At 70.7% G+C, this 175,679-nt stretch carries 144 protein-coding genes, 1 tRNA gene and 3 pseudogenes (1 of these 148 running past the window's edge); 68 read left to right on the top strand and 80 right to left on the bottom strand.

Annotation, left to right across the window (positions count from 1 at the left end; translation table 11 throughout):
- Positions 1 to 49 precede the first annotated feature (49 nt).
- The 5 genes from HGG74_RS02360 to HGG74_RS02340 form a co-directional block, all read right to left on the bottom strand.
- The gene (locus tag HGG74_RS02360) at positions 50 to 853 is read right to left on the bottom strand and encodes a CPBP family intramembrane glutamic endopeptidase (RefSeq protein ID WP_168484711.1); all 804 of its coding nucleotides are present in this window, start codon (positions 851 to 853) and stop codon (positions 50 to 52) included.
- A gap of 85 nt (positions 854 to 938) precedes the next feature.
- Positions 939 to 2,177, bottom strand: a complete 1,239-nt coding sequence (gene hutI / locus HGG74_RS02355; protein WP_168484710.1) for an imidazolonepropionase — start codon at positions 2,175 to 2,177, stop codon at positions 939 to 941.
- 5 nt (positions 2,178 to 2,182) lie between these two features.
- Positions 2,183 to 3,541 (bottom strand): formimidoylglutamate deiminase, encoded by a 1,359-nt coding sequence (locus HGG74_RS02350; RefSeq protein ID WP_168484709.1) that lies wholly within the window; start codon positions 3,539 to 3,541, stop codon positions 2,183 to 2,185.
- Positions 3,538 to 4,737, bottom strand: coding sequence for an allantoate amidohydrolase (locus HGG74_RS02345; RefSeq protein WP_168484708.1), 1,200 nt, complete (start codon positions 4,735 to 4,737; stop codon positions 3,538 to 3,540). The genes HGG74_RS02350 and HGG74_RS02345 overlap by 4 nt, the downstream gene beginning before the upstream one ends.
- A gap of 22 nt (positions 4,738 to 4,759) precedes the next feature.
- Positions 4,760 to 5,470, bottom strand: coding sequence for an IclR family transcriptional regulator (locus tag HGG74_RS02340; protein ID WP_168484707.1), 711 nt, complete (start codon positions 5,468 to 5,470; stop codon positions 4,760 to 4,762).
- Between the two features lie 208 nt (positions 5,471 to 5,678).
- Between HGG74_RS02340 and HGG74_RS02335 the strand changes: the two genes are divergently transcribed.
- Complete coding sequence (locus tag HGG74_RS02335) at positions 5,679 to 6,698, top strand: ABC transporter substrate-binding protein (RefSeq protein ID WP_168484706.1); 1,020 nt, start codon at positions 5,679 to 5,681, stop codon at positions 6,696 to 6,698.
- A 2-nt stretch (positions 6,699 to 6,700) separates the two neighbouring features.
- Here the strand turns inward: HGG74_RS02335 and HGG74_RS02330 are convergent, their stop codons facing one another.
- From HGG74_RS02330 to tdh, 4 genes are read right to left on the bottom strand one after another with little or no spacing between them, the layout of a single operon-like run.
- Positions 6,701 to 7,810 carry an NAD(P)/FAD-dependent oxidoreductase gene (locus HGG74_RS02330; protein WP_168484705.1) on the bottom strand — a complete coding sequence of 370 codons (1,110 nt, stop codon included), beginning with the start codon at positions 7,808 to 7,810 and terminating at the stop codon, positions 6,701 to 6,703.
- Between the two features lie 43 nt (positions 7,811 to 7,853).
- A complete protein-coding gene (locus tag HGG74_RS02325) occupies positions 7,854 to 8,999 on the bottom strand; it encodes a DUF695 domain-containing protein (protein ID WP_168484704.1) in 1,146 nt (381 codons plus the stop codon).
- A gap of 8 nt (positions 9,000 to 9,007) precedes the next feature.
- Positions 9,008 to 10,198, bottom strand: a complete 1,191-nt coding sequence (locus tag HGG74_RS02320) for a glycine C-acetyltransferase (RefSeq protein ID WP_168484703.1) — start codon at positions 10,196 to 10,198, stop codon at positions 9,008 to 9,010.
- Positions 10,199 to 10,226: 28 nt separating this feature from the next.
- Positions 10,227 to 11,273, bottom strand: coding sequence for an L-threonine 3-dehydrogenase (tdh, locus tag HGG74_RS02315; RefSeq protein ID WP_168484702.1), 1,047 nt, complete (start codon positions 11,271 to 11,273; stop codon positions 10,227 to 10,229).
- Between the two features lie 161 nt (positions 11,274 to 11,434).
- On the opposite strand from tdh, the gene HGG74_RS02310 reads away from it, so the two are divergent.
- The 3 genes from HGG74_RS02310 to HGG74_RS02300 all read left to right on the top strand — a co-directional run bounded on the left by HGG74_RS02310 (position 11,435) and on the right by HGG74_RS02300 (position 14,757).
- Positions 11,435 to 12,733 (top strand): GAF domain-containing protein, encoded by a 1,299-nt coding sequence (locus tag HGG74_RS02310; protein WP_168484701.1) that lies wholly within the window; start codon positions 11,435 to 11,437, stop codon positions 12,731 to 12,733.
- Between the two features lie 92 nt (positions 12,734 to 12,825).
- A complete protein-coding gene (gene exaC, locus HGG74_RS02305; RefSeq protein WP_168484700.1) occupies positions 12,826 to 14,349 on the top strand; it encodes an acetaldehyde dehydrogenase ExaC in 1,524 nt (507 codons plus the stop codon).
- A gap of 3 nt (positions 14,350 to 14,352) precedes the next feature.
- Entirely contained in the window at positions 14,353 to 14,757 is a 405-nt protein-coding gene (locus tag HGG74_RS02300) for a DUF779 domain-containing protein (protein ID WP_168484699.1), read from the top strand.
- A 175-nt stretch (positions 14,758 to 14,932) separates the two neighbouring features.
- Here the strand turns inward: HGG74_RS02300 and HGG74_RS02295 are convergent.
- The 11 genes and pseudogenes from HGG74_RS02295 to HGG74_RS02245 all read right to left on the bottom strand — a co-directional run.
- Positions 14,933 to 15,655, bottom strand: a pseudogene (locus HGG74_RS02295) (aminoglycoside phosphotransferase family protein); the annotation flags it as partial.
- Between the two features lie 123 nt (positions 15,656 to 15,778).
- Positions 15,779 to 17,293 (bottom strand): Asp-tRNA(Asn)/Glu-tRNA(Gln) amidotransferase subunit GatB, encoded by a 1,515-nt coding sequence (gatB, locus tag HGG74_RS02290; RefSeq protein ID WP_168484698.1) that lies wholly within the window; start codon positions 17,291 to 17,293, stop codon positions 15,779 to 15,781.
- Complete coding sequence (gene gatA, locus HGG74_RS02285; protein WP_168484697.1) at positions 17,294 to 18,820, bottom strand: Asp-tRNA(Asn)/Glu-tRNA(Gln) amidotransferase subunit GatA; 1,527 nt, start codon at positions 18,818 to 18,820, stop codon at positions 17,294 to 17,296. It lies immediately after the preceding gene.
- Positions 18,810 to 19,106 (bottom strand): Asp-tRNA(Asn)/Glu-tRNA(Gln) amidotransferase subunit GatC, encoded by a 297-nt coding sequence (gatC, locus tag HGG74_RS02280; protein ID WP_168484696.1) that lies wholly within the window; start codon positions 19,104 to 19,106, stop codon positions 18,810 to 18,812. The genes gatA and gatC overlap by 11 nt, the downstream gene beginning before the upstream one ends.
- Positions 19,107 to 19,144: 38 nt before the next feature.
- Entirely contained in the window at positions 19,145 to 19,660 is a 516-nt protein-coding gene (locus HGG74_RS02275; RefSeq protein ID WP_168484695.1) for a GNAT family N-acetyltransferase, read from the bottom strand.
- Positions 19,657 to 21,144 (bottom strand): amidase family protein, encoded by a 1,488-nt coding sequence (locus HGG74_RS02270; protein WP_168484694.1) that lies wholly within the window; start codon positions 21,142 to 21,144, stop codon positions 19,657 to 19,659. The genes HGG74_RS02275 and HGG74_RS02270 overlap by 4 nt, the downstream gene beginning before the upstream one ends.
- A gap of 136 nt (positions 21,145 to 21,280) precedes the next feature.
- Positions 21,281 to 23,563, bottom strand: a complete 2,283-nt coding sequence (gene ligA, locus HGG74_RS02265) for an NAD-dependent DNA ligase LigA (protein WP_376766111.1) — start codon at positions 23,561 to 23,563, stop codon at positions 21,281 to 21,283.
- 30 nt (positions 23,564 to 23,593) lie between these two features.
- On the bottom strand, positions 23,594 to 24,337 hold the full coding sequence (locus tag HGG74_RS02260) for a PP2C family protein-serine/threonine phosphatase (RefSeq protein ID WP_168484692.1): 744 nt from the start codon (positions 24,335 to 24,337) through the stop codon (positions 23,594 to 23,596).
- A gap of 4 nt (positions 24,338 to 24,341) precedes the next feature.
- The gene (locus HGG74_RS02255) at positions 24,342 to 25,454 is read right to left on the bottom strand and encodes an adenylate/guanylate cyclase domain-containing protein (RefSeq protein WP_168484758.1); all 1,113 of its coding nucleotides are present in this window, start codon (positions 25,452 to 25,454) and stop codon (positions 24,342 to 24,344) included.
- Between the two features lie 119 nt (positions 25,455 to 25,573).
- Positions 25,574 to 26,152, bottom strand: a complete 579-nt coding sequence (locus HGG74_RS02250; RefSeq protein WP_168484691.1) for a PH domain-containing protein — start codon at positions 26,150 to 26,152, stop codon at positions 25,574 to 25,576.
- A gap of 63 nt (positions 26,153 to 26,215) precedes the next feature.
- Positions 26,216 to 27,103 carry a biotin--[acetyl-CoA-carboxylase] ligase gene (locus tag HGG74_RS02245; protein ID WP_168484690.1) on the bottom strand — a complete coding sequence of 296 codons (888 nt, stop codon included), beginning with the start codon at positions 27,101 to 27,103 and terminating at the stop codon, positions 26,216 to 26,218.
- 272 nt (positions 27,104 to 27,375) lie between these two features.
- Here HGG74_RS02245 and HGG74_RS02240 point away from each other — a divergent pair, with 272 nt between their 5' ends.
- The 3 genes from HGG74_RS02240 to HGG74_RS02230 all read left to right on the top strand — a co-directional run bounded on the left by HGG74_RS02240 (position 27,376) and on the right by HGG74_RS02230 (position 31,031).
- Positions 27,376 to 28,971 carry an acyl-CoA carboxylase subunit beta gene (locus HGG74_RS02240; RefSeq protein WP_168484689.1) on the top strand — a complete coding sequence of 532 codons (1,596 nt, stop codon included), beginning with the start codon at positions 27,376 to 27,378 and terminating at the stop codon, positions 28,969 to 28,971.
- Positions 28,968 to 29,204 (top strand): acyl-CoA carboxylase subunit epsilon, encoded by a 237-nt coding sequence (locus HGG74_RS02235; RefSeq protein WP_168484688.1) that lies wholly within the window; start codon positions 28,968 to 28,970, stop codon positions 29,202 to 29,204. Before HGG74_RS02240 ends, HGG74_RS02235 begins: the two co-directional genes overlap by 4 nt.
- Positions 29,205 to 29,315: 111 nt before the next feature.
- Positions 29,316 to 31,031, top strand: coding sequence for a DUF885 domain-containing protein (locus tag HGG74_RS02230; RefSeq protein ID WP_168484687.1), 1,716 nt, complete (start codon positions 29,316 to 29,318; stop codon positions 31,029 to 31,031).
- Positions 31,032 to 31,064: 33 nt separating this feature from the next.
- Here the strand turns inward: HGG74_RS02230 and HGG74_RS02225 are convergent, their stop codons facing one another.
- Entirely contained in the window at positions 31,065 to 31,307 is a 243-nt protein-coding gene (locus tag HGG74_RS02225; protein WP_168484686.1) for a BBE domain-containing protein, read from the bottom strand.
- Positions 31,308 to 31,519: 212 nt separating this feature from the next.
- On the opposite strand from HGG74_RS02225, the gene HGG74_RS02220 reads away from it, so the two are divergent.
- From HGG74_RS02220 to HGG74_RS02200, 5 genes are all read left to right on the top strand, one after another.
- Positions 31,520 to 32,929 carry a dicarboxylate/amino acid:cation symporter gene (locus HGG74_RS02220; protein WP_168484685.1) on the top strand — a complete coding sequence of 470 codons (1,410 nt, stop codon included), beginning with the start codon at positions 31,520 to 31,522 and terminating at the stop codon, positions 32,927 to 32,929.
- A gap of 278 nt (positions 32,930 to 33,207) precedes the next feature.
- On the top strand, positions 33,208 to 33,852 hold the full coding sequence (locus HGG74_RS02215; RefSeq protein WP_312856704.1) for a Maf family protein: 645 nt from the start codon (positions 33,208 to 33,210) through the stop codon (positions 33,850 to 33,852).
- Positions 33,853 to 34,005: 153 nt separating this feature from the next.
- Positions 34,006 to 34,938, top strand: coding sequence for a cytochrome b/b6 domain-containing protein (locus tag HGG74_RS02210; RefSeq protein WP_168484683.1), 933 nt, complete (start codon positions 34,006 to 34,008; stop codon positions 34,936 to 34,938).
- 117 nt (positions 34,939 to 35,055) lie between these two features.
- Complete coding sequence (locus HGG74_RS02205; protein ID WP_168484682.1) at positions 35,056 to 36,828, top strand: acetyl/propionyl/methylcrotonyl-CoA carboxylase subunit alpha; 1,773 nt, start codon at positions 35,056 to 35,058, stop codon at positions 36,826 to 36,828.
- Between the two features lie 245 nt (positions 36,829 to 37,073).
- Complete coding sequence (locus tag HGG74_RS02200) at positions 37,074 to 37,340, top strand: GlsB/YeaQ/YmgE family stress response membrane protein (RefSeq protein ID WP_168484681.1); 267 nt, start codon at positions 37,074 to 37,076, stop codon at positions 37,338 to 37,340.
- Between the two features lie 77 nt (positions 37,341 to 37,417).
- On the opposite strand, the gene HGG74_RS02195 is transcribed toward HGG74_RS02200, so the two are convergent.
- Positions 37,418 to 38,818 (bottom strand): MFS transporter, encoded by a 1,401-nt coding sequence (locus HGG74_RS02195; RefSeq protein ID WP_168484680.1) that lies wholly within the window; start codon positions 38,816 to 38,818, stop codon positions 37,418 to 37,420.
- Positions 38,819 to 38,980: 162 nt separating this feature from the next.
- Here HGG74_RS02195 and HGG74_RS02190 point away from each other — a divergent pair, with 162 nt between their 5' ends.
- The 3 genes from HGG74_RS02190 to HGG74_RS02180 are packed head-to-tail and all read left to right on the top strand — an operon-like array spanning position 38,981 to position 42,290.
- Entirely contained in the window at positions 38,981 to 39,277 is a 297-nt protein-coding gene (locus HGG74_RS02190) for a hypothetical protein (protein WP_168484679.1), read from the top strand.
- 5 nt (positions 39,278 to 39,282) lie between these two features.
- Complete coding sequence (locus HGG74_RS02185) at positions 39,283 to 41,691, top strand: Tex family protein (protein ID WP_312856703.1); 2,409 nt, start codon at positions 39,283 to 39,285, stop codon at positions 41,689 to 41,691.
- 14 nt (positions 41,692 to 41,705) lie between these two features.
- On the top strand, positions 41,706 to 42,290 hold the full coding sequence (locus HGG74_RS02180; protein WP_168484678.1) for a hypothetical protein: 585 nt from the start codon (positions 41,706 to 41,708) through the stop codon (positions 42,288 to 42,290).
- Between the two features lie 11 nt (positions 42,291 to 42,301).
- Here the strand turns inward: HGG74_RS02180 and HGG74_RS02175 are convergent, their stop codons facing one another.
- Together HGG74_RS02175 and HGG74_RS02170 are read right to left on the bottom strand one after the other, a co-directional pair.
- Positions 42,302 to 43,180 (bottom strand): response regulator transcription factor, encoded by an 879-nt coding sequence (locus tag HGG74_RS02175; RefSeq protein ID WP_168484756.1) that lies wholly within the window; start codon positions 43,178 to 43,180, stop codon positions 42,302 to 42,304.
- A 138-nt stretch (positions 43,181 to 43,318) separates the two neighbouring features.
- Positions 43,319 to 44,722 carry an NAD(P)H-quinone dehydrogenase gene (locus HGG74_RS02170; protein WP_168484677.1) on the bottom strand — a complete coding sequence of 468 codons (1,404 nt, stop codon included), beginning with the start codon at positions 44,720 to 44,722 and terminating at the stop codon, positions 43,319 to 43,321.
- A gap of 108 nt (positions 44,723 to 44,830) precedes the next feature.
- Between HGG74_RS02170 and HGG74_RS02165 the strand changes: the two genes are divergently transcribed.
- Together HGG74_RS02165 and HGG74_RS02160 are read left to right on the top strand one after the other, a co-directional pair.
- Positions 44,831 to 45,631, top strand: coding sequence for a purine-nucleoside phosphorylase (locus HGG74_RS02165; protein ID WP_168484676.1), 801 nt, complete (start codon positions 44,831 to 44,833; stop codon positions 45,629 to 45,631).
- Between the two features lie 73 nt (positions 45,632 to 45,704).
- Positions 45,705 to 47,477: a phospho-sugar mutase gene (locus tag HGG74_RS02160; RefSeq protein WP_168484675.1), complete on the top strand. Its 1,773-nt coding sequence runs from the start codon at positions 45,705 to 45,707 to the stop codon at positions 47,475 to 47,477.
- A 179-nt stretch (positions 47,478 to 47,656) separates the two neighbouring features.
- On the opposite strand, the gene HGG74_RS02155 is transcribed toward HGG74_RS02160, so the two are convergent.
- Positions 47,657 to 48,568: a sirohydrochlorin chelatase gene (locus HGG74_RS02155; RefSeq protein WP_312856702.1), complete on the bottom strand. Its 912-nt coding sequence runs from the start codon at positions 48,566 to 48,568 to the stop codon at positions 47,657 to 47,659.
- A complete protein-coding gene (nirD, locus tag HGG74_RS02150; protein ID WP_168484674.1) occupies positions 48,565 to 48,957 on the bottom strand; it encodes a nitrite reductase small subunit NirD in 393 nt (130 codons plus the stop codon). The genes HGG74_RS02155 and nirD overlap by 4 nt, the downstream gene beginning before the upstream one ends.
- Positions 48,958 to 49,247: 290 nt before the next feature.
- Between nirD and nirB the strand changes: the two genes are divergently transcribed.
- The 5 genes from nirB (at position 49,248) to HGG74_RS02125 (ending at position 55,270) form a co-directional block, all read left to right on the top strand.
- Positions 49,248 to 51,998, top strand: coding sequence for a nitrite reductase large subunit NirB (gene nirB, locus HGG74_RS02145; RefSeq protein WP_168484673.1), 2,751 nt, complete (start codon positions 49,248 to 49,250; stop codon positions 51,996 to 51,998).
- Positions 51,999 to 52,022: 24 nt separating this feature from the next.
- Positions 52,023 to 53,048, top strand: a complete 1,026-nt coding sequence (gene cobA / locus HGG74_RS02140) for a uroporphyrinogen-III C-methyltransferase (RefSeq protein WP_168484672.1) — start codon at positions 52,023 to 52,025, stop codon at positions 53,046 to 53,048.
- Positions 53,045 to 54,202 (top strand): uroporphyrinogen-III synthase, encoded by a 1,158-nt coding sequence (locus HGG74_RS02135; protein WP_168484671.1) that lies wholly within the window; start codon positions 53,045 to 53,047, stop codon positions 54,200 to 54,202. The genes cobA and HGG74_RS02135 overlap by 4 nt, the downstream gene beginning before the upstream one ends.
- A gap of 122 nt (positions 54,203 to 54,324) precedes the next feature.
- On the top strand, positions 54,325 to 54,996 hold the full coding sequence (gene deoC, locus HGG74_RS02130) for a deoxyribose-phosphate aldolase (protein WP_312856701.1): 672 nt from the start codon (positions 54,325 to 54,327) through the stop codon (positions 54,994 to 54,996).
- 46 nt (positions 54,997 to 55,042) lie between these two features.
- Positions 55,043 to 55,270 carry a DUF2207 domain-containing protein gene (locus tag HGG74_RS02125; RefSeq protein ID WP_168484670.1) on the top strand — a complete coding sequence of 76 codons (228 nt, stop codon included), beginning with the start codon at positions 55,043 to 55,045 and terminating at the stop codon, positions 55,268 to 55,270.
- A gap of 81 nt (positions 55,271 to 55,351) precedes the next feature.
- On the opposite strand, the gene HGG74_RS02120 is transcribed toward HGG74_RS02125, so the two are convergent.
- On the bottom strand, positions 55,352 to 56,128 hold the full coding sequence (locus tag HGG74_RS02120) for a response regulator transcription factor (RefSeq protein WP_312856700.1): 777 nt from the start codon (positions 56,126 to 56,128) through the stop codon (positions 55,352 to 55,354).
- Between the two features lie 208 nt (positions 56,129 to 56,336).
- Here HGG74_RS02120 and HGG74_RS02115 point away from each other — a divergent pair, with 208 nt between their 5' ends.
- The 5 genes and pseudogenes from HGG74_RS02115 to HGG74_RS02100 all read left to right on the top strand — a co-directional run bounded on the left by HGG74_RS02115 (position 56,337) and on the right by HGG74_RS02100 (position 61,279).
- A complete protein-coding gene (locus tag HGG74_RS02115; RefSeq protein WP_168484669.1) occupies positions 56,337 to 57,635 on the top strand; it encodes a sensor histidine kinase in 1,299 nt (432 codons plus the stop codon).
- Positions 57,625 to 58,008 (top strand): annotated as a pseudogene (locus HGG74_RS22085) (VanZ family protein); the annotation flags it as partial. The gene HGG74_RS02115 and the pseudogene HGG74_RS22085, both read left to right, overlap by 11 nt.
- 165 nt (positions 58,009 to 58,173) lie before the next feature.
- Positions 58,174 to 58,674 carry a DUF2505 domain-containing protein gene (locus tag HGG74_RS22080; protein WP_312856711.1) on the top strand — a complete coding sequence of 167 codons (501 nt, stop codon included), beginning with the start codon at positions 58,174 to 58,176 and terminating at the stop codon, positions 58,672 to 58,674.
- A gap of 15 nt (positions 58,675 to 58,689) precedes the next feature.
- On the top strand, positions 58,690 to 58,911 hold the full coding sequence (locus HGG74_RS02105) for an SCO4848 family membrane protein (RefSeq protein ID WP_168484667.1): 222 nt from the start codon (positions 58,690 to 58,692) through the stop codon (positions 58,909 to 58,911).
- Positions 58,912 to 59,158: 247 nt separating this feature from the next.
- Complete coding sequence (locus tag HGG74_RS02100) at positions 59,159 to 61,279, top strand: M1 family metallopeptidase (protein WP_168484666.1); 2,121 nt, start codon at positions 59,159 to 59,161, stop codon at positions 61,277 to 61,279.
- Between the two features lie 24 nt (positions 61,280 to 61,303).
- Here the strand turns inward: HGG74_RS02100 and HGG74_RS02095 are convergent, their stop codons facing one another.
- The 5 genes from HGG74_RS02095 to HGG74_RS02075 form a co-directional block, all read right to left on the bottom strand.
- Positions 61,304 to 61,612, bottom strand: coding sequence for an SHOCT domain-containing protein (locus HGG74_RS02095; protein WP_168484665.1), 309 nt, complete (start codon positions 61,610 to 61,612; stop codon positions 61,304 to 61,306).
- A gap of 154 nt (positions 61,613 to 61,766) precedes the next feature.
- A complete protein-coding gene (locus HGG74_RS02090) occupies positions 61,767 to 63,044 on the bottom strand; it encodes an FHA domain-containing protein (protein ID WP_168484664.1) in 1,278 nt (425 codons plus the stop codon).
- Entirely contained in the window at positions 63,041 to 63,385 is a 345-nt protein-coding gene (locus HGG74_RS02085; protein ID WP_168484663.1) for a DUF1036 domain-containing protein, read from the bottom strand. The genes HGG74_RS02090 and HGG74_RS02085 overlap by 4 nt, the downstream gene beginning before the upstream one ends.
- A 6-nt stretch (positions 63,386 to 63,391) precedes the next feature.
- On the bottom strand, positions 63,392 to 63,619 hold the full coding sequence (locus HGG74_RS02080; RefSeq protein WP_168484662.1) for a hypothetical protein: 228 nt from the start codon (positions 63,617 to 63,619) through the stop codon (positions 63,392 to 63,394).
- 12 nt (positions 63,620 to 63,631) lie between these two features.
- Entirely contained in the window at positions 63,632 to 65,503 is a 1,872-nt protein-coding gene (locus tag HGG74_RS02075; RefSeq protein WP_168484661.1) for an alpha-amylase family glycosyl hydrolase, read from the bottom strand.
- 202 nt (positions 65,504 to 65,705) lie between these two features.
- On the opposite strand from HGG74_RS02075, the gene HGG74_RS02070 reads away from it, so the two are divergent.
- From HGG74_RS02070 to HGG74_RS02055, 4 genes are all read left to right on the top strand, one after another.
- The gene (locus HGG74_RS02070; RefSeq protein WP_168484660.1) at positions 65,706 to 66,392 is read left to right on the top strand and encodes a M12 family metallopeptidase; all 687 of its coding nucleotides are present in this window, start codon (positions 65,706 to 65,708) and stop codon (positions 66,390 to 66,392) included.
- Between the two features lie 17 nt (positions 66,393 to 66,409).
- Entirely contained in the window at positions 66,410 to 68,797 is a 2,388-nt protein-coding gene (locus HGG74_RS02065) for a caspase family protein (RefSeq protein WP_168484659.1), read from the top strand.
- Positions 68,794 to 69,357 carry a hypothetical protein gene (locus HGG74_RS02060; protein WP_168484658.1) on the top strand — a complete coding sequence of 188 codons (564 nt, stop codon included), beginning with the start codon at positions 68,794 to 68,796 and terminating at the stop codon, positions 69,355 to 69,357. The genes HGG74_RS02065 and HGG74_RS02060 overlap by 4 nt, the downstream gene beginning before the upstream one ends.
- A gap of 163 nt (positions 69,358 to 69,520) precedes the next feature.
- On the top strand, positions 69,521 to 69,988 hold the full coding sequence (locus HGG74_RS02055; protein WP_168484657.1) for a hypothetical protein: 468 nt from the start codon (positions 69,521 to 69,523) through the stop codon (positions 69,986 to 69,988).
- Between the two features lie 33 nt (positions 69,989 to 70,021).
- On the opposite strand, the gene HGG74_RS02050 is transcribed toward HGG74_RS02055, so the two are convergent.
- On the bottom strand, positions 70,022 to 70,435 hold the full coding sequence (locus HGG74_RS02050) for a MarR family winged helix-turn-helix transcriptional regulator (protein WP_312856699.1): 414 nt from the start codon (positions 70,433 to 70,435) through the stop codon (positions 70,022 to 70,024).
- Between the two features lie 125 nt (positions 70,436 to 70,560).
- Here HGG74_RS02050 and HGG74_RS02045 point away from each other — a divergent pair, with 125 nt between their 5' ends.
- Positions 70,561 to 72,339 (top strand): ABC transporter ATP-binding protein, encoded by a 1,779-nt coding sequence (locus HGG74_RS02045; RefSeq protein WP_168484656.1) that lies wholly within the window; start codon positions 70,561 to 70,563, stop codon positions 72,337 to 72,339.
- Positions 72,340 to 72,383: 44 nt separating this feature from the next.
- Here the strand turns inward: HGG74_RS02045 and HGG74_RS02040 are convergent, their stop codons facing one another.
- The 4 genes from HGG74_RS02040 to HGG74_RS02025 all read right to left on the bottom strand — a co-directional run bounded on the left by HGG74_RS02040 (position 72,384) and on the right by HGG74_RS02025 (position 76,761).
- Positions 72,384 to 73,013 (bottom strand): superoxide dismutase family protein, encoded by a 630-nt coding sequence (locus tag HGG74_RS02040; protein ID WP_168484655.1) that lies wholly within the window; start codon positions 73,011 to 73,013, stop codon positions 72,384 to 72,386.
- 170 nt (positions 73,014 to 73,183) lie between these two features.
- The gene (locus HGG74_RS02035) at positions 73,184 to 74,356 is read right to left on the bottom strand and encodes an MFS transporter (RefSeq protein WP_168484654.1); all 1,173 of its coding nucleotides are present in this window, start codon (positions 74,354 to 74,356) and stop codon (positions 73,184 to 73,186) included.
- A gap of 64 nt (positions 74,357 to 74,420) precedes the next feature.
- The gene (locus HGG74_RS02030; protein ID WP_168484653.1) at positions 74,421 to 76,118 is read right to left on the bottom strand and encodes an amidohydrolase; all 1,698 of its coding nucleotides are present in this window, start codon (positions 76,116 to 76,118) and stop codon (positions 74,421 to 74,423) included.
- Positions 76,119 to 76,275: 157 nt separating this feature from the next.
- The gene (locus tag HGG74_RS02025; RefSeq protein ID WP_168484652.1) at positions 76,276 to 76,761 is read right to left on the bottom strand and encodes a universal stress protein; all 486 of its coding nucleotides are present in this window, start codon (positions 76,759 to 76,761) and stop codon (positions 76,276 to 76,278) included.
- 306 nt (positions 76,762 to 77,067) lie between these two features.
- On the opposite strand from HGG74_RS02025, the gene HGG74_RS02020 reads away from it, so the two are divergent.
- The 3 genes from HGG74_RS02020 to HGG74_RS02010 all read left to right on the top strand — a co-directional run bounded on the left by HGG74_RS02020 (position 77,068) and on the right by HGG74_RS02010 (position 80,733).
- Complete coding sequence (locus tag HGG74_RS02020) at positions 77,068 to 77,400, top strand: hypothetical protein (RefSeq protein WP_168484651.1); 333 nt, start codon at positions 77,068 to 77,070, stop codon at positions 77,398 to 77,400.
- A 109-nt stretch (positions 77,401 to 77,509) separates the two neighbouring features.
- Entirely contained in the window at positions 77,510 to 77,881 is a 372-nt protein-coding gene (locus HGG74_RS02015) for a YtxH domain-containing protein (RefSeq protein ID WP_168484650.1), read from the top strand.
- Positions 77,882 to 78,024: 143 nt separating this feature from the next.
- Positions 78,025 to 80,733, top strand: a complete 2,709-nt coding sequence (locus tag HGG74_RS02010) for a P-loop NTPase fold protein (RefSeq protein WP_168484649.1) — start codon at positions 78,025 to 78,027, stop codon at positions 80,731 to 80,733.
- A gap of 45 nt (positions 80,734 to 80,778) precedes the next feature.
- On the opposite strand, the gene mfd is transcribed toward HGG74_RS02010, so the two are convergent.
- The 13 genes from mfd to HGG74_RS01945 all read right to left on the bottom strand — a co-directional run bounded on the left by mfd (position 80,779) and on the right by HGG74_RS01945 (position 102,843).
- Complete coding sequence (gene mfd / locus HGG74_RS02005; protein ID WP_168484648.1) at positions 80,779 to 84,420, bottom strand: transcription-repair coupling factor; 3,642 nt, start codon at positions 84,418 to 84,420, stop codon at positions 80,779 to 80,781.
- 134 nt (positions 84,421 to 84,554) lie between these two features.
- Positions 84,555 to 85,193: a PepSY domain-containing protein gene (locus HGG74_RS02000; protein WP_205761139.1), complete on the bottom strand. Its 639-nt coding sequence runs from the start codon at positions 85,191 to 85,193 to the stop codon at positions 84,555 to 84,557.
- A 309-nt stretch (positions 85,194 to 85,502) separates the two neighbouring features.
- On the bottom strand, positions 85,503 to 87,509 hold the full coding sequence (locus tag HGG74_RS21125) for a LuxR family transcriptional regulator (protein WP_205761136.1): 2,007 nt from the start codon (positions 87,507 to 87,509) through the stop codon (positions 85,503 to 85,505).
- Positions 87,455 to 88,216: an ATP-binding protein gene (locus HGG74_RS01990; protein ID WP_168484646.1), complete on the bottom strand. Its 762-nt coding sequence runs from the start codon at positions 88,214 to 88,216 to the stop codon at positions 87,455 to 87,457. Before HGG74_RS01990 ends, HGG74_RS21125 begins: the two co-directional genes overlap by 55 nt.
- Entirely contained in the window at positions 88,209 to 90,101 is a 1,893-nt protein-coding gene (locus HGG74_RS01985; RefSeq protein WP_168484645.1) for a helix-turn-helix domain-containing protein, read from the bottom strand. The genes HGG74_RS01990 and HGG74_RS01985 overlap by 8 nt, the downstream gene beginning before the upstream one ends.
- Positions 89,987 to 90,904 (bottom strand): AAA family ATPase, encoded by a 918-nt coding sequence (locus HGG74_RS01980; protein WP_168484644.1) that lies wholly within the window; start codon positions 90,902 to 90,904, stop codon positions 89,987 to 89,989. The genes HGG74_RS01985 and HGG74_RS01980 overlap by 115 nt, the downstream gene beginning before the upstream one ends.
- Positions 90,905 to 91,041: 137 nt before the next feature.
- The gene (locus HGG74_RS22075; RefSeq protein WP_168484643.1) at positions 91,042 to 93,729 is read right to left on the bottom strand and encodes a helix-turn-helix transcriptional regulator; all 2,688 of its coding nucleotides are present in this window, start codon (positions 93,727 to 93,729) and stop codon (positions 91,042 to 91,044) included.
- A gap of 9 nt (positions 93,730 to 93,738) precedes the next feature.
- The gene (locus HGG74_RS01970; RefSeq protein WP_205761134.1) at positions 93,739 to 96,447 is read right to left on the bottom strand and encodes a LuxR C-terminal-related transcriptional regulator; all 2,709 of its coding nucleotides are present in this window, start codon (positions 96,445 to 96,447) and stop codon (positions 93,739 to 93,741) included.
- A gap of 217 nt (positions 96,448 to 96,664) precedes the next feature.
- On the bottom strand, positions 96,665 to 97,126 hold the full coding sequence (gene sufU, locus HGG74_RS01965; RefSeq protein WP_168484641.1) for a Fe-S cluster assembly sulfur transfer protein SufU: 462 nt from the start codon (positions 97,124 to 97,126) through the stop codon (positions 96,665 to 96,667).
- Positions 97,123 to 98,442 (bottom strand): cysteine desulfurase, encoded by a 1,320-nt coding sequence (locus tag HGG74_RS01960; protein WP_168484640.1) that lies wholly within the window; start codon positions 98,440 to 98,442, stop codon positions 97,123 to 97,125. Before HGG74_RS01960 ends, sufU begins: the two co-directional genes overlap by 4 nt.
- 315 nt (positions 98,443 to 98,757) lie before the next feature.
- On the bottom strand, positions 98,758 to 99,345 hold the full coding sequence (gene pth, locus HGG74_RS01955; protein ID WP_168484639.1) for an aminoacyl-tRNA hydrolase: 588 nt from the start codon (positions 99,343 to 99,345) through the stop codon (positions 98,758 to 98,760).
- 21 nt (positions 99,346 to 99,366) lie between these two features.
- Positions 99,367 to 99,957: a 50S ribosomal protein L25/general stress protein Ctc gene (locus HGG74_RS01950; RefSeq protein ID WP_168484638.1), complete on the bottom strand. Its 591-nt coding sequence runs from the start codon at positions 99,955 to 99,957 to the stop codon at positions 99,367 to 99,369.
- A 207-nt stretch (positions 99,958 to 100,164) separates the two neighbouring features.
- On the bottom strand, positions 100,165 to 102,843 hold the full coding sequence (locus HGG74_RS01945) for a hypothetical protein (protein ID WP_168484637.1): 2,679 nt from the start codon (positions 102,841 to 102,843) through the stop codon (positions 100,165 to 100,167).
- 578 nt (positions 102,844 to 103,421) lie between these two features.
- On the opposite strand from HGG74_RS01945, the pseudogene HGG74_RS01940 reads away from it, so the two are divergent.
- Positions 103,422 to 104,392 (top strand): annotated as a pseudogene (locus tag HGG74_RS01940) (IS481 family transposase).
- Here the strand turns inward: HGG74_RS01940 and HGG74_RS01935 are convergent.
- The 3 genes from HGG74_RS01935 to HGG74_RS01925 all read right to left on the bottom strand — a co-directional run bounded on the left by HGG74_RS01935 (position 104,389) and on the right by HGG74_RS01925 (position 107,109).
- Complete coding sequence (locus HGG74_RS01935; protein WP_168484636.1) at positions 104,389 to 105,369, bottom strand: ribose-phosphate diphosphokinase; 981 nt, start codon at positions 105,367 to 105,369, stop codon at positions 104,389 to 104,391. The pseudogene HGG74_RS01940 and the gene HGG74_RS01935 overlap by 4 nt on opposite strands.
- Positions 105,366 to 106,889: a bifunctional UDP-N-acetylglucosamine diphosphorylase/glucosamine-1-phosphate N-acetyltransferase GlmU gene (glmU, locus tag HGG74_RS01930; RefSeq protein WP_168484750.1), complete on the bottom strand. Its 1,524-nt coding sequence runs from the start codon at positions 106,887 to 106,889 to the stop codon at positions 105,366 to 105,368. The genes HGG74_RS01935 and glmU overlap by 4 nt, the downstream gene beginning before the upstream one ends.
- A gap of 148 nt (positions 106,890 to 107,037) precedes the next feature.
- Positions 107,038 to 107,109, bottom strand: a tRNA-Gln gene (locus HGG74_RS01925).
- Positions 107,110 to 107,260: 151 nt separating this feature from the next.
- Between HGG74_RS01925 and HGG74_RS01920 the strand changes: the two genes are divergently transcribed.
- Positions 107,261 to 107,689, top strand: a complete 429-nt coding sequence (locus tag HGG74_RS01920; RefSeq protein WP_168484635.1) for an NUDIX hydrolase — start codon at positions 107,261 to 107,263, stop codon at positions 107,687 to 107,689.
- On the opposite strand, the gene HGG74_RS01915 is transcribed toward HGG74_RS01920, so the two are convergent.
- The 3 genes from HGG74_RS01915 to HGG74_RS01905 form a co-directional block, all read right to left on the bottom strand.
- On the bottom strand, positions 107,667 to 109,208 hold the full coding sequence (locus HGG74_RS01915; protein WP_168484634.1) for a putative bifunctional diguanylate cyclase/phosphodiesterase: 1,542 nt from the start codon (positions 109,206 to 109,208) through the stop codon (positions 107,667 to 107,669). The two genes, HGG74_RS01920 and HGG74_RS01915, sit on opposite strands and share 23 nt — an antisense overlap.
- Positions 109,198 to 109,575 carry a DUF7793 family protein gene (locus HGG74_RS01910; RefSeq protein WP_168484633.1) on the bottom strand — a complete coding sequence of 126 codons (378 nt, stop codon included), beginning with the start codon at positions 109,573 to 109,575 and terminating at the stop codon, positions 109,198 to 109,200. Before HGG74_RS01910 ends, HGG74_RS01915 begins: the two co-directional genes overlap by 11 nt.
- 217 nt (positions 109,576 to 109,792) lie before the next feature.
- Positions 109,793 to 110,848 carry a hypothetical protein gene (locus HGG74_RS01905; RefSeq protein ID WP_168484632.1) on the bottom strand — a complete coding sequence of 352 codons (1,056 nt, stop codon included), beginning with the start codon at positions 110,846 to 110,848 and terminating at the stop codon, positions 109,793 to 109,795.
- 209 nt (positions 110,849 to 111,057) lie between these two features.
- On the opposite strand from HGG74_RS01905, the gene HGG74_RS01900 reads away from it, so the two are divergent.
- Positions 111,058 to 111,204: a hypothetical protein gene (locus HGG74_RS01900; protein WP_168484631.1), complete on the top strand. Its 147-nt coding sequence runs from the start codon at positions 111,058 to 111,060 to the stop codon at positions 111,202 to 111,204.
- A 120-nt stretch (positions 111,205 to 111,324) separates the two neighbouring features.
- Here HGG74_RS01900 and HGG74_RS01895 read toward each other — a convergent pair whose 3' ends face one another.
- Positions 111,325 to 113,046 (bottom strand): ATP-binding protein, encoded by a 1,722-nt coding sequence (locus HGG74_RS01895; RefSeq protein ID WP_168484630.1) that lies wholly within the window; start codon positions 113,044 to 113,046, stop codon positions 111,325 to 111,327.
- A 192-nt stretch (positions 113,047 to 113,238) separates the two neighbouring features.
- Between HGG74_RS01895 and HGG74_RS01890 the strand changes: the two genes are divergently transcribed.
- From HGG74_RS01890 to HGG74_RS01855, 8 genes are all read left to right on the top strand, one after another.
- Entirely contained in the window at positions 113,239 to 114,054 is an 816-nt protein-coding gene (locus HGG74_RS01890) for an SDR family oxidoreductase (RefSeq protein ID WP_168484629.1), read from the top strand.
- A 149-nt stretch (positions 114,055 to 114,203) separates the two neighbouring features.
- The gene (locus HGG74_RS01885; protein WP_168484628.1) at positions 114,204 to 114,869 is read left to right on the top strand and encodes a TetR/AcrR family transcriptional regulator; all 666 of its coding nucleotides are present in this window, start codon (positions 114,204 to 114,206) and stop codon (positions 114,867 to 114,869) included.
- 199 nt (positions 114,870 to 115,068) lie between these two features.
- Positions 115,069 to 115,347 carry a hypothetical protein gene (locus HGG74_RS01880; RefSeq protein ID WP_168484627.1) on the top strand — a complete coding sequence of 93 codons (279 nt, stop codon included), beginning with the start codon at positions 115,069 to 115,071 and terminating at the stop codon, positions 115,345 to 115,347.
- A 58-nt stretch (positions 115,348 to 115,405) separates the two neighbouring features.
- On the top strand, positions 115,406 to 116,506 hold the full coding sequence (locus HGG74_RS01875; RefSeq protein WP_168484626.1) for an ABC transporter substrate-binding protein: 1,101 nt from the start codon (positions 115,406 to 115,408) through the stop codon (positions 116,504 to 116,506).
- A gap of 65 nt (positions 116,507 to 116,571) precedes the next feature.
- Positions 116,572 to 117,444: an ATP-binding cassette domain-containing protein gene (locus HGG74_RS01870; protein WP_168484625.1), complete on the top strand. Its 873-nt coding sequence runs from the start codon at positions 116,572 to 116,574 to the stop codon at positions 117,442 to 117,444.
- Positions 117,441 to 118,703, top strand: coding sequence for a sugar ABC transporter permease (locus HGG74_RS01865; RefSeq protein WP_168484624.1), 1,263 nt, complete (start codon positions 117,441 to 117,443; stop codon positions 118,701 to 118,703). Before HGG74_RS01870 ends, HGG74_RS01865 begins: the two co-directional genes overlap by 4 nt.
- A 30-nt stretch (positions 118,704 to 118,733) precedes the next feature.
- The gene (locus HGG74_RS01860; protein WP_168484623.1) at positions 118,734 to 120,266 is read left to right on the top strand and encodes an FGGY-family carbohydrate kinase; all 1,533 of its coding nucleotides are present in this window, start codon (positions 118,734 to 118,736) and stop codon (positions 120,264 to 120,266) included.
- Between the two features lie 274 nt (positions 120,267 to 120,540).
- Positions 120,541 to 122,019 carry an amino acid permease gene (locus HGG74_RS01855; RefSeq protein WP_168484622.1) on the top strand — a complete coding sequence of 493 codons (1,479 nt, stop codon included), beginning with the start codon at positions 120,541 to 120,543 and terminating at the stop codon, positions 122,017 to 122,019.
- A 129-nt stretch (positions 122,020 to 122,148) separates the two neighbouring features.
- On the opposite strand, the gene HGG74_RS01850 is transcribed toward HGG74_RS01855, so the two are convergent.
- Complete coding sequence (locus HGG74_RS01850) at positions 122,149 to 122,727, bottom strand: NADPH-dependent FMN reductase (protein ID WP_168484621.1); 579 nt, start codon at positions 122,725 to 122,727, stop codon at positions 122,149 to 122,151.
- A 104-nt stretch (positions 122,728 to 122,831) separates the two neighbouring features.
- On the opposite strand from HGG74_RS01850, the gene HGG74_RS01845 reads away from it, so the two are divergent.
- Positions 122,832 to 123,320, top strand: a complete 489-nt coding sequence (locus HGG74_RS01845) for a MarR family winged helix-turn-helix transcriptional regulator (protein ID WP_312856697.1) — start codon at positions 122,832 to 122,834, stop codon at positions 123,318 to 123,320.
- Between the two features lie 36 nt (positions 123,321 to 123,356).
- On the opposite strand, the gene HGG74_RS01840 is transcribed toward HGG74_RS01845, so the two are convergent.
- The gene (locus tag HGG74_RS01840; RefSeq protein ID WP_168484620.1) at positions 123,357 to 124,169 is read right to left on the bottom strand and encodes a class I SAM-dependent methyltransferase; all 813 of its coding nucleotides are present in this window, start codon (positions 124,167 to 124,169) and stop codon (positions 123,357 to 123,359) included.
- Positions 124,170 to 124,324: 155 nt separating this feature from the next.
- Here HGG74_RS01840 and HGG74_RS01835 point away from each other — a divergent pair, with 155 nt between their 5' ends.
- From HGG74_RS01835 to HGG74_RS01825, 3 genes are all read left to right on the top strand, one after another.
- On the top strand, positions 124,325 to 126,097 hold the full coding sequence (locus HGG74_RS01835) for a helix-turn-helix transcriptional regulator (protein ID WP_168484619.1): 1,773 nt from the start codon (positions 124,325 to 124,327) through the stop codon (positions 126,095 to 126,097).
- A 132-nt stretch (positions 126,098 to 126,229) separates the two neighbouring features.
- A complete protein-coding gene (locus HGG74_RS01830) occupies positions 126,230 to 127,228 on the top strand; it encodes an IS481 family transposase (protein WP_312856696.1) in 999 nt (332 codons plus the stop codon).
- Positions 127,229 to 127,436: 208 nt separating this feature from the next.
- Entirely contained in the window at positions 127,437 to 128,507 is a 1,071-nt protein-coding gene (locus tag HGG74_RS01825) for an IS110 family RNA-guided transposase (protein ID WP_168484618.1), read from the top strand.
- Between the two features lie 99 nt (positions 128,508 to 128,606).
- Here HGG74_RS01825 and HGG74_RS01820 read toward each other — a convergent pair whose 3' ends face one another.
- The 5 genes from HGG74_RS01820 to HGG74_RS01800 form a co-directional block, all read right to left on the bottom strand.
- Positions 128,607 to 130,439 carry an ABC-F family ATP-binding cassette domain-containing protein gene (locus HGG74_RS01820; protein WP_168484617.1) on the bottom strand — a complete coding sequence of 611 codons (1,833 nt, stop codon included), beginning with the start codon at positions 130,437 to 130,439 and terminating at the stop codon, positions 128,607 to 128,609.
- A 41-nt stretch (positions 130,440 to 130,480) separates the two neighbouring features.
- Positions 130,481 to 131,416: a 4-(cytidine 5'-diphospho)-2-C-methyl-D-erythritol kinase gene (locus HGG74_RS01815; protein ID WP_168484616.1), complete on the bottom strand. Its 936-nt coding sequence runs from the start codon at positions 131,414 to 131,416 to the stop codon at positions 130,481 to 130,483.
- A gap of 46 nt (positions 131,417 to 131,462) precedes the next feature.
- Complete coding sequence (gene rsmA / locus HGG74_RS01810; RefSeq protein ID WP_168484615.1) at positions 131,463 to 132,347, bottom strand: 16S rRNA (adenine(1518)-N(6)/adenine(1519)-N(6))-dimethyltransferase RsmA; 885 nt, start codon at positions 132,345 to 132,347, stop codon at positions 131,463 to 131,465.
- A gap of 130 nt (positions 132,348 to 132,477) precedes the next feature.
- On the bottom strand, positions 132,478 to 133,596 hold the full coding sequence (locus HGG74_RS01805) for a resuscitation-promoting factor (protein ID WP_168484614.1): 1,119 nt from the start codon (positions 133,594 to 133,596) through the stop codon (positions 132,478 to 132,480).
- 241 nt (positions 133,597 to 133,837) lie between these two features.
- Entirely contained in the window at positions 133,838 to 134,794 is a 957-nt protein-coding gene (locus HGG74_RS01800; protein ID WP_168484613.1) for a TatD family hydrolase, read from the bottom strand.
- Between the two features lie 145 nt (positions 134,795 to 134,939).
- On the opposite strand from HGG74_RS01800, the gene HGG74_RS01795 reads away from it, so the two are divergent.
- From HGG74_RS01795 to HGG74_RS01785, 3 genes are read left to right on the top strand one after another with little or no spacing between them, the layout of a single operon-like run.
- Positions 134,940 to 136,040 carry an AAA family ATPase gene (locus HGG74_RS01795; protein WP_168484612.1) on the top strand — a complete coding sequence of 367 codons (1,101 nt, stop codon included), beginning with the start codon at positions 134,940 to 134,942 and terminating at the stop codon, positions 136,038 to 136,040.
- Positions 136,033 to 137,448, top strand: coding sequence for a DUF58 domain-containing protein (locus tag HGG74_RS01790; RefSeq protein ID WP_168484611.1), 1,416 nt, complete (start codon positions 136,033 to 136,035; stop codon positions 137,446 to 137,448). Before HGG74_RS01795 ends, HGG74_RS01790 begins: the two co-directional genes overlap by 8 nt.
- Complete coding sequence (locus tag HGG74_RS01785; protein WP_168484610.1) at positions 137,445 to 139,832, top strand: transglutaminaseTgpA domain-containing protein; 2,388 nt, start codon at positions 137,445 to 137,447, stop codon at positions 139,830 to 139,832. Before HGG74_RS01790 ends, HGG74_RS01785 begins: the two co-directional genes overlap by 4 nt.
- A 120-nt stretch (positions 139,833 to 139,952) precedes the next feature.
- On the opposite strand, the gene HGG74_RS01780 is transcribed toward HGG74_RS01785, so the two are convergent.
- Positions 139,953 to 141,434, bottom strand: a complete 1,482-nt coding sequence (locus tag HGG74_RS01780) for an NAD-dependent succinate-semialdehyde dehydrogenase (protein ID WP_168484609.1) — start codon at positions 141,432 to 141,434, stop codon at positions 139,953 to 139,955.
- Between the two features lie 141 nt (positions 141,435 to 141,575).
- Positions 141,576 to 142,454 (bottom strand): 16S rRNA (cytidine(1402)-2'-O)-methyltransferase, encoded by an 879-nt coding sequence (gene rsmI / locus HGG74_RS01775; RefSeq protein ID WP_168484608.1) that lies wholly within the window; start codon positions 142,452 to 142,454, stop codon positions 141,576 to 141,578.
- Positions 142,455 to 142,570: 116 nt separating this feature from the next.
- Between rsmI and HGG74_RS01770 the strand changes: the two genes are divergently transcribed.
- Positions 142,571 to 144,208 (top strand): dolichyl-phosphate-mannose--protein mannosyltransferase, encoded by a 1,638-nt coding sequence (locus tag HGG74_RS01770; RefSeq protein WP_168484607.1) that lies wholly within the window; start codon positions 142,571 to 142,573, stop codon positions 144,206 to 144,208.
- 29 nt (positions 144,209 to 144,237) lie between these two features.
- Complete coding sequence (locus HGG74_RS01765) at positions 144,238 to 146,049, top strand: AMP-dependent synthetase/ligase (RefSeq protein ID WP_168484606.1); 1,812 nt, start codon at positions 144,238 to 144,240, stop codon at positions 146,047 to 146,049.
- A 54-nt stretch (positions 146,050 to 146,103) separates the two neighbouring features.
- Here the strand turns inward: HGG74_RS01765 and HGG74_RS01760 are convergent, their stop codons facing one another.
- Positions 146,104 to 147,267 (bottom strand): TIGR01906 family membrane protein, encoded by a 1,164-nt coding sequence (locus HGG74_RS01760; protein WP_168484605.1) that lies wholly within the window; start codon positions 147,265 to 147,267, stop codon positions 146,104 to 146,106.
- A 95-nt stretch (positions 147,268 to 147,362) separates the two neighbouring features.
- Positions 147,363 to 148,355: a stage II sporulation protein M gene (locus HGG74_RS01755; protein WP_312856695.1), complete on the bottom strand. Its 993-nt coding sequence runs from the start codon at positions 148,353 to 148,355 to the stop codon at positions 147,363 to 147,365.
- Positions 148,356 to 148,425: 70 nt separating this feature from the next.
- On the opposite strand from HGG74_RS01755, the gene HGG74_RS01750 reads away from it, so the two are divergent.
- On the top strand, positions 148,426 to 149,229 hold the full coding sequence (locus HGG74_RS01750; protein ID WP_168484604.1) for an RDD family protein: 804 nt from the start codon (positions 148,426 to 148,428) through the stop codon (positions 149,227 to 149,229).
- A 70-nt stretch (positions 149,230 to 149,299) separates the two neighbouring features.
- Here the strand turns inward: HGG74_RS01750 and ahcY are convergent, their stop codons facing one another.
- The 3 genes from ahcY to HGG74_RS01735 form a co-directional block, all read right to left on the bottom strand.
- Positions 149,300 to 150,766, bottom strand: coding sequence for an adenosylhomocysteinase (gene ahcY, locus HGG74_RS01745; RefSeq protein WP_168484603.1), 1,467 nt, complete (start codon positions 150,764 to 150,766; stop codon positions 149,300 to 149,302).
- A 10-nt stretch (positions 150,767 to 150,776) separates the two neighbouring features.
- Complete coding sequence (locus tag HGG74_RS01740; protein WP_168484602.1) at positions 150,777 to 150,995, bottom strand: Trm112 family protein; 219 nt, start codon at positions 150,993 to 150,995, stop codon at positions 150,777 to 150,779.
- 78 nt (positions 150,996 to 151,073) lie between these two features.
- On the bottom strand, positions 151,074 to 151,463 hold the full coding sequence (locus HGG74_RS01735) for a DUF3499 domain-containing protein (protein ID WP_168484601.1): 390 nt from the start codon (positions 151,461 to 151,463) through the stop codon (positions 151,074 to 151,076).
- Positions 151,464 to 151,621: 158 nt separating this feature from the next.
- Here HGG74_RS01735 and HGG74_RS01730 point away from each other — a divergent pair, with 158 nt between their 5' ends.
- Positions 151,622 to 152,116, top strand: coding sequence for a metallopeptidase family protein (locus HGG74_RS01730; protein ID WP_168484600.1), 495 nt, complete (start codon positions 151,622 to 151,624; stop codon positions 152,114 to 152,116).
- A gap of 30 nt (positions 152,117 to 152,146) precedes the next feature.
- On the opposite strand, the gene HGG74_RS01725 is transcribed toward HGG74_RS01730, so the two are convergent.
- The 4 genes from HGG74_RS01725 to HGG74_RS21315 are packed head-to-tail and all read right to left on the bottom strand — an operon-like array spanning position 152,147 to position 159,416.
- Positions 152,147 to 153,439 carry an FAD-dependent oxidoreductase gene (locus tag HGG74_RS01725; RefSeq protein WP_168484599.1) on the bottom strand — a complete coding sequence of 431 codons (1,293 nt, stop codon included), beginning with the start codon at positions 153,437 to 153,439 and terminating at the stop codon, positions 152,147 to 152,149.
- A gap of 48 nt (positions 153,440 to 153,487) precedes the next feature.
- Positions 153,488 to 155,350, bottom strand: coding sequence for a DUF5719 family protein (locus HGG74_RS01720; protein ID WP_168484598.1), 1,863 nt, complete (start codon positions 155,348 to 155,350; stop codon positions 153,488 to 153,490).
- Complete coding sequence (locus HGG74_RS01715) at positions 155,347 to 158,853, bottom strand: glycosyltransferase (protein WP_168484597.1); 3,507 nt, start codon at positions 158,851 to 158,853, stop codon at positions 155,347 to 155,349. Before HGG74_RS01715 ends, HGG74_RS01720 begins: the two co-directional genes overlap by 4 nt.
- 29 nt (positions 158,854 to 158,882) lie before the next feature.
- Positions 158,883 to 159,416, bottom strand: coding sequence for a WhiB family transcriptional regulator (locus HGG74_RS21315; RefSeq protein WP_246262517.1), 534 nt, complete (start codon positions 159,414 to 159,416; stop codon positions 158,883 to 158,885).
- A gap of 370 nt (positions 159,417 to 159,786) precedes the next feature.
- Here HGG74_RS21315 and HGG74_RS01705 point away from each other — a divergent pair, with 370 nt between their 5' ends.
- Positions 159,787 to 160,515 carry a TIGR03089 family protein gene (locus HGG74_RS01705; protein ID WP_168484596.1) on the top strand — a complete coding sequence of 243 codons (729 nt, stop codon included), beginning with the start codon at positions 159,787 to 159,789 and terminating at the stop codon, positions 160,513 to 160,515.
- A 9-nt stretch (positions 160,516 to 160,524) separates the two neighbouring features.
- Here the strand turns inward: HGG74_RS01705 and HGG74_RS01700 are convergent, their stop codons facing one another.
- Positions 160,525 to 161,040 carry a GtrA family protein gene (locus HGG74_RS01700; RefSeq protein WP_168484595.1) on the bottom strand — a complete coding sequence of 172 codons (516 nt, stop codon included), beginning with the start codon at positions 161,038 to 161,040 and terminating at the stop codon, positions 160,525 to 160,527.
- Between the two features lie 234 nt (positions 161,041 to 161,274).
- Between HGG74_RS01700 and HGG74_RS01695 the strand changes: the two genes are divergently transcribed.
- The 5 genes from HGG74_RS01695 (at position 161,275) to HGG74_RS01675 (ending at position 167,023) form a co-directional block, all read left to right on the top strand.
- Positions 161,275 to 162,450, top strand: a complete 1,176-nt coding sequence (locus HGG74_RS01695) for a 5-(carboxyamino)imidazole ribonucleotide synthase (protein ID WP_168484594.1) — start codon at positions 161,275 to 161,277, stop codon at positions 162,448 to 162,450.
- Positions 162,447 to 162,968: a 5-(carboxyamino)imidazole ribonucleotide mutase gene (gene purE, locus HGG74_RS01690; RefSeq protein ID WP_168484593.1), complete on the top strand. Its 522-nt coding sequence runs from the start codon at positions 162,447 to 162,449 to the stop codon at positions 162,966 to 162,968. Before HGG74_RS01695 ends, purE begins: the two co-directional genes overlap by 4 nt.
- Positions 162,969 to 163,043: 75 nt before the next feature.
- Positions 163,044 to 164,576: an LCP family protein gene (locus tag HGG74_RS01685; RefSeq protein WP_246262515.1), complete on the top strand. Its 1,533-nt coding sequence runs from the start codon at positions 163,044 to 163,046 to the stop codon at positions 164,574 to 164,576.
- Between the two features lie 67 nt (positions 164,577 to 164,643).
- Positions 164,644 to 165,897, top strand: coding sequence for a mannose-6-phosphate isomerase, class I (gene manA / locus HGG74_RS01680; protein ID WP_168484591.1), 1,254 nt, complete (start codon positions 164,644 to 164,646; stop codon positions 165,895 to 165,897).
- Positions 165,898 to 165,994: 97 nt separating this feature from the next.
- On the top strand, positions 165,995 to 167,023 hold the full coding sequence (locus HGG74_RS01675; protein ID WP_168484590.1) for a lipid II:glycine glycyltransferase FemX: 1,029 nt from the start codon (positions 165,995 to 165,997) through the stop codon (positions 167,021 to 167,023).
- An 84-nt stretch (positions 167,024 to 167,107) separates the two neighbouring features.
- On the opposite strand, the gene glpX is transcribed toward HGG74_RS01675, so the two are convergent.
- Positions 167,108 to 168,145 carry a class II fructose-bisphosphatase gene (gene glpX / locus HGG74_RS01670; protein ID WP_312856694.1) on the bottom strand — a complete coding sequence of 346 codons (1,038 nt, stop codon included), beginning with the start codon at positions 168,143 to 168,145 and terminating at the stop codon, positions 167,108 to 167,110.
- A gap of 197 nt (positions 168,146 to 168,342) precedes the next feature.
- On the opposite strand from glpX, the gene HGG74_RS01665 reads away from it, so the two are divergent.
- The 3 genes from HGG74_RS01665 (at position 168,343) to HGG74_RS01655 (ending at position 171,100) form a co-directional block, all read left to right on the top strand.
- The gene (locus tag HGG74_RS01665; protein WP_312856693.1) at positions 168,343 to 168,963 is read left to right on the top strand and encodes a DUF4245 domain-containing protein; all 621 of its coding nucleotides are present in this window, start codon (positions 168,343 to 168,345) and stop codon (positions 168,961 to 168,963) included.
- 29 nt (positions 168,964 to 168,992) lie between these two features.
- Complete coding sequence (locus tag HGG74_RS01660; protein WP_168484588.1) at positions 168,993 to 169,607, top strand: carbonic anhydrase; 615 nt, start codon at positions 168,993 to 168,995, stop codon at positions 169,605 to 169,607.
- Positions 169,608 to 169,669: 62 nt separating this feature from the next.
- A complete protein-coding gene (locus HGG74_RS01655) occupies positions 169,670 to 171,100 on the top strand; it encodes a class II fumarate hydratase (RefSeq protein ID WP_168484587.1) in 1,431 nt (476 codons plus the stop codon).
- Between the two features lie 64 nt (positions 171,101 to 171,164).
- On the opposite strand, the gene HGG74_RS01650 is transcribed toward HGG74_RS01655, so the two are convergent.
- The 3 genes from HGG74_RS01650 to HGG74_RS01640 form a co-directional block, all read right to left on the bottom strand.
- The gene (locus tag HGG74_RS01650) at positions 171,165 to 172,607 is read right to left on the bottom strand and encodes an amino acid permease (protein ID WP_168484586.1); all 1,443 of its coding nucleotides are present in this window, start codon (positions 172,605 to 172,607) and stop codon (positions 171,165 to 171,167) included.
- Between the two features lie 130 nt (positions 172,608 to 172,737).
- Entirely contained in the window at positions 172,738 to 173,208 is a 471-nt protein-coding gene (locus HGG74_RS01645) for an NUDIX hydrolase (RefSeq protein ID WP_168484585.1), read from the bottom strand.
- An 85-nt stretch (positions 173,209 to 173,293) separates the two neighbouring features.
- The gene (locus tag HGG74_RS01640) at positions 173,294 to 173,803 is read right to left on the bottom strand and encodes a prepilin peptidase (protein WP_168484584.1); all 510 of its coding nucleotides are present in this window, start codon (positions 173,801 to 173,803) and stop codon (positions 173,294 to 173,296) included.
- A 400-nt stretch (positions 173,804 to 174,203) separates the two neighbouring features.
- Here HGG74_RS01640 and HGG74_RS01635 point away from each other — a divergent pair, with 400 nt between their 5' ends.
- Both HGG74_RS01635 and HGG74_RS01630 read left to right on the top strand, forming a co-directional pair.
- Positions 174,204 to 175,157, top strand: coding sequence for an AfsR/SARP family transcriptional regulator (locus HGG74_RS01635; RefSeq protein ID WP_246262513.1), 954 nt, complete (start codon positions 174,204 to 174,206; stop codon positions 175,155 to 175,157).
- A 119-nt stretch (positions 175,158 to 175,276) separates the two neighbouring features.
- On the top strand, positions 175,277 to 175,679 hold the 5' portion of the coding sequence (locus HGG74_RS01630) for a response regulator (RefSeq protein ID WP_168484583.1). Its footprint extends 257 nt past the window's final position; 403 of the gene's 660 nt are visible here — the first part of the coding sequence; the start codon lies at positions 175,277 to 175,279; its stop codon lies beyond the right edge, outside the window.

Raw genomic sequence — 175,679 nt, 5'->3', positions numbered from 1 at the left:
GGGAAGGGGGGAGGGAGAAGGGAAAAGATGGAAGGGGCACGGAGACGGGTCAGGTGCCGAGGCCGATGGCGGGGCCGAAGAGGGCGTAGCCGACGAAGCCGGCGGTATCCAGCAGGGCATGCGCCACCACCAGCGGCATGACCCGCCGGGTCCGGGTGTAGACATAGCCGAAGAGCAGCCCCATCAGGAAGTTGCCCACCCCCGGCCCGATCCCCTGGTACAGGTGGTAGGAGCCGCGGACCAGGGCGCTGGCCAGGATGATGGTCCAGTTACTCCAGCCGAACCGGGCGCAGCGGTCGAAGAGGTAGCCCACCACAATGACTTCCTCGACCACTCCATGGCGCAGGGCGGAGAGCACCAGTACCGGCACCGTCCACCAGTAGGTATCCAGCGCCGACGGCACGACCGCCGTCGTAATTCCCAGCGCCCGGCCGGCCGCGTACACGCCCAGGGTTCCCGCCCCCACGGCCAGCGCCAGGCCGAAGCCGAGGCCGAGATCCAGCCCGGGTCGGGCGAAATCGAACCCCAGCCGGCGGAACACCGGCCGGCCGGCTGGTTTTCCGGCCGGTACGCCCGGCGCGGCGAGCAGGAACAGCACCAGCGCCACCGGGACCAGCGAGAAGAAGATTCCCAGCAGCTGGTAGACCAGGTCGAAGACCTCCCGCTCGTCCAGCACCGGGTTCAGCGTGGTGGTCTGCGACGCCAGCGGCGCCCGGGTGGCCTTCTCCAGCAGGTCGACCACGGCGTAGACCGCGGACTGGCCCAGGGACAGTCCCAGCACAATGAGCACTTCGGCACGGTAATAGCCGCGGGTGCGGGGCACCGCGCCGGTCGGTGTGGTTCCGGTCTGCATGGACACTATCCTGCCCCACTCGGCAGGGTGGGGCAGCCGGGTCCCTGCGTGGCGCGCCAGCGACACGAAAGGGCCTGCCCCACGCTCAGGCGACCTGCTTGCCCGCCCGCCACACGGCCGCCGTCAGCGGCATGCCCGGCCGGTAGGCCAGATGCGTGGCCGAAGGCGCGTTGAGCAGGTGCAGGTCCGCCCGGTGCCCGACGGCGATCGAGCCCACCGCCCGCTCGCCGTCGGCATCGGTGCCGGTGTGCACGCCCAGGGCCAACGCACCGCCGTAGGTCGCCGCACGCACCGCCTCGTGCACGCTCAGGCCCATCTGCAGCACTGCCGTCGTCACGCAGTAGTTCATCGAACTGGTGTAGGAGGTCCCGGGGTTGCAGTTGGAGGCCAGCGCGATTTCGACGCCGGCATCGAGCAGCCGCCGTCCCGGCGCCAGCGGCTGGCGGGTGGACAGGTCGCAGGCCGGCAGGCAGGTGGCCACGGTGCCGCGCCGGCCCGTGCCGGCGCCGGCATCCCAGCCGGCCCAGGTGCCGGCCAGCAGCTCGACGTCGGTATCTGACAGGTAGTTCACATGGTCCACGCTGGCGGCGCCGAACTCCACCGCCAGCGCCACCCCAGGTCCCTCGCCGAGCTGGTTCCCGTGCACGCGCAGCCCCAGCCCCGCGTCCCGGCAGGCGGTCAGCACGCGGCGGGACTGCTCCTCGGTGAACGCCCCGCGCTCGCAAAACACATCCGCCCACTGCACGTAGGCCCGCACGGCGGAGAGCATGTCGCCGCAGACCAGGTCCGTGTACGCGTCGGCGTCGACGCCGGCCGGCACCAGGTGCGCGCCGAGGAAGGTCACCTGGTCCGCCACGGTGGAGGCGATCCGCGCACTGCGGGCTTCCTGCTCCACGTCCAGGCCGTAGCCGGTCTTCGTCTCCAGGTACGTCGTGCCGCCGGCGGCTGCCTCGGCGGCACGCGCCAGCAGCAGCCGGGTGAGCTCATAGTCGTCGGCGGCCCGGGTCGCTTTGACGGTCACGGCGATGCCGCCGGCCTGGTAGCTCTGCCCGGCCATCCGGGCTTCGAACTCGGCCGTGCGGTCCCCGGCGAACACCAGGTGGGTGTGCGAATCCACCCAGCCGGGCAGCACGGCCCGCCCGCCGGCGTCGTGCACCGCGTCTGCCGCCGGTGCCTCGGCGGCAGTGCCAAGCCAGGCGATCCGCTCGCCTTCGAGCACAACGGCCGCATCGCGCAGCACGCCGTCCGCCCCGCGCGCCGGGTCCTGGGTCATCAGCTCGCCGATGTTGGTGATCAGCAGCGAGCTGGCTGGGGAGTCTGTCATCTGGGTCAGGATCCTTCACTGTCGAGTTTGGCGAGGGCGGTGGCCAGCAGGCGTGCCGGGTCCCCGAGGGTGGCGTGGATGCCCTTTCGGGCAGCAAGCCGGCCGCCAACCACCACGGTGCCCACGTCCTGGGCGGTGGCGGTCAGGGCCAGCTGGTCGCGCCGCGAGCCCACCGTGCGCAGGCTGGCCGGATCCACCGCCATCAGGTCGCAGTACCGGCCCGGGGCCAGTCCCGGCGGCCGCCGGCCCTGGGCCGCGGCGCCGGCATCGGAGACGGCCGTGTGCAGTGCGTCAGGCGGGAACCAGCCGCGCTGGCCCGACCCCAGCCGTTCGCCGTGCTCGAGGGCGCGCATCTCCAGCCAGGGGTCGACGACGGCGTGCTGGTCGGTGCCGAGCGCAATCCGGGCGCCGGCGTCGCGCAGCGCGGCAGCCGGGCCGATCCCGTCGCCCAGGTCGGCCTCGGTGGTCGGGCACATCACCACGGTGGTGTGCCCGGCACCCAGGATGGCAATGTCGGCCTCGGCCAGGTGGGTGGCGTGCACGGCCGACAGCCGCGGGGTGACCAGGCCGTGCCGGTGCAGCAGGCCGGTGGGAGTCATCCCGGTGGCCTGCACGCAGGCCTCGTTCTCGGCCGGCTGCTCGGAAAGGTGGATGTGCAGCGGCAGCTCGGCGGGCAGGTCCCGGGCGATGACTTCGAATGCCTCGGCGGGCACGGCACGGACCGAATGCAGTGCGGCGGCGACGGTGACCTCGTCCGGGGAAAACCGGCGTGCCACCTCCTCGCGCAGGGACTGCAGGCGCTCGAGCCAGGCCTCGGGGCCGGCATCGCCGAACCTGGCCTGCTCCGCCGAGAGCGGCTGACCGATTCCGCCGGCCAGGTAGCAGGTGTCCAGCAACGTCAGCCGGATGCGTGCGTTGACGGCGGCCCGGGCCAGCGCCAGTTCCATGGCGTGCCGGCCGTCCTCCCCCGCGTACGGGGTGCCGTCGGGCCGGTGGTGGACGTAGTGGAATTCGGCCACGCTGGTCCAGCCGGTCACCACCATTTCCGCGAAGACCGCGGTGGCCAGTTCCTCGTACAGCTCGGGCGTGAGGGCGCCGGCGGCCTGGTACATCTGCTGGCGCCAGGTCCAGAAGCTGCCCACGCCCATGGCGTGCGTGCGCCCGCGCAGCACCCGGTGGAAGGCGTGCGAATGCGCGTTGGCGGCCGCCGGGAAGGCCACGCCCTCCACGTGCAGGTCGGCCTCCCGGGCCGGGACGCCGCTGCGGACCGAGGTGACGATGCCGGCGGCATTGACCTCGGCGCGCACCCGGTCCACCACGCCCCGGCCGGGCAGCCAGGCGGCCTCGCACCACACCGCGCTCACAGCAGCGCCTCCAGCGCATCCGCCAGCGCGGCCGAGCCGGCGTCGGCATCGGCCGGCTCGACGAATTCCTCGGGCGAGTGCGAAATCCCGGTCGGGTTCCGGATGAACAGCATGCCGGAGGGAACGTACCCGGCCAGCACCCCGGCGTCGTGACCGGCACCGGTGGCCAGCACCGGCGCCCCCGGCAGGGCGTTCTCCAGCTGGCGCTGCAGGGCGGGGTCGAAATACACGGTGCCGCTGTAGGACTCCTCGGTCAGGGACACGGTGCACCCTTCAAAGGCCGCGATCTTCTGCGCCTTGCCATGGATGGTCTCCACCAGCCGGGCGGTCACGGCGTCGTCCGGATGGCGCACGTCCAGCCACAAATCCACCCGCGAGGCGATCACGTTGGTACCCCCGGGCACCGGCTGGATCCGCCCGACCGTCGCCCGGGCGTCCGGCTGGGCCGCGGCCACCTGCCGCACGGCGAGGATGACCTGCGCGGCCGCGACCATCGGGTCCCGGCGGTCCTCCATCAGCGTGGTCCCGGCGTGGTTGCCCTGGCCGGCGATCCCCAGCTTCCAGCGGCCGTGGCCGAGGATGGAACTGCCGACGGCGACGGCCGGCCCGTCCTCGCCGAGGCCGCGGCCCTGTTCCACATGCAGCTCGACGAAGTCGCCGATCCGGGCCAGCGCCTCCGGGTCCGCGCCGAGGTGTGCCGGGTCCAGCCCGTTCTGCCGGGCGACGTCGGCGAAGGTGTTTCCGTCGGCGTCGCGCAGGTTCCTGGCCTTGTCCGCGTCGATGGCGCCGGTGAGCAGCCGGGACCCCAGGCAGGCCACGCCGAAGCGGGAACCTTCCTCTTCCGGGAACACCGTGACGGCCAGGGAACGGCGCGGCTCGACCCCGCGGGCCCGCAGTTCGTCCACCGCGGCGAGCGCGGCTGCCACCCCGAGCGGACCGTCGAAAGCGCCGCCGCCGGGCACCGAGTCGAGGTGGCTGCCGGTGACCAGCGCGCCGGCCTGCGGCGGGCCCCACCAGGCCCAGATGATCCCGTTGCGGTCGGTCTCCACATCCAGCCCGCGGCGTCCCGCCTGCTCCACGAACCAGGCGCGCAGGTCCAGCTCCGCGGCCGAGTAGACCGGGCGGGTGTAGCCGCCGCGCTGTTCGTCGCGGCCGACGCCGGCAATGGAGTCAAGTAGCGAGGTTACGGTGTCCATGTGGTTCCTCGGGTGGGTTCGGTCATCCGGCGGCAGGGTGGGAGTCGTCCAGGCCGGGGGCACCGGCCTGATCGGCGGCAGGCGTGGCAAAGAGCCGGCCGGCTTCGGCGGCCACGACCGCGCCCAGGGTGCGGGCGGCTTCCGGCGTGGTGCGGTAGCTGGGCGCCACCACGCTCAGCGCCGCCACGACCTTGGAGCCGGCCATCACCGGTGCGGCCACGGCGGTGATGTCCGGTTCCACGCCCTCGGCGACGACGATGAACGAGCCCGGCTCCACCTTGCCCTGCAGGGCGGCGCCGGCCGCGCTGCCCTCGAGCGGGAAGGTCCTGCCGACCCAGTTGATGTGCCGCACCGACTGGGTCCCTTCCTCGATGGCCAGGTACAGCCCCTGCGTGTTGCCGGCCGCCACGCTCAGGTAGGCCGACTCGCCCGTGCGGGCCACCACGGACTGCAGGGCGGCGCGGCTGGTGGCCACGAGCGAATCGTGGCTGAGCGCCTGGACGCCCAGCTGGACCATCCGGTAGCCCGGGCGGTACAGGCCGTCCCCCCGCCGGGCCGCGAAGCCGTTGGCTTCCAAGGTGCGCAGCAGGCGCAGCGCGGTGCTGGCCGAGAGTCCCATCTCCTTGGCGGCATCGGCGAGTTTGACGCCGTCGTGCTCGCAGACCACCCGCAGCAGTCCCAGGGCCCTGTCGGCGGCTCTGGTGGTAGCGTCGGGCGCGGCGTTGGCAACCATCCGGGCTCCTTCCACGCCAAAGGCGGCAACTGAGGCTTGTTGCGCCCAGTAAAACACGTATTTCACTGCCCGGCAAGAAATCCCTCCACGCCGGGCCGGCCCCGCCCATTGACGTTCGCGGCGACTATCCGTACATTTCAGGTAGCGATCCTGGGATTTCATTGCTTGAAAGGGTCGTGCCACCTAACGGCAGAATTTGGAGAGGCCCATGACAACACAGCTGACGCGCAGCCCGCGCCGCCGCGCCGCCCTGACCGCGGTGTCTGCGGCGGTGGCAGGAATCCTCGCCCTGTCCGGGTGCGGCACCGGCAGCCCCTCGTCCACCGAGCCTGCCGGCGGCACCGCGGGAGCGGGCGCCGGAAACCTGGACAAGGTGACCTTGGGCCTGCTGCCGATCACCGACGTCGCCCCCGTCTACCTCGGCGAACAGCAAGGCTTCTTCGAGGACGAGGGCATCGACCTCGACCTGCAGCCGGCCCAGGGCGGCGCCGCCATTGTGCCGGCGGTCACCACCGGCGAGTACCAGTTCGGCTATTCGAACGCGGTCTCCCTGCTGATCGCCCAGGACAAGGCGCTGCCGATCAAGGTCATCTCCAACGGCTCCAGCTCCACCAACGAACCGGGGCACGACACCACCGAGGTCGCCGCCATGCCCGACAGCGGCATCAACGGCCCGGCCGACCTGGCCGGCAAGACGGTCGCGGTCAATGCCCTGAACAACTTCGCCGACATCACCATCCGCAACTCCGTCGAGAAAGCGGGCGGCAACCCGGAGGAGGTCAAGTTCGTGGAAATCCCCTACCCGAACATGCCCGCGGCCCTGGCCCGCGGCGATGTCGACGCGGCGTGGACGACCGAGCCCTTCCGCACCCAGATCCTGGACGCCGGCGGCAAGATCGTGGCCAGCCCGATGACCGACCTGGCGGAAAACTTCGACTCGGCGTTCTATTTCACCTCCCAGCAGACGCTGGACCAGAACCCCGAGCTGGTGGAGCGCTTCCGGACGGCCCTGCACAAGTCCTTCGAGTACGCCGCGGAGAACGAAGACCAAGTGCGCACAATCATCCAGGACTACGCCAAGGTCACCCCGGAGCTGGCACAAAAGGTCGAGATGACCGTCTGGCGCCCGGAGATCAACCTGGACGGGCTCAAGGCGCTGGGGACCGCTGCCAGGAAGTACGGCGTGCTGGAGAACGAGCCGGACTACAGCGCGCTGATCGTCCAGTAGCTTCAGGGAGTGGGGCTGGGGCCGCCGCGCAGCGGGCTGAGCGCCGCCGCGGCGGCCGCGGACCAGGGCCCGCTGTCCTGCCCCAGCAGCAGCCCCGCGGCCAGCTCGGCAATCCCGCAGGAGGTCTGGAAGCCGTAGCCGCCCTGGCCGGCCAGCCAGAAGAAACCGTCCACGTCGCCGTCGAAGCCCACCACCGGGTGCCCGTCCGCCGGCTCGGTGCGCAGGCCGGTCCAGGCGCGCGCCACCGAACGGATGCCCATGGTGGTCAGCCCGTCGATCAGTTCGACGACGGCCTCGACGTCGCCGGGCCGGGGCCTGGCGTCCTCGGCCACGCTGGGCACCGCCTCCGAGGGTGAAATAAGCACCTGGCTGCCCTCCGGACGGTAGTAGAAGGTATGGTCCGCCGCCGCGACCATCGGCTGGCCGGCTCCGAGCGGATGGTCGACGTCGACGACGGCGGCGGTGCGCCGGTACGGCACCAGACCCTGCGGGGCGGCGCCAAAGAGTCCTGCGACCTGGTCCGCCCACGCCCCGGCGGCATTGACCACCGTGGCCGCCTCGATGCTGTGCTCCCCCGCCTCGACCCGCCAGCCGGCGCCGCCGGCTGCCGCTGCCCGGACCGGCGCCCCGGTGAGGACCACCGCGCCGCCGGCCTCCGCCGCCGCCCGGTGGTATTCGATCATGGCGTCGGCGTTCGAGCCGAAGGAGTGCCGGTCCAGGCCGGCTGCCGCGAAGGTGCCGGGCCGCAGTTCGGGGCTGAGCTGCTGCACCTGCGCCGGGCTGAGGAACTCCATCTCGGCGGTGGCGTTGGCCTGCACGTCCTCCTCGCTGCCGACCAGCAGGAAGCTGCGCGGGGTCAGGAACACCGTCCCGGTGCGCTCCTGGATGCCGTGCAGCAGCTCCAGGGTCCTCCTGGTCAGCTCGCGGACCGCCGGCGGCCCGTAGCTGGGAATCAGCTGCCGGGCGGAGCGCGAAGAGGTGTGGTAGGCCAGCGTCGCTTCGGCCTCGGCGAGCACTACGTGGAGGCCGGGTGCGCTGCCGGAGAGCTCGGAGGCCAGGGACAGGCCGGCAATGCCGCCGCCAATGATCAGGACGTCGCAGGTAAGTGGCATAGCGCCATCCTGCCACGGCCGGCGCTGCGGGACGGGGAGCGCCCTACCTGATCCGCAGGTGGCGGACGCTGGACCAGGCCGGATCAAGCTCGGTGCCGAAACCGACCTGTCCGGGCTGCCAGTCCACAGCGGTGGCCTCCAGCTCCCAGGCGGCTGGACCGGTGGAGTCCACGTAGAAGTGCAGCAACCGCCGGCCGCCGCTCGTTTCCGTCGCGACCAGGCGCCCCTCACCGAGGAGCTGTGCGCACAGACGGTCCTCCATCGCCTGCAGGGCCGCCAGCGCCCCCGCATCCGGCAGCCCCGGGCCGTCCGGCAGCCCCGCGCCGCCGGCCAGTCCGGAATCCTGCGGCCCGCCGGGGTCCGGCAGGCCGGAATCCTGCAGCAGCGCCGCATCCGTGCCGGCGGCCAGGTGCACTTTGTACGGCAGGCTGACGACGACGTGGAGATCGTAGTCGGGCCAGAAGGCCGGCACCAGCGGAACCTGGACCCGGGCCAGGACCGGGAGCCCGTTGGCCGCTGTACCGTTCAGTTCATGCCAGATGGGCCGGCCCTGTTCATCAAAGGCCTTGGACCGCAGCTGCTCCACCACGCTGCGCAGCATCGCCAGCGGGACGCCGTTGGGCAGATCGTGCAGCACCGGCTCAATGACCCCGATCCAGGCGGCGACGTCCTGCTGGCCGATGGCATGGTCGAGCATGATGCCGACCGGGCCCAGCCGCTCGCCTGCGGGCAGGTCCTTCAGGCGGGGGTGGTAGACGGCGATGTCCACCGAGTACCTGTTGACCATCAGGCCCACCCTGAACTCCGTGCTGTCGAACTCCTGGCCGCCTACGCCCAGCGTGAGGTCCTCGAAGAACTCGGACGCCTGGCGCACGTCCGTGTACTCCCACTCCGGCGACGGCGCCGGGGCCGCCTTGAGCACGCGGCGGGCCACCGCTGCGTAGTCCTTGCTCTCGGAGAAAATCACCAGCTGGTGTGTCGAAACCGTTCCCGGCCCGAGTTCCCAGGCCAGGCCGGGACTGATCCGGGAGACATGCCGGCTCAGCTGTTTTGCGTAGTCCGCCCCGCCCGCATCCCGGCCCTGCGCCACCAGCCGGGTGCCGTGCTGCAGCCACCACGCCCAGAAATCGCGGATGGCCGCAGGCTCGGCCGCCGGCTGCGGCCGCTTCCGCCGGCCCAGCGGTGCCATCAGGCGTCCTAGACCGAGGCACGTGCGGCCACGAACGCGGCCACGCACGCCTCGACGTCGCCGGCAGTATGCGCTGCCGACAGCTGGACCCGGATCCGGGCCGTACCCTGGGGCACCACCGGATAGCTGAAGGCGGTGACATAGACCCCCTGCTCCAGCATCGCCTCGGCGATCCGGCCGGCCAGCACCGCGTCGCCGAACATCACCGGCACGATCGGGTGCTCGCCGGGCAGCAGGTCGAAGCCTTCGGCGGCCATGCGCTGCCGGAAAAGCGCCGCATTCTCCTGCAGCCGCCCGCGCAGCTGGGCCGATCCCTGTACCAGTTCCAGGGCCTGCAGGGTGGCCGCGGCGATGGCCGGGGCGACCGAGTTGGAGAACAGGTAGGGCCGGGCCCTTTGCCGCAGCAGCGCCACGATTTCCCGCCGGCCGGAGACATAGCCGCCGGAGGCTCCGCCCAGGGCCTTGCCGAAGGTCCCGGTGTAGATGTCCACCCGGCCGGAGACGCCCGCATGTTCCGGGCTCCCGGCGCCGGTCGGCCCAATGACGCCGACGGCATGCGAGTCGTCCACCATCACCAGCGCATCGTAGGCCTCGGCGAGCGCGCAGATCTCACGCAGCGGGGCGAGGTAGCCGTCCATCGAGAACACCCCGTCGGTGACCACGATCTTCCGCCGGGCCCCGGCGGCTTCCTGCAGCCTGGCCTCCAGCTCGGCCATGTCGCGGTTGGCGTAGCGGTAGCGCTGCGCCTTGGAGAGCCGGATGCCGTCGATGATCGAGGCGTGGTTCAGCGCGTCCGAAATGACCGCGTCGTCCGGGCCGAAGAGGGCTTCGAACACGCCGCCGTTGGCGTCGAAGCAGGAGGAGAACAGAATGGTGTCCTCGGTGCCGAGGAAGGCCGAGACCCGCTGCTCCAGCTGCAGGTGCAGGTCCTGGGTGCCGCAGATGAAGCGCACGCTGGCCATGCCGAAGCCGCGCTCGTCCATGGCCTGCTTGGCGGCGGCGATGATCCGGGGATCGTCGGCCAGGCCCAGGTAGTTGTTCGCGCAGAAGTTCAGCACCTGGCGCGGTTCGGTGCCGGGGCTGCCGGCCAGGATGCGGCCGGACTGCGGCGAGGCGATCCGGCGTTCGGCCTTGAACAGGCCGGCGGCGCGGATCCCGTCCAGCTCCTGGAGCAGCTGCTGCTTGATCGCAGAGTACATGGAAGCCTCCCTGAGCGTCCCGGCCGGTTCAGATCCGGGTCCAGTCAAGCACTACCTTGCCGCCGAGGCCACCACGGGCAAGGTCGAACCCGTGTTCCCACTCGGCGGCCGGCAGCACGTCGGTGATCACCCCGGAGATCGCGGCATGCAGCACCGGACTGGAGGAGAGCATGGCACTCATCGCGTACCAGGTTTCGAACATCTCCCGCCCGTAGATGCCCTTGAGCGTGAGCATGTGGGTGACGACTTTGGACCAGTCGACGGTGAGCGGCTCGGAGGGCAGGCCCAGCAGCGCGATGCGCCCGCCGTGGGTCATGTTGTCGATCATTTCGCGCAGCGCCGTGGCGCGGCCGGACATTTCCAGGCCGATGTCGAAGCCTTCGGCCATCCGCAGCTCGTGCTGGGCCTGGGCCAGCCGGTCCCGGCTGACGTCCACGGCCAGGTCCGCACCCATCTTCACCGCCAGTTTCAGCCGGGCCGGGGACACATCGGTAATGGCGATCCTGCGGGCCCCGGCATGCCGCGCCACTGCCACGGCCATCAGCCCGATCGGGCCCGCCCCGGTGATCAGCACGTCCTCGCCAACCATCGGGAAGCTCAGGGCGGTATGGACGGCGTTGCCGAAGGGGTCGAAGATGGCCCCCAGTTCCGGGGTGACGCCCGGATCGTGGTGCACCCAGACATTGGTTTCGGGCAGCACCACATATTCGGCGAAGGCCCCGTCGCGCTGGACGCCCACGCTGAGGGTGCGGATACACATCTGCCGCCGGCCGGCGCGGCAGTTCCGGCAGATCCCGCAGACGATGTGCCCCTCGCCCGAGACCCGGTCCCCGGGCCGGACATCCCGGACATCGGCACCGACCTCGACCACCTCGCCATAGAACTCGTGGCCGGGCACCAGCGGCGGGGTGATGGCCCCCTGTGCCCAGGCGTCCCAGGCCTGGATGTGCAGGTCGGTGCCGCAGATGCCGGTGGTCAGGACCTTGATCAGCACGTCGGCATGCCCGGGCTTCGGCTCCGGCCGGTCCACCAGTTCGAAACCGGGGTGCGGCCCGGACTTCAACAGCGCCTTCACGCGGACCTCCCGTTGCTCCCGCCGTTGCTCTCGTTCGCCATGCTGCCCACCCTGGCTGCCCCATCCCCGGCACACCCGTGACGTGCGCCACCTTCCCACTCTACGGGCTCCGGAACGGTTGGGTAGACTGTGGCCCACGCCACTGAACGAGCGGAGCAACGGTGCCCGGCAGGATCGAGCCGTCCTTACTCCAGGTCCAGCAGCAGGCCCAGGCCGCCCATGAGCAGCTGGACCGGTTCCGCCCGCCCGGACCGGGTGCCCCGGACGGGTTGCGCGGGCTGCGCGCGGTGGTGCGCGACTCCTGGCAGCGGTCCCTGCGCGCGCTCGGCTCCCCGGGTGCCGCGGCCGCGCCGGTGGCGCTGGGCGGCGGCGAACTCGAGGACTACCGGCGGCGCCACCCGCTGGCCGGCCTCATGCCGGTGATCCGCCGGCTGCTGGTGCTGCCGGCCCGGGACACCGGCCTGCTGGTGGCCGTCGGGGACGAGCGGGGCCGGCTGCTGTGGGTGGACGGGGACCGGGCGCAGCGCCGGCGGGCCGAGTCCATGGCGTTCCTGCCCGGCGCCGACTGGTCGGAGGCCGCCGTGGGCACCAGCGCTCCGGGAACGGCCCTCGCCCTGGGCCGCGGCATCCAGATCGCCGGGGCCGAGCACTTCAGCCCCGCGGTGCATCCGTGGAGCTGCACGGCAGTGCCGGTCCATGACCCGGACACCGGCGCGGTGATCGGCGTCGTGGACATTACCGGACACGGCGAGGCGGTGGCCCCGCACACCCTGCCGCTGGTCCAGGCGGCGGTGGCCGCTGCCGAGGCCCAGCTGCGCATCGACCGCCTCCAAGGCACCGTCCCCCGGGCCGTCCCCGCGCCCCGGACCGCCGGGTACCTGCTGGAAATCACCGGCAGGGACCAGGGCCGGCTGACCGCCGCCGGAGGCCGGCTGGAGCTGTCCCTGCGCCACACCGAGATCCTGGCCCTGCTCGCGCTGCATCCGCAGGGCCTGCGGGCGGAGGAACTGGCGGACCTGCTGTATCCCGACGCCGGCGGGCTGACCACGCTGAGGGCTGAAATGGTCCGGTTGCGCCGCCTGCTGGCTGCCGGCTGCCCGGCACTGGTGCCGCAGTCGCGCCCGTACCGGCTGCCGCAGGCGCTGGCCACCGATGCCGGCCAGGTCCTCGCGCAGCTGCACCGCGGGGCCCGCCGCCAGGCCCTGGACGGCTACCGGGGCGAACTGCTGCCGCGCTCGGTGGCTCCGGGCATCGCCGGCTACCGGTCCGAGGTGGCCATGACCATGCGCGAAGCCGTCCTGGCGGACGGCTCCCCCGACACGCTGCTGCGCTACCTCCAGCTGCCCGAGGCCAGATATGACGCCGAGGCCTGGCGCTGCGCGCTGCGGCTGCTGCCAGCCCGCTCGCCGCGGCGGGCCGCCGTCGTCGCCCGTCTGACGGAACTGGAAGCGGACGGCTGAACGCTGCAACCTGGATGCAACCTTGCCCGGCCTAGGCTCGGGACGGCAGACGAGGACGTCTGTCCGAACGTGACACGCCGAAGGAGTTACCCATGACGGTATACGCACAGCCCGGCCGGCCCGGAGCCAAGGTCAGCTTCAAGCCCCGCTATGAGAACTGGATCGGCGGCGAATGGGTGGCCCCGGTCAAGGGCGGGTACTTCGAGGACATCTCCCCGGTGACGGGCAAGGTGTTCTGCGAGGTGGCCCGGGGTACGGCGGAGGATATCGAGCTGGCCCTGGACGCCGCGCACAAGGCGGCCCCGGCCTGGGGCAGGACCCCGGTGGCCGAGCGCGCGCTGATCATCAACCGCATCGCGGACCGGATCGAGGAGAACCTGGAGCTGCTGGCGGTGGCCGAGACGTGGGACAACGGCAAGGCCGTGCGCGAGACGCTCGCCGCCGACATCCCGCTGGCTGCGGACCACTTCCGCTACTTCGCCTCGGCGATCCGCGCCCAGGAGGGCCGGCTCTCCCAGCTGGACGAGGACACCACCGCCTACCACTTCCACGAACCCCTCGGGGTGGTCGGGCAGATCATTCCGTGGAACTTCCCGATCCTGATGGCGGTCTGGAAGCTGGCCCCGGCCCTGGCCGCCGGCAACGCCGTCGTGCTCAAGCCCGCCGAACAGACCCCTGCCTCGATCCTGGTGCTGATGGAACTGCTGGCCGACATCCTGCCGGCAGGCGTGGTGAACGTGGTCAACGGCTTCGGCGTGGAGGCCGGCAAGCCGCTGGCCTCCTCCCCGCGGATCCGCAAGATCGCCTTCACCGGCGAGACCACCACCGGCCGGCTGATCAGCCAGTACGCCTCCCAGAACATCATCCCGGTCACCCTGGAACTGGGCGGCAAGAGCCCGAACATCTTCTTCTCCGACGTGGCCGAGGCTAACGATGCCTTCTACGACAAGGCGCTGGAAGGCTTCGCGCTGTTCGCCTTCAACCAGGGCGAGGTGTGCACCTGCCCGTCCCGGGCCCTTATCCAGGACTCGATCTACGACTCGTTCATGGCCGACGCCCTGGCCCGGACCCAAAAGATCGTCCAGGGCAACCCGCTGGATACCGACACCCAGATCGGCGCGCAAGCCTCCAACGACCAGCTGGAGAAGATCCTCTCCTACATCGACATCGGCCGCCAGGAAGGCGCCAAGGTGCTCACCGGTGGCGCCCGTGCCCAGCTGCCCGGAGACTTGGCGGAGGGCTACTACGTGGCGCCCACCGTCTTCGAGGGCACCAACAGCATGCGCATCTTCCAGGAGGAGATCTTCGGCCCGGTCGTCTCGGTGACCCGCTTCGGCGACTACGCCGAGGCGGTGCAGATCGCCAACGACACCCTGTACGGCCTCGGTGCCGGGGTCTGGTCCCGCAACGGAAACACGGCCTACCGGGCCGGCCGGGAGATCCAGGCCGGCCGGGTCTGGGTGAACAACTACCACGCCTACCCCGCCGGCGCCGCCTTTGGCGGCTACAAGTCCTCCGGGATCGGCCGGGAGAACCACGCCATGATGCTCGAGCACTACCAGCAGACCAAGAACCTGCTGGTCAGCTACAACGAGAACAGGCTCGGGTTCTTCTAAAAAATGGCGCCCTCCGAATCCGTTCTGGAGGCCGCGGCGGTGCTGCCCGGGGAGGACTTCTCCCGGGTGGCACTGACCGGATCCGCCGTCAGGTTGCTGCAGAAACTCTGGGCCGGCCACGGGCCGCTGATGTTCCACCAGTCCGGCGGCTGCTGCGACGGCTCCTCGCCGATGTGCTACCCGGCGGGCGAGTTCATCACCGCGGAAGCCGATGTGCTGCTCGGTGTGTTCGACCTGCCCGGCTGCGGGCCGCTGGAGTTCTGGATGTCGCGCGGGCAGTTCGCCTACTGGAAGCACACCCGGCTGACCGTGGACGTGGTGGCGGGCCGGGGCAGCGGTTTCTCCGTTGAAGCCCCCGAGGGCAAGCGCTTCCTGATCCGCTCGGAGCTGCTCGGCTTCCCCGGCTGAACCGCGGCCCTCGCTCAGGTCTGGTCCAGGACCTCGGCGAGCGCCGCCTGGCCGGCCGCCCGCAGCAGCGGGCTGTCGTCGGAATGGCCAGCAGGGCCGTGGCAATGTTCAACGCCCAGCCGCGGGCCCGCTGCCACGTCGCCGCGTCGATGCGCCGGCGCGACTCAAGGGCCTCGCGGAATTCCCGGCGGCCCGGCCCGTCAAAGACCAGCCAGGCTGCGGCCAGGTCGGTGGCCGGATCCCCGGCCGTCAGGTCACCGAAGTCAATCACCGCCGAGAGCCTGCCGCCGGTAGTGATGAGGTTGGCCGGGTGCAGATCCCCGTGCAGCCAAAGCGCGGGGCCGTTCCAGCCGGGTGCGGCGCACAGCTGCTGCCAGAGCCGGGCCGCTTCCGCCGCCTCCGGCAGCTCGGCTGCCAGCGAGGCCAGCCGCCGGCGCACGTCAGCATCCCGGGCCCGCAGCGGAACACCGCGGACCGGGTTGGCTGGCGCCTGCGGCGGCGCCGGCTGCCCGAATCCGGCCAGGAAAGCTGCCAGCTGGCCCGCCCAGCGCCGCCGCTGCGCGGCGGGCTGTCCGGCTGCCGTCGTGCCGTCAATCCAGCGCAGCACAGACCAGTGCCACGGAAAAAACGGCGACGGCGTGCCGCAGCGCAGCGGGGCCGGCACCGACATCTCCAGCCCGGTGGCCAGCTTCGGCAGCCAGGTCTGCTCGTGCAGCACCAGCGGCGCGGCGGCGGCGCGCCGCGGCAGCCTGACCGCGAGCGCATCACCCAGCCGGAAAATGGCATTGTCCCAGCCGGTGGCCGCCGAGCGCAGCGGCAGGGCGGCCAGGTCCGGGAACTGGTCGGCCAGCAGGCGCCGGACCAGGCCACCGCTCACCCGGATGTCCGCTGCAGGCATGCCCGCCATCGGCCGCCCTCCTTCCCTCCCCTCCCATCGAGACTACAGATCACGCCCGTTTCCGGCCGGGAAACGGGCGTGATCTGCCCAGTCGATGGAGGGGGTGCCGGCCAGGGGCCGGTGCTAGCCGGCCACGCCGAGGCGCTCGAAGATCAGCTCGCGGACGCGGCCGGCGTCGGCCTGTCCGCGGGTGGCCTTCATGACCCCGCCGACGATCGCGCCGGCCGCCTGCACCTTGCCGCCGCGGATCTTCTCCGCCACGTCCGGCTGGGCCGCCAGGGCAGCATCGATCGCCTCGAGCAGCGCCGCGTCGTCGGAGACCACGGCCATGCCGTGCTGCTGCACCACCTCGGCGGGGGTGCCCTCGCCGGCCAGCACGTGTTCGAGCACCTTGCGGGCCAGCTTGTCGTTGATCTTGCCGGCGCGGATCAGCGAGTCCAGCTCCACGATGGTCGCCGCCGTGATGCCCAGCTCCGCCGGGTCCACCTCGGCTTCCTTGGCCCGGCGGGAGACCTCGCCCATCCACCACTTGCGGGCCGCGGCGGCGCTGGCGCCGGCGGCAATGGTCTCCTCGATCGAGTCCATCACCCCGGCATTGACCACGTCGCGGAACTCGGCGTCGGAGTAGCCCCAGGCCTCCTTCAGCCGCCGGCGGCGCTCGGCGGGCGGCTCGGGCAGCTGCGCGCGCAGTTCCTCGATCCACTCCTCGCTGGTGACCACCGGCACCAGGTCCGGCTCCGGGAAGTAGCGGTAGTCGTCGGCGTCGGACTTGGGCCGGCCGGCGGTGGTGGAGCGGGTGTCCTCGTGCCAGTGGCGGGTCTCCTGGGTGACCTTCTGGCCGGATTCGAGCACCGCTGCGTGCCGCTGGATCTCGTAGCGCACGGCGCGTTCGACGGCACGCAGCGAGTTCACGTTCTTGGTTTCCGACCGCGTGCCGAAGGTGGCCGAGCCCTTGGGCATCAGCGAGACGTTGGCGTCGCAGCGCACGTTGCCGCGTTCCATCCGGGCATCCGACACGCCCAGGTTCTTCACGATCTCGCGGATGGTGGCCACGTAGGCCCTGGCCAGCTCGGGGGCCCGGGAACCGGCGCCGACGATCGGCTTGGTCACGATCTCCACCAGCGGCACGCCGGCCCGGTTGTAGTCGACCAGGGAGAAGTCGGCGCCCTGGATGCGCCCGGTGGCCCCGCCCATGTGGGTCAGCTTGCCGGCGTCCTCCTCCATGTGCGCCCGCTCGATCTCCACGGTGAAGACCGTGCCGTCCTCCAGTTCGATGTCGATGGCGCCGTCGTAGGCGATCGGGTCCTCGTACTGGGAGGTCTGGAAGTTCTTCGGGGTGTCCGGATAGAAGTAGTTCTTCCGCGCGAAGGTGCACGAGGGCGCGATCTTGCAGCCCAGGGCCAGGCCGATCTTGATCGAGTACTCCACCGCCGCCCTGTTCACTACCGGCAGCACCCCGGGCAGGCCCAGGTCCACCGGGCTGACATTGGTGTTCGGCTCGTCCCCGAAGGCATTCGGGGCCGCGGAGAACATCTTGGTCCGGGTGTTCAGCTCCACGTGGACCTCGAAGCCAAGTACCGGGTCGTACTTGGCCATGGCCTCGTCGAAGGAGAGGGTTTCATCCGTTACAGCAGTCATTTACTTCACACCTCCGAGAACCGGGGCCTGGGCAAGCAGCGGGCCGCCCCATTTTTCCTCCAGCAGGGCCTCGAGCGCGGCGCCGGCACGGTACAGCCGCACGTCCTCGCGGGCCGGGGCCAGGAACTGAATGCCCACCGGCAGCCCGTCGGCCAGGCCGCCGGGCACCGAGATGCCGGGCACGCCGGCCAGGTTGGCCGGAATGGTGGCGACGTCGTTCAGGTACATCGCCAGCGGATCGTCCAGCTTCTCCCCCAGCCGGAAGGCCGTGGTCGGAGCGGTCGGGGACACCAGCACGTCCGCCTGCGCGAAGGCGGCCTCGAAGTCGCGCTGGACCAGGGTCCGCACCTTCTGCGCCGAGCCGTAGTAGGCGTCGTAGTAGCCGGCCGACAGGGCATAGGTGCCCAGGATGATCCGGCGCTTGACCTCGTCGCCGAAGCCGGCGGCACGGGTGGCGCCCATCACGCGCTCGATGGTCATCGGCCCGTCCTCGGGCAGCACCCGCAGCCCGTAGCGCACGCCGTCGAACTTGGCCAGATTGGACGAGGCCTCCGAGGGCATGATCAGGTAGTAGGCGCCCAGGGCGTAGCGGAAGTTCGGGCAGGACACTTCGACGATCTCGGCCCCGGCGCCGCGCAGCAGCTGAAGGGACTCGTCGAAGCGCTGCTGCACTCCGGCGTCGTAGCCTTCACCCTGCAGCTCGCGGACCACGCCGATCCGCAGTCCGGCGACGTCCGCGGAGCGGGCCGCCTCGGCGAGCGCGCCCAGCGGGTCGGTCAGCGAGGTGGAGTCGGCCGGGTCGTGGCCGCCGATCACCTCGTGCAGCAGTGCCGAGTCCAGCACGGTCCGGGAGACCGGGCCGATCTGGTCCAGCGAGGAGGCCATGGCGATGGCCCCGTAGCGCGAGACGCCGCCGTAGGTCGGCTTCACGCCCACCGAACCGGTGACCGCCGCCGGCTGGCGGATGGAACCGCCGGTGTCGGTGCCCAGGGCCAGCGGGGCCTCGTACGCGGCCACCGCTGCGGCGGATCCGCCGCCGGAACCGCCGGGGATCCGGTCCAGGTCCCAGGGGTTGCGGGTGGGCCCGTAGGCCGAATGCTCGGTGGAGGACCCCATGGCGAACTCGTCCAGGTTGGTCTTGCCCAGCATCGGCATCCTGGCCTCGCGGATCCTGCTGATCACGGTGGCGTCGTAGGGGCTCATCCAGCCTTCGAGCATCTTCGACCCGGCGGTGGTGGGCTGGCCGATGGTCACGATCAGGTCCTTGATCGCGATCGGCACGCCGGCCAGGGCGTGCAGTTCCCCGGCCAGGCCGCCGGCCCGGAGGGCATCCACCTCGGCGGCGACGGCGAGGGCCTCCTCGGTGTTCACGTGCAGGAAGGCGTTCACCTCGCCGTCGACCTCGGCTATGCGGTCCAGGTGCGCCTGGGTGACCTCCACGGCGGAGACTTCCTTGGCGGCCAGCTTCGCGGCCAGGTCGGCAGCGCTGGAGCTAATCAGTTCGTTCACGGGGGCCTTACTCCTCATCCAGGATTGCAGGGACCTTGAAGCGGCCGTCCTCGGCATCCGGCGCGCCGGAGAGGGCCTGCTCGTTGGTCAGCGTCGCACCGGGCACATCCTCGCGGAACACGTTGGCCAGCGGAATCGGATGGGAGGTGGCCGGTACATCGTCGCCGGCCACTTCGCTGACGGTCTTGATCGAGTCGACGATGACGTCCAGTTCGCCGGCCATTTTGTCCAGCTCTTCCGCGGTCATCTCAATGTGGGCCAGCCGCGCCAAATGCGCGACCGCCTCACGATTGATCTCAGACATGGGTCTCCTGCAGATGGGGAACGGTTGTGGCTACCAGTCTACCGGCGCCGGGCAGGCCCCTTGAGGTCCAGCCGGAAGACCCACAGCCGGATATCGGTACCCGGCACGTTCCAGTCCCGCTCCGGGACGCGGACGAAGCCCAGGGACCAGTAGAGCCGGTGGGCCCGCTCCCAGTCGCTGCCCGTGGTCAGGCTGACCGCCTCGACGCCCGGAAGCTGCCGGGCGTGCTCGATGATGGCCTGGACCAGGGCCCGCCCCACGCCGGAGCGCTGGAGGGCGGGGTCGACCGCCAGCATGCGGAATTCCAGCTCGCCGGGGCGGGCAATGTCGGCGTACTCCCCGCCGGCGAGGGTCAGCGTCACCGCGCCGGCGACCTTCCCGTCCAGCTCGGCCACCCAGACGGTGGCATGTTCGGCGCGGTGCGCCACGTCCGCGAGCCGCTCGAGGTAGGCATCAGCCTCCGTCAGGTGCCCGCCGTGCAGGTACGCCGCCCGCGTCAGCCGGGCGACGTCGTCGTAATCGGCCTCGACGGCGGGCCGGACGGTGATGCTCACTTCCCGGCGGCCGCCGGTGCGCCCGGGACAGGCCGCGGCGCGGCCGGCAGCAGTGCCTCGACCTGCCGGGCGAGCCAGAGCAGGTCCGCGTCGGCACCGGGCACGGTGTCCAGTTCGACGCCGACCGGCAGGCCGGCGGCGCTGGTGCCCGCCGGCAGGGAGATGCCGGGCAGCCCCAGGACGCCGCCGAGGTTGGCGTGCCGGATGACGGTGGCGAAGGTGGGCACCTCGCGGCCGTTGAGCTCGATGGTGGTGTCCCGGCCGATTTCCGGGGCCGTGACCGGGGCCGTCGGCTGGATCACCGCGGCCACGCCGGCTTCCTCCACGGCCGCCTGGTACAGCTGCCGGGCCGTGGCCGCGTCCGCCAGCGCCTGCCGGTACGCTGCGTCGCCGGATTTCCGCAGCGCGGCGGCGGCCTCGAAGATGCCGCGCACGTCCTCGCTGGCGACGGCGTCCACAACGTCCTGAACGCTGGCGGAGGCGCCTCCGGCGGCCAGGTAGCCGGCCAGGTCCTCGGCCACCTCGTACAGGGCGATCGTCTGCCCCGCCGGGTCGGCCAGGTCCAGGACCTCGCGCAGCTGCACGGGCACCAGTTCGGCGCCGGCGGCCTCCAGCACCGCCAGGGTGCTGCGGAAGCAGGCCTCGACCTCCGGCTCAAGGTCCTGGCCGAAGGTGCTCTCCGGGACGCCCAGGCGCAGCCCGTCCAGCGGCAGCCCGGCGGCGTCGGCCCGGCGCCTGGCCGCGGCCGGCGGCTTCTGTCCGGCCAGCACCGCATCGAGCAGGATAATGTCGGCGACGCTGCGGGCCATCGGTCCCACCGTGTCGCGGGTGTGCGAAACCGGCACCAGGCCCGCGGACGGGTAGCGCCCGGCGGAGGGCCGGAACCCGACGATGCCGCAGTAGGCCGCCGGGATGCGCACCGAGCCGCCGGTATCGGCGGCCAGGGCCGCCGGTACCAGGCCGATGGCGACGGCGGCGGCGCAGCCTCCGCTGCTGCCCCCGGCCACCCGGGCAGGGTCGAACGGGTTGCGGACCGGGCCGAACGCTGCGTTGTTCGAGGTGATGCCGAAGGACAGTTCGTGCAGGTTGGCCTTGCCCGCCACCAGCGCGCCGGCGGCGCGCAGCCGGGCCGTCACGGGAGCGTCCTCGGCGGGGCGGTGGTCCTTCAGGGCCGGGGTGCCGCCGGTCGTCGGCATGCCGGCAGCGTCGATGGTGTCCTTCAGCACCACCGGGATGCCGGCCAGCGGCGCGTCCTGGGACGCCGCGTCCTGGCTGCCGGCAACGGATTCGAGCAGGGCCGGGAAGTTGTCGTGGATCAGCACTCCCAGCTGCTCCGCCCAGTCCCGCCGCCCGGCCAGCGCGCCGAGGTAGGCCGCCGCATCCAGCTGCCCGGTCCGCAGGTACTGCGCGGCTTCGGCCGCGGTCAGGTCCGGTGCCTGGGCGGCGGAAGGGGCAGGGGCGGGTGCAGTGGTGCTTTGTGTCATCCTTCCATGGTGATGGACCGCACGGCCGGCACCGGGGAACCGCCGCGCGGTGTAGCTCACATTTCTTTCCCCAAACCTTCCCGGGCATCCTCCAACCGACGCCCGGAGTCCATCCGGCCACGGTCCCGGAAAACTCTCAGACGGTGCCCGTTTCCAGCAGCTTGCGGAAGCCGTCCTCGTCCAGCACGGGGATGCCCAGCTGCTCGGCCTTGTCCAGCTTCGAGCCGGCATTCTCCCCGGCCACCACGTAGTTGGTGTTCTTCGACACGGACCCGGAGGCCTTGCCCCCGCGGATGATGATCGCCTCCTTGGCCTCGTCCCGGCTGAAGCCCTCGAGCGAGCCGGTGACCACCACGGTCAGGCCTTCGAGCGTGCGCGGGATGCTTTCGTCCACCTCGTCGGCCATCCGCACCCCGGCGTCCTTCCAGCGCTGCAGGATCTCGCGGTGCCAGTCCACGGCGAACCATTCCTTCAGCGACGCCGCGATGGTCGGGCCCACGCCGTCCACATGGGCCAGTTGTTCCTCCGTGGCGTTCTCGATCCCGTCCATGGTGCGGAAGGCGGTGGCGAGGGCCCTGGCCGCGGTCGGTCCCACATGGCGGATGGACAGCGCCACCAGCACCCGCCAGAGCGGCTGGCTCTTGGCCTTGTCCAGTTCCTCGAAGAGCTTCTGGGTGTTGGCCGTGGGCACCGAGGGCTTCTTCGCGGTGCCCCGGGTGTAGAAGTAGGGCACCAGTTCGAAGACGCCCGTACCCTGGCCCTTGGACCGCTTCTCCCGCCACACCCGCACGTCCGCCAGCCGGGCGCGCAGTTCCGGGTCGGGATGGCTGGCCGCCAGGTCGAAGAGCTCGGCCTCGGTGGTGATCACGCCCGGGCCCCCGGGCGCGACGGCTCCTCCGTTCTCTGCCGGATCCGGGCCGGGTCCCATGGTCAGGGCCACGGCGGCTTCCTCGCCGAGGGCCTCGATGTCGAAGGCGCCGCGGCCGGCCAGGTGGGCCACCCGCTGGGTCAGCTGCGCCGGGCAGGACCGGGCATTGGGGCAGCGCAGGTCCACATCCCCTTCCTTGCCCGGGGCCAGCGGCGTGCCGCAGGACGGGCACTCGGCCGGCATCACGAATTCGCGCACCTTTGGCTCCTGCGCGTCCCGCAGGGCCACCACCGGGCCCACGATTTCCGGAATGACGTCCCCGGCCTTGCGCAGCACCACGATGTCCCCGATCATGACGCCCTTGGCCTTGACCACATCCTGGTTGTGCAGCGTGGCCATTTCCACCGTGGAGCCGGCCACCTTCACCGGCTCCATCACCCCGTAGGGCGTGACCCGGCCGGTGCGCCCGACATTGACCCGGATGTCCAGCAGCTTGGTGTGCACCTCCTCCGGCGGATACTTGTAGGCCACGGCCCAGCGCGGCACCCGCGAGGTGTGGCCCAGGGCCCGCTGCAGCCCGAAGTCGTCCACCTTGATGACGATCCCGTCGATCTCGTGCAGCAGATCGTGCCGGTGCTGCCCGAAGTGCCCGATGAAGTCCAGGACCTGCTCGAAGCTGTCCATGACCTGGAAGTACGGACTGACCGGCAGCCCCCAGCCGCGCAGCAGCGCATAGGTTTCTGACTGGCTGCCGGCGGCCAGGCCTTCGCGGGCGCCAAGGCCGTGGACGAACATGCTCAGCGGCCGCCGGGCAGTCACCGCCGGATCCTTCTGCCGCAGCGAGCCGGCTGCGGCATTGCGCGGATTGGCGAACGGGGCCTTGCCCTCGGCCACCATCTGCTCGTTGAGCTCGCGGAAGCCGCTGGTGGCAATGAAGACCTCGCCCCGGATTTCCAATTCCGCAGGGAGGTTGCTGCCGGCCAGCCGGGTGGGGATGTCCTTGATAGTCAGCGCATTGTGCGTGATGTCCTCGCCGGTGGTTCCGTCGCCGCGGGTGGCGGCCCGGACCAGCTCGCCGTTGCGGTAGAGCAGGTTGACGGCGAGGCCGTCGATCTTGACCTCGGCCAGCCAGCGCAGCGGGCGGTCCCCGCCCAGCCGGGCCACCGAGGCGGTGGCCCGCTCGACCCAGGCCTGCAGTTCCTCGAGCGAGAAAACGTCCTCCAGGCTGTACATCCGCTGCAGGTGGCGCACCGGCGTGAACGCCGCGGACACCTCGCCGCCCACCTCCTGGGTGGGCGAGTCGTTGGCCACCAGTTCCGGGTGCAGGGCCTCGAGCTCCTCCAGGTGCCGGTACAGCGCATCGTACTCGGCATCGGAGATCAGCGGGGCGTCCTCGGTGTAGTACGCGTGGCGGTGGCGGCGGACCTCGTCCACCACACGCTGGTATTCCTCGCGCACTGCCTCGCTGGGCAGCTGATCGGGCTGCCAGGCTTCGGCCGGGGCCGTTTCTTCCGGTGCTGTTTCTTCGGGCTGGATTTCCGCTGTGCTCACGGGTCTATCTTGCCGCATTGCCCGGCCGCCTCAGTCCGCGGCGGCGTCGATCACCACCAGGGTGATGTTGTCCCGCCCGCCCGAGCGCAGTGCCGCCTGGATCAACGAATCCACCACGTCCTGCGGATGGGCCAGCGTGGCGAGGATGGTATGCAGGTGGTCGTCGCTGACCTCGCCGGTGAGCCCGTCGGAGCAGATCAGCATCCGGTCCCCCGGTTCCACCGGCAGCAGCCAGAAGTCCGGCTCCGCGTCCTCGCCGGTGCCCAGGGCGCGGGTGATGACGTTGCGCCGCGGATGGACCAGCGCCTGCTGGGCGGTGATCCGCCCCAGGTCCTGCAGCTCCTGCACCTCGGAGTGGTCCCGGGTGATCTGTTCGAGCCGGCCCTGGCGCAGCCGGTAGGTGCGCGAGTCCCCGACGTTGAACACCAGCCAGGCAGGCCGGCCCTCCGCCTCCACCAGCGCCACCCCGCTCACGGTGGTGCCGGCCCGGGAACCGGCCGCCTGCCTGATCCGCTGGTCCGCGGCCGCGAGCCGCCGCCGCAGCTCCTCCCGGGTAATGGCCTGGCCGGCGTGCACGCCGTTGACCTCCCGGCCGGCCGGGTCCAGCTGCAGGGTTTCCACGCAGATCCGGCTGGCGACGTCGCCGGCCTCGTGGCCGCCCATCCCGTCGGCGACGGCGAACAGGGGCGGCGCCACGAGCAGGGCATCTTCGTTCAGCTGCCTGCGCAGCCCGCGGTCGGTGCCCTGCCCGACCGTCAACCGGATGGATGCCATCTGCCTAGTCCACCACCAGGCCGGTGCCGCGGCCACGGGCCAGGGTCACCGGATGGATCTCGCCGAAGCCGCGCACGGTGCGCACCTTCTGGGGCATGAGCACGAAGCGCTCGTCCCCGGCCAGCGTGGCGGCGGTGCTGGAATCGAGCAGCACCGTGCCGGGCTCGGCCAGGGCCGTGAGCCGGGCCGCCAGGTTGACCGTGGGCCCGTAAATGTCCCCGAGCCGGGAGAGGATCCCGCCCCAGACCATCGCCACGCGCGCCGAGGGCAGCAGATCGTCGTCACCGATCGCCTTGGCCAGGGCCAGCGAAATCTCGGCCCCGGCCTGCGGCGTCGAGGCAATGAAGAGCACTTCGTCGCCGATGGTCTTGACCAGCCGGCCGCCGCCCACGGAGATGATTTCCGCGCACCGGTGCTCGAAGCGCTGGACCAGCTGGGCCAGGGTCTTCTCGTTCATCTGCCGGGACAGGCTGGTGTAGGAGACCAGGTCGGCGAAGCCGACGGCGCGCAGCAGCGGCAGCGAACTGTCATCGTCCTCCCCGGCCTCGGTCCCCAGCCCGGCCTCGGCCCGCACCGTCAGCCGGGACACCGCCGCGTTGAGCTGGCGGCGGTAAGAATACAGCAGCACCCGTTCGAGCGGGTCGATCAGGTTCGGCAGTTCGGTGACCAGCCGCTTGCGCGCCTGGGCATCGGTGATGCCCAGCTGGTGCACCATTTCCTCCACGACTGCCTCCACCTGCCACACCACCATGCGGTCGGTCATCTGGCCGATCGACCGGGTAATGGAGATGGCCGCCTCCTCGGTCAGCCGTTCCTCGCGGACCAGGTTGATGATGGTGGTCAGTGCCTCGATGTCCGCCGGGGTGAAGGCCACGTCCTCGTCGCCGAGATTCGCAAAGCCCAGGGCCCGCCAGAGCTTGCGGGCCGAGAGCAGGGATACCCCGGCGGCAGCGGCGACCTCGCGGCGCTTGAGCGTCCGCTCCCCGCCCAGCAGCCGGACCTCCAGGTCGCGCACGGCGTGCCGGTCCACCTTGTCCGGCTGGGGATCCTCGCGCAGGTCCTGGCGGACGGCCGCCAGCTCTGCGTGCGGGATGATCCGGGGCATGGACAGGGTCATCGGCTCCGGTTCCTCGAAACCTCCGGGCCGTTCGTCCTGTCCGCCGCTGCTCAACACCTGCCATCCCTTCTGCCGTCGTGATCCGGTTGTTACCAATCTACCGGTCGTACCGTCAGTTTCTACCCAGCGTAGAAGCCTGTGTCCTGCGCCGTGCCGTGCCCGGTGCCGTCCGGGCCCTGGGGCCGCTCCCCCGGCCAGGCAGCGGGCAGCTGCTCGATGGCCCGGGCCACCAGCGTCCGGAAGCGGTGCACCTCGGGCACGTCCACCAGCCGGGTGGACCGGCCCGGTCCCGCGTCGGCACGCAGGTTGCCGCTGCGCAGCATCCGCTGCAGCAGGGACTGTTCGGCGTGCACCGCATAGATGCCCGCCAGCGGCGTCTCCTGCTCGCTGCGCCGGCCCCAGCCGCGCCGCACCAGCAGCCGCTGGTTGGTCAGCACGTACCGGGTGGAGCACCAGCGCAGCAGCGGCACCACGAACAGCCGCAGGGCCAGCAGCACGGCCGCGGCCAGCAGCGCTGCCTGCAGGACCGGCTGCCACTGGGCCACCCAGTCGATGTGCTGCCCGCGGGTCAGCCGGCCGGCGCCGAAGCCGGCGGCCAGCAGCACCAGCAGCAGCGCCAGGAACGGCCAGAACAGGGAGCGCGCCTGCGGGCGCGTGGCCACGATGACCTGCTCCCCCGGCCAGAGCTTCAGGCGCACCGGCACCACCGGACACGGCCGCCCTCCGGGAGCGGCCCGGAAACCCGGGCAACAGCTGGCAAATCAGGATCCTTCGTCGGGGCGCAGGTGCACGACGTCGCCGGCGGCGACCACGTGTTCGGTGCCGTCCCCGGCGCGCACCCGCAGCGCTCCGTAGCTGTCCAGGCCGACGGCCTGGCCGACGATCTCCGAGCCGCCGGGCAGCTGGGCCCGCACCTGCTGGCCCAGGGTGACCATCACCTGCTCCAGCCGGGACATCAGGCTGGTCCCGTCCGGCCATTCGGCGTCCGCCTTGCCGTTGACGTCGCAGAACTGCCGGTAGCGCTGGGCAAAGATCCGCAGGTAGGACATCAGCAGGACGGTGCGGTCCGTCGTCGCACCCTTCTCCAGCGCCACGGACGTGGCGGTGGGCACCGGCAGTTCGTCCTTGCCGAGCGTGACGTTCAGTCCGGTGCCGACGACGACGGCCGGCGGCGTGCCGTCCGGATAGGTGACCATCTGGGCCAGGATCCCGGAAATCTTCCGGCCGTTGACCAGCACGTCGTTGGGCCACTTCACCACGGCCCGGAGCTTGGCATGGTCGCCGAGCGCCTCGGCCAGGGCCAGCGCGGCCACCAGCGAGCACCAGGCGTAGCTCTGCGTCGGCAGCGGCATGCCGGCACGGTTGTGCGGGCGCAGCAGCACGCTGACGATCACCGAGGACCGGGCGGGGGCCGTCCATTCGCGGTCCAGCCGGCCCTTGCCGGCGGTCTGCTCCTCGGCGGCGAGGATGCTCAAGTCGGACCAGCCGACCTTGTCCGCGCCCGCCTTGGCGGCCAGATCCGCATTGGTGGAACCGGTGGACTCGACCAGCTCCAGCCGCCGGTACGGGCCCAGCGGTGCGCAGACGGCGTCGCTGAGCCCGTCCAGGTCCAGGGCGGGACGGTCGACGTCGGGAAAACTCTGGCTCATGGCATCCATCCTACTGAGCACTGCCGCACCGGACACCCCCGCCGCACCGGAGACCTCCGGCGCGCCCGGCCCGGGCCGCAGGCAAAAGCTCCTCCGGGGAAATTGTAGGATCCCTACAGCGGTTGCCGCATCCATCCTCACTAGACTGGGACCTACGATGCCTGGACCACCGGCATTTTTGTGCGAACCCTACTTAAACCTATGTATTTTGGTCCCCCGACCAGCCGGCGCCCGCGTTCGGCCCCTCGCCAGCTGCAGAATCCGGAGAATATATGAGCCTCGATCAAGAACTTGATCTTCAGACCACTGCCGGCAAGATCGCGGACTTCCGCCGCCGGCAGGCACGGTCCCTGGAGCCGTCAGGTCCCGAGGCGGTCGCCAAGCAGCATGCCCGCGGCAAGCACACCGCCCGCGAGCGGATCGAACTGCTGGTGGATGCGGGCTCCTTCGTGGAATTCGACGCCCTCGCCACCCACCGCTCCACCGCGTTCGGCATGGAGAAGAAGAAGCCGCTGGGCGATGGCGTGGTCTCCGGCTACGGCACGGTGGATGGCCGGCTGGTGGGGCTGTACAGCCAGGACTTCTCCGTCTACGGCGGGTCGCTGAGCCAGGTCAACGGCGAGAAGATCGTCAAGGTGCAGGAATTCGCGCTGCGCAACGGCTGCCCCGTGATCGGCATCAACGACGGCGGCGGCGCGCGCATCCAGGAAGGGGTCGCCTCGCTGGCCATGTTCGCGGACATTTTCCGCAACAACGTGGCCGCCTCCGGCGTCGTCCCGCAGATCTCGCTGATCATGGGTCCGTGCGCCGGCGGCGCCGCCTACTCCCCGGCCCTGACCGACTACGTGGTCATGGTGGACAAGACCTCGCACATGTTCATTACCGGCCCGGACGTGATCAAGACGGTCACCGGGGAGGAAGTGGACATGGAGACCCTGGGCGGGGCGCGGCAGCACAACGCCACTACCGGCACCGCCACCTACCTGGCCGCGGACGAGAAGGACGCCATCGAGTTCGTCCGCGACCTGCTGGAGTTCCTGCCCTCGAACAATCTCTCCGAGGCGCCGCGGATGGACTTCCAGGAGCAGCTCGAGGTCACCCCCGGCGACCTGCTGCTGGACGACCTGATCCCGGATTCGGCCAACCAGCCCTACGACATGCGCACCGTCATCGAGCACATAGTCGACGACGGCCACTTCCTGGAGATGCAGGCCCTGTACGCCCCCAACGTGATCATCGGCTACGGGCGCGTGGAAGGGGCGACCGTGGGCGTGGTGGCCAACCAGCCGATGCAGTTCGCCGGCACCCTGGACATCAACGCCTCGGAGAAGGCAGCACGCTTCGTGCGCCACTGCGACGCCTTCAACATCCCGATCCTGACCCTGGTGGATGTCCCCGGCTTCCTGCCCGGCAAGGACCAGGAGTTCAACGGGATCATCCGCCGCGGCGCGAAGCTGCTCTATGCCTACGCCGAGGCCACCGTGCCGAAGCTGACGGTGATCACGCGCAAGGCCTACGGCGGCGCGTACATCGTGATGGGCTCGAAGAAGCTTGGCGCGGACCTGAACCTGGCCTGGCCCACCGCGCAGATCGGCGTCATGGGCGCCCAGGGCGCGGTCAATATCCTCTACCGCCGCGAACTGGCCGCGGTGGAGGCGGACGGCGGCGACGTCGAGGCCCGCCGCCGGGAGATCATTGCCCGCTACGAGGAAGAACTGCTCAACCCCTACCAGGCCGCCGAGCTGGGCTACGTGGACGCGGTGATCGCCCCGGCCGATACCCGGGTGCAGATCGTCCGCGGCTTGCGCGCCCTGCGCGACAAGCGCGCCGCCATGCCGCACAAGAAGCACGGAAACATCCCGCTATGACCACGAACCGCGAAGACCAGGAAACCCCGCTGCTCACGGTCGCCAAGGGCAACCCGGCGCCCGACGAACTGGCGGCCCTGACCGCCGTCATCCTGGCCCTGCAGTCCGCCGGCGGCGCCGGTGCGGACTCCGGCACCCAGGTCCCGGGCCGGCGTCCGCGCCCGCGCCGGCGCGAACTGCTGCGCCCGGTGGTGCCGTTCGGCCCCGGCGCCTGGCGGCACAGCTACCGCTAACGCTTCGCAGCCTCCCGCTACTCGCTTCGCTCGCAGCGGGGCCCTTGGCTGCCCGCTGCAGGCGGACAGTCCCTGGCTGGCGGAGCCGCCTTTTTCCGGTAGCCTCGACGCGTGAGCAACCAGCCGACCGAAACCTCCTCCGGCGCCCAGGCTGCGGCCCGGGTGCCGTCCGCCATCGACGAGGCCGCCAACGGCTACACCCGGCGGCTGCTGGAGCTGAGCCCGACGCTGGCCACCAGCCTGGGCATTCCCGGCCGCGACACCGAATACGACGACTACTCCCCTGCCGGCGTGGAGGCCTTTGCCGCAGCCGCCCGGCAGGCCCTGGCCCGGCTGGACGGCCTGGAGCCGGCCGACGACGTGGACCGCGTGACGCTGGACGCGATGCGCGAGCGCCTGGGACTGGACCTGGAAATCCACGGCACCGGCTGGAACCTGGCCGAGCTGAACAACATCGCCTCGCCGGCCCAGGGCATCCGCGCCGTCTTCGACCTGATGCCCGCCGCCACCACCGGCGACTGGGAGAACATCGCCGGGCGGATGGCCAATGTCCCGGAGGCCGTCGGCGGCTACATCGCCTCGCTGCGCGCGGCCCGGGACCGCGGCCTGGTCGCCGCCGTCCGGCAGATCCGGGCGGTGATCGAACAGGCCACCGCCTATGCCGCCGGTGACGGCTTCTTCCGCACCTTCGCCGCCGGCGCCCGGGCCGGCGACGGCGACCTGCCGCCGCAGCTGCGTGCCGCCCTCGAATCCGCGGCACGCACCGCCTCGGAGGCGTACCTGTCGCTGGCGTCTTTCCTGCGGGACGAGCTGCTGCCGGCCGCGCCGGAGGAAGACGCCGTCGGGCGCGAACGGTACGCGCTGATGTCCCGGCAGTTCCTCGGCGCCGCCGTCGACCTCGACGAGACCTACCACTGGGGCATCGAGGAACTGGACCGGATCATCGCCGAACAGGAAGCAGTGGCCGGGCAGATCCGGCCCGGCGCCACGATCGAGGAGGCCATGGCCCTGCTCGACGCCGACCAGTCCCGCCGCCTGCACGGCACCGGCGCCCTGCAGGCGTGGATGCAGGAACTCTCCGACGCCGCAATCGCGGCCCTGGCCGGCACCCACTTCGAGATCCATGAGCCGATGCGCCGGCTGGAATGCCTGATCGCTCCCACCCACGAGGGCGGCATCTACTACACCGGGCCCTCGGAGGACTTCTCCCGGCCCGGGCGCATGTGGTGGTCGGTGCCCGAAGGCGAGGACACCTTCACTACCTGGAAGGAAACCACCACCGTCTACCACGAGGGCGTACCGGGGCACCACCTGCAGATTGCCACCGCCACCTACCGCCGGGACACCCTCAACGAGTGGCGCCGCAACATCTGCTGGGTCTCCGGGCACGGCGAGGGCTGGGCCCTGTATGCGGAGCGGCTGATGGACGAGCTCGGCTTCCTCGCCGACCCCGGGGACCGGATGGGCATGCTGGACGCCCAGCGCATGCGCGCCGCCCGCGTGGTCTTCGACATTGGCGTGCACCTGCAGCTGCCCATGCCGGCCCGCTGGGGCACCGGAACCTGGACCCCGGAGAAGGGGTACGGGTTCCTGCGCCGGAACATTGCCATCAGCGAGGCCCAGCTGAAGTTCGAGTTCACCCGCTACCTGGGCTGGCCCGGCCAGGCACCGTCCTACAAGCTCGGCCAGCGCCTGTGGGAGCAGATCCGGGACGAACTGCACCGCCGCGACCCGGACGGGTTCGACGTCAAGGCCTTCCACACGCGGGCCCTGAACCTGGGCTCGGTGGGCCTGGACACGCTGCGCCGCGCCCTGCTCGGGGACTGAGCCCGCTGCCCGCCCGGGCGGGCAGCGGCCCGGTCAGAGCGGCGGAATCTTGTGGTTGTGCCGGAAGACATTGTCCGGGTCCCCCACGCCCTTGAGCCGGCGCAGCCGCCGGAACTTCTCCGGCCCGAACGCCTCCGCGATCCGGGCCGGGCCCTCGTCCCCGATGAAGTTCGGGTACACGCGCCCGGCAGCCCGGCGCTTCATGGCGGCGTCGGCGTTCCGGGCAAAGGCGACGTTTTCCTCCGCCGCGGCGGGATCCTCCCAGACGGGATACATGCTCCCGCCGCCGCCGGCGCCAAGGGCCGGTGGCAGAGGCGTCGCGCCGCGGCCGGGGCGAGCCGTTCGTCACATCCGGGGTGGGAATAAACCGGCCGCGCCGCGCCGACAAGGGCAAATCGGGGATTGCGGATAATGACGGCGCCGGGCAGCGCGAAACATTTCTCAATATTGGTTTCTCCCTGCTATGGGCCACTCACTACCGTCATGGAGTGACTACAGCTACCACCGCACAGAGCAAGGGCAGGAAACTGCCCGGCTGGGCCCGCTCCTTCGGCCCGCAGATCATCGCCGCCCTTGTGGCCGGCCTCGCCCTCGGCCTCTGGGCCAGGTCCATGGGCGAACCCGCCGAAGGGCAGGCGAACTGGCTCGCCCAGACCCTGACCACCATCGGCGCCAGCTACGTTTCGCTGCTCAAAGCCGCCGTCGCCCCGCTGATCTTCACCGCCGTCGTCAGTTCCGTGGCGAACCTGCGCGCGGTCTCCAACGCCGCCCGGCTGGCCTGGCAGACCCTGCTCTGGTTTGCCATCACCGCCTTCGCCAGCGTGCTGATCGGCATCGGCCTGGGCGTGCTGCTGCAGCCGGGCGCCACGGATGCCCCCACGTCCCCGGCCGAATACAGCGGCCGCACCGGCGACTGGTGGGCCTTCCTGACCGGCCTCGTCCCGTCCAATTTCCTCGGCATTGAAGCCGCCACCAAGACGGCCGACACCGGCGCGCTCACCACCAGCCTGAGCTTCAACGTGCTGCAGATCCTGGTCATCGCGGTAGCCGTGGGCATTGCCGCGCTGAAGCTGGGCAAGCCGGCCGAACCGTTCCTGGCCCTGAACGCCTCGGCGCTGGCGGTCATCCAGAAGGTGCTGTGGTGGATCATCCGGATTGCCCCGGTCGGTACCGTAGGCCTGATCGGCAAGGCGGTGGCCACCTACGGCTGGGAGACCATCGGGTCCCTGGGCATGTTCACGGTGTCGGTCTACGCCGGCCTGCTGCTGGTGCTGTTCGTGGTCTACCCGGTGCTGGCCAAGGCCCACGGACTTGCCGTCCGGCAGTGGTTCTCCGGAGCCTGGCCGGCGATCCAACTGGCGTTCGTCTCGCGCTCCTCGATGGGCACCCTGCCGCTGACCCAGCGGGTCACCGAGCGCAACCTCGGCGTCCCGCGGGCCTACGCCTCCTTCGCCGTGCCGCTGGGCTCGACCACCAAGATGGACGGCTGCGCCTCGATCTACCCGGCTGTGGCAGCGATCTTCGTGGCACAGTTCTTCGGCGTGCCGCTGGACGTCGTGGACTACCTGCTGATCGTCATTGTCTCGGTGCTCGGCTCCGCCGCCACCGCGGGCACCACCGGGGCCACCGTCATGCTGACCCTGACCCTGTCCACCCTGGGCCTGCCGCTGGAGGGCGTGGGCCTGCTGCTGGCCATCGACCCGATCCTGGACATGGGCCGCACCGCGGTGAACGTGGCCGGCCAGACCCTGGTCCCGACCATCGTCGCCAAGCGGCAGGGCATCCTGGACCTCCCGCTTTACAACGCCCGCCGTTCCGCCGATCCCTTCGCCGACGACAGCGCAGATACCGCCGCCGCCGCCCCGGCAGCGGGCGTCCCGGAGCCGGCGCGGGCCTGACCGGTCCGGCACCAGCGGGCTGCGGCCCCGGGGAATCCCGGGGCCGCAGCCCGTTTAAGCAGCCCGTTAAAGAGAGCGGGACCGGTGCACCCCCCAACGGTGCACCGGCCCCATCCGGCCGGGCGCGTGGACCTGGCCGGGGCCACCAATCCTGCCGGATATTTCCCGACCCATCCTACGGCCCGCGCGGCACATAGTTGACAAGTCATCATTAGATGACGGCCGGATCACAACTTGGCCACGGCCTGCCGCCGGGGTCAGCCACTAGGGTTAACAGCGTGAGTGAACTGCGACTGATCCTTGCCTCTGCCTCCCCCGCCCGCGCCAAGCTCCTCCAGGATGCGCGCATTGCCCACACGGTGCTGGTTTCCGACGTCGACGAGGATGCCGTCACCGCCCGCTACGGCATCACCGATCCGCACGACACGGCGCTGCTGCTTGCCCGGGCCAAGGCCGAGGCCGTGGCCGCGCTGCCGGAGGCCGAAGGCGCCCTGGTCCTCGGCTGCGACTCGGTCTTCGAACTCGACGGCGAACCGCACGGCAAGCCGTACGAGGCCGAGGTCGCGCGCGAGCGGATCCGCCGCATGAGCGGGCGCCACGGCGTGCTGCACACCGGCCACTGGCTGGTGGACTGCCGCGACACCGAGGCGGAGGACGACGGCGCCGCCGGCTCCGGCGCCACCGTCGGCGCGGTGGCCTCGGCCGGCGTGTACTTCGCCCAGCTCACCGATGCCGAGATCGAGGCCTACATTGCCACCGGCGAACCGCTGCAGGTGGCCGGCTCCTTCACCATCGATTCCCGCGGCGGGGCCTTCATCGAGCGGGTCGACGGCGATCCGCACGCCGTCATCGGGCTGTCCGTGTCCACGCTGCGCAAGCTGCTGGCCAGCGCGCACGTGCGGATCACCGACCTCTGGGAGTAGCAAGAAGCAGCGGCAGCCCTGCCGCAGCCCTACCGCGCGCCTCCGGCTGCGCCAGGGCTTGACTTCCGCCGCCCCTGCCATCCAAGGTGGTCGTCATCCGGGAACTCCCCGACCAGGCGGCAGCAATCGGGATGGGCAAGGGGGATGGATCAGATGCCAGCTTCGGCGAAAACCTCCGCGGTGACCGGCAGCAAGTGGTTCAAGCCGGCCGCAGCCGCCGTCCTGACAGTGCTCGCCATGCTGGCCGTGGTGCTGCTGGCCATGTGGCTGCGGACCCTGCCGGCCGTCCAGGGCTTCCTGGCCGCCTATCCCGGCCACTCCCGGCTGCCCGAGGCAGCACCGGCAGGCCTGCCCGCCTGGCTGGGCTGGCAGCATTTCCTCAATGCGTTCTTCCTCGTGCTGATCATCCGCACCGGCTGGCAGGTACGTACCACCGCGCGGCCGAAAACGTACTGGACGCGCAACAACAAGGGCCTGGTCCGGACGAAGAATCCGCCGCAGAAGATCAGCCTGGAACTGTGGTTCCATCTGGTCCTGGATGTCCTCTGGGTGCTCAACGGGATCATCTTCGCCGTCCTGCTGCTGGCCACCGGGCAGTGGATGCGCATCGTGCCCACCAGCTGGGACGTCTTCCCCAACGCCCTGTCCGCGGCCCTGCAGTACGCCTCGCTGGACTGGCCCACCGAGAACGGCTGGATCAGCTACAACAGCCTGCAGCTGCTGGCCTACTTCGCCACGGTCTTCATCGCGGCCCCGCTCGCGGTCGCCAGCGGACTGAGGATCTCGCCGTCGTGGCCCAAGCGCGCCGGCCGGCTCAACCGGGTCTTTCCGATCGAAGCCGCCCGGGCCGTCCACTACCCGGTGATGGTCTACTTCGTGGCCTTCACCGTGGTCCATGTGGTCCTGGTCTTTGCCACCGGGGCGCTGCGCAACCTCAACCACATGTACGCGGCGCGCGACGACGGCGGCTGGCTCGGATTCTGGCTCTTCGCCGCCTCCCTGGCCGTCACGGCCGCTGCGTGGTTCCTGGCCCGGCCGCTCTTCCTGCGTCCGGTGGCTGCCCTGATGGGCAAGGTCTCCCGGTGACCGCGTTTGTAGGACACCTACAAAAAACCTGGCCGCTTCACCCGACCAAGGCACCGTTGATAGGCGAAAACCGCAAAATCGCGTTAGGCTCCGAGGGGATAGAAGGAGCCAGAAGAAATGACCAAGAGCATCACCAAGGTCCTCATCGCCAACCGTGGTGAGATTGCGGTCCGCGTCATCCGCGCCGCGCGGGACGAAGGCATCGCCACAGTGGCCGTCTATGCGGATCCGGACCGGGACGCGCTGCACGTGCGCCTGGCCGACGAGGCCTTCGCCCTCGGCGGCAGCACGGCCGCCGAGTCCTACCTGGTGATGGACAAACTGCTCCAGGTGGCCGAGGCCGCCGGCGCGGACGCCGTCCATCCCGGCTACGGCTTCCTCTCCGAGAACGCCGAGTTCGCGGCCAAGGTCATCGGCGCCGGCCTGGTCTGGATCGGCCCGCCCCCTGAAGCAATCGCCATGCTCGGCGACAAGGTGCAGGCCCGGCATATCGCCGACAAGGTCGGCGCCCCGCTGGTGCCCGGCACCCCGGACCCGGTCAAGGACGTCCAGGAAGTGCTGGATTTCGCCGACAGCTACGGCCTGCCCTTGGCCATCAAGGCAGCCTACGGCGGCGGCGGACGCGGCATCAAGGTGGTCCGGGACCGGGAGCAGGTGGCCGAGGCCTACGAGTCGGCCGTGCGCGAGGCGACGGCAGCGTTCGGGCGCGGCGAGTGCTTCGTCGAGCGTTTCCTGGACGCTCCCCGCCACGTGGAGACCCAATGCCTGGCCGACGCGCACGGCAACGTCGTCGTCGTCTCCACCCGCGACTGCTCGCTGCAGCGGCGCAACCAGAAGCTGGTCGAGGAAGCCCCGGCCCCGTTCCTGACCGAGGAGCAGAACCGCCGGCTCTACGAATCCTCCAAGGCCATCCTGCGCGAGGCCGGCTACCAGGGCGCCGGCACCTGCGAGTTCCTGGTCGGCCGGGACGGCACGATTTCCTTCCTGGAGGTCAACACCCGGCTGCAGGTGGAGCACCCGGTATCCGAGGAAGTCACCGGGATCGACCTGGTCCGCGAGCAGTTCCGGCTGGCCCGCGGCGAGGAACTGGGCTATCCGGACCCGGAAATCCGCGGCCACTCCATCGAGTTCCGCATCAACGGCGAGGACGCCGGCCGCAATTTCATGCCCGCCCCGGGCACCGTCTCCACCTTCAGGCTGCCCTCCGGTCCCGGCGTCCGGGTGGATTCGGGCATCGAAGCCGGCGAGGTCGTCGGCGGCAACTTCGACTCCATGCTGGCCAAGCTCATCGTCACCGGCAGCACCCGCCGGCAGGCCCTGGAACGGGCCCGGCGCGCCCTGGACGAGATGGAGATCGGCGGCATGCCCACCGTGCTGCCCTTCCACCGCTCGGTGGTCACGGACCCTGCCTTCGCCCCGGCCGAAGGTCCGTTCACCGTGCATACGCGCTGGATCGAAACCGAATTCATCAATGACATTCCCGCGTTCGACGCCGCCGAGGCCGCCGCTGCCGGCGAGGACGCCGGACGCCAGCGGGTCACGGTCGAGGTCGGCGGCAGGCGCCTGGAAGTGGTCCTGCCCGCAGGGCTGGGCGCGGCCGGGCCGGTGCGCACCAACGGCAAGCCCAAGCGCGCCCGCGGCCGCACGGCCCCCGGCGGCACGGCCGCTGCCGGCGGGGACGACTTGACCTCGCCGATGCAGGGCACGATCGTCAAGGTGGCCGTCAGCGACGGTGACCTGGTCTCCGAAGGCGACCTCGTCGTCGTCCTCGAGGCCATGAAGATGGAGCAGCCGCTGACCGCCCACAAATCCGGCACCGTGTCCGGCCTGCGCGCCCGGCCCGGCGATACCGTCACCGCCGGCGCCGTGCTGGCGACCATCGAGGACTGACCGGCTCCGGCTTACCGGTCCCCGCAGCCTCAGCTGCGGGGACCGGCGCGTTTAACCGGAACCAACCGGGGGTTCGCACCCGGAATCGTAACCGGGTCTTAACCTCAGCGACCGGTTCCGAGACTGGCGGATACGCGCTTGGTAAGTATGCTTAGTGGTACCGGCTGGTCCGTGAGCGATCGTGCGAGGAGGAAGTATCAGGCACCTGCCGGCGAACTACGGTCATCGAAAAGGAGATGCGCATCATGGGTATCATTGCTTTTCTCATTCTCGGACTCATCGCAGGCGCCATTGCCAAGCTCATCATTCCCGGCGACCAGCCCGGGGGCTGGCTGTCCACCTTGGTCCTGGGCGTCGTCGGCGCCCTGCTGGGCGGCTGGATAGGCAGCGCCGTGTTCGGTGTCGGCCTGGAGGAATTCTGGAGCATCCAGACCTGGCTCGTCGCCATTGTCGGGGCGGTCATCGTCCTGCTGATCTGGGGCTTCTTCACCCGCAGCCGCCGGACCGTCTGACTCCGGCCGGCAGAGACACCGGAAGGGCGGCACCCGCAGGTGCCGCCCTTCCGTGTGCCGTCCGGCTGCAGAAAACGTCAGGCCACGTTGTTCTCGTAGTCCCTGTCGCGGGTCTCCGCGGTCAGGAACAGCGCCACCAGGGTCAGCACCGCGCCGAGGGCCAGGTACACGCCGACCCACACGGTGCTGCCGCCGCCGGCCTGCCACAGCGCAATCGCCACGAAGGAAGCCGGGGCCGCGCCGATCACCGAGGAGAGGTTGTAGGCGACGGCCGAGCCGGTGTAGCGCACGTTCGCGGGGAAGAGCTCGGGCAGGATCGCAGCCATCGGGCCGAAGGTCAGGCCCATCAGGGCGAAGCCGATAATCAGGCCGGTCATGGCCGCGGCCTGGCCCGGGCCGAACATGAGGGTCCAGGCGGCGCCGAAGACCAGGATGCCCAGCGTCACCCAGATCAGGAACTTGCGCCGGCCGAACTTCTCCGCCAGCGGGCCGGAGACCACGGTGAAGATGCCGAAGAAGACGACGCCGATGATCAGCATGGTCAGGAACTCGGGGCGGTCGATGCCCAGGCCCGGGACGAAGCTGGCCGGGTTGAATTCCTTGCCCTTGGCCGCGGCAGCAGCAGCGGCCTGCTCCACGGTGGCCGGGGCGGTGCCGTAGGTCAGCGTGAACGAGGTCATCAGGTAGAAGAGCACGTAGGTGGCGAGCATGATGAAGGTGCCGGCCAGCACCGGGCGCCAGTGGTTGCGCATGGTGGCCCGGAACGGGGACTTCTCGACCTTGTCCTGCTCCACAACCTTCTGGAAGGACACCGACTCGACCAGCTTCAGGCGCACCCACAGGCCCACCGCGACCATGACGGCGGAGAGCACGAACGGCACGCGCCAGCCCCAGGCCATGAACTGCTCGGGGGTCAGGCCCAGCTGCAGGCCCACGAAGATCAGGTTGGCAATGATGAAGCCGATCGGGGCACCGAGCTGCGGGAACGTGCCGTAGATGGCGCGCCGGTTGGCCGGGGCGTTCTCCGTGGCCAGCAGTGCCGCGCCGGACCATTCGCCGCCGAGGGCCAGGCCCTGGGCAAAGCGCAGCAGCACCAGCATCAGCGGTGCCAGCACCACGAAGGCGCCGGTGGCCGGCGGCAGGAAGCCGATCAGGAAGGTGGCGATACCCATGGTCAGCAGCGAGGCGACCAGCGTCCCCTTGCGGCCCAGCTTGTCGCCATAGTGGCCGAAGAGCACGGAACCGACCGGGCGGGCCACGAAGGCGACGCCGAAGATCGCGAACGCGCTGAGGATCGCGTTGATATTGCTCGCGTTCGGGAAGAACAGCGCCGGGAAGACCAGTACGGAGGCGGTCGCGTAGGCGTAGAAGTCGTAGAACTCGATGGTGGTGCCAATGAGGCTGGCGAAGATTACGCGGCCGCGGGTGTTCACCGGAGCGGCCGGTGCACCCGTGGCAAGCGGTGCGGATTTAGGCATAAGGTTCGGCTTTCGCTGTAACCGGAGGCAGGGCGAAGCCCGGCCCGGGGAATGATTGTTACGTCGATTGTAATCTGGGCTATCCGCGATCCGGACATTTGTTCCATTATGTGGACAGTTCTGCTATGGAACGCCACGCGGACTGCATGGAAGGATGGTGCGGTGAGCCATGATTCCCGCGTCACCCGCGAGCCGTACCGCCGCGAGCCCTATGTACGCGCCCGGATCGGCGCCCGGAGCGTGGACGGCAAGGCCATCGCCTGGACGCGCACTGAGGTCCAGGTCAAGTGGGTCGACGGCGACGGGTCCATGCGCACGGCCTGGGTGCCGGCCTCGGCGGTGCGCCGGATCAGCCGCGATGAGTCCGCCTGGCGGGACCCGTACGACGACTACGGCTTCTATTACCCGCACGGCGCGCCGGGGCAGGCACCGGGGAACGGGCCCGATGCGGCAAAATAGATCGGGTGACCGACACTAGCGCCGCCGAAGCACTCAACGCCCGCATCCATGCCCAGCTCGCCGCCGAACTCAGCGTCGCCGCCTGGCAGGTCAAGGCCGCCGTGGAACTGCTCGACGGCGGCGCCACGGTTCCATTCATCGCCCGGTACCGCAAGGAAGCCACCGGCACCCTGGACGATGCGCAGCTGCGCGAACTCCAGGAACGGCTGCGCTACCTGCGCGAGCTCGAAGACCGCCGCCGCGCCATCCTGGAGAGCGTGGCCGGGCAGGGCAAGCTCACCGCCGACCTCGAGGCGGCGATCAAGACGGCCGGCACCAAGGCCCGGCTCGAGGACATCTACCTGCCGTTCAAGTCCACCCGGCGCACCAAGGCCCAGCTGGCCCGCGAAGCCGGCCTCGAGCCGCTGGCCGAGGCGCTGCTGGCCGATCCGCAGCTGGACCCGGAAACCGCCGCCGCCGCCTACCTGAACCCGGACCGCAAGGTTCCCGACGCCGCGGCGGCGCTGGCCGGCGCACGGGCCATCCTGGTCGAGCGCGTCAGCCAGGATCCGGACCTGGTCTCCGACTTGCGCGAACGGCTCTGGACCAAGGGAGTGCTCCGCGCCCGGGTATGCGAGGGCAAGGAGGCCGAGGGCCAGAAGTTCGCCGACTACTTCGATTTCGCCCAGGTCCCCAACGGGCTGCCCTCGCACCGGGTGCTGGCCCTGCTGCGCGGCGAGAAGGAAGGCGTCCTGGACCTGGGCCTGGCCGAGGCCGACCCGGACGACGCCGAGGAACTCAAGGCGGCCCGCGCCGGCTACGAGAACTCCGTGGCCGCCCGGCTCGGCGTGGCCAACCGCGGCCGGCCCGCCGATGCCTGGCTGTACCAGACGGCGCAGCTGGGCTGGCGGCGCATCCTGGTCAAGCTCGCCATCGACCTGCGCGTGCGCCTGTTCGCCGAGGCCGAGGACGAGGCCGTCCGTGTCTTCGCCGCGAACCTGCGCGATGTGCTGCTGGCGGCGCCGGCGGGCAACCGGGCCACGCTGGGCCTGGACCCCGGGCTGCGCACGGGCGTCAAGGTTGCCGTCGTGGACGGCACCGGCAAGGTGGTCGCCACTGACACCATCTACCCGCACGCCCCGGCCCGGAAGTGGGACGAGGCCCTGGCCTCGCTGGCCCGGCTCGTGGACCGGCACGGCGTCGAACTGGTCGCCATCGGCAACGGCACCGCCTCGCGGGAAACCGACAAGCTGGCCTCCGAGCTGATCCGGCTGGTGGGACAGCAACGGAAGCTGCAGAAGCTGGTGGTCTCCGAGGCCGGCGCCTCGGTCTACTCCGCCTCGGCGCTGGCCTCGGCCGAGCTGCCGGAGCTGGATGTGTCGCTGCGCGGGGCCGTGTCCATCGCCCGCCGGCTGCAGGACCCGCTGGCCGAACTGGTGAAGATCGACCCGAAGTCCATCGGCGTCGGCCAGTACCAGCACGACGTCACGGCAGCGAAGCTGGAGCGCTCCCTGGACGCGGTGGTCGAGGACTGTGTCAACGCCGTCGGGGTGGATGTGAACACCGCCTCGCCGTCGCTGCTGGCCCGGGTGGCCGGCGTAGGCCCCCTGCTGAGCGGGAACATCGTCGCCTACCGCAACGCCAACGGCCCGTTCGCCCGGCGCAGCGACCTGAAGAAGGTGCCGCGCCTGGGCGCCAAAGCCTTCGAGCAGTGCGCCGGCTTCCTGCGCATTACCGGCGGCGCCGAGCCGCTGGACGCCTCCAGCGTGCACCCCGAGGCCTACCCGGTGGCCCGGCGGATCCTGGCCGCGGCCGGGGCCGCGGCGGCGGATGTGCGGCAGGGGGTGGGCTCGCTGGCCAGCCTTGATCCGCAGGCCTTCGTCGATGGCACCTTCGGCGTGCCGACCGTGCGTGACATCATGGCCGAGCTGGAAAAGCCCGGCCGCGACCCGCGCCCGAACTTCACCACGGCCTCCTTTTCCGACGGCGTGGAAAAGATCTCCGACCTGGTGCCCGGCATGATCCTCGAGGGCACGGTGACCAATGTCGCCGCCTTCGGGGCCTTCGTCGATGTCGGCGTGCACCAGGACGGGCTGGTGCACATCTCGGCCATGTCGGACAAGTTTGTTGCCGACCCGCACGAGGTGGTCAGGTCCGGCCAGGTGGTCAAGGTCAAGGTCCTGGAGGCCGATCCGGAGCGCAAGCGGATCTCGCTGACCCTGCGCCTGGACGACGACGCCGCGCCGCGGCTGGCCGGCCGCACCCTTGGCGGCAAGTCGGGCGCGCCCCGGGAAAACACTCCGGCCCGGCCGGGCCCGGCAGCGGCCCGCGGCCAGGCGCGCGGCAGCCGTCCCGCCCGCTCCGGCCAGCGCAGCCAGCCGCCGGCCGATACCGCCATGGCCGAGGCCCTGCGGCGGGCCGGCCTGGGCAAGTAGCGGAACCTGCGCAGATGCTTCCGTTCGAAACCGAGGACGAGTTCCTGACCGTCAGCTACATCGCCAGCGACATGGCCGAGGCCGGCGGCGGCGAACCGGACGTGGCCCTGGTCCAGGGCTGGTGGTCGCGGCTCTCGCGCTCGGACCTGACCGCCCCGGCCGAGGGGCTGGCGAGCACCGAGTTCTGCGTCGTCCACCCCACGGACCCGCAGGCTGCCCTGGAGGCGATGTCCGAGGACTACGCCATCGCCTCCATCGCGGCCACCGAAGCCATCGGCGAGCACGGCGTGCTGCGCGGCCGCGAGGTGCACCGGCTGATCGCCTTCGCGGATATCAAGGTGGCCCCGATTGCCGAAGGCACCGGCCTGGAACTGGTCCTGATCGACCGGATCCTGGCCCGGTTCTCCGCCGGGATCGATACCTGGGCGGTGATCTTCAACATGGACCCGGAACTGCTGGACTCCCCCGGGGACGGGCAGTGGCCGGATACTCAGCAGATCGCCGCGCCGGTTCCGCCGTCGTTCACCGAAATGCCCACCCGTGCACTGGGCCGGACCCTGGTCTGGAACAGCCAGGGCAAGCACCTGCCGGCCCGGTAGCGGTCCCCCGGTCAGCCCTGCCGGGGGGCCAGGCAGTAGCCGACGCCGCCGACGGTCTTGATCCAGCGCGGCAGCACCGGGTCTTCGCCGAGCTTGCGCCGGAGGTTGGCCATGTGCACGTCGATGGTGCGCACGTTCACCGCGCTGCCGTAGGCCCCGCCGTCGTAGGAATCCACCTTGACCCGCCGGGCCAGCTCCGCAGTGGTCCGGACTACCCGGCCTCCTTCCATCAGCGCGTCCAGCAGGTCGAACTCGGTGCGGGTCAGGTCCACCGTGGTGCCGCCGATGGTGGCCCGCCGGCTGCGCCGGTTGATGGTCAGGCCGTTGTGTTCCAGCACCCCGTCCTGCTGCCCGGCAGCTGCTCCCGGCGCCCCGGCCGCCTCGGGCGGCAGCGTCCGGCCGCCGGCCTCCCCTGCCGCGGGCACCGTCCCCGCCGCGGGCACCGCTCCTGCCGGCCTGGCGGGACCAGCTGCGGCCGGAACCGGGGCAGTACCTTGGCCGGGTGCCTCCGGCTGTCCGTTCCGGGGACGGCGCAGCATGGCCGTCACCCGTGCCCGGAGCTCGCGCGGCCTGAACGGCTTGGTCAGGTAGTCATCCGCGCCGGACTCGAGCCCCAGCAGGGTGTCCAGTTCCTCCGCGCGGGCGGTGAGCATGATGATGTACGCGTCGCTGAACTGCCGCACCTGCCGGGCCACCTCGAACCCGTCGATGTCGGGCAGGCTCAGGTCCAGCGTGATGATGGCCGGGTTGCGCTCGCGCACCGCGGCAAGGCCTGCCGCGCCGGTGGGCGCGGTGTGGACCTCGAAGCCGGAGCTCGACAGGACCACGGACACCAGGTCGCGGATATCCGCGTCATCCTCCACCACCACGGCAACCCGCTGGCCGGCCATTAATTCCCCCATCATGGCAATACGCTGGACACGCTAGCTGAGCACCGGTGAACCCCTCAACGATTCACCAGCCTGAATACTTCGCATTCTAGCGCGGGGAGATGCCCGAACCGGTGCAGCCCGCCGTGCCGCCGGCGGCTAAAGGTGCACGTGCAGGCGCCGGGCGGCCTCGGAGATGGAACCGGTCAGGGACGGGTAGACGGTGAAGGTGTTGGCGACGTCGTCCACATGCAGCTTCTGGGTGACGGCAATGGCGATCGGGAAGATCAGTTCGGAGGCCCGCGGAGCCACCACCACGCCGCCGATCACCGTGCCCGAGCCGCGGCGCGCGATGATCTTCACGAAGCCTTCGGTCACGTTCATCATCTTGGCCCGCGGGTTGGTGGTCAGGGACAGCTTGATGATGTCGCCCTGGTACTTGCCGGCCGCGACTTCCTCCTCGGTCACGCCCACCGTGGCGATCTCGGGGCTGGTGAAGATGTTGGAGGCGACCCGCTTCAGCTTCAGCGGGGTGACCTTGTCCCCGAGCAGGTGCGCCACCGCAATGCGTCCCTGCATGGCGGCCACCGAGGCCAGGGCGAGCACGCCGGTGCAGTCGCCGGCGGCATAGATGTTCGGCGCCGTGGTGCGCGAGACGCCGTCGACCTTGATGTGCCCGCTCTCGGCCACTGCCACCCCGGCCTTCTCCAGGCCGATGCCGGCGGTGTTGGGGATGGACCCGACCGCCACTAGGCAGTGCGAGCCGTCCACGGTCCGTCCGTCCGAGAGGGTCACCCGCACGCCGCCGGCGGTGCGGTCCACGGCCTCGGCCCGCGACTTGGACAGCACGGTCATGCCGCTGCGGGCGAAGACATCCTCGAGCACCTGGGCCGCGTCCGCGTCCTCCCCCGGCAGCACCCGGTCGCGGGAGGAGACCAGGGTGACCCGGGTCCCGAGCATGCGGTAGGCGGAGGCGAACTCGGCGCCCGTGACGCCCGAGCCGATCACGATCAGGTGCTCGGGCACCTCGGTCATGTTGTAGACCTGGGTCCAGTTGAAGATCCGCTCCCCGTCCGGCTTGGCCGAGGGCAGTTCGCGCGGCGTGGCGCCGGTGGCGACCAGGACGGCGTCGGCCTCCACGGTCTGCTCGCCGTCCTCGGTGGACACGGTCAGCGTGTTGGCATCAACGAAGCGGCCCTGGCCGATGATGATCTTCACTCCGGCGCGTTCGAGCCCGTGGCGGATATCGGCGGACTGGCTTTCGGCCAGCTTGAGCAGGCGCTCGTGGACCGTGCGCATGTCGGCATAGGCCGCCTTGGCCTCGGCGTCGAACCGCACGCCGAGGTCGTGGGCACCGGCCACCCGCCGCATGGCGTCGGCGGTGGCGATCAGGGTCTTGGAGGGTACGACGTCGGTCAGCACCGCGGAGCCGCCCAGTCCCTGGCGTTCGATGACGGTCACCTTGGCCCCGAGCGAATTGGCCACCATGGCGGCTTCGTAGCCGCCGGGGCCTCCACCCAGAATCACAAAACGCGGGGCACTGAAGTCTATTTGTGTCGTCACCTGTTCATTCTGTCGTATGCCGCAAGGCGCCTCAACCCGGCGCACGGCCGGGACGGGCAGGGCCGGCGGTTCTGTCGGCAGCCAGATCCAGCAGGTAGGTTAGGTGCTGTGACTGATGACCCATTCGACCTGGCCGCCGAGGCCGCCGCCTTCATTGCCGCGCAGACCCGAGCCGCCGGCCACGACGTGGCCCTGGTCCTTGGTTCCGGGTGGGGCGGGGCAGCCGGACTGATTGGCGAAACCACGCACTCGCTGCCCGCGGCCGAGGTTCCCGGATTCACTGCCCCCGCCGTCGCCGGCCATGCCGGCACCATCCGCTCCGTGCTCGCCCCGGACGGCAAGCGGGTCCTGGTCCTGGGGGCGCGCACCCATTACTACGAGGGCAGGGGGGTCCGCGCCGTCGTCCACGGCGTGCGGACCGCTGCGGCCGCCGGCTGCCGGACCCTGGTGCTGACCAATGGCTGCGGGGGCCTGGACCCCGCCTGGCCGGCAGGAACCCCGGTGCTGATCAGCGACCACATCAACCTGACGGCAGCCTCCCCGCTGGAGGGTGCCACGTTCGTGGACCTGACGGACCTGTATTCGGCCCGGATCCGGGCGATCGCCCGGGAAGTGGACCCCAGCCTGGACGAGGGCGTCTACGCCCAGTTCGCCGGCCCGCACTACGAAACCCCCGCCGAGGTCCGGTACGCCCGGCGGATCGGCGCCGATTTGGTGGGGATGTCCACCGCGCTGGAAGCGATCGCCGCCCGGCATGCCGGCATGGAGGTTTTCGGCATCTCGCTGGTCACCAACCTGGCCGCCGGCATCAGCCCGGAGCCGCTCAGCCACGAGGAGGTCCTCGCAGCCGGCGCGGCGGCGGGCCCGCGCATTTCCAGGCTGCTGGCCGGAATCATCGCCAAGCTCTAGCGCGCCGCGCCTTCCCCCGGCCCCGTTCCTTCCCGCCGGAGCAGCCGGCACCGACCCACGGCAGGTAGTTTCGATGAGTTCTTCCCCGTTCTCCCCGGTCCCCCTCCCCCGCGAGCAGCTGGCCGCCGCCGAGGCATGGCTGGCCGAAGACCCGGACCCGCAGACCGCCGCCGAACTGCGCGGGCTGCTGGACCGGGCTGCCGAGGACAGCCAGTCCGGAGCCGCCGCGCGGGCCGAACTGGCGGACCGCTTCGCCGGCCCGCTGGCCTTCGGCACGGCCGGGCTGCGGGCCCCCCTCGGCGCCGGTCCGGCCCGGATGAACCGCGTGGTGGTCAGGCGCACGGCCGCCGGACTGGGACGGTTCCTGCTGGACACGGCCGCCGGCAGCTACCGGCCGCGCGTGGTGGTCGGCTTCGACGCCCGGCACAACTCCGAGGTGTTCGCCGCCGAATCCGCGGCGGTCCTGACCGCCCTGGGCGTGCAGACGTTCCTGCTGCCCGCGGCCCTGCCGACGCCGGTGCTTGCCTACGCGGTCCGGTCCCTGGACTGCGACGGCGGCGTGATGGTCACCGCCAGCCACAACCCGCCGCAGGACAACGGCTACAAGGTCTACCTGGGCGGCCGCGCCGTTCCCGGCGACGGCCGCGGCGCGCAGATCGTGCCGCCGTACGACGCCGCCATCGCGGAGCGCATCGACTACGCGCCGGCGCTGGACACCATCCGGCTCGCCGGCTCCGGCTGGGAGGTGCTGCCGGCCTCCGGCCGGCCCGGCTCCGTGGAGGACGCCTACGTGGAGGCGGTGGCCGGGCTGGCCCGGCCGGACGTGTTCCCCCACCGGAGGCTGAAGATCGTGCTCACGCCGCTGCACGGCGTCGGCGGACCCGCGGCCCTGGCCGTGCTGCGCCGGGCGGGCTTCACGGACGTGCACCTGGTCCGGGCCCAGGCGGCGCCGGACCCGGACTTCCCCACCGTGGCCTTCCCCAATCCGGAGGAGCCCGGCGCCCTGGACCTGGCCCTGGCCGCCGCCGGGGAACTGGATGCGGACATCGTGCTGGCCAACGACCCGGACGCGGACCGCCTTGCCGTGGCCCTGAAGGCGCCGGAGACCGGCAAGTGGTCGGTGCTGCGCGGCGACGAGACCGGCGCCCTGCTCGGGGCCCACATGCTGGCCCGGCTGCGGGCCGCCGGCACCGCGGAGGCGGAAGAGCCGGTCTTTGCCAGCTCGGTCGTGTCCTCCCGGCTGCTGGGCAGGATGGCCGGGGCCGCGGGGATCGGGCACGTGCAGACCCTGACCGGTTTCAAGTGGATCGCACGGGTCCCGGGCCTGGAATACGGCTACGAGGAGGCGCTCGGCTACTGCGTGGCCCCGCACCTGGTGGCGGACAAGGACGGGATCTCCGCGGCACTGCTGGTGGCGGAGCTGGCCGCGGATGCCCTGGCGGCAGGCCGGAGCCTGCACGCGGACCTGGACGAGCTGGCGCTGGCCCACGGCATCCACGCCACCGACCAGCTCTCCATCCGGGTGGACAGCCTCGACCTGCTGGACGCGATGATGAAGCGCCTGCGGGACAGCCCGCCGGAGTCCTTCGGCGGCTCGCCGGTGGCCTCCGCCGTCGACCTGTCCGACGGCGCCGCCGGGCTGCCGCCCACCGACGGGTTGCTGTACCTGACCCGGGACGACTCCCGCGTGATCGTCCGTCCCAGCGGCACCGAGCCGAAGCTCAAGTGCTACATCGAGGTGGTCCGTCCGGTCCCGGCGGCCGACCTGCTGGAGCAGGCCCGGGCGGAGGCCGCCGGAACCATCGAGCTGATCCGCGAGGACATCAGCGACGCCCTGGGGCTGTAGCGGGCCGGCCCGCTGCCCGTTCAGCGGCGCCAGCTGCGGTCGTTGGGGAATTCGCCCGCCGGTAGTCCACGAACTCCGCCCCGTCCAGGCGGGACCGTGTCAAGGATCACAGCGGCGTTTCCTGTCCGGCAGAACCGGTTCCTGAAGCACCGCCCCGGATGGGGGCCGGGGTCAAGGAGCTATCCGGCGAACCGGTCCAGGACCAGATCGACCAGTTCCGCTGGCGGCTCCTCCCCGGGCACCAGCAGCGGCGGTGCCACGGCGTCGGCCCCGCAGCCGGCCGCCAGCGAGGCGAAGTAGCCGGGTGCCAGCAGGTAACTGGCCACGACCACCCGGGCCCCGCGGGCCCGGAAGCGGCGCCGGGCGATCCCGGCGCGTTCGGCCGCGACGGCCGCCTTCAGTGCCGGCTGCGCGGCCGAGATAAAGCCTGCGGTGACCGGCCTGCCGATCAGTTCCCCCAGCATCCGGGCTGTCCGCCCGCAGTCCTCCACCGCCCGCGCATCGGTGGAACCGGCGCAGGCCAGGACCACGCGGTCCCGGCGGCGCAGCCCGGCCTCCCGGAGCCGGCGGGCCAGCACCCGCACCAGCCGGATATCCGGCCCCAGGGCAGGGCCGGTGGTGGTGTCCTGCCGCGCCGCGGCAGCATCGGCCAGATCCACATGCACGTGGTAGCCGGCCGAAAGCAGCAGCGGCACGATCCGGGCCGGCCCCTCGAGCCCGGCCAGCACCGCGGGCACGGCAGGTTCCTGGACGTCGACGAAGGCCTCGACGACGTCCAGGTCCGGGCGGCGCGCTGCCACCGCGCGGACCAGCGCGCCGATGGCCGCCTGGCCGGCTGGCGAGGACGTGCCGTGCGCCGCCGCCACCAGGGCCGTGCCGGCTGCGGCCAGGCCGCCCCAGGGCTCGCAGCTGAAGACGCCGGGAACCGGACCCTGCGGGGCCGGCAGCGGAATGCGCCGCCGCCGGAGAGGTGCCGGGGCCTTGAGCGTCGGGCCGGTGCCGGCGGGCCCGTGCAGGTCCAGCATGCCGCCCCAGGGCTCGTTCACCAGCTGCGGGCCTGCGCCTGCCTCCGCCACTGCCGGGGCAGTCATCCGGCCGCCTCTGCGCCGGTTGCCGCATCCAGTCCGACCAGCACCATCCCCTCCTCGAGACGGACCGGGTAGGTGGGCAGGAACAGGTCCGGATTGCCCAGGCACTCGCCGGTGGCCAGCAGGTACACCTCTTTATGCAGCGGCGAAGCGATGGTGGCGCGGGAGCCGGCATTGCCGACAATCCCGCGGGCCATCACGTACGCCCCGGTGGCAGGGTCTCGCTGGTCCGCGGCATACACCTCGGTGGCCGAGAGGCGGAACAGTGCCAGCTGCCGGCCCTGGACCAGGGCTGCCTCGCCCCAGCAGTCCTCAAGGTCCTCCACCCGGCATACGCTGTGCCAGTGGATGTCCGTGGCGGACAGGGTCTCGGGAGAAATCATTACGGTCATGGTGGTCCCCGTTCTGGAAGCGGATCGGATCCTGTCCCAGGAATGCTAGGAAGCCGATGTTTCGCCCGGCTCCGCCCGGCGTAACGCGGACGTAAAACGCGCCTCACCACTGCGCCGGCCGCCGGTGACCGGCCGGGATGTTTCCGGCAGGTTTCCAACTCCCCACCCAAAGACCCGGCAAAACCCAGCCAAATGTCAACAGGAGGAAACAGAAGGGCAATCGGCAGGCAACGGCCGCTTCCTAGGCTGGAGGCCACAGTCCGCACCGTTTCGAATCCGAAAGGCCCGCCATGACCCAGAATTCACCGCGCAGGATTGTCGTCGTCGGCGGCGGCCCCGCCGCCCACCGCTTTGTCGAGGCCATGTGCTCGCGCGGCACCGTGGGGACCGGCCGGTTCACCCTCACCGTGCTGACCGAGGAAGCCCACCTCCCCTATGACCGCGTCGCGCTGAGCAAGGCCCTGACCGACACCGGCGTGGACCTGACCTTGGGCGAGGCCGCGCTCTGGGAGCAGGACGGCGTCACCCTGGTCACCGGGGCCCGCGCGGTGGATATCGACCTCGGAACGCGGGAAGTCGTCACCGAGGCCGGCGGCCGCTTCGGCTACGACGAGCTGGTGCTGGCCACCGGGTCCAATGCGGCAACCCTGCCCATCCCGGGCAACGAGCACACCAGCGTCTACCGCACGCTGGAGGACGTCTGGTCGATCAACCGCAAGGTCGCCGAGCTGACCGCCAGGTACGGCCGCACCATCAACGCCGTCACCATCGGCGGCGGCCTGCTCGGCCTCGAGGCCGCCGCCGGCCTGCAGTCCCTGGGGGCCAACCCGGTGGTGATCGACGGCGGCAAGTGGCTGATGGGCACGCAGCTGGACGAGGGCGCCGGCCAAGCCATGGGCCGGCTGGTCGCGGACAAGGGCCTGGCGGTCCACGGCGGGGTCTTCCCCGCCGCCGTGCTCACCGAACCCGACGCCGGCGGCGCGCGGGTCACCGGCGTCGAAATGGCGGACGGGCGGATCATCGACGCGGACATGGTGGTGGTCTCCATCGGCGTCCGGCCCCGTGACGAACTGGCCCGCGCACTGAACGACCGGGCGAAGGCCGAAGCCGCCGCGGCGGCCGGCATGGCACCTGCGGAGCTGGGCGAGACGGACTTCGTGCCGGTCTTCCGGATGGGCGCCCGCGGCGGCATCGTGATCGACGACACCTGCGCCACCGACGTGGCGCACATCTGGGCAATCGGCGAGGTGGCCAATTTCGGCGGCCTGTGCGTGGGCCTGGTCGCCCCGGCCAACACCATGGCGGAGATCGTGGCGGACCGGCTGCACGGCGGGGATGCGGTCTTCACCGGCTTCGATACGGCCACCAAGCTCAAGCTCTCCGGCGTGGACGTGGCCAGCTTCGGCGACGCCTTCGCCAAGACCCCCGGCGCGCTGGAAATCGTCTACGCCGATCCGGCACGCGGGGTCTACCAGAAGCTGGTGGTCTCCGGCGATGCCAGGACGCTGCTCGGCGGCATCTTCGTCGGCGACGCCGCGCCGTACACCTCGCTGCGCCCGCTGCTGGGCCGCGAACTGCCGGCCGAGCCCGGCGCCTACCTCACCGCGGCCGGCGGCGGCGAGGCGCCCGACACCGAACTGCCCGACGACGCGATCCTGTGCTCCTGCAACAACGTCTCCGCCGGCGCCATCCGCGACGCCGTGAACGGCTGCGGCAGCTGCGAGGGGCAGGACCCGGTCCAGGAGCTGGGCGGGCTCAAGGCCTGCACCCGCGCCGGCACCCAGTGCGGTTCCTGCGTGCCCATGCTCAAGAAGCTGCTGGAAACCGAACTGACCAAGTCCGGAATCACCGTGTCCAAGGCCCTCTGCGAGCACTTCGCCATGTCCCGCGCCGAGCTGTTCGAGGCCGTCCGCGCGCTGGGCCTGGCCAGCGCCGACGAGATCCTGGCCCGGTTCGGCACCCCGGTCCCGGCGCTCCCCGCGGACGGCGCGCACGGCGCCGCCGGGACCCGCGCCCCGCTGGGCTGCGATATCTGCAAGCCGGTGATCGGTTCCATCCTCGCCTCCCAGCACAGCGCCTACCTGCTCGACGGCGGCCGCGGCACGCTGCAGGACACCAATGACCGGGCACTGGCGAACATGCAGAAAAACGGCACGTACTCGGTGGTCCCGCGCATCCCCGGCGGCGAGATCACCCCGGAAAAGCTGGCGGTGATCGCCCGCGTGGCCCAAAAGTACGGTCTCTACACCAAGATCACCGGCGCCCTGCGCATCGACATGTTCGGCGCCCGGCTGGAACAGCTGCCCGACATCTGGAAGGAACTGGTGGAGGCCGGGTTCGAGTCCGGCCACGCCTACGGCAAGGCGCTGCGCAACGTGAAATCCTGCGTCGGCTCGACCTGGTGCCGCTACGGCGTCCAGGACTCGGTAGCCATGGCCATCGGCATGGAGCTGCGCTACCGCGGCCTGCGCTCGCCACACAAGCTCAAGATGGGTGTCTCCGGCTGCGCCCGCGAATGTGCCGAGGCCCGCGGCAAGGACGTCGGCGTGATCGCCACCGCGGACGGCTGGAACCTCTATGTGGGCGGGAACGGCGGCGCGGCACCGGCCCACGCGCAGCTGCTGGCCAAGGACCTGGACGACGAGACGCTCATCCGGTACGTGGACCGCTACCTGATGTACTACATCCGCACGGCCGACCGGCTGCAGCGCACCGCCCACTGGCTGCAGGACCTCGACGGCGGCATCGACCACGTGCGGGAGGTGGTGGTCGACGACAGCCTCGGCATCGCCGCGGACCTCGAAGCGGCCATGGCCCGCCACGTGGACAACTACGAGGATGAATGGGCCGCCACACTGAAGGACCCCGAACGCCTGCGCCGGTTCCGTTCCTTCGTCAACGCGCCGCAGGAACCCGACAGCTCCATCGTCAACGTCAGCGAGCGCGGCATGATCCGGCCCGCCACCGGCGACGAGCTGGCAGCAGCGGGCACCGGCCCGGTGCTGCTGGGCGCCTCGATCCCCCTCCGTTCCACCGACTGACCCGCCGTCCCGAAGGAGTCCCCCATGAACTTCACCGCAGATCTGGCCGGGCTGACCGTCCTGGTCGCCGGCAATGCCGCGGCCGCCCGCCGCGCCGTCCGCCGCTACCGCAGCGCCGGCGCCGTCGTCCGCACGCTCGCCACGCCGGCGGATTTCCGCCCCGGACTGCTCGACGGCGCGGCCCTGGTGGCCGCGGTCGACGACGGCAGCGGCTGGGAGCCGCTGGCCGGGGAATGCCGCCGGCGCGGCGTGCTGCTGGTGCGTGAACAGGCGGCGGCACCCGGCGGGCAGGTCACGCTGGTCGGCGGCGGACCGGGCACCGAGGACCTGCTGACCGCCCAGGCACTGGCGGCCCTGCGGGAGGCGGACGTCGTCTACTACGACCGGCTGGCCCCGCACCGGAACCTGGACCGGCTGGCGCCGGGCGCCAGGCTGGTCGACGTCGGCAAACGCCCCGGGCACCATCCGGTGGGCCAGGCGGACATCGAACAGCTGATGATCGACTCCGCCAAGGCGGGCGAGCACGTGGTACGGCTCAAGGGCGGGGACCCCTTCGTCTTCGGCCGCGGCGGCGAGGAAGTGGCCAGCTGCACCGCGGCCGGCATCCCGGTGACGGTGGTTTCCGGCGTCACCAGCGCCATCGCGGTCCCGGCCGCCGCCGGGATCCCGGTGACCCACCGCGAGGTCAGCCACATGTTCACGGTGGTCTCCGGGCACCAGCCGCTGACCGACACCGAGCACCGGCACCTCGCCGGGCTGGGCGGCACCATCGTGGTGCTCATGGGCGTGGGCACGCTGCCCCAGCTGGCTGCCGGCCTGCGGCGGGCCGGCATGCGCGCGGACATGCCGGTGGCCGTCGTCGAACGCGGCTACAGCGACTCCCAGCGCACCACGGTCTCGGACCTGTCCGGAATTGTCACCGCGGCCGGGGCCGCACGCTGCAAGTCCCCGGCGGTCCTGGTCATCGGCGAGGTGGTCCGCCAGGCAGGCAGCTGCCGGGACCAGGCGGCGCAGCTGGCCGGGCTGGCCGGGCGGCTGGAGGCGGTATGAGCCATCCGGCAAAGCGCAACGACCCGTCGTTCGAGGACGGCGGCATCCCCCGGACAGGTACCGAGACCCTCACCGGCTTCCGGATCGGAGTCACCTCGGACCGGCGTTCCGGGGACCTCATCCAGGCCCTGCAGCGGCGCGGCGCCACGGTCATGCACGCCCCGGTCCTGAAGATCGCACCCGTGGAGCAGGATCATCTGCTCCTGGCCGACACCACCCGGGTGCTGCAGGCGCGTCCGGACATCACCGTCATCACCACCGCCTACGGCATGCGCCGCTGGTTCGAGGCGGCCGACGCCGCCGGGCTCGGGGACCAGTTGACATCGGTGCTGGAGCGGTCGCGGATCTTCGTCCGCGGACCCAAGGCCCGCGGCGCGGTCCGGGCCGCGGGCCTGGACGACGCCGGAACCAGCCCCGACGAGCGCACCAGCACCCTGGTGAACATGCTGCTGGCCGAAGGCGTGGCCGGCCTGGCCATTGCCTTCCAGCAGCACGGCTACACGGACGTGTGCCAGCTGGAGCGGCTGCGGGCCGCCGGCGCCACGGTGCTGCCGGTGACGCCCTACCGCTGGGTCAAGCCGGACGACGCCGGCGAGAAGGTGCGGCGGCTGATCGAGGCCGTCTGCAACCGGCAGCTGGACGTCGTGACCTTCACCAGCGCCCCGGCGGTCGACGCCCTGCTGAGCACCGCGCACGAGGCGGGCCTGCACGAGTGCCTGGTCGAGGCGTTCTCCGCCGGCGTCGTGGCCGCAGCCGTCGGCCCGGTGACGGCCCAGCCCCTGCATGCAGCCGGCATCGAGCCGATCCTGCCCGAGCGCTACCGGATGGGTGCCCTCATCCGGCTGGTGGTCGAGCACATCGGCGGGCACCTGGTCGAACGCTTCGACACCGCCCTGGGCGAAGTCCAGATCCGCGGCCGTACCGTGATCCTCGGCGACCACAGTGCCGACCTGGCCCCGGCGCCGATGACCCTGTTCCGGGTGCTGGCCGCCGCCGGCGGCGCGGTGCTGCCGCGCGAGACCCTGGGGCAGTACCTGCCGGAGGCCACCGCCGAGCACGCGCTGGACATGGCCATCAGCCGGCTGCGCCAGGCGCTGCCGGATCCCCGCCTGGTGGCCACGGTCATCAAGCGCGGCTACCGGCTGAACGTCTAGCGCGCCGGCCGGCACAGCGGCCGGGAGCGGGGCGCATCGCGGGCAGCAGGGTGTGCAAAGATGGAGAACCAAAGCCGAGCCGGCCCACGGCTGGGTCCGGGATCGTCCAGGAAGGAAGCACCGTGTCCGACATCGCCTCGTACATCGACCATACGCTGCTCAAGCCCGAGGCGTCCCGCGAGGACGTCCTCCGGGTCTGCGAGGAGGCGGTCAAGTACGGCTTCGCCTCGGTCTGCGTGAACCCGCTCTGGGCCGCCCTGGTGCACAACACCTTGAAGGGCTCGGGGGTGAAGACCTGCAGTGTGGTCGGCTTCCCGTTCGGTGCCACGCCGACGGACGTGAAGGTCTACGAGGCCCGCGGGGCGAACCTGGACGGGGCGGACGAGATCGACATGGTCATCAATATCGCCGCGGCCCGGGCCAACGACCGCAGCTCGCTCTACATGGACATCGCGGCCGTAGCCGATGCCGTGCACGCCGGCGGCGCGATCCTGAAGGTGATCCTGGAAACCCATTTCCTCACCGACGAGCAGAAGGTCATGGTCTGCGAGGTGGCCGCCGAGGCTGGCGCGGACTTCGTGAAGACCTCCACCGGGTTCCTCGGCGGAGGGGCGACCGTCGAGGACGTCGCACTGCTGCGCAAGGCGGTGGGCCCGGACCTGGGCGTCAAGGCCTCAGGCGGCGTGCGCTCTATCGAGGACGCCCGCGCGATGATCGGGGCCGGCGCAACACGAATTGGGGCCAGCTCATCTGTCGCTATTGTTAACGGTGAGCAGGGCGCCGCGGCCTACTAAGGCCGTTTCCGGAGCCCGACCGACCCGCACTACCGAGGAGTTTTCCATGCCCCGCACCACCCCCCGCACCCATGCCGGCGAAGGCCGCGTGGCCGGCAACGTGATCGTCTTCGCCATTGTGATGGTTCTCTTCCTGGGCTCGATCCTCAGTTTCGGCCTCGAACCGCAGATCGGCGCCATCCCGGCCTTCGCCCTGGGCCTGATCCTCTTCGCCCTGGCCTTCTTCATCCCCAAGCAGATCCTGGGCCGCTCGGACTCGCACGAAACCAAGTAGACCGCGCCGTATCCGGCCACTCCCGGCCCGGCCCGTGCTCCCCGCTTCCGGCCGGGAGCACTGGCCGGGCCGGTTCCCGCTTTAAAGCTGCGGAGCCAGCCGGTAGCCGACGCCGCGGACCGTCTCCAGCCAGCGCGGGGACCGCGGATCATCGCCCAGCTTCCGGCGCAGGTTCCCGATGTGCACCTCGACGGCGCGCTCGTCCGCCTCGCTGACGAAGGCGCCGGTGTCGTAATGCTCATGGCGCAGCCGCCGGACCAGGTCCGGCTTGGTCCTGACCACCCGCCCGCTCTCCATCAGCGCATGCAGCAGGTCGAACTCGGTCCGGGTCAGGTCCACGTCCCGGCCACCCAGCTGCGCCGTGCGCGTGGCCTGGTCCACGGTCAGGCCGTTATGCACCAGCGCACCGGAACTGGTGACGGTGGCAGCGTGCTCGGGCGCGGCAGATCCGGATTCCGCCGCCGGGCCGGCCGGATCGGGTGTGCCATGGCGCGGCCGCCGCAGCATCGCCGCCACCCGGGCGCGCAGTTCACGCGGGCGGAACGGCTTCGTCAGGTAGTCGTCGGCCCCGGCCTCCAGGGCCAGCAGCGTGTCCAGCTCCTCGGCGCGCGCCGACAGCATCACGATGTAGCCGTCGCTGAACTGGCGCACCTGCCGCGCCACTTCGAACCCGTCGAAGTCCGGCAGGCCCAGGTCCAGCGTGATGATGTCCGGCTCGAAGCGCCGGACCGCTTCGACACCGTCGGCGCCGGTGGCCGCGGCGTGGATCTCGAATCCCGATTGCTGCAGCACCGATTCCAGAATGCTCCGGATGTCCCCGTCATCCTCGATGATGACCGCCACACGCTGGCTATTCACGCTGCCCCCCGACTTTGCCTGAAATTAACCGTATTGCCGCATTGATCTTGAGCCGATTCTAGAACTGGTTGGAGCTATAGAGCTGCAGTATACCTGCCGCGTCCGGGCAGATTTTCCGCGCTGCCTATACTGGAGCTCGTTCCGGCGGCGCTTCAGGCGCCCGCCGCGGAGCAGCACACGGTCCCCGGGGGAAGGACGCCGTCACGCCATGCCTGCATCCATCAGGCCTGCCTCCGGCAGGCCCGCCCCGGCAGGTGCCGGCAGGTGGTGGCGCAGCAACGCGCCGCGCCGCCAGGTTCTCCTGGGCCAGCTGCCGCTGGCAGCCGCCGTCGCCACGGTGGCCGCGGCAGCGGCCCTGTTCCACCCGGACCGGCTCGCCAACCCGTTTTTCGCCGGCGGGCTGGTCCTGCTGGCCCTGCTGACCCTTGCCTGCGCCGCGGTTCCCTGGCACCGGCTGCCCGCCGGTTCCTGGTGGATCATCCCCGTGCTCGACTTCGCCGTCGTCGGCCTGCTCCGCCAAGGCAGCTTCGGCGCCCTGTCCGGACTCTACCTGCTGGCGGTCTTCCCGGTGTTCCGGCTGGCCTGGTCGGGCCTGAACGCGGTGGCAGCCTGCCTGGTCAGCGTGGCCGGCACCGCTGCCATCGTCTGGCTGCCCGCGCTCACCACACCAGGGCCGCTGGTGCCCGCGGACCTGGCCGCCCCCGTGGTCGTCCCCGTCGTCATGCTGGCCCTGGCCGTCACGGCGGCGGTTGTCCGCGGAAGCCTCACCGCACGAAATACCGCGCTCGCCGCGCGCGACCGGGAGCTGCGGCAGCTGCTGGCGGAGAGCCGGAAGCACGCCCGTCTGCTCGATGCGGTGCTGGACACGGTCAGCGTCGGTGTGGTCGCTGTCGACGCCGGCGGCCGCAGGACCTTGATGAACTCGCAGCAGCGGCTGTACCACCGGCTGGCCGCCCCGGCAGGGGACGCCGACCCGGATGAGGCGCGCCTGCTGGTGTTCGAAGCGGACCGCCGGACCCCGGTCCCTGTGCCGGAACGGCCGGTGAGCCGCGCCGCGCGCGGTGAATCCTTCCCGGACCGGCTCGTCTGGCTGGGGCCGGAGGGACGGCAGCGGGCGGTGTGCGTCACGGCCCGGGCGATGAAGGCGGACAACCTGCTCTCCAACGCGATCAAATACTCCCCTGCCGGCACGGAGATCGTGGTCACCGCCCGGATGGACCCGGCAGGGGCCACCTTCACGGTCCGGGACCACGGGATCGGCATCACCGCGGAGGACCAGGCCAAGGTCTTCAGCAGGTTCTTCCGGACCAGGGACGTCCGGCAGGCAGCCATCCCCGGAGTCGGGCTGGGACTGGCGATCACCAAGTCCATTGTGGACGCCCACGACGGATACATCAGCTTCGAGAGCCGGCCCGGCCGCGGCACCGCCTTCACCGTGCAACTGCCGGCGGCAGAACCGGCGCGGGCCGCCCCGGCAGTACCCGGGCTGCGGGCCCATGGCGGGTAGCCGGCCGGATTCCGGCCGCCTGCTGGCCGGGGCGCTGGCCGGCCTGTACGGCGCGCTGCTGGCCGCCGTCGTGCTGTGGCCGGTGCCGGTGGACCGGCCGGCCGCCGCTGTCCTGCGGGACCTGCTGGGTACGCTGCACCGGCACGGCCTGCCGGGCTGGGTCGGCTACGGCACCGTCGAAGCAGCGGCCAACGTGCTGCTCTTCCTGCCGTTCGGCCTGCTGGCCGGGGCCCTGCTGCCCCCGCCGCGGCGCTGGCTGGCCGTCGCCGCGGCCGTCCTGCTCTCCGGAGCGGTCGAGCTGGCACAGCACAACTTCCTGCACGACCGCTTCGGCACCATCCAGGACGTGCTGGCCAATACACTGGGGGCGGTCCTGGGGACCGCGGCCGGCTCCCCGCTCCGGAGCCGGCCGCGGAGACGCCCAAGTTGGGCACGGTCCGGGGCTCGGGATAGAGTTTTTCCTGACCTCGGCTGCCGCTTGCCTGGCCTGGCCGGGCGGCGGTCACGCCCTGACACTATGCACTTCGGGAGATACACCATGGCCCTCAGCGCCTCCACCACCCTGCCCTACTCCGTTGCCCAGGTGACGGACACCTTCACCAGCGAGGCCTTCCTGCGCCACATCAGCGAGCTCGTGGGCGGCAGCCTGGTGTCCGTGAACCGGGACGGCTCCGTGGACGGGGCGTTCAACCTGACGGTTGTGCGCAAGCTGCCGACCACCCGGCTGCCGGAAATCGCGCGCAAGGTCGTCGGCGAGTCCCTCACCGTGACCCAGACCGAGCGCTGGCAGGCTCCGGCCGCCGACGGTTCGCGGACCGCCGACGTCGAGGTCAAGGTCGCCGGCGCGCCGGTGGACGCCAAGGCCGTGCAGAAGCTGGTCGCCGAGGGCGGCTCCACCCGCGTGCAGCTCGAGGGCGAGGTCACCTCCGGGATCCCGTTCCTGGGTGGCAAGATCGCCGCCGCTGCCGAACCGGTGCTGGCCAAGGCCCTGAAGCTGCAGGCAACGCAGGCCGAGGCCTGGATCGCCAGCCAGGCCTGACGGAGCACGGCGCAGATGCAGTTGCCCGCAGCCTTGGCCTGGATCCTGGTCCTGGCCGGCGTCTGGAGCCTGTGCGTCTGGCCCCCGTTCCTGCGCCGGGTCTGGAAGGATCCGCGCGCCCGGGACGAGCGCGGCGGCGCAACCCGGTACCTGACGGTGCATTTCATGCTGATCACGACCTCGATGATCTTCGGCATCGCCACCTTGGTGATCGGGATCCGCGCCCTGGCAGCCTAGACAGCTCCAGTATTTTCCCAACCTGCGTCCAGCAGGATAAGGCCTGTGCAGCAGCCGCTGCACAGGCCTTCGGCGTTAGCGGAATTCTTTCGCCGACCTTTCGTTGACAGTGGAATAAAGCCGCAGCAGGGTGGAGTTATCTGCTGGGAGCACGTCAGTATGAGGTGATGGACCGCGGTGGCTGCCGGCCACCTGGCGGTCCGCGTCAGGGTCCTGCCGGCACGGCACCGGACCTGGTTGGGGAGACATGAGCGCAAACTTCAGGTCCTGGACAACTGCCGATCTTCCCGGTGCGGCTGTGCCTGCAGGCCGCCGGCCGCGGACACCGCGGTGGCGGCGGGCAGGGACGGCGCTGAGCCTGGCCGTCATCCTCGCGGGCGTGCCCGGCACCGCGCTGGCCGCCCCGAACCTCGCGGCCGCCGAGTACCGGCAGGGGGCGGCAGGTGGCGGGGACCCGTACTTTCCACTGGCCGGCAACGGCGGCTACGACGTGAAGCACTACGAGCTGGAGCTGGACTACAACCCGCCCACCGACGAGCTCAACGGCCACGCCACCATCACTGCCCGGGCGACCCAGGATCTGTCCTCGTTCAATCTTGACCTGCAGGCCCTGACGGTCCATTCGGTACAGGTGGACGGCCATACCGCATCCTGGACCCACACCCCGGACGGCGAACTGGCCGTCCGGCTGCCGCACGGCATCAGCCGCGGCACGAAATTCCGGACCGTCGTCGAGTACGGCGGAATCCCCCGGACCATTACCGAGCCCGGGCAGGCAGGCTTCATCCACACCGCCGACGGCGCCGTCGTCACCGGACATCCGCTGAGCGCCCCGACCTGGTTCCCCGTGAACAACACCCCCCGGGACAAGGCCGCCTTTACCTACCGGATCACCGTGCCGCAGGAATGGGAGGTCGTGGCCAACGGTGCGCTGCGCAAGATGACGCACCAGGGCGGACGCACCACCTTCGCCTGGGAGGCGGACGCCCCCATCGCCCCGTACCTGGCCTCCATCAGCATCGGCCAGTTCGACTTCAACGAATACACCAAGGCCGGCATCCATTACTGGGACGTCATGGATCCGGCCCTGGGCAAGCTGGTGCTGCCGCGCAACGGCAACGGACTCGCGTGGTCCCGGACCGGCAATGCCTCCTACAAGCGCCTGGCCCGCACCATCAGCATCCCGCAGGGCGGGGCCGACCTGTCCTTCTGGATGAACCGCGACACCGAACCCGGCTGGGACTTCGCGTTCGTGGAGGCCCGGGTGGCGGGTACCGGCGCCTGGACCACGCTGCGGGACACCACCGGCCACGCCAGCCAGGACACCGGACTGTCCTGCCCGGCCTGGCACGAAGTGCATCCGTTCCTGAAGCATTACCAGAGCAGCGACGGCAAGGGCGGCTGCCGTCCCAAGGGCAGTTCCGGGCAGTGGTGGGCCGCCAGCGGCCCGAGCGACGGCTGGGAGCAATGGCGTTTCGACCTCGCCGAATACGCCGGCCAGGACGTGGAGCTGGCGATCACCTATGCCAGCGACATCTCCGGCCAGCACAACGGCGTGCTGCTGGAGGACATCAAGGTTTCCACCGGCGAGGGGTCGACTTCCTTCGAACCTGACCGGAACCGCGACCGGCTCAACGGCTGGAAGGCCGCCGGCGCGCCGAAGGGCAGCCCGGACAGCGCCGACAGCTGGACGGCCGGCGTATCGGCACCGACCTCCATCGGGTCCAGGATCAAGGAATCGCTCGCGCGCCAGCCGCGGATCATCGGCTTCCTGTCCAAGCTGTTCGGCAAGTACCCCTTCAAGGAGGCCGGCGGTGTCGTCACCACTGCGGACGGGCTGGGCTTCGCGATGGAAAGCCAGTCCCGGCCGCTGTACGCCAAGGAGTTCTTCCACGACTCCTCCGGTGCCGACTCGCTGATGGTCCACCAGCTGGCCCACCAGTGGTTCGGCGGCTCCGTCTCCGTCGCCAGCTGGAAGGATGCCTGGCTCAGCGACGGCTTCGCCACCTACGCGCAGTGGCTCTGGAACGAGGACCGGGACCGCGGGACGGCGCAGCAGACCCTGGAGTTCTATGCCGGCATCCCGGCCACTGACCAGTTCTGGGACCTGAAGGTAGCCGATCCCGGGCAGGACCGGGTTTTCGACCCGGCCCTGCAGACGCGCGGCGCCATGGTGCTGCAGCAACTGCGCACGACGGTGGGCGACGAGAGTTTCTTCGCCATCCTGCGCCGGTGGTCCAACGAGCACGCCGGCGCCAGCGCCTCCACTGCCGACTTCATCCGGCTGGCCGAAGAGGTTTCCGGCAAGGACCTCGACAAGCTGTTCCGGACCTGGCTGTTCACCGCGGGCAAACCCCGCGGGCTCTGACCGGCGTCCTGTCCTGCAGGTTGCTCAGGCCCGCGGCGGTTCCTGGCCGGCCGGATAGGGCGGCTCTCCCAGCACCTTCAGGTGCTCGTTGTATTCGTCGACGGACAGTTCGCCGCGGGCAAACCGCTGGTCCAGGATCTGCCGGGCCGGGCTGCGCGGCGGCGGCAGCACCCGCCCTCCGGAGTGTCCTGCCATGGCCCATTCCGGGCCCGGGCGGCTGGTGCCGGCCGTGAAGGCCCGCACGACCAGCGTTGCCAGCAACGCAATGATGGCTAGCAGCAGCAGGGCGAAAACCCATGCCCAGCCCATTTCAAACCAGTTTCCCCGCAACATGCTGACTCTCCTTCAATACCGGAAACGCATGGCCGACGAATCGGTCGTACGGCCAGAATACCCGCGGGCCACAGGAAGACATAGGGGCCGGCCCGGACATTGGTCACGGCCGGAGCTGGTCCGGCCGTGCCCTCCCAGCGTAGGAAACCGCCCGTCACCGGTGCGTTACGCCTGCATCATTCAAAGCGGCCAAGAGGAGTAAGTCATTCTCCCCCGCTGCCTCGTGCACACGGGCTAGACGGCCGCCCTGGCTGCCGGCTGGTAGTAGGTTTGCCGCCGGACGTGCGCCGGGTCCGCCCTCCGGTACCTCATCGAGCCTGATGCCTCCCAGCTCCAGCGACGGCGGGCCGCCGAAGCCGTGGCCGAAAACGGTGGCAAAGGACAATGAAACGGTGGTGTCCGACCCGCGAACGTGGCCGGGAAATACCAGCGTCCCCCGTCGGAAACCACCCGGAACGATGGTCTCGCTCCAGTCACTGCGGCCCGGGTCGGCCTCGAGGGTTTTCCCGTCCTGATCGGTGAGGTATGCATTGCCGAACAACGGCAGGGTGATGCTGTGGGACAGGCCATTCCGCACCGTGACGCCCACCCGGGTGAAGTGCCGGGTGTTCCGGACGCTGTCGACGGTGAGGACGATTCCTCCGATATCGTTCGAGGCAGTCTCCACCAGACGCTCGACGCCGGGTTCGTTGCCGGTGAGCCAGCCCGTGACGAACCGGACGCCTGCGGTAACCGCCAGACCGCCCACGCCCAGGACCAGCACGATGGCGGCCAGCGCCGGTACAACCGGGCGCCGGACAGGGGCAGGTCCCGCCGCCCCGGAATATGGATCTGCCCCGGCAGCCGGTCGGTACGGGCCGGTTTCGCGGGTCACGGGCTCCGGGCTCTGCCGCTTTCCGAAATGCTCCACCAGGACCTTCCCCATCGCCACCAGCACGGCTACCACCGGGGCCACCAGCCAGGACAGAGTTCCGGTCCAACCGGCAAAGAAAGTCGCGGCGACATTGCCCAGCAGGACGACCGCCTCACAGGCGCCCGCCACCAGCAGCGTCGTGCCAAGGCCCGAACCTTCCTTGGCCGGCGCCACCGTCGCCGGTCCGGCCACCGGCCTCGCCACCGGTTCGCGGAACTGCAGCCGCAGCGTCCCGAACTGCACCACGTCGCCGTGCGAGAGCAGCACCGGGCCGGTGATCCGGGTCCCGTTGACCCAGGTGCCGTTCCGGGAGCCGGCATCCGTGAGGGTCGTCCGTCCCCTGTAAGTTTCGAGGTTGGCATGATGCCTGCTCACGCCGTCGAAATCCAGGCGCACGGACACATCCGGTCCGCGGCCGACGCTCGCCCTGCCGGCCGGAATGACAATGACCTTCGGGCCCGGAGTGCCGCGGGCCGTGACAAAGCTATTGCCTCCGGCCGGCCCTGTGCCGGCCGTCACCGGTTCAGGTTCACGATGGTGTCATTGCCGCGGGTGTCGACCCGGCGGGTGCCCACTTTCCCGATGGCCGCCGTCGAACCGATCAGCAGGCAGGAGTCGAACGCTCCCGCATAGATGTAGATCGGCCCGAACTCGCCGGCCCAGACGGTGCCGTCGGTGGTCTCGGCGTAGAAGCAGAAGTACCTGTTGCCGGTATTGAGCACATGGGCCGTGCCGCCCGGGCCGATGACCCACCAGCCCCGGGTGCCCCACTGGCCGTCGTGGGCGCACCCGTCGGGGCTGTAGAACATCACCGCCACGCTCGCGGTGCTGGCCGTGTTGTTGCGGAACCGGATCTCCACGGCCGCTCACCGCCCCGGTTCGTTCTGCCGGCGCAGCAGCTCGGCCACGGTGACGTGCGCGATGTCCTCCATGCTCCGCGGCGGCACGGCGGCGGATCCCGCCCCGGGTGCGTCCTCCGGGTGCTCTTCGGCGGCCGCTTCGCTGCCGGGGTACTGGTCCACCTCCATGGGGGCGGTCCCGGCGAAGGCTTCGGTGGGTTCCGGTTCCCGGGCGGGTCTGTGCGGATGGGACATGTTCGCTCCCTGTCATTGGGGTTGTATCGGGACCAGGATGGCAAAGCCTGCCGGTGGCAGGGTGAGCCGGATGGCCAGGCCGTTGCGGGCCTCGGCCTCCACCTCCGTACCGGAGAGGGCACCGCCGCTGGCATACCGGTGGACGAAGCGCGCCCCCTCGGCATGCAGGCCGGCATCCACCGTCACCCACGCCGAGACCGTCCGCGCGGTGTCCGTGTTCAGCGCGCAGACCACTTCGCGGCCGGACAGGATCCGGCTCCACGCCACGATCGATTCGATCCGGCCGCCGAACCCTTGCGGGAAGCCGAAGTGCACGCCGTCGCCGGAGATTTCGCGCAGGTACTGCCGGCCCCGCCGCAGCGCGGGCTCGGCGCGGCGGACCGCGAGCACCTGTGCCAGGCCGGCGTACGGTCCGGACGTTTCGTCGAAGGCATGCCGGCCGGTGCTGCGGAACGGGCCGAAGGGGCCGCCGAACATGGCCTCGCGGATGTACCGGTCGTGGCCTCCGGCGCCGTCGAAGGCCTGTTCGCTGCCGTAGTACACACACGGGATGCCCAGGGTGGTGGCGTTGGCGGCGAGCGCTGCCAGTGCCAGCCGGGCGCCGTCGTCGTCGGCCGCGAAGCGCGCCTTGCGGTCGCCGTTGCGGACCTGGTCATGGTCGTCGTAGGAGGTGACCACGTGGTCGCGGAACCAGGTGTGGCTGCCCTGGCCGACCAGCACGGAGTTGCGGAAGAGCCCGAAGTACTCCTGCGGGGCTGTCCTGCCCTTCACGAATCCCTCCAGCCGGCCCTGCACGTCGGCCAGGCCCAGCGCGGCGTCCAGTCCGGTCTGCTGCATGAGCTCGACGGCGAAGCCCCGGGACCCGGTGATCTCCCCGACCAGGAAGAAGCGGTCCTTGCCGATGGACTGGGCGAACTCGTGCACCGCGGAGGTGAAGAAGCGGGTGGCCCCCGGGTCCATGTGCTTGACGGTATCGACGCGGAAGCCGTCCAGGTCCGCATAGGCGATCCAGTACTGGTACGCCCGGGTCAGGTTCAGCAGCGCCGCGGAGGGCACATAGTCCTCCAGCGGACCGGAGCCGTGGTTGATGTCCTTGAAGCCGAAGAAGTCCCCCTCGCGGTACTCCGGGTCATGGTCCCAGCCGGAAATCCGCCCGCGGGCGGTGAAGCTGCCCGCCTGCTGCAGTTCGGCCGGCCAGACGCCGGCACCGGGGCGGTCGGGCCCGATGGGCTGCGGGAAGGGCAGCGACGGCGTCCCGTCCTCATCCCGCCAGCCGGCGACGGCGTAGGGGCGGCCGTCCCAGCGCGGATCGAACCAGCGGTTGCCGGCCTCGTCGGTTTCCTCGTACCGGTCCGCCGCGTAGCCGAACACATCCCCGGAGTGGTTCAGGACCACGTCGAGGATCACGTACAGTCCCGCGCCGTGCGCGTCCCGGACCAGGTCCCGCAGCTGCCCCTCGGTGCCGAAATGCGGGTCCACCGCCAGGAAATCCTGGGTGCCGTAACCGTGGTAGTCGCTGGTTCCCGGCCGCTGGCGCAGTACCGGGCTGATCCACAGCGCGGTGACCCCCAGCCGTTTGAGGTAGCCGAGCTTGCTGCGGATGCCGGCCAGGCTGCCGCCGGCCCAGGTGGCCCCGGCCGCCCGCCAGGCCGCCGCCTGCTCCTCGCTGGCCAGCACGCTCTCCCGGTCCCCGGACGCCAGGGCGGGCGTGGTGCCGGGGACCCGGGCGCCGTCGAGGTCCAGGCAGCCGTCCTCCTGCCCGTCGGAGAAGCGGTCCACGAGCAGGAAGTACAGGGTCTGGTCGGCCCAGGACGAGGGCGAGGGATGGAAGGGGCCGCGCAGCGCGGCGTCCCAGTCGAGTCCGGCCAAGCTGCGGTCGGCCATGCGTGCCTCCTCGGGCGTCCCCGGGCCCGGCAGCAGCTGCCAGGGAAGCAGCAGGTCCGGGCGCGCTGCCACCCTAGCCGGGCCGCGTTACTGCGCCGTTACAGCCCGGACCGGCGGCGGCGGGCAGCGGGGCCGTAACGGCACAGTAACGGCAGTGCGCTACACCAAGCCGTACCAACCCCGGAGCAAGGCAGGGAGCACCATGGCCACGACCAACCAGAACCATTTCTGCACCATCCGCACGGCGGCCCCGCCCGCAGGCAATACCAAGGCGGCGCTGTTGAATGAATCCCGCTGGAACGTCTCCACCCTCAAGGTCCAGTTCCTCGAAGGCGATCCGGACCTGCAGCGGCGGGTGCTGGAGGTGGCCCGCGAATGGACCGGGCCGGACCTGGCGAACCTGGAGTTCAACCGGGCGGAGGACACCGACGGCGATATCCGCATCACCTTCGAACAGGGCAACGGCTCCTGGTCCTACCTGGGCACCCATGCCCAGCACATCCCGGTCTCCGAACCGACCATGAACTACGGCTGGCTGACCCCGGATTCGGACGACGACGAACTGCGCCGGGTGGTGCTGCACGAATTCGGGCACGCCATCGGGCTGATCCACGAACACCAGAACCCCCAGCGGCCGATCAACTGGAACCGCGCCGCCGTCATTGCCGACCTGTCGGGGCCGCCGAACAGGTGGGACCTGGAGACGATCGAGCACAACATCTTCAAGCGCTACGATCCGGCGGAACTGTCCGCCACGGACACCGACAGCTCGTCCATCATGATGTACCCGATCCCGGCGTCCTGGACCACCGACGGATTCTCGGCAGGCCTGAACAGCGGCCTGTCGGAGACCGACAAGGAGTTCATCCGTACGGCCTATCCCTGGTGAGCGGCAGGCGGGCGTCAATGGCCGACTATGCGGTGGTGGTGGGCATCGCCCGCTATCCCAGGTTCGCGCTGCAGGAACTGCAGGGCCCGGACCGCGACGCGCAGGATATCTACGGCTGGCTCGTCGACCCGGACGGCGGCGGCGTGCCGCCGGAGAACGTCAAGCTCATCCGCCAGGCGGACCTGGGGCCGCTGACCCCGGACAATCCGGAACCGGACATGTCCCGGGTGCACAATGCGCTGCTGTGGATCGGGGAACAGACGCGCGAGGTGAAGGGTGACCGGCTGTACCTGTACTTTTCGGGGCACGGCTTTGCCCCGGTGCTGGAAGAAGGCGCGCTCTTCACCGCCGAGGCCAGCTCGATGCTGCCCGCCTACGTCTATGCCTTCGACTGGCTGCGCGGCTTCCGCCAGGCGCTGCGCTTCCGGGAGTATGTGCTGTGGATGGACTGCTGCATGACCTACCAGCAGTCCATCACCATCAGCGAGCCTGCACTGCGGCTGGGCACGGCGAACGGGGTCCCCGGGCCCATGTTCGTGGGCGTGGCGGCGCAGACCAAAAGCGCCCTGGAGCACCCGATGGCCGACGGCCAGGTCCACGGGGTGTTCAGCTGGACGCTGCTGCAGGGCCTGCGGGGGGCGGCGGCGAACGACCGCGGCCAGGTCACCGGGGAAAGCCTGAAATCCTTCCTGCACAATGCCATGCCCGAGTTCCTGCCCGAAAGCGTCAGGTCCGCCTCCGCGGTGGACCTGCACCCGTTCATCCGCACGGATGAGGGCATTACCTTCACACGGCTGCCCGAGCGGCCGACGTTCCGCACCGTCCTGACCTTTCCGGAGGCGGCGGCCGGGAAGGAATTCCTGCTCTGGACCGGCAGGCCCCATATCCCCGCCGTCGCCGGGACCCTCGGTTCCGCCACCTGGACCGGCGCTTTGGTCCGGGGCCTGTACGTGGCCGAGGTCCCCGCGCTGGGCCTGCGCCATGGCTTCCAGGTCAGCGGTGCCGGCGAGGTGGCCGAACAGATCCGGGACACCGGCCCGCCGGTGCGGCCGGCGGACCCGTTCGCGCTGCACCGGATCGAGGTCACCGCGGACAATCCGGCGGCCTCCATCCTGGTCACGGACTATGCCCTGCGGCTGGTCTTCAGCGACACCGGTTCGCTTCGCGAGCGGGACATGCCCGGGGTCTACAAGATCCGTACCGAATTCGGCCGGGACGTCAGCTCGATGCGTGAACACGTGGTGCTGCTGGACGGCGACCTGGACAACCACCCGGCACCGGCCCCGCCGCTGGCCAGCCCCGCCACCTTGCCGGAGGACGCAGGGCTGCCCCGGGGCGCCGGTCCGGAGCGCGGCCGGTTCGCGGACCTGGGGGCGGACCGGGCCGCCATTTCGGTGCTGGCCCGCTATGTCCCGGCGGATGTGGCCGGCGGGCTGGTGTCCGGCTGGCAGCCGCTGGCAGGCCTTGAACTGATCGATTCCGCGGGTACGGTCTTCGCGCGGCTGGCCGACTCCGGCCCCCGCCCCGCCCCGGCAGGCCTCGGGCCGGAGTCGGTATGGGAACAGGAGGTCGGACCCGGCACGTACTATCTTCGCGGCACGCTGCCCGACGGCCGCACGCTCGAAGCCACCGTGCCCGCCTGCCCTGGATATGTCACCAGCATCGCCCTCGAACGCGCCGCCGGGCCGGTACCGGGACTGGAGAGCGAAGACACTGCACCGGTCCGGGACGCCGCCGTCTTCCTGCGCAAGGCCGGTTCCGGGCCACTGCCGGCCCGCGACGAGCAGGTCATCGAGGCCGCCCGGATCGGCCTGGCCCAGGGCCGGAACCCGCTCTACCGGAACCGCGGGTCCGAACTGCAGCGGCTGCTGCTCCAGGACTACGACGATCCGATTGCCGGGATCATCGGGGCGCATCTGCTGCTGCGCGCGGCGAAAGCCGCCAACGGGATGCGGCCGGAGGACGCGGCGGTATTCGACGCCGCCGTGGTCCGGCTGCGCTCGGCCCTGGGCACCGGCCAGTCCGACGTCGAGGCCCTGTCCCTGTGCTGTGCGGATCCGCAGCTGCGCCGGCAGCAGCCGGTCACCGTGCCGCCCCTGTTCGAGGCCAGCTGGCGGCTGCTGGCCGAATACAGCTATGCGAATCCGGAGCTGGTACCGCTTGGCCTGTGGCAGCGCGTGCAGGCGGCGGCCAGCGAGGGGCCGTATTTTGTCTGGGCCACCGACGAACCCACGCGGAAGGCGCACCTTGGCCAGCTGCGGCAGTGGCTCAAGCGCAGCAGCCGGAAGCTGGCCCAAAACCAGCCTCCGGACAAGATCCGCCGCGAGGCCATGAACCTGGCCCTGCCGGCATCCGCCCTGGCGGCCCTGTGGCAGGAACGAACCAAAGCACCGCCGCGGCCATGAACCAACAGGGCGCAGTCTACGAGTATCCGCTCGCCGCGGGACTGTCGGTCTCCTTCCAGCGCTACCTGTACCCCGCCGCCGCGGTCCTGGACGCCCTGCCCACCAGCCTGGGAGCCCTGCCGGTCTGCCCGGCCGGACCGGAGCGGATCCTGCTCCCCTCCCCTGCCGGCGAGGCATTCTGGATCGGCTTCCTGCCGACCCCCGGAGCCTCCGCCGACGTCGGCATCCTGGCGGCTACCGGGAGCGGCGGGTGGCTCGACGCCGTCGGCGGACAGCCTGCCGGGACGGACCGGCCCCAAGCCTGGCTGGCAGTACCACCCGCCCTGCGGCTGCCCGGCATCACCGCCACCGGCGGCGGCTGGCTGCCTTTTGCCCGCCAGGCGCCCGTCCCGCATGCCCCCTCCTGCACCGGCCTGCTGCTGGTCCTGCGGCAGAGCCGGGAGGGTGGGGGCCGGCTGCACGTCGCGCTCGCCGACGAAGACGAGTTCCGGTCTGTGTGCGGGGTGCCGCTCCCGCCGCCGGACCCGGGTGCGGCCTACGGCGGCTGGCGGCTGCCGTGAGCCGGATGCCTGCCGCCGGCAGGTTGGCGCAGGAGTGCCGGATAACGGCTGCACCCCTACAATAGGGCCACTGGCTCTTCAGCCGCGCTGCTCCGCCCCGGCGGACCATGCCTTCCCGGGCGTCCCGACGATTATCCGCTCAACGTGAATGTCGACAACCATCATGAGAACCCTCCCCCTCTCCGGCCTGGCCGGATCCGCAATGATTCTTGGCCTGCTCTGCGGTGCGTCCCCCGCCGCTGCAGCCACCGCCGGTCCGGCCACAACCGCCGCCCCCGGCCTCAGCATCGAGCTGCCGGAGGACGCCGGGCTGCTGGCCGGCGGCGCCGGCACCTCGATCACTGTCACCTTCCAATGCACCGCCGGGGAAAGCTACAACATGTTCGTGGAGCTGGCCCAGGTCGTTGAGGAGGGCCGTACCGCCACTGGAACCGGTTTCACCGGCCCGGGCACGTGCACCGGCAGCTCGCAGACCGAGGACCTGTTGGTGGTCGCGGGCGGCGGCTTCTACGCCTTCCGCGAGGGCGAGGCGGTGGCCAGGGCTTCCGTGTCGGTCTGCCCCAACGGCCAAACCTGCGGGCAGGCCATGGATGCCGGGGTCCTGGAGCTGAGGGAAGCACTGCCGAACTAGCGCTGTGCTGTCCCGCCGCCGGCGCGCGCCGCCCTACGGGTTGCCGACAAGCCGGTCAAGGAGGGCCGCCAGCTCGGCGCGCTCGTCCGTGCCCAGCACGCCGAAGTAGTTCCGCGCCTGCTCCTGCTGGGCGGCACGGATGGCATCGGCCAGCGCCCGGCCGGCCTCGGTCAGCGAGACGACCGTGGCCCGCCGGTCGGCCGGGTCCGGCTCGCGCACGCACCAGCCGCGCTCCTGCAGCCCATCCACCACCTCGGTCGCCGAGCGCGGCACGATGTGCAGGCGCTCGGACAGCTCGCCCAGGCGCAGCGGCCCGTGCCGGCGCAGCACGCCCAGCGCACGCGACTGCGATGGCGAAACGTCCCAAGGTGCCAGCGCCTCGCGCGAGCGTCGCCGCAGCTGCCGGGCCACGGCCCAGAAGGAATCCAGCAGGTTTTCGTCGGCCACGGGAATAGCCTAACAGCCGGCATGGTTGTAGCCTCATAGTGAGGTATCCTCAGCATTTCGTTCACCGGCGGCTCCGGCCGCCCGGCATGTGCCAGAAAGGGGTGGTTCCCACGGAACCCGCCGGCATGAAAAGCGGCCGCCCGCCGCAGCCTCCCACCGCAGCGGAGCGGGAGCAGGCCAGCCATGTGTCCCTGCGGCGCATCGCCGGCCTCTTCGCCGCCTACCGCTGGCAGCTGGTCCTGGTCACCGCCATCATCGTGGCATCCTCGGCTGTCTCGATGGCCGCACCGTTCCTGCTTCGGGCCGTCATCGATACAGCGCTGCCCGAACGCGACCTGCGGCTGCTGGTCCTGCTCACGGCCGGGATGCTGGCGGTCGCCGTCGCCAGCGCCGCGTTCGGCATCCTGCAGACCTGGATCAGCACCCGCGTCGGCCAGCATGTCATGCACCGGCTGCGTTCTAACGTCTTCACGCACCTGCAGCGGCAGTCCGTGGGCTTCTTCACCCGCACGCGCAGCGGTGAAGTCCAGTCGCGCATCACCAACGACATCGGCAGCATGCAGGCGGTAGTGACCACCACGGCCACCGGCATCGCGACCAACCTGACCACCGCCGTCGCCACCTTGGCGGCGATGGTGGCCCTGTCCTGGCAGCTCTCGCTGATCTCGCTGCTGGTGATGCCCCCGGCGGTGCTGCTGGCCCGGAAGGTCGGCGCCTTGCGGCGGGAACTGACCGCCCGCCGGCAGCGCGAGCTGGCCGACATGAACGTCACCATCGAGGAGTCCCTCTCGGTCAGCGGCGTCCAGCTGAGCAAGACCCTCGGCACCGGCCCGGCGCTGGCGGAGCGCTTCGCCGCGTCCTCGGAACGCCTGACGGAACTGGAGCTGCGCTCGGAACTGGCCGGACGCTGGCGGATGGCCACGATGGGGCTGGTCTTCGCCGCCGTGCCGGCCGTGATCTACCTGGCCGCAGGGCTGCCGGCCACCGCCGGGCAGATCAGCATCGGCACGGTGGTCGCCTTCACCGCCCTGCAGAACGGGCTCTTCCGGCCACTGCTGGGGCTGATGAGCGTGGGCATCAGCCTGACCAGTTCGCTGGCATTGTTCGCCCGCATCTTCGAGTACCTGGACCTGCCGGTGGAGATCGCCGACCCGGCCGAGCCTGCGGACGTCGATCCGGAGAGGCTGGCCGGCCATGTGCGCTTCGAGCAGGTCAGCTTCGGCTACCCCGGCGGCCCAGGTCCCACCGTCGACGGCGTGGACCTGGACATCCCGGCGGGCACCACCCTGGCCCTGGTCGGGCAGACCGGCTCCGGCAAGAGCACGCTGGCTGCCCTGCTGGCCCGGCTGCACGACCCCGGCTCCGGACGGATCACCATCGACGGCGTGGACATCCGCACCATGGCCCTGGCCGACCTGGCCCGCGTAGTGGGCATGGTCAGCCAGGAGACCTACCTGCTGCACGCCACGGTGCGCGAGAACCTGCGCTATGCCAAGCCCGCGGCCAGCGACGCCGAGATCGAGCAGGCCGCCCGCGACGCGCAGATCCACGAGCACATCATGGCGCTGCCGGAGGGCTACGACACCGTGGTCGGCTCGCGCGGCCACCGCTTCTCGGGCGGCGAAAAGCAGCGGATCGCCATCGCCCGCACGCTGCTGCGCAATCCGCAGGTGCTCATCCTCGACGAGGCCACCAGCGCGCTGGACACACGCACCGAGCGCGCGGTGCAGGAGGCCTTCGACCGGCTGGCCGCCGGCCGCACCACCATCACCATTGCGCACCGGCTCTCCACCGTCCGCGGCGCGGACCAGATCGCCGTGCTCGACGCCGGCCGCGTCGTCGAACACGGCACGCACCACAGCCTGCTGCGCCGCCAGGGACGCTACGCGGCCCTGGCGGCCTGACCGGCGGCCGCCCTCCTGGGACTTTCAGCGGGCGCGGGGCGCGGTCAGCGGATATTGACGCAGGCCAGCCGGTCTCCGGCCGTGCCGGCCTCACCCTCGCCGGTCTTGGTGTGCATGTCGTGGATCACGATCGACTGCCCTTCACCCTCGCGGAACTGCCAGTCGACGGTGCTTTCGGCTTCGGCATTGCCGCGATCGTCGGTGGAGAGATCCAGCCAGATTTCGTTCTCGGGATTGGCGTACTCAGGGTTGACCGATGGGGTCTTGGGGTCCTTGCGGTTCTGGTAGTGCGGACCGGCCTGCTCCGGTTCGGCGCCGCAGGCGTTGACGTGCACGTGGGCGCCGTAGTCCCGGTTGGCCTCAAGTCCCTCGACGGCAAGCCTCACCGTGGTCCCGGAGCCCTGGCTCTGCACCAGGACCTCGACATTGGAACCCTTGGGGACGACGGTCTGGTTGTACGTGATGGCCGCCGAATCCTCAAACTCGTTGAACTGGGCCACGACCGGTTCGCCGGCCGGGAAGGAACCGGTGGTGGTCGGGCTGGCGGGCGCGATCTCGGTCATGTCCCCGGACGAGGCGCCGCGCCTCTCCTTTTCGCCGCACCCTGTCAGTGCCAGCACGAGGGCTGCCGCACCAACGGCCGCCAGAGTGGTCTTGCCCGGTTTGAGTCCCATGATCCATCCTCCGTACGTCGCCTCGACCATCGGGGGGCCCGCCCGCCGATGGGAGCAGGCGGTGATCCCCGCGTTACCGACGCTACCGCCGGGCGGCGGACACCGGAAGGCCCCGGCGGACGGGCCAGGGCCGCCGGGGCGGTTTCCCGCCCCGGCGGACCCGCGCCGGATCAGGCCGAGGGTGCCTTCCGCTGGATCGCCATGGCGCAGCCCAGGGACACCAGCGTGCAGCCCAGGGACACGGCCAGCATGCCGCCAAAACCTCCGGAGGACTCGATCAGCACCCCGCTGAGGATCGGGCCGATCGCGAACCCGGTGCCGATCATCAGGTTGGTGGTGTTCATCACGTGGCCGCCGCCGCCCAGGTCGGACAGCGATGAGAGCAGGTAGGGCAGGATGAAGGTCCAGGCGAACTTGAAGATCATGGCCGCGACAGCGAACTGCACGAGTCCGGAGAGCCCGAAGAGCAGCGCCACGCTGGCGGCCAGCCCGACGTAGCCGATGAGCAGGAAGATCCGGCGCCGGGGGCTGTCCCCGAGCACGGTCGCCACCAGCGGGGCGATGATGCCGGGCACCGTGGCAATGGCCAGGACCACGCTCACGGTGGACAGGTCGATCCCGGCACCGCCGGCAATCTGCGCCATGAAGGACCAGACACCGCTCAGGCCGACGTAGAAGAGCAGGACGGCGGCCAGCCCCGTGACGAACTTGCCGGCCGGCACCTTGGTCCGGGAACCGCCCTCGGCGGCCGCCGGCTCGCGGCGCAGCACCTCGCCGTCGATCATCCGCACCACGGTCAGGCAGCAGGCCGAGAGCGCGGCCATGGTCCAGTAGATCGCGCCCACGCCGGTGCCGGCGAACAGGGCCGGGAAGACCGCCAGGATGATGGCGCCCATGATCAGCTGGAACACCACGAAGATGCCGAAGGCCCGGCTGGGGTTGGAAGTCCTGCCGCTGAGCGTGAGGATGATGACGGTAATGGAACCGGCTGCCAGCGAGGTGATGACGCGGGCCGCGACCAGCAGCGCGAAGCTGTCCAGGAAGCCGGAGACAATGTTGCCGGCAATGACCACGGCCGTGAACGCGTAGCTGGCGGTCACCAGGTTCACCCGGCGCAGCCACAGGTAGGCCGGCACGGTCGCCAGGCTGAAGGCGCCCAGCTCCAGGGAGAACAGCATGCCCAGCTCGGTGGGGGTCAGCCCGAACTGCTGGACCAGCTTCCCGGCAATGACCGGGGCGATCAGCAGGACCATGTACAGCACGGCGCTGAAGACCGAAATGTAGGTGTAGATCCCGCGGTCGGTGCCGGCACCGCGGCGCGCGGGGGCAAGGAGTGTGGACATGGCGTCCCTTTCAGTCAGGAAACTCAGGAAAAGAACTGGAAAAGAGCCAGGAAAAGTGGACGGGTCAGCGGACCTCGGCCAGCGTCCCGGCGCCGGGTCCGGCAGCTGAGGCGGCGCCGGCGTCGTACACCTTCACGCCGGCGAACCAGGTCTGCCGCGCGGTGAGGTAGCGGACCTGGTCGATGCCGATCTCGTATGGGTTGGCGGACAGGACGATGAAGTCCGCCGACTTGCCCGGGGTCAGCGAGCCCGTGACATCGTCCACGCCCATCGCCTCGGCGCAGGCGGTGGTGTACACCCGGATGGCTTCGTCCAAGGTGATCGCCTGCTCCGGCCAGAGCGTGCCGGGGAACTGCCCGGTCGGGTCCTGGCGGGTCACCAGCCCGTAGATGCCTTCCCAGGCGTTCGGCGACACGCTCACCGGCCAGTCCGAGCCGCCGGCCACCCGGGCGCCGGCGTCGAGCAGGGCCCGGTTCGGCTGCATCTTCGAGGCCCGCTCTGGCGGCAGCACCGTGGCAATCGCCTCGGAGATGACCCCGGGGAACCACAGCGACGGGGAAATGTCGGCGGTCACGTCCAGCTGCGCGAAGCGGGCAATGTCGTCCGGATGCACGAACTGCCCGTGGGCGATGTGGTACTTCGGCTCCGTGTACCCGGCGGCGCGGACCTTGGCCACGGTATCGAGCACCAGGCGCACGGAGGCGTCCCCGGTGCAGTGGATCTTGGCCGAAATGCCCCGGGCAGCGGTGCCCATCAGCCAGTCTTCGAGCTCCGCCGGGTCCATGGTGGTGCCGCCGCAGTGGCACTCGGGGAAGCCCGCCTCGGGCAGGTAGGGCTCGAGGAACGCGGCGGTGCCGGCCGGCGGAACGCCGTCGAGGAAGATCTTGATGAAGTCCGGCCGGTGGTGCCGGGAACGGGCCTCCTCGCGGTGGGCGATGATGCCTTCGCCGATCGGATCCGTGCCGAAGATGAAGTCGTTGGCCGCCATGGACGTGACTACCCAGGCCTGCAGCCGGCCGCGCTCGTCCAGGTCCTTCAGCGCCCGCATCAGCTGCAGCGAGGCCGCCGCGTCCTGGAAGCCGGTGATGCCGTAGGAATGCAGGATCTCGATGCCGCGGGCGGCGGCGCGGGCCAGATCCCCGGTGCTGGTCGGCTGCAGCCGGGCCAGGGTTTTCTCCACGAGCACGCCGCCGGCCTCGATCAGCACGCCGGTGGCCTTGCCGGCGCCGTCGCGCAGGATCTGCCCGCCCTCCGGATCCGCAGTGGTGCCGGTGATGCCTGCCAGTTCCAGGGCCTTCGAGTTCGCCCAGCGGTTGTGCTTGCTGTCATCCTTGAGCAGGGCCGGACGGCCGCCGGTGGCTGCATCGAAGCGGGCCAGCGCGCCGGGGGTGTTCAGCTCGTTGAGCAGGCCCGAGCCCCAGCTGCCGCCGACCACCCATTCGTCCGGGCCGAGCCCGGCGGCGTGGGCGGTGATGGCCTCGAGGAAGCCGTCCAGGTCCAGGGTGGGCGGGGCGTCGAGTTCGAACAGGTCCATCTGCCCGGCGACCATGTGGTGGTTGTGCACATCCAGCAGGCCGGGCATCACGTAGGCGCCGGCCAGATCGACGACGGCGGTGTCCGGTCCGCGCAGCGCCTCGGCGGCGCTGCCCAGTGCCTGGATCTTCCCGCCGGCGACGGCGACGGCGTGCGTGCGCGGTACTGCCGGGTCCAGCGTATCGATGGTGCCGTTGAGCAGCAGCAGTTCTGCAGAGTCGGAAGCCACGTGGATATCCCCTGTTTCGCTCGGGCGGATGGAGTCGAGCCCAGCGTAGCCAGCCCGGCGGCAGGCGGTTTTGGATTTCCGTGCACGGGACTTGATTTCTACAGCAGGAGAATTTTCCGGCCGGGCGGCACACCGCCTTGTGCGGTCCCGGACAGTGTCAGCCGTGCTCCCCGCGCCCGGCCGCCTCCCGGCGGTGGTGGTGCGTCCGCGCCTTCCCGTCTTCATGCAGGACCAGCACGGGGCATACGGCGTGGGCGACGCAGGCAGTGCTCACCGAGCCAAGATGCAGGCCCCGGAACCCGCCGTGGCCGCGCCGGCCGACGACCAGCATCCGGGCATCGTCCCCGGCCCGCACCAGCATCTCCGGGGCCGGACCGCGCACCAGCTCGGTGGTCAGGTCCTGAGGCGGCTCGCTGCCGAACGCCTTCTGCACCGCCTCGGCCAAGGCCTTGCCCGCCGCCCCTTCGTAAGCCTCGAAATCCGGCGGGACGTAGCCTTCGTAGATGCTGGGGAAATGCCAGCAGTACAGGGCATGGACGTGCGCGTCGAGCGCGGGCGCCAGCAAGGCCGCCAGCCGCAGCGCCTCGATCGAGGAATCCGAGCCGTCGACGCCGACGACCACTTTGCCGCTTACCTGGTTCATCGCTGCTCTCCTGCGTTGATGGCTCCCGTCCTTACAGAATGGCAGGGACGCCGGAGCAGGAAAAGCCTTGCCGCACGGGAGCTGCTCCCGGACCGCCGCACCGTGACCGCGGCAGGATAACGATTGCTGCACAGTCCCGGGCAAACGGGCCCTTCCGCCGCCGCAGGAGGTGCGGCCGGAATACGATGGCTAAGGCCGTGCCGGTCCGTTCCGGTCTGCCGCCCGCTGCAGTGCGGACGCCCCGCAGGCCGGCATCCTGCCCGTCACCGCACCGCTGTTTTTGTCCCTTATCTGAAAGTTGAGGTCATGACCCATCCGGCCGACATGGTGCAGTACCCGCGCCGCCGCGACATCCGCACCGGATCCGCGGATCCTGTTCCGCCGACCGGCATGATCCCGATTGTCCCGCTGGTCGCCGCGCCCTCGGGCGATCCGCTGCCCACGCGCAAGGAACTGCGCACCGGCATGATCCCGTCCGTGCTGCCGGCCGGGCAGGGCCCCGGTGCCGCAGGCCCGGCCGCACCGGCCGGCTCCACGCGTCAGCGCAGGCCCCGGCGCGCAGCCCGCGCCTGGCTCTGGATGGTGCCGGCTGCCGCCGTCGCCGCCGTACTGCTGTGGCTTCAGTTCGGCTCCAGGTAGCACCGGCGCGGAACGGACCGCACCGGCCTGCCCGGTGACAGGCGCAGCCCCGGACACTAGATTGGGCCGTGGAACTACCCAGGGAACCACCGAGGACAGGAGCAAAGCCATGATGAAAGCCCTCACTTTCGGCGCCGGACTGGCGGTCGGTTACGTGTTCGGCACGAAGGCCGGCCGGCAGCGCTATGAGCAGCTGAAGTCCCAGGTCGGAAAGTTCTGGCAGGATCCGCGCACCCAGGAGAAGATCAGCGGGGCCAAGGAGACGGTGAAGCACACCGTGACGGACTCCGTGGGCAATGTTGTCCCGGGCATCAAGGAGCGCCTGCATACCGGCGGGCAGAAGGCGGAGGCGGGTCCCGGCACCGTTTCGGACCCGGCCCGCCGGGACACCGTGGGCAACGACTGGACGGACGAAGGCGGGGCCACCTCTGCCGGGCCGGCAACCAACACCGATCCGACCCGGGACCAGCGCGGCTTCTGAGCGCTCCCCCGGTCCTGCCATGCCGGCTGCGGCCATAACGCTGCTGTAACGCCGGCGCAGTACCCTGTGGCCGTTCGCTCCGGCAAGGCTGCAGCTGTCCGGGGACGTTGTTCCCCGGACGTGCAGGAATCAGGTGGTGGCAGGTGGTCCGGCTGCAGGGTTTCGACGCCGACTTCTCCCCCTCCTCTGCCAAGGCGGTCCGATGGGCAGGGGCTGCGGCGGTCCACCGGAACCTTGGAACAGCCTCCGGGGCACAGATAGAACCGGCGGACCTGCTGCTGGGCGTGCTGCTGGCGCACCCGGACGAATTCGGCGAGGCACAGGTCCTGCTGCAGCATTTCGGCCTCACGGCCCGCGACGTGCTGCCGGCGGGCTATCCCGTGCCGACCGCGGCGGACCTGGCTGAAGCTGCCGAGCGCAGCGGCGGCCCGGACCCGGTCCCCTTCTCGTCCACCACCCTGCAGGTATTGACCGGACTGGGGCAGGCTTCCGTGGTGCACCTGGCGGACCTGCTCGGCGCATTGCTCACCGGCGAATCCCCGCTCCGGACATCGTTTTCCGCCGCCCTGCTGTCCCGGGGCGTGGATCTGGACTCCGTCACCGGATCGTATGGACGGTTCCTGGACGCCCTCCAACGCCCCGGGAAACAGACGACAGGACGCCAGCTGCGCGAGTGGCTCCGGCGGGAAAACCGGCGGGCGCCGGTGGATGTGCCGCGGTTTTCCTCCGACGAGATCGATGCGGACCGCGATCTGATCGGGATCCGGACCGAAGCCGAAGCGTTCGCCTACCTGCTCGCGTCCCGGGACCTGCGCCCTCCGCTGGCGATCGGGCTGTTCGGCGACTGGGGCAGCGGCAAAAGTTTCCTCATGCGGTCGATCAAGCAGCGGGTGGACCAGCTCAGGGCACTCGTGCCGGAGGGCGGGCAGGGCGGGGCCGCCGTGTGGCGGAACATCCGGCAGATCGAATTCAACGCCTGGGAATACGTCCAGGGAAACCTGTGGGCCGGGCTGCTCGAACGGCTCTTCCGGGAGCTGGGCAGCCTCGTGGATTCCGCGGCGCTGCTGACAACCCGCCGGGACCCGGTGCAGCAGGAGCGCGATGACCAGGCCCGGCAGGTCCAGCAGCTCAAAGCGGTGCTCAACGAGATCGACAGCGAGCAGAAGGATCTCGAAGAAAAGCTGGAGAAGGCCAATAACGCGGTGGACTCCGCCCGGGCGGAAGCGCGGGCCCGGCTGGAAGCATCCGGGCCGCAGGTAGCCTTGAAGTCTGTCCAGCGGGCCTTGGACGACTTCTGGGGCCCGGGTTCCCGGCCACTGGCTGCCACATCTGCCGACCCGGCGGCTGCACTGGCGGATGCGGCCGCGGCAATGGCCGAAGTACGGGCCGCCGCCGGGCATGGCCGCGTGCTGCTGGGGCCCTACTGGACCAACAAGAAGCATTTCGTGCTGGCCCTTATGGGTGCGCTGGCGGTCCCGGTGGCCGCCTGGGTGTTCGCCGCCCTGCAGGCACCGGCGGTGGTCTCCCTGCTCGGCGGGGCCGCGGCTTTCCTCGGCACTGCCGCCGCTGTGCTGCGCTCGGGAGCACGGTGGACGGAAGCGCGGCTGGCCGAATTCGGCCGGGCCGTGGCCGAAGTCCGCGACCAGATCCGCCAGCCCGTCGAAGCGGCCGAGGAGCGCAGGCGCGAGATCGAGGCCGAGCTGGCGGAACTGGAGCAGCGGAGCGCTGCGGAAAGGGACAAGCTGCACCAGGCCGAGGCCCGGCAGCAGGCCGCCGAGCAACGCCTCGTCGCATTGACCGCTGGCAGGATCCTGGTCGACTTCGCCGACGAACGCAGCGGCGACTACCGGCGCCGGCTGGGCCTGCTCGCCACCGTCCGACGGGACCTCTCGAGCCTGTCCGACGTCATCCGTGCCAACAACGACCTCTATGCGGTGGAACCTGGCAGCGCGGCGCAGCCCCCGGACGCTGCCGTGCCGAACCGGATCATCCTGTACATCGACGACCTGGACCGCTGTCCGCCGGCCAAGGTGCTCGAAGTCCTCGAGGCCGTGCATCTGCTGCTGGCGTTCCCCATGTTTGCCGTCGTCGTGGCGGTGGATTCGCACTGGCTCAGCGCCGCGTTGAAGGACCAGCTGCATGCATTGCGCGCCAGGTCCCCGCGCGGCGCCGGCGCCCCGGACCGTCCTCCGACGCCGGCGGATTACCTTGAAAAGATCTTCCAGCTTCCCTTCCGGGTCCCTGCCCTGCCGGCCGCGGCCCGCGCCCGCATGCTGCACGGGCTGCTCGCCCCGTCGCTGCGGCCGCGCCCCGAACCGGCCGCGGACAACCCGGCGGAAGGGGCCCTGCGCGTCGGCCCCCGGGAAAGCGGCACCATCGAAGCAATGCTGTCCCGTTCCGGTGAAACGCTCCGCCTGGAAACCAGTCCGCTGGCGCTCTCACCGGACGACCTGGAGGTCATCGAATCCATGGCCCCGCTGCTGGGGCACACTCCCCGGCGGGTCAAGCGGTTCGTCAACAGCTGCCAGCTGCTGCTTGCCATGCCGCCTGCCCTGAGCAGCACCGTGCCGGCTTCCGGCGGAACGGCCGTCCAGCCGGTTCCCGACGAGAGGGCGATCGTGTGCTTCCTGGCCGCCGTCAACGAGGGCCTGCCCTCCGCGGCCGAGGCCCTCTTCGCCCTGACCGAGTCGAAAAGCCCCGACCGGCTCGCCAGCCTCACGTCCCGCGGCGATCTGGACCCGGCCGAGGTGTCCCGCCTGACTGCCTGGCTCGATTCCCATCAGGCGTGGGGTCAGCTCAGCTTTGCCCAGCTGGCCGTCCGTACGGACATGGTGCGCCGCCTGCGCTTCTGACGGCCGTCCCGCGGGCACCGGCAGCCGCGGTCGCAACGGTCCGCGCTACTCCTTGAAAATCGCGTCGATGACTCCCTGCGCCCATTCGAGGATTTCGGCGTCGGCCAGGTCGCGGCCGCCGACGCGCGAGGTCTTTGGCTTGGGAACCAGGATGAAGTCCAGCGCAGGCTTGACCTGCGAGCCCGGATACATCCGGTTCAGCCGCATGACCTTGGACTCGGGCAGCTTCGCCGGGGCGAACTTGATGAAGTTGCCCTGCACGGCCACGTCCGTCAACCCGGCGGCCCGGGCGCCGACCCGGAACCGCGCCACCGTGATGAGGTTCTGCACCGGGGCCGGCGGCGCACCATAGCGGTCGGTCAGCTCCGCCACCACCTCGTCGATCGCCTCCCCGGTCAGCGCGGCGGCCAGCTTGCGGTAGGCTTCCAGCCGCAGCCGCTCCCCCGGCACATACTCGTGCGGCAGGTGAGCGTTGACCGGCAGCTCGATCTTCATTTCGGCGGCCTTCTCGTCCGCCTCGCCGCGGAATTCGGCCACCGCCTCGCCCACCAGCCGGATATACAGGTCGAAGCCCACACCCTGGATGTGGCCGGACTGCTCACCGCCCAGCAGGTTGCCGGCGCCGCGGATTTCCAGGTCCTTCATGGCCAGCTGCATGCCGGCGCCGAGCTCGTTGTGCGAGGCCACGGCCTTGAGCCGCTCCAGTGCCACCTCGCCCAGCGGCTTCTCCGCCGGATACAGGAAATAGGCATAGGCCCGCTCGCGCCCGCGGCCCACGCGCCCGCGCAGCTGGTGCAGCTGGGACAGGCCGTAGGAGTCGGCGCGGTCCACGATCAGCGTGTTGGCGTTGGAGATGTCCAGGCCGGTCTCGATGATCGTGGTGCAGACCAGCACGTCGAAGCGCTTGTGCCAGAAGTCCACGATGATCTGCTCCAGCCGCGCCTCGCTCATCTGCCCGTGCGCGACCTCGACCCGGGCCTCCGGCACCAGCTCCCGGATGCGCGCGGCCTGCCGCTCGATGGACGAGACGCGGTTGTGCACGAAGAACACCTGGCCCTCGCGCATCAGCTCGCGCCGGATGGCCGCGCCGACCTGCTTGTCCGTGTACGGGCCCACATAGGTGAGCACCGGGTGGCGCTCCTCCGGCGGGGTGGCCAGGGTGGACGTCTCGCGAATCCCGGTCAGGGACATCTCCAGCGTCCGCGGAATCGGCGTCGCACTCATGGCGAGCACGTCCACATTGGTGCGCATCTTCTTCAGCGCTTCCTTGTGCTCGACGCCGAAGCGCTGCTCCTCGTCCACGATCACCAGGCCCAGGTCCTTGAATTCGACCTCCTTGGAGAGCAGCCGGTGGGTGCCGATGACGACGTCGACGCTGCCGTTCTTCAGCCCTTCCACCGTGTCCTTGGCTTCCTTGGCGGACTGGAAGCGCGAGAGCGGCCTGACCCGTACCGGGAAGCCGGAGAAGCGTTCGGTGAAGGTCTCGTAGTGCTGCTGGGACAGCAGCGTGGTCGGCACCAGGACGGCCACCTGCTTGCCGTCCTGCACGGCCTTGAACGCGGCCCGCACCGCGATCTCGGTCTTGCCGTAGCCCACGTCCCCGGAGACCAGCCGGTCCATGGGAATCTCGCGCTCCATGTCGGCCTTGACCTCGTTGATCGTGGTCAGCTGGTCCGGGGTCTCCACGTACGGGAACGCTTCCTCCAGCTCGCGCTGCCACGGGGTGTCCTGGCCGAAGGCGTACCCGCGGGAGGCCATCCGCGCCGAGTACAGCCGGATCAATTCCCCGGCGATCTCCTTGACCGCCTTGCGGGCCTGGTTCTTGGTCCTGGCCCAGTCGGCGCCGCCCATCTTGGACAGCGCGGGCGTGTCCCCGCCCACGTACCGGGTGATCTGGTCCAGCTGGTCGGTCGGTACGAACAGCCGGTCCCCGGGCGCGCCGCGCTTGGCCGGGGCGTACTCGAGCACCAGGTATTCACGCATGGTTTTGGTGGGTCCGCCCCCGGAGGAGCGCTGCACCAGCTCCACGAACTTGCCGACGCCGTGCTGCTCGTGGACCACGAAGTCGCCTTCGGTCAGCTGCAGCGGGTCGACGGCGTTGCGCCGCTTCGAGGGCATCTTGCGCATGTCGCGGGTCGAGGCGGCGGAGGTGCGTCCCAGCAGGTCGGCCTCGGTGAGCAGTCCGAGCTTCAGCCCGTCGAAGACAAAGCCCTTGCCGGCGCTGGCGCGGGTGATCTCGATCATCCCCGGCTGCGGCGGCTCGATGAGGGATTCCACCCGGGCGGCGGGAATGCCGGCGTCGTGGAAGAGCTCGGCCAGACGCTGGGCGGGTCCGGGGCCTTCGGTCACGACCACCACGCGCCAGGAGTCCCGGATGCGGGAGCCGATGAACTCCATCATCTCGGCCACGTCGCCCTGGTAGCCGCGCGGCTCGCGTGCGGCGATGGTGAGCGTGTCGATGTCCAGGACCGTCTCGGCATCGGGGTTGAAGGAGGTGACCGACCACCAGGAGACCGAGTGTTCCAGCGCCGTCGCGCGGGTCTCGCCCAGGGAACGGAAGCCTGCCGTCTCCAGGTCCCCCTGCAGGGCCAAGTCCAGCGGTGCGGCCCCGCCATCGGAGGCGGTGGCCCAGGCGGCGGCGAGGAACTCGGCGTTGGTGGTCTCCAGGTCGTGGGCGCGGGCGCGCACCTTCTCCGGTTCGATGACGACGACGATGGAGCCCTCCGACAGTTCCCCGGCCAGCGGCACCATGGCGTCCACCAGCACCGGCGCGAGGGACTCCATGCCTTCGACGGCGATGCCGCCGGCGATCTTCTCGAGCATGTCCGCCGCCGCCGGCATCTGCGGCTTCAGCTTCGCGGCCCGGCTCATCACCTCCGGGGTGATCAGCAGTTCGCGGCACGGCGGCGCGTAGAGCTGCGTGGGGTGCTTGATGCCCTCGGCGCCCAGGGAACGCTGGTCCGCGACCGCGAACCAGCGCATCGCATCCACCTCGTCGCCGAAGAATTCGATCCTGACCGGGTGGTCGTCGGTGGGCGGGAAGACATCCAGGATGCCGCCGCGCACGGCGAACTCCCCGCGCCGGGTGACCATGTCCACCCGGGCGTAGGCGGCATCGGAGAGCCGGCGGACCACCGTGTCGAAGGAAACCTCGTCGCCGACCTTGAGCGAGACCGGCTGCAGCGCGCCCAGCCCCTTGACCAGCGGCTGCAGCACGGCCCGCACCGGCGCGACGACGACGTTCAGCGGCCCGGCGGTTTCCTCTGCCGCGCCGGCTGCCGCGTCTCCGGCTGCCTGCGCCAGCCGGCGCAACACGGACAGCCTCCGTCCCACGGTGTCCGAGCGCGGCGAGAGCCGCTCGTGCGGCAGGGTTTCCCAGCTGGGGAACTCCTCCACCGACGCCGGCGGCAGGTAGCAGCGCAGCGCGGCGGCCAGGTCCTCGGCCTCGCGCCCGGTGGCGGTCACGGCCAGGACCACCGGCCCGGTCCCGGTACGCCCGCCGTCGCCCGCTGCCGGGCTGGCGGAGAGACCGTCCACCATTTCGGCGATGAGCGCCGCGCGCAGCCCGGGCGGGGCACCGATCTGCAGATCCTCGCTGCGCCCGGCGGCCGGTTTCGCTGCCTGGGCCCGGACCTTGGCGAACGAGGCGTCCTGGGCCAGGGCAGTGCGCAGTCCGTTCAGGCTCATGGTCTTTTCCTTACTTCCCGGCCACGGCGGCAGCCGCGGTGGATCCAGCAGAGTGCAACGCAAATACCCGAAGTTCAGCCGAACCCCGGGACAGGCTTAAACACTACCGCCTTGGGCCGGGCACTCCGCCGCCGTTACCGGATACGGTTCCCCGTCGCGGTGTCGATCGCCACGCCGGTGGAGGTGCCGTCATCGCCCTCGATCTCGATCTCCCACACCTGCCGGCCATACTCGGTGTCGAGGGAGGCCTCGTCCAGGGCCCCCTCCACCTCGCCCAGGGCGGTGCCGAGGGCTTCGGACAGCGGGACGTCCGCGGCCTCCAGTGCGCGGCGGTCTTCGGCCTCGGCCACGCCGTCGTCCTCCCGGTCCAGCACCTCCCGGCCGTCAGGCGAGACCCTGACCTCGTATTCGGTGTCGCCGCTGATGACGCCTACTTCCCACACCTGCCGGCGCTTGCTGAACTCGATGTCGATCGCCCGGCCGTTGCTGACCGCGGTCTCGGCGGTTTCGACGGCGGACCGGGCAGCCGCCAGCGCGGCTGCCCCGTCCGTAGCTCCGGGCGACGCGGCCGGCGGGCTGGCCCAGGGCGACGTAGCGGGCGAGGTAGCCCCGGGGGACACGGCACCGGGTGACACGGGGTCATCGACGCCGGGCAAGGCCGTGCGGGTTGCCGTGGAGGTGGCCGGCCCGGTGGCTGGCGGCCCCTCGGGGGATTCCGCGTCGCAGGCGGCGAGCAGCAGGGCCAGGACGGCGGCTGCAGGATACAAGAACAAGGACCGTGGCCGTTCCATAGGCATATTGTGGGGCCTGCGGGCGCGCGGGGCCAGTACCCGGCCGGACCTGACCGGCCGGGAAGGGCCGGCGGTTACTGGGGGGGTGAAATCCCGGTCCGGAGGATTTCTGAACCGCCGGCCCCGTCCAGGGGGCCGCCGCTGCCGGCAACGGCAGGGACGGTGAGGGCCGGACACTCGCCTGTGTGTCCTCAGGCCGCTCATCCGCCAGCCTAGGGAACCGCCCGGGCCGGGGGCATGGGTAGCCTGCACCCGACTTTGCGGCCGGGTACCGGGAATCCTTCCCGAGGATTACCGGCAGATTGCCGGCGGGTTACCCAGGGCAGGCTCCGGCCCGGTGTCCCGGCCAAGGCTGGCGGCCAGTTCCCCCCGGCTGTGGATGTCCAGCTTCTCGTAGATCCGGTACAGGTGCCCTTCCACGGTCCGCACGGACACGCCCAGCCGGCCGGCAATCTCGCGGGTCCGGATGCCGCCGGCGGCCAGCACGGCGACGTCGCGTTCCCGCTGGGTCAGCCGCTGGCCGGCGGGAACATCGGAGGCAGGCAGGCCGCCGATCCCGGGCCACCGGCGGCCAAGGTCGTGCAGGAAGCGGCGTGCCTGGCGGGCCAGGGGCTGGTCGGCCGCGCCTCCCGGCTGGCGGACGCTCCGGGCTGCGGCGTCGGCCGCGATCATCAGGTAGCCGGCTTCCGCTGCCTGCTCCGCTACGGCCAGCACCTGCCTTCCGCACCTGGCGCGCACTGCCCGGGCATAGTCCAGGCAGACGGCGGCTTCGGTTCCCTCGGCGGCGCCGGCACAGGCCATCAGGTCATCGAGCCGGCCGCGGTCCCCCAGCCGGAGCATCAGCATCCGGACCTCCAGTTCCGCTGCCAGCAGGCCACCCTCGACCAGGATCCGGGCGATGTCCGCCAGCCGCTCCAGCGCCTCCTCGACGCTGCCGGCCAGGGCATCCGCACGGACGACGTACGCCTGCGCCAGCAGGGATGTCTCGGGGGGTCCCTGATGCTCCAGGCCGCCGAACTCCTCGGCATACCGGTCCGCCTCCTGACGGTCCTGCGCCTCCGCGGCTGCGGCGGCCGCCCGGCCCAGCGCATACGGCAGCAACAGTTCGGGATCGCTCACCCGCAGGCCCTCGACGGCCACGGCCAGCAGTCCGCGTGCTGCGCCGGCGAACCCCCGTTTCAGGGCCAGCCAGGCCCGGAGGAAATCGAGCGTGCCGCCGAAGACCAGCATGGCCCCCGCCCCGGAGGCCTCCAGCGCGGCCAGCTGCCGGTCGGCGGCTTCGAGCTCGCCGTTGCGGATCAGCTGCCGCGCCAGGCGGACGCGCAGCTGCGGTGCCGGAACCGGACCGCAGCCGGCGCCGCCGTCGACCGCCTCCAGCACCTGGCCGGCGGTGGCAGTGCTGCGCACGGCCAGGCCCGCGGCCGCCTGGACCTCGGCCAGCACCACCAGTGCCTGGCTGCGGACTGCCGGGTCCGGACAGGTTCCGGCCAGCTCTTCCAGTTCCCCGAGCGCTTCCCGGGGGCGGCCGCCTGCATGCAGTGCCTGCAGGCGCAGCAACTGCGGACCGGCGCCGGCCGGCACCGTCCCCGGGTGCTGCCGTTCCAGCCGGGCCAGGGCTGCAGACCACCCGGCTGCCAGTTCCTCGTACCCCGCCTGCCCCTGCTGCCGTACCAGCTGGCCGGCGATGCCGGCTGCCTCCGCGACCACGTCCGGGTCGGCGGCGGTGCGGATGGCCTGCCAGGCCAGGGAGCGGGCCGTCCTGAGCTGCCCCCGGTACAGCTGGGCCCGCGCCGCCTGCACCGCTGCCGCCGCGCTCGTGCCGGCCAGCGTGCCGGTCAGCTGCAGGGCCGTCCCCGGCAGGAACCGGGCGTTCGCCTCCGCGGCAGCGGCCAGCAGCTGCCCGTCGGCCACCGGTTCCCCGCTGTCCAGGGCCCGCCGGACGCCCGGCAGCTGCTGCGCCCCCGGGCCCTCGCCGTCCGGGCGGCTGCGCAGCCACCGGTGCAGCTGCCGCCGGAGGCCGAGGGGAGCCAGCCGGCGCAGGGAATCCTCGTGCAGGGCGGCCGCCAGGCGGACCTCCGGCCCGCCGGAGGCCTGGCCGGGAACGGCATAGCCTGCGGCCACCAGGCCGTCGAGGATGTCCGGACCAATAAATTCTTCAGCCCTGCTGCGGCGGACCGGGCCCAGCAGGGCCAGCACCGCCACCGCCGACCGTTCGGCGTCCGGCAGCCGGGACAGCTCCTGCTTCATGGCGTCCAGCAGGGCCGGGCTGCCCGGCGCGGTTCCTCCGCCAGCAGCCATGTGCCGTTGCGCGGCACCAGAGATCCGGTGTCGCGGGCCTCCTGCAGCAGCAGGCCCAGCAGGCGGGGATTGCCGCCGGATGCCTCGCCCAGCGCCCTGACGCTGCTGGAGATGACCGTGGCACCAAGGACCGTCCGGCAAAGTTCGTCCCGTTCGTCGCCGGACAATGGTGCGAGCCCGATCTCGCGGAGCAGGCCATCCCGGATCAGTGCCGCCGCACCGCTGTGGCTGCCGGCGCCGGGCCGGACGCTGACCAGGAGACGGACCGTGCCGGCGGCCGCCAACCGGGCAATGACCGACGCACTGCCGCCGTCGAGTTCATCGGCGTCGTCGACCACGACCACCGGGCGCCGCCGGGCCGGCGCGGCAGCGCCGATGAACGCTTCCACCGTCCGCAGCACGTCCGCCGCGGTGGGCGGCCCGCCGGCCGGCAGATATGAGAGCATCGGGGTCAGTGCCGCGAAGGGCACCCCCATGCCGGCGGCGGCGCCGGCCGCCAGCGGGAAGAACCGGAACCGTGCCTGCTCCGCGGCCATCACGGCGCGCAGCAGAGCGGTCTTGCCCATGCCTGCCGGCGCTACCACCGCGGCACCGCGGTACCGCGGGTCGGTCAGGGCAGCGGCGGCGGCGGACAGCTGGTCCTGCCGCCCGGCGAGGGCAGCGTGCATCGGAGTGGCCAGTGAGTTGGATACCGTGCGCTCAGGCATGCCGGCCCATCCTTTCCCCGGCCGGGCCGGCGGGCACCGGATCGTGCCGGGGCTGAAGCCTCGCGTACAGCTTGTACAGGTGCCCTTCGACGGTGCGGACGGACACCCCGAAGTGGCGGGCAATGTCCGCATTGGACTGTCCGGCGGCGACCCGCGCTGAAACTTCCTGCTCGCGTGCGGTCAGGGACCGGTCCCCGCCGAGCCGGCCGATGCAGAAATCGAAGCCGGCGGCGTCCGGACAGATATACCTCAGGGCCAGCCGCATCAGCGTGGTATCGCTGCCGCTGGCCAGGGCCAGGGCCAGGCGGGCCGCTTCGCGGGAAAAGACCATACCGCCCGTTCCGGCGGCCAGCCCGGCCGCGGCCAGCAGGGCTGGCGGTTCCTGCCGCAGCAGGCCCGAGCCGAAGGCGCCGCAGGCCTGGGCGAACGGCCCCTGCACCCGCGCCGCCACGCGGACCAGGTCCGGTGCGGCGTCGACGTCGCCCAGCCGCACGGCGCCGCTGAGGTAGCGCAGCGCCGCGGCCAGGGCGCCGAGGTCCTCGGCCCGGCGGCCGTCCTCGCGCAGCCCGGCGGCCGCCGCGGAATACGAGGTGACGGTCGCGCGGGCCATGCCGGCGTAATAGCGGGCGGCCGCCCCGGCCTGCCACGGCAGGCGCACCCCGCCCTGGCAGACCGAGGCCCCGGCCAGGTCCAGATGTTCCCGCACGCCGTCCCGGTTCTCCAACAGCGCGAACGCATAAGCACAGGCGGACGCCGCCAGCGGCAGCAGCTGCCAACCCGCCGGATCCTGCAGCCGCCCCAGGGCCGGCTGCAGCAGTTCCAGGGCCCGCCGCGGCTCGCCGGCTTCGGCCAGCCGCAGTCCCTCGGCAATCCCGGCCTGGATCCAGACCCGGCCGTCACGCAGTGCGGCCATGCCGCCCCGCAGGTCAAGCAGGCGTGCGTAGGCGTCCCACATTCCCTGAGTGCGGAACCGCTCCCGCAGGCCGGCGGCCGCGCCGGACTCCCCCGGCCCGGACGCCTCCGCCAGTTCCCGGCCCAGCCGCTGCGCATCGGCCTCCCTGCCGCTGGCCGCCTGGACCTGGAGCAGCAGCACGGCCGAGCGGTCCCGCAGCTCGGGCTCGGGGCTGTGCAGGCAGGCGTGCAGCATGTCCTGGGAAATATCGTGGAACCGGCCTTCATACAGGGCCAGGTCAGCCTGCTCCAGGTCCAGCAGCCGGGCCGGCAGGCAGCCGGCCCTGGCGGTGCCGGCAAGCCCTTCGGCGGCGGCCGTGAGCAGCCGGGCGGCCTGACCGGCGGTCCCCGGCTGCGTCCGGGCCGCCCGGCTGCGGACCAGCACAGCCTGCAGCCACCGGCCCTCCGCTTCCGCAGCACCGGTGGCAGCCGCCACCTCGGCCTCCCCGGCTGCGAGCACGGCGGCAGCGCCCGGCAGATCGTGCAGGGCCAGGTGGGCTTCGGCCCGCACGACGGCGGCGGCCGGGTGCCCGTCCGCCTGCTGTGCCAGCTGCAGGGCCAGCGCGGGGTCCGCAAGGTCCAGGGCGGCACGGGCCGCGGCCAGGGCCTGCGCCGGTTCCAGGCCGGCGCCGGAATCGAGTACCCAGCGTGCCAGGGACAGGGTGCCGCCGCCGGTCCGGGCCAGTGCTTGCCAGGCGCCGGCGTCGAGCACCATGCCCAGCAGCTGCCGCGAGCGCTCCGGCGGCAGCCCGCGGCGGAGGACTTCGGCCAAGAGCCTGTCCGGCAGCCCGGCTGCCGGGGCCGGACCGGCCTCGAGCATCACGATGCCGCGGCTGTGCAGTTCGTCGAAATCTTCATCGAAGTCTTCATCACTGCCGGCAGCGCGCAGCAGGCCCAGCGGCAGGCTGCCCAGCATGGCCAGGATCTCCGCCATGGTCCGCTGTCCGGGAGCCAGGCCCGACAGCGCGCCGGGCAGGTAGCCGTCCAGGCCGTTCCCCGGCCTGGACCGGACCGGGGCCAGGACCCACCAGCCGTCCTGCAGGGCGAGCCGGCCGGACTGTACCCATTCTCCGGCCAGCACGCCCAGCAGCATCGGATTTCCCCGGACGCCGCCCGGAGCTCGTGCACGGCCTGGCCGCAGGCCGGCGCGCCCAGGGCAGCTGCCACCCAGTCCGCCGTCTCGGCGAAGGTAAAGTCCGCTGCGTCGAACCGGTGCAGCAGCCCGTTCCGCCACAGCCCGACGAAGCTGGCCGGGATCTGCGAGATGTCCTCTGCGCACAGCAGCAAGGAGATGGTGCCGTCTGCAGCCAGCTGTGCCAGGGTCACCGCCGCCTGGTCGTCCAGGAGCTGGGCGTTGTCGGCCAACACCACGGTTTTCCGTCCGCCGGCCCGCTCCCGGAGCAGGCGGCCGGCGGCCGCCACGACATGGAGCGGGTGCTCGAGCAGCCGTCCGTCCACGTCGCTGAGCAGGTAGTGGAGGGCCCCGTAGGGAATGGCCGACACCAGGGCGCTGCCACGGACCCGCTCGCTGTGGACTGCCGGGCCCATCCTGGCCAGTGCCTCCCGGGCCAGGCAGGTCTTGCCGGTTCCCGGTCCCCCCACCACCAAGGCACCCGCGCCGTCCGGCGCCGACAAGGTTGCGGCGATCCGCCCGGCCAGCCGGCGGCGGCCGGCGGGCACCGGGACGGCAGGCGGCACCTGTTCCCCATGCTTGAATACTTCAACAGTTTCAGCCATGCGCAAGTCCCCCAACTGCGGCTTCGAGAATCCTGCTCCCGGTGAAAGCCTAGATTCGGGACCCGGCGCTGTCCCTGCGTAGTACTTACCGGTGCTACCTACTCAGCACCCTGCCCTGCGTGCTGCCGCGTACCGTGCTACCCACTGCCGAGCAGGTCCGGCGTCAGCTCGTCCCGGCGGCTGATGCCGAGCTTGGCGAACGCGCGGTAGATGTGGCCTTCGACAGTGCGCACGGACAGGCACAGCTGCCGGGCGATCTGCGCATTCTTCAGTCCCTGGGCCACCAGCACGGCAATATCCCGCTCCCGGCCGGTCAGCCTCACGGCGGCCGTCCCGGAGCGCGGCACCGCCGCACCGGCTGCCTCCACCGGCTCCCGGTGCCCGCTGCCCGGCCGCAGGCCGGGCCGTTCCAGCGCCGGCAGGAGGGCGGCGGACAGGGCCGCAGGCCGGGAAGCACCGCCGGCGGCCGCACGTTTCAGGCCGTCCACGGCTACGGCCAGAACTTCCGCGCCGTATTCCCGCTCCCGCAGGCCTGCCAGCGCCTCAGGATCTGCGTCCTTCATGGCGCGCGCCATGGTGTTCAGCGCCGCTGCCCAGGTCCCTTCGGCGCCGTCCGTGACCTTCATCAGCTGATCCAAGGCAGCCAGGTCGCCGGTCCGCACGGCGGCGGTCAGCAGTTCGGTTTCGGTCCCCGTCCAGCCCCGCCGCGAGGCGGTGCCGGCGGCTTCGCGCAGCCCGGCCAGCATGGCTTCCGAGCCCCCGCGCAGGAACCCGGCCGCCGCGGCCAGCCCCCGGCCGAGCAGCTGCAGCTGCGCTGTCGCCCCGGTGCCCGAGGCGGAAAACCTCGCCAGGTATCCGTCGGCCGCCGCATCGTCCCCGGCCAGCGCCGCCGCATAGGCGCCGGCGGCCAGGACCAGCGGCAGCAGCCGCCGGCAGCTGCCTGCCGCCAGGTCCTCGACTGCCGGCTTGAGCAGGTGGAGTCCGGCTGACCCTGTCTGTCCGGCAGCCGCCGCCAGGCTGAACACCCCGGCGGCCCGAGCCTGGCCGGCGGCGGACTGCAGGAAGGCCGGCAGCAGCCGGGACAGCTCGTCCAGGCTGCCCCGGCGGACCAGGGCCAGCGCATGCAGGGACAGTACCGGTGCGCAGAACGGCAGCAGCCGGCCGCCGGCCTGCTGCAGCATCTGCACTGCCTGGCTGGTCAGCTGCGCCGCGCTCTCGGCCCGGCCCGTGGCGATGAGGACCTCGCCGGCCAGCACGCGGGCCAGCAGCGCACATTCGGCGAATCCGTCCGGCTGGCCGATGATGCCCTCCAGCCCGGCTTCGGCGCGGGAATAGTCGCCCTCGGCCACCTGCGCCGCGAACCGGATCAGGTCGATGCCCCTCCTGGACCATTCCGCCAGCCGGCCGTGCCGTCCGCCGGCCTCCGGGGCGGCGAGCCGCTCCACGGCCTCCGCCCACCGGCAGGCCAGGTCCTGAAGGTCCTCAGGAGGCACCGTCCCCGGCCCGTGCAGCCACACCCGGACGCCGAGCAGCGCGGCCGCGGCGGCGGTCGGCAGGTCCGCGGCATCCGCCAGCAGGCCGTCCAGGCAGGCCGCCGCCTGCCCGTAATCCCCGTTGTTGGCATGGGCCCGGCCGATCTCGACCTGTGCCGCGGTCCGGAGCCGGGCTGACGTGACCGCCTCGGCGGCCTTGAGGGCCAGCCGGCTGTCGAAGCTGTCATTGGCCAGCCTGGCAGCGCGCAGCAACTGCCCCTCGGACACGTCGAATCCGCAGTCCAGCGACCACTCGAGCAGCCGCAGCATGCCGGCGCGCGGCAGCGTGCAGCCGCCCATCGCCGCCGCCACCTCCCGGCGCAGGCGCAGGCTGCGGCCGGCCGGAACCGTTTCCCGGATCACCTGCGCATGCAGCGGATGGCCGATCCGCACGAGCCGGTGGCTGTCCTCCCCCACGGTGACCGTTCCACCGTCGGCCAGTTCATCCACGCACGCGCCCGCCGCGCACCTGAGCAGGACCTGCAGCGGCACCGGTTCGGCCAGGGCAATGGTTTCCAGCGCTTCGCGGGCGGCCTCGGAACGGTGGCCCAGCTGGGCCCTGACCAGGTCGACCAGACGGGCCTGAGGCGGCCCGGGCTCTGCGGCCAGTACCCAGGCACCGTTGCGCTGGAGAAGCGCCCCGCTGCGCCGGGCCTGTGCCAGCAAGGCCAGCAGGAATCCGGGCACGCCGCCGGCCGCGGCGCGCAGCGAAGCGCTGCTGCCGGCCAGTACCGGTCCGCCCAGGACAGCCCGGCACAACTCATCGGTTTCGGGCTGGGTCAGCGGCCGCAGCGTATGCCGGGTCAGCAGCTGGTCCGAGGCCAGCGACAACAGTTCCTGGGGAATCTGCGGCCGGTTCCGTCCCAGGGCGAGCAGCTTCGCCGTCCCGGAAGAAACCAGCTGGGCCACCAGGACGGCACTGCTGTCATCAAGGTCGTGGATGTCGTCGACGACCATAAGCACGGGTTTGCCCTCCGGGCAGGCGCTGCGCAGGCCCGCCATCAGCGAGCGCATGGCGGCCAGCACCGAACCTGCCTCGCCGGCTGCCAGGGTGCCCAGATGGGGCGCCAGTGCCCCGAACGGGATGCCGGACAGCGCCGGGTCGGCGTAGATCCACAGCGGCTGCACGCGCCCCTCCAAGCCGGCCACCACTGCCCGGGCCAGGGCGGATTTGCCCAGGCCCGGGCCCGCCATGACCAGCGCCCCGCCACCGGGGCCGAGAATGCCGGCCTGGACCTCGGCCATGACGTCGCGGCGGCCCACCAGCAGGTCAGTTCCGTATCCCCCGGTCACGGCCGCCTCCTAGTTCAGGACTTCGCGCAGTTCGGCGCGGCCGGAGACCTGGAGCCTGCTGTAGATCTTTCCCAGGTGCCAATCCACCGTCCGGGGCGAAAGGTGCAGTTCCTTGGCCAGCGACGTGCTGCTGCGCCCCTGCCCGGCAGCCAGCGCCAGGTTCCGTTCGAAGTCGTTCAGTTCCTCGATGCGCCGCCGGGTGCTCCGGTAGCGGTCAAGCCTGCGGAAGGTTTCACGCTGCAGGACGCGGGCGCGCTGCCGGAGCGGTTCGTCTGCCGGCAGCCGGCCCGCAGCCTCCGCCAGTTCGAAGGCCAGCAGATCGTTGCCCTCGGCGCGGGCCAGCTCGCAGGCCTGCAGCAGCGGGCCCGCCTCGCTGTGCAGCCGGCCCTCGGCCAGCAGCTGGAGCATCCGGGCCAGCGGCCAGTGCGCCGTATCGGTGGTTTCACCGGTGCCGGCCAGGCGGTGCAGCGACGGCAGGTGCCCGAGCTGCGCCGCAGTCCCCAGGTACAGCGGTACCAGCGAGGGCAGGCCGGCGGCAGCAGCCTGTTCGGCCCGCCGGGCCAGCTCGTCCACCGCCTCCTCGCGGCGGCCCAGCAGCGCCTGCGCGGCCAGCCGGAAATAGTCCGTGCCCGAGCGCATCGCCCACGAGCCGGACTGCCGGGCCTGCGCACCGGCCTGCAGGTAGTGCTGGGCCCGCGCCTGGTCTCCGCCGAGGGCGCAGGCATGCGCCGCGGCCGCAAGCGCCAGCGGCAGGACCGCGGAACCACCGGCCGGCCGCAGCTGCGCAATGGCGCCTTCGAGCGCTCCGCGTCCCTGGTCGGCCCGTCCGCAGAGCGTGTGCAGCAGTCCCGCCGCAAGTTCCGCCGCGGTGCCGCCGGAGACATCGGCCAGGACCATTCCACCCTCCAGCAGCCGGGTGCACCGGGACCACAGGCCGGCTGCCAGGTAGATGCCGAAGAGCTCCCCGCGCAGCTGTCCGCGTTCGGTCGGTGCCAGGCCGGGGGCTGGCAGGGCGGCCTCCAGCTGTTCTGCGGCCGCCATGGCCTCGGCCATCCGGCCGGTCGCCGCCCAGGCCTGGGCCAGCAGCGAGCCGAACCGCAGCCGTTCGCGCAGTGGAAGGCTCCGGTCGGTGAAGTACGCGGCGGCCTGCGGCGGCAGCTGGGCGAACCGCCCGGCGAAGACCGCGTGCTCGGCTTCGGCCAGGACCAGTTCCCGGTACATGGCCGGCAGTTCCGCGGCGCTGGTCCCGGCCGGCGGGTTCCGGACCAGCCGGCCCAGGTCCTGCAGGACGTCTTCGGCAGCGGCAGCGGACGCGGGCCCGGTACGCAGCGCGCGGTGGCGTTCGAGCAGCAGGCGGGCGGTGGTCAGGCCGCCGGTGCGGGGCAGCTGCAGCCCGCGCGCGGCCGCCTGGGCCGCCGCCAGCGGGTCACCCATGGCATTGAGCGCGCGGGCTTCCTCCAGCACGAACTCCGGATCCCGGCTGCTGCCGGGAATGCTCCGGACAAAGCGCAGGGCCGCCGGCAGGTCCCGGAGGCGGTTGGCCAGGCAGGCGCCGGTCAGGGCGTCCTGCCGGCCGGGTTTCCTGCCGCACTCCAGGGCCCAGGCGGCGATCCGCAGCGCGGCTTCGGGCGACAGCGCTGCCGGCTCGACCTGCCCGGCAACGGACGCGTACAGTTCCAGGCTCCGGCCCGGCGGCACGCTCTGGCGCAGGATGGTTGCCGCCAGCTGCTGCTTCAGCCGGACCATGGCCGGCCGTCCGCCGGCGACGTCGAGGACACCGAGTTCCTGGAGTTCGTCCACGGCCGCCGCATCTCCCCGGCCGTGCAGCAGTTCCAGCGGCAGCTCCGCCGCAAAGGCGAGCAGCTCCAGGACGCTGCGCTGCCGGGGCGTGAAGGTGCCCAGCCAGGCACGCACCACGTCGGTGATTTCACCCGAGTGGACCACCCGGCCGGCCAGCACCCACACCCCGTCACGCTGCGCCAGCACCCCCGCACTGCGCTGTTCCAGTGCCAGCAGCCGCAGGAACAGCGGGTTGCCCGCGCTCAGCTCCCACAAGACCCCGGCCGCGGCCCCCGAGACCGGTCCGCCGAGCAGGGCCTCGATGAAGCGTCCGGACTCCTCCCGGCTGAAGTTGCCGATGTCCAGCCGCAACAGTTCGCCACCGGACCATAGGCGGGCAAACTGTTCGGGCAGCCCGTGGAACCCTGCGGCGCTGATGATCAGCTTGGCCATCCGCGCCCGTGCCAGCTGCATCAGGACCGCGGCGGTCATCGGGTCCAGTTCCTGCGGGTTCTCCACCAGGATCAGCAGGCTGCGCCCGGCTGCGCGTTCGATCAGCAGCCGGGATGCCTCCCGCAGCACCACCACGGGGTGCTGCAGCGCATCCGCGGACACCTCGCTGAGCAGGAACCCCAGGGCCCCGAACGGCAGCCCGGCGGTGGCGGCGCTGCCGCGGACCTGGACGACGCAGGCGTTGCCGAAGTACAGCTCCACCAGATGCTGCGCCGTCATGGTTTTCCCCACGCCGGGGCCGCCCACCAGCACGATGCCCGCTCCGGCCGCGGACTGCAGCGCCTGCCGTGCGGCGTCGAGCAGCTCTTCGCGCCCGACGAACTGCCGGCGCCAGGGCGGCACTACCCGCAGCGTCCGTTCGGACTCCTGCCGGCCGTCCCCCGACATCCGGCCACCCTCATGCAAAGACAATGCGACATTAGCCATACCACTCCCCCAATGAACGGCTGTCATCACAAATTCACGTCAAGGTGCGATTCCGGCAGCAGCCCGGATGCAACGGTAGGCGATCCCGTTACGGAGCTGACGTGCCGGTTTATTTGTGACTACAACTACTTATAAGGAGGCAGTGGGCGGCTGTGCGTCAAGGAACGGCCAGAAGTGGCTCAAGATTTCCCCAAGGTGCACCGCCGCCAGGGGCACGCTACCCGGCGGCGAGCAGCGCTTCCTCCAGCGCCACCCAGGCAAGCATGGCGCATTTGACCCGGGCCGGATAGCGCGCCACCCCGGAAAAGGCAGCGGCATCGCCGAGAATTTCCTCGTCCGCCTCGAGGGCGCCGCGCGAGCGCATGACCTCGCGGAAGTGGTCCACCAGCTCCAGCAGGTCCTGGCGGCGCAGGCCCGTGCCCATATCGTGCAGCACGGAGGCGGAGGCCATCGAGATCGAGCACCCCTGGCCCTCCCAGCTGATCCCCGAGATCGTCATCAGGTCCCCGGCGTCGTGCACGCTGGCCCGCAGGGTGATCTCGTCGCCGCAGGTGGGGTTGAGCATGTGGGATTCGCCGACACGGTCCCCCGCAGGCGCCTCCGCCAGCCCGGAACCGTGCCTGGCCCGGGCATGGTCGAGGATGATCTGCTGGTAGAGCTGCTCCAGGTCGGAACTCACTTGGCCACTCCAAAGAACTTGCGCACGCCGGCCACGGCGTCCAGGAACGCGTCCACGTCGTCGGTGGTGTTGTACAGGTAGGTGCTGGCCCGGGTGGTGGAGACCAGCCCGAGCCGGCGGTGCAGCGGCTGGGCGCAGTGGTGGCCCACCCGCACCGCGATGCCCTTGTCGTCCAGGAACTGGCCCACGTCGTGGGAATGCACGCCGTCGACGTCGAACGCGGCCAGGCCGATCCGTTCACTGCCGGCCTTCGGGCCGGTCACCCGGATGCCCTCGATCGCCTCGAGGCCGGCGACCAGCCGCTGGCCGAGGTGGGTCTCCCAGGCATGGATGCGGTCCATCCCGGTTTCCTGCAGGTAGTTCACCGCCGCCGCCAGGGCCACCGCCTGGGAAATTTTCTGCGTCCCGGCCTCGAAGCGCTGCGGGGCCGGCAGGTACTCGGCCTGCTCCATCGTCACCGTGGTGATCATGGAGCCGCCGGTGAGGAACGGAGGCATGGCATTGAGCAGCGCGGCCTTCCCGTAAAGTGCCCCGATGCCGGTGGGGCCGAGCATCTTGTGGCCGGAGAACGCGGCAAAGTCCACATCCAGCTCCTTGACGTCCACCGGAAGGTGCGGCACCGACTGGCAGGCATCGAGCACGACGAAGGCGCCCTGGGCATGGGCGAGCTCCACCAGGGTCCGGACCGGATTGATGGTCCCGAGCACGTTGGATGCGTGCGTGAAGGCGAGGACCCTGGTGCGCGGGCCGATCACCTTTTCGGCCTCCTCCAGCCGGAGCCCGCCGTCGTCGTCCACCGGGATGTAGCGGAAGGTCGCGCCGGTGCGGAAGGCCAGTTCCTGCCAGGGAATCAGGTTGGCGTGGTGCTCCATCTCGGTGGCGACGATCTCGTCCCCCGGACCCAGCCGGAACTGCTGCGCTGCCGCCGGGCCGCGGCCGGCGGTGGCATTGGAGAATGCGTAGGTGACCAGATTGATCGCCTCGGTGGCGTTGGAGGTCCAGATGATCTCGTTGCCGCGGGCGCCAACGAAACCGGCCACCGCCTCGCGGGCGGCCTCGAACGCTTCGGTCGCTTCCACCGCCAGGGAGTGGGCACCGCGGTGCACGGCGGCGTTGCGCTGTTCGTAGAATTCCTGCTCGGCCTCCAGGACACTGGCCGGGTTCTGCGAGGTCGCCCCCGAATCCAGGTACACCAGCGGATGCCCGTTGACCGGCCGGCCCAGGATCGGGAAGTCGTTGCGGATCCGCAGGACTTCGGCGTTGTCCAGGGCCGCAGGGGCGGGCTTGAGGGTGGCGGGGGTGGAAACCACTGGCACCAGGGTGCTCCTTCGTCGGCGGACACGGGCGGTTGTCGGCCATTACGCAAGACAAACCTTGGCTAATTATTCCACTTCAGCGCCACGGAGGCACCTGAGCCCAGCCTAAGTTCGCAGCGCCCGGGACGGAAGGACTGCCCGTGAAAGAGGGCATGGAAAAGGGGCCGACGATGGGATGGGGGTGGCCCAGTCTCAGAGGCCGCCCATCGTCGGCCCCCGCTCTGGGAGCCACTAATGGCTAACTTCAATAATATGCCTGCTGGGCGGACTTCCGCCAATCCGCCACGCGCTGACGGCACCCCTCCCGCCCGGGCGCTATTTGCCGGCCGAGTGGAACCTTTGCTGGGCGTTCAGCAGCCCTTCGGAGGCCAGCGACTCGACCGCATCGGCGGCATCGCCGATGAGGAAGGGCAGTTCCTTCTTTTCGGTGGCGGCGAAGTCGCGGAGCACGTAGTCCGCCGTGTCCATACGTCCGGGGGGCCGGCCGACGCCGACGCGAACCCGGTGGTAGTCCTTGGTGCCGAGCGCCTTGGAGATGTCCCGCAGTCCGTTGTGGCCGCCTTCGCCGCCACCGATCTTGAGCTTGATCGTACCGAACGGGATGTCGATCTCGTCATGGACTGCGATGACGTGGTCCGCCCCGATCCCGAAGAATTTGGCCAGCGCCGCCGTGGGCCCGCCGGAAACATTCATGTAGGTCAGCGGCTTGGCCAGGACCACGCGCGGGCCGCCAATGCCGAGCCGGCCCTCGAGGACCTGGGCACGGGCCTTGTGGCTCTTGAAGCTGCCGCCGATGCGGGCAGCCAGCTCGTCGAGCACCATTTGACCCACATTGTGCCGGTTATGACTGTAGTCGGGCCCGGGATTCCCGAGCCCGACTACCAGCCAGGTTTCGCTGCTCACGAAGCTCCGATACCGCCGTCGTTACTCGGCGGCAGCCTCGGCGGCCCCGGCAGCTTCGCCTTCGGCCTCAGCCGCAGCGGCTTCGGCGGAAACGGTGGCGATCACGGTGTCGGCGTCGACCAGCAGCGCCACACCCTGGGGCAGCTCGATGTCCGAAGCGTGGACGTGCGCGCCGGCTTCGCGGCCCTCGACGTTGATGGTCAGGGTCTCGGGCAGGTGAGTGGCCTCGGCCTCCACGGACACCGTCGGGTGCTCCAGGTTGAAGACGGTGCCCGGGGCAACCTCGCCTTCGACGTGGATGTTGACCTCAACGCTGACCTTCTCGCCCTTCTGGACGGTCAGCAGGTCGACGTGCTCGATGATCTGCTGGATCGGGTTGCGCTGGATTTCCTTGGCCAGGACCAGGTGCTCATCACCGTCGACGTCCAGGGACAGCAGCGCGTTGGCGGTACGCAGGGCCAGCGTAGTCTCGCGCTTGGGCAGCAGGACGTGGAGGGGCTCCGCTCCGTGGCCGTAGATAACGGCGGGGATCTGTGCGTTGCGGCGGGCCCGGCGGGCGGCACCCTTGCCGAATTCGCTGCGGATTTCGGCGGCGAGCTTCTGCTCAGTCATGGCATTCTCCTTTAAGTCTTGGCTTTTCAGCCGGTCGGCAGCGCCAGGTCAAGGAAAATGTCCAGAAAAACAAGCCTTCCAGCCACCGTCGATCACGGATCTGCCGCAGTCTCTGCGGCGTTCCCTCGCCTAGGCATCGGCATCAAGCTTAGCAGGCGCCGCGCCGCGGTCCGAATCGCGGTCCAGGCCGGCGGAGCCTCGCAATCCCTAGTGCCGGCGGGGCCGGGACAGGAACAGTACCAGGGCGGCGGAGAGCAGCAGCATGGCGGCGGCAGTGACCACGCCCCGCTGGTCGATCGACGATACCGCCAGCACCGGGCTCAGCCTGACCAGTCCGGGGGCATTTGCCTGCTTGGCGGGTGCGTCTGCCGGCCCGCTGCCCGGGCCCGGCCCGGGCGGAACCAGGACGCCGCCTTCGGCAGTCGGCCCGCTTCGCACCAGATGGTCGAGTGCCGCGCAGGCCTGCACCACCGTGCCACCGTTCAGCGCCACCATGTTCATCATGCCGGTCTGTCCGGAGTCCTCCGGCCGGCAGTCCAGGTCTTCGACGGCGGTTCCCGGCTTGACGCGGACCCGGACGGTCACCAGGTAGTCGTGGCTGTCCATGACATCGATCGCCCGGCCGGCAGCCAGCGTCTCCAGCGGCAAGCTGCCCGGCTCCGTCCATCTGCCTGACAGCCCCGCCGCCGGGAGCATCCACCGGGCCGAGACGATCTCGACGCCCTGGCCGAAGGCCAACCAGTCCACCAGGGTGTAGCGGGCGGGGGAAACCATCGAGGGGTTCTTGATGCTGACCCCGTAGACAACCTCCCACTGCGTGCCTGCCGTGCCGGGGACCGGGGCCGGATTGCCCGCGTTCTTGCTGACCTCCAGCCCGGGGCCCTGCCACGTGTTGGCCACCGTGCAGGTGATGTGCTGGCCGTAGCCGGGCACGACGCTCGACCCCTGCTGGACGAGTTTCCCGCTGCCCGAATCCAGCCGGCAGCGCCAAGGTTCCGCAGCGAACTCCTGGTCCCCCAGGAAGGCCGGAGCATCATCAAGCCGGTAGGTCCTGCCCGCCTGGACTTCGCCGGAGGCGCCGCTGGTGCCGGAAAGTTCCGGTGCCACGGCGCCTTCCGGAGTGGCGGTCAGGGTCCACTTCCCGGACAGCCGCCCGGCCAGCTCGGCCGGGGCCAGCGTGTGGACCAATGTCAGCCGCTGGGTGCATTCGACGACGGTCCGGACGGTGAGCCGGTTCAGCGCCGCCGACAGCTGCTGCGTACCGGTGCCTGAACTGCGGACGGCTTCGCATCCTTCGGGCAGGGTGAGCGACTCCGTGACATCCAGGTCGGCTCCCGGACGGTAACCGCCGGCTGCCGTGCCCCATTGCTGCGTGTGCTCCGGGCGCACCTCCCCCGCCAGCTGGACGGCTCCGGCAGTCGACAGCCGAAGGGAGGCGCCGAAGCCCCCGGGGCGGCTGCCATGCAGGTAGTCGGTACCATTGATGGTCCACACCTTGTCCACCTGGACGCCCACCGGTACCGTCCGGCAGGCCGACGCCTCGATCCGGCTGTTCAGCACCGCGGTGCTGCGCAGCCCGCCGGAGGCTTCGTCGCCCGGCCGGCATTCCAGCGCTGCCGCCGCCGTATCCTCGTCAACCGTGACGACGGCGCTGACATGGTAGGTGTGGACGGTCTCCCCGGTGGAACTGTGGCCGATGGCAGTGCCGGGAGCGGCCAGCGTTTGGGTGCGGTTCCTGTCCGTGTCCGGCCAACTGCCGGACACCCGCGGCTGGGTGCCAAGCCGGGTCCAGGCAGCTGACACAATGCCGATGCCGGGCCCAAAGTCCAAGGTGTCCGTCAGCCCGTAGCCGGCATCTGCGGTCCGGGAGGTATTGATCACGCGGATCTCGTAGCCGAGGTTCCACCTGCCCGCCGGGTCCTGCGTGAGCGTCACAGCCGACTTGGTCACGCTCAGCGGGCCGTCGCGCAGCTGAACGGCGGCCACGCACAGCACGCGCTGGCCTGGTTCCAGGGAACCGAGTGTGTCTCCGCCCCGCACGGCAACGCCTTCGCCGCTGCGCTCATCGCGGCAACTCCACGCCGGTTCTGCGGCAACATCGGCAGCTTGGGACCAGCCTGGATCCATCCGGGCGGACAGGACGGTGGCGGCGCCGGCCGGGACGTTTGCGAAGCCACGGGCCGGAACCTCCGGCCCGCGGCCGCCAAACACCGTCCGCTCCCCCTGTTTCGCGGACAGGGTCCAGAAGCGGCCGAAGTCCGCCTTCGGGACGTTGAACGCCTGGACCAGGCGCAGCTGGGCCGGCTGATCGCTCTCCCCGGAATCCCAGGATCCTCCTCCCGCGGCTCCGGGGCCGGTTTCCGTCTCCGTGTCCACGCCGGTGTCCGGCTGGTCCGGGTCCGGCTGGTCCGGCCCAGGTTCGCTGGGCTTGGGCTGGTTGGTCGTGGGCGCGGAACCGTCCGCCGGGGAACTGTCCGGCCGGCCACTTCCGGTGCCGTTGCCCGGTTGCTCCGGCTTGGTGGCCGGCTGTTCCGGTTCAGCTGCCGGGGGCTGGTCGGGTCCGGGTGCCGGGACGGAGCCGTTCCCGGCCGGCTGGTCCACGGAAGGCGGCGGCGCTGCCGGACCGCTGCCAGGTGCCGGCCCGTCGCCGGGGGCTGCCTGCTGATCGGCGGTTTGCCCGCCCGGCGGTTTGGTCAGGGGAACCGGCGTCTGTTCCACGGCCGGGGCCTGTCCGGGTGTTGCCGTTGACGTAGCCACCGGGGCCGGGTCGCTGGTTCCCGCATCCGCCTCCGGATATCCTCCTGCCGCGATCATGACACCGGCGAGCAGGGCAGCCAGACCGGCCCTGAGCCGATGGCGCCGACGCGGCACGTCGGAATTATTCATGATGGAGGCCCCCAACCTTGCGGCTGCCTCGGGTTCACCCCGGCCTGGCTTGGAACCGGTGAGGTGGTGCAGCGGCGCCGCCGGGCCGCTGCACGCCAACAGGTGCACCCCCGGCACCTCGTGCGAGTCTTGCAGTGCACTCTATTGCTAGAGCATTTCCAACCTATCAACTGCCAGGACCGGAGGCCATAGCGGACAGGATATCCACCCTCGAATTACCTTGAGATGACGCGGCAGCCAACGGCCGGGGCCGGGGGCCGGACCTCAAGTCCGGACCCCGGCCCCGGATCCCCTCGCAGTGAAGACCGGCGCGCCGGGTCCCTCCGAGTGGGGCGCGAGGGACCCGCTGTGGCGGCGAAGCCGACCGGCCCGGGCCTGCCCACCGCTCGCTTCGCTCGCGGCGGGCCTCTAAGAGAGCTGCCAGGGGTCCCCGTGCGCGAAGCGTGCGGGGCAGGCAGCGAACGCTAGCTGTACTGACCACGGACGTTGGTGATATTCGGCGTGGTCAGGTGACATGAAGAAGACCTCCGGGTGAGGTGGTGCTTGCGACAGTCATCACCCCGGCCCGGAGGTCTTCAATGTCCCATGCTAATGCCGTCCTGACCCCGAAGGGCCGGTTGCGTCTGGCCTGCTGCGTTGTCGAGGACGGGTGGCCGCTGGCCCGGGCCGCGGAGCGGTTCCAGGTCTCGGTCTCCACCGCCGTCCGGTGGGCTGCCCGGTACCGGGAGCACGGGCCGGCCGGGATGGCCGACCGGTCCAGCCGTCCGCACCGGTCCCCGCGCCGGACGCCGGTGCGGCGGGAACGGCGGATCATCGCGCTGCGGGTGAACCGGCGGTGGGGCCCGGCCAGGATCGGCTACCGGCTGGGCATCCACCCCTCGACCGTGCACCGGGTGCTCTCCCGCTACGGGCTGGCCCGCCTGGCCTGGCTGGACCGGGCCACCGGCCGGACGATCCGCCGCTATGAGCACGCCGCCCCCTTAGGACCTGGTGCATGTGGACATCAAGAAGCTTGGCCGGATCCTAAGACGGGGGCGGGCACCGGGTCCTGGACCGCGGTGCCGGCCAGCGGAACAGGACCGGCACCGCGGCGAACCGGCGGCCCGGCTACGCGTATCTGCATAACGCGGTCGACGACCACTCGCGCCTGGCCTACACCGAGATCCTGCCCGACGAGAAGAAGGGCACTGCCGCCGGGTTCTGGGTCCGGGCCAACGCGTTCTTCGAGTCGGCAGGCATCACGGTCAGGCGCGTGCTCACCGACAACGGGGCCTGCTACCGCTCCCTGCCCTTCGCCGCGGCCCTGGGCCCGCAGATCCGGCACAAGCGCACCCGCCCGTACCGGCCCCAGACCAACGGCAAGGTGGAACGCTACAACCGCACCCTGCTGGAGGAATGGGCCTACGCCAGACCGTATGCCTCCGAATCAGAGCGCCTCGCTGCCTTCCCGGCCTGGCTGCACGGCTACAATCATCACCGCGGGCACACCTCGCTCAAGGGTCAGCCACCGGCCAGCCGCGTACCCAACCTCTCCGGACAGTACAGCTAGCTGCGGCCGTCGAACAGGCTCGTCACCGAACCATCCTCGAACACCTCACGGATGGCGCGGGCGATCAGCGGCGCAATCGAGAGCACCGTCAGCTGCGCGAACTGCTTCTCCGGCGGAATCGGCAGCGTGTTGGTCACCACCACTTCCCGGGCCCCGCTCTCGGCCAGGCGCCGCGCCGCCGGATCGGAGAACACCGCATGGGTGGCGGCGATGATCACGTCCTTGGCCCCACCGCTCTTCAGCACCTGGACCGCGCCGGCAATGGTGCCGCCGGTGTCGATCATGTCGTCGATGAGGATGCAGGTACGGCCCTCGATCTGGCCCACCACCTGCTTGGCCACCGCCTGGTTCGGGACGTTGATGTCCCGGGACTTGTGCACGAAGGCCAGAGGCGCGCCGCCCAGGCGCTCGGCCCACTGCTCCGCCACCCGCACACGGCCGGTGTCCGGGGACACCACCGTGACGTTGTCCAGGTCCACCCGGGTGCGGATGTAGTCCGCCAGCAGCGGGATGGCCATCAGGTGGTCCACCGGCCCGTCGAAGAAGCCCTGGATCTGCGCCGTGTGCAGGTCCACGGAGATCAGCCGGTCGGCGCCTGCGGTCTTGTACAGGTCCGAGACCAGGCGGGCGGAGATCGGCTCGCGGCCGCGGTGCTTCTTATCCTGGCGCGCGTAGGGGTAGAACGGGGCCACCACCGTGATGCGCTTGGCGGAGGCGCGCTTCATGGTGTCGATCATGAGCAGGTGCTCCATCAGCCACTCGTTGATTGGAGCCGGATGCGCCTGGATGATGAAGGCATCGGTACCGCGGACGCTTTCCTCGAAGCGCACGTAGATCTCACCGTTGGCGAAGTCGTACGCGGAGGTCGGCAGCAGCTCGATATCCAGCTCTTTGGCGATCTCCTTGGCCAGCTCCGGGTGAGCCCGCCCGGAGGCAAGGACAAGAGTCTTTTCGCCCTGGGCCGTGATTGTGCTCATGAATGATCACTTTCTTCTGTGGTGGGGATGGGGAGGGAAGTCTCGGCAGGCTCTGCGGCCGGGCCGGCGGCAGCCTGGGCGGCCGCCGCGGCGGCGGTGCCGGCACGGTGCTGGATGACCCAGCCTTCGATATTGCGCTGCGGCGCCACATTGATGGCCAGCGCACCGGCAGGCACATCCTTGCGGATCACGGTGCCCGCTCCCGAGTAGGCGCCGTCGCCCACGGTGACCGGCGCGACATACATATTGTCGCTGCCCATGCGCACGTGCGATCCGACGGTGGTGTGGTGTTTCTTCACGCCGTCGTAATTGACGAACACACTGGCCGCGCCGATATTCGATTCCTCGCCGATGGTGGCATCCCCCACGTAGGACAGGTGCGGGACCTTGGAGCCGTTGCCGATATTCGCGTTCTTGGTCTCCACGAAGGTACCGATCTTGCCCTTGGCGCCCAGCACCGTGCCCGGCCGCAGGTAGGCGAACGGACCGACACTGGCGTTCGGGCCGATCACCGCATCCGAGCCGTGCGTGCGGACCACACTGGCGCCCTCCCCCACGACGACGCTGGTCAGGGTGGTATCGGGGCCGACGACGGCGCCAGCTGCCACCTGCGTGGCGCCGTGCAGCTGGGTGCCGGGCAGGATGGTGACGTCGGTGCCGAAGGTCACCGTTGAATCGACCCAGGTGGTGGCCGGGTCCACGATCGTCACTCCCGCGCGCATGGCAGCTTCCAGGACACGGCGGTTGTGCTCGGCGCCGAGCGCGGCCAGCTGTACGCGGTCGTTGGCCCCTTCGACCTGCCAGCGGTCGGAGGTGGACACCGTTGCCACCCGGCCGCCGCCGTCGTTCGCCAGGGCCAGCACGTCGGTGAGGTACTTCTCCCCCTGCGCGTTGTCGGTGGTGACCTGCTTCAGTGCGTCCCTCAGCACTGCCGCGTCGAAAGCGTAGATCCCCGAGTTGACCTCGCGGATGGCCCGCTGTTCCTCGCTGGCGTCCTTGTGCTCGACGATGCCGCGCACGCTGCCGTCGTCGGAGCGGACTATCCGGCCGTAGCCGGCGGCGTCGTCCAGGACCGCAGTCAGTACGGTGACCGCGTTGCCGGCGGCGTCGTGCTCGGCCACCAGCTCGTGCAGCAGGCCGGTGGTCAACAGCGGCACGTCCCCGTAGGTCACCACCACCGTGCCGTTGACCGGCCCGGTGCCGGCGCGTTCGCCGGCAGCATCGAGCGCTTCCAGGGCCACCTCCACGGCACGGCCGGTGCCCGGCACCTCGTCCTGGTCCACGATCACGGCCTGCGGATCCAGCGCGGAAATATGGGCGGCGACGCGGTCCCGCTCATGCCGGACGACGGCGGCGAGCACCTTCGGCTCCAGCCCCCGGGCAGCGGCCAAGGCGTGCCCGACCATGGAAATCCCGCCGATTTCGTGGAGGATCTTGGGCTTTTCGGACTTCATCCGGGTTCCGGCCCCGGCGGCGAGAAGGATGACTGCTGCCGGTGAGGCTGCGTTGCCTGGACTAATGTCGTGGGGGCTCACTAAGGGGCACTCCTACCCGGACTGGATCCGTCGTCGAGCGAAAGCGGGGACTATCGCAATGTTACCGTCCGCGGAACCCTCCGGATTCCGGTTGCGGCTTCCTGGTGCTGTCTGCACATCCGGCGTCCCGCCGTTCCGCCCCTAGGATTCGAACCTAGACTCCGAGGCTCCAAAGGCCTGGGTGCTGCCGTTACACCAGGGCGGACCGTGCCGGTCCGGGAAAACGGCATGCTTCCCCGGCACATCCGGCACAATCGTCTATTTTGCCATGACTGGCAACTCCTGTGCGACTTGGCGCCCTGCAGCACCGGCGACGGCGCATCCTGACGGCCGCGCCGGCTTGCTACCCTCGACAGGTGCCTAACGTCCTGACGCTCTCCGCGCTCGTCATCCGGGACCGCCACGGCCGGCTGCTGCTGGTCCGCAAGCGGGGAACCAGCATGTTCATGCAGCCCGGAGGCAAGCTGGAGCCGGGAGAGACCTTTGCCGCCGCCGCGGTCCGGGAACTCGAAGAGGAACTCGGGATCCGGGTCGGCGAGTCGGAGCTGGAAGCGCTCGGCCACTGGTACGGACCCGCAGCCAATGAGGCCCGGACCTTTATTGACGCCGCACTGTTCGCCTGCAGTCCGGCTGAAGATCCCGTCCCCGCGGCCGAGATCGAGGAATTCCTCTGGCTCGACCTGGCCGAGGCGGGCAGCCGCACCGACCTCGCCCCGCTGCTGACCGAGCACGTGATTCCGCTGCTCGCGGCAGTGCCGCGGTTCAGGCCGGGGCGGGAAGACTGACCGAGTTCCCGAGCAGTTCCAGCAGCTCGGACTCCGGGACCGGACGGCTGAAGTAGTAGCCTTGGCCGCTGGTGCAGCCCATTGCCAGCAGCCGGTCCACCTGCTCCTTGGTCTCGATGCCCTCGAAGACGGCCTCCAGCCCTGCCGCGCGGATGAGCTGGAGCACTGCGGCAATGAATTCATTCCGGCTGATATCGCCGTTTGTTCCGGCCAGGATGGAGCGGTCCACCTTGACCATGCTCACCGGCAGGGTCCGCAGGTAGCTGATGGAGGAATAGCCGGTTCCGAAGTCGTCGATCTCGATGTCGACCCCGAGGCTCTTCAGGCTCAGCAGCGAATAGGTTTCGACGTCGCCGCCCGTCACCAGGGCCGTTTCGGTGATTTCCAGGACCAGCTGGGCAGGGTCGATCCGGGAGTCGCGCAGGACCTCGCGCACATAGTCGACGAGGTCGATCCGCTGCAGCTCGGCGACGGAAAGGTTCACGCGCAGCCGGAAATCGTCTTCCAGGGGGATGACGGTCCGCCACCGGGCGAAGGCCAGGACCGCCGTACGCATGATCCAGCGGCCCAGGTCGATGATCAGGCCGGTCTCCTCAGCCAGCGGAATGAACTCGTCCGGCATGACCATGCCGCGCTCCGGGTGGTTCCAGCGCACCAGCACCTCGGCACCGCGGATCCGCCCGGTGGCCAGCTCGACCACCGGCTGGTAGTACAGGGTGAACTCGCCGGCGGCGATGGCGTCGCGCAGTTCCGCCGCCATCTGATTGTGCAGCTGGCGGGAAAAGAGCATGGGCGGCTGGAACATCTTGATGCTGGCCCGGCGGTCCTTTTTGGCCTCATACATGGCCGTATCCGCCTCCAGCAGCAGCTCCTGGGCCGTCTGGCCGGGCTCGGCCACGCACAGGCCGATGCTGGCCTGGGGCCAGACGTTCATTTCGTCCAGCTGGATGCTGCGGCCGAGCACCGCCAGGATGCGGTTGGCCGTGGCCAGGGCCTGGTCCACGGTGGCTTCGGGGATCAGGATGGCGAACTCGTCGCCGCCCAGCCGGGCCACCGTGTCCCCTTCCCTCACGGCCTCCCGCAGCCGCTGTCCCACCGCCACCAGCACCCGGTCCCCCGCTTCGTGGCCGAAGCTGTCATTGATCTGCTTGAAGGAGTTCAGATCCAGCAGCAGCAGGGCCGGAGTCCGCCTGCCATCCGGGGTCCGCTCCAGGGCCTCGTTGATCCGCTCGGCCAGGGCCGCCCGGTTGGCCAGCCCGGTCAGGGCATCGGTCATGGCCATCAGGCTCATCGCCTGGTGGGCCCGGCGCAGCATGGCGGTGCGTTCCTCCACCCGCTGTTCCAGCTGCTTGTACATCAGCTGGAGTTCCTCGGCGAGCAGGTTGATACCCATGCTGACCGCATCGATCTCGTCCCGCTCCTGGGACACCGCGATCCTGGTGCTCAAATCGCCTGAGGCCAGGCGGGCTATGGCGTCCACCAGCTGGGTCAGCCGGTCATCGCCGCGCTTAGCTGGCACAGACGTTCTCCAGCCAGGCCAGGGCCAGGGATTCGGAGGTGAAAAACCCGGCGGGGCACGGCAGCGGGTCGGCTCCAAGCATGAAATTGGCGATGACCCGGTCCACCGGGGACTCGCCGAGCAAGGCGATGGCGGCGGCCCCGGCCATCCGGCACAGTACTGACCTGGCTTCCCTGCTAATGGACGCGACTCCCGTAACGTCCAGGATTGCCGGCCGCGGCGCCGGCCCGGCAAGCTCGCCGAAGCGGGCCGCGGCGGCCTCCGCCACAATGGCGGTTATCGGCACCCCGCGGGGCAGGAAGATGCGGATGGCATCGTCCCCGTCACTGAGCACCGCTTCCACACCCTCGTCTATGACCTCCGACATGGCGGCCTAGCCTGCCACGGGGCGGCTGCAGCAGTGGATTGTTGTACAGCAGTGTCCGGTACCGCGCATGTGCATTCGTCCCCCAACGTTCCACAGGAGGGCAGGCGCCCCCTCCCGACCGATCGAGCGGCGCCACGTCGAGCGGCAGCACACTCAGCCATACGTGCATAGCCTAAACGAACAATCACCATTTTGGCCGTTGACGTGCGATTTTACCTTAATGTGAAGGCTGCACTTCGGAAATCAGTGCCGCAGCGTGGGCTGCCCGGTCGAGGGCTCCGGCCTGCCGGAAATACTCCTCGCTCTGACGAAGGTACTCGACGCCGCGGTCCACGTCCCCCAGTTCGCCAAGCGCCCGCCCCAGCAACAGCGTGGTCTCTCCGGTTAAGTTGCTGGGCAGATTGGTTCCCTGTTCACATACTCCGGAAAGGATGTCAGTGGCCGTTTGCAGATCACCATTCAAGAAGTGCCAATGTCCTTTGGTGAACTCGACGATGAGACGGTCTTCGCCGTTTCCCCCAACGATCGATGTAGCAAGTTCTGCCCGTTGGATGCACTCGTAAGTTTCTTCATCCACCAATCCGGCCGCCAAACGCATAGCCGCCGATGCCCGGTTAAACCAAGCCCACAGCGCCAGGTCGTTGGTCGGAGACAGGTGTTCCGCAGCAAGCCGATGGTACTTGACCCCTTCCGCTGCATGTCTGCGCATGAAGGCAACGTTGCCTACCACCCAGTATGCCTTGCCGGCAATCTGCGAATCGGCCTCACCGTCCAGCATCCCGGTCAGGGCCAGACACTCCGTCCAAGCTTCGTCCAACTGGTCGTTCTCCGCCAAAGCTGCGACCAGTGCCAGCCGGGCCTCGACTTGCAGTCCGAACGGCTGCTCGCCCAGGCCGTTGGACCGCAAGGCCTCCCCTGCAAGGTCAATGGCTTGGGGAAGCTCGCCCGAGATCTGGGACACCACGGAGAGCATGGTCAGAACCCTGGCCGTAAGTTCCGGAGACGCGGAGGTGAGCGGATGCTCCCGAAGCTCTTCAGCCACTACACGGCATTCCTGGTAGCGGCCCTGTTCGCGGAAACTCTCAGCCCGTAGAAAGGTCATCTGCCACCAGGCGGCATTATCCTCTCTTGCAGCGGCAAGGTCGGCAGCCTCCCGGGCAAAAGCCAGTGCCTGGTCATAGCGCCGCCGCATGAACGCCTCGCGGGCGCGCAGCTCGACCAGAATGTTGGCCCCGGACTGCTGACGCACTGTGCTTCCTTCCTGGCGGTCCATAGGCTGGACCCGGCCGAAGCCGGCTCCAGTGCCCGCGGGATGCGGGAACCTTTCCCGTGACCGAGCATAAGCGAGAGATTCCAGCAGACGTCATAAATGGCGCTGATCAGCTATTTTGAATGCAACGTTTCACCGATACACTGGCGACTGTCACCACCCCCAAGCATGGATTTTCGGGTCCCTGCATCACTGGAAGTATGAGGAGCAAGATGATCAAGAAGCTTTCGGCCTCCGTGCTCATTGCCGCCGTCCTCGCCGTCGCCGGGGCCACCGCACCGGCGGCCGCGGCTGATGGCAAGGTCACCGTCAGCAAGTCCGGCACCAGCACCACCAACGGCGGACTCTGGCCGTACTAAGTCGGCACCGGGAAACTGACCGTCGCAGGCCCGAATCCCCGGCAGTGGCCGTGGACGCTCGCCCGTTCATGGCCACTGCTGTTTAACCGTGTGTTTAACCGGGGCCTCCCGGCTTGTGCTTCAGCCGGTACAGTGCCCCTCCGGCCGTACGGAATCCGCCATCGGGACCCCCGGCGTATCCAGGCTGAGCGGCAAATGGATGGCGAACATCGTTCCCTTGCCCACGACGGATTCAACGGTCAGCTCGCCCCCGTGCTGCTGGACAACTCCCTTGGCGATGGCCAATCCCAGGCCGGTACCCTGGACGGCCAGGGCGTTCGAAGCCCGGAAGAAGCGGTTGAAAAGTTTGGGCAAATCCTCGGCCGGAATGCCAATGCCGGTATCCGAGACCCGGATCGTGGCCCGGGGGGACCCGTCTTCGGCCGTGGTCTGCTCAACGTCCATATGGACCTCCCCGCCGGCCGCGGTGAACTTCACGGCGTTGGAAGCGATATTGGTCAGCACCTGTTCGAGCTTCTTCGCATCGCCGAGAATGACAAGGTCCGTTCCGCCATTGCAGACCAGGTCCACCTCCTTGCCGGCCGCGACCGGCACCAGGGCCGCTGCCACGGTTTCCAGCAGCTGGCCGATCCGCACCGGTTCGGTCCGCAGGATCGCATCGTCGAAATCCATCCGGGACAGGGTCAGCAGGTCCTCGATCAGCTCCCGCAGCCGGGTGGAGTTGCGCACCACGATCTCCAGCATCTGCGCTGCTTCCTCCGGCAGCGGCCCGCCGGCCCCCTCCAGCACCAGATCCAGGTAACCGGTAATGGAGGTAATGGGTGTGCGCAACTCATGGTTTACCGTGGCCACGAAATTGTTCTTGGCCGTATCCAGTTCCTGGAGCCGTTCGACGACCTGCTGCTGGGCAGTAATCAGGTGCCCCTGGATCAGCCCGTGCGCCAGGTTCCCGGCCACATGCTGCAGCAGGGCGGTTTCCGCCTGGGACCAGGCGGCACCTTTGCCTGCCTTGACTATCCAGACCAACCCGAAGGCACCGCCGCCATGGCCCAGCGGAGCGACGGCGCTGGCCAGGGCTCCCGGGACCTCGGCCCATTTGGCCAGCCCCGGGTGCGCCGCGTGCTCTTCCTCCGCGTCCGGCCCGGCCGTGAGCACCGTGCCCTTGCCCCAGAGCGCGGTTGCCAGGTCGCGCGCCTCGGCTGCGGCAGGATGCTCGAAGCCTGGCCCGCCATCCGGGCTCCAGACGGTGTCGACCAGCGGCACCCGCTCGTCGTCGAAGGTGTGCAGCCACACGCTGCCGGCGCCGAAAGCCCTCCCCAGGCCACTGACGGCCAGGTCGACCATCAGGTAGGGGTCGTTGGTTTCCCGGATGGCGGAGGAAATCCGGCGGGTCCTGGCACGCAGCGCGTCCATGGTCCGGCGTTCGTGCTGCTTCCGGGCCGAGCGGGCCAGTGTAATCGCCGTCCGGTGCGCCAGCTGCACAGCGTTGAAAGGTTTAAGCGCGTAATCCTGGATGCCGAGTTCGAACGCCTCCTCCACCAGCTTGCGGCAGCCGGCACCGGCCAGCAGGATCACGGGGCAGGAGGACGCGGCGTCGTCGTCCCGGAACCGCCGCAGCACCTCAAGTGCGGGCAGCCCCGGCAGTTCGCAGTCCAGCAGTGCCACATCCGGCGCGCTGGAGCGCAGGGCATCCAGGGCAGCCGGGCCGTCCTCGGCCACCGTCACGGCCAGGCCGGCCTCGGCCAAGGCAGCCCGGACCAGATCCCGGGTCTGCGCGTCGCCGTCGGCCAGCAGCGCGGTTTTCCGCCCAGACGGCGCCGGCTTCCCAGCGACAACCCCCACTATGTCTCCTCCTGCACAGGAAGCGGCACGGCAAACGCCCCCGGCTCCTTCGTTTCCGGTCACGACACTAGCAGCGGGCTGCGGCCAGTCCAGCATCGGCGGCAGCATCCGGGCATGTCGACTGCCGAAAAGCACCCGTGCAGCCGGGCGACGGACGTTCACAGGCCGGGCAGCCCGGCGTACGCTGGGGGTATGACCCGCGTTCTCGTTGCCGGCGGCACCGGTTTGGTCGGAAGTGCCGTCGTTGCCGAATGTCTTGCCCGCACCGCGGATGTGCGGGTGGTCAGCCGCCACTCCCTGCCGCCGGATTCTCCCCGCCGCCACTTGGCGGCCCAATACCTGCAGGCCGACGTCACCGGTGGTGAGGGCCTGAACACAGCGCTGGCGGACGTGGATGTGGTCATCGACGTCCTCGACGGCAAGCTGGGCAGCGCCCGCCGCACGCTCACCACGGGGGCGCAGAACCTGGCTGCCGGTGCCGCGGCTGCCGGCGTACGGCGGCTGGTACTGCTGTCCATCGTCAATGTGGACGAAGTCGAGTTCAGCTACTACCAGGCGAAGACGGCCCAGGAGACCATCTACCGCGAATCCCGGGTACCGGCCGCGACCGTACGGTCAACGCAGTTCCATGAGTTCGTGACAGCCTTTTTCGACGCGGGCCGGAAACTGCGCGTCACCCCCCGCATCCGCGGCGCCAAGTTCCAGACCATCGCCGTCGCGGACGTGGCCCGGGTACTCGTGGACACGGCGCTGTCCGAAGCCGAACCGCCGGGGATCCGCAACATCGGCGGGCCGGAGGTCCTGGGTATGGACGCCATGGCCCGGATCTACCGGCAGTTCACCGGGGTGCGGGGACCGGTGGTGCCGGTTCCGCTGCCGGGGCCGCTCGGCAAGTTCTTCCGCAGCGGGGGCAACCTCACCCGCAAGAACGCTGTGGGAAAGATCACGTACGCGCAGTGGCTGGAGGCGCGGGAGGCTGAGAGCCTGCCCGCAGTAGACCTGCGCTAAGGCAAATCCCCCGTCCGGAGCCGTTGGGCGGGGCAAAAACCGGCCCGGGGACGGCCCCCGCCCCGGGCGTGTTGTTCGCGCACTGCTTCCTGCACCATAAGATAGGCTCTACAGATGTAGAGCCACTCGTACCTTCAGGAGCACCACCCGTGGAGACCGTGCAGTCCCCGTCCACCCCCTCGGACAACCCTAACTGGCAGGCCGCCGAATCCACCGGCCGCCGCGAGCTGATCGCCGAGGCGGCGACCGAACTGATCGCACGAGAGGGCATGCGGGCCCTGACGCACCGGGCTGTCGACACCCGGCTGGGCCTGCCGACAGGCTCCACCAGCTACTACTTCCGGACCCGGGACGAACTGCTGGCAGCCACCGTCGCGCACCTGCGCCGGCACTCGGCAGCCCACCTCAAGGCCGAGGAATTTCCGGCAGCACTGGGCCTGCACGGAGCCGACCTCGAAGCCGTGGCCGGACGCATCGCACGGTACCTCGAGACCTTGATGGACACCTGCCCGCACCATATCAAGGCCCGCTACGCACTGGCCTTGGAACTGTCCGGCCGTGAAGACTTTGCCGACTCCATCGCCGACCTGCCGGTCCAGCGGTCGCAGGCCGTGGAGCTGTTCACCACCCTGGGATCCTCGGATCCGCAGACGCTGGCCGCCGGCTTCATCGCCCTGCTGGAGGGGCTGCTCTTCCGCAGCCTGCTGGAACAGGACGGCAAGGCCCTCGTGCCCAAGGGCCGGCGGGCCGAGGTGTTCCGCGAGGCCATCGCCTCCTACCTGCTGGGCGTCGCCGAGTCGGACCTGCCGGCCTAGGGAACGGGCCGGCAGGTCCGGCCCCGGAGGACGCCCGGCACATCCCGTCCGGATGCGGCCGGGGCTTTCACGCCCGGAAAACTACAATCCCGCATACATATGGCGGCAGCACACGCCGATGTGTAGCATGTGTCTGTGTGCTGGGTCACATTCCGCACATGGGTGGTGGCCCTGTTCCGACCCGTGAGGGGGTGCTGCCATGGCCAATACTGCCGCCGTCATGACCGGCCTGAACGCCATCGCGTTTCAGGACCGGCGCCGGCCGGAACCGTGTCCTGGCGAGGCGGTCATCGAAGCCCAGGCGGTGGGAGTCCGCGGCTCCGACGTCGCCAACTGCCGCTACGGGAAAACCGGGCCCTTCGTCGTCGACGGGGGCTGCCAGCGCGCCGCGCTGGGCCCGGGCGACGACGTCCTGCTGGAAAACACCTGCACCGAACCCAAATCGCCCAAGGCGATGCTCCATCCCCAACAGGCCTGAGCGCCCGCAGCACCAGAGGCAGCAGCCAGGCACATCACCTGCACACAGAGGAGTTCCCATGAAGAAATCCATCCGGGGGGCCTGGGGCCTTTCCGCAGCCATGGTCCTGGCGGCCAGCCTGGCAGCCTGCGGTAACGGCGGCGGCGGCGAAGGTGGTGAAGGCGGCGGGGGCGGCGGCGCCACCGGAGGTTCGGCGGGCAAGATCGCGTTCCTGATGCCGGACCGGGCCTCCACCCGCTACGAACAGCAGGACAGCCCGCTGTTCAAGGCCAAGGTGGAGGAACTGTGCCCGGACTGCGAGGTCCTGTACCAGAACGCAGACGGCGATGCCAATAAACAGCAGCAGCAGGCCAATGCGATGATCACCCAGGGCGTCAAGGTCCTCGTGCTCGACCCGGTGGACAGCACCGCCGCGGCCTCCCTGGTCGGCAACGCCCAGGGCCAGGGCATCAAGGTCGTCACCTACGACCGCCCGGTCCCGGATACCCCTGCGGACTTCTACGTCTCCTTCGACAACAAGAAGATCGGTTCGCTCATCGCCGAAGACCTGATCAAGCACATGGCGTCGGAGGGGAACACCGACGGCGGGCTCCTGATGGTCAACGGCTCGCCCACCGACCGCGCAGCGCAGCTGATCAAGGAGGGCGCCACGGAGGCGGTCGAGGCGAGCGACCATCCGATCCTGGCCTCGTATGACACCCCGGAGTGGCAGCCGTCCAAGGCACAGGACTGGGTGGCCGGCCAGATCACGCAGTTCGGCGAGCGGATCGACGGCGTCGTCGCCGCCAATGACGGCACGGCCGGGGGTGCGATCGCGGCGCTGAAGGCCGCCGGCGTCGACCCGATGCCGCCGGTGACCGGCAATGACGCCGAAATTGCCGCCATCCAGCGCATTATCGCCGGGAGCCAGTACAACACCATCTCCAAGCCGATCCGGATCGTGGCCGAGAAGTCCGCGGAGGTGGCCGTCCAGCTGCTCAACGGCGAGACCCCTGAGGCCGATGCCACCCTGTTCGAGACCCCGTCCGCCCTGTTCGTGCCCACCGTGGTCACCAAGGACAACGTCAAGGAAGTCATTTTCGACGGCGGCATCTACGAGGCCTCCGAGGTTTGCACCGGCGAATACAAGAAGGGCTGCGACGAGCTGGACATCCAGTAGGCAACGGTCCGGGTGGCGGTGCCGCGCCTGCCGCGGCACCGCCGTCGCAAGGGAAGGGGAAGGCAATGTCCACTGTGCCAGCGGAACGGACGGACTCCGCCGCTCCGGTGCTGTCCATGCGCGGGGTCAGCAAGCATTTCGGTGCGGTCGCGGCCCTGACCGATATCGACCTGGACGTCTATTCCGGCGAGGTGGTGGCCCTGGTGGGCGACAACGGTGCGGGCAAGTCCACGCTCGTCAAGATCCTCTCCGGTGTGCATCCGCAGGATGCGGGAACGGTCACCTTCGACGGCAAGGACGTGAGCATCCACAGCCCGGTGGATGCCCTGAACCTGGGTATTGCCACGGTGTTCCAGGATTTGGCCCTGTGCGACAACCTCACCGTGGTGGACAACCTCTTCCTCGGCCGGGAAATCGGGGCGTTGCGGCTGAACGAGGTGGAGATGGAAGTGCAGTCCTGGAAACTGCTGCGCCAGCTCTCCGCCAAGATCCCCTCGGTCCGGGTCGCCGTCGCTTCCCTGTCCGGCGGCCAGCGGCAGACAGTGGCCATCGCCCGGTCCCTGCTGGGCAGTCCCAAACTGATCATCCTCGACGAGCCCACTGCTGCCCTGGGCGTGGCGCAGACCGCCGAGGTGCTCAACCTGGTGGAACGGCTGCGCGAGAACGGACTGGCGGTCATCATGATCAGCCACAACATGCAGGATGTGAAGGCAGTCTCGGACCGCGTCGCAGTGCTGCGGCTGGGGCGTAACAACGGCACCTTCAGGATGAAGGAGGTCACCACCGACGAGCTGATTGCGGCGATCACCGGTGCGACGGACAACGTGGTGACCCAGCGGGCGGCGCAGTCCGGCTCCGCGGCCCGGCAGGCCCAGGCGCCCGGCGGCGCCGGTGCCCCGGCATCCGCGGACGCTGCGGAGGAAGGGAACGGGAAATGACAACAACCAACCATCCATCCGGCGCGGCTGTGCCGGTGGCCACCGACCTGCAGGATGAACGCCTGATCCGCACCGAAGGCTTCCGCGGCGCGCTCAAGGTCGGCATCAACCGGGTGCGCGCCGGCGATTTGGGCGTGCTGCCGATCGTGGTGGGGCTGCTGGTCATCTGGACCATCTTCCAGCTGCTCAACCCGTTCTTCCTCTCCAGCGCGAACCTGGTCAACCTGCTGCTGGAAAGCGCCGCGGTGGGCGTCATCGCCCTGGGCATTGTCTGCGTGCTGCTGGTGGGCGAAATCGACCTGTCGGTCGGCTCGGTCAGCGGCCTGTCGGCGGCGATCGTCGGCGTCACATTCGTGAAGCAGGACTGGCCGGTGGGGCTGGCCATCCTGGCAGCCATTGCCACCGCCGTCGTGATCGGCCTGGTCTACTCGTTCGTCTACAACAAGTTCGGCGTGCCCTCCTTCGTGATCACGCTCGCCGGACTCCTCGGCTTCCTGGGCCTGCAGCTGTTCGTCCTGGGCGTCGAGGGAACCATCAACCTGCCGTTCGATTCCTTCCTGGTCTGGTTCGGCCAGCAGGCGTTCGTGCCGGCCTGGCTCTCCTACGTGCTGGCGGCCCTGGGCGTGGGCGGCTTCCTGCTCAGCCAGCTGGCCCTGTCGCGGCAGCGGGTCAAGGCGGGCCTGTCCGGCCGGCCCATGGGGCTGGTCCTGGCCCAGGCCGCCCTGCTGGCCGTCATCATCTTCTTCGCCGTCTGGTACCTGAACCGGGCCCGCGGGGTCGGCTGGATGTTCGTCTTCTTCGCGGCGCTGGTGCTGATCATGCACTATGCGTTCACCCGGACCAAGTGGGGCCGCTCGGTCTACGCCGTGGGCGGCAACCGGGAGGCCGCCCGCCGGGCCGGCATCGGCGTCGGCGGCATCTACACCTCCATCTTCGTCCTCGGTTCCACCTTCGCGGCCATCGGCGGCATCCTCGCCGCCGGTCGCCTGGCCGCGTCGGCCCAGAGCAGCGGCACCGGGGATGTGAACCTGAACGCGATCGCTGCCGCGGTGATCGGCGGCACGAGCCTGTTCGGCGGACGCGGTTCGGCCTTCTCGGCCCTGCTGGGCATCCTGGTCATCCAATCCATCTCCAGCGGCCTGACGCTGCTGAACCTGGAGTCCTCGTTCCGGTACATGATCACCGGCCTCGTGCTGCTGCTGGCCGTGATCCTGGATGCCGTCTCGCGCAAGTCGCGCACCTCGCACGGCCGGGCCTAACGCCCCGCGGCAACCGTCGGAAGGGGCAGGATGTTCCTGGGAATCGATATCGGCACCGGCAGCAGCAAGGCGGTAGTGGCGGATGCGGACGGGCACATCCTGGACAGTGTGGCGATCGGGCACGAGGTTTCGTTTCCCCGGCCGGGTTGGGCCGAGTTCGACGCCGAGGGCACCGGGTGGGCCGAGGTAGCCGGGCTGTGCCGGGAGCTTTTCTCCCGGCACGACGCCGCCGCCCTCGCCGGCGTCTGCGTCAGCGCCATGGGCCCGTGCCTGGTGGTGACGGACGAAAACCTGGTCCCGCTGCGGCCTGCCATCCTCTACGGCATCGACGCCCGCGCGACCGCGGAGATCGAGGAACTGACGCAGGAATTCGGGGCGGAAGCGATTTTCGCCGACTCCGGCAAGGTGCTCTCTTCCCAGGCGGTGGGTCCGAAGATCCGCTGGCTGCGCAACCGCGAGCCCGAAGTCTTTGCCCGTGCCCGCCGGTGGCACAGCCTCAACTCCTACATCCTGGCGAAGCTGACCGGCGAGTACGTGCTGGACCACCACACGGCCAGTCAGTGCGACCCGCTCTACGACCTGCGGCGCAACCAATGGCATCCGGACCGCTACGGCGCCGTCGCCGGCCACCTGCCGATGCCAGGCCTGGCCTGGCCGGCCGAGGTGGCCGGGCGCATCCACGCCGAGGCGGCGGAGGCCACCGGGCTGCCGGCCGGGGTACCCGTCTGTGCCGGGACGGTCGACGCCTGGGCGGAGGCCTTCAGCGCCGCGGTGCGCCGCCCCGGGGACCTGATGCTGATGTACGGCTCCACGATGTTTTTTGTCCAGGTCCTGGGGCAGTACCGGGCCGAGCCCAAGCTCTGGACCACCGCAGGGGTGGACGAGGGCTCACTGACCCTGGCCGCGGGCATGTCGACCTCGGGGAGCCTGACCACCTGGATGCAGCGGCTGTTCGGCAACGTGCCCTTCGAAACCCTCGTGGCCGAGGCCGCCGCCGTCCCGCCCGGCTCCGACGGCCTGCTGCTGCTGCCCTACTTCGCCGGCGAGCGCACGCCGGTCTTCGATCCGGACGCGCGCGGGCTGATCACCGGCCTGTCCCTGCGGCACGGGCGCGGGCACCTGTTCCGCGCCACCTACGAAGGCATCGGCTTCGGCATCCGGCAGATTCTGGAATACCTCGAAAACTCCGGCGAACCCATCCGCCGGGTCGCCGCCGTCGGCGGCGGCACGAAGGCCAGGCTGTGGACCGAAATCGTCAGCGACATCACCGGGCGCGAGCAGATCGTGCCGGCACAGACCATCGGTGCCAGCTACGGGGATGCGCTGCTGGCGGCCATCGGTACCGGTGCGGTACCGCCGGACACCGAGTGGGCCCGGACCGCGGCCACGGTCAAGCCCCGGGCGGCCAACGCGCCGGTCTATGACCGGCTCTACGCCACGTACGGGCAGCTGTACCCGGCCAACCGGGAGCACATGCATGTGCTGGCCGCCCTGCAGGAACCGGAGGGCGGGCAGGCCCTGCCCGGCAGCACGGCGGCCCGGCAGCACGGCGGCAAAACGTAAGCACACCTTTCAGCAGACAGGCCGGAGCAACAGCGCTTCTGGTGCTCGCGGGTCCGGGCAGCGGCATAATCGCGAGGATTTTTTCGCCCCGGCCCCGTTTTCCTCCCGCACCGCCGTGCAGCCAGGACCGGCGTGTTAGCTTGATCACCATCGTGGCCCCGAGGGGCGGCTCCCCCGAGCCTTTCACGACTCCCTTGTGCGGCGAATCCCGGGCACCGGCCGGCGGATTCGGCGCGCCCTTTTCCAGCCCGACGCACGACTTTCCGGAGGATACATGGGTCCTGTCCTGCAACAAGAAAACGCTTTGCCCGGCGCGGTCCCGGCGCCTGCCGCGCCCGGGCTCCGGCGGTCGATGGAGTCGCGCCATCTGGTCATGATCGGAATGGGCGGCGTGATCGGCTCCGGCCTCTTCGTCAGTTCCGGCTACACCATTTCGCAGGCGGGCCCGCTCGGAGCCGTCGTTGCCTACCTGATCGGGGCAGTAGTGGTGTACCTGGTCATGGCGTGCCTGAGCGAGCTGGCCATTATCTATCCGGTCTCCGGAGCCTTCCACATTTATGCCGCCAGGTCCATCGGGCCGGCTACCGGGTTCACCACGGCCTGGCTTTACTGGCTCACCTGGGTAGTGGCCCTCGGTTCCGAGTTCACCGCCGCCGGCCTGCTGATGCAGCGCTGGTTTCCCGGCGTGCCGGTCTGGATCTGGTGCCTGCTCTTTGCCTCGATCCTGTTCCTGATGAATGCGGTGTCCTCGCGTGTCTTCGGCGAAACCGAGTTCTGGTTCGCCCTGATCAAGGTTGGCGCGGTGGTGGGCCTCATCCTGCTGGGCGGAGCCGCACTGGCCGGCTTCCACCCGCTGGCCGGCCGGGAATACCCGCACCTGTTCGAAAACTTCGCCACCTCCGGCGGACTGTTCCCGAATGGATTCACCGGGGTGCTGGTCACCGTGCTCGCGGTGTTCTTCGCCTTCTCGGGCTCCGAGCTGATCGGGGTGGCCGCCGGAGAGACCACCGATCCGGAGAAGAACATCCCCAAGGCCATGAAGACCACCGTCATCCGCCTGGTGGTCTTCTTTATCGGCGCTATTTCCGTGATCGCCGCAACGATCCCCTTCGAGCAGGCAGGCCTGGACGAGAGCCCGTTCGTGACGGTCTTCTCGGCCATTGGGATCCCCTACGCGGCCGACATCATGAACTTCGTCGTCATCACGGCCCTGCTGTCCGCGGGCAACAGCGGACTCTTTTCCTGCGCCAGGATGCTTTTTTCCCTGTCGGAGGAGGGCCATGCCCCACGGGCCTTCCGGAAGCTGACCGCGCGCGGCATCCCCCTCAACGCACTGATCGTGAGCATTCTGGGCGGGCTGGCCTCGCTGGCCAGCAGTGTGGTTGCCCCCACGACCGTCTACCTGGTCCTGGTGTCGGTGGCAGGGTTCGCCACCGTTGCGGTGTGGATGTCGATCGCGGCGTCGCACTTCTTCCACCGCCGGGCGTTCGTGAAGGCCGGAGGGGACCTGGGCAGCCTCAGCTACCGGGCGCCGTTCTTTCCGCTGGTCCCGGTGCTGGCCTTCGCCTGCTGCTTCCTGTCACTGGTGGGCATCGCCTTCGACCCGGGACAGGTGGCGGCGCTGTATTTCGGAGTCCCCTTCGTGGCCGGCTGCTACGTGTTCTTCCACATCAGGTACGGCAGGCGGAGGACCCCTGCCGGCCAGGCTGCGCCGGAGCGCCGGCCGGCCGGGACCACGCTCCCCCGGGCCTGAGCGGGACCGTCCGGCAGCGGAAGAGCGCAGGCCCCGGCTCCGGCGGAGGAGCCGCAAACCGGGGCCTGCGCGGCAGACGGACCTTGGAGCGGGGCGGCAGCGCCCCGTTCCAGGGCGACCGCCGAGTCCTTACTTGGCTGCGGCAGCCAGCTCGGCGCGGGCGGACTCCATGGCGCGGGTCCAGACCACCAGCTGGTCCAGCATCGGGGCCAGGGTGCCGGCGTTCTGCTCGGTCGGCTTGAACTCGGAGAAATTCTCGAAATCGGTGAACAGGCTGAACATCACCTGGTTGCGCACGTGGGCGACCTGCAGCTCGGAGAGAATGTTGCGCAGGTGCTCGGCAGCCCGGGCGCCGCCCATGGACCCGTAGGAAACAATGCCGGCCGCCTTGTTGTTAAACTCCACATTCAGGTAGGAGAGGGCGTTGGCCAGAGCCGGCATCACGGTGTGGTTGTACTCGCCGGTCACGAACACGAACCCGTCGAATTCGCTGATCCTGGCGGACCATACCTTAGTGTGGTCATTCTGGTAGTTCTGGTAGGCGGCCGGGTACGGCTCGTCCAGCAGCGGGAGGTTGAAGTCTGCAATGTCGACAACTTCGAACTCGGCATCGGTGCGGGCGGAGGCGTTGGCCAGGACCCAGTCGGCGACCTGCTTGTTGACACGGCCCGGACGGGTGCTGCCGGTGATGATGGCGATCTTGGTCATGGATAAACCCTTTCGAGGTCTGTTGACGTGTCATCGAACTTGCTGACATATCAATAATGACCACGGAAGGTTGAAGTGTCAACCAAAGCGAGGGGGTCGGGGCTGTGAACTCCGATACACGGTGGCTCAGCGACCACGAGCAGCAGCTCTGGCGGGGGCTGCGCGAACTGATCTGGGGATTCGAATCCGCGATGGACCGGCAGCTGCAGCGGGATTCCGAGCTCTCCGGCGTGGAGTATTCGGTCCTGGCGGCGCTGTCCGAGGCCGAGGATGCCACGATGCGGGCCCGGGACATTGCCCATGCGCTGGACTGGGAACGCAGCCGGCTGTCCCATCTGCTCAAGCGCATGGAGGCCCGCGGCCTGGTGGCGCGGACCGAATGCCCCACCGACGCACGCGGCTTCAATATCTCCATGACGGCGGCCGGGCGTACGGCCATCGAGCGGGCCGCCCCGGGGCACGTCAGCTTTGTCCGGGAGAATGTCTTCGACCCGCTGACCCCCGCCGAACAGGAAGCCCTGCTGTCGGCCGCCACCAAAATCCAGAACTCTCTGCGGGCGGCCGGCTGGTGGGAGCGCGCCAAGGGCGACTAATCCGCACCGGCACAGACTGCCCGCAGCGGCCGTTCCTCAGCCGGTGCCGCCAACGGCGGGAGAAGCCACCAGGATATGGCCCTGCAGCGGCACCCCCACTGACCCGTCGGGGCGGAGGTACGGCGCCAGCACGTCGCGGACTCCGGCCCGGATGAGCGCGTATTGCCGGGCCGAGAGCTGCCGGGCCAGCGGGGTGCCCTCCACCTCCACCCGGACAAAGTCCTCGGGCGAGCCGTAGCCGGCCGTCGCCAGATAGGGGCGCAGCGAACGGACCCGCAGCCCTGCCGCTTCCGTGAGCGCGCCGAGCCTGCCGGCATCCCCGCAGGCCCAGTAGGTTCCCAGCAGCTCGGCCGCCTGTTCTCCGGCACACCGGACCGCCAGCTGCACGAACGGCCCGTAGGCCGGCTGGTCGTCCAGCCGGCCGGGCACGACGACGGCGACGGTTCCGGCGTCGTCGGCCACGCGGCGCATTTCGCCCAGCGCCGCCACCGGGTCCGGGAAGAACATCAGCGCCATCTGGCACAGCACCACGTCGAAGCCGCGGTCCGGGAAGGGCAGCGACGCCGCGTCCCCCTGCAGCCAGCGGATGCCGGGACGGACCCGCCGGGCCACCGACAGCATGGCCTCGTTCAGGTCCAGCCCCGCCACCATCTCCTCCCCGGCACGCTCCGCCGCGGTCCGGGCCACGATGCCGGTGCCGCAGGCAACATCCAGCACCCGCTGCCCGGGGCGGACATCCGCTTCCTCCACCAGCAGCCGGGCCCATTCGGCGAACAGCGCCGGCACGAACTTTTCCTCGTAGAATTCCGCTGCTTCCAACTCCAGCTGGAAGGTATCGCTGGCAGCCATCGTGATCGTCCTCCCCGGATACTGGTTCCCTGCCCGTCCTGCTTCCAGCATGCCCCCGCCGGCCCGGCGATTCATGGGTGCGGGCACCCATTTCCTGCGTGGTTCCTGCCCCGGACACGCTCCGCGGCGGGCAGCCGGCGGCGGTAGAATGAGGGATGTCCACCGGGGCCAGGCCTTTTCCCCGCGAATCCCCTTCCGGCCAGGCGGGCCCCGCGCCGGTTCCGCCGCCGGGGACCCTGCTCGGTGAAGGCCGTGAGGCGCTTGAGCGCGGGGACTGGAACGCGGCCCGGAGCTGCTTTGCCCGGGCCCTGGCAGCCGATGAGGCCCCGGAGGCCTTCCACGGCATGGCCCGGGCGGTGGAATGGGCCGGCGACTATGAAGCGGCCATCCGGTACTACGAAGCAGCCTTTACCGGCTACCGCCGGCGCGGCGACCTGCGCGCGCCGGCCATGATCGCCGCCCGTGAACTGGCCTTCCTGCACGCAGCTGTCTACGGCAACGCCGCCGCATCCGCCGGCTGGCTGGCGCGCGGTGTCAGGCTGGCCAAGGAGGCCGGCGACTGCAGCGAAGCCGGGTGGGTGGATCTGGCCTGCTGCCTCGCGGAGGACTCCCCGGCCCGGCTCGCCGCCCATGCAGCTGCGGCGGCAGCAACAGCCCGCCGGCAGGCCGATCCGGACCTGGAGTTCTGCGCCCTGGGCTACGAAGGCCTCGGCCTGGTACTCGCCGGCAAAGTCCGGGACGGCATGCGGCGCATCGATGAAGCGGCAGCCGCCGCCACCGCCGGCGAGGTGCGCGACTATCAGGCGGCTGGGGAAATCTACTGCAAATTGCTGCTGTCCGCGGAACTGACCCTGGACGTCGCCCGGGCGGAGGAATGGATCGGCGTTGCATGCACCTTCGGCTACCGCAGCAATGCGGTCTGGATTCCAGCCATCTGCGGCATGCATTACGGCGGCATCCTGACCGCAGCGGGACACTGGGCGGAGGCCGAAGCCCGCCTGGCGGCCTCACTGGCGGATTATGATGCCAGCTTCCGCGCACTGCGGGCGGGCACGGCGGCGCGGCTGGCGGAACTGCGGATCCGGCAGGGGCTGCTGATGGAAGCATCGGCGCTGCTGCGCGGGGCCGGGCCGGATCCGGCTGCCGTCCTGCCGCTGGCGCGGCTGGAGCTGGCCGGCGGGCAGGCCGAGGCTGCGGCCCGGACAACGCGGCGTGCCCTCGAAACGGCCGCCACTGCACAGCTGGTGGCGCCGCAACTGGCCCTGCTGTCCGAGGCCCTGCTCCGCGCAGGCCATCCGGAGGAGGCCGTCGAGGCCGGCCGCAGGATTCTCGGCGCTGCGGCCGTTACCGGCCTGCCCCAATACCGGGCACTGGGCGAGTATGTGCTGGGGCTGGCCGCCCTGGAGGGTGCCGTGGCTGCTGCCGGAGCCGCCCAGGGTCCGCGCGGTCGCGGCGTGGAGGAAGCACGGCGCCGTCTGGACAGCGCGGCAGCGGCCTTCGAGCGCGCCAAGCTGCCCCTGGAGGCGGCCCGGAGCCGGCTGGCCCTGGCCCGGGCCCTTGCCCTTGACGAGCCGGGCGCGGCCGTTGCCCAGGCGCGGGCTGCCCTGGAGGGCTTCGAACAGCTCGGCGCACGCCCCGACGCCGATACCGCCGCCGGACTGCTCCGCGGGCTCGGGCAGCGCGGCCGCTCCGCCCCGCGTCCCGGCGGTGCCCTGACGGCACGCGAACGCGAGGTCTACCGGCTCATCGCCGAGGGCCTGGCGAATGCGGAAATTGCCCGGCGGCTGGTCATCAGCAAACGCACGGTCGAGCACCACATCGGCAGTATCCTGGCCAAGCTCGGTGTTGCCACCCGCGCCGAAGCCCAGGCCCGCTGGGCCCAGGCCGGTCCTGCATCAGCCGGCCCGGCCTCCCCGCCCGCACGGTGACGGACCAGCGGAATCCGGCGGCCTAGTTGTAGTTCCCACGGAGGTTGTGAACAGCGTGGCGTGATGTAAAGGGCGAGGGCCTCCGGTATCGATTTGGGTTACCACACTCATCTCGATGCCCCGGAGGCCCTCGTGTCCTACGTTACCCATGCCAACGCCGCGCTGACACCGAAAGCGAGGTCGAGGCTGGCCCGGCTGGTGGTGGACCAGGGGTGGCCCCTGCGGCGGGCGGCCGAGCGGTTCCAGTGTTCGCCGGCCACGGCCAGGAAGTGGGCCGACCGGTACCGCACCCGCGGTGAGGCCGGCATGGCGGACGGTTCCTCCCGGCCGCGGACCAGCCCGAACCGGACCGGCCGGCGCACCGAACGCAGGATCATCGCGCTGCGGTTCACCCGCCGGTGGGGCCCGCACCGGATCGCGGCCCGCCTGCGCCTGGCCCGGTCCACCGTGGGCAAAGTCCTGGCCCGGTACCGGATGCCGGCGCTGGCCTGCCTGGACCAGGCCACCGGGCTGCCGGTGCGCCGGCCGGCGCCCAGACGGTATGAGCATGCCGCGCCCGGAGACCTGGTCCACGTGGACATCAAAAAGCTCGGCAGGATTCCCGACGGCGGGGGCCACCGCGCCCTGGGGCGGGCGAAGGGCCGCAGGAACCGCCGGCCCGGAACCGGGTACGCCTACCTGCACCATGCGGTGGATGACCACTCCCGCCTGGCCTACTCGGAGATCCTCCCCGATGAGAAGCAGGCCACCGCCGCCGGGTTCTGGACCCGGGCGGCCGCGTTCTTCACCGCCCACGGGGCCATGGTGAAGGCCGTGCTCACCGACAACGGCTCCTGCTACCGGTCCCGGGCCTTCGCCGCCTCCCTGGGGCCGCAGGTGAAGCACCGCCGGACCCGCCCGTACCGGCCCCAGACCAACGGCAAGGTGGAGCGGTTCAACCGCACCCTCACCACCGAATGGGCCTATGCCCGCCCCTACGCCACCGAGGCCGAACGTGCCTCCACCTACCAAGGCTGGCTACACCACTACAATCATTGTGAGTCTTGTTCATGGCTGGTCCGGGACTGGCTGGCAGGATGGCTGCTGGCCGCCCCGCCCGAGGATGTGGCTCATACAATCACTGACGTTTGAGTGTCTTGCGGTGGACTTGTCCATCCCTCGGGTGGGCGGCCGGTACCTGTCCGGCCCACCTCGGTAGCTTGATCAGAAGATTGTCCGCCCCGTACCGGGGCGTGACCCATCACAGTGCTGTTCCGAAGTGATTCCTACCCGGACTGGTACCGGCCGGTGACGGCCGCTGAACCATGTCCATCACTCTTGGAAAGGTGCCGTGGCCGCCATGTCCATCGTCGCTCATGCCCACCCATTTGTCGTGGGGGTCGACACCCACGCCCGCAACCACGTCTATGCAATCCTCGCCGCGACCACCGGTGCCCTGCTTGATGCCAGGGAATTTCCCGCCGGTGCGGCCGGTATCAGCAGGGCAATCAGCTGGGTCGCCCGCCGTACCGGTTCGGACGCCGACACGCTCTGGGTCATCGAAGGTGCCGCGACCTACGGGGCGATCCTGGCCGGCACCGTGGCCTCCCATGGCTATCCGGTGGCCGAGGCGCCGCGCATGGATGCCAGGAAACGCCGCGGCGTAGGGAAAAGCGACGCCCTGGACGCCCACCGGATCGCGGCCACGGTGCTGCCGCTGCCCGTAGAGAAGCTGCGCCGTCCCCGGCTCAATGACGGGCTCCGCCAAGGCATGAGGATCCTGACCACCGCCCGCGGCACCATGAGCGCCGACCGCACACGGTCGGTCAACGCGCTCAACGCCCTGCTGCGCAGCAACAACCTGGGGGCCGATGCCCGCAAGGCCCTGACCGCCTCCCAGACCTCGGAGGTCTCCCGGTGGCGGCCGCGGGAAGAAGAACTGTCCCTGTCCATCGCCCGGACCGAGGCCGTTCGCCTGGCCAGGCACATCCTCGAACTGGACAAGCAGCTTCAAGCCAACGAGAAGCAGCTGGACGAGCTGGTCAAGGCCAGCCAGGCCGCACCCCTGCTGGAGGAAAAGGGGTTCGGGCCGATCAGCGCCGCGAAGTGCCTCACCGCGTGGTCACACGAGGGCAGGGTCCGTAACGAGGCGGCGTTCGCCCCGCTGGCCGGGGTGAACCCCATCCCGGCATCGTCCGGGAACACGGTCAGGCACCGGCTGAACCGGGGCGGTGACAGGAACCTGAACAGCGCACTGCACATGGTTGCGGTAACGAGGATGACCCATGACGCCGAAACCCGTCAGTACGTGGAAAAACGACGCTCTGAAGGCCGTACCGACAAGGAAATCCGCCGCTGCATCAAACGCTGCCTGGCCCGCCGCATCTACCGCCACCTCAACACCGCCGCCGGCGGCGAAATCGGGGGTTGACGAGATATAGAAGCTTCATAGAAGAGTCCACAGAACCCATACCGGCATCGGAGGCACAACCCCTATCAGTCGTGTTCACAACGTCAGTGGGAACTACACCTAGTCCAGGACGTCGGAGGCCTCGAGCCATTCCATTTCGAGCTCCTCTTCCTCGGCCGCGAGCTCCTGCAGCTTCCGGTTCAGCTCGGCCAGCAGCTCGAAATCCACCTGGGCCGCGGATCCGGCCTCGTGCATCTGTTCCTGGAGCTTCTCCTTCTGCTGCCCGAGCTTGCCCAGCTGGCGCTCGATCCGGTTCAGGTCCTTGCGGGCCTGGCGTTTATCGGCCTCGCTCGCCCCCGCTGCCGCGGCGCTGCCGGAAGCTCCGGCCTGCGGGCCTTGCCCGCCGGACGTCGGCGCCGCCGTGCCGGCGCCCGCGGCCAGGGCTGCCTGGCGCAGCTGAAGGTACTGGTCCACTCCCCCGGGCAGGCCGCGGAGCTTGCAGTCGCCCAGCAGTGCGGTCTGGTGGTCGGTGACCCGCTCGAGCAGGTAGCGGTCGTGCGAGACCACGACCAAGGTTCCGGGCCAGCCGTCCAGCACGTCCTCGACCGCGGCCAGGGTGTCGGTGTCCAGGTCGTTGGTCGGTTCATCCAGCATCAGTACGTTCGGCTCCCCCACCAGCAGGCGCAGCAGCTGCAGGCGGCGCCGCTCGCCGCCGGAGAGGTCCCGCACCGGGGTCCACTGCTTCTGGTTGGTAAAGCCCAGCTGCTCCACCAGCTGCCCCGCGGAGAGCTCGCGCCCGCCGACGTTAAACACCTGGCGCTCGCGCTGGATGACTTCGACGACCCGCAGGTCCATCACCTCGTCCAGCTCGCGCACTTCCTGCGTCAGCATGGCGGTCTTGACCGTCTTGCCGCGCTTGATCTTCCCGGCGGTGGGCCGGATTTCCCCGTTGAGCAGCTGCAGCAGCGTGGTCTTGCCGGCCCCGTTGACGCCGACCACGCCGAGCCGCTCGCCGGGTGCCAGGCGCAAGGTGATGTTCTCGAACAGCGGCTCGGCGCGCCCGGGCGGGGTGTAGCTGACGTGTTCGAGATCGATCACGTCCTTGCCCAGCCTGGCGGTGGCCATCTTGGCCAGGGCCAGGGTATCCCGCGGTGCCGGCACGTCGGCGATCAGGTCGTTGGCCGCCTCGATCCGGAACTTCGGCTTGGAGGTGCGCGCCGGGGCCCCGCGGCGCAGCCAGGCCAGTTCCTTCTTGACCAGCTGCTGGCGCTTGCCTTCGACGACGGCGGCCATCCGGTCGCGTTCGGCCCGGGCCAGCACATAGGCCGCATAGCCGCCGTCGAACGGCTCGACCATTCCGTCGTGGACTTCCCAGGTCCTGGTGCACACCTCGTCCAGGAACCAGCGGTCGTGGGTGACCACCAGGAACGCGCCGTCGCTGGGCCGCCAGCGCTGCTTCAGGTGTTCGGCCAGCCACGCCACGCCCTCCACGTCCAGGTGGTTGGTGGGCTCGTCCAGCATGATCACATCGTGCGGCTCGATCAGCAGCTTGGCCAGGGCCACGCGCCGGCGCTGGCCGCCGGAGAGCGAGGAGACCTTCGCGTGCCAGTCCACGTCCTCGACCAGGCCGGCCATGATTTCGCGGATGCGCGGGTTGGAGGCCCATTCGTGGTCGGCCGCCTCGCCGACGATCGCCACGCCTACCGGCAGGTCGCCGTCGAGCACGTCCTGCTGGTCCAGGTAGCCGACGTTGACGTCCCCGCGCCGGGTCACCCGGCCCGCATCCGGCGTGCTGCGCTGGGCCAGCATGCGCATCAGCGTGGATTTGCCGTCGCCGTTGCGCCCGACCACGCCGATCCGGTCCCCCTCGTTCAGGCCGAGGGAGACCGAGTCCAGGACGGTGCGGGTGCCAAAGGTGACGCTGAGGTTCTCTGCTCCGAGCAGGTGGGCCACGGTGCTGCTTTCTGTTGCGGGATGGATCGGGCGGGGCCGGGTCAGGCCATGATGCGCGCGCCGTGGACCGGGCCGTGGACCGGGAGCGCCACCACACCGGCAACGTCCGAGAGCCGCTGCGCGAGCTCCTCGGCATCCCGCCGGCTGGAGGTCAGGAACGCCACGGTGGGCCCGGAACCGGAGACCAGACCGGCCAGGGCCCCTTCGGCCACGCCTAGGTCCAGAATATCGGCCAGCTCCGGCGCCTGCTCAATCGCGGCGGCCTGCAGGTCGTTGGAGACCACCTTGGCCAGCGCCGCGACGTCGCCGGTGTGCATGGCCTGCAGCACCGCCGGATCCACGCCCCCGGGTTCGGGGACGACGATCCCGGCGCGCTCGCGCAGCGTGTCCGCCACGGCGTAGACCTTGGGCGTGGACAGGCCGAAGGAGGCGGGCACCAGCACCCAGTTCAGGTCCTTGCGGGCCAGTGCCGGTGTCAGCTCGTCCCCCACGCCGAGGCCGACCGCGACCCCGCCGTGCAGGGCGAACGGCACGTCCGCGCCCAGCGAGGCCGAGATGCGCACCAGTTCCTCGCGCGAAAAGCCGGTGTCCCACAGCGCGCTGCAGGCCACCAGCGCGGCGGCGGCGTCGGCCGAACCGCCGCCCATGCCCCCGGCCACCGGCACCCGCTTGGTGATTTCCAGGTGCACCCCGCTGGGGCGGTCGGCCAGCTCGCGCAGCAGCAGGGCGGCGCGTACCGCCAGGTTGGACTCGTCCAGCGGGATGCTGTCCAGGTCGAAGGCCAGTTCGGAGCCGCTGCGCACGCCCACGGTGACCGCGCCGTCCGCGCGCGGGGTGGCCAGCACCTCCTCGTAGAGCGAGACGGCCAGGTAGACGCTGGCCACGGAGTGGTAGCCGTCCGGGCGCAGCGGGCCGACGCGGAAGGAGACGTTGATCTTCCCCGGGGCCCTGACGCGGACCGGTCGCGCTGTGCTCATGCTTCGGGCCTCCTGTGGTTCACGGGCACGGTGCCGGGCATCCGGATCAGCCGGCCCGGTGCTTGTACTCGGCGATCCGGGCGAAGGCCGCCACGTCCAGGACTTCGCCGCGGGCGCTTGGGTCGACGCCGGCGGCGCGCAGCGCCTCCTCGGCCACTGCCGGGCTGCCGGCCCAGCCGGCCAGTGCTGCGCGCAGGGTCTTGCGGCGCTGGGCGAAGGCGGCGTCGATGACGGCGAACACCTCCTGGCGGGTGGCCCGGGTGGCCGGCGGCTCCCGCCGGGTGAAGGCCACCAGGCCGGAGGCGATCTTGGGGGCGGGCCAGAAGACGTTCATCCCGATTACCCCGGCTTTGCGCATGCTGCTGTACCAAGCGGCCTTCACGCTCGGCACGCCGTAGATTTTGGAACCGGGAGCCGCGGCCAGCCGGTCCGCGACCTCGTCCTGGACCATGACCAGGCCGTGCCGCAGCGACGGGAAATGCTCCAGCAGGTGCAGCACCACCGGCACGGCCACGTTGTACGGCAGGTTGGCCACGAGGGCGTCCGGCGCGTGCGGCAGCTCGGTGACCTTCAGCGCGTCCGAGAGGACGACGTCGAGCCGGCCGGCGGCGTCCGGCCGCCAGGCGGCCGCCGTCTGCGGCAGCCGGGCGGCCAGCTTCGGGTCGATTTCGACGGCAACCACGCGCCGGGCGGCATCGAGGAGCCCCAGCGTCAGCGAACCCAGGCCCGGCCCGACCTCGAGCACCGTCTCGGCCGGGTCCACGCCGGCGGCGGCGACGATCCGGCGGATGGTGTTCCCGTCGATGACGAAGTTCTGCCCCAGGGTCTTGGTCGGGCGGACGTCCAGCTCGCCGGCCAGCCGGCGGATGTCGGCGGCGCCGAGCAGGGGTGCGGTGGCCGGCTGACCGGCGGAGGGGTTCGCTTCTGTCACTGTGTAATCGTATCGGCCCGGCGGCGTCGTCACCCTATCGGCCCGGCGCACCGTTGACGTTGCAGATCACGCCCGTTCCGAGGCTCGGAACGGGCGTGATCTGCAACGTCGATTGGAGGAGCGGGGCCGGCTAGAGCAGTCCCAGCTTGGCGGCGCACGCCGGCCAGTGGCCCCAGCCGCCGTTGCTGCGCAGCACTTCGGCGGTGGCGATCTGCTCGGAGGCGCTGGCCAGGTGCGGCAGCGGGGCGTACTTGCCGCCGCCGGCCCCCAGCCAGGAGCTCTGGCTGAACTGCAGGCCACCGTAGTAGCCGTTGCCGGTGTTGATCGACCAGTTGCCGCCGGACTCGCACTGGGCGAGGGCCTGCCAGGTCCCGCCGACGTTGCTGGTGTCGGCCACCGCGCGCGGGCGCTCCTTGGTGCCCACCACCACCTTGCGGTCCACGGGCTCGCGGGTCACCTTGTCGCTGACCAGCTCGCGCTCGGTTTCGACGCCGTCCTCGAGCACGATCGCGTACACCTTGGTGCGCGAGCCGGCCTCGCCGGCCTCGGCCACCTTCTGCTGGTCCTCGTACAGCGAGGAGTCCCTGGTGGTCCTGGTCTCGAAGGGAATGGCTTCGACCACCTCGATCTTCCGGCTCTTGTCGACCCGGACAATCCTGATCTTCAGGCCCTCGCCGACCTGGGTCTTCTTCGGCTTGGACAGCCGGTCATCCTTGCCGAGCTTGATCTTCTGCTCCTTGAGCAGCTCCCCCACGGTCGCGGCGGTGGAAATCTTCTTCCGGGTCTTGCCGTCGGCGGTGATGGTGACGGTCTTCGGCGTCGTAATGGTGAGGTTGCTGACGCTGGCCAGTTCGGCCGTCAGCGGCACGTCCAGGGCCGAGTCCTCGGCAACGCCGAGTTCGTCGAGCAGGTCCTTCACGGTGGCGGAGGTCGACTGCACGGTGGTCTTGTCGCCGTCCAGCCGGACGGTCACCGGCTTGGCCGTGACGACCTCGATGGTGGTCCCGTCCTTGACCGGCTCCGCGGCGCCGGGGCTGAGCTTGTCCAGCGGGTCGACCTCGACCTCGGCCTCATCCAGGACGTCCTGGACGGTCTTGCCGAAGGTCGAGACGCTGCTCGCCTGGCCGTCGACGGTCAGCGTCACGCTCTTGTTGCTGCCGGTGAATGCCACTACGCCCAGTACGAGGGCGGTCAGTACCACTACCTGTCCGGCAATCTTTGCCCAACGGTGCCTCAGAAATCGTCCCATGGTGCCTTCATTGCTCAGCCTTTCCGGGCACGGGGACGTAAGGCACCACTGCATGGCGCGCCGAATCGCACGGCGCGTTGCTGTGTGCAGGCAGGACCGGGCAGGAGCATCCGGCACGATCAGGCCGTGCGGGTGTTCCAGCACAATCAGGTGATATCCGGATGCCTTCCCCGACCCCGGCTACTGGACCCTACCGTAATCCAAATGTGATATGTCCACAAATTGACGTGCGGAAGATCACTCACCATTGCCCGTAGACGGACTCTGTGTTACGGGCCACTTCCTGGCACAGCTGCGCCAGGTCCTTGCCCAGAAAACCGGCGATCGCGCGGACGGTGTACGGCACCATGTAGCTGGCATTGGGCCGGCCGCGGTAGGGATGAGGTGTGAGGAACGGCGCATCCGTTTCCACCATGACCAGCCGCGGATCCGCCAGGGCCAGCGCCTCGCGCAGGCCCGACGAGTTCTTGAAGGTGGCGGTCCCGGCAAAGGACATGTACCAGCCGTGCTCGTTGCAGATCCGCGCCAGCTCCGGGCCGCCGGAAAAGCAGTGGAAGACCACCTTCGGCGGTGCGCCCTCGGCAGCCAGGATGCGCACGACGTCGTCGTGGGCGTCGCGGTCGTGGATCTGCAGGGCCAGATCCAGCCGCTTGGCAATGTCGATGTGCCGGCGGAAGGAGTATTCCTGGTCCTTCAGGCCGGGGCCGTGGGTGCGGAAATAGTCCAGCCCGGTCTCGCCGATGGCCCGGACCCGGGGGTGGGCGGCCAGTTCCTCGATTTCGGCCAGCGCCGCATCCAGCGTTCCGGCCGCAGCCAGCGGCGGGGCATCGTTCGGATGGATGGCGACGGCGCCGAGCAGCCGGGGTTCGGCCTCCAGCGCCGCTACGGTGAACCGGGAGGATTCCAGGTCGCAGCCGACCTGGACGGCACCGCGCACCCCGACCGCCTCGGCCGCGTCCAAGGCATCGCGGACGGCGACTTCCACCAGTCCGTCGCGGAAATCCAGGTGCGTGTGGTTGTCCAGCACCGGCACCGGAAGCGGCTGCGGGGCGGGCGGGTAGGACAGGTTGCGGCGCCGGCCGGTCTTTTCCTCCACCGCGCTGCGGGCCGTGCCGCCCGCCTCCGCTCCCCCGCCGTCCGCCGCCGGCCGGTAGGCGGCAGGGGTTTCTCCGGGAACAGCAGCCAGGGTTTCACGCATGCTTCCAAGCCTAGCCGCCGCGGCGGGCGGGCAAACTGGGGTATCCGGGACCTACCCCGGGGCGGAGACCTGCCAGTAGTGTGGACTCATCTGCGCTGTAACGTCCGTCACAGCCGTCTCGGGTATTGCTCTGCGGAAGGTTCCCATGGATAGCCAGCAGCACACCGCATGGTCCGAAACACCGCACGGATCCGTCCTCTCCGGCCCGCCGCACCCGGACGCTGCCGGCCCGCACGCCGGCGGCCAGGGCGCGGCGGTGCAGGAGGCGCTGATGCCGGACTTCCATGAAACCTGCGAGCGCATCCTCGAAGCCATCAACACCGTCATCGACGGCAAGGCGGAGGCGGCGCGGCTGGCCCTGACCGTGCTGCTGGCCCAGGGCCACCTGCTGCTCGAGGACGTGCCCGGCGTCGGCAAGACCATGCTGGCCAAGACGCTGGCACGCACCATCGACTGCAGCGTGCACCGGATCCAGTTCACCCCCGACCTGCTGCCCTCGGATGTCACCGGGGTCTCGATCTACAACCAGGACAAGCACACCTTCGAGTTCCGGGCCGGCCCCGTCTTCGCCAACATCGTCATCGGGGACGAGATCAACCGCGCCTCGGCCAAGACCCAGTCGGCACTGCTGGAGTGCATGGAGGAACGCCAGGTCACCGTGGACGGCAGGTCCTACGTCCTGGCCGACCCCTTCATGGTGGTGGCCACGCAGAACCCTGTCGAGATGGAAGGCACCTACCCGCTGCCCGAAGCCCAGCGCGACCGCTTCATGGCCAGGATTTCCATGGGCTACCCGGATGCCCGGGCGGAAATGGACATGCTCGGCACGCACCAGTCGGTCTCGCCGCTGTCCCGGATCCGGCCGGTGGCAGGGGTGGACGAGGTGCGGGCCATGATTGCCGCGGTGCACGGTGTCTATGTGGCCCCGGCGGTGAAGGAATACATCGTCGCCCTCGGCCGGGCCACCCGCGAGCATCCGTTCCTGCGCCTGGGCGCCAGTCCGCGGGCCCTGCTGCAGCTGCTGCGCGCGGCCAAGGCGGCCGCGGCCCTGGACGGGCGGAACTTCGTGCTGCCGGACGATGTGGCCTCCGTGGCCGACGCCGTGCTGGCCCACCGGCTGATGCTGGACCGCAAGGCGGTCACCGCCGGCGAAAACGCTTCCAGCGTGCTCGCCTCAGTGCTGGCCCGGGTTCCGGTCCACGGCGGCACGCACCGCCTGTCGTCCTGGCCGGCCGGCGATGGCTGACCGCGCTGCCGGCGCCTGGCTGGAGAAGCTGCCGGTCCGGTACCTCACGGCCCGCGGCTGGGGCCTGCTCGCCGCGGGCGTGCTGTCCCTGCTGCTGGCCCAGCTGCTGGGCCGGCGGGACCTGCTGGGCCTGGGAATCTTCCTGGCCGCCCTGCCGGTGGCGGCAGCGCTGGCCATGCTGCTGCTCAAGCCCCGCTACGCCGTCGAACGCCGGTTCCGCCCCGCGAGCGTCGAAACCGGTGCGATTACCAGCGTGCGGCTCTCGGTCCGCCGGGCAGGTGCCGCCGGCGGGGTGGTCTTCATGACCGAGAACCTGCCGGCCCGGTTCGGCCAGCCGCCCGCCTTCAGGTTTCCGGCCCGCCACCCCACCGGTTCCGGGGCCAGCGTGTATGAGTACAGGCTGCGGTCGGGCAAGCGCGGGCTGTTCGGCATCGGGCCGGTGACCGCGGAGTTCACCGATCCGTTCGGCCTGGCCCGGCAGCGGCACGAGCTGGGCGAGGTCTCCCGGCTGGTGGTGACCCCGGCCCCGGTGGACCTGCCGGACACGTCCCTGACCGGGGCGCGCGGACCGGACGGCAGCGCCAGCACGCGGCGGCAGGCGAGCCCCAGCGACGACGATGTCATGACCCGCGAATACTGTTACGGGGACCCGCTGCGGCGGGTGCACTGGGCCGCCACGGCGCGGCAGGGGGAGCTGATGGTCCGCCAGGAGGAATCGGTCACCACGCCGCAGGCGACCATCCTGCTGGACCGGCGCGAAAGCGCCTTCGCTGCCGGCTTCCTGCCGTCGCTGGCCGGTGGCCACACCGGGGACCTGCTGCTGACCTCGCCGCGGTTCGAATGGGCGGTGACGGCCGCGGTCTCGGCGGCCTGCGACTTCGTCCAGAATGGCTTCACCGTCCGGCTGCTGGATGCCCACGGCGCCCCCGGGCTGCGCCACTCGCCGTCGGCCCCCTGGCCCGGGGCCGAGGAGTTCAGCGGATTGCCGGGCTACCAGGACATCGCCGAGGGACTGGCGGCGCTGGGGCTGGCCGGGGAACCGCGCCGGCGGGCGGACCGCCACGACGGCGGCCTGGGTGCCTTCGGGGACCGGCTCATGGACAAACTCGCCGCCCACCGCTTCAAGGGCCCGCTGCTGGCGCTGCTCGGCGACCTGTCCCCGGCCGAGGCCGCGCTGCTGGCCCCGGCCGCCGAATTCGGTTCACAGGCCTTCGCCCTCCTGGTGACGGAGCATCCACGCCAGGCCGGGGCGGCCCTGGACACGCTGCGCGCCGGCGGCTGGCGCGCAGTCGCGGTCAGCGCACAGGCTTCGCTGCCGGCGGCCTGGGCCTGCTTCGACGCACCGGTGGACGGAGCCGCCGCCGGCGGCCCGGCAGCGGCCGGCAGCACAGCGGAGGTGCAGCTGTGACCGCCACCGTGGAGCGCGCACCGGAACGGACCTCCGGGGTCCCTGTCCCGGACGGACGGCCGCCCCGCCGCCGGCCGGCACCGGGTCCGTGGCTGATGAGCGGGGCCGTGGCCTTGGCCGTCTGCCTGGCCGCGGCCAGCCTCAACGGGGTGCTGGAGGGCTGGTCCTGGCTGCCCCACGTGGTGCTGGCCGTGGCGGCCGTGGAACTGGGCACCGCCGCGGGGCGGGCATTGCGCTGGCCGGCCGCCGTCGGCTTCCTGCTGGGCCTGGCCGGCCTGGTCGCCTCGCTGACGGCGATGTTCCTGGCCCCGGCCAGCCTGCTCGGGGTCGTTCCCGGGCCCGGGACCGCCCGCCTGCTGGAGCCGATGCTGGCCGAGGCCCAGGACACCGTGGTCTCCCAGGTCGCGCCGGTGCTGGTAAACCCGGGCATTGTGCTGCTGGCCTGCGCCGGCATCGGCGTGAGCGCGCTGCTGCTGGACACGATCGCGGTACCGCTGCAGATGCCTGCCACCAGCGGCGCCGTGCTGCTGGCCGTAGTGTCCGTTCCGGCGGTCATCAAGCCCGGCAGCATTGGCCCGTGGGGCTTCGCCGCCGCGGCGGCGGGCTACCTGCTGGTGCTCGGCTGCGCGCACTGGTACCACGGGCAGCCGGCCACCCTGGACCCCGTTGACGGTTCCGGCAGCTCCGGCCCGGCCGGACGGAGGGCGCACCCGGTGGCCGGGCAGTTCGGCCGGGCCGCCGCCGTCGGTGCCGCCGGCATCGCGGCGGCGCTGGTCCTGCCCCCGGCCGTTCCCGGTTTCCATGACGGCCTGTTCCCGGAAGGATCCCGGCTGACCTGGCTGGGCGTGCCCACGGGCCTGAACCCCGTGGTGAGCCTGGGCGAGAACCTGCGCCGGCCGGGAGCCTTTGGCCGGATGACCTACGCCACGGATGCACCGACCGGGCTGTACCTGCGTTCGGTGACGCTGGAGAACCTCACCGGCGCCCGCTGGCGCCCCAGCGACACCCGCGGCAGCCGGCGCACCGGCGTCGAGAGCATCGACCTGCCGCGCATCCAGGCCCTGCTGGCGGACGGTACCGTCACCACCACCGAGATCAGCACCTCCTCGTTCACCAGTCCGTGGCTGCTGGCTCCCTACGCGCCGGCCAGGATCGAAGGACTGGAAGGGACCTGGACCTGGGACCCGCGGACGCTGAACATCCGGGGCACCGCCGGCACCACCACCGCCGGCCAGGAATATACGGTCACCAGCGTCGCGCCGAAGCTGTCCCGGGCGCTGCTCGCCTCGGCCGCGCCCGCCGACGTACAGGCGGTGGACGAGGTATTCTCCGAACTCCCGGCGGACATGCCGCGGATCATCAAGGACACCACCGAGCAGGTGGCCGGAGACCTGGACCGGCCGTTCGAGCAGGCACTGGCCATCCAGCGCTACCTCAGGGGGCCGGACTTCACCTATTCGGAGCAGGCGCCGGTCGACGGCGGGTACGACCAGAGCGGGTTCGGCGTGGTCGGGGCCTTCCTGGAGGCCAAGGCCGGGTACTGCGTCCACTTTTCGGCGGCCATGGCGATCATGGCGCGCGAGGCGGGCATTCCCAGCCGGATCGCCGTCGGCTACGCGCCCGGCCGCAGGACCGGCGGAGTCCTGGTGCGCGGCGGCCGGGAATTGACCCAGTACGAAGTCGATTCTCGGGACGCCCATGCCTGGCCCGAACTGTATTTCGACGACATCGGCTGGGTGGCCTTCGAACCGACCCCGGGCCGCGGCGTGGTCCCGGACTACGCCCAGGCGAACGCGGGACCGGCCCCCGGACAGGCCCCGGAGGACAACCTGGTTCCCGGCGGTCCTGCCCCGTCCGCGCCGGACACGGCCCCGGAGGCTCCGGGCGCTGCCCCGGGCAGCGCCGGCCGGGACCCGGAACAGCCCCTCTGGGCAGCGGCCTTGGGCGGCTGCATGCTGCTGGTGCTGCTGGCTCCCCTGCTGCTGCGCACCGGGCGCCGCCGCCGGCGCCGGACGGAACTGCTGTCCGCCGGAATGCCTGGCGCACGGGCCGCGCTGGTCGCCTGGGCGGAAACCCTGGACGACGCCGCCGACTACGGGCAGCCGGCCGGGGCCGCGGAGTCGGCCCGGGAGTTCGCAGCCCGGCTGGGTGCTTCCGGCGCCCTGGCCGGCCCGGCGGTGCCGGCGCTGGGCCGGCTGCGGGCCGCCTACGAACGGGCTGCCTATGCCGACCCGGGGCAGCCGGCCGGCGGGCCGGAGGCAGCTGCCGGAAAAATGCTGCTGGACGATACCGGCCAGGTCCGGGCCGGGCTGCGCGCCGCGGCCGGCTGGCGGCAGCGACTGGCCGCCCGGTTCCTGCCGCGGTCCCTGTTCCGGCGGCGGTGACTCAGGCCCGCATCCGCCCGGTTCCCGGGCCCGGGCCCAAACGGCGGAACCCCGCCGGCTGGGCCGGCGGGGTTCCGTGCGGGCAGGTGCCCGGCTGCTGCATGGCAGCCGGCGCGCCGCTTACTGCGCGTACGGGTCGGCGATGCCGATGTACTGCACGGTGGTGTACTCGTCCAGGCCCTCGGCGCCGCCTTCGCGGCCCAGGCCGGACTGCTTCACGCCGCCGAACGGGGCGGCGGCGTTGGAGATGACGCCGGCGTTGAAGCCGACCATGCCGAATTCGATCTGCTCGGCCACGCGGAACATCCGGGCGTAGTCGCGGGTGTAGAGGTAGGAGGCCAGGCCGTACTCGCTGGCGTTGGCCAGGCGGATGGCGTCCTCCTCGGTGGCGAACGTGGTGACCGGGGCGACGGGTCCGAAGATCTCGCTGCGCAGGATCTGGGCATCGTTCGGGACCTTGCCCAGCACGGTCGGCTGGTAGAAGAAGCCCGGGCCCTCCACGGGGGCGCCGCCGGTGACCACCTCGGCGCCGGCCTGCACGGCGGCGGCCACCAGGCCGTGGACGTCCTGGCGGGCGCCCTCGTCGATCAGCGGGCCCACGTTGGAGGAGGCCTCGGTGCCGCGGCCGGTCTTCAGCGCGGCCATCGCGGCGGCGAACTTGGCGGTGAACTCCTCGGCCACGGACTCCTGGACCAGGAACCGGTTGGCAGCGGTGCAGGCCTCGCCCATGTTGCGCATCTTGGCGGCCATCGCGCCCTCGACGGCCTTGTCCAGGTCGGCGTCCTCGAAGACGATGAACGGCGCGTTGCCGCCGAGTTCCATCGAGGTGCGCAGCACGTTGTCCGCGGCGTCCTTCATCAGGCGCTTGCCCACCGGGGTGGAGCCGGTGAAGGAGACCTTGCGCAGGCGCGGATCCTGCATGACCGGACCGGAGACGGCCGAGGCGCTGGCGGAGGAGACCACGTTCAGCACGCCCGCCGGCAGGCCGGCCTCGAGCATGGTCGCCGCGAACAGCTGGGAAGTCAGCGGGGTGAACTTGGCGGGCTTGAGCACCATGGTGCAGCCGGCGGCCACGGCCGGGGCGACCTTGCGGGTGGCCATGGCCAGCGGGAAGTTCCACGGGGTGATCAGCAGGCAGGGCCCGACCGGCTTGCGCTGGACCAGGATCTTGTTCCTGCCCTCGGGGGTGGTCACGTAGCGGCCGTAGTCGCGCACGGTCTCCTCGGAGAACCAGCGCAGGAACTCGGCGCCGTAGGCAACCTCGCCGCGGGCCTCGGCCAGCGGCTTGCCCATTTCCAGGGTCATCAGCAGCGCGAAGTCCTCGGCGCGCTCGGTGACCAGCTCGAAGGCCCGGCGCAGGATCTCGGCCCGCTCGCGCGGGGCGGTGCGCGCCCAGGAGGCCTGGACCTTGTCCGCGGCATCCAGCGCGGCCAGGGCGTCCTCGCTGGTGGCCGAGGCCAGGGTCGCCAGGACGTTGCCGGTGGCCGGGTCGATCACGTCGAAGGTCCCGCCGTCGGAGGCATCGCGCCATTCGCCGTTGATCAGCAGGCCGGTGGGTACTTTGGCGAGCAGTTCTGCTTCGCGGGCTGCGCTATCAGCCATGGCGGTGCCTCCAAAAGTTCAGCAGTGGGTCGGCGGGCGAGATGCCCAACTGGTTTCACGTTAGGTGTTCGGGCACGGGAAGTAAATTCTGAGGTGCACTACGTTAAGCGCACTCCCCTGTGCAGATGTACAGGCCGGAGCTTAGCCGCGGGCGGCCAGGACCGCGGCGTACAGTTCGCGTTTGCTGACCCGGGCATCGGCGGCGACGGCGGCCACCGCGTCCTTGACCCGGGACCCCTGCGCCACCAGGTCGTTCACCGCCGCGACATGGTCTTCGGCCCGTTCCGGTGCGGCCTCCGCGGCGCCGGCCACCACCACCGCGATCTCGCCGCGCACCTGGTTGCTTTCGGCCCACTGCAGCAGCTGGCGCACCGGGCCGCGGAGCACTTCCTCGTGGAGCTTGGTCAGTTCGCGGCAGACGGCGGCGCGCCGGTCCGGGCCGAACCCGGCGTCCACGGCCCGCAGCATGGCCTCCAGCCGGTGCGGTGCCTCGAAGAACACCATGGTCCGCCGCTCGCCGGCCAGCTCGGCCAGCCGGGCGCTGCGTTCGCCGGCCTTGCGCGGCAGGAATCCTTCGAAGGTGAACCGGTCCGTCGGCAGCCCGGACAGGGCCAGCGCCGTCAGCACGGCGGAGGGCCCGGGCACCGCGGTAACCGGCAGCTCCTCCGCCACGGCGGCCTCGACCAGCCGGAAGCCCGGGTCCGACACCGCAGGCATGCCGGCGTCGGTCACCAGCACCAGCGTGGCCCCGCCGCGCACCAGTTCCAGCAATTCGGCGGTGCGGGCCACCTCGTTGTGCTCGTGGTAGCTGATGACCCGTCCGCCGGCACTGATGCCCAGGGCCTGCAGCAGCTTGTGCAGCCGGCGGGTGTCCTCGGCGGCCACCACGTCGGCGGTCTGCAGCAGCTCGGCCAGGCGCGGGGAGGCATCCCCGATATTGCCGATCGGCGTGCCCGCCAGTACTATTCGGCCGTCCCGCTGTCCGTTTTGGCCGGGCCCGCTGCTTGACTGCTCGCTCACAGGTTCCAGCCTACCGCCCGTCCGCGGCCCGTTCCTGCGCCTTCCCGCCCGGCAGCTCCTGCCCGGCCTGACCGGCCATGCCGGGCAGGCCGGGACAGGTCGGATAAAGTCGGTATGTGACCCAGACGCACCCCCGGACGCTGCCTGCCCCGCAGCAGCAGGCGTCCTGGCTGCGGGCCCCGGCGCAGGCCTTCAGCGAGGCCTGGCTCCGGCGCCGCCTGGCCGGTGCCCCGCTCCCCTGGGGCCTGCGGGACTGGCTGCTGCCCCTGCTGGCGGCAGTCCTGGGCGGCCTGCTGCGCTTCCACCGGCTCGGCGAGCCCGGCTCGCTGGTCTTCGACGAGACCTACTACGTCAAGGACGCCTACTCTTATCTGGTCTCCGGCTACGAGCGCGAGTGGCCCAAGGACGCCAACGACTCCTTCAATGCCGGGAACCCGGACGTGCTCCTCGGCACCCCGGAGTATGTGGTCCATCCGCCGGTGGGCAAATGGATGATCGCCTTCGGGATGTGGCTGTTCGGCGCCGACAACGCGTTCGGCTGGCGGTTCGGCGCGGCGCTGACCGGCACCCTGTCCATCCTGCTGGTGGCCCTGATCGCCCGCCGGCTCTTCAGGTCCGCGGCCCTGGGCGGCGTGGCCGGCCTGCTCACCGCCGTGGACGGGCACCATCTGGTGCATTCGCGCACCTCGCTGCTGGATATCTTCCTGATGTTCTGGGTGCTGGCCGCCTTCGGCGCGCTGCTGCTGGACCGCGAGGACGGACGACGGCGGCTGGCCGCCAAGGTCGCGGCCCTGGCCGGCCCGCCGGGGGTCCCGGACCGGACGGCGATGCTTTCCGGTCCCTGGGTGCTCTGGCGGCCGTGGCGGCTGCTGGCGGCCGTCTGCCTGGGGCTGGCGGTGGGCACCAAGTGGTCCGCGCTGGCCTTCGTGGCCGTGTTCGGCCTGCTGGCAGTGCTCTGGGACATCAATGCCCGGCGCGTGGCCGGCGTGCGCGGCTGGTTCGCCGCCGGGGTGCTGCGCGACGGGGTGCCCGCGTTCTTCACCATGCTGCCGCTGGCCGCCCTGACCTACCTGGCGACCTGGACCGGCTGGTTCCTCTCCACGGACGCCTACCACCGCCAGTGGGCGGCGTCCGAACCGGGCGGCCTCTTCGGCTGGGTGCCTGCTCCGCTGCGGTCCCTGGCCGAATACCACCGCAGCGCCTATGCCTTCCACCAGGGCCTGGACTCCGAGCATCCGTACGAGTCCAGCCCGTGGAGCTGGCTGCTGATCGGCCGTCCCACGTCCTTCTACTACCAGGGCGACGCCGCCGGCGAGCACGGCTGCACGGTCCAGGGCGGCTGCTCGGCCGCGGTGAGCGTGCTGGGCAACCCGGTCATCTGGTGGGCGGCGGCCCTGGCCCTGCTGGTACTGCTCTTCCACTGGATCGGCCGCCGGGACTGGCGCGCCGGCGCCGTGCTCTCCGGCGTGGCCGCCGGCTACCTGCCCTGGTTCCTCTACCCGGAGCGGACCATGTTCTACTTCTACGCGATCGCCTTCGAGCCGTTCCTGGTCCTGGCCCTGACCTACGTACTGGGGCTGGCCGCCCGCGGGCCGGCGGACCCGCCCCGGTGCCGGCGCCGGGGCGTCCTGGCGGCAGGGCTCTTCCTGGCCCTGGCCCTGGCCGCCGCCGCGTTCTTCCTGCCGGTCTGGACGGCCGAACAGATTCCCTACGATCATTGGCGCTGGCGGATGTGGATGCCCAGCTGGATCTAAGAAAGCGAGAGCCCGCGGTGCAGGAAAAGGTGCAGGAAGCGGCAACCGGACTCCTGGCACGCGTGCCGCCAGGAACGAACGTCACCGACCTCCTGCTGGCCCGGCACCGGCAGGACCCCCAGCAGGCCCTTTTCGCGGTCAAGAAGGACGGGGTCTGGACCGATGTGTCCGCCGCGGAGCTGCTGGGCCAGGTTTCCGCGCTGGCCAAGGGGCTCATCGCCGCCGGCATCCGGCCCGGCGAGCGCATCGCCGTGATGTCCAGGACCCGCTACGAATGGACCCTGGTGGATCTGGCCGGCTGGTTCGCCGGCGCCGTCGTCGTGCCCATCTACGAAACATCCTCGGCGCACCAGGTGCGCTGGATCCTGCAGGATTCCGGGGCGGCGGCGGTCTTCGCCGAGGACGCGGCGCGGGAAGCGGTGGTCCGGGAGGCGATGGAGCAGCTGCCCGCCCCGCTGCCGGTGTACCGGATGAGCGGGGCGGATCCGGACCTGGCGGCCCTGGGCGCGGCCGGCGCCGGGGTGCCTGACGGGGAGCTGGAACGGGTCCGTTCCCTGGCCACGCTGGCGGACCCGGCGTCGTTGGTGTACACCTCCGGTACCACCGGCCGGCCCAAGGGCTGCATCATCACGCACGGCAACTTTGCCGAGCTGGCCCTGAACACCGCCGAATTCCTGCCCGGAATCCTGAAGGAACCCGGGGCGCGGTCGCTGATGTTCCTGCCGCTGGCTCACGTGCTCGCCCGTGCCGTGCAGGTCATCTGCCTGGCCGCCGGGGTGAAGATGGGCCACACGGCCAGCATGGGAGAGCTGATCGAGGACCTGGCCAGCTACCGGCCCACCTTCCTGCTGGTGGTGCCGCGGGTTTTCGAAAAGGTTTATGCGACCGCACGGCAGAAGGCCCAGGCCGAGGGCAGGGGGCGGATTTTCGACGCCGCCGCCGCGGCGGCCATTGGATGGTCCCGGGCCTGCGACGCCCGCGACCGGGGAACCGGGCCCGGCCCCGGCCTCGTGCTGCGGGCCCGGCATGCCCTGTTCGACCGGCTGGTCTACGGCAGGTTGCGGGCCGTCTTCGGCGGCGAGGTGCGCTACACCGTCTCCGGGGCCAGCGCGCTGAGCCCGAAGCTGGCGCATTTTTTCAGCGGCATCGGGGTGCCCGTGCTCGAAGGCTACGGCCTGACCGAGACCACGGCGCCGGCGGCGGTGAACCCGCCCGGGGCGAACCGGATCGGCACCGTCGGGCTGCCGCTGCCGGGCACCACCATCCGCATCGCCCCCGACGGCGAGGTGCTGATCAGGGGCATCGGCATCACCCCCGGCTACTTCCACAATGACGAGGCCAACCGGGAAGCCTTCACCGGCGGCTTCTTCCGCACCGGGGACCTGGGCGCCCTGGACGAGGACGGCTACCTGACCATCACCGGCCGCAAGAAGGACCTGCTGGTCACCGCCGGCGGCAAGAACGTGGCCCCCGGCCCGCTGGAGGACGCGCTGCGCGAACACCAGCTGATTGCCCAGGCCGTTGTCGTCGGCGAGGGACGCCCGTTCGTGGCCGCGCTGCTCGGCCTGGACCCGGAGCCGCTCGCCGCCTGGCTGGCCGCCGCGGGCCGGCCGCCGCTGGACCTCGACGACGCCGCCGGCGATCCGGCGGTGCTGGCCGAGCTGCAGCGGGCGGTGGATGAGGCCAACCTGCAGGTCTCGCGCGCCGAGCAGATCCGCAAGTTCGCCGTGCTGCGCCGGGAACTGACCGAGGAATCCGGGCACCTGACCCCCTCGCTCAAGCTCAAGCGCAGCCAGGTGGCCGAAGACTTCGCCGCCGACGTGGACCGCCTCTACCGCTGAACTGCACGGGCATTGACGTGCCGATACTGCAGGGCCAAAACTGCGGCGCCGCTGCTACAGCCCGGTCCCGCCGCGCAGCCTGGCCCGTGCCGCTGCCAGCCTTTCCGCACTGTGCTCCCGCCGGCTCCTGGTCGGCCAGGTCAGGGTCAGCACCAGGCTGGAGACCATCAGGACCAGCAGGGCAACGACCAGCCCTGCGTCCATCCAGAACTGCCCCGGGAAGAGCCGGATCAGCGTGTCGTCGGTGTAGAAGGTCCAGGTCCCCTCGGCAAAGAAGATCCGGTGGAATTCGGTGAAGAACCACTGCCAGTTCAGCGCCCCGAGCACGCCCAGCACCAGCACGAGCAGCAGCGTGGCCGCGGCACCGGCGAACAGCCCGCGGCGGATTCCGCCCGGGCAGTTGCGCCGCAGGTACAGCACGCAGCCTGCGGCCACCAGCAGCAGGACCAGGCCGGCCAGGAAGGCGGCCGCAACCACCGCTTTCACATCGGCCATGTGGCTGACTTCCGCGGGCAGGAACAACGACTCGCCGTCCGGGCCGGTCAGCCCGCCCAGGTAGCGCGGTCCGGCCCAGTTCAGCAGGTAGTCCACGGCGTAGGAGCCGTAGGTCATCCGGTCCTCGGTGCTGAAGCCGAAGCTGTCCGCCGGGAAGCCCGGACGGTGGTACTCGATCCAGAGGAACAGCGGCGTGCAGACCAGCCGGATGGCCCCGATGATGAGCAGGAACGGAAAGACCGCCGCCAGCAGCACCTGGCAGAACCGCCCGCCGCGGGGCCGGGCATTGACCGCGTCCTCGCGGGCGGCAGCCCGGCGGCTGGCACCGCGGCCGCCTGCCGGCCCCGGGGCAGCTCCGGGGGTTTCCGGACCGGAGCCGGCCGCCGGAACGGGGGCCGTGGGAGCGGCCGCCGCAGGGACCGGCCGGGTCGGCAGGGACCCGGCCGGGATCGCCGCGGTCGGGGCCGCCTCCCGCGGGGCGGGCTCCGGCGCCTTCTGCGGCCCGGCGCCCTTCTCCGTCCCGGCTGCCTTGTCCCCCGCAGGTTGGTCCGCTCCGGCTGCACCGCTGCCGGCCGCCGGGCTGCCCCCCGTGCCCCCGGCACTGCCGGAGCCGCCGTCGTAAGCGCTCAAATCCGGCAGCCGGCCCGGCTTGCGCATCGGCATCCGGAGCGCTTCCTCCAGGCGTCGGGCCCGGCTGCTGCCCGGCTGCTCCTGATCAGCCATGCTTCTCCTTCTTTCCTCGGCGCCGCCGCTGCACTCGTGCAGGGCGGCATCCACTGATCCATCAAATCTTCCCAGGCAGGCCGCCCGGCGCCGCCTCAGGCGGTCCGGGCCTCGGCACCGGCATCGAACCTGTCCAGGTCCCCGCGCTCGCCGGCCTCGTACGCCCGCCGGCCCAGCACCAGCGTGTACACCCAGTACGCGGCCAGCAGCAGCGCGCCGATCCCGATCCGCAGCCAGTGCGGCAGCCCGCTGGGCGTCACGAACCCCTCCACCAGGCCGGAGAGGAAGAGCACCAGGACCAGGCCCAGGGCCACGGTGATCAGCGAACGGCCCTCCGCCGCCATCGACGCCAGCCGGGTCCGCGGCCCGGGCGAGACCCAGGACCAGAAGATCCGCAGCCCCGCCGCGGCGGCGATGAAGACCGCCGTCAGTTCCATCAACCCGTGCGGCAGGATGTACAGGAAAAAGGTATCCAGCCGGTCGTAGGCGGCCATCATGCCGCCGGCGATGCCCGCGCCCTGGGCGTTCAAGTAGACAATGGCAGGTACCCAGAGGCCGGTCACCCCAAAGGCCACGCACTGGGCCGCGATCCACGCGTTGTTGGTCCAGACCATGCCGGCGAAGGAGGCATGCGGGTTCTCCGAGTAGTAGTTGACGAAGTCCTCCTCCACGTACTGGCGCAGCTCGGCGTCCGAGCCCAGGGCCTTGATGACCTCGGGGTTTCCTGCCACCCAGGCCCCGTAGAGCCAGGCGATCAGGATGAACACGGCCCCGATGGCCACGGTCAGCCAGCGCAGCCGGTAGAACGCCGCCGGCAGCGTGCGGACGAAGAATCCAGCGGTGTCCTCGGCGAAGCTGGACTTCGCGCCTGTGAACCGGGTCCGGGCCCGGGACAGCCGGGTGGAGAGCGCGGCCGACAGCTGGCTCTCGGGAGCGATCGACCGGATCATCGACAGGTGCGTGGAGGTGCGCTGGTAGAGCACCAGCAGCTCGTCCGCCTCTTCACCGGTCAGCCGGCGCTTGGCGCTGAGCGCGTCCAGGCGTGCCCAGTCGTCGCGGTGCACCGCCGTGAAGGCATCGATATCCACGCTCCCCAGCGTACCCGCCGCGGGGGCCGTAAAGTGGAGGAAGGCAGGCGGACGGGAAGGAGGGGACGCCGTGAGCCATGTGGTGACGGGCGAGGCCGTGGTGCTGGAACTGCGCCCTGCCTCCCTGGGCGTGCGCTCGCTGAGCTCGATGATCGACGTCGTGGCCAACCTGGTGCTGCTCGTGCTGGCATGGGTGCTGCTGGGCGAAACGCTGGGCACCGGCTTCGACCCGGCCGCCGGCCAGGCGCTGGCGGTCGCCACCTTGGTCTTCTTCCTGGTCATCCTGCCGGTCGGCGTGGAGTCGCTGACCCGAGGCAAGTCCCTGGGCCGGCTGATCATGGGCCTGCGGATCGTGCGCGACGACGGCGGCTCCATTCGCTTCCGGCACGCCCTGGTCCGTGGGCTGGTGGGCGTTTTCGAGCTGTACATGATGTTCGGCTCGGTGGCGTTCGCGGCCGCGCTGTTCAACGACCGCTCCAAGCGGCTGGGCGACATGCTCGCGGGGACCTACAGCATGCGCGAACGGGTGGGCGCGCTGCCGCAGCAGCTGCCCCAGATCCCCCCGCAGCTGCTGCCGTGGGTCCGGCTCACGGACATGGGCCGGCTGCCCGAGTCCCTGGCCCGGCGGATCGCCCAGTTCCTGGCCCAGGCTCCGAAGATGATCCCCGCCTCCCGCGAGCAGCTGGCCGTCGCGCTGGCGACCGAGGCCTCCGGGTTCGTCTCTCCCCCGCCGCCGCCCGGCACCGCCCCGGAGCTCTACCTGATGGCGGTCATGGCCGAGCGCCGCGAACGGGACTTCGCCCGGCTCAGCCGGCAGCAGGCCGCGGCACAGGAACGCAGCCGCCGCCTGCACGAGCTTCCCTTCGGGCAGTAACCCGCCTCCATTGAGTGGGGCGCGAGGGACCCGCCGTGGCGGCGAAGCCGACACGGCGGGAGCGCCCCGGTCAGTAGCGGTAGTGGTCCGGCTTGAACGGGCCGGCCACGTCCACGTCCAGGTACTCGGCCTGCTCCTTGGTCAGCTCGGTCAGCTCCACGCCCAGGGCCGCCAGGTGCAGGCGCGCCACCTTCTCGTCCAGGATCTTGGGCAGCACGTAGACCTGCTTGGCGTACTCGCCGGTGCCGGCCTTGGTGAAGAGCTCGATCTGCGCGATCGTCTGGTTCGCGAACGAGTTGCTCATGACGAAGGACGGGTGCCCGGTGGCGTTGCCCAGGTTGAGCAGCCGGCCCTCGGAGAGCACGATGATCGACCGCTCCATCTCCGTGCCGGCGTCGAAGACCCACTCGTGCACCTGCGGCTTGATCTCGATTTTCTTCACGCCCTCGACCTGGGCCAGGCCGGCCATGTCGATTTCGTTGTCGAAGTGGCCGATGTTGCCCACGATGGCCTTGTCGCGCATCTTCACCATGTCCGAAGCCATGATGACGTCCTTGTTGCCGGTGGTGGTGATGAAGATGTGGCCCTCGCCCACGACCTTGTCCAGGGTGGTCACCTGGTAGCCGTCCATGGCGGCCTGCAGCGCGCAGATCGGGTCGATCTCGGTCACCACCACGCGCGCGCCCTGCCCGCGCAGCGCCTCGGCGGCACCCTTGCCGACGTCGCCGTAGCCGCAGACGACGGCGACCTTGCCGCCCATCAGTACGTCGGTGGCCCGGTTCAGGCCGTCCGGCAGCGAGTGGCGGATGCCGTACTTGTTGTCGAACTTGGACTTGGTCACGGAGTCATTGACGTTGATGGCAGGGAAGAGCAGCTTGCCCTGCTCGGCCAGCTGGTACAGCCGGTGCACGCCGGTGGTGGTTTCCTCGGTGACGCCGAGGAGACGTCCGGCAATGCCGGTCCACTTGTTCGGGTTGGCCGCCAGTGAGGCACGCAGCAGGTCAAGGATGATCCGGTACTCTTCCGGGTCCTCCGCAGCGGCGGCGGGCACGGCGCCGGCGGCCTCGAACTCCACGCCCTTGTGCACCAGCAGCGTGGCGTCGCCGCCGTCGTCCAGGATCATGTTCGGGCCCAGTTCCGGGTTGGTGTCCGCGCCCGGCCAGGTCAGGATCTGCTCGGCGGTCCACCAGTACTCCTCCAGGGTTTCACCCTTCCAGGCGAACACGGGGACGCCTTGCGGGTCCTCCGGCGTGCCGTTGCCGACGACGACGGCGGCGGCGGCCTCGTCCTGGGTGGAGAAAATGTTGCAGGAAGCCCAGCGGACCTCGGCGCCCAGCGCGGTGAGGGTCTCGATCAGCACGGCCGTCTGGACCGTCATGTGCAGCGAGCCGGCAATGCGGGCGCCGGCCAGCGGCTTGGACTCGCCGAACTCGGCGCGCAGGGCCATCAGGCCCGGCATTTCGTGTTCGGCCAGCCGGATCTGGTGCCGGCCGGCCTCGGCCAGGGAGAGGTCTTTTACCTTGTAGTCAAACGTCACGGTTTCGGTCCTAAGCTTTCTCGGGTGCAGGGGTCGGCGCGGCGTGGGGTCCCTGGGCTTCCGGCGGCGCCGGGAGCAGGACCGGGATTCCTTCGTCAATGCGGTAGCGCAGGTGCCGGCCGGCAGCGTCGGTGCCGGCGGAGACCAGTTCGTCCCCGTCCTGCACCAGTTCGGATCCGGTGACCGGGCAGCGCAGCACGCTGACCAGTTCGGGCGGAAGAAGTGCCATGGTGATCCATTCCTCGGGTAGGCACGGCCGGCGGGCAGCAAGCCGGGCGGGGCCGGGCAACTGTTACAGGGTAGCTGCCTAGGACTGTCCGCGCAGAATGCGCAGGTGGCCGCGGCGGGCGGTATCGGCTCCGGCCGGCGGTTCCAGGGGCTCGCGCGCCCCGCGCTGGACCGGTGCCTCGTCGGCCGCCTCCGGTGCGCTGCCGGCCTCGCGGACCGCGTCGGCCAGGGCCAGCAGATCGTCGGCGTTGGGTTCCGGAGCCTGCTCGGGAAGCGCCAGGCGGAGCACCTCCCAGCCCCGCGGCACGGTCAGGCGGGCGGCATGCTCGGCGCACAAGTCGTAGCAATGCGGTTCGGCATAGGTGGCCAGCGGGCCCAGGACGGCGGTGGAATCGGCATAGACGTACGTCAGGGTAGCGATGGCCGAACGTGTACAGGCCGAGCGTGAACATTGGCGGATGGATCCCACGACTACCGATTCTACCCGCACGGCCGGCAGGTCCCGGTATTTCCGCCGTGGCGGATGCGCCGCGCCGCGCACGGTCCCTCCGCGCAGCTGTCCGGCCGCCGCGCGGGCTCCCACCGCGGCACCGTGCTTTTGACGGCGGGCAGGCTTAGAGTCGTTGTATGGGAAACGGTCCAACGTTGAGCATCAGGATTGCCAACACCGCTGCCGGTGCTTCGGCTGCTGCGCGGCCGTTCGGCAAGCGGCGGCGCAACCGCCACGGCCGTGGCCTGCGCGGCGAGCTGCTGCCGGCCCACCTTCCCGGCAACCGAACGCGGGCGGAGAAGTTCGAGGATCTGGTGCTGGATTCGGTCGAACGCCTGCAGTATCTGTGGGGGGAACGGATCGATGCCGTGGAGTTCCTGGTCGCGGACATCCCGCCCGGACTCGAAGAGCTGGTCGCCACCGGTTCCCCCGCCCCGCTGGGCAGCGTCGTGCGCGGCGGTGCCGGCGCACCCGCCGTCGTGACCATCTACCGCAAGCCGGTGGAGGCCGAGGCCAGGATCAAGGCGGAACTGCCCGAGGTGGTCCACGACGTGGTAGTGGAACAGGCCGCGGAACTGCTGGGCATGGCCCCGGAGGCGGTGGATCCGACCTACGGGCGTACCCGTCCCTGAGCGTGCTGCGCAGGTCCGGGGCGCGGCGCGTCAGCGGCGGGCAAACCTCGGGGCGTGCTCGGGCAGCGGGCCGAAGGCGATCATGCGTGCCGGCAGCCAGCGCAGTACCGGCAGGATGCGCGCGGCCGCGGCGACCGCCCGGGGAACCCGGCCGGACCCGAAGCCGGAGCGGGAGCCGAAGACCAGGCCTTGGAAAAAGCGCTGGAACCCTTGGACGAGCCGGGTGGGCGGCTCCCGGCGCCGCTGGACCTTCGCCAGGTCGCGCCCGCTGACCCGGCCGGCCAGCAGCGGCCCGGCCAGGCGCGCCGCCGCAGCTACCGCATCCTGGATGGCCAGGTTGATGCCCACGCCGCCGGCCGGGGACATTGCGTGGGCCGCGTCGCCGATGCACAGCAGCCCGTCCCGGTACCACCGGCGCAGCCGGTCCAGCCGCACGTCCAGCACGTGCACGGCATCCATGCTGCCGATCGCCTCCACCCGGTCCGCGAAGTCCGGGCGCAGGGCGGCCACGCGCTGGCGGAACCGTTCCACCCCCTCGGAGCGCAGCCGGGTATCCGACCCCTTGTCCGCCAGGTAGGCAATCTGGAAGAAGTCCTTCCGGTACAGCGTGACCAGCGCCTCCCGGTCCCGGAACGCCGGGACAATGCCGGCCACCGGTCCGGGCTCGTCCGGGCGCCGCGGGAGCCTGAACCACCAGACATCGAAGGGCACCGGGTACTCCCGGCTCCGCAGTCCGGCCGCGGACCGCAGCAGCGAGTGCCGGCCGTCGCAGGCCACCGTCAGGTCCGCCCGCAGTTCGCCCGTGGCGGCGCGGCCCGGCCCTGCATCCCTCCGGCGCCAGCTGACCCCGGCCACACGGCCATTGTCGAACAACAGCCCGGTGGCCTCGGTGTTCATCCGCAGGCTGAAGGACGGTTCCCGGGCGGCGGCCGCGGCGAGGAAATTGAGGAAGTCCCACTGCGGGATCATGGCCACGTAGTTGTACGGCGGGCGCAGCCGGCCAAAGTCGGCGACCTGTACCAGGTCCGGGCCCCGGCCCGGAATGGCCACACTGTCCAGCCGGCTCTGCGGCAGCCGGCGGAACTGATCCCCCAGTCCCAGCTCGTCCAGCAGCCGGATGGTGGAGGCGTGGACGGTATCGCCGCGGAAGTCGCGCAGGAAGTCGCCGTGCTTCTCCAGCACCGTCACCGCAACCCCGGCGCGGGCCAGCAGCAGACCGAGCATCAGCCCGGCCGGCCCTCCGCCGGCCACCACGCACGTGGTCCTCTCCGCTGCCGGTGCCTGTTCCCCGCGGGGCAGGTCCCCGCCGCCTGACGACGCCATGCCTGCAGTCTACGGGGCAGCCTCCAACGGCGGGAGCGCCCCACTCCCTCAGTACCCCAGGTGCACCGGCACGCTTTGGCGGCCCTGGCCCCCGTCGGGCACCGGCAGCACCGCGATGCCGGGCCCGTCCGGGCCGGACAGCACCTGCGCGCCGTAGACGGCGTCACCGGTGGCGCCCACCATCACCGCGGCAGGGTCGGCGCCACGGGCCTGAGGGTCGACCGTGACGGTTGTGCCGGCCGGCACCTTGACCACGCGTTCCTTGCCCAGGTTGCCGTCCCGGTCCACCGGGACCAGCTTGACCTCCGCTGTCTTCGCGGGTGCCGCGAAGACCAGCCGGGACTGTGTGCCCCCGGGCACGATGGCCAGGTGCTCGCTGCCCAGCCGGGAAACCGCCGGGGACCAGCCCAAGTCCACCGGCTCGCCCCTGCCGGTCCCCCGGCTGAGCCGCGCCGCGGCCACCACGGAGACATCCGAGGTGACCTGCACCGTGTACGTGCCGGCCGGCAGGGACTCCAGCGGGACCCGGGTCACGCTGCCCGCGGCGGCCGTGAGGTCCCCGCCCCCGGGCAACCGGACCTCGCCGTCCTCGCCGAACACGCGCACCTGCAGGCTGGCATCCTGCCCGCCTGGAACCACCACGTCCAAGGCTGGGGAGGAGGACCCGTAGCCGCGCTGCCCGCGGAGGGTCCGGGACAGTTCCTCGGCCTGGATCTGGACGCCGGTGACCACCTGCTGCAGGGACGGGCCGGCGGACGGCGTCAGCAGCTCCACACCGCCCGGAGTCAGGCCCCGCAGGATGCTCTGCTGGATGGTGCCCGACACTGCGCCGCCGGAGGTGCTCACGTGCACGGCGAGGGCGTCCTGCTTCGCCGCCAAGCCGCCGAGCACGATCGAGCGGCTCTCCCCCGGCGCCAGCAGCAGGCCGCGGGCGCCCGCGGCCTGGACCGGCCCGTCAGAGCCAAGCAACTCCAGGTCCACGGTCGCGGCCGTCTGTGTCGGGTTGTGCAGGTTCAGCACCGCGGCAGCCCCCACGGTGGTGGCGGCACCGAGCACCCAGAAGTCGTTGGCCGGTGCCGTGCAGTTGGCCGCGGCGAGGCCGCGCAGGTCCCCGTCCGCGGCGCTGTAGGTCATGGCAGCCCCGGCCAGGGCCTGCCGGCCGGCGACCGGCTGGACGGTCAGGACGGTGGGGGCGGTGAGCCGCTGTGCGGGCACGACGGCGGCGAGCAGCTTGGTCTGCCCGTCCTCGCTGCTGCCGCGGGCCTCTTCCGCGGCGGTGCCGGAGGACCTGGCAATGGTCACCAGCGGTTTGCGGGAGCCCAGGACGGCCAGCCTGCTGCCCGGAACCCTGCCGCCGAGGTCGCTGACGACGACGGCGCGGGCCCGGGTGCGGGCAGAATCGGAGACCGGACTGAACTCCGGGTCGGTCTGGTCCGCGGCACTGTCAAGCAGCTTCAGCGGTTCGGGGCAGACCCCGGTAAAGTTCCCGGCGGCCACGGCGGCGGAGACGGCCGGTACCTCGGCGGCGGCGCTGCCGGTGCCGGTCATGCTCCCGGCCGCTGCGGCTGCGGCCGCGACGGCGAGCAGCCCGGCGCCGGCCGCAATTCCCAGCGGCCGTCGCAGTGCGGAACCGCCTGCTGTCCGGGCCCCGGCACCCGGCGCTGCTGCCGGCGCTGCAGCCCGGACGTCCGGTGGCGCCGTCGCGGAACCGGGCGCCCTGCGGTGGCCCGGGTGCGGGCCCGCGGGCCTGGCCTTGCGCCGCTTCCACGGCAGACCGGAGCGGCCTTCCTTCCGCGCCGCCCGCCGGCCGTTGCTGCCGGCGGCTTCCGGCCCCGCGGCCGGCAGTGAAGCTTCCGGGCCCGGCGCGGCGGTCCCGGCTCCGGGCTGCGGATCCGCTGGCTTGTCCGTCATGGCTGCGCTTCCTTCCCGGCCGAAGCCAGTACCGGCGCATCGGCCGGGCCGCCGCCGGTGCGGCGGCCGGCTTCATCCCGGTCGATTTCATGGGCGGCAAGCTGGAGTTCGTCCGCGCTGCTGTCCAGACCGGTGGTCCGGATGTGGTCCAACCGCCGCGGGGTGAAGCGGCGGCGGGAGGGAATCGGGATGGCCAGCAGCAACGTCAGGGTGATCGCGATCACCTGCACCAGCCCGATCCACACGGCCCACGGATTGTAGTAGCTGACCCGCACGTCCCCGCCGGCGGCCGGCACCTTGAAGGCCTGGAACCAGCCGGCGTCCGTGGCTTCGAGCCGCTCACCGTCCAGGGTGGCCTGCCAGCCGGCATCGGCCCGCTCCGCCAGGGCCAGGATCCTGCCGTCATTGCCGGCCGGAATCGTCCCGCCGGCCTCAAGCCGCCCGGAGGGCAGGCCCTGCAGCACGTTCCCCTCGTGGTCGAACAGGTTGACCCGGCCGTTGACCGGGCCGGCGGAACCCTCCCCGCCGGACTGTTCGGGGACCACCCGCCACAGCCAGCCGGCGTCGGTCGGGCCGACCGGTGCCAGCCCGGGCACCGCATCGATCTGCCGTGCCAGCACCTCGGCGGCGGTTCCGGTACCGCGGACGACGACGAACCCGACGCCCAGCCGGGTCAGTTCCGGCCGGGGATCCACCCCGGTGCCCGCCACGATGACGGCCACCGAGTCCCGGACCGCGGCGGCGGCGCCGTCGCCCTCGGCGACGGCGGCGTCGAACAGCGGGCCCACCAGGGTCCGGGCCGCATACAGCGCCGACAGCTGGTCCAAGGTGGTTCCGGAGCCGTGCATGACCGCTGCGGTCACCGCTCCCGACCCGTCCGAGTCCATCACCAGCGAGCGGGTCTGCTCCTGGCCGTTGCCGCGGTCCGCCGCCGTGGCCGGCAGGGTCCGCACCTCGCTGGGATAGATCAGCATCCGGGTGCCGAAGTCGGCCAGCGGCCGCGGTGTGCTCCCGCTGCCGTCCTGGCCGGCCGCGGCGTAGCCGGCGACCTGGGGCAGGAACCACTGGGCCAGGTTCACTGCCGGGCCGGCAGCCAGCAGGACGACGATGGCGCCGGCAGCAACCGGCAGGACCCGGCCGGCCTCCCCCGGCGCTTTGCGGCCGGGCGCGGCCAGCGCCGGCAGGACCCGGTCGGCCGCGACCAGGCCGGCCAGGACCAGCAGGAACAGGGCCAGCGAGACGAACGGTCCGGGGAACGGGGTCACGACCGCGCCCGGGGCCACGGCGGTGGCGATGTGCCCGGCCAGCCAGCCGGCTCCAAGGGTAATCAGCGCGCCCAGCCAGGCGATCCTGGCCAGCGCCGCTCCGCGGCCCTGCAGGAACAGTGCCGCTGCTGCCAGCAGCAGCACCGGTACCGCGGTCAGCAGCGCGAAGACCAGAGCCCACGGCCCGTTGCCGAGCGGTTCCAGCAAGCCGAAGGCCGCCAGCCCGCCGGAGGCGTCGAAAGCAACCGGGAAGCCCATCAGCTGCTGCCACGGCGGCGCGGCCTCGAAGGCCAGCGGCACGCCCGGGTCGGCCAGCAGCACGCGCGGATTGCCTCCGGCAGCGGTGAGCATCGGCAGCGCCAGCACCACCGGGGGAACCAGCGCCCACCAGACGGTCCAGCCGCGGCGGCCCAGGGTCAGGGCGATGACCGCCACGAACAGGACGATGACCGGCAGCAGCGCCGGCGCCGAAGCGGTGACCGCGGCCAGGCACAGGCCCGCAGCTGCCGCAGCCGTCCAGGACGGGATGCCGTTGATGCCCGGCTTGTGGATCTTCTCGGCCGGGTCGCCGGCCGCATCCGGGCCCGTGCGCTGGATGGCGGATCCGGTGGCGCGCAGCAGCCCGAGCAGGACCAGAGGGACCATCAGGTGCACGATCAGCGCGCCCAGGCGCCCCTGGCCGAGGGCTACCTGAAGCGGCGGCAGCGCCGCCCAGAAGAAGGCGGCCCAGAGCCGCAGGCCGCGCCGCTGGGTGACCGCACCGGCGGCCAGCCAGGCCCCGAAGGAGGCCAGCGGCATCGCCAGCACCGCCAGCACGACGACGGCGGCGGAGCCGTTGCCCAGGCCCAGCAGGGACAGCACCGCCAGCAGGTAGCCGAAAGGATCGCTGGGTCCGGGGTAGCCGGATCCGATGCTCTGCCACCAGGCCGAGGCGTTGTGCCAGACCTCGGCGAAGGTTGCGGACACCGGCAGCAGGGCTCCCCCGGCCAGCGCGGGCACGCCCAGGAAATCCGACATGCCGATCACGGCGAGCAGGGCCAGGACCAGGGCGGCAGCCACCGGGCCGGTGCCCAGCCAGCCGCGCTCCGGAGCGGCCAGCGCGGCGAAATCGTCCGAGCCGCCGGTGGGCTGCTGGCCGCCCCGGGCGTCGGTGCCGGTTCCGTCGCCCACCGCGTGGTGCTCCGGGTTGAGGGATTCCAGCAGCGAACGCCGGTAGGCCAAGACATCGAGCGGGCGCACCATCAGGGCGCGCACGATCCTGCGGGAGGTCCTGCGGGTCTTTGCCGCCTGCTTGCGCGAGGCATGGACCTGGCGGGGGCGCAGCAGGGCCGTCACGGTGGCCGCCAGCTGGCGCAGTCCGTGCCCGGGGTCCTTGGCGACAATGCTCAGCACCAGGCTGGCGAGTCCGCCCAGGAGGGAACCTGCCCAGACCAGCGGGAGCTTCCACAGCGGTGCATGCTTGAGCCGCAGGTGGATCTGGGACTTGCGCGCCGCGGTGGCGGAGGAAGGGCTGCCGTCGCGGCCGGCGGCGTGCCGGACGGTGGCGGTAGGCACCACGACGACGCGGTGCCCGGCGAGCCGGTTGCGCCAGCACAGGTCCACGTCGTCGCCGACCCCCGGCAGGGCCGGGTCGAAGCCGCCGAGCCGGTCGAAAGCATCCCGCCTCACGAGCATGCCGGCGGAGTTGACGGCGAAGAAGTCGCTGCGGCCGTCGTACTGCCCCTGGTCCACCTCGTCCAGATCGATCAGGGTCAGGCGCTCGGCGCCCCGGCTGACGGTCAGGCCGACATCCACGAGCTTGCTCGGATTGTTCCAGTCCACCTGTTTGCATCCGGCAATGGTCACCGACGGCGCGGTCTCCACTGCCAGGAGCAGTTCCTCGAGCGCATCGGGTTCCGGGGCCGAGTCATCGTGCAGCAGCCAGATCCAGTCCTGGACGCCCGCCGGCGTGCCGGCCCCGGGCTGGTCCGCTGCCCCGGCCGGACCCTGCGCAGCAGGATCCGGTCCGGCAGGATCCGGCCCGGTGCCGGCCAGGCCGGCGGCCACGGCCGCGCCGAAGCCTGCACCATCCGGTGCGGCAACCACCGTGCTGCCCGCGGGCAGCCCCAGCTGGAGCAGGGCAGCCGAACTGTCCGCCGAGCCGGTATCCACGCCGATATGGACATCCGCCGGACGGGTCTGCGCCCTCAGCGCAGCCAGCGTCGCGGGCAGGTAGTCGGCGCCGTTGTGGGCTACCACAACGGCCGTAACACGGACTTGCTGGTGAATCAGAGTGCTCTTTTCCGTAGGCGGCGGCGCTCACGCTCCGACAGCCCGCCCCAGATCCCAAAGCGCTCGTCATTGGCCAGGGCGTACTCGAGGCACTGTGCTCGGACAGTGCAGGCGCTGCACACCTTTTTAGCATCCCGGGTTGAACCGCCCTTTTCGGGGAAGAACGCCTCGGGGTCCGTCTGCGCGCACAGCGCATCCGCCTGCCAGCCGAGCTCCCCCTCTTCCGGCAGTCCGGGCAGCCCGATCCAGACCGCCTGCTCCCAGGTCCGTCCGGCGGCCGGCAGGACCTCGTCCGGACCGTCGCCGGGCTCCGGCTCGCCGGTCAGTGCCTCGTGCGCGGCCAGGAAGGCAGTGGCCTGGTCCTCCAGGGACGGCTGGCTGCTCTGGCGGTAGCGTTCGGCCGCCGCCGGGTCCGCAGGGTCCACGAACCAGTCCGCCGGGACGCTGCGCGCCCCGCTGCCGGCCGCAGCTTGTCCGGTATGTTCCGGACCATCCTGATTCCGGGCAAAATTGCGCCCTGCCTGCCCCATGACCAAGCCCTCCCCGTATCCATGTCCCGGCCGGGCGCCGGGAACATTGCCGCGGCCGGTCTGCGGCCGCGGCACATCATCTGCGGCTATTGACGGCAATGGTGCTCCCGGGGCCAGCCGTGTTGCCGCTAACGTTGTTTACGCAGCAGCGGCAGCCGGCAGTACCGGCGGCCGGGCCAATGGCCGAACCAAGCGGAACCTGCCGTCCAAGGCGGGTCGGGAACATTTGCAGTCACGCGTCCGATAACCCTAATTACATTGGTGTAATACCGCCGAAGTCAAGCGGGGCGTCATCCTATAGAGTCGGACAGCAGAACCGGCAGCACGCCACGCCCGGGACCGGACCGGGCACCAGCGCGAAGGAGCATCCATGGGGACGAACAGGACCATCGAGGCATTGCTGGCCGCGCTGCGCCCGGACCACTCGCCCGGCCTCATCTGGTACGGCCCGGACGCCGAACGCGTCGAGCTCTCGGGCCGGGTGCTGGACAACTGGGTGGCCAAGACAGCGAACCTGCTCGTCGAGGAGCTCGACGCCGGACCCGGCACCGTGGTGCAGCTGGACATGGCACCGCACTGGCGGGGCATCGTCTGGGCGCTGGCCACCTGGCAGACCGGCGCCACGCTCGGCCTCGGCACCGCTGCTGCCGACGTCGTCGTCACCTCCGACCCCGGCCGCCTGGCCGGCGCGCAGCCGCCGGCACAGCTGGTGGCCGTAGCGCCCGGCGCCCTGCAGCTGCGCTGGGAGGGCGAACTGCCCCCGGGGGTCCTGGACTACGCCGCGGAGGTCAGGGCTTTTGCCGACTTTTTTGCCGACCCCGTGGTGCCCGATCCGGACGCGCCGGCGCTGGAACACCCCGGCGGGACCATCAGCTTCGGCGCCCTGCTCCCGCAGGAGGCCGCCGCCGGCACTTCCGGCGGGCAGGTCCGGAGGCATCTGCTGCTGCCGGCCCGGGCCGGGTGGCCGGCAGTGCTGGCAGAATCGCTGGCCACCTGGCAGGTTGCCGGGACGGTGGTCCTGGTCCATCCGCAGGTCGCCGTCACGCAGCGCCTGCTGGAGAGCGAACGGATCAACGCGCAGCTGCAGGAACCTTCGTAGCGGCTCCGGTTACCGCCCGGTCCGGGCCGGGTCCGCTGAGGGCTCGAAGATCTCGTGGTCGTGCGCGAACTCCGGCTCGGCATCGAGCTCGGCGTTGAAGACCCAGAAGCGGTAGGCGACGAAGCGCACCACGGTGGCCAGCACGGTGCCGAAGATCCCGGCGGCCAGCAGAGCCGGCCGGTCGGTGAGGTCCAGTGCGTATTTGGCGATCCAGACACAGCCGGCGGCGATGAACATGCCGATGATATTGATCACGATGAACATGGCCAGCTCGCGCACGGGATTCGGCTGGCGCCGGTGCCGGAACGTCCAGTACCGGTTGGCGACCCAGGAAAAGAGCGTAGCCACGCTGGCCGAGACGAGCCGGGCCTTGACCTCGCTCTGCGCCATCGGGCCGTTGATCAGCCACCAGTAGAGTCCGTTGTCGATGATGAAGGCGACGCCGCCGACAGTCCCGAACTTTGCCACCTCCCGCCAGAACAGGGAGATCAGCCCCTGGATGCGCTGGGTGATCGTTGTGCTCATAAACCCGGGATTCCCTTTCTCGGCCGGAAGGCCCCGCGCTGTCCGCCGAGGGGTGCCTCGGTGCATCCACCGGCGCCCGGAAGCAGGGCGGGCGCGGTGTTTTCGCGGGTCAGGAGCCCATTGTATGTTCCGCAGCTGGGAGTTCGCCCGGCCGCCCCGCTGCGCGCCCTCCCCAGGACCGCGCCGGCGGGCACCGTCCGGCGGCCGGCCGGTGCGTTGGGTAACCTTGACCTTGTGACTTTTCCAGTAATCGGCGTTGTTGGCGGCGGCCAGCTTGCCCGCATGATGGCCCCGTGCGCCGTCGCCCTAGGTTTCGAACTCCGCGTCCTGGCCGAGGCGTCCGACGTCTCGGCGGTGAAGGCCGTGGCCCATGCCCCGGTGGGCGACTACCGCGATTTATCCACCCTCCGGGCGTTCGCCGAGGGGTTGGACGTGATGACCTTCGACCACGAACATGTGCCCACCGCGCACCTGCACACGCTGGTCGGCGAGGGCGTCAATGTCCAGCCGCATCCGGGCGCCCTGGTCTATGCCCAGGACAAGCTGCAGATGCGCGCCGCGGTCGAGCGGCTCGGGCTGCCCAACCCCGAATGGGCAGCGGTGTCCACGGTCGATGAACTTATCGCCTTCGGGGACAAGATCGGCTGGCCCGTGGTCCTGAAGACCCCGCGCGGCGGCTATGACGGCAAAGGCGTGCGCGTGATCGGCGATGCCGCTGCCGCCGCCGCTGCCGCCGACTGGTTCACCGGCTCCCCGCTGCTGGCCGAGGACAAGGTCGAGTTCAGCCGCGAGCTTTCCGCCCTGGTCGCGCGCCGGCCCTCCGGCGAGGCCAAGGCGTGGCCGGTGGTGCACACCATCCAGGTCAACGGCGTCTGCGATGAAGTCATCGCCCCGGCCCAGGGCCTGCCGGCGGAGGTGGCCGCGGCGGCCCAAGGTGCCGCGCTGCGGCTGGCCGAGGAACTCGGCGTCACCGGCGTCATGGCCGCCGAACTGTTCGAGACCCCCGGCCACGGCGAAGGTTTTGTGGTCAACGAACTGGCCATGCGTCCGCACAACACCGGCCACTGGACCATGGACGGCTGCGTCACCAGCCAGTTCGAGCAGCACCTGCGCGCGGTCCTGGACCTGCCGCTGGGTGATACCTCCGTGCTCGGAGGCGCCGTCGTCATGAAGAACTACCTCGGCGGGGCCAACACCGATCTGTTCAGCGCCTATCCGCGCGCACTGGCGGCGGAACCGGGGGCGAAGCTGCACGGCTACGGCAAGTCCGTGCGCCCGGGCCGCAAGATCGGCCACGTCAACCTGGTCGGCCGCGACCCCGGGGACGTCGAGGACCTGCGCCGGCGCGCGGGCCGTGTGGCCGCCATCATCCGCGACGGGGCCGACCCCTTGGAAGGACAGCAGCAATGAGCAGCCAGCCACTCATCGGCGTCGTCATGGGCTCGGATTCGGACTGGCCGGTCATGGAGGCCGCAGCCCAGGCCCTGGCCGAATTCGGCGTCCCCTACGAGGCGGACGTCGTCTCCGCCCACCGGATGCCCGAAGACATGATCCGCTACGGCAAGGAAGCGCACGGCCGCGGACTGCGGGCGATCATCGCCGGCGCCGGCGGTGCCGCCCACCTGCCCGGTATGCTCGCCTCCGTCACCCCGCTGCCGGTGATCGGCGTCCCGGTGCCGCTGAAGACCCTGGACGGCATGGACTCCCTGCTCTCCATCGTGCAGATGCCCGCCGGCGTGCCGGTGGCCACGGTGTCGATCGCCGGCGCCCGGAATGCCGGGCTGCTGGCCGTGCGGATGCTCGCCTCGGGCACCGACGAGCTGGCCGCGCGCCTGCAGCGGCAGCTGCTCGAATTCGCCGGCACGCTGCGGCAGAGCGCCTACGACAAGGGCGCCGCCCTGCGCAGCCGGGCAGCCGGCGGGGCCTGAGCGATGGCCGGCAGCGAGAACGTCCGGGCACGCGGTCCCGGCAGTCATTCTTCCGGTCCGCCCGGGTACCCCGGGATGACCGACCCGGTCCGCCATCCGCAGAGTGCCTCCGCCCCGGTGCGGACCAAGCGGGCGTTTTTGCTGCTGCTGCTGACCCTCTTCGTTCCCGGCAGCGCCCAGCTGGTGGCCGGCGACCGCCGGCTGGGGCGCCGGGCGCTGCGCGTGACCTTCGCGGTCTGGGCCCTGGCCCTGGCGGCCGCCGTGGTGGCGCTGGTGGACTGGCCCGTCCTGGTGGGGATCGCCACCAACCCCTGGGGCTCGCTGCTGCTGATGGTGCTCCTGCTGGCCCTGGCCCTGTTCTGGGCCCTGCTGTTCCTGAACACCCTGCGGATCATCCGCCCCAGCCTGCTGGCCCCGGGCATGCGGCCCATCGTGGGAGCCTGCCTCGCACTGCTGATGCTGGCCACCTCCGGCAGCCTCGGCTATGCGGCCTACCTGCTCAATGTCGGCCGCGGGGCCCTGGGCAGCATCTTCGCCTCCGGGCCGGCCTTCGACCCGGCCGACGGCAGGTACAACTTCCTGCTGATGGGCGGCGACGCCGGGTCCAACCGCGTGGGCCTGCGCCCGGACAGCATCTCGGTGCTCAGCGTGGACGCCGAGACCGGGCACACCATCACCTTCAGCATTCCGCGCAACTTCCAGAACGCGCGGTTCCCGGACGATTCGCCGATGCAGCAGGTCTACCCGGAGGGCTTCAACTGCGGTGACGAATGCATCATCAACGCCCTGTACATGGACGTCACCAACAACTACGCCGACCTGTACCCCGAGGCCAAGGACCCTGGGGCGGAGGCCATGAAGGACGCCGTCAGCGGCATCCTCGGCATCGAGGTGCAGGCCTACGTGCTGGTGGACATGGGCGGGTTCGAAAAGCTCATCGACGCCATGGGCGGGATCACGATCAAGGCCGGAAACTGGGTGCCGATCTCCAACCGGACCATCCCGGGCACCAACCAGCACTACCCGCCCAAGGGCTGGATCCCCCCGGGGGTGCAGAAACTGGACGGCTACCATGCCCTCTGGTACGGCCGCTCCCGCGAATTCGCCACCGACTACGACCGCATCCAGCGCCAGCAATGCGTCCAGCAGGCCATGATCAAGCAGCTGGATCCGGCCACCGTGCTGACCCGCTTCCAGGCGCTGGCCCAGGCCGGCGAGCAGGTGGTGGAGACCGACATCCCCGCCGAACAGCTGGGCAGCTTCGTCTCGCTGGCCGTCAAGGCCAAGAGCCAGGACGTGGACCGGCTGACCATCGGCCCGCCGGACTTCGGCACGGCGGCGGAGAATTTCGTCACTTACCCCGACTTCGACCTGATCCACCAGCGGGTGCAGGAAATGATCTCCCGCCAGGCCAGCCCCTCCCCCTCCGGACGCGGCCCTGCCGGCAGCGTCACCGCGGAACTCCCCGGGGAACTCACCGCGGAGCTGGCGGTAGCCACCCAGGAACCGGAGATCACCGAGGAGTACCTGCAGCAGCTGGCCGAGGCCGGCGACGTCGAAACCCTCGGCGCCCTGCTGGCCGACAACGGCGAGTGCTCGGTGCCGTAAACTCGCGGCAGGGGCACTCCGGCCCGGCCAGGTTCCGGCCGGCACCACGACAGAGACAAGGCGGACAATGTACCGGTTGAAAAACGTTCTGCGTCCCTATGCCTGGGGCTCGGCGACGGCCATCGCCGAACTGTTCGGCCGTGAACCTTCGGGCGGCCCCGAGGCCGAACTGTGGATCGGCGCCCACCCCGATTCGCCGTCGTCGGTGCTGCTGCCCGGCGGGGCCGAGCAGCCGCTGGATGCCTTCATCGACGCCCACCCGGCTCCGGCCCTGGGCGGCGAGACCATCGGGCGCTTCGGGGCGAAACTGCCGTTCCTGGCCAAGGTGATCGCCGCCGAGTCCGCGTTGTCGCTGCAGGTCCACCCCACCCGGGAGCAGGCGCGGGCCGGCTATGCGGCGGAGAACGCCGCCCGGATCCCGGCCGCGGATCCGGCGCGCAGCTACCGGGACAGCAACCACAAGCCGGAGATGATCTACGCGCTGACCCCCTTCGAGGCGCTGTGCGGGTTCCGGCAGCCCCGGGACGCGGCCCGGCTGTTCACCGGCCTGCGCGGAAAGCTCGCCGCCGCGGGTGCCGACACCGCGTTGGTGGACCAGGTCATCGGCGCGCTGCAGGGCCCGGACGGCCCTGCCGGGGTGCGCACCGCCTTCCTGGCGCTGCTGGAAGGCGGCAGCCGGTCCGCGGACCTGGTGGAAGTCACGGCGAAGGTGCTTGCCGGCGTCGCCCCGGACCGCCTGGGGCCGGAGTTCGCCACCGTCGCCTGGCTGGCCGACCTGTACCCGCAGGATCCTGGCACCCTGGTCTCGCTGCTGCTGAACCACGTCACGCTCGAACCGGGCCAGGCGCTGTGCCTGCCGGCCGGTCAGATCCACGCCTACCTGCGCGGCCTCGGGGTGGAGATCATGGCTTCCTCGGACAACGTGCTGCGCTGCGGCCTGACACCCAAGCACATCAACATCGCCGAGCTGGTGCGCATCTGCGACTTCACTCCCGGCCGGCCGCCGTTCGTCGAACCCCTGGTCACCGACACCGGCCAGGAACTGTACTGCCCGCCGTTTGCGGAGTTCCAGCTACAGCGCATCGAGCTGCAGGACGGGGACGGGCCGGTGGCGCTGGACCAGCACGGCCCCGCCGTCGTCCTGGCCGTCTCGGGCAGCGCCCTGCTGGACTCCCCGCGCTCGGACCTGCTGCTGCGGCGCGGGGACTCCGCCTTCATCCCGGATGCCGAACAGCCGGTGCTGGTCCATCCGGCACTGGACAGCCGTTCCCCGGCGGTACTGTTCGCCGTCACCACATCCGGAAACCCCGGCACCGAATAACCGGAAAACTTAGCCGGAAAACGTCACCGCACACCGTAGCCGCCACCGGCCGCCGGACCCGGCCGGCCGGTACGCCTACCCGAACGGAAGGGAGCCCATGTCCGCCTCCATCCTTCAATCCGCCCCCTGGGCCGAGTTCCAGCGCAGCCTGGGCAAGGAGGTCTTCGAGCGCAGCGGCGACGGCTGGCATTTCCTGGCCATCCGGGAAAAGACCCCGCTCGGGTCCCTGCTGTACACCCCGTACGGACCCGCGGCGGAGCATCCTGCCGCCTTCGCCCAGGCCTTGGCGGAACTGCGTTCCCTGGCCCAGGCCGAGGGCGCGCACTTTGTCCGGGTGGAGCCGGTAGCCGCCGGGCTGGGAGACAATGCCGCCGCGCTGCTGGCCGGCCACGGGCTGCGCCGTGCCCCGGCCGATGTCCAGCCGCACCTGACCTGGATGGTGGACCTGACCCAGCCGGAGGAGAAGATCCTGGCCGGGATGCGCAGCACCAGCCGCAACCTGTACCGGAACATCCACAAGAAGGGCGTCACCTTCGAAACGTCCACGGATCCTGCCGACATCGGGATCCTGCTGGGCTTCCTGCACGGCGTCGCCGAGCGCGCCGAGTTCAAGGCCCAGTCCGATGACTACCTGGCCCAGGCCGCCAGGACGCTGATGCCCGCCGGCGCCGCCAAGCTCTTCGTCGCCCGCCTGGACGGGGAACCGATCGCCGCGGCGCTGTCCTACGACACCCCGGGCACCCGGGTGTACGCGCACGCCGCCGCGGACGACAGGCACCGCAAGCTCAACGCCGGTATTCCGCTGGTGGTGACGATGATGCTGGATGCCAAGGAATCCGGCCAGGAACTCTTCGACATGTGGGGTATCTCCCCCGAGGACGAGCCCGAGCACCCGTGGGCCGGCTTCTCCCGGTTCAAGCGCTCCTTCGGCGGTTTCGAGGTCGAATACCCCGGCACCTGGGATCTGCCCGTCAACCGGCCAATGTACGCAGCCTACAGCGCCGCCCGGCGGCTGCGGGACGCGCTGCGCGGTGCCCTCCAGGGCAAGGCCGCACCGGCCCTGCGCAAGGTGCAGGCCGCCGTCGTGCCGGCCCTCGGTGCGCTCAGGCGGCGGCTCCAGCGCTGACCGCCCCCGTTCACGGTGCAGAAAACGCCCTTCCCAGCGCTGGGAAGGGCGTTTTCTGCACCGTGAACGGGGGCGGGCGGGTGGCTAGTGCTTGCGCTCGTAGCTCTCCCACTTGTCCGCGCGGTGCTCACCCTCGACGAACCGGATGGTGCCGGACTTCGAGCGCATCACGATGGACTGGGTCAGCACGCGGTTGGCCTTGTAGCGCACTCCGCGCAGCAGGTCGCCGTCGGTGATGCCGGTGGCCACGAAGTAGCAGTTGTTGCTGGTGACCAGGTCGTCGGTGGTCAGCACCCGGTCGAGGTCGTGGCCGGCGTCGATCGCCTTCTGCTTCTCCTCGTCGCTGGTCGGCCACAGCCGGCCCTGGATCACCCCGCCCAGGGACTTGATGGCGCAGGCGGTCACGATGCCCTCGGGCGTGCCGCCGATGCCCATCAGCACATCCACGCCGGTGCCTTCGCGGGCCGCGGCGATGGCACCCGCCACGTCGCCGTCCATGATGAACTTGGTGCGGGCGCCGGCCGCGCGGATCTCCTCCACCAGCGGCTTGTGGCGGTCCCGGTCCAGGATGACCACATTGACCTGGTTGATCTTCTTGCCCTTGGCCTTGGCGATCAGGTGCAGGTTCTGCTTCACCGGCAGGCGCAGGTCCACCATTTCCGCCGCCTCCGGCCCGGTGACCAGCTTCTCCATGTAGAAGACCGCGGAGGGATCGAACATGCTGCCGCGCTCGGAGACGGCCAGCACGGACAGCGCATTGTTGATGCCCAGCGCGGTCAGGCGGGTGCCGTCGATCGGATCCACCGCCACATCGCACTCGGGGCCGTCCCCGTTGCCCACCCGCTCGCCGTTGAACAGCATCGGCGCTTCGTCCTTTTCCCCCTCGCCGATCACCACGACGCCGTTGACGTTCACGGTGGAGAGGAAGGAGCGCATGGCGTCCACGGCCGCGCCGTCGGCGGCGTTCTTGTCCCCGTATCCCACCCAGTGGCCCGCGGCGATGGCGGCGGCCTCGGTCACCCGCACCAGTTCGAGGGCGAGGTTGCGGTCCGGTTCGGTATTGCCCACCGCCAGCGACGGGGACAGGCGTGAATTCTGGACATCCGGTGCAGCTTTGGCCACGTTAACCTCATCTTCGAGTTGCGGTTGGGACAGTTCCGGCTGCGGAGCTGCCTCTGGTTCCTGGACTTCGTCTGGGTGATCCATCAGCTTCGATCATAGTCCGCCCCCGCCCTGGCCGCCTTGTGAGACAACGCACCGTTACGGCCGCCTCCCCTGCCGGCAGCCGAGGCACCACCGGTTTAAGCGACAATGGAACAGTGAGTGAAGTGCGCCCCGAAGACCCTGCCGTGTCCCCGGCCCCCGGAACGGAGAAGCAGCCGGCCAAACCCGTGCTGACCGCCAAGCAGGCCAAGCGGGCCAACCAGACGGTCAAGGGCATGTTCATTTCGGTCCTGCTGACGGTCGCCGTCTTCGTTCCGGTCTACCTGCTCAACCCCGGCAGCAAGCCCGAAACCTACCAGCGCAATATCGACGTCCCGGGCGTGGCCCTGCAGGCCGAACCCGCCGCCGGGTACCTGCCGCTGGCCCCGGCCCTTCCCGACGGCTGGTCCGCCAACTACGCCCGCTGGAATTCCGGCGGCAGCGCACAGGTTCCGGCCTGGGAAGCCGGCTACCTGACCCCGGGCGGCAGCCACATCGGCCTGACCCAGACCGACAAGGGCAACCCCACCTGGGTGGCCCAGGTGACCGATGAGGCTCCCGTCACCGGCCAGCGCCGGATCGGCGGGTCGGACTGGGAACTGCGGGACCGCGGCACCGGCAGCACGAGCCTGGTGCTTGAAGAGGACGGCTACACCGTCATCCTCGAGGGCGCGGCCGGGCTCGCCGAATTCGATGTGCTCGGCGCCGCCGTCATCAACGAGCTGCATGGTAAGTAACCTTCCCGACTGCCGGTAATGTTGGCAAAATGGCAACCACAATGACCCCGGCCGAGGCGTGGCGGAAGCTGCGCGAGGGCAACGAGCGCTTCGTTTCAGGAACCTCCGACCACCCCAACCAGGACGCCTCCCGGCGAAATTCCCTGGTGGGGCAGCAAAATCCCTTTGCGATCATTTTTGGCTGCGCCGATTCGCGGCTCGCCGCCGAGATCATCTTCGACCTGGGCCTGGGCGACGCCTTCGTGGTCCGGACCGCCGGCCAGGTGATCGACGACGCGGTGCTCGGCTCGCTCGAATACGGCGTCGACCAGCTGAAGGTGCCGCTGATCATCATCCTCGGGCACGACAGCTGCGGTGCCGTCATCGCGGCGAAGAACACGGTGGATACCGGCGAGATGCCCAAGGGTTTCCTGCGGGATCTGGTGGAGCGGATCACCCCCTCCGTCCTGGCCGCGCGGCGCCAGGGCTTCGAGGAGATCAACGACATGGTGGTCGAGCACGTCAAGCAGACCGCCGAACGGCTGCTGGACAGCTCCCGGGCCATCTCCGCGGCGGTCGCCGAGGGCCGGACCGCCGTCCTGGGCGTCGCCTACCGGCTGGCCGAGGGCCGCGCCGAACTGGTTTCCGGCGACGGCGCACTCTGACGAGGGGACCCCGCCTGCAACAAGTTGCAGGCGGGGTCCCCTCGGCTACTACGCTGGAAGCCATGACATCCACTGTTGATTCTGCCCAGTACCGCATTGAACACGACACCATGGGTGAGGTCCGCGTCCCGGTCAACGCCCTGTACCGCGCGCAGACCCAGCGCGCCGTCGAGAACTTCCCGATCTCCGGCAAGACCCTCGAACGCGCCCACATCGAGGCGCTGGCCCGCATCAAGAAGGCTGCCGCCACCGCCAATGCCGAACTCGGCGTGCTCGACGGCGAAATCGCCCAGGCCATCGCGGCCGCCGCCGACCAGGTTGCCTCGGGCCAGTACGACGGCGACTTCCCCATCGATGTCTTCCAGACCGGCTCGGGCACCTCGTCGAACATGAACACCAACGAGGTCATCGCCGAACTGGCCTCCCGCGCCCTGAAGGACTCCGGCAGCGGCAAGACGGTCCACCCGAACGACCACGTCAACGCCTCCCAGTCCTCCAACGACGTCTTCCCCACCTCCGTCCACGTGGCGGCCACCTCCGCGCTGATCAACGACCTGATCCCGGCGCTGGCATACCTGGCCGAGTCGCTGGAGCGCAAGGCCGAGGAGTTCAAGGAAGTCGTCAAGTCCGGCCGCACCCACCTGATGGACGCCACCCCGGTGACCCTGGGCCAGGAATTCGGCGGCTACGCCGCCCAGGTCCGCTACGGCATCGAGCGCATCCAGTCCTCGCTGCCGCGCGTGGCCGAGGTCCCCCTCGGCGGCACCGCCGTCGGCACCGGCATCAACACCCCGGCAGGCTTCCCGCAGCGCGTGATCGAGCTGCTCGCCGCCGACACCGGGCTGCCGCTGACCGAGGCCCGCAACCACTTCGAGGCCCAGGCCAACCGCGACGGACTCATCGAGGCGTCCGGCCAACTGCGCAATATCGCCTACTCCTTCATGAAGATCAACAACGACCTGCGCTGGCTCGGCTCCGGCCCGAACACCGGCCTGGGCGAGATCGCCATCCCGGACCTGCAGCCGGGCTCCTCGATCATGCCGGGCAAGGTCAACCCGGTGATCTGCGAGGCCGCCATCATGGTCTCCGCCCAGGTGATCGGCAACGACACCACGATCGCCCTCTCCTCCACCAACGGCGCCTTCGAGCTGAACGTGGGCATCCCGGTGATGGCCGCGAACCTGCTTGAGTCCATCCGCCTGCTGGCCAACACCTCCCGGGTGATGGCGGACAAGATGATCGACGGCATCGAGGCCAATGTGGAACGCGCCCGCTTCCTGGCCGAGGCTTCCCCGTCCATCGTGACCCCGCTGAACAAGTACATCGGCTACGAGAACGCCGCCAAGATCGCCAAGCATGCGGTCAAGGAGGGCCTGACCATCCGCGAGGCGGTGGTGGCCCTGGGCTACCTGGAGCGCGGCGAGCTGACCGAAGAGCAGCTCGATACCGCCCTGGACGTGCTGTCCATGACCAGGCCCCCGCAAGCCAAGTAACGGCCGCCGGCCGGTGGCCCGGGACCGACGGTCCCGGGCCACCGGTGTGTTTACGGCACGGTGTTTACGGCACGGTGCGGTGGCGCGGGCTCTGCGGATTCATCAGCGAGTGCCTGCGGCTGTAGGTGAGGTAGATGAACAGGCCTGCCACCAGCCACACCAGGAAGCGCAGCCAGGTCTCCCAGTGCAGCTGCAGCATCAGGAAGCCCGAGGCGATCACGCCGAAGGCCGGCACCACCGGCATCAGCGGCAGCCTGAACGTCCGCGGGACCTCCGGCCGCGTGCGCCGCAGGACGATCACGGCCACGCACACCACCACGAAGGCGGCCAGGATGCCGATGTTGGTCAGGTCCGCCACGGCGCGGATCGGGAACACCCCGGCCAGCAGCGCCGAGGCAATCCCGGCGATCCAGGTCACCCGCTGCGGGGTGCCGTGCTGGTCGGTCGCGGCAAACCACATTGGCAGCAGTCCGTCGCGGCTCATCGAGAACCACACCCGGGTCACGCCCAGCAGGAAGGTCAGCATCACGGTCAGGATCGAGATCACCGCGAAGGCGGAGATGATCGTGGCGATGACCGGCAGCCCCACCGATTGGAAGGCGGAGGCAAACCCCGCGGTGGGGCTGATGTCCCGGTAGTTCTGCATCCCGGTGAGCACCAGGGTGGCCAGCACATACAGTGTCATGGCAATGGCCAGCGAGAGCAGGATCGCCTTCGGCATGTATTTCTTCCCGTCGACGGATTCCTCGGCGGCCGTGCTCATCGCGTCATAGCCGAAGACGGCGAAGAAGACGGTGGCGGCTCCGGCGAACACCGCACCGAAGCCGGAGGGCATGAACGGTGTGTAGTTGTCCGTGTTCACGTAGAAGATGCCGAGCCCGATGATGAAGAGGATCAGCAGGATCTTCAGGCCAACCGCCACGAGTTCGAACCGGCCGAAGGTGCGGGTACCGCGGCTGAGGATCCAGGTGATCAGCAGGCAGACCACGATGGCCGGCAGGTTCACCACGCCGCCTTCGATGGTGTCGCCGGTGCCCTGCATCCAGACCGGCACCTGAAGGCCCAGTCCTTCCATGAAGGCGGTGAAATAGCCCGAGATGCCGATGGCGACGACGGCCACGATGGCGGTGTACTCAAGCAACAGGTCCCAGCCGATGAACCAGCCGATGATCTCGCCCAAGGCGACGTAGCCGTAGGTGTAGGCCGATCCGGCAAATGGAATCATCCCGGCGAATTCGGCATAGGACAGGGCCGCCGCCGCGCTGGCCAGGCCGGCGATCAGGAAGGAAATCAGCACCGCCGGGCCGACGGGCGGGGCGTCCGGGCCGCCGGCGGCCACCAGCCCGGCCAGGGTGAAGATTCCGACGCCGATGATGCCGCCGACGCCGATCGCCGTCAGCTGCCACAGGCCCAGGCTCTTGGAAAGATGGCTTTCGCTGCTCTCCTCCTCCAGTTCGACGATCGGTTTGCGCCTGAGGATGGATTGCGACCCGCTCGAGGTGGACATACCGGACTCCGATGTTCGCTCCTGCATCTGCCGGGCGGAACCCTGCACCCTCCGGGCTCCGTCCGGCGTATGCCTTGTACGTTCTTGAGTATGGCCCGGGCGCTGTCCGTGCGGAATAGCCGGAAGTGCCTTAACGGACAAATTCCGGCACGCCGGTGGCGCGCAGGGCGGCATGCAGGCGGTCCCGGTGGTAGTCCGGCAGCCGGGGCAGTTCGTCCAGGCCGAACCAGCGCACTTGGGCGGATTCGTCGTCGTTCACCCGGGCGCTGCCGGAAACGTACCGGCAGCGGAAGGTCAGGTTCAGGAACTGGGCGTGGTCGCCGTTGACGAACTGCATCGGCCCGCCGGCATGGACCTCGGCCAGGTGCTCCACCTCGGCCACCACGGCGGTTTCCTCCAGCACTTCCCGCACCGCGCCCCGGGCCGGATGCTCCCCCGGATCGAGGATCCCGGTCACGAGCGTCCAGCACAGGGTGTCCGCGCGCTGGCACAGCAGCACCCTGCCGGCATCGTCAAGCACCACTGCGGTGACCCCCGGCAGCCACAGCAGGTCATGTCCGATCTTGGCGCGCAGCTGCAGGATGAAGTCAGGGGTGGGCATAGCCCTACGGTATGCCGCCGGCAGGGCCGGAGGCCAACCGGGCGCAGCCGGCAGGCCCGGTACGGTCAGGGGAAGACGCGAAGTGCTAGCTGGCCGCCGGCAGCATCGCGGCGATGGCGCCGAGCACCATGAACGGGCCGAACGGGATGGCCGATTTCAGCGTCCCGCGGCGCAGGGCCAGCAGAAGCAGCCCGTACAGGCCGCCAAGAGCAAAGGCCGCCAGGGTGGCCCAGAGCAGCTGGCCGAACCCGAGGTATCCCAGGTACATCCCCAGCACCCCTGCCAGCTTCACGTCCCCGAAGCCCATGCCGGCCGGATGGATGAACCGGACCAGGAAGTAGAACGCCCACAGCACCGCTCCCCCGGCCGCGACACCCCAGAGCCGGGCCAGATCCCCGGCGGCGAGCGCCGCCGTCGACAGCAGGGCGGAGGCCACCGCATAGGCGGGGAACACGATGCGGTTGGGCAGCCTGTGGGTCCGCGCGTCGATCCAGCTCAGCCGGGCCCCCACCGCCAGCAGGTACAGGCAGGCTGCCAGCAGTGCCCAGAACGGCAGCGGGGCCGCCGGCCAGAGCCGGGCCAGTTGCTCGATCATAGCCCTAAGCTACAACATCACTTCCGAAGCCCCTGCTCCTCCCCGGCCGCGGCGCCGGTGACAGCCCGGCGGCCCGTTCCTGCCCCCGGTGTCCCTAAATGGGCCCGGGCCCCGGCAGTTGGGGGGCGCAGCCGGGGCCCGGGGTTCTTCGCCAGGTGCCGGCACTGCACCGTCGCCGGAGTGTTTCTGCTCCGCTGCACCCTTGGCATGCCACACTCTGCCGGGGCCTGCTTGGGAAAAGCCTTGGTCCCCTCCCCTGCCGGCGGGGAACCCTTCCGGCCGGATGCCACCCCCAGAATTGGGGGTCCGGGGTGCCCAGATCCGGGGCTGTTGGCAGGAACCGTGCCTCGGCAAGGATGAAAGGGCATTCGTTGGGGGTGCATCCATCGAGGGGGACGACATGGAGCAAATGCCTGGACAGTTCATGTCCATTTCCGTGCAAATGATCGGCCATCTGCGGATCCGCCGGGGCGATACCGTCCTGACGGCATCGAACCTGGGCGGGCCGAAGCCGCGGCAGATCCTGGAGATCCTGCTGCTGCGCCTGGGCACAACGGTATCGAAGGACCAGCTGGTGGACCTGCTCTGGGGCGGCAAGGCTCCCGGCGAGGCCCTGGCCACGCTGGAAAGCTATGTGAGTGTGCTGCGCCGCCATCTGCAGCCGGGCCATGCCCGGACCGGTCCGCTGCGCACGGCGAATGCCGGCTACCTGCTGGAGCGGGAGCTGGTGGACCTGGACCTGGACCGCTTCGACTCGCTGCTGCGCGATGCCGAGCTGGCCGGGCCTGCGGATGCCTATCCGCAGCTGGTCGAGGCCCTGGAGCTGGCCGCGGAACCGCTGCTCGGCGACGAGCTGACACCCGAATGGGCCGTGGAAGCCAGGGACCGGCATGCGTCGATGGTGACCGGGGCCCGGGTGCTGGCCGCCGAGGCTGCCGCCGCCCTGGACCGGGCGGACGATGCCGTGCGCTGGGCCCAGCAGGCGGTCAGCGCCGAACCGCTGAACGAGCGGGCGTGGTCCGCCCTCGTGGCCGGGCTGGAGCAGGCGGGACGCTATGCCGAGGGCATCCGCAGCTATGACCGGTGCCGCCGGCTCCTCGACCGCGAAATGGGCTGCATGCCCGGCCCCGCCCTGCGCGCGGCCCACGCGCGCCTGCTGAAGGCCACCGCCCAGGAGGACGGCGAACTGTCCGAGGTGCTGGCTGCGCTGTTGCTGCTCAGTGACAGCATGCGGGCCGGCCAGGACGGCCCCGGTGTTCCGGTCCGCGCCGGAATCCGCCGCCCCGGGAAGAACCTGCAGGCCGCAGGGCAGGTGGTGGACTCCTTCCTGCGCCGCGCGCTCGCCTCGGCCTGAACGCGGACCCCGCCCACCGCAGGCTCACGTCACAACCGACTTTTCCCTATACATCCGTCTTCTGCGCAGGCATACTCGCTATAAGACCATGTTGGGGGACTTGGGTTGGGGACGGAACAATGGCGGAAAATACTTCGCCGGAGCCTGCGCGGGTGGTGGTCATTGACGACCACACCACCTTTGCGGAGCTGCTCGGGCAAGCGCTGGACCGGGAACAGGATCTGCTGCATGTGGGCCATGCCGGCAGTGCGGCGGCGGCGGTCGAATTGTGCCGCACGGTACGGCCCGACGTCGTCGTCATGGACTACCACCTGCAGGATGGCAACGGGCTGGATGCCGCCGGCGCCATCCTGCAGGACAGTCCGCAGATCCGGATCATCGTCCTGACCGGAAACCCCACTCCGGAGATCCTCGGCCGGGCTGCCGGCAGCGGGATCTGTGGTTTCCTGCCCAAGGACGGCTCGCTGCAGAACCTGCTGGACGCGGTGCGGTTCGCCCGGCCGGGCGGCATGATGATCCACC

This window comes from Arthrobacter mobilis (assembly GCF_012395835.1).
Taxonomy (GTDB): Bacteria; Actinomycetota; Actinomycetes; order Actinomycetales; family Micrococcaceae; genus Crystallibacter; species Crystallibacter mobilis.
This window is presented reverse-complemented; position numbering and strand designations above follow the sequence as displayed.

Excerpts from the sequence above, each read along its gene's own strand:
- HGG74_RS02360 (WP_168484711.1), bottom strand. The coding sequence starts at position 853 with ATGCAGACCGGAACCACACCGACCGGCGCGGTGCCCCGCACCCGCGGC.
- hutI (WP_168484710.1), bottom strand. The coding sequence starts at position 2,177 with ATGACAGACTCCCCAGCCAGCTCGCTGCTGATCACCAACATCGGCGAG.
- HGG74_RS02345 (WP_168484708.1), bottom strand. The coding sequence starts at position 4,737 with ATGGACACCGTAACCTCGCTACTTGACTCCATTGCCGGCGTCGGCCGC.
- HGG74_RS02340 (WP_168484707.1), bottom strand. The coding sequence starts at position 5,470 with ATGGTTGCCAACGCCGCGCCCGACGCTACCACCAGAGCCGCCGACAGG.
- HGG74_RS02335 (WP_168484706.1), top strand. The coding sequence starts at position 5,679 with ATGACAACACAGCTGACGCGCAGCCCGCGCCGCCGCGCCGCCCTGACC.
- HGG74_RS02330 (WP_168484705.1), bottom strand. The coding sequence starts at position 7,810 with ATGCCACTTACCTGCGACGTCCTGATCATTGGCGGCGGCATTGCCGGC.
- HGG74_RS02325 (WP_168484704.1), bottom strand. The coding sequence starts at position 8,999 with ATGGCACCGCTGGGCCGGCGGAAGCGGCCGCAGCCGGCGGCCGAGCCT.
- HGG74_RS02320 (WP_168484703.1), bottom strand. The coding sequence starts at position 10,198 with ATGTACTCTGCGATCAAGCAGCAGCTGCTCCAGGAGCTGGACGGGATC.
- exaC (WP_168484700.1), top strand. The coding sequence starts at position 12,826 with ATGACGGTATACGCACAGCCCGGCCGGCCCGGAGCCAAGGTCAGCTTC.
- HGG74_RS02300 (WP_168484699.1), top strand. The coding sequence starts at position 14,353 with ATGGCGCCCTCCGAATCCGTTCTGGAGGCCGCGGCGGTGCTGCCCGGG.
- gatB (WP_168484698.1), bottom strand. The coding sequence starts at position 17,293 with ATGACTGCTGTAACGGATGAAACCCTCTCCTTCGACGAGGCCATGGCC.
- gatA (WP_168484697.1), bottom strand. The coding sequence starts at position 18,820 with ATGAGGAGTAAGGCCCCCGTGAACGAACTGATTAGCTCCAGCGCTGCC.
- gatC (WP_168484696.1), bottom strand. The coding sequence starts at position 19,106 with ATGTCTGAGATCAATCGTGAGGCGGTCGCGCATTTGGCGCGGCTGGCC.
- HGG74_RS02270 (WP_168484694.1), bottom strand. The coding sequence starts at position 21,144 with ATGACACAAAGCACCACTGCACCCGCCCCTGCCCCTTCCGCCGCCCAG.
- HGG74_RS02260 (WP_168484692.1), bottom strand. The coding sequence starts at position 24,337 with ATGGCATCCATCCGGTTGACGGTCGGGCAGGGCACCGACCGCGGGCTG.
- HGG74_RS02255 (WP_168484758.1), bottom strand. The coding sequence starts at position 25,454 with ATGACCCTGTCCATGCCCCGGATCATCCCGCACGCAGAGCTGGCGGCC.
- HGG74_RS02245 (WP_168484690.1), bottom strand. The coding sequence starts at position 27,103 with ATGAGCCAGAGTTTTCCCGACGTCGACCGTCCCGCCCTGGACCTGGAC.
- HGG74_RS02240 (WP_168484689.1), top strand. The coding sequence starts at position 27,376 with ATGAGCCTCGATCAAGAACTTGATCTTCAGACCACTGCCGGCAAGATC.
- HGG74_RS02235 (WP_168484688.1), top strand. The coding sequence starts at position 28,968 with ATGACCACGAACCGCGAAGACCAGGAAACCCCGCTGCTCACGGTCGCC.
- HGG74_RS02225 (WP_168484686.1), bottom strand. The coding sequence starts at position 31,307 with ATGTATCCCGTCTGGGAGGATCCCGCCGCGGCGGAGGAAAACGTCGCC.
- HGG74_RS02210 (WP_168484683.1), top strand. The coding sequence starts at position 34,006 with ATGCCAGCTTCGGCGAAAACCTCCGCGGTGACCGGCAGCAAGTGGTTC.
- HGG74_RS02205 (WP_168484682.1), top strand. The coding sequence starts at position 35,056 with ATGACCAAGAGCATCACCAAGGTCCTCATCGCCAACCGTGGTGAGATT.
- HGG74_RS02200 (WP_168484681.1), top strand. The coding sequence starts at position 37,074 with ATGGGTATCATTGCTTTTCTCATTCTCGGACTCATCGCAGGCGCCATT.
- HGG74_RS02195 (WP_168484680.1), bottom strand. The coding sequence starts at position 38,818 with ATGCCTAAATCCGCACCGCTTGCCACGGGTGCACCGGCCGCTCCGGTG.
- HGG74_RS02180 (WP_168484678.1), top strand. The coding sequence starts at position 41,706 with ATGCTTCCGTTCGAAACCGAGGACGAGTTCCTGACCGTCAGCTACATC.
- HGG74_RS02175 (WP_168484756.1), bottom strand. The coding sequence starts at position 43,180 with ATGGCCGGCCAGCGGGTTGCCGTGGTGGTGGAGGATGACGCGGATATC.
- HGG74_RS02160 (WP_168484675.1), top strand. The coding sequence starts at position 45,705 with ATGAGTTCTTCCCCGTTCTCCCCGGTCCCCCTCCCCCGCGAGCAGCTG.
- HGG74_RS02155 (WP_312856702.1), bottom strand. The coding sequence starts at position 48,568 with ATGACTGCCCCGGCAGTGGCGGAGGCAGGCGCAGGCCCGCAGCTGGTG.
- nirD (WP_168484674.1), bottom strand. The coding sequence starts at position 48,957 with ATGACCGTAATGATTTCTCCCGAGACCCTGTCCGCCACGGACATCCAC.
- nirB (WP_168484673.1), top strand. The coding sequence starts at position 49,248 with ATGACCCAGAATTCACCGCGCAGGATTGTCGTCGTCGGCGGCGGCCCC.
- cobA (WP_168484672.1), top strand. The coding sequence starts at position 52,023 with ATGAACTTCACCGCAGATCTGGCCGGGCTGACCGTCCTGGTCGCCGGC.
- HGG74_RS02135 (WP_168484671.1), top strand. The coding sequence starts at position 53,045 with ATGAGCCATCCGGCAAAGCGCAACGACCCGTCGTTCGAGGACGGCGGC.
- HGG74_RS02125 (WP_168484670.1), top strand. The coding sequence starts at position 55,043 with ATGCCCCGCACCACCCCCCGCACCCATGCCGGCGAAGGCCGCGTGGCC.
- HGG74_RS02115 (WP_168484669.1), top strand. The coding sequence starts at position 56,337 with ATGCCTGCATCCATCAGGCCTGCCTCCGGCAGGCCCGCCCCGGCAGGT.
- HGG74_RS22080 (WP_312856711.1), top strand. The coding sequence starts at position 58,174 with ATGGCCCTCAGCGCCTCCACCACCCTGCCCTACTCCGTTGCCCAGGTG.
- HGG74_RS02105 (WP_168484667.1), top strand. The coding sequence starts at position 58,690 with ATGCAGTTGCCCGCAGCCTTGGCCTGGATCCTGGTCCTGGCCGGCGTC.
- HGG74_RS02100 (WP_168484666.1), top strand. The coding sequence starts at position 59,159 with ATGAGCGCAAACTTCAGGTCCTGGACAACTGCCGATCTTCCCGGTGCG.
- HGG74_RS02095 (WP_168484665.1), bottom strand. The coding sequence starts at position 61,612 with ATGTTGCGGGGAAACTGGTTTGAAATGGGCTGGGCATGGGTTTTCGCC.
- HGG74_RS02080 (WP_168484662.1), bottom strand. The coding sequence starts at position 63,619 with ATGTCCCATCCGCACAGACCCGCCCGGGAACCGGAACCCACCGAAGCC.
- HGG74_RS02075 (WP_168484661.1), bottom strand. The coding sequence starts at position 65,503 with ATGGCCGACCGCAGCTTGGCCGGACTCGACTGGGACGCCGCGCTGCGC.
- HGG74_RS02070 (WP_168484660.1), top strand. The coding sequence starts at position 65,706 with ATGGCCACGACCAACCAGAACCATTTCTGCACCATCCGCACGGCGGCC.
- HGG74_RS02065 (WP_168484659.1), top strand. The coding sequence starts at position 66,410 with ATGGCCGACTATGCGGTGGTGGTGGGCATCGCCCGCTATCCCAGGTTC.
- HGG74_RS02060 (WP_168484658.1), top strand. The coding sequence starts at position 68,794 with ATGAACCAACAGGGCGCAGTCTACGAGTATCCGCTCGCCGCGGGACTG.
- HGG74_RS02055 (WP_168484657.1), top strand. The coding sequence starts at position 69,521 with ATGAGAACCCTCCCCCTCTCCGGCCTGGCCGGATCCGCAATGATTCTT.
- HGG74_RS02045 (WP_168484656.1), top strand. The coding sequence starts at position 70,561 with ATGAAAAGCGGCCGCCCGCCGCAGCCTCCCACCGCAGCGGAGCGGGAG.
- HGG74_RS02040 (WP_168484655.1), bottom strand. The coding sequence starts at position 73,013 with ATGGGACTCAAACCGGGCAAGACCACTCTGGCGGCCGTTGGTGCGGCA.
- HGG74_RS02035 (WP_168484654.1), bottom strand. The coding sequence starts at position 74,356 with ATGTCCACACTCCTTGCCCCCGCGCGCCGCGGTGCCGGCACCGACCGC.
- HGG74_RS02025 (WP_168484652.1), bottom strand. The coding sequence starts at position 76,761 with ATGAACCAGGTAAGCGGCAAAGTGGTCGTCGGCGTCGACGGCTCGGAT.
- HGG74_RS02020 (WP_168484651.1), top strand. The coding sequence starts at position 77,068 with ATGACCCATCCGGCCGACATGGTGCAGTACCCGCGCCGCCGCGACATC.
- HGG74_RS02015 (WP_168484650.1), top strand. The coding sequence starts at position 77,510 with ATGATGAAAGCCCTCACTTTCGGCGCCGGACTGGCGGTCGGTTACGTG.
- mfd (WP_168484648.1), bottom strand. The coding sequence starts at position 84,420 with ATGAGCCTGAACGGACTGCGCACTGCCCTGGCCCAGGACGCCTCGTTC.
- HGG74_RS21125 (WP_205761136.1), bottom strand. The coding sequence starts at position 87,509 with ATGGCTGCTGGCGGAGGAACCGCGCCGGGCAGCCCGGCCCTGCTGGAC.
- HGG74_RS01990 (WP_168484646.1), bottom strand. The coding sequence starts at position 88,216 with ATGCCTGAGCGCACGGTATCCAACTCACTGGCCACTCCGATGCACGCT.
- HGG74_RS01985 (WP_168484645.1), bottom strand. The coding sequence starts at position 90,101 with ATGGCGGAGATCCTGGCCATGCTGGGCAGCCTGCCGCTGGGCCTGCTG.
- HGG74_RS01980 (WP_168484644.1), bottom strand. The coding sequence starts at position 90,904 with ATGGCTGAAACTGTTGAAGTATTCAAGCATGGGGAACAGGTGCCGCCT.
- HGG74_RS01970 (WP_205761134.1), bottom strand. The coding sequence starts at position 96,447 with ATGGCTAATGTCGCATTGTCTTTGCATGAGGGTGGCCGGATGTCGGGG.
- HGG74_RS01950 (WP_168484638.1), bottom strand. The coding sequence starts at position 99,957 with ATGACTGAGCAGAAGCTCGCCGCCGAAATCCGCAGCGAATTCGGCAAG.
- HGG74_RS01945 (WP_168484637.1), bottom strand. The coding sequence starts at position 102,843 with ATGAATAATTCCGACGTGCCGCGTCGGCGCCATCGGCTCAGGGCCGGT.
- HGG74_RS01935 (WP_168484636.1), bottom strand. The coding sequence starts at position 105,369 with ATGAGCACAATCACGGCCCAGGGCGAAAAGACTCTTGTCCTTGCCTCC.
- HGG74_RS01910 (WP_168484633.1), bottom strand. The coding sequence starts at position 109,575 with ATGTCGGAGGTCATAGACGAGGGTGTGGAAGCGGTGCTCAGTGACGGG.
- HGG74_RS01905 (WP_168484632.1), bottom strand. The coding sequence starts at position 110,848 with ATGGACCGCCAGGAAGGAAGCACAGTGCGTCAGCAGTCCGGGGCCAAC.
- HGG74_RS01900 (WP_168484631.1), top strand. The coding sequence starts at position 111,058 with ATGATCAAGAAGCTTTCGGCCTCCGTGCTCATTGCCGCCGTCCTCGCC.
- HGG74_RS01890 (WP_168484629.1), top strand. The coding sequence starts at position 113,239 with ATGACCCGCGTTCTCGTTGCCGGCGGCACCGGTTTGGTCGGAAGTGCC.
- HGG74_RS01880 (WP_168484627.1), top strand. The coding sequence starts at position 115,069 with ATGGCCAATACTGCCGCCGTCATGACCGGCCTGAACGCCATCGCGTTT.
- HGG74_RS01875 (WP_168484626.1), top strand. The coding sequence starts at position 115,406 with ATGAAGAAATCCATCCGGGGGGCCTGGGGCCTTTCCGCAGCCATGGTC.
- HGG74_RS01870 (WP_168484625.1), top strand. The coding sequence starts at position 116,572 with ATGTCCACTGTGCCAGCGGAACGGACGGACTCCGCCGCTCCGGTGCTG.
- HGG74_RS01865 (WP_168484624.1), top strand. The coding sequence starts at position 117,441 with ATGACAACAACCAACCATCCATCCGGCGCGGCTGTGCCGGTGGCCACC.
- HGG74_RS01860 (WP_168484623.1), top strand. The coding sequence starts at position 118,734 with ATGTTCCTGGGAATCGATATCGGCACCGGCAGCAGCAAGGCGGTAGTG.
- HGG74_RS01855 (WP_168484622.1), top strand. The coding sequence starts at position 120,541 with ATGGGTCCTGTCCTGCAACAAGAAAACGCTTTGCCCGGCGCGGTCCCG.
- HGG74_RS01850 (WP_168484621.1), bottom strand. The coding sequence starts at position 122,727 with ATGACCAAGATCGCCATCATCACCGGCAGCACCCGTCCGGGCCGTGTC.
- HGG74_RS01840 (WP_168484620.1), bottom strand. The coding sequence starts at position 124,169 with ATGGCTGCCAGCGATACCTTCCAGCTGGAGTTGGAAGCAGCGGAATTC.
- HGG74_RS01835 (WP_168484619.1), top strand. The coding sequence starts at position 124,325 with ATGTCCACCGGGGCCAGGCCTTTTCCCCGCGAATCCCCTTCCGGCCAG.
- HGG74_RS01825 (WP_168484618.1), top strand. The coding sequence starts at position 127,437 with ATGTCCATCGTCGCTCATGCCCACCCATTTGTCGTGGGGGTCGACACC.
- HGG74_RS01815 (WP_168484616.1), bottom strand. The coding sequence starts at position 131,416 with ATGAGCACAGCGCGACCGGTCCGCGTCAGGGCCCCGGGGAAGATCAAC.
- HGG74_RS01805 (WP_168484614.1), bottom strand. The coding sequence starts at position 133,596 with ATGGGACGATTTCTGAGGCACCGTTGGGCAAAGATTGCCGGACAGGTA.
- HGG74_RS01800 (WP_168484613.1), bottom strand. The coding sequence starts at position 134,794 with ATGCGTGAAACCCTGGCTGCTGTTCCCGGAGAAACCCCTGCCGCCTAC.
- HGG74_RS01795 (WP_168484612.1), top strand. The coding sequence starts at position 134,940 with ATGGATAGCCAGCAGCACACCGCATGGTCCGAAACACCGCACGGATCC.
- HGG74_RS01790 (WP_168484611.1), top strand. The coding sequence starts at position 136,033 with ATGGCTGACCGCGCTGCCGGCGCCTGGCTGGAGAAGCTGCCGGTCCGG.
- HGG74_RS01780 (WP_168484609.1), bottom strand. The coding sequence starts at position 141,434 with ATGGCTGATAGCGCAGCCCGCGAAGCAGAACTGCTCGCCAAAGTACCC.
- HGG74_RS01760 (WP_168484605.1), bottom strand. The coding sequence starts at position 147,267 with ATGGCTGATCAGGAGCAGCCGGGCAGCAGCCGGGCCCGACGCCTGGAG.
- HGG74_RS01740 (WP_168484602.1), bottom strand. The coding sequence starts at position 150,995 with ATGGCACTTCTTCCGCCCGAACTGGTCAGCGTGCTGCGCTGCCCGGTC.
- HGG74_RS01730 (WP_168484600.1), top strand. The coding sequence starts at position 151,622 with ATGGGAAACGGTCCAACGTTGAGCATCAGGATTGCCAACACCGCTGCC.
- HGG74_RS01725 (WP_168484599.1), bottom strand. The coding sequence starts at position 153,439 with ATGGCGTCGTCAGGCGGCGGGGACCTGCCCCGCGGGGAACAGGCACCG.
- HGG74_RS01720 (WP_168484598.1), bottom strand. The coding sequence starts at position 155,350 with ATGACGGACAAGCCAGCGGATCCGCAGCCCGGAGCCGGGACCGCCGCG.
- HGG74_RS21315 (WP_246262517.1), bottom strand. The coding sequence starts at position 159,416 with ATGGGGCAGGCAGGGCGCAATTTTGCCCGGAATCAGGATGGTCCGGAA.
- HGG74_RS01705 (WP_168484596.1), top strand. The coding sequence starts at position 159,787 with ATGGGGACGAACAGGACCATCGAGGCATTGCTGGCCGCGCTGCGCCCG.
- HGG74_RS01700 (WP_168484595.1), bottom strand. The coding sequence starts at position 161,040 with ATGAGCACAACGATCACCCAGCGCATCCAGGGGCTGATCTCCCTGTTC.
- purE (WP_168484593.1), top strand. The coding sequence starts at position 162,447 with ATGAGCAGCCAGCCACTCATCGGCGTCGTCATGGGCTCGGATTCGGAC.
- HGG74_RS01685 (WP_246262515.1), top strand. The coding sequence starts at position 163,044 with ATGACCGACCCGGTCCGCCATCCGCAGAGTGCCTCCGCCCCGGTGCGG.
- manA (WP_168484591.1), top strand. The coding sequence starts at position 164,644 with ATGTACCGGTTGAAAAACGTTCTGCGTCCCTATGCCTGGGGCTCGGCG.
- HGG74_RS01675 (WP_168484590.1), top strand. The coding sequence starts at position 165,995 with ATGTCCGCCTCCATCCTTCAATCCGCCCCCTGGGCCGAGTTCCAGCGC.
- HGG74_RS01660 (WP_168484588.1), top strand. The coding sequence starts at position 168,993 with ATGGCAACCACAATGACCCCGGCCGAGGCGTGGCGGAAGCTGCGCGAG.
- HGG74_RS01655 (WP_168484587.1), top strand. The coding sequence starts at position 169,670 with ATGACATCCACTGTTGATTCTGCCCAGTACCGCATTGAACACGACACC.
- HGG74_RS01650 (WP_168484586.1), bottom strand. The coding sequence starts at position 172,607 with ATGTCCACCTCGAGCGGGTCGCAATCCATCCTCAGGCGCAAACCGATC.
- HGG74_RS01645 (WP_168484585.1), bottom strand. The coding sequence starts at position 173,208 with ATGCCCACCCCTGACTTCATCCTGCAGCTGCGCGCCAAGATCGGACAT.
- HGG74_RS01640 (WP_168484584.1), bottom strand. The coding sequence starts at position 173,803 with ATGATCGAGCAACTGGCCCGGCTCTGGCCGGCGGCCCCGCTGCCGTTC.
- HGG74_RS01635 (WP_246262513.1), top strand. The coding sequence starts at position 174,204 with ATGGAGCAAATGCCTGGACAGTTCATGTCCATTTCCGTGCAAATGATC.